Source organism: Neorhizobium sp. IRS_2294 (assembly GCF_050500145.1).
GTDB lineage: Bacteria > Pseudomonadota > Alphaproteobacteria > Rhizobiales > Rhizobiaceae > Neorhizobium > Neorhizobium soli.
This window is the reverse complement of the sequence record NZ_CP191440.1, coordinates 980,906-1,211,591: the sequence shown is the minus strand read 5'-3', so window position 1 is coordinate 1,211,591 and position 230,686 is coordinate 980,906. Positions and strand designations below refer to the sequence as shown.

General features: G+C 58.4%; 186 protein-coding genes and 9 pseudogenes (2 of these 195 cut by a window edge). 92 read left to right on the top strand and 103 right to left on the bottom strand.

Annotated features, from left to right (window positions below; all coding sequences use genetic code 11):
• The 5 genes in view from ACQY1K_RS22690 to ACQY1K_RS22670 are tightly spaced (at most 43 nt apart) and all read left to right on the top strand, a layout consistent with a single transcriptional unit that may run on beyond the window.
• Positions 1 to 613, top strand: partial view of an ornithine cyclodeaminase family protein gene (locus ACQY1K_RS22690; RefSeq protein WP_430259669.1) — the 3' portion only. It extends 392 nt beyond the left edge of the window; the window shows 613 of its 1,005 coding nt (coding positions 393-1,005); its start codon lies off the left edge, out of view; it ends in the stop codon at positions 611 to 613.
• Positions 614 to 615: 2 nt separating this feature from the next.
• Positions 616 to 1,431: a phosphate/phosphite/phosphonate ABC transporter substrate-binding protein gene (locus ACQY1K_RS22685; RefSeq protein ID WP_430259667.1), complete on the top strand. Its 816-nt coding sequence runs from the start codon at positions 616 to 618 to the stop codon at positions 1,429 to 1,431.
• 43 nt (positions 1,432 to 1,474) lie between these two features.
• The gene (locus ACQY1K_RS22680) at positions 1,475 to 2,107 is read left to right on the top strand and encodes an ABC transporter permease (protein ID WP_430245250.1); all 633 of its coding nucleotides are present in this window, start codon (positions 1,475 to 1,477) and stop codon (positions 2,105 to 2,107) included.
• Positions 2,104 to 2,739, top strand: coding sequence for an ABC transporter permease (locus ACQY1K_RS22675; protein WP_430259665.1), 636 nt, complete (start codon positions 2,104 to 2,106; stop codon positions 2,737 to 2,739). The genes ACQY1K_RS22680 and ACQY1K_RS22675 overlap by 4 nt, the downstream gene beginning before the upstream one ends.
• A 19-nt stretch (positions 2,740 to 2,758) precedes the next feature.
• On the top strand, positions 2,759 to 3,706 hold the full coding sequence (locus ACQY1K_RS22670; RefSeq protein WP_430246057.1) for an ABC transporter ATP-binding protein: 948 nt from the start codon (positions 2,759 to 2,761) through the stop codon (positions 3,704 to 3,706).
• 263 nt (positions 3,707 to 3,969) lie between these two features.
• Here ACQY1K_RS22670 and ACQY1K_RS22665 read toward each other — a convergent pair.
• The 6 genes and pseudogenes from ACQY1K_RS22665 to ACQY1K_RS22640 all read right to left on the bottom strand — a co-directional run bounded on the left by ACQY1K_RS22665 (position 3,970) and on the right by ACQY1K_RS22640 (position 10,387).
• Positions 3,970 to 4,847, bottom strand: a pseudogene (locus ACQY1K_RS22665) (ribokinase).
• Positions 4,844 to 5,719 (bottom strand): MurR/RpiR family transcriptional regulator, encoded by an 876-nt coding sequence (locus ACQY1K_RS22660; RefSeq protein WP_113165914.1) that lies wholly within the window; start codon positions 5,717 to 5,719, stop codon positions 4,844 to 4,846. The pseudogene ACQY1K_RS22665 and the gene ACQY1K_RS22660 overlap by 4 nt, the downstream one beginning before the upstream one ends.
• On the bottom strand, positions 5,716 to 6,690 hold the full coding sequence (locus tag ACQY1K_RS22655; RefSeq protein WP_184656005.1) for an ABC transporter permease: 975 nt from the start codon (positions 6,688 to 6,690) through the stop codon (positions 5,716 to 5,718). Before ACQY1K_RS22655 ends, ACQY1K_RS22660 begins: the two co-directional genes overlap by 4 nt.
• Positions 6,683 to 8,221, bottom strand: a complete 1,539-nt coding sequence (locus tag ACQY1K_RS22650; RefSeq protein ID WP_430252324.1) for a sugar ABC transporter ATP-binding protein — start codon at positions 8,219 to 8,221, stop codon at positions 6,683 to 6,685. Before ACQY1K_RS22650 ends, ACQY1K_RS22655 begins: the two co-directional genes overlap by 8 nt.
• A 58-nt stretch (positions 8,222 to 8,279) precedes the next feature.
• A complete protein-coding gene (locus ACQY1K_RS22645; RefSeq protein ID WP_430259662.1) occupies positions 8,280 to 9,341 on the bottom strand; it encodes a sugar ABC transporter substrate-binding protein in 1,062 nt (353 codons plus the stop codon).
• A 56-nt stretch (positions 9,342 to 9,397) separates the two neighbouring features.
• Positions 9,398 to 10,387 (bottom strand): sugar phosphate isomerase/epimerase family protein, encoded by a 990-nt coding sequence (locus tag ACQY1K_RS22640; RefSeq protein ID WP_430259660.1) that lies wholly within the window; start codon positions 10,385 to 10,387, stop codon positions 9,398 to 9,400.
• A gap of 144 nt (positions 10,388 to 10,531) precedes the next feature.
• On the opposite strand from ACQY1K_RS22640, the pseudogene ACQY1K_RS22635 reads away from it, so the two are divergent.
• Positions 10,532 to 11,137 (top strand): annotated as a pseudogene (locus ACQY1K_RS22635) (methyl-accepting chemotaxis protein); the annotation flags it as partial.
• 89 nt (positions 11,138 to 11,226) lie between these two features.
• On the opposite strand, the gene ACQY1K_RS22630 reads toward ACQY1K_RS22635, so the two are convergent.
• The 9 genes from ACQY1K_RS22630 to ACQY1K_RS22590 all read right to left on the bottom strand — a co-directional run bounded on the left by ACQY1K_RS22630 (position 11,227) and on the right by ACQY1K_RS22590 (position 21,300).
• Positions 11,227 to 12,885 (bottom strand): ABC transporter ATP-binding protein, encoded by a 1,659-nt coding sequence (locus ACQY1K_RS22630; protein WP_430259658.1) that lies wholly within the window; start codon positions 12,883 to 12,885, stop codon positions 11,227 to 11,229.
• Positions 12,882 to 13,799, bottom strand: coding sequence for an ABC transporter permease (locus ACQY1K_RS22625; protein WP_430259656.1), 918 nt, complete (start codon positions 13,797 to 13,799; stop codon positions 12,882 to 12,884). Before ACQY1K_RS22625 ends, ACQY1K_RS22630 begins: the two co-directional genes overlap by 4 nt.
• A 12-nt stretch (positions 13,800 to 13,811) precedes the next feature.
• A complete protein-coding gene (locus ACQY1K_RS22620; protein ID WP_430259654.1) occupies positions 13,812 to 14,726 on the bottom strand; it encodes an ABC transporter permease in 915 nt (304 codons plus the stop codon).
• Positions 14,727 to 14,806: 80 nt separating this feature from the next.
• Positions 14,807 to 16,315, bottom strand: coding sequence for an ABC transporter substrate-binding protein (locus ACQY1K_RS22615; protein ID WP_430259652.1), 1,509 nt, complete (start codon positions 16,313 to 16,315; stop codon positions 14,807 to 14,809).
• Between the two features lie 70 nt (positions 16,316 to 16,385).
• Positions 16,386 to 17,291, bottom strand: coding sequence for a 5-dehydro-4-deoxyglucarate dehydratase (kdgD, locus tag ACQY1K_RS22610; protein WP_430259650.1), 906 nt, complete (start codon positions 17,289 to 17,291; stop codon positions 16,386 to 16,388).
• A 70-nt stretch (positions 17,292 to 17,361) separates the two neighbouring features.
• Positions 17,362 to 18,099 (bottom strand): FadR/GntR family transcriptional regulator, encoded by a 738-nt coding sequence (locus tag ACQY1K_RS22605; protein ID WP_430259648.1) that lies wholly within the window; start codon positions 18,097 to 18,099, stop codon positions 17,362 to 17,364.
• A gap of 418 nt (positions 18,100 to 18,517) precedes the next feature.
• Positions 18,518 to 19,657: a mandelate racemase/muconate lactonizing enzyme family protein gene (locus tag ACQY1K_RS22600; protein WP_430259646.1), complete on the bottom strand. Its 1,140-nt coding sequence runs from the start codon at positions 19,655 to 19,657 to the stop codon at positions 18,518 to 18,520.
• Between the two features lie 13 nt (positions 19,658 to 19,670).
• Positions 19,671 to 20,588 (bottom strand): dihydrodipicolinate synthase family protein, encoded by a 918-nt coding sequence (locus ACQY1K_RS22595; RefSeq protein ID WP_062577531.1) that lies wholly within the window; start codon positions 20,586 to 20,588, stop codon positions 19,671 to 19,673.
• Positions 20,581 to 21,300, bottom strand: coding sequence for a GntR family transcriptional regulator (locus ACQY1K_RS22590; protein ID WP_430259644.1), 720 nt, complete (start codon positions 21,298 to 21,300; stop codon positions 20,581 to 20,583). Before ACQY1K_RS22590 ends, ACQY1K_RS22595 begins: the two co-directional genes overlap by 8 nt.
• 114 nt (positions 21,301 to 21,414) lie before the next feature.
• On the opposite strand from ACQY1K_RS22590, the gene ACQY1K_RS22585 reads away from it, so the two are divergent.
• The 6 genes from ACQY1K_RS22585 to ACQY1K_RS22560 are packed head-to-tail and all read left to right on the top strand — an operon-like array spanning position 21,415 to position 28,314.
• Complete coding sequence (locus tag ACQY1K_RS22585; protein ID WP_430259642.1) at positions 21,415 to 23,007, top strand: ABC transporter substrate-binding protein; 1,593 nt, start codon at positions 21,415 to 21,417, stop codon at positions 23,005 to 23,007.
• A 22-nt stretch (positions 23,008 to 23,029) separates the two neighbouring features.
• Positions 23,030 to 24,088 (top strand): ABC transporter permease, encoded by a 1,059-nt coding sequence (locus ACQY1K_RS22580; protein WP_062577322.1) that lies wholly within the window; start codon positions 23,030 to 23,032, stop codon positions 24,086 to 24,088.
• Positions 24,089 to 24,092: 4 nt separating this feature from the next.
• Positions 24,093 to 25,007, top strand: coding sequence for an ABC transporter permease (locus ACQY1K_RS22575; RefSeq protein ID WP_430259640.1), 915 nt, complete (start codon positions 24,093 to 24,095; stop codon positions 25,005 to 25,007).
• Positions 25,000 to 25,848, top strand: a complete 849-nt coding sequence (locus ACQY1K_RS22570) for an ABC transporter ATP-binding protein (protein WP_062577318.1) — start codon at positions 25,000 to 25,002, stop codon at positions 25,846 to 25,848. Before ACQY1K_RS22575 ends, ACQY1K_RS22570 begins: the two co-directional genes overlap by 8 nt.
• 7 nt (positions 25,849 to 25,855) lie before the next feature.
• Positions 25,856 to 26,671: an ABC transporter ATP-binding protein gene (locus ACQY1K_RS22565; RefSeq protein WP_430260637.1), complete on the top strand. Its 816-nt coding sequence runs from the start codon at positions 25,856 to 25,858 to the stop codon at positions 26,669 to 26,671.
• 44 nt (positions 26,672 to 26,715) lie between these two features.
• Complete coding sequence (locus ACQY1K_RS22560; protein ID WP_430259638.1) at positions 26,716 to 28,314, top strand: glycoside hydrolase family 43 protein; 1,599 nt, start codon at positions 26,716 to 26,718, stop codon at positions 28,312 to 28,314.
• A gap of 182 nt (positions 28,315 to 28,496) precedes the next feature.
• Here the strand turns inward: ACQY1K_RS22560 and ACQY1K_RS22555 are convergent, their stop codons facing one another.
• Positions 28,497 to 29,201 (bottom strand): transcriptional regulator NanR, encoded by a 705-nt coding sequence (locus ACQY1K_RS22555; protein ID WP_430260635.1) that lies wholly within the window; start codon positions 29,199 to 29,201, stop codon positions 28,497 to 28,499.
• A 183-nt stretch (positions 29,202 to 29,384) separates the two neighbouring features.
• Here ACQY1K_RS22555 and oiaX point away from each other — a divergent pair, with 183 nt between their 5' ends.
• The 9 genes from oiaX (at position 29,385) to apnL (ending at position 40,215) form a co-directional block, all read left to right on the top strand.
• Complete coding sequence (gene oiaX, locus ACQY1K_RS22550) at positions 29,385 to 30,644, top strand: 3-oxo-isoapionate-4-phosphate decarboxylase OiaX (protein WP_062577310.1); 1,260 nt, start codon at positions 29,385 to 29,387, stop codon at positions 30,642 to 30,644.
• A 5-nt stretch (positions 30,645 to 30,649) separates the two neighbouring features.
• Complete coding sequence (locus tag ACQY1K_RS22545; RefSeq protein WP_062577308.1) at positions 30,650 to 31,987, top strand: four-carbon acid sugar kinase family protein; 1,338 nt, start codon at positions 30,650 to 30,652, stop codon at positions 31,985 to 31,987.
• A 141-nt stretch (positions 31,988 to 32,128) separates the two neighbouring features.
• A complete protein-coding gene (locus ACQY1K_RS22540) occupies positions 32,129 to 32,956 on the top strand; it encodes a phosphogluconate dehydrogenase C-terminal domain-containing protein (protein WP_430259635.1) in 828 nt (275 codons plus the stop codon).
• A gap of 71 nt (positions 32,957 to 33,027) precedes the next feature.
• The gene (locus ACQY1K_RS22535; RefSeq protein WP_062577305.1) at positions 33,028 to 33,969 is read left to right on the top strand and encodes a D-ribose ABC transporter substrate-binding protein; all 942 of its coding nucleotides are present in this window, start codon (positions 33,028 to 33,030) and stop codon (positions 33,967 to 33,969) included.
• Between the two features lie 73 nt (positions 33,970 to 34,042).
• Positions 34,043 to 34,693 carry a DUF2291 family protein gene (locus ACQY1K_RS22530; protein WP_430259633.1) on the top strand — a complete coding sequence of 217 codons (651 nt, stop codon included), beginning with the start codon at positions 34,043 to 34,045 and terminating at the stop codon, positions 34,691 to 34,693.
• Positions 34,690 to 36,243, top strand: a complete 1,554-nt coding sequence (locus ACQY1K_RS22525) for a sugar ABC transporter ATP-binding protein (protein WP_430252365.1) — start codon at positions 34,690 to 34,692, stop codon at positions 36,241 to 36,243. Before ACQY1K_RS22530 ends, ACQY1K_RS22525 begins: the two co-directional genes overlap by 4 nt.
• Positions 36,240 to 37,304 carry an ABC transporter permease gene (locus tag ACQY1K_RS22520; protein ID WP_062577300.1) on the top strand — a complete coding sequence of 355 codons (1,065 nt, stop codon included), beginning with the start codon at positions 36,240 to 36,242 and terminating at the stop codon, positions 37,302 to 37,304. Before ACQY1K_RS22525 ends, ACQY1K_RS22520 begins: the two co-directional genes overlap by 4 nt.
• Before the next feature lie 2 nt (positions 37,305 to 37,306).
• Positions 37,307 to 38,344 carry a Gfo/Idh/MocA family protein gene (locus ACQY1K_RS22515; RefSeq protein WP_430259630.1) on the top strand — a complete coding sequence of 346 codons (1,038 nt, stop codon included), beginning with the start codon at positions 37,307 to 37,309 and terminating at the stop codon, positions 38,342 to 38,344.
• A gap of 2 nt (positions 38,345 to 38,346) precedes the next feature.
• A complete protein-coding gene (apnL, locus tag ACQY1K_RS22510; RefSeq protein WP_430260633.1) occupies positions 38,347 to 40,215 on the top strand; it encodes a D-apionate lactonase in 1,869 nt (622 codons plus the stop codon).
• A gap of 384 nt (positions 40,216 to 40,599) precedes the next feature.
• Here the strand turns inward: apnL and ACQY1K_RS22505 are convergent, their stop codons facing one another.
• Positions 40,600 to 42,885 (bottom strand): molybdopterin guanine dinucleotide-containing S/N-oxide reductase, encoded by a 2,286-nt coding sequence (locus tag ACQY1K_RS22505; RefSeq protein WP_430259628.1) that lies wholly within the window; start codon positions 42,883 to 42,885, stop codon positions 40,600 to 40,602.
• 2 nt (positions 42,886 to 42,887) lie between these two features.
• Complete coding sequence (locus tag ACQY1K_RS22500; RefSeq protein ID WP_430259626.1) at positions 42,888 to 43,538, bottom strand: FCD domain-containing protein; 651 nt, start codon at positions 43,536 to 43,538, stop codon at positions 42,888 to 42,890.
• A gap of 208 nt (positions 43,539 to 43,746) precedes the next feature.
• Between ACQY1K_RS22500 and ACQY1K_RS22495 the strand changes: the two genes are divergently transcribed.
• From ACQY1K_RS22495 to ACQY1K_RS22470, 6 genes are read left to right on the top strand one after another with little or no spacing between them, the layout of a single operon-like run.
• Entirely contained in the window at positions 43,747 to 45,234 is a 1,488-nt protein-coding gene (locus tag ACQY1K_RS22495) for an ABC transporter substrate-binding protein (protein ID WP_430259624.1), read from the top strand.
• A gap of 3 nt (positions 45,235 to 45,237) precedes the next feature.
• On the top strand, positions 45,238 to 46,077 hold the full coding sequence (locus ACQY1K_RS22490; protein ID WP_430259622.1) for an ABC transporter permease: 840 nt from the start codon (positions 45,238 to 45,240) through the stop codon (positions 46,075 to 46,077).
• A gap of 4 nt (positions 46,078 to 46,081) precedes the next feature.
• Positions 46,082 to 47,002, top strand: coding sequence for an ABC transporter permease (locus ACQY1K_RS22485; RefSeq protein ID WP_430259620.1), 921 nt, complete (start codon positions 46,082 to 46,084; stop codon positions 47,000 to 47,002).
• Positions 46,999 to 48,366 carry a M20 family metallopeptidase gene (locus ACQY1K_RS22480; protein ID WP_430259618.1) on the top strand — a complete coding sequence of 456 codons (1,368 nt, stop codon included), beginning with the start codon at positions 46,999 to 47,001 and terminating at the stop codon, positions 48,364 to 48,366. The genes ACQY1K_RS22485 and ACQY1K_RS22480 overlap by 4 nt, the downstream gene beginning before the upstream one ends.
• A gap of 1 nt (position 48,367) precedes the next feature.
• The gene (locus ACQY1K_RS22475) at positions 48,368 to 49,369 is read left to right on the top strand and encodes a hypothetical protein (protein ID WP_430259616.1); all 1,002 of its coding nucleotides are present in this window, start codon (positions 48,368 to 48,370) and stop codon (positions 49,367 to 49,369) included.
• 17 nt (positions 49,370 to 49,386) lie between these two features.
• On the top strand, positions 49,387 to 50,220 hold the full coding sequence (locus ACQY1K_RS22470) for a sulfurtransferase (protein ID WP_430259614.1): 834 nt from the start codon (positions 49,387 to 49,389) through the stop codon (positions 50,218 to 50,220).
• A 7-nt stretch (positions 50,221 to 50,227) separates the two neighbouring features.
• Here the strand turns inward: ACQY1K_RS22470 and ACQY1K_RS22465 are convergent, their stop codons facing one another.
• From ACQY1K_RS22465 to ACQY1K_RS22455, 3 genes are read right to left on the bottom strand one after another with little or no spacing between them, the layout of a single operon-like run.
• Positions 50,228 to 51,577, bottom strand: coding sequence for an NAD(P)/FAD-dependent oxidoreductase (locus ACQY1K_RS22465; protein WP_430259612.1), 1,350 nt, complete (start codon positions 51,575 to 51,577; stop codon positions 50,228 to 50,230).
• Between the two features lie 2 nt (positions 51,578 to 51,579).
• Positions 51,580 to 52,281, bottom strand: a complete 702-nt coding sequence (locus tag ACQY1K_RS22460; protein WP_430259610.1) for an SDR family NAD(P)-dependent oxidoreductase — start codon at positions 52,279 to 52,281, stop codon at positions 51,580 to 51,582.
• A 20-nt stretch (positions 52,282 to 52,301) separates the two neighbouring features.
• A complete protein-coding gene (locus ACQY1K_RS22455) occupies positions 52,302 to 54,143 on the bottom strand; it encodes a dipeptide ABC transporter ATP-binding protein (RefSeq protein ID WP_430259608.1) in 1,842 nt (613 codons plus the stop codon).
• Between the two features lie 222 nt (positions 54,144 to 54,365).
• On the opposite strand from ACQY1K_RS22455, the gene ACQY1K_RS22450 reads away from it, so the two are divergent.
• From ACQY1K_RS22450 to ACQY1K_RS22440, 3 genes are read left to right on the top strand one after another with little or no spacing between them, the layout of a single operon-like run.
• The gene (locus ACQY1K_RS22450) at positions 54,366 to 55,370 is read left to right on the top strand and encodes a 1-aminocyclopropane-1-carboxylate deaminase/D-cysteine desulfhydrase (protein WP_430259606.1); all 1,005 of its coding nucleotides are present in this window, start codon (positions 54,366 to 54,368) and stop codon (positions 55,368 to 55,370) included.
• A gap of 2 nt (positions 55,371 to 55,372) precedes the next feature.
• Complete coding sequence (locus tag ACQY1K_RS22445) at positions 55,373 to 57,403, top strand: hydantoinase/oxoprolinase family protein (protein ID WP_430259604.1); 2,031 nt, start codon at positions 55,373 to 55,375, stop codon at positions 57,401 to 57,403.
• A complete protein-coding gene (locus ACQY1K_RS22440; RefSeq protein WP_430259602.1) occupies positions 57,400 to 59,031 on the top strand; it encodes a hydantoinase B/oxoprolinase family protein in 1,632 nt (543 codons plus the stop codon). The genes ACQY1K_RS22445 and ACQY1K_RS22440 overlap by 4 nt, the downstream gene beginning before the upstream one ends.
• Before the next feature lie 267 nt (positions 59,032 to 59,298).
• Here ACQY1K_RS22440 and ACQY1K_RS22435 read toward each other — a convergent pair whose 3' ends face one another.
• From ACQY1K_RS22435 to ACQY1K_RS22425, 3 genes and pseudogenes are all read right to left on the bottom strand, one after another.
• On the bottom strand, positions 59,299 to 60,561 hold the full coding sequence (locus ACQY1K_RS22435; RefSeq protein ID WP_430259600.1) for a type II toxin-antitoxin system HipA family toxin: 1,263 nt from the start codon (positions 60,559 to 60,561) through the stop codon (positions 59,299 to 59,301).
• A complete protein-coding gene (locus tag ACQY1K_RS22430; protein WP_430259598.1) occupies positions 60,558 to 60,785 on the bottom strand; it encodes a helix-turn-helix domain-containing protein in 228 nt (75 codons plus the stop codon). Before ACQY1K_RS22430 ends, ACQY1K_RS22435 begins: the two co-directional genes overlap by 4 nt.
• A 148-nt stretch (positions 60,786 to 60,933) precedes the next feature.
• Positions 60,934 to 61,859, bottom strand: a pseudogene (locus ACQY1K_RS22425) (HNH endonuclease).
• 141 nt (positions 61,860 to 62,000) lie between these two features.
• Here ACQY1K_RS22425 and ACQY1K_RS22420 point away from each other — a divergent pair.
• Positions 62,001 to 64,336: pseudogene (locus ACQY1K_RS22420) on the top strand (hypothetical protein).
• Positions 64,337 to 64,468: 132 nt separating this feature from the next.
• Here the strand turns inward: ACQY1K_RS22420 and fhuB are convergent.
• The 7 genes from fhuB to ACQY1K_RS22385 form a co-directional block, all read right to left on the bottom strand.
• Complete coding sequence (gene fhuB, locus ACQY1K_RS22415; RefSeq protein WP_430259596.1) at positions 64,469 to 66,439, bottom strand: Fe(3+)-hydroxamate ABC transporter permease FhuB; 1,971 nt, start codon at positions 66,437 to 66,439, stop codon at positions 64,469 to 64,471.
• The gene (locus tag ACQY1K_RS22410) at positions 66,436 to 67,326 is read right to left on the bottom strand and encodes an iron-siderophore ABC transporter substrate-binding protein (RefSeq protein WP_430259594.1); all 891 of its coding nucleotides are present in this window, start codon (positions 67,324 to 67,326) and stop codon (positions 66,436 to 66,438) included. The genes fhuB and ACQY1K_RS22410 overlap by 4 nt, the downstream gene beginning before the upstream one ends.
• Positions 67,327 to 67,339: 13 nt before the next feature.
• Complete coding sequence (locus ACQY1K_RS22405) at positions 67,340 to 68,152, bottom strand: ABC transporter ATP-binding protein (protein ID WP_430259592.1); 813 nt, start codon at positions 68,150 to 68,152, stop codon at positions 67,340 to 67,342.
• A gap of 17 nt (positions 68,153 to 68,169) precedes the next feature.
• Entirely contained in the window at positions 68,170 to 69,036 is an 867-nt protein-coding gene (locus ACQY1K_RS22400) for an alpha/beta hydrolase (RefSeq protein WP_430259590.1), read from the bottom strand.
• Positions 69,037 to 69,190: 154 nt separating this feature from the next.
• Positions 69,191 to 71,104, bottom strand: coding sequence for a TonB-dependent siderophore receptor (locus ACQY1K_RS22395; RefSeq protein ID WP_430259588.1), 1,914 nt, complete (start codon positions 71,102 to 71,104; stop codon positions 69,191 to 69,193).
• A gap of 686 nt (positions 71,105 to 71,790) precedes the next feature.
• Positions 71,791 to 72,297 (bottom strand): DUF427 domain-containing protein, encoded by a 507-nt coding sequence (locus ACQY1K_RS22390; RefSeq protein WP_209903846.1) that lies wholly within the window; start codon positions 72,295 to 72,297, stop codon positions 71,791 to 71,793.
• Between the two features lie 217 nt (positions 72,298 to 72,514).
• On the bottom strand, positions 72,515 to 74,497 hold the full coding sequence (locus ACQY1K_RS22385; protein ID WP_430259586.1) for a putative bifunctional diguanylate cyclase/phosphodiesterase: 1,983 nt from the start codon (positions 74,495 to 74,497) through the stop codon (positions 72,515 to 72,517).
• 304 nt (positions 74,498 to 74,801) lie between these two features.
• Here ACQY1K_RS22385 and ACQY1K_RS22380 point away from each other — a divergent pair, with 304 nt between their 5' ends.
• Complete coding sequence (locus tag ACQY1K_RS22380; RefSeq protein ID WP_430260631.1) at positions 74,802 to 75,803, top strand: class I SAM-dependent methyltransferase; 1,002 nt, start codon at positions 74,802 to 74,804, stop codon at positions 75,801 to 75,803.
• A 207-nt stretch (positions 75,804 to 76,010) separates the two neighbouring features.
• On the opposite strand, the gene ACQY1K_RS22375 is transcribed toward ACQY1K_RS22380, so the two are convergent.
• From ACQY1K_RS22375 to ACQY1K_RS22345, 7 genes are all read right to left on the bottom strand, one after another.
• A complete protein-coding gene (locus ACQY1K_RS22375) occupies positions 76,011 to 78,104 on the bottom strand; it encodes a methyl-accepting chemotaxis protein (protein WP_430259584.1) in 2,094 nt (697 codons plus the stop codon).
• A gap of 957 nt (positions 78,105 to 79,061) precedes the next feature.
• On the bottom strand, positions 79,062 to 79,844 hold the full coding sequence (locus tag ACQY1K_RS22370; RefSeq protein ID WP_430259582.1) for a sulfite exporter TauE/SafE family protein: 783 nt from the start codon (positions 79,842 to 79,844) through the stop codon (positions 79,062 to 79,064).
• A 6-nt stretch (positions 79,845 to 79,850) separates the two neighbouring features.
• Positions 79,851 to 80,714 carry an MBL fold metallo-hydrolase gene (locus ACQY1K_RS22365; RefSeq protein WP_430259580.1) on the bottom strand — a complete coding sequence of 288 codons (864 nt, stop codon included), beginning with the start codon at positions 80,712 to 80,714 and terminating at the stop codon, positions 79,851 to 79,853.
• A 34-nt stretch (positions 80,715 to 80,748) separates the two neighbouring features.
• A complete protein-coding gene (locus ACQY1K_RS22360) occupies positions 80,749 to 81,252 on the bottom strand; it encodes a hypothetical protein (RefSeq protein WP_430259578.1) in 504 nt (167 codons plus the stop codon).
• Positions 81,249 to 82,547, bottom strand: a complete 1,299-nt coding sequence (locus tag ACQY1K_RS22355; RefSeq protein ID WP_430259576.1) for an aconitase/3-isopropylmalate dehydratase large subunit family protein — start codon at positions 82,545 to 82,547, stop codon at positions 81,249 to 81,251. Before ACQY1K_RS22355 ends, ACQY1K_RS22360 begins: the two co-directional genes overlap by 4 nt.
• A 20-nt stretch (positions 82,548 to 82,567) precedes the next feature.
• On the bottom strand, positions 82,568 to 83,335 hold the full coding sequence (locus tag ACQY1K_RS22350) for a VOC family protein (protein ID WP_430259574.1): 768 nt from the start codon (positions 83,333 to 83,335) through the stop codon (positions 82,568 to 82,570).
• A 19-nt stretch (positions 83,336 to 83,354) separates the two neighbouring features.
• A complete protein-coding gene (locus ACQY1K_RS22345; protein WP_430259572.1) occupies positions 83,355 to 85,637 on the bottom strand; it encodes a molybdopterin-dependent oxidoreductase in 2,283 nt (760 codons plus the stop codon).
• Between the two features lie 140 nt (positions 85,638 to 85,777).
• Between ACQY1K_RS22345 and ACQY1K_RS22340 the strand changes: the two genes are divergently transcribed.
• The 4 genes from ACQY1K_RS22340 to nadS all read left to right on the top strand — a co-directional run bounded on the left by ACQY1K_RS22340 (position 85,778) and on the right by nadS (position 88,848).
• Complete coding sequence (locus ACQY1K_RS22340) at positions 85,778 to 86,683, top strand: LysR substrate-binding domain-containing protein (RefSeq protein WP_430259570.1); 906 nt, start codon at positions 85,778 to 85,780, stop codon at positions 86,681 to 86,683.
• 56 nt (positions 86,684 to 86,739) lie between these two features.
• The gene (locus ACQY1K_RS22335) at positions 86,740 to 88,059 is read left to right on the top strand and encodes an NAD(P)/FAD-dependent oxidoreductase (RefSeq protein WP_430259568.1); all 1,320 of its coding nucleotides are present in this window, start codon (positions 86,740 to 86,742) and stop codon (positions 88,057 to 88,059) included.
• Positions 88,060 to 88,216: 157 nt separating this feature from the next.
• Positions 88,217 to 88,567 carry a type II toxin-antitoxin system RelE/ParE family toxin gene (locus ACQY1K_RS22330; protein WP_430259566.1) on the top strand — a complete coding sequence of 117 codons (351 nt, stop codon included), beginning with the start codon at positions 88,217 to 88,219 and terminating at the stop codon, positions 88,565 to 88,567.
• A complete protein-coding gene (gene nadS / locus ACQY1K_RS22325; protein WP_430259564.1) occupies positions 88,564 to 88,848 on the top strand; it encodes a NadS family protein in 285 nt (94 codons plus the stop codon). The genes ACQY1K_RS22330 and nadS overlap by 4 nt, the downstream gene beginning before the upstream one ends.
• A 69-nt stretch (positions 88,849 to 88,917) precedes the next feature.
• On the opposite strand, the gene metC is transcribed toward nadS, so the two are convergent.
• The 19 genes from metC to ACQY1K_RS22230 form a co-directional block, all read right to left on the bottom strand.
• The gene (metC, locus tag ACQY1K_RS22320; RefSeq protein WP_430259562.1) at positions 88,918 to 90,093 is read right to left on the bottom strand and encodes a cystathionine beta-lyase; all 1,176 of its coding nucleotides are present in this window, start codon (positions 90,091 to 90,093) and stop codon (positions 88,918 to 88,920) included.
• A complete protein-coding gene (locus ACQY1K_RS22315; RefSeq protein ID WP_430259560.1) occupies positions 90,093 to 90,947 on the bottom strand; it encodes a sulfurtransferase in 855 nt (284 codons plus the stop codon). The genes metC and ACQY1K_RS22315 overlap by 1 nt, the downstream gene beginning before the upstream one ends.
• A gap of 17 nt (positions 90,948 to 90,964) precedes the next feature.
• Positions 90,965 to 92,575, bottom strand: coding sequence for an amidase (locus ACQY1K_RS22310; protein WP_430259558.1), 1,611 nt, complete (start codon positions 92,573 to 92,575; stop codon positions 90,965 to 90,967).
• Positions 92,576 to 92,588: 13 nt separating this feature from the next.
• Positions 92,589 to 93,527 carry an ABC transporter ATP-binding protein gene (locus ACQY1K_RS22305; RefSeq protein ID WP_430259556.1) on the bottom strand — a complete coding sequence of 313 codons (939 nt, stop codon included), beginning with the start codon at positions 93,525 to 93,527 and terminating at the stop codon, positions 92,589 to 92,591.
• A 2-nt stretch (positions 93,528 to 93,529) separates the two neighbouring features.
• Positions 93,530 to 94,561, bottom strand: a complete 1,032-nt coding sequence (locus ACQY1K_RS22300) for an ABC transporter ATP-binding protein (RefSeq protein ID WP_430259554.1) — start codon at positions 94,559 to 94,561, stop codon at positions 93,530 to 93,532.
• Positions 94,527 to 95,369, bottom strand: a complete 843-nt coding sequence (locus ACQY1K_RS22295; protein ID WP_430259552.1) for an ABC transporter permease — start codon at positions 95,367 to 95,369, stop codon at positions 94,527 to 94,529. The genes ACQY1K_RS22300 and ACQY1K_RS22295 overlap by 35 nt, the downstream gene beginning before the upstream one ends.
• Positions 95,366 to 96,397, bottom strand: a complete 1,032-nt coding sequence (locus ACQY1K_RS22290) for an ABC transporter permease (RefSeq protein WP_430259550.1) — start codon at positions 96,395 to 96,397, stop codon at positions 95,366 to 95,368. The genes ACQY1K_RS22295 and ACQY1K_RS22290 overlap by 4 nt, the downstream gene beginning before the upstream one ends.
• Positions 96,394 to 98,004 carry an ABC transporter substrate-binding protein gene (locus ACQY1K_RS22285; protein WP_430259548.1) on the bottom strand — a complete coding sequence of 537 codons (1,611 nt, stop codon included), beginning with the start codon at positions 98,002 to 98,004 and terminating at the stop codon, positions 96,394 to 96,396. Before ACQY1K_RS22285 ends, ACQY1K_RS22290 begins: the two co-directional genes overlap by 4 nt.
• A gap of 529 nt (positions 98,005 to 98,533) precedes the next feature.
• A complete protein-coding gene (locus ACQY1K_RS22280) occupies positions 98,534 to 99,565 on the bottom strand; it encodes an L-idonate 5-dehydrogenase (RefSeq protein ID WP_430259546.1) in 1,032 nt (343 codons plus the stop codon).
• Between the two features lie 10 nt (positions 99,566 to 99,575).
• On the bottom strand, positions 99,576 to 100,523 hold the full coding sequence (locus ACQY1K_RS22275; RefSeq protein ID WP_430259544.1) for a 2-hydroxyacid dehydrogenase: 948 nt from the start codon (positions 100,521 to 100,523) through the stop codon (positions 99,576 to 99,578).
• A gap of 28 nt (positions 100,524 to 100,551) precedes the next feature.
• On the bottom strand, positions 100,552 to 101,091 hold the full coding sequence (locus ACQY1K_RS22270) for a gluconokinase (protein ID WP_430260629.1): 540 nt from the start codon (positions 101,089 to 101,091) through the stop codon (positions 100,552 to 100,554).
• Entirely contained in the window at positions 101,066 to 101,833 is a 768-nt protein-coding gene (locus ACQY1K_RS22265; protein ID WP_430259542.1) for an SDR family oxidoreductase, read from the bottom strand. The genes ACQY1K_RS22270 and ACQY1K_RS22265 overlap by 26 nt, the downstream gene beginning before the upstream one ends.
• A 5-nt stretch (positions 101,834 to 101,838) precedes the next feature.
• Positions 101,839 to 102,180: a hypothetical protein gene (locus ACQY1K_RS22260; protein WP_430259540.1), complete on the bottom strand. Its 342-nt coding sequence runs from the start codon at positions 102,178 to 102,180 to the stop codon at positions 101,839 to 101,841.
• A 13-nt stretch (positions 102,181 to 102,193) separates the two neighbouring features.
• Entirely contained in the window at positions 102,194 to 103,075 is an 882-nt protein-coding gene (locus ACQY1K_RS22255; protein ID WP_430259538.1) for an NAD(P)-dependent oxidoreductase, read from the bottom strand.
• 60 nt (positions 103,076 to 103,135) lie between these two features.
• Positions 103,136 to 103,867: an amino acid ABC transporter ATP-binding protein gene (locus ACQY1K_RS22250; RefSeq protein WP_430259536.1), complete on the bottom strand. Its 732-nt coding sequence runs from the start codon at positions 103,865 to 103,867 to the stop codon at positions 103,136 to 103,138.
• A gap of 61 nt (positions 103,868 to 103,928) precedes the next feature.
• A complete protein-coding gene (locus ACQY1K_RS22245) occupies positions 103,929 to 104,714 on the bottom strand; it encodes a transporter substrate-binding domain-containing protein (protein WP_430259534.1) in 786 nt (261 codons plus the stop codon).
• Positions 104,715 to 104,785: 71 nt separating this feature from the next.
• On the bottom strand, positions 104,786 to 105,442 hold the full coding sequence (locus ACQY1K_RS22240; protein WP_430259532.1) for an amino acid ABC transporter permease: 657 nt from the start codon (positions 105,440 to 105,442) through the stop codon (positions 104,786 to 104,788).
• Between the two features lies 1 nt (position 105,443).
• On the bottom strand, positions 105,444 to 106,130 hold the full coding sequence (locus tag ACQY1K_RS22235) for an amino acid ABC transporter permease (protein WP_430259530.1): 687 nt from the start codon (positions 106,128 to 106,130) through the stop codon (positions 105,444 to 105,446).
• A gap of 36 nt (positions 106,131 to 106,166) precedes the next feature.
• On the bottom strand, positions 106,167 to 106,799 hold the full coding sequence (locus ACQY1K_RS22230) for an HD domain-containing protein (RefSeq protein WP_430259528.1): 633 nt from the start codon (positions 106,797 to 106,799) through the stop codon (positions 106,167 to 106,169).
• Between the two features lie 108 nt (positions 106,800 to 106,907).
• Here ACQY1K_RS22230 and ACQY1K_RS22225 point away from each other — a divergent pair, with 108 nt between their 5' ends.
• Entirely contained in the window at positions 106,908 to 107,807 is a 900-nt protein-coding gene (locus ACQY1K_RS22225) for a LysR family transcriptional regulator (RefSeq protein ID WP_430259526.1), read from the top strand.
• A gap of 391 nt (positions 107,808 to 108,198) precedes the next feature.
• Here the strand turns inward: ACQY1K_RS22225 and ACQY1K_RS22220 are convergent, their stop codons facing one another.
• The 4 genes from ACQY1K_RS22220 to ACQY1K_RS22205 form a co-directional block, all read right to left on the bottom strand.
• Positions 108,199 to 109,923, bottom strand: coding sequence for a putative bifunctional diguanylate cyclase/phosphodiesterase (locus ACQY1K_RS22220; protein WP_430259524.1), 1,725 nt, complete (start codon positions 109,921 to 109,923; stop codon positions 108,199 to 108,201).
• A gap of 66 nt (positions 109,924 to 109,989) precedes the next feature.
• Positions 109,990 to 110,976 (bottom strand): GlxA family transcriptional regulator, encoded by a 987-nt coding sequence (locus ACQY1K_RS22215; RefSeq protein WP_430259522.1) that lies wholly within the window; start codon positions 110,974 to 110,976, stop codon positions 109,990 to 109,992.
• Positions 110,977 to 111,325: 349 nt separating this feature from the next.
• Positions 111,326 to 112,464, bottom strand: a protein-coding gene (locus tag ACQY1K_RS22210) for an IS3 family transposase (protein WP_430257338.1) whose coding sequence is annotated in 2 segments (ribosomal slippage) — positions 111,326 to 112,197 and positions 112,197 to 112,464 — 1,140 coding nt in all. Because the reading frame shifts where the segments join, the coding sequence is not laid out codon by codon here.
• Positions 112,465 to 112,485: 21 nt separating this feature from the next.
• Positions 112,486 to 112,788, bottom strand: coding sequence for a hypothetical protein (locus ACQY1K_RS22205; protein WP_430259520.1), 303 nt, complete (start codon positions 112,786 to 112,788; stop codon positions 112,486 to 112,488).
• Positions 112,789 to 113,190: 402 nt separating this feature from the next.
• Between ACQY1K_RS22205 and ACQY1K_RS22200 the strand changes: the two genes are divergently transcribed.
• Positions 113,191 to 115,785, top strand: coding sequence for an excinuclease ABC subunit A (locus ACQY1K_RS22200; protein WP_430259518.1), 2,595 nt, complete (start codon positions 113,191 to 113,193; stop codon positions 115,783 to 115,785).
• Between the two features lie 149 nt (positions 115,786 to 115,934).
• On the opposite strand, the gene ACQY1K_RS22195 is transcribed toward ACQY1K_RS22200, so the two are convergent.
• Positions 115,935 to 116,825, bottom strand: a complete 891-nt coding sequence (locus ACQY1K_RS22195; protein WP_430260627.1) for a LysR substrate-binding domain-containing protein — start codon at positions 116,823 to 116,825, stop codon at positions 115,935 to 115,937.
• A 278-nt stretch (positions 116,826 to 117,103) separates the two neighbouring features.
• On the opposite strand from ACQY1K_RS22195, the gene ACQY1K_RS22190 reads away from it, so the two are divergent.
• The 5 genes from ACQY1K_RS22190 to ACQY1K_RS22170 all read left to right on the top strand — a co-directional run bounded on the left by ACQY1K_RS22190 (position 117,104) and on the right by ACQY1K_RS22170 (position 122,955).
• Positions 117,104 to 118,708 carry an ABC transporter substrate-binding protein gene (locus tag ACQY1K_RS22190; protein ID WP_430259516.1) on the top strand — a complete coding sequence of 535 codons (1,605 nt, stop codon included), beginning with the start codon at positions 117,104 to 117,106 and terminating at the stop codon, positions 118,706 to 118,708.
• A 63-nt stretch (positions 118,709 to 118,771) separates the two neighbouring features.
• Positions 118,772 to 119,878 carry an NAD(P)/FAD-dependent oxidoreductase gene (locus ACQY1K_RS22185; protein ID WP_430259514.1) on the top strand — a complete coding sequence of 369 codons (1,107 nt, stop codon included), beginning with the start codon at positions 118,772 to 118,774 and terminating at the stop codon, positions 119,876 to 119,878.
• Positions 119,879 to 119,964: 86 nt separating this feature from the next.
• The gene (locus ACQY1K_RS22180; protein WP_430259512.1) at positions 119,965 to 120,321 is read left to right on the top strand and encodes a RidA family protein; all 357 of its coding nucleotides are present in this window, start codon (positions 119,965 to 119,967) and stop codon (positions 120,319 to 120,321) included.
• Positions 120,322 to 120,380: 59 nt separating this feature from the next.
• Positions 120,381 to 121,508 carry an alpha-hydroxy acid oxidase gene (locus ACQY1K_RS22175; RefSeq protein WP_430259510.1) on the top strand — a complete coding sequence of 376 codons (1,128 nt, stop codon included), beginning with the start codon at positions 120,381 to 120,383 and terminating at the stop codon, positions 121,506 to 121,508.
• A gap of 535 nt (positions 121,509 to 122,043) precedes the next feature.
• Complete coding sequence (locus tag ACQY1K_RS22170; protein ID WP_062463387.1) at positions 122,044 to 122,955, top strand: LysR substrate-binding domain-containing protein; 912 nt, start codon at positions 122,044 to 122,046, stop codon at positions 122,953 to 122,955.
• A 13-nt stretch (positions 122,956 to 122,968) separates the two neighbouring features.
• Here ACQY1K_RS22170 and ACQY1K_RS22165 read toward each other — a convergent pair whose 3' ends face one another.
• The 7 genes from ACQY1K_RS22165 to ACQY1K_RS22135 form a co-directional block, all read right to left on the bottom strand.
• Entirely contained in the window at positions 122,969 to 124,249 is a 1,281-nt protein-coding gene (locus ACQY1K_RS22165) for a TRAP transporter large permease (protein ID WP_062463384.1), read from the bottom strand.
• Positions 124,246 to 124,803 carry a TRAP transporter small permease gene (locus ACQY1K_RS22160; protein ID WP_062463381.1) on the bottom strand — a complete coding sequence of 186 codons (558 nt, stop codon included), beginning with the start codon at positions 124,801 to 124,803 and terminating at the stop codon, positions 124,246 to 124,248. The genes ACQY1K_RS22165 and ACQY1K_RS22160 overlap by 4 nt, the downstream gene beginning before the upstream one ends.
• A 55-nt stretch (positions 124,804 to 124,858) precedes the next feature.
• Complete coding sequence (locus ACQY1K_RS22155; protein WP_430259507.1) at positions 124,859 to 125,854, bottom strand: DctP family TRAP transporter solute-binding subunit; 996 nt, start codon at positions 125,852 to 125,854, stop codon at positions 124,859 to 124,861.
• A 35-nt stretch (positions 125,855 to 125,889) separates the two neighbouring features.
• Positions 125,890 to 126,780, bottom strand: coding sequence for an NAD(P)-dependent oxidoreductase (locus ACQY1K_RS22150; protein WP_430259505.1), 891 nt, complete (start codon positions 126,778 to 126,780; stop codon positions 125,890 to 125,892).
• Between the two features lie 17 nt (positions 126,781 to 126,797).
• Entirely contained in the window at positions 126,798 to 127,103 is a 306-nt protein-coding gene (locus ACQY1K_RS22145) for a putative quinol monooxygenase (RefSeq protein WP_430259503.1), read from the bottom strand.
• Between the two features lie 14 nt (positions 127,104 to 127,117).
• On the bottom strand, positions 127,118 to 128,476 hold the full coding sequence (locus ACQY1K_RS22140) for an NAD(P)H-dependent oxidoreductase (RefSeq protein WP_192077305.1): 1,359 nt from the start codon (positions 128,474 to 128,476) through the stop codon (positions 127,118 to 127,120).
• 517 nt (positions 128,477 to 128,993) lie between these two features.
• Positions 128,994 to 129,953 carry an NmrA/HSCARG family protein gene (locus ACQY1K_RS22135; protein WP_430259501.1) on the bottom strand — a complete coding sequence of 320 codons (960 nt, stop codon included), beginning with the start codon at positions 129,951 to 129,953 and terminating at the stop codon, positions 128,994 to 128,996.
• Positions 129,954 to 129,999: 46 nt separating this feature from the next.
• Between ACQY1K_RS22135 and ACQY1K_RS22130 the strand changes: the two genes are divergently transcribed.
• Positions 130,000 to 130,962 carry a LysR family transcriptional regulator gene (locus ACQY1K_RS22130; RefSeq protein WP_430259499.1) on the top strand — a complete coding sequence of 321 codons (963 nt, stop codon included), beginning with the start codon at positions 130,000 to 130,002 and terminating at the stop codon, positions 130,960 to 130,962.
• Between the two features lie 483 nt (positions 130,963 to 131,445).
• Entirely contained in the window at positions 131,446 to 132,339 is an 894-nt protein-coding gene (locus tag ACQY1K_RS22125; protein WP_430259497.1) for a helix-turn-helix domain-containing protein, read from the top strand.
• A 71-nt stretch (positions 132,340 to 132,410) separates the two neighbouring features.
• Here ACQY1K_RS22125 and ACQY1K_RS22120 read toward each other — a convergent pair whose 3' ends face one another.
• Positions 132,411 to 134,540, bottom strand: coding sequence for a TonB-dependent siderophore receptor (locus ACQY1K_RS22120; protein ID WP_430259495.1), 2,130 nt, complete (start codon positions 134,538 to 134,540; stop codon positions 132,411 to 132,413).
• A gap of 287 nt (positions 134,541 to 134,827) precedes the next feature.
• On the opposite strand from ACQY1K_RS22120, the gene ACQY1K_RS22115 reads away from it, so the two are divergent.
• The 8 genes from ACQY1K_RS22115 to ACQY1K_RS22080 all read left to right on the top strand — a co-directional run bounded on the left by ACQY1K_RS22115 (position 134,828) and on the right by ACQY1K_RS22080 (position 144,305).
• The gene (locus ACQY1K_RS22115) at positions 134,828 to 135,832 is read left to right on the top strand and encodes an iron-siderophore ABC transporter substrate-binding protein (RefSeq protein ID WP_430259493.1); all 1,005 of its coding nucleotides are present in this window, start codon (positions 134,828 to 134,830) and stop codon (positions 135,830 to 135,832) included.
• Positions 135,833 to 135,834: 2 nt separating this feature from the next.
• Positions 135,835 to 136,878: a FecCD family ABC transporter permease gene (locus tag ACQY1K_RS22110; protein WP_430260625.1), complete on the top strand. Its 1,044-nt coding sequence runs from the start codon at positions 135,835 to 135,837 to the stop codon at positions 136,876 to 136,878.
• Between the two features lie 2 nt (positions 136,879 to 136,880).
• Positions 136,881 to 137,915 carry a FecCD family ABC transporter permease gene (locus ACQY1K_RS22105; protein ID WP_062463351.1) on the top strand — a complete coding sequence of 345 codons (1,035 nt, stop codon included), beginning with the start codon at positions 136,881 to 136,883 and terminating at the stop codon, positions 137,913 to 137,915.
• Positions 137,916 to 137,923: 8 nt separating this feature from the next.
• Positions 137,924 to 138,727: an ABC transporter ATP-binding protein gene (locus ACQY1K_RS22100; RefSeq protein WP_062463499.1), complete on the top strand. Its 804-nt coding sequence runs from the start codon at positions 137,924 to 137,926 to the stop codon at positions 138,725 to 138,727.
• Between the two features lie 1,021 nt (positions 138,728 to 139,748).
• Positions 139,749 to 140,933: a diguanylate cyclase gene (locus ACQY1K_RS22095; protein ID WP_430259491.1), complete on the top strand. Its 1,185-nt coding sequence runs from the start codon at positions 139,749 to 139,751 to the stop codon at positions 140,931 to 140,933.
• 294 nt (positions 140,934 to 141,227) lie between these two features.
• On the top strand, positions 141,228 to 141,911 hold the full coding sequence (locus tag ACQY1K_RS22090; protein ID WP_430259489.1) for a hypothetical protein: 684 nt from the start codon (positions 141,228 to 141,230) through the stop codon (positions 141,909 to 141,911).
• Positions 141,912 to 142,320: 409 nt separating this feature from the next.
• A complete protein-coding gene (locus ACQY1K_RS22085) occupies positions 142,321 to 143,349 on the top strand; it encodes a hypothetical protein (RefSeq protein ID WP_430259487.1) in 1,029 nt (342 codons plus the stop codon).
• 380 nt (positions 143,350 to 143,729) lie between these two features.
• Positions 143,730 to 144,305, top strand: a complete 576-nt coding sequence (locus ACQY1K_RS22080; protein WP_062458139.1) for a hypothetical protein — start codon at positions 143,730 to 143,732, stop codon at positions 144,303 to 144,305.
• Here the strand turns inward: ACQY1K_RS22080 and ACQY1K_RS22075 are convergent.
• From ACQY1K_RS22075 to ACQY1K_RS22050, 6 genes and pseudogenes are all read right to left on the bottom strand, one after another.
• Positions 144,287 to 144,889: a hypothetical protein gene (locus ACQY1K_RS22075; protein ID WP_430259485.1), complete on the bottom strand. Its 603-nt coding sequence runs from the start codon at positions 144,887 to 144,889 to the stop codon at positions 144,287 to 144,289. The genes ACQY1K_RS22080 and ACQY1K_RS22075 overlap by 19 nt on opposite strands.
• Positions 144,890 to 144,897: 8 nt before the next feature.
• The gene (locus ACQY1K_RS22070; protein WP_062458144.1) at positions 144,898 to 145,410 is read right to left on the bottom strand and encodes a hypothetical protein; all 513 of its coding nucleotides are present in this window, start codon (positions 145,408 to 145,410) and stop codon (positions 144,898 to 144,900) included.
• A 690-nt stretch (positions 145,411 to 146,100) separates the two neighbouring features.
• The gene (locus ACQY1K_RS22065) at positions 146,101 to 147,264 is read right to left on the bottom strand and encodes an MFS transporter (protein ID WP_430259483.1); all 1,164 of its coding nucleotides are present in this window, start codon (positions 147,262 to 147,264) and stop codon (positions 146,101 to 146,103) included.
• Positions 147,265 to 147,277: 13 nt separating this feature from the next.
• Positions 147,278 to 148,192 carry a dihydrodipicolinate synthase family protein gene (locus tag ACQY1K_RS22060; RefSeq protein ID WP_430259481.1) on the bottom strand — a complete coding sequence of 305 codons (915 nt, stop codon included), beginning with the start codon at positions 148,190 to 148,192 and terminating at the stop codon, positions 147,278 to 147,280.
• 13 nt (positions 148,193 to 148,205) lie between these two features.
• Positions 148,206 to 148,346, bottom strand: a pseudogene (locus tag ACQY1K_RS22055) (LysE family translocator); the annotation flags it as partial.
• Positions 148,347 to 148,360: 14 nt separating this feature from the next.
• Entirely contained in the window at positions 148,361 to 148,969 is a 609-nt protein-coding gene (locus ACQY1K_RS22050) for a LysE/ArgO family amino acid transporter (protein ID WP_430259479.1), read from the bottom strand.
• 95 nt (positions 148,970 to 149,064) lie between these two features.
• Between ACQY1K_RS22050 and ACQY1K_RS22045 the strand changes: the two genes are divergently transcribed.
• Positions 149,065 to 149,970, top strand: a complete 906-nt coding sequence (locus ACQY1K_RS22045; protein WP_430259477.1) for a LysR family transcriptional regulator ArgP — start codon at positions 149,065 to 149,067, stop codon at positions 149,968 to 149,970.
• Between the two features lie 361 nt (positions 149,971 to 150,331).
• Here the strand turns inward: ACQY1K_RS22045 and ACQY1K_RS22040 are convergent, their stop codons facing one another.
• The 8 genes from ACQY1K_RS22040 to ACQY1K_RS22005 all read right to left on the bottom strand — a co-directional run bounded on the left by ACQY1K_RS22040 (position 150,332) and on the right by ACQY1K_RS22005 (position 159,504).
• Complete coding sequence (locus ACQY1K_RS22040; RefSeq protein WP_062458159.1) at positions 150,332 to 151,519, bottom strand: hypothetical protein; 1,188 nt, start codon at positions 151,517 to 151,519, stop codon at positions 150,332 to 150,334.
• 56 nt (positions 151,520 to 151,575) lie between these two features.
• Complete coding sequence (locus ACQY1K_RS22035; RefSeq protein ID WP_062458162.1) at positions 151,576 to 152,589, bottom strand: succinylglutamate desuccinylase/aspartoacylase family protein; 1,014 nt, start codon at positions 152,587 to 152,589, stop codon at positions 151,576 to 151,578.
• Between the two features lie 148 nt (positions 152,590 to 152,737).
• Positions 152,738 to 154,051 carry an alanine racemase gene (locus tag ACQY1K_RS22030; RefSeq protein ID WP_430259475.1) on the bottom strand — a complete coding sequence of 438 codons (1,314 nt, stop codon included), beginning with the start codon at positions 154,049 to 154,051 and terminating at the stop codon, positions 152,738 to 152,740.
• A complete protein-coding gene (locus ACQY1K_RS22025; RefSeq protein ID WP_062458165.1) occupies positions 154,044 to 155,000 on the bottom strand; it encodes an amidohydrolase family protein in 957 nt (318 codons plus the stop codon). The genes ACQY1K_RS22030 and ACQY1K_RS22025 overlap by 8 nt, the downstream gene beginning before the upstream one ends.
• Positions 154,997 to 155,938, bottom strand: a complete 942-nt coding sequence (locus tag ACQY1K_RS22020) for an ABC transporter permease (RefSeq protein WP_062458168.1) — start codon at positions 155,936 to 155,938, stop codon at positions 154,997 to 154,999. Before ACQY1K_RS22020 ends, ACQY1K_RS22025 begins: the two co-directional genes overlap by 4 nt.
• A complete protein-coding gene (locus ACQY1K_RS22015) occupies positions 155,935 to 156,897 on the bottom strand; it encodes an ABC transporter permease (RefSeq protein ID WP_062458171.1) in 963 nt (320 codons plus the stop codon). The genes ACQY1K_RS22020 and ACQY1K_RS22015 overlap by 4 nt, the downstream gene beginning before the upstream one ends.
• The gene (locus tag ACQY1K_RS22010; protein WP_062458172.1) at positions 156,894 to 158,426 is read right to left on the bottom strand and encodes a sugar ABC transporter ATP-binding protein; all 1,533 of its coding nucleotides are present in this window, start codon (positions 158,424 to 158,426) and stop codon (positions 156,894 to 156,896) included. Before ACQY1K_RS22010 ends, ACQY1K_RS22015 begins: the two co-directional genes overlap by 4 nt.
• Positions 158,427 to 158,436: 10 nt before the next feature.
• Positions 158,437 to 159,504: an ABC transporter substrate-binding protein gene (locus ACQY1K_RS22005; protein ID WP_062458175.1), complete on the bottom strand. Its 1,068-nt coding sequence runs from the start codon at positions 159,502 to 159,504 to the stop codon at positions 158,437 to 158,439.
• Between the two features lie 237 nt (positions 159,505 to 159,741).
• Here ACQY1K_RS22005 and ACQY1K_RS22000 point away from each other — a divergent pair, with 237 nt between their 5' ends.
• The 9 genes from ACQY1K_RS22000 to ACQY1K_RS21960 all read left to right on the top strand — a co-directional run bounded on the left by ACQY1K_RS22000 (position 159,742) and on the right by ACQY1K_RS21960 (position 169,916).
• Positions 159,742 to 160,845 (top strand): LacI family DNA-binding transcriptional regulator, encoded by a 1,104-nt coding sequence (locus tag ACQY1K_RS22000; RefSeq protein WP_062458180.1) that lies wholly within the window; start codon positions 159,742 to 159,744, stop codon positions 160,843 to 160,845.
• A 452-nt stretch (positions 160,846 to 161,297) separates the two neighbouring features.
• On the top strand, positions 161,298 to 162,446 hold the full coding sequence (locus ACQY1K_RS21995; RefSeq protein WP_430259471.1) for a hypothetical protein: 1,149 nt from the start codon (positions 161,298 to 161,300) through the stop codon (positions 162,444 to 162,446).
• 328 nt (positions 162,447 to 162,774) lie between these two features.
• On the top strand, positions 162,775 to 164,184 hold the full coding sequence (gene hxsB / locus ACQY1K_RS21990; protein ID WP_430259469.1) for a His-Xaa-Ser system radical SAM maturase HxsB: 1,410 nt from the start codon (positions 162,775 to 162,777) through the stop codon (positions 164,182 to 164,184).
• The gene (gene hxsC, locus ACQY1K_RS21985; protein ID WP_062458193.1) at positions 164,181 to 165,269 is read left to right on the top strand and encodes a His-Xaa-Ser system radical SAM maturase HxsC; all 1,089 of its coding nucleotides are present in this window, start codon (positions 164,181 to 164,183) and stop codon (positions 165,267 to 165,269) included. Before hxsB ends, hxsC begins: the two co-directional genes overlap by 4 nt.
• Positions 165,266 to 165,868 carry a His-Xaa-Ser repeat protein HxsA gene (hxsA, locus tag ACQY1K_RS21980; protein WP_062458196.1) on the top strand — a complete coding sequence of 201 codons (603 nt, stop codon included), beginning with the start codon at positions 165,266 to 165,268 and terminating at the stop codon, positions 165,866 to 165,868. Before hxsC ends, hxsA begins: the two co-directional genes overlap by 4 nt.
• A gap of 26 nt (positions 165,869 to 165,894) precedes the next feature.
• Positions 165,895 to 166,572, top strand: coding sequence for a vWA domain-containing protein (locus ACQY1K_RS21975; protein ID WP_062458199.1), 678 nt, complete (start codon positions 165,895 to 165,897; stop codon positions 166,570 to 166,572).
• Positions 166,557 to 167,342: a PP2C family serine/threonine-protein phosphatase gene (locus ACQY1K_RS21970; protein ID WP_430259467.1), complete on the top strand. Its 786-nt coding sequence runs from the start codon at positions 166,557 to 166,559 to the stop codon at positions 167,340 to 167,342. The genes ACQY1K_RS21975 and ACQY1K_RS21970 overlap by 16 nt, the downstream gene beginning before the upstream one ends.
• On the top strand, positions 167,339 to 169,246 hold the full coding sequence (locus ACQY1K_RS21965; protein ID WP_430259465.1) for a protein kinase domain-containing protein: 1,908 nt from the start codon (positions 167,339 to 167,341) through the stop codon (positions 169,244 to 169,246). The genes ACQY1K_RS21970 and ACQY1K_RS21965 overlap by 4 nt, the downstream gene beginning before the upstream one ends.
• A 295-nt stretch (positions 169,247 to 169,541) precedes the next feature.
• Positions 169,542 to 169,916: an SH3 domain-containing protein gene (locus ACQY1K_RS21960; RefSeq protein WP_430259463.1), complete on the top strand. Its 375-nt coding sequence runs from the start codon at positions 169,542 to 169,544 to the stop codon at positions 169,914 to 169,916.
• Between the two features lie 324 nt (positions 169,917 to 170,240).
• On the opposite strand, the gene ACQY1K_RS21955 is transcribed toward ACQY1K_RS21960, so the two are convergent.
• Positions 170,241 to 171,299 (bottom strand): nucleotidyltransferase family protein, encoded by a 1,059-nt coding sequence (locus ACQY1K_RS21955; RefSeq protein WP_244476215.1) that lies wholly within the window; start codon positions 171,297 to 171,299, stop codon positions 170,241 to 170,243.
• Positions 171,300 to 171,884: 585 nt separating this feature from the next.
• On the opposite strand from ACQY1K_RS21955, the gene ACQY1K_RS21950 reads away from it, so the two are divergent.
• Together ACQY1K_RS21950 and ACQY1K_RS21945 are read left to right on the top strand one after the other, a co-directional pair.
• Complete coding sequence (locus tag ACQY1K_RS21950; RefSeq protein ID WP_430259461.1) at positions 171,885 to 172,385, top strand: hypothetical protein; 501 nt, start codon at positions 171,885 to 171,887, stop codon at positions 172,383 to 172,385.
• A 102-nt stretch (positions 172,386 to 172,487) separates the two neighbouring features.
• Complete coding sequence (locus ACQY1K_RS21945; RefSeq protein WP_430259459.1) at positions 172,488 to 174,668, top strand: M48 family metalloprotease; 2,181 nt, start codon at positions 172,488 to 172,490, stop codon at positions 174,666 to 174,668.
• A gap of 210 nt (positions 174,669 to 174,878) precedes the next feature.
• Here ACQY1K_RS21945 and ACQY1K_RS21940 read toward each other — a convergent pair whose 3' ends face one another.
• Entirely contained in the window at positions 174,879 to 176,132 is a 1,254-nt protein-coding gene (locus tag ACQY1K_RS21940) for a hypothetical protein (protein ID WP_244476170.1), read from the bottom strand.
• A 183-nt stretch (positions 176,133 to 176,315) separates the two neighbouring features.
• Entirely contained in the window at positions 176,316 to 177,854 is a 1,539-nt protein-coding gene (locus tag ACQY1K_RS21935; RefSeq protein ID WP_430259457.1) for a hypothetical protein, read from the bottom strand.
• A gap of 232 nt (positions 177,855 to 178,086) precedes the next feature.
• On the opposite strand from ACQY1K_RS21935, the gene ACQY1K_RS21930 reads away from it, so the two are divergent.
• The 6 genes and pseudogenes from ACQY1K_RS21930 (at position 178,087) to ACQY1K_RS21905 (ending at position 185,552) form a co-directional block, all read left to right on the top strand.
• Entirely contained in the window at positions 178,087 to 179,370 is a 1,284-nt protein-coding gene (locus ACQY1K_RS21930; RefSeq protein ID WP_062458210.1) for a hypothetical protein, read from the top strand.
• 331 nt (positions 179,371 to 179,701) lie between these two features.
• Positions 179,702 to 179,779, top strand: a pseudogene (locus tag ACQY1K_RS21925) (DUF6500 family protein); the annotation flags it as partial.
• 821 nt (positions 179,780 to 180,600) lie between these two features.
• Positions 180,601 to 182,292, top strand: coding sequence for an alpha/beta fold hydrolase (locus ACQY1K_RS21920; RefSeq protein WP_430259455.1), 1,692 nt, complete (start codon positions 180,601 to 180,603; stop codon positions 182,290 to 182,292).
• 540 nt (positions 182,293 to 182,832) lie between these two features.
• Positions 182,833 to 183,114 (top strand): SMI1/KNR4 family protein, encoded by a 282-nt coding sequence (locus ACQY1K_RS21915; protein ID WP_062458226.1) that lies wholly within the window; start codon positions 182,833 to 182,835, stop codon positions 183,112 to 183,114.
• A gap of 672 nt (positions 183,115 to 183,786) precedes the next feature.
• Positions 183,787 to 184,287, top strand: a complete 501-nt coding sequence (locus tag ACQY1K_RS21910; RefSeq protein ID WP_430259453.1) for a hypothetical protein — start codon at positions 183,787 to 183,789, stop codon at positions 184,285 to 184,287.
• A 590-nt stretch (positions 184,288 to 184,877) separates the two neighbouring features.
• Positions 184,878 to 185,552 carry a hypothetical protein gene (locus ACQY1K_RS21905; protein WP_430259451.1) on the top strand — a complete coding sequence of 225 codons (675 nt, stop codon included), beginning with the start codon at positions 184,878 to 184,880 and terminating at the stop codon, positions 185,550 to 185,552.
• Between the two features lie 148 nt (positions 185,553 to 185,700).
• On the opposite strand, the gene ACQY1K_RS21900 is transcribed toward ACQY1K_RS21905, so the two are convergent.
• Complete coding sequence (locus ACQY1K_RS21900; RefSeq protein WP_430259449.1) at positions 185,701 to 186,312, bottom strand: glutathione S-transferase family protein; 612 nt, start codon at positions 186,310 to 186,312, stop codon at positions 185,701 to 185,703.
• A 94-nt stretch (positions 186,313 to 186,406) separates the two neighbouring features.
• Here ACQY1K_RS21900 and ACQY1K_RS21895 point away from each other — a divergent pair, with 94 nt between their 5' ends.
• From ACQY1K_RS21895 to ACQY1K_RS21845, 11 genes are all read left to right on the top strand, one after another.
• Positions 186,407 to 187,126 carry a helix-turn-helix transcriptional regulator gene (locus ACQY1K_RS21895; protein ID WP_430259447.1) on the top strand — a complete coding sequence of 240 codons (720 nt, stop codon included), beginning with the start codon at positions 186,407 to 186,409 and terminating at the stop codon, positions 187,124 to 187,126.
• 485 nt (positions 187,127 to 187,611) lie between these two features.
• On the top strand, positions 187,612 to 189,144 hold the full coding sequence (locus tag ACQY1K_RS21890; RefSeq protein ID WP_430259445.1) for a hypothetical protein: 1,533 nt from the start codon (positions 187,612 to 187,614) through the stop codon (positions 189,142 to 189,144).
• A gap of 170 nt (positions 189,145 to 189,314) precedes the next feature.
• Complete coding sequence (locus tag ACQY1K_RS21885; protein WP_430259443.1) at positions 189,315 to 189,551, top strand: competence protein CoiA family protein; 237 nt, start codon at positions 189,315 to 189,317, stop codon at positions 189,549 to 189,551.
• Entirely contained in the window at positions 189,439 to 190,176 is a 738-nt protein-coding gene (locus ACQY1K_RS21880) for a CoiA-like domain protein (RefSeq protein WP_430260645.1), read from the top strand. Before ACQY1K_RS21885 ends, ACQY1K_RS21880 begins: the two co-directional genes overlap by 113 nt.
• A 186-nt stretch (positions 190,177 to 190,362) precedes the next feature.
• Positions 190,363 to 191,169 carry an RNA polymerase sigma factor gene (locus tag ACQY1K_RS21875; RefSeq protein WP_430259441.1) on the top strand — a complete coding sequence of 269 codons (807 nt, stop codon included), beginning with the start codon at positions 190,363 to 190,365 and terminating at the stop codon, positions 191,167 to 191,169.
• Entirely contained in the window at positions 191,162 to 191,722 is a 561-nt protein-coding gene (locus tag ACQY1K_RS21870) for a hypothetical protein (protein WP_430259439.1), read from the top strand. Before ACQY1K_RS21875 ends, ACQY1K_RS21870 begins: the two co-directional genes overlap by 8 nt.
• A 2-nt stretch (positions 191,723 to 191,724) precedes the next feature.
• Entirely contained in the window at positions 191,725 to 195,123 is a 3,399-nt protein-coding gene (locus ACQY1K_RS21865) for a UvrD-helicase domain-containing protein (protein WP_430259437.1), read from the top strand.
• Positions 195,124 to 195,209: 86 nt separating this feature from the next.
• Positions 195,210 to 196,076, top strand: coding sequence for a multiubiquitin domain-containing protein (locus tag ACQY1K_RS21860; RefSeq protein WP_430259435.1), 867 nt, complete (start codon positions 195,210 to 195,212; stop codon positions 196,074 to 196,076).
• A gap of 1 nt (position 196,077) precedes the next feature.
• Positions 196,078 to 197,475, top strand: a complete 1,398-nt coding sequence (locus tag ACQY1K_RS21855) for a ThiF family adenylyltransferase (RefSeq protein WP_430259433.1) — start codon at positions 196,078 to 196,080, stop codon at positions 197,473 to 197,475.
• A gap of 4 nt (positions 197,476 to 197,479) precedes the next feature.
• Positions 197,480 to 197,833: a DUF6527 family protein gene (locus ACQY1K_RS21850; RefSeq protein ID WP_430259431.1), complete on the top strand. Its 354-nt coding sequence runs from the start codon at positions 197,480 to 197,482 to the stop codon at positions 197,831 to 197,833.
• A gap of 15 nt (positions 197,834 to 197,848) precedes the next feature.
• On the top strand, positions 197,849 to 198,565 hold the full coding sequence (locus tag ACQY1K_RS21845) for a hypothetical protein (protein ID WP_430259430.1): 717 nt from the start codon (positions 197,849 to 197,851) through the stop codon (positions 198,563 to 198,565).
• A gap of 71 nt (positions 198,566 to 198,636) precedes the next feature.
• Here the strand turns inward: ACQY1K_RS21845 and ACQY1K_RS21840 are convergent, their stop codons facing one another.
• The gene (locus ACQY1K_RS21840) at positions 198,637 to 199,242 is read right to left on the bottom strand and encodes a hypothetical protein (protein ID WP_430259428.1); all 606 of its coding nucleotides are present in this window, start codon (positions 199,240 to 199,242) and stop codon (positions 198,637 to 198,639) included.
• Positions 199,243 to 199,327: 85 nt separating this feature from the next.
• Complete coding sequence (locus ACQY1K_RS21835; RefSeq protein WP_430259426.1) at positions 199,328 to 200,449, bottom strand: RHE_PE00001 family protein; 1,122 nt, start codon at positions 200,447 to 200,449, stop codon at positions 199,328 to 199,330.
• 191 nt (positions 200,450 to 200,640) lie between these two features.
• Between ACQY1K_RS21835 and ACQY1K_RS21830 the strand changes: the two genes are divergently transcribed.
• The 4 genes from ACQY1K_RS21830 to ACQY1K_RS21815 all read left to right on the top strand — a co-directional run bounded on the left by ACQY1K_RS21830 (position 200,641) and on the right by ACQY1K_RS21815 (position 204,646).
• Positions 200,641 to 200,880 (top strand): type II toxin-antitoxin system Phd/YefM family antitoxin, encoded by a 240-nt coding sequence (locus tag ACQY1K_RS21830; protein ID WP_430259424.1) that lies wholly within the window; start codon positions 200,641 to 200,643, stop codon positions 200,878 to 200,880.
• The gene (locus ACQY1K_RS21825) at positions 200,880 to 201,296 is read left to right on the top strand and encodes a type II toxin-antitoxin system VapC family toxin (protein ID WP_430259422.1); all 417 of its coding nucleotides are present in this window, start codon (positions 200,880 to 200,882) and stop codon (positions 201,294 to 201,296) included. The genes ACQY1K_RS21830 and ACQY1K_RS21825 overlap by 1 nt, the downstream gene beginning before the upstream one ends.
• Positions 201,286 to 202,434 (top strand): site-specific integrase, encoded by a 1,149-nt coding sequence (locus ACQY1K_RS21820; RefSeq protein WP_430259420.1) that lies wholly within the window; start codon positions 201,286 to 201,288, stop codon positions 202,432 to 202,434. The genes ACQY1K_RS21825 and ACQY1K_RS21820 overlap by 11 nt, the downstream gene beginning before the upstream one ends.
• 1,073 nt (positions 202,435 to 203,507) lie before the next feature.
• Positions 203,508 to 204,646 (top strand): IS3 family transposase gene (locus tag ACQY1K_RS21815; RefSeq protein ID WP_430259418.1). Its coding sequence is split into 2 segments (ribosomal slippage): positions 203,508 to 203,775 and positions 203,775 to 204,646, totalling 1,140 coding nucleotides; the frame shifts between segments, so codons are not numbered across the junction.
• 57 nt (positions 204,647 to 204,703) lie between these two features.
• Here ACQY1K_RS21815 and ACQY1K_RS21810 read toward each other — a convergent pair.
• Together ACQY1K_RS21810 and ACQY1K_RS21805 are read right to left on the bottom strand one after the other, a co-directional pair.
• Positions 204,704 to 204,865, bottom strand: a pseudogene (locus ACQY1K_RS21810) (transposase); the annotation flags it as partial.
• 342 nt (positions 204,866 to 205,207) lie between these two features.
• Positions 205,208 to 206,047, bottom strand: a complete 840-nt coding sequence (locus ACQY1K_RS21805; protein WP_430259416.1) for an FkbM family methyltransferase — start codon at positions 206,045 to 206,047, stop codon at positions 205,208 to 205,210.
• Positions 206,048 to 206,827: 780 nt separating this feature from the next.
• On the opposite strand from ACQY1K_RS21805, the gene ACQY1K_RS21800 reads away from it, so the two are divergent.
• Positions 206,828 to 210,850 carry a glycosyltransferase family protein gene (locus tag ACQY1K_RS21800; protein WP_430259414.1) on the top strand — a complete coding sequence of 1,341 codons (4,023 nt, stop codon included), beginning with the start codon at positions 206,828 to 206,830 and terminating at the stop codon, positions 210,848 to 210,850.
• Positions 210,843 to 211,838: a CgeB family protein gene (locus tag ACQY1K_RS21795; RefSeq protein WP_430259412.1), complete on the top strand. Its 996-nt coding sequence runs from the start codon at positions 210,843 to 210,845 to the stop codon at positions 211,836 to 211,838. The genes ACQY1K_RS21800 and ACQY1K_RS21795 overlap by 8 nt, the downstream gene beginning before the upstream one ends.
• 89 nt (positions 211,839 to 211,927) lie before the next feature.
• On the opposite strand, the pseudogene ACQY1K_RS21790 reads toward ACQY1K_RS21795, so the two are convergent.
• Positions 211,928 to 213,339 (bottom strand): annotated as a pseudogene (locus ACQY1K_RS21790) (IS3 family transposase).
• Positions 213,340 to 213,410: 71 nt separating this feature from the next.
• On the opposite strand from ACQY1K_RS21790, the pseudogene ACQY1K_RS21785 reads away from it, so the two are divergent.
• A pseudogene (locus ACQY1K_RS21785) lies at positions 213,411 to 214,064 on the top strand (IS630 family transposase); the annotation flags it as partial.
• 62 nt (positions 214,065 to 214,126) lie between these two features.
• Here ACQY1K_RS21785 and ACQY1K_RS21780 read toward each other — a convergent pair.
• From ACQY1K_RS21780 to rfbC, 10 genes are all read right to left on the bottom strand, one after another.
• Positions 214,127 to 215,851: a rhamnan synthesis F family protein gene (locus ACQY1K_RS21780; protein WP_430259410.1), complete on the bottom strand. Its 1,725-nt coding sequence runs from the start codon at positions 215,849 to 215,851 to the stop codon at positions 214,127 to 214,129.
• 106 nt (positions 215,852 to 215,957) lie between these two features.
• Entirely contained in the window at positions 215,958 to 217,958 is a 2,001-nt protein-coding gene (locus ACQY1K_RS21775) for a glycosyltransferase (protein ID WP_430259408.1), read from the bottom strand.
• Between the two features lie 56 nt (positions 217,959 to 218,014).
• On the bottom strand, positions 218,015 to 219,187 hold the full coding sequence (locus tag ACQY1K_RS21770; RefSeq protein ID WP_430259406.1) for a DegT/DnrJ/EryC1/StrS family aminotransferase: 1,173 nt from the start codon (positions 219,185 to 219,187) through the stop codon (positions 218,015 to 218,017).
• Between the two features lie 2 nt (positions 219,188 to 219,189).
• Entirely contained in the window at positions 219,190 to 220,104 is a 915-nt protein-coding gene (locus tag ACQY1K_RS21765) for a GDP-L-fucose synthase family protein (protein WP_430259404.1), read from the bottom strand.
• Positions 220,105 to 220,112: 8 nt separating this feature from the next.
• Positions 220,113 to 221,234: a GDP-mannose 4,6-dehydratase gene (gene gmd / locus ACQY1K_RS21760; protein WP_430259402.1), complete on the bottom strand. Its 1,122-nt coding sequence runs from the start codon at positions 221,232 to 221,234 to the stop codon at positions 220,113 to 220,115.
• Positions 221,235 to 221,401: 167 nt separating this feature from the next.
• Positions 221,402 to 222,676, bottom strand: coding sequence for a discoidin domain-containing protein (locus tag ACQY1K_RS21755; protein ID WP_430259400.1), 1,275 nt, complete (start codon positions 222,674 to 222,676; stop codon positions 221,402 to 221,404).
• 763 nt (positions 222,677 to 223,439) lie between these two features.
• The gene (rfbA, locus tag ACQY1K_RS21750) at positions 223,440 to 224,312 is read right to left on the bottom strand and encodes a glucose-1-phosphate thymidylyltransferase RfbA (RefSeq protein WP_430259398.1); all 873 of its coding nucleotides are present in this window, start codon (positions 224,310 to 224,312) and stop codon (positions 223,440 to 223,442) included.
• A 24-nt stretch (positions 224,313 to 224,336) separates the two neighbouring features.
• Positions 224,337 to 225,227: a dTDP-4-dehydrorhamnose reductase gene (gene rfbD / locus ACQY1K_RS21745; protein ID WP_430259396.1), complete on the bottom strand. Its 891-nt coding sequence runs from the start codon at positions 225,225 to 225,227 to the stop codon at positions 224,337 to 224,339.
• Complete coding sequence (gene rfbB / locus ACQY1K_RS21740) at positions 225,227 to 226,288, bottom strand: dTDP-glucose 4,6-dehydratase (RefSeq protein WP_430259394.1); 1,062 nt, start codon at positions 226,286 to 226,288, stop codon at positions 225,227 to 225,229. Before rfbB ends, rfbD begins: the two co-directional genes overlap by 1 nt.
• A gap of 18 nt (positions 226,289 to 226,306) precedes the next feature.
• Positions 226,307 to 226,870, bottom strand: coding sequence for a dTDP-4-dehydrorhamnose 3,5-epimerase (rfbC, locus tag ACQY1K_RS21735; protein WP_430259392.1), 564 nt, complete (start codon positions 226,868 to 226,870; stop codon positions 226,307 to 226,309).
• Between the two features lie 256 nt (positions 226,871 to 227,126).
• Between rfbC and ACQY1K_RS21730 the strand changes: the two genes are divergently transcribed.
• The 3 genes from ACQY1K_RS21730 to ACQY1K_RS21720 form a co-directional block, all read left to right on the top strand.
• A complete protein-coding gene (locus ACQY1K_RS21730; protein ID WP_430260623.1) occupies positions 227,127 to 228,551 on the top strand; it encodes a phosphomannomutase in 1,425 nt (474 codons plus the stop codon).
• A 39-nt stretch (positions 228,552 to 228,590) separates the two neighbouring features.
• A complete protein-coding gene (locus ACQY1K_RS21725; protein WP_430259390.1) occupies positions 228,591 to 230,018 on the top strand; it encodes a mannose-1-phosphate guanylyltransferase/mannose-6-phosphate isomerase in 1,428 nt (475 codons plus the stop codon).
• A 157-nt stretch (positions 230,019 to 230,175) separates the two neighbouring features.
• A protein-coding gene (locus tag ACQY1K_RS21720; protein ID WP_092664368.1) for an ABC transporter ATP-binding protein crosses the window boundary here: on the top strand, positions 230,176 to 230,686 show its start. 1,208 nt of this gene lie beyond the right edge of the window; 511 of the gene's 1,719 nt are visible here — the first part of the coding sequence; it begins with the start codon at positions 230,176 to 230,178; its stop codon lies off the right edge, out of view.

Below are 230,686 nucleotides of genomic sequence, written 5' to 3'. Positions count from 1 at the left end.
CAAGGACAGCAAGGTACTTGGCCATATCGGTGCCCGCGGCACATCCTACTGGAATGTGCGGCTGCTCGACCACCTGTTCGATTTCGACGAGATCCGCATCCATTCGCGCCGTCCCGAAAGCCGCAATGCCTTTGCCGCTCGTCTGGAACAGGATCTCGACAAGAAGATAATCGTCACCGACAACTGGGAAGATTGCCTCAAAGACGCCGATATCATGATCGAGGCAAGCCGGCTGCCCGAGCCGACGCCGTTGTTCAAGACCGCTTGGATCAAGAAGGGCGCTTTCGTCGTACCTTACGGCACGATGAGCGCGCTGGAGTTCGACCATACCGACATTATGGACAAGGTCGTCGTCGATGACTGGGGCCAGTGCGGTCCCGGCAAGCCCTACGGCGCGCTACGCCGCCATGTGGACGAAGGCAAGGTGACGGCCGAGACGCTGCATGCCGAGATCGGCCAGATCGTCTGCGGCATGAAATCGGGCCGCGAAAGCGACTACGAGACAATCCTTTTCTGGCATCGCGGCCTCAGCACCACGGACATCGCGCTCGGAGCCGCCATGGTCGACAAGGCCAAGGCCATGGGGCTCGGCCAGCGGTTGCGGTTCGCCTGATCATGACGGAGTCCATCGTCCCTACCATTGCCAACTCGCGGATGTACAACCTCAGCCCGAAGATCCGCGGCTTGTGGGACGCACTGTTCGCATGGCTTGGCCACGAAAGCAGCGTTGCGATGGATATAGTTGCGCACGCGTCGCCTGCACCATTGTCGGACCTGTGGGCACGGCCGGACATGGGGGCCGTTTTCATGTGCGGTTATCCGTTCTCGCAGCTGAAGCCGGAGCAACGGCCGCTGCCTCTCGCCGCTCCCGTCTCCACCGCGGACTGGGGCCGTGGAAAGCCGCTTTACGCCAGCCGCGTTATCACCGCCCGAAATTCGGCGTTGACGGCGGCCGATCTGCAGTCGGCACGATGGGGCTGGACCGTGCGGGATTCGCAATCGGGCTACCATGCGCCGCGGGAATTCGCAGCAAGTCTGCAACAGGGCAACTCCGCTTTCGAAACCGTCGGCCCGCTTCTCAACCCGACCGGTGTGGCCGAGGCTATAGCCAGCGGGCGGGCGGATGTCGGTGCCATCGACGCCTATGCCTACCAGTTGATGGAGATGCACGAGCCACAGATGATCGCGGATCTGCGTGTCATCGCTACGACGGCGCCTGCTCCTTTCCCGATGCTCGTTGCCGCGCGCCGGCAGCCAGCCGAGATCATTTCGGCTCTGCGGCAAGCGCTATGGAGCGCGCATAAGCACGCCAAATCTCGTGCGATTCTCAGTTCGCTGGGGCTTTCAGCGTTCACCGAACCCGATCTCGCATCCTACGAAAACCTGCCTGCCCGAGCCCGCCGCACCGATGAGGTTCTTTCGCCATGGTGAAACCTGAAATACCTCGTCACCACACGAGGACTGGAGCCTGCCCATGAAATGGGTTCCAAAAAACTATGACCGCCTGTTTGAGGCCTTGCTCGAACACCTCTATCTGGTGTTCTCCTCGGTTGTCATCGCGCTGGTGATCTCGCTGATCGTCGGTATCTGGGCTTCGCGCAGGCCCCGGGCGTTCGGCGTCATCGTCATCGTGACCGGCGTGCTGTTCGCCATCCCGAGCCTTGCACTCTTTGCCCTGTTCATTCCCGTTCTCGGTATCGGGGCAGCGCCGGCAATCACCGGCCTCGCGCTTTATTCGCTGATGATCCTCATCCGCAATATCGGCCTCGGTTTTCAGTCTATCCCGCGTGATGTGCTCGATGCCGCCCACGGCATGGGTTACGGCACCGCGCGCCGCATCTGGGAAGTCGAGTTGCCGCTCGCCATGCCCTTCATTGTCGGCGGCATCCGTATTGCCATGGTCACCGTCATCGGCATCGCCACCGTGGCTGCCTACATCAATGCCGGCGGCCTCGGCGTCATCATTTTCGAAGGCATAGACCAGCGGTTTCCGGAAAAGATCATCGCCGGTGGCCTGATGACCTCAGTGCTGGCGCTGTCCACCGACTACCTGTTTGCCTCGATTGAAACTGCGCTTCGTCGCCGCAGCGGGAGACAGCTGGCATGATGCTGATCGACGCCATCACCTGGATCGCCAGTAACTCAAGCAGTTTCTTCGGCGCCTTCAACCGTCATCTGCTGATGTGCGGAATCTCGCTCGGCATCGCCTTGCTGATCGCGCTACCGTTGGGTTTCGTCGTGGCGCGGTCGCCGCGCGCCTCGTTCATTGCCATTAACATCGCTGGCTCACTACGCTCCATCCCGAGCCTTGCAATCCTTGCCGCCGCCATGCCAATCCTCGGCATCGGCCTTTGGCCATCTGTGCTGGCGCTTGTCGTGCTCGCCGTACCGCCACTGCTGCTCAACACCATCATCGGCATCCGCGAGATCGATCCGGCCCTTCTCGATGCGGCGACTGGTATGGGCATGGGCAAGCGCGACATTCTCTGGCAGATCGAGCTGCCCCTTTCTGTGCCATCCATCCTTGCCGGTGCGCGCACCAGCGCCATCCAGGTAATCGGTGGCGCTGCACTTGCATCGTTTATCGGCGGCGGCGGCCTGGGCGATTTCATCAATGCTGGCATCGCCATCATGAACATGCCTCGCCTGCTGGTCGGTGCACTACCGATTGCCCTTCTCGCGATCCTCGCCGAGCTGCTGTTCAGCTGGCTGGAACGCTCCTTCACCCAGAGACGATGACCCTCGGAAAGCCATGACGATGATACGACTGGATCATGTGACCAAGAATTACGAGGGGAGCGACCGCCATGCTGTCGACAATCTCGGCCTGACAATCGAAAGTGGCATGACGGTTGCGATGATTGGGCCATCCGGCTGTGGAAAAACCACGACCATGCGAATGATCAACCGGCTCGAGACACCAACCGTCGGACGTGTGCTGGTCAACGGCCGAGACATTGCCTCAACGGATCCGAAGGAACTTCGCCGCAGCATCGGCTATGTCATCCAGCAGGTCGGCCTGTTCCCTCACATGACGATCGAGCGCAACATAGCCACAGTGCCTCGCCTTCTCGGCTGGGACAAGGTGCGCATCGACCGGCGCATCGACGAGCTGCTCGAACTGGTCAGCCTCGACCCGGCAATCATGCGGAACCGTCTGCCGCATGAACTATCTGGGGGGCAACGCCAGCGTGTCGGGTTCGCCCGCGCGCTCGCCGCGGATCCGGCGATTATGCTGATGGACGAGCCGTTCGGGGCGATAGATCCGATCACTCGCGTCAAGCTGCAGGATGAATTCCGCCAGATCCTCAAGAAAGTCAGCAAGACAGTGGTGATCGTCACCCACGATCTCGACGAGGCGATCAAGATGGGCGACCGCATCGCGATCATGCGCGACGGACGACTACTGCAGTACGATACGCCGGAAGCGATCCTCGCCAATCCCGCCAACGATTTCGTTAAAAGCTTTCTCGGCCCGGACCGCGCCATCAAGCGGTTGAGCCTGATCCCTGTGGCAGGCTCCATGTCGGCGCCCATCGCACAGGCCTCCGGCGCTTCGGTCGAACAGAGCGGAAGCCTGCATGCAGCACTAGCCCTGATGCTGGCAGACGATCTGCAAGGTCTCGACGTTCATGGGCCGGATGGAGCGACCGTCGGCTACCTGTCGCGCGACGCCGTCCTTGCTGCGCTTCGCAGAGCCGGATGAGGCACTAACACTTTGCGGGGGCTTGAAACGTACGACGGACAGGGCGGTATTGCCTTAGGCACGCTGCTCGATGACCGAGTACACCGCAGCTTGCGAGCTCGAGGGCATTCGCCACTTCCACGCTGGCGGACGCATAGATGCCGGTGACCGCCTTGAAAGGATTCGAACCAGCCTTGGCTCGTTGACACAAAAACAAGCCAAGAAAACACTGCATTAGAAGATCAGGAGTTCTGCGACGCACTGTCTGAGGAATAACTGAAAGATCATCGCTGCGAACTCACAAGGAGCGCCGCGGCTTGGTTGGCCGCAGAAAGAGCGGTCGTTACGCTTTCTCCCTGCAGCATCTGAGCTGCGAGAACACCGATGAACTCGTCCCCTGCCCCATGGGTGCTGACGAGCTTAACCTTGATAGCCGGGATGGTCCCTTTGGCTTCGCCTTGCTCGGCGAATGCGACGCCCTCTCCGCCTGCGGTAACGACCGCCACCGGAAATGATTGCGCAAGAACCTCTGCCGTGGCGATCGCGTCTTTGAGCGTTTCAACCTCACCGCCGCCTGCCAACGCTTCCGCCTCCACCGCGTTGACCACGAGGACATCGATCAGCCGCGCCAGTTCGGGCGACAGATCTCTCGCTGGGGCAGCGTTGAGAACAACACGGCCGCCGGCTTGTTTCATTGCGGAAGCCGCAAGCACATTCGCGGCATCCGGCACTTCGTTCTGCAAGACGAGGATATTGCCAGCGCGGAACAGATGCTCAGCCTGTGCCACGTCCGACTGGCCGAGCTGAAGATTGCTGCCGGAGACGATCACGGCACCATAATCGCCTTCGGCATCGAAAATCGCGACACTCATTCCGGATGCGGCACCGTCGATGACACGAACCTGGTCCAACTCGACGGCGTTTGCGGCCAGGTTGTCGAGAAGCGTATGCCCGAAGTCGTCATCGCCCACGGCACCGATCATTGCCGAGCGCACGCCGGCCTTGGCGGCGGAAACGGCCTGGTTTCCCCCTTACCGCCACATGCCGGGTTCCAGGCGGAGCCGGTGACTGTTTCGCCCTTGCGCGGCCGTGCCGGACCCTTGACGATGATGTCGTAGTGGAGACTGCCGAAAACGACGACAGCGGGGCTGGATGCGGTCATAGGAATTTGTCTTTCCGTTTGGAGGCGACGGCCGCCATGGTCTTTTCGAGATTGTTTTCGGCAGCGGTGTAATCACGCTGTGCCACGGCGACGAACACCGCATCGAGAATATTGAGCTGGGCGATACGGGCGGCGGCGTTCTCGCCCATCAGCGGTGAACCCTGTGCCGTCGAGCACAGAACGACGTCCGAATGCTGAGCGAGCGGCGATTCATTGTAATTGGTGATGGCGATCGTCCTGGCGCCGTTGCGCCGCGCCGTCTGCATCGCCTCGATGACGGCCATCGTATTGCCGGAATGCGAGAACCCGACCGCGATGTCATCGCTTCCCAGCAGCGAAGCCGACATCAGCATCATGTGGGAATCGTCGTAGACGCTGGCGCGGACACCGATGCGAAGGAATTTGTGCGCAGCGTCGCGTGCGATCTGTGCAGAACCGCCGACGCCATAGAAATCCCGATGACGTGCACCGTGGATGAGGTCGGCCGCGCGATCGAACGCTTTGACATCCATGATCGAAAGCGTTTCCTCGAGCGCATGGATCGAGGTGCGAAACACTTTCTGGATAATCTCCTCGGACGTGTCCTCGACCGATAGTTCCTGGTGCATTTCAGCGGTCGGCAAACTGTTGTACTGCGACACCGCGTTGCGAAACTCCCGATAGCCGGCAAATCCCAGTTTCTTGGCGATCTTCACGACCATGGCTTCCGAAACACCGGCATCGGTTGCGATTTCCTTCAACGACGTGTCGTCGTTAAAGCTGCGCAGCGCAAACACGGTTTCAACAACCCGCGCTTCGAGCGGTGTCAGCAGTGGCAAGCGCATGCGAATACGCGGGCCAACTGCCTTCGGATCCATTTTGTCGGATTTCATCCCCGTCCCCTTGTCGCGCGATCGATCATCATTGCGACAAGAATTATAAGCCCGGTTGCGAGAAGTTGATAGAAAGCCTGGACGTTCATCAACGTCAAACCGTTGCGCATAGCGCCGAGAATGATCGCACCGAGGATGGTGCCGACAATCGACCCCTTGCCGCCCATCAAGGAAGCACCACCGATGGCAGCGGCCGCGATTGCGTCCAGCTCCCAGAGGTTTCCAAGAATGGGCTCGGCAGCCCCGAGGCGACCGATCAGGATAAAGGACGCGAGTGCGGCCAGAACGCCGGAGATGACATAGGCTGTGATCTTCGTCAGCGCGATCGGCACGCCTGCGACATAGGAAGCTTCCTCGTTTCCACCGACGGCCAGAAGATATTCGCCGATCGGCGTCTTCTTGAGAAGAACCCAAGCCACGAAGGCAACAACTGCAACAATGATGACCGAGTTTGGAATGCCGGCAACATTGCCGTTGAACAGCGACCGGAAGCCCTGTGGCACGCCAAGAACGGGGTTGCCGCCCGTATAGATAAGCGCGATGGCTCGGTAGGTGCTGAGAGTACCAAGCGTGACGATGAATGGCTGAAGGCCCACATAGGCAACAAGAACGCCGTTCACCAGACCGCAGAACGCGCCGATGCCGAGGCCGGCCAGAAGCGCCACCGGCACGGGAACGCCTGAGACCAGCAGTGTCGCGGTGAGTACTGCGGAGATTGCCGCCGTCGGACCGACCGACAGGTCGATACCACCGGAGATGATGACGAGGGTCATGCCGAGCGCGATGCAGGCATTTATGCTCGACTGCTGCAGAATGTTGATCAGGTTGCGCTCAGACAGAAAGCCCGGCACCAGCGCTGCAAAGACTGCCACGATCAGGATCAGACCAATGAGTGTGCCTGCATCGCGCAGTGAGAACGAACTGAAGAGTTTCGGGGAACGCCTTGGAATTTCGGCGGCGATATCAGACATGGGCGTGCTCCTGCGTCGAGGAATCTGTGTTTGGCTCGCGATCGCCGACGGCGTGCGAAACGATGGCCTGTTCGGTCATTTCGTGTCGTTCCAACTGTGCAGCGATCCGCCCGTCCCGCATGACCATGACGCGGTCCGATAGCCGGATGACTTCGGGAAGTTCTGAGGATACGACGATGATGGACTTGCCTTCGGCGGCAAGGTTTTCGATCAGGTGGTAGATTTCGGATTTAGCGCCCACATCGATCCCGCGCGTCGGTTCGTCGAACAGCAGGATCTCGGAACCGGCGGCCAGCCAGCGGGCGATGATCGCCTTTTGCTGGTTACCACCACTGAACAGCTTGATCGGGCGATCAATCTGGAATGGGCGCAGGTTGACCCGCTTCAGCAATGTTTCGGCGCTCTTGTTGACAGCTGAGTGGCGCACTATTCCGACCCGCGCGAACTTTCGAAGGGACGGCAGCGCCATATTGACCGAAACCGGGCGCATGGGGATGATGCCCTCGCGTTTGCGCTCTTCCGGCAACAAACCGATACCGGCGTCGATCGCGGAGCGCGGACCTGTCAGCTTCAATGCGCGACCATCGACGTTGATGTCACCGGACCCGATCTTGTCGACGCCAGCGATGAGGCGCAGGAGTTCTGTCCGTCCCGAGCCAACCAGCCCGGCAACGCCGACCACTTCACCACGTCTGACTGTGAAGGAGACGTCGCGGACATGCGTGACCGCGGAGGAAAGGTTGCGCACCTCGACGCGAACGTCCTCCTTCACAAACGTCTTGTGCTCTTCCTGCATGAGTTCGCGGCCGACCATCATTGCGATGACGTCTGCTTGCACCGCGGAGCGCAGGTCGACCGTGCCAACCACATTGCCGTCCCGCATGACGGTTCCCTGGTGGCAGATACGAAACACCTCATCCATTTTATGAGAGACGTAAATGATCGCGACGCCTGAGGCCGCCATCTTCTGGATGACGACCGCGAGGCTCTCGAACTCTGCCGGCGTCAAGCTCGACGTCGGCTCGTCCATGGCGACGATCCTGGCGTTCTCGAGCAGCGCACGGGCAATCTCGACGATCTGGCGCTGTGCAACCTTGAGGTCCTTGATCGGAGTCGACGGATCAATCGAAGGATCAATCATGGCAAGCGCTGCCGCCGCGCGCTTTTCCTGCTCGCGACGATTGACCAGCAATCCACCCGCATATTTCAGCGGATGACCGAGAAACATGTTCTGCGCGACCGTCAGGTTCGGGATCTGCTGCAGTTCCTGATGGATCATGGCGATGCCAGCGCGGCGGGCATCTTCAGGACTCTTGAATGTCGCGAGTTTGCCATCGACGAAGAACTCGCCGCCGGTCTGCGGCGAGACGCCGGAGAGAATGCGCAGCAGTGTCGATTTTCCCGCGCCGTTTTCGCCGAGAAGAGCGTGAACTTCGCCAGGCTTGACGGTGAAGGACACATCCGAGAGCGCCTTGGCGCTCTGGAAGGTCTTGGTGATGCCCTCGAACCTGAGGCGAGCCGTTGTCGTCATCTCGGTGCTTTCATCAAAGGAGGAGAGCCGATCCTGAAGGGACCGGCTCTTGTTGCGATTACTGCGCGCTGGCAGCATCCTTCATCAGCACCTGGCGAATATCGATGCCGTCGCCCTTGTACTTGGCAAGGTTGTCCTTGGTGATCAGCGCCTGCGGTGTCGCAACGACACGTGCCAGCTTCTGACCGGCAACGAGCCGCAATGCGGTTTCCATTGCAACTTCGCCTGTCAGGACCGGGAAGCTGTCAACGGTGCCCGTCAGTTCGCCGGCTTCGATCGACTTGTAGGCGTCGGAAATGCCATCCGTGCCGAATACGGCGACCTTGCCGAGAAGACCTGCCGCCTTGACCGCCTCGATCACACCGAGCGCCATTCCGTCATTGTTGCAGTAGAAGCCGACGAGATCCGGGTTCTGCTGGAGAATGTTGGTGGCAGCGTCGTAGGACTGCTGGCGATCCCAGTTGCCGGGAACGCTGGCGACGACCTGGAACTTGGAACTCTCGCCGATGGTACCCTTGAAGCCTGCGGTACGCTGGACGGCCGCAAAGACGCCGGCCTGGCCTTCGATGACGGCAACCTTGCCGCCTTCCGGGCGGTTCTCGATGAACCACTTGGCAACACGAACGCCGTTGTCGCGCTGTACGTTGCCGACGTAGTGCTCGGCCTGCGGTACGACCGCGTCATTTACGTTGACCACCGGAATTTCGGCTTCCTTGGCCTGCTCCATGACAGGCTGCAGGTTCGCGTCGGTTTGCGGCGACACGAGAATGACATTGAAGCCTGTGGTGACCATGCCTTCTGCAATCGTCAGCTGTCCCAGCTGGTCGCCTTCGCTCTGCGCTGCCTGATAGGCAACAGTCGCGCCGGCTTTTTCACCGAAAGACTTGTAGCCTTCGCCGAGCGAACGCCAGTACTCGTTGGTCAGCGTCTTGGAAACGCCGCCCGCGCGCGTGCCTTCCGGGATCTTTGGAAACGCGCCATACTTTGGTTCAAGCTGTGACCAGTCGACGCGATCCTTTTCGGTATCAGAATTGAGCGGCGCAAGATCCTGCGCGAAGGCAGCGCTTGCCATCAGCCCCAGCGCCATGCCGGCAATCGCGGATTTCAGGTGTCTGTTCATAGTGATCCTCCCAGGTGTGATGTGTTGAAACAGAAAAACTCTCTTGAAGCCTCTCCTCAGGCGACGTCGCCGAGCATTGCTTCTTGAATGATGGATTGCGCCGTGACCGCATCCTGACGGTCGATCGCGCCAGCAAGACGGTTGTCACGCTCAAGCCGATCAACGACGTTCAGCATCCGCTTGACGGTCTTGATGTTGACTTCGCATTCGTGAACCGGATCGAGGCCGGTCATGTCAGGGAAGGTGTCGAAATAGATCGCGCCTTCGTAGCCATCGCGGCGGATCTGACGCAGCAGTTCGATCGTCTGGATCGAGTGAACGGAGCCGACCATCAACCCGTCGTCGCGTTTTGCGTAACCGTCATTGAGGTGAACACCGAGCAGGCGACTGTGGCGGGCAATCATGGCAGCGGCAAAGGCAGGCTGCTCGTCGGCGTAGAGCACGTGCGCAAAGTCGAGCGTGACGCCGAGGTTGGCGCAGCCGGCTTCTTTGATGGCAAGCAGCGTGGTGGCGCAGTCTGGCATCAGGCTGTAGGAGCGCGGCTCGTTGGGTTTGTACTCAATCGAGATCAGGCAATCCGCGTCATGCTCACAAACTTCACGAATACCGTCAATTTCGTGTTGCCACATCCGGTCATAGTCGGCCTGGAAGGCATAGTCGAAACCGTCCTGGCCCAGCCAGATCGTCATCAGGTTGGAGCCGGCTTCACGTGCGGCATCGATTCCGGCCTTGGTCAGATCGATCGCCTCGCGCCGAACGCTTTCCTCCGGATGGGTGAACGCACCAAGCTTGAAAGCCGGATTGGTGTAGTAGCGCATGGCAAAGCCGTTGATCGCCAGACCCAAATCTTCCAGCTTATTCTTGAGTTCAGTTGGATTTTCGCCAACATGATCAGGGTAGTTGAGATCAAGGTCCGTCAGACCGTCGACTTTTGCCGCCCGTGCCGCCATCTGCAGGACGCTCGGCTTGCCCTTCAGCTCCGGCCATTCACCGGCGGGATTCGACGCGAAGGAGTTGAGACGGGTGGCAAAACGGAGATTCGACAATGTCTTCGGCCCTATCAATATTAATCAGAGGATTAACTTCACAAAAACATCGTAATTTGTAAAGCAAAATAGTTTTTGCGGTGCAGCACCAGTGTGCCGGGCGGGTGTTTACCGGTCCTCCCTACTAGACCGACCGCTATAAAGATCGCCTTCCAGAGCAACCTTCTTGCTCTTAATGCAGGTGTCGAAGCCGCCCGCGCAGGGGAGGCCGGCAAGGGTTTTGCGGTCGTCGCACAGGAAGTGCGTGAACTTGCTCAGCGTTCTGCCAATGCTGCGAAAGAGATCAATACATTGATCAATGCGTCCAACCAACAGGTCCAGAACGGCGTACTTCTGGTTGGCGAAACCGGCCGCGCACTGGAAACGATCGTTGCGGAAGTCCAGGAATTCAACCGCAATGTCAGCGCAATCGTCGAGAACGCTCAGGAACAATCGTCCGGCCTTCAGCAAATAAACACCGCCGTCAACGCGATGGACCAGGACACCCAGAAGAACGCCGCAATGGTCGAGGAGCAGACTGCCGCAAGCCATGGAATGGCGCGCGATGCAGCTTCGCTGAACGAACTCCTGTCGCAGTTCAAGCTGTCGGGTGGAGGCGGTCGACGTGGATATACACTCGCCCAGGCACTGCGCCCTTCAGAACGCCGCCAAGCGTCCGTAGCGTCGCCGGCCCGTGCCCTGAGTCGAGAAGTGGCAACTGCCTTCTCCGGCAATGCCGCTGTCGCTGCCAATGAATGGGAGGAATTCTGAGACGCATCTTCCAGCGATCAGCAAAGCAAAGCCGCGGATATCAATCGATACCGCCGCTCTTGCCGGGCTGGTGACGCAACATGCGTGAATTAAGCGCCCCTTACCGTTTCTGACAACGGGAGGTCGAGCCATTTCGGCTTCGGGGTCGCGTTCAAAAGCAAGCGTGTGTAATCGTGCTTAGGTGAAGAGAACAGTGAAACGGCATCATTCTCTTCCACTACTTTTCCACGCTGCATCACTAAAATACGGTCTGCTATTGCTCGAACGATTGGCAGATCATGCGTGATGAAGATGTACGAGAGCCCGAGTGTGCGCTGCAGATCGGCCAGAAGTTCTATGACCTGCATCTGTATAGACACATCAAGAGCCGAAACGGCCTCGTCGCAGACGATGAGTTCTGGCTCGCTCGCGAGAGCTCTCGCTATCGCGATACGTTGACGCTGACCACCGGAAAACTGGTGCGGATAACGATCAACGTGCTCGGCCTTTAACCCAACGAGTTCCAGAAGTTCCACCACTCGTTCGCTCCACCGGGCACGCGGGAGGATATCTTTGTGGATAGCCCATGGCTCCGAGATGATCTGTCGCACATTCATGCGGGGATTCATCGAGCCAAACGGGTCCTGAAACACCATCTGTACACGACGTCGAAAGCTGTTTAGCGCCTTGCCCTCAAGTTCGAATATGTCCTCTCCTGCAAAGAGTGCACGACCGGAGGTCGGTGTATTCAGCCGCAGCAGCATGCGCGCTATGCTCGATTTTCCGGACCCGGACTCCCCGACAATACCAACCGTTTCTCCACGGTGGAGCACGAAAGATACCTCGTCAACTGCCCGAAACTCCTGCTTGGACGCGAGCGCGCCTGAACCCAGGAGGTAATGCTTGCTGAGGTTCTCGACTTTCAGCAAAACTTCCTTGCCTACAGCCTCACGCTGGGGGCGATTTGTGTCCTCCAGATGCGGCACGGCTGCCATCAGCCGCCTCGTATAAGCGTGCGCGGGATTGGTGAATACCTCCCTCGCCTCTCCGCTTTCCACGACCTTCCCGCCATTCATGACGATGATCCGATCGGCCATCGCGGCCGCCACATCGAGATCATGCGTGATCATTATCAACGCCATTCCCGTTTCCTGCTGCAGATCACGCAACAGTTCAAGGATCTGGGCTTGCACGCTGACATCGAGGGCAGTCGTCGGTTCGTCGGCGATCAGTATGTCCGGTTTTAGCGCGATCGCCATCGCGATCATAACTCTCTGGCGCTGACCGCCGGAAAACTGGTGCGGATAGTAGTCTATACGGCCTTTAGCGTCCGGTATGCCGACGCGTTCGAGCAATCGGATAACCTCATCGCGGACTGTGGCCGTTTGGGCCTCCCCGTGGGCCTCGAACACTTCAGCAATCTGTCGGCCAACCGTGAACACGGGATTGAGGTATGCCAAGGGATCCTGAAAGATCATAGCAATGCGCTGACCGTTAAGCTTGCGCCTATGCTCGTTGCTAAGACGCGAAATGTCGTTGCCGTCGAACACCAGCGATCCGGCGACGATATCGCCCGGCGGGCAGTCGATGAGCCCCATCACCGTACCGGTGCTGACGCTCTTTCCAGAACCGCTTTCACCAAGGATGACGAGTGTCTCGCCAGGACATACGTTGAACGACACGTTGTCCACGGCTCTCACGGGATCGCCTTCGGACAAGAAATCGACGGTAAGATTGTTGATCGTGAGGATAGGTTTCGAATGGGTCATCGAGGCGCCTTTCGCAGCGACTGCAGGCGCCAGCGTTGGGAGGGATCGGCAACGGTACGAGCCCAGCTCGCCAGTATATTCAACGACAAGGTAGTAAGGAGAATCGCGAGGCCCGGCCAAAAGGCGATCCACCACGCAGTCGAGAGGTAACCGCGGCCATTCGCAACCATCGCTCCCCAAGTGAAGTTCGGCGGCTGGATGCCGAGACCGAGAAAGCTCAATGAAGATTCCGCCAGGATGACGGTGGCGAAGTCGATCGCAGCGATTGTCACCAGTGTCGGCAGCACCAGCGGCGCAATGTGCCGGAACAGAATGCGACGGCTGCTTGCACCCATCGAAAGTGCTGCACTGACAAACATGCGCTCGCGCAGTTCCAGCACTTCAGCTCGTGCCGTTCGGATGAAGACCGGCATGCGAGTGATGGCGAGAACGATCACCAAATTCGTCATGCTGGGACCAAGCGTATAAAGCACGATCAGTGCCAGCAGCAACGATGGAAAGCTCATGATGACATCGGCAAGACGCAGGATAACGTGGCTGTACCAACGTTCCGAATAACCTGCGACCAATCCAAGAGCGCCACCCACAAACATGGAGCAGCACACAGCGGCCGCCGCTATGGCGAGAGTCGTCTGGGCACCCACGATGAGCCTCGCAAGTATCGGCCGACCGAGGGTATCCGCGCCTAGAATATAGATGAATCCCTGATCGAGAGAAAAGGGCGCGAGGTTGCGTTGTCTGAGGCCAAGCTTGCCGGCCATATCACCGACCAGCAGCGGGCCGAACAGCACGCAGACAATAAGGATGAACAGGAAGATCGCGGCACAAAGTGCCAGCTTGTCGCGCGTCAGATAGATTGCGAGCTGATGCAGGTTCCCAGGCGACTTTGTGGAAACAATTGTCGTATCGGCCATGGTCGTCCTCCCTCAGTAGCGGATGCGTGGATCGAGTGCGACATAAAGAAGGTCGATCGCGATGTTGACGACGAAGATGGCGATCGCTGTGACGAGGATCGTCGACTGAACTACCGCAAAGTCGCGCTGGATAATTGAATCGATCATGAGCTTGCCGATGCCAGGCCATCCGAAAATCGTTTCAACCACGACTGCACCGTTGACCAGACCTGTCATAAGGTCACCCGCGACGGTGATGACAGGCAGGAGCGAATTGCGAAGCGCATGACCAAAGATGATCTTACGCCGCTTCATGCCTTTTGCATGCGCAGTCTTGATGTAAGGTGAGGCAAGTGCCGAAATCATTGTGCCGCGTACGACCTGTACGAGAAGGCCGAATGGACGCAGCATCAACACTGCAATTGGCATGATCCAGTGAAGGGCCGTTCCAGTTCCTGACGTTGGGAAGAGACCAAGTCCAACAGAGAAAACAAGGATGCCGACGATTGCGATCCAGAAATCTGGTGTGCTGGCACCCGCCAGCGACACGACTCCGCCAATACGGTCGAAAAGGCTTCCGGGACGTGCGGCCGCCATCGCTCCGATAAAAATCGCCAGGCCTGTCGAAAGCGTCATTGCGATGAGGGCGAGTTGCAGCGTTGCTGGAAAGGCCTCAAGCGCCACTTCAAGCGCGGAGCGGTTCTGGCGCAGAGACTGACCAAAATCCAGCGACAAGAGATTGCTCAGGTATTGGAGGAACTGCAAATATATCGGCTGGTCGAGACCATTTAACTTTGCGAACGCCTGGCGGGCTTCGAGGCTGGAGTCGAGAGGCAGGTAGAGGGCTGAAGGATCGCCCGTAAGCCGCGTGAGGAAAAAGACGAGCGTCAGCAGACCGATCACCGAAATGACGCTGTGATAAGCTCGCCGCCCTATATAAGCGAACATCGCGCATACCCTTGATTTTACTGGATGGAGTGCGAGCGCCAGACACCGTGGTCAGGCGCTCGATCGACTGGCGTGACCCGTCAGTTCTTCAGACCGATATTGGCAAGGGGGATCTCGCTGTTGGTAGAGATATCCGGCTTCCAGTCGAGACGCTTACCGACGCGGGTGTAACCGATCATGTGGAACATCGGGATATCCAGCACGAGTTCGTCATGCGCTTTGTTGAAGATCGCCTTGAACTTTGTCGTACGGTCATCGCCAGTTGCCGCAAGTGCGTCGGCGATCTCGGCGTCGAGCGCGGCATCCTTGACTGTAGAGTAGCTGCCTGCCGAGGTGTAGAAGATCGGGATCGTGAAGGCAGCATCACCCTTGTTGTTGTCGTGCATCATCTGCAGAAGGTTAGGTCCGCGTCCTTCCGGGAACGGCTTTTGCAAGTAGCGCAGCCAGTCATTCACATCGAGCATGGTAAGCTTGACGTTGAGGCCGGCTTCCTGCCACATCGCCGCCATGGCTTCCATAGCCTCCGAGCCGTTCGGATAAATGCCATTGCGGCCAATGAGCTCTATCTCGGTCTCAACCGGCACGCCTGCTGCCTTTGCCTCGGCTACCAGCGCGGAGGCCTGCGCCGCGTCGTAAGTCCATGGAGCAAGCTTGTCGTCATGACCATTAATGCCGGTCACCGACATTTGAGAGGCGCGCTTGATGTCGTCTCCGAAGAGCTGCGCAAGTCCATCCCAGTCGATGGCAAGGTTCAACGCCTTGCGGACACGAACGTCATCGAGTGGCGCAAAGCCGGTGTCGATGCGCAAAGCAGTGGTTTCCGAGTTCAGATAGGCAAAGTCGGTTTCCGGCGTGGTCGCATCCTGAATGGCGATCGACGGTGTCAGGTCCGCTTCTCCAGTCTCTACCATTGCAGCTCGGATCGATGATTCCTGACGCCAGACGTAGCTTGCCTTGGTAAACGCGGGCTTCTTGCCCCAATAGCCGTCGAACGCGTCAAGAACCACAGTTTGGGGTGAGAAACTCGTCAGCTTGAATGGCCCCGTACCGACAGGATCATTGACCGCCTTGTCAGCCGGTGTTTTCGGCGAGACAACCATGACGACACTGAGCAGTGTTGGTAGGATCGGCTCCGGCTTGTCTGACTTGACCTCTATCGTCAGTTCGTCGGTTGCCGTGACGGTAAGCTTGGAATCGCCGAATTTTGCAATGTTGCTGCAAGTCACCTTGCCGCCGGTCATGCGTTCGATAGAGTATTTTACCGCGGCTGCATTGAACGCTTCACCGTCCTGAAACTTCACGCCTTCACGCAGCTTGAAGCGCCAGGTGTTTGGATCGATCTGGCTCCACTCGGTCGCAAGTGCAGGAGTGGCTTGGCCGGTTGCCGCGTCTATAACAGTAAGCGGCTCTACAACGTTGCGGCTCAGAATTTGGCCGACATTGGTTATGATCGTGCCACAAGGCTCGAGATTTGCAGGCTGCTCAGGCAGCACGATCTTGATCTCGTTTGTGGTCTGAGCTCCGGCTTGGCCGGCCAGGACGGCGACGGCTACGGCGCTTGCCAGCATCAAATTGTATCTCATTGTCATTGCACTCCTCCCAAGTGAATAGTGACCATTCGATATGAATGCCCTTTAGGCGTGCGAACCATTATCGTTCTCAGGCCGACACGGCCTCGATAAGTTCTCTGAGAATTTCCTTTTCATCTCCAGTCAGATCGACCAATGGCGGCCGGACCGGGCCCGGCGTGTATCCAACCAGATCCACGCCCGCCTTTATGATGGAAACCGGATATCCAGCTTTCCGATCTCGCAACTCCGCGAATGGGAAAAAGAATGTGTGAAGTATGCTCTCCATCGTCGCGCTGTCGTTGCTGCGCATCGCATTGTAGAAACGAATAGCAAGTTGCGGGACGAAATTGAAAACTGCCGACGAGTACGTCGTCACACCGACGCCGTTGAAGCCCTCGGCGAAGAGTTCATGTGTCGGCATTCCGCCGATGTAGCAAAGTCGATCGCCGAGCTTTGCTGTGACATGGCGAACCAGGTCGACCCTGCCTGTTCCGTCCTTGAAACCGATGAGGTTTGGGCAAGCGTCCGCAAGCCTGGCAACCGTATCGGCGTTCGCCACGGAGTTTGCACGATTGTAAAGGATGACGCCGAGGTCCGTAGAGTCGCAGACGGCTTTCACATGGGCGAAGATGCCGTCCTGTGGAGCTTCGGTCAGATAATGGGGCAGCAGCAAAAGGCCGTCTGCGCCAACCTTTTCCACGATGCGCGCCGTCTCTACTGAGAGAGCAGTACCATAGCCGCAACCCGCGATAATTGGCACATCTCCTGAAACATCCTTGGCGGCTTCCGTAACGAGACCGACTTCTTGCGGAGTAAGAGAGAAGAATTCTCCTGTACCGCCAGCGGAGAAGAGAGCGGCTGCGCCAAAGCCAGACAACCATTCAACGTGACGCCGGTAGCTATCGAGGTTGAGCTTGTAGTCCGGATCGAAATGCGTAACGGGGAACGACAAAAGGCCAGAACCCACGCGGACTTTCAGTTCATCAGGCGACAACAGACTTCCTCCTAGTAATCTACCAAGAGAAAGTCATATGACAACTAAAAATACAAGTCAACGCGTGTTGTCATATGTCCTTAGGGCGGCGAGCAGCTAATGCTCGATAGCGCTTTATGCCGGTCACAAGATGTTTTCGCATTGCGTCGCGAGCGAGCTCAGGATCGCGTGCTGCGATTGCGTCGGCAATACTCCTATGCTCTTCCCATATAGACTCGTCACGGCTGGGCAGAGGATCCAACCCACCCATAACCTTCCGAAACTTCACGCGTGGGATCATTCGACGCCCGACATGCTCCAAAAACGTGCGAAAGCGCGCGTTGTTCGTGGCGCTGGCAACCGCGACATGGAATGCGAAGTCAGCCTCGTCCGTCGGCATGGAACTGGCCACAAGAGCGCCAAATCGCTCGACCTGGCTATGTATTTCTGCCTCCTGGGCAGGCGAACTGCGTGATGCAGCAAGGCCTGCGGCTTCTTCCTCAATTCCGATACGTAATTCGAGTTCCTCGATTATGTCTGAAATCCTGTCGGTTTCTCCAGTAAAGAGACCCGCGATCGTGTCCACCTGTGAAAGGCCAGTGACGTAAACTCCCGACCCTTGTCGCGACTCCACAAGCCCGTCTGCCCGCAGTTCGGCGAGCGCCTCTCGTATAACCGTTCGGCTATGTCCGAACCTGGCGATCAGCGCCGCCTCCGTAGGCAGTTTGTCGCCGATTGCAAAGTATCCGTCGTCTATCTGAACTCTGATTGCATCGACGACGCCCGATGAAAGAGATCGGCGTATTCCTTGTTTTTGGACCCAACCCATATCGATCCTTCGCATTAAACCAGCGGCTAAACAAATAGCACAGGTCCACCCTGAGGACGACTTGTTCTTATTTGTCATATCAGCTGAAGCGTATTTTTCGATAACTGGACTATCACAACATCTCGGCCAAGATGTCATGCCTCGGCGACCAGCTCGATCTAGAATGCTGTGGAGCGTTCCCATCTGCAAGATCGAGTAGGCGGGCGTCGAGAAGATGGCAAGGGCGCAAGGCGCTGCTTCCTCATCGCACCTGATATCGCATTCGCGCCTTCATATTGGATCTTCGATACGTCGCGAAAGAGCCGGTGCTAGTGACGAGCTCCTCTTCTGCCTGACGCGGAGTTCGAAACAGATGATAACGCAAGTATCCTATGATTGGTCGACGACAAGCAGCGACTGGATATCACTGCTCGTAAGCTTAGGGATAGGCCGTCGAGCCATCCGGTTTTTGTGTGATCTTGCGCTGCCAGTGGACGTAGTCGTCGGTTCGCAGAGCCTTTTCGTCGATCTCAATCCCCCATCCGGGACGGTCGGGGCGAAGCTCCATATGGCCATCGACTGGCATGTATGGATCAAGCGCCCACGGCGCGTAGACATGTGGCTTGAATTCGAGGATCTGAAAATTCGGCTGGGCGGCGCAGAAATGGATGTTGACGGCGGTTGCTAGCGGACCCATTGGGTTGTGGGGGGCGACCGTCACATAGTGCGCCTCCGCAAGCGTTGCGATGCGCCGCATTTCCGACATACCACCGACAACGCAGATGTCCGGTTGAATGATGTCAGCGCCCTGAGCCGACAAAAGCGATAGGAATTCAAAGCGGTTGTATAGAGACTCGCCCGTGGCGAGCGGAACGTTCACCTTCGATTTCAATTCCCGCCATGCCGGGATGTGCTCGGGGCGAATAGGTTCTTCGTAGAAAAGCGGGTCGTTCGGGGCAATCGCGGCCGCCAATTGAACCGCCTTGTAGGGTTCAAAGATCTTGGCATGCGCGTCGAAGGCAAATTCGAAATGCGAAGGCGTGATTTCGCGGATTCGCCCGAACCAGTCGCCGGTTTCCTTGACCAGTTCCCCCCAGCGCCCGGTGTGCAGATCGCGCCGGTACGGGCTGAGCTTGAACGCCGTGTAACCGTAATCCTCGTTGAGCTTGAGCGTCTGGTCAAGCGCATGCTCGGCATCCGGCGCCGTGTAGACTCCGCAATAGACGCGGACGCGGTCACGGACGCTGCCGCCCAGCAGCATGTAGACCGGCAGACCAGCAGCCTTGCCGGCGATATCCCACAATGCGTGATCGATGGCGGAAATCGCGGCAAGGCCTAGGGCTCCGGGAGGAAATCGGCATTGCTGGTTGAGTTTGAGGACGAGATATTCGACCCGGCGCGGATCCTCGCCTTCGATCTGGTGAAACAGGTAGTCGAGAAGCGGCGGCAGCGACCAGTCCGGGCCGTGATTGTAGCATTCGCCCCAGCCGCTGATGCCTTCGCTGGTCTCGATCTTGAGCAGCAGGCGGGGACGCTCGTCCACGCGCTGCATGTATGTCTTGATGCCGGTGATATGCACTGCTGATCCTCCCTTAGGCAGCTTTTGCGGAGCGAATGCTGTCCACAACCTCACCAAGGATTTTGCGCTCGGACGCGTTCAACTCGACCACACCCGGTATCCGCACGGGCCCGACATCCGTTCCAAGCATGCCGAGCGCTTCCTTGACGACGGTGACGTTGGCGCCGTTGTTGTATTTTGTGCGAAGCGACTCGAATGGGGCAATTCCATCGATCAGGCTGCGCGCCGTAGCATAATCGCCGGACTCGAGCGCCTTGTGGATGGCGTGCGAGCGCTCGGGGAAGACGTTGACGAGGCCCGAGGTGAAGCCGCGTGCGCCCATGGCGTAAAATGCCGGCGCCCAGCCTTCCGCCAGTCCGCAGACCCAAATTGCCGGGGCATCATGGGTGGTGCGGATAACCTCGGCCAACAGCATCAGATTGGGGGAGGCGAACTTGATGCCAGCAATGTTGGGGTGCAGCGCCAGTCGGCGGAAATCGTCTACAGAGAAACCGTCGCTGCGCACGTAGGCGATAACTGGGACCGTGCAGAAATCTGCCAGATCGAGAAAATAGGCTGCCTGGAAGGCCGGTCCTGCGAAAGGGTCCATGGGATGATGCCCCATGATCGCATCGGCGCCCTCGGCGATAGCGTCGCGCGCCAGCGCCTTCGCATCGGTTAGCGACCGGCCAACGGCCGCACTGACGAGTGCCATGCCGTCTGCAGCCTTGATCGTCGTACCGTGCACGAGACGGATCTCATCCATCGTCAGCGTGAAAAACTCGCCGGTATTGCCGGCCGCCATGAGATTGTGGACCTTTGCCGCGGCAAGTCCCTTAATCAGCCGATCGAGCTTCTCAACATCAATCGATCCGTCGCTTCCGTATGGCGTCACTGGAACGCCTGAGATCCCGGAAAGGGCACGTCTTACGGCCTGTAGTTTGTCAGTCACGCTCACTATCCTTCTGATTTCCGAATACGATCGACAGGTAGGTTTCGCCCGAACGTACGACGTGGTCGCGCATAGAGCGCTCCGCCATGTCCGCATCTCCGGCAACGATCGCGTCGGCGATGGCCACATGCTCCTCAAGCGCTTTCTGGCGCTCCGCCGGATCGAGGTGAATAACGCGACGGATGCTGGCGTCGTAAAATTGCTGACGTTCGATCAACTTAGCCAGATAGCTGCACCGCGAGCTTCTATGGATGAGATCGTGGAAGGCTTCATTGAGCGCAATCAGACTATCGGCGTCACCCGAAGTGGTTGCCTCGCGCATCAGGTTGGCGGTTGCCACCAGTTCCGAACCATCCTTCCTTTCAATCCGCTTCGCAGCCAGACGGGCGATCATCGATTCCAGCGCAGCGCGCGCAAGGATCATCTCCTCCGCCCAGCTGCTCGCAAACCGGATGATCACACCGCGCCGCGGCAGGGCCTCGACCAGCCCTTCCGTTTCCAGCTGACGAAGGGCTTCCTTGATCGGCGTCGTGCTTACGCCGAACTGCTCGGCGAGGCTGCGCTCGTTAACTTTTTCGCCGGTAGCGAAACGCCCTGACAGGATGGCTGCACGCATCGTCCGATGAACATGATCCCGCACGGTCACATTAAAGCTTGCGTCAATTTTCTCAAATCCAGCTCCACTCGCTGGCGTGCCCAAGCTGCTGATCATTTTCCAAATTCCGTTGACGCGCTGTCGTTAATATGAGATCTGGTATATCAGATTTGTTATTCCTGTCGATAGCAAATTTTGGACAACCAGGTTGAGGAGCCTTGGGAGAAGAACATGCCGAAGCTAAATTTCGTTGCCATCGCGAGTGCTGCGGTCCTCGCATACAGCTCCGCCCCCGTATTCGCAAAAACACCGCCGGATCAATTGGTCATCGCCATCATGATGACGACGATGCGCGGCCTCGATCCTCACGAGATCAACCAGCTCGAAGCAGCCGAGGTCGTCGCTAATCTTTACGATCGGCTTATCGAGCTGCCTGCCGATAATGTCACAGTGCCAAAACCCTCACTTGCCGTGAGCTGGACCGTGTCTGAGGATGGGAGGACATTCACTTTCAAAATCCGTCAAGGCGTGAGGTTTCATTCTGGCAATCCCCTCACTGCAAAGGACGTGGAGTGGTCTCTGCACCGGCTTGTAAATCTCGGGCTCGCACCTTCTACCGACCTTCGCCAATGGGGGTTCTCGGCCAAAAATGTCGATACTCTGATCCGAGCGACGGATGATCATACACTTGTACTGCAGACACCCGAAGTCTGGAACCCGAACCTCATTCTCTACTCCCTGGCCAGCTTCTCGACGTCGATCGTTGACAGCGCCTTTCTGGCGAGCCGGGAGAAAAACGGCGACTGGGCGCGCAATTATCTTCAGACCAGAGACGCGGGATCCGGGCCGTATTCCCTGACGACCTGGCGCTCCAATCAGCTTCTGATCGCCGATGCAGTCCCGGAATACTGGAAGGGCGTGCCCGCGATGCGGCGCGTGTTCATGAGCCATATTCCGGAATCGTCGGCCCAGCGGCTGCAGATCGATGCCGGCGACGTTGACGTCGCGACGCGGTTGTCTTCAACGGACCTTTTAGGGCTCGAGGCCGATGGCAAGGTCTCCGTCCAGAAGGTACCCGGTTTCGGCTTCTACTATCTAGCACTGAACCAAAAAGATGAAATCCTCTCAAAGCCCAAAGTTCGCGAGGCTTTCCGCTATCTTATCGACTACGACGGGCTCAGCAGCACCGTGATGAAATATTACGGCACCAAACAGCAGTCGATCATTCCGGCTGGCCTCCCGGGCGCACGGAGCGACAACCCGTACAAGTTAGACATCGACAAAGCGAAACAGCTAATTGCTGAAGCGGGTTATCCTGATGGATTTTCGAAAGTCTATTTCGCACAACCCGGCACCCCGGAATCAGAAGTCGGCATCTCGTTGCAAAACAATGCCGCCAAGGCCGGCATTAAACTCGATTTGCAGATCGGCGACCAGATCGGCAAGTTCCGCTCCCGTCAGTTCGAGCTGTTCTCTTCACGTACTGGTGATCGCCTTCCAGATCCGCATGCAGTTCTTCAGTCATATGCCACGAACGCCGACAATTCCGATGCAGCTAAGCTTGCCGGGCTGGTTGCCTGGCGCACGGCCTGGGATGTCCCCAAGGATATACAGGATTTGGTGATGGCGGCCGCTCACGAGATCAATCCGGAGAAACGCGAGGAACTGTATGGACGGATCAACGAAGCCTATATGCGCGCCTCGCCCGCTCTGGTCACGTCGTTCCAGCGTACCGATCCCAAAGCCGTCCGCACGGAAGTGAAAGGCTATGTTGGGCATCCGACTTGGCTGACACGCTGGGACACCGTTTCAAAAAGCGAATGACGTGCGAACCAAGGATAGTGCCATGAGTATTTCCCAAACCGCAGCCCCTCCCGTTCCAAGCCATTCGTTTCTCAAGGCAGCACGGAAAGTCGCCGCCTCGGCGGTCGTGATCATGACAACAATGCTCGGTCTGCTGGTCATCACATTCGTCGTCGGACGCATGGTCCCTGCCGATCCTGTCATCGCCGCGATCGGCGATCAGGCGGACCAAGCGACATATGACCGCGTCTACAAGGAGATGGGCCTAGACCGGTCAATCTACGTGCAGTTCGCAAATTACCTCGGCAATGCCGTGCAGCTTGATTTCGGTCAGTCGAATATCACTAAGCAGCCCGTGGTCAACGATCTTGCGCGGGTGTTTCCCGCCACGCTGGAACTGGCGACCCTTGCGACACTGATCGGCGCCGGTCTCGGCGTCCCCCTCGGCGTGATCGCCGCGGTCCGCAAGGGTACGTGGGTGGACCATATCGCCCGTGTCGTCGGCCTGCTCGGATACTCGACGCCGATCTTCTGGCTCGGCACGATTGTCATCCTGCTGTTTTACGCGCACCTCGGCGTGATCCCGCCCGGCGGCCGGATCTATGTCTACAACGAGGGGATCGTCGAAGCGCGGACAAATTCCGTGCTCGTCGACAGCCTGCTGGGCGGACACTGGGATGTCTTCTGGAGTGCGTTGCACCACCTTATCGCGCCGGCTCTGATCCTCGGGTATGCGGCAATGGCCTATCTCAGCCGCATGACACGCAGCTTCATGCTGGAACAGCTTCACCAGGAATACATCCTCACCGCCCGCGCCAAAGGCCTTGGCAAACGACCGATCATCTGGCGGCACGCGTTCCGCAACATCCGGGTACAGCTCCTTACCGTCGTTGCCCTCGCCTATTGCGGCCTGCTCGACGGCACCGTGCTGATTGAGACAGTGTTCGCATGGCCAGGGCTTGGACAATACCTCACCTCCGCCCTGTTCTTCGCTGACATGAATGCGGTGCTCGGAAGTGTTTTCCTGATCGGTTTGATCTCGATTGCCATCAACTTCCTGTCCGACATCGCCTATCGCTTTATTGATCCGAGGACCCGGTGATCCCATGACAAAATCAGGCACGTTCTCAGACATTCACACCTGGCTGATCAGTGAGGAATTCACTTCCACGAGCCAGGCACGCTTGCACAGCATCTATATCGCTTGGCTCAGCCTGGTCGCCAATCCGCTTGCTCTGGCAGGTTTCGTTGTCATAGTCTTCCTGGTCGTCATGGCGTCCCTGGCGCCTGTCATCCCGCTTCAGGATCCCATCGCCCAGGACTTCATGAAGGCACTGCAGTCTCCGTCTGCCGCGCACTGGTTTGGCACCGACGAATTCGGGCGCGATGTTTTCGCGCGGCTGGTTTATGGCGGTCGTACGACGCTTTACATCGCCATTCTCGTCACCATCATTGTCGGCCCGATCGGCTTCGTGATCGGTGCGACTGCTGGTTATCTCGGCGGTTGGGTCGATGTCGTTTTGATGCGCATCACCGACATCTTCCTGTCGTTCCCAAGTCTTGTCCTCGCGTTGGCATTCTCCGCAGCACTGGGACCTGGTATTGAGAATGCAGTGATCGCCATTGCATTGACGGTGTGGCCGCCGATTGCCCGTCTTACCCGCGCCGAAACACTGACATTTCGCCAAGCGGACTTCGTCGTTGCGGCAGAACTGCAGGGCGCTGGTATGGGCCGCATCCTGCTGCGTCATATCGTGCCGCTTTGCGCACCGTCGGTGATCGTACGCCTGACGCTCAACATGTCGAGCATCATCCTCACCGCCGCCGGCCTCGGCTTTCTCGGGCTCGGCGCGCAGCCACCGCTGCCAGAATGGGGCTCGATGGCTGCATCCGGCCGGCAGTACCTGCTGGATGCCTGGTGGCTAACGACTGTTCCGGGGATCGCCATCCTCGTCGTCAGCCTTGCCTTCAACCTGCTCGGTGACGGGCTGCGTGACATCATGGATCCCCGCAATGCATGAATCGAAAGACACCATCCTGACGGTCGACAACATGTCGGTCGAATTTCCATCGCTGTCAGGTGCAGTCCGAGCTGTACAGCATGTCTCTTTCACCGTTGGTCGCGAGAAGATCGGCATCATCGGAGAATCCGGATCAGGCAAGAGCACGACCGGGCGCGCCATCATGCGACTGCAGCCACCGAATGCCGCGGTCAAGGCGGATCGGATGCGATTTGAAGACATCGATCTGCTCAGCGCCACGGAAGAGGAGATGCAGTCGATCCGCGGTCGACGCATCGCCATGATCCTTCAGGATCCTAAATATTCACTCAATCCGGTCATGAGCATCGGCGAGCAGATATCCGAAACGGTGATCCTGCATGAGCGAGCCTCTAAGAAGGAAGCCCGCGACCGCACTCTCACCATGCTGGAAAGAGTGCAGATACGCGATCCGCAGCGTGTGTTCGATCTCTACCCGCACGAAGTCTCTGGCGGCATGGGACAGCGCATTATGATCTCCATGATGCTGATCGCCTCCCCCTCGCTGATCATCGCGGATGAGCCGACTTCGGCGCTGGACGTCACTGTCCGCCAGCAGGTGCTTTCGATCCTTGATGAACTCGTGACGGAGAGAAACATAGGTCTGATTTTCATTTCGCATGACCTCAATCTCGTTCGCAGTTTCTGCGACAGGGTCATCATCATGTATGCGGGTCGCGTTGTGGAAACGATCGCCGCCGCGGACCTTCATCAGGCCACGCACCCTTATACGCGCGGTCTTCTCAACGCCCTGCCGAGTCTTGACCATCCCCGCGACAGGCTGGAAGTGCTTCGTCGCGACCCCGCCTGGCTGGAGAACTGATATGCCCATGATCAAGATCGATCACCTCGCCGTTTCCTATGGCAGCGGTGAAACCTTCGTACAGGTCGTCCAGGACGTTTCCTTCGAGGTCGCGAAAGGCGAGGCTTTTGGACTGGTCGGCGAGAGCGGCTGCGGGAAATCCACGGTGCTTGGTGCGCTCGCCGGGCGCAACAAGCAATGGACGGGGACCCTTCAAATCGATGGCGAAACGATCACACAGAAGCGTAGCCGTGGGCAGCTTGCCAAACAACAACTGGTTTTCCAGGATCCATTCGGTTCGATCCACCCACGACACACGATCGGTCGCACCTTGCTCGAGCCGCTGGAAATCCATGGCAAGGACCAGCGCCACGAACGCATCGAGAAAGTCCTGACTGATGTCGGCCTGCCGCTTAACTTCCGCTATCGTTATCCGCACCAGCTATCAGGAGGGCAACGTCAGCGCGTCGCGATTGCCCGCGCCTTGATCCTCGAGCCTCGGATCCTGCTTCTCGACGAGCCGACCTCCGCGCTCGACGTCTCGATCCAGGCGGAAATCCTCAACTTGCTCAAGGATCTGAGGGAGCGTGAAAACCTCACCTATATCCTGGTCAGCCACGACCTCGCAGTCGTCGCACATCTGTGCGACCGGGTTGCGGTGATGCAAAGCGGCGGTTTTGTCGAGATCGCTACAAGGCAGCAGTTGCTAGAAAATACGGTTCAGCACGCTTACACCCGCACGCTTATGGATGGCAGCCGTGGCTATGTCGCCCGACCCAGAAAGCGAGACGTCGCTACCGGTTTCTCCGCTGGCCCCGTTGGCGTGACCGGCGTCACCGCCTGATTGTCACGAGCCCCGAATACAGCATGACCTAGTGGAGTGAGACCGTGATCCAGAACCCCATTCTTCCCGGCTTCCATCCGGATCCGTCCATCTGCCGAGTCGGAGACGACTATTACATCGCTGTCTCGACATTCGAATGGTATCCCGGCGTCCAGATCTTTCATTCCCGGGATTTGCGGGACTGGCGCCTTGTGAAAAGACCGCTCGACCGAGCCGAGCAGCTGGATCTCCGTGGTACACCGGATTCCTGTGGAGTGTGGGCGCCGTGCCTGACCCACGCCGAAGGCCGTTTCTGGTTGATCTACACAGACGTCAAGCGCAAGAGAGGCTCGTTCAAGGACTGCCATAACTATTTGGTGACGTCGGATACCATCGACGGTCCATGGTCTGCCCCCACCTATCTGAATTCCTCCGGCTTCGACCCCTCACTGTTCCATGACGACGATGGCCGCAAATGGCTGTTGAACCTGACCTGGGATTACCGGGCGCGCCCGTCGAGGTTCGGCGGCATCGTCCTGCAGGAATACAACCATGACCAGGGTGGGCTGATCGGTCCGATCACCAATATATTCGCCGGCTCGCCACATGGCCTTGCCGAAGGCCCACACTTGTACCGGCGCGACGGGTGGTACCATCTTCTGGTCGCCGAAGGCGGCACCGGTATGCGGCATGCCGTGACGATGGCGCGCTCGACGGACATTTTCGGTCCTTATGTGCTTCACCCGGCCACCCATGTCGTCACCAGCCGGTTTCATCCGGACGCCAACCTCCAGCGGGCGGGTCACGGCGATCTGGTGGAAACACCGGACGGCGAAATTTATCTCGTTCATCTTTGCAGCCGCCGGCTTCCCGGTATCGGCCGTTCGGTGCTGGGGCGGGAGACCGCGATACAGAAATGCGCATGGGGTGACGATGGCTGGTTGCGGCTACAAGGCGAGCCCTTCGTTCCGCAGGAAACAGTTTCGATGCCCGGCGGCGCGCAGCAAATTTCGTTGTCCGAGACGGAACGTTACACGTTCGATCCACAGACCGGCCTTGCTGACCCGTTCCAGTGGTTGCGAACCCCTAATCCTGACAGGCTGTTTTCTCTTGCGGCGCGACCGGGCCATCTACGGCTGATCGGGCGGGAATCCGTCGGGTCTTGGTATGAGCAGTCGCTTGTTGCGCGGCGACAAACGCATTTCGATTACGATGCCGAAACTGAAGTTGATGCCGATCCGGAAAGCTACCACCAGATGGCAGGGCTGATCACCTACTACAATAGTTTCGCCTACTACTACCTTTGCCTGACCCATGACGAAAAAGTGGGGCGGTCGCTTCAGCTCCTTTATTGCGATGGCGCGTGGCCCGAAGGCAAAACGACGCTCGCTCTGGAGGACGCTGTTGCCGTGCCCCCCGGGCCTGTGAAAATGAGGATCGAAGTCAGGGGAGCCGTTGCACGGTTCCTTTACTGGAAAGATGATGCTTGGCTGCGGATTGGACCAGTGCTCGATCATTCCGCGCTCTCCGACGAAAGCGGCGAAGGGGAACACGCCAATTTCACCGGTGCGTTTGTTGGAATGTCGGCTAATGACACCAGCGGACAAGCTATGTGCGCAGATTTCTCATATTTCACATATTCGTCTGGCTGTTATACGCTTTGAACGAGACGAACCGCTACCTCGCAGGTGACTGGCTAAACCTTCGTTGCAGAAGACGCCGCGTACTCGTACGCCGGACCCCTTCGCACGGACCTACGGATCGAATAGTCTACTGATGGAAATAGTGATTTTGCTTACGATACCCGTCGACCTGCTGTCAGAACACCCGTCCCTCTATGGCCTTGCTACCGTGTGTACAAAGCCCTAGACCGTTCGAGGTGCTTGAGGACCGCCGCATCGGCACCGTCGACATCCTTTGCGGCCAGTCGGTCGAGGATCTCCTCATGCTCGACGAGCGTGAATTTCTCCTTGCCGGTCCAGATGAGCATGTCCGTGTAATAGGTCTTCAGCCATGCCAGCATTGCTTCGCTGACGGCAACGAAGATCGGGTTTCCGGTGATCTGAGCAATGCGCGTGTGAAACTGCATATCCGCCGCAATGAACTCCTCCGCGTTTCCGAGGGATCGGCGTTGATGTTGGATGATGTCGCGCAGATCATTTATGTCCTGCGGCCCGATTCGCGCGGCGGCCTCGCGTGCCATGCCGCGCTCGAAGAATATCCGGGTGCTCTTCAGATACTCGAGACTGTCGGATGATCGCTGCAGCATGATCTTGGCAGTGAGGTCGACCTGTCTGAAGATCGATCTGGCGGTCAGTTGCAACACCTTGGCGCGTTCGCCGTGCGAAATGCTAACGAGGCCCATATTAGCAAGCGACTGCATCGCCTCGCGGATTGCTGGGCGTCCCACGCCGAACCGCTCCATTAGCACCCGCTCTGACGGCATTTCGTCACCCGGGTTCAGTTCTCCAAGAGTGATCATTCGTTCCAGTCTGTCGAAAACTTCGTCCGAAAGCTTCCGACGAACAATCTGTTCGTCTGGTTGGTTCATGGCGTCACGCTGGCTCACAACTTTGTTCCTCGTGCCGTTTTAGACAATTTCAACAAGTCCTGCCCGCTGGAAATCAAAGCTCCACACCGAAATTCCTCTTTCCTGCGAATGGAATACTCATTATACCACTTTTGCAGTTGGCGCCAAGCCCTGAGTGGCTGGCGAGAGGAGCAACCGAGTTCAATGACGATCACACTGACATACCGTATCGAGACCCCCGGCAGTCCCGAAGCCATGGCCTCCAAGATCGCCAGCGATCAGTCGACGGGCACCTTCGTACCCTTACCGGGCGAGACGGAGGAGTTGAAGTCAAGGGTCGCTGCCCGCGTCGTCGCGGTCCGCCCGTTGGAAAACGCCGAGACGCCGACCTGGCCGGAGGTCGGAAAAACCCATCCCCCGCTGTCTCGCGCTGATGTGGACATCGAGTTTCCGCTCGATGCGATCGGAACCGATCTTTCGGCGCTGATGACGATTGCGATTGGCGGGGTCTACTCGATCAAGGGCATGACCGGGATCCGCGTCATCGACATGAAGTTGCCTGCGGCTTTCGGTGAAGCGCATCCCGGCCCGCAATTTGGCATTGCCGGCAGCCGTCGCCTTACGGGCGTCCGGGGTCGCCCGATCATCGGAACCATCGTCAAGCCTGCGCTCGGTCTGAGGCCGCACGAAACCGCTGAATTGGTCGACGAACTGGTACAATCCGGCGTCGATTTCATCAAGGACGACGAGAAGCTGATGAGCCCGGCTTATTCATCGCTCGAGCAGCGCGTTGCCGCCATTATGCCCCTGATCCTCGACCACGAGCAGAAAACCGGCAAGAAAGTCATGTACGCATTCGGCATCTCGCATGCCGACCCCGACCAGATGATGCGCAATCACGATCTGGTTCTGAAGGCAGGCGGCAACTGCGCGGTCGTCAACATCAACTCGATCGGGCTCGGCGGCATAACGTTTCTGCGCAAGCGATCAGAACTTGTCCTCCACGCGCATCGCAACGGATGGGACATTTTGACACGCGACCCGGGCGCCGGGATGGATTTCAAGGTCTGGCAGCAGTTCTGGCGTCTGATCGGCGTCGACCAGTTCCAGATCAACGGGATCCGCGTCAAATACTGGGAACCGGACGAAAGTTTCGTTGCGTCGTTCGAGGCGCTGAGCACGCCGCTCTTCGACGCCTCCGATTGCCCGCTTCCCGTGGCCGGCTCCGGACAATGGGGCGGGCAGGCAGCCGACACCTATAACCGGACCGGCCGCACCACGGATCTGCTTTATCTCTGCGGCGGCGGTATCGTCAGCCATCCGGGGGGACCTGCCGCAGGTGTCCGGGCGGTACAGCAGGCGTGGCAGGCAGCGGTGTCCAATATACCGATCGAGATCTATGCCGCAGACCATCCCGAACTTGCCGCTTCGATTGCCAAGTTCTCCGACGGTAAGGGGGCTTGAAGCTCATGTCCCGGCTTCTCCTCAGCTTTTACGGCGACGATTTTACCGGCTCCACCGACGTCATGGAGGCGCTCGCATCGAACGGGATCGCAACCGTGCTGTTCCTGGGCAGGCCCGACGGTGACATGTTGGAGCGGTTCAAGGATTGCCGGGCGCTCGGCATTGCCGGCTCCAGCCGAAGCGAGACGCCGGAATGGATGGAAGCGCATCTTACGCCGGCACTCGCTTGGCTGCAGAACCAACACGCCGAGATCTGCCACTACAAGGTCTGCTCGACCTTCGATTCAAGCCCGACAATTGGCAATATCGGCAAGGCGATAGAGATCGGCAAACGCCTGTTCAACCAGCCCTGTGTTCCGGTCGTGGTCGGCGCCCCCCAGCTCAAACGTTACACCGCCTTCGGGCACCTGTTTGCCGCCTATCAGGGCAAGGTCTACCGGATCGACCGCCATCCCGTGATGAGCCGGCATCCGGTCACGCCGATGGATGAGGCAGACCTTACCTTGCATCTCGGCAAGCAAACCAGCCTTCCGATCGGTCTCGCCGACCTCGCAACACTGACAGCCGCCGGGTCGGATGCGCTTGTCGATGCACAAAGATATGAAGCACCGAGCATCTGCATTCTGGATGTCGAAGGCGACGCAACACAGCTTGCGGCCGGCCGGCAATTGCTGCGGCAGAAAGCGGCGACTGACGGGCTTTTCGTCGCAGGCTCGTCCGGTGTCGAATACGCGGTGATTAACGCATGGAGAAACGAAGGCGTGATCGGCGAAAAGACCGAGTTCCCCTCGCCCGGCCCGGTCGACAGAATTGCGGTCGTATCGGGAAGCGTGTCGCCGACCACCGAGAGGCAGATCCGGACCGCTGCGTCGGAAGGTTTCGATACCGTGGGAGTCGATCCGCTCGCCCTGCTGGGCGAAGAAGGTGACCGTGTCGTTGAATCAGCAGTCGCGCGCGGGATCAGCAGCTTGAGCGCTGGCAGAAGCGTCGTGCTGAATACCGCGCTTGGTCCCTCTGCTGATCGCGGCGGGGAGATCGATCGCGTTCCTGGCGCCCGCCACTGCCTCGGCAGAAGCCTTGGCGTCATCCTCCGCCGGCTGGTCGAACAAGAGGGCCTAAAGCGCGCTGTGATCGCCGGCGGAGATACGTCGAGCCATGCGCTCCTAGAGTTGCGCATCGAAGCGCTGACAACACTCCTGCCCCTTCCCCAAACCCCGGGCTCCCCCCTTTGCACCGCACACGGCAACTACCGCCCAACAAACGGCCTGCAGATCGCGCTCAAGGGCGGCCAAGTCGGGACGGATAGCTACTTTGCACAGATCCGGGATGGGAGAAGCAGCTAGTAATGGCGCCTGGATCAATGCTGATTGACATATGACGAGCCAGAGATATGACAGCGCCGCCTCACAGAAACATCATAACATACTCATTGACTCATCATACCAGTTAGCGTAAACCACCTAAAACTAAGGTGGTGAGGAAACATGACTGCAATTGCTCTGTTCGGCGCGGGCGGGAAGATGGGATACCGGCTCGCTAAAAACCTCAAAGGTTCACGTTACGACGTTCGCCACGTGGAAGTGAGCGATGCCGGAAAGGCTAAGCTAGAAAACGAGCTCGGCTTGTCCTGCGTGCCGGCTGACCGCGCGCTTGATGGCGCCGATGTCGTGATCCTGGCAGTGCCAGACACCGCAATCGGCAAGGTTGCAGCATCGATTTCCGATAAGTTAAAGCCCGACACTATGGTAGTGGCGCTCGATGCGGCAGCGCCTTTCGCCGGTCACTTGCCCAAGCGCGACGACCTGATCTATTTCGTCACGCATCCCTGCCACCCGCCGATCTTCAACGACGAGACGGACATGCGAGCGAAAAAGGATCATTTCGGCGGCGTCTTTGCCAAGCAGCACATAGTCTCGGCGCTGATGCAGGGGCCTGATAGTGCCTATGGAGTGGGTGAAGAGATAGCCAAGCTGATTTGGGCGCCGGTCATGCGCTCGCACAGGGTAACTGTCGAGCAGATGGCGATGCTGGAGCCAGGTCTTTCCGAAACGGTCTGCGCCTCGCTTCTGGTCGTCATGCGCCAGGCGATGGACGAATGTGTCGCAAGGGGTGTTCCCGAGGAAGCCGCTCGCGACTTCCTGCTCGGCCACATGAACGTCCTGGGCGCCGTGATCTTCAAGGAGGTTGATGGAGTGTTCTCTGACGCCTGCAACAAGGCGATCGAGTTCGGCATCCCGGCGCTGATGCGCGACGATTGGAAACGGGTGTTCGAGCCTAAGGAAATCGCCGACAGCATTCAGCGTATTACTTGATCCGCCGAGGGCTTTGCCCTTCAACTAGCAGCCCCGAGGGAGACGGGGCCTTTTTTAACCGGGAGGAAACCATGAAATTGACACGTAGACTGACTGTGACCGTTTTTGCAGGCTTGCTGACCATGGGCGCAGCGATGCCTGCCTTTTCAGCGGATCTGATCGCCATCATCACACCGGCACATGACAATCCGTTCTTCAAGGCCGAGGCCGTCGGTGCCGAAGCCAAGGCGAAGGAGCTTGGATACGAAGCTTTAGTCATGACCCACGACGACGACGCCAACAAGCAGTCGCAGATGATCGACACGGCGATCGGCCGCGGCGCCAAGGCCATCATTCTCGACAATGCCGGTGCCGATGCAACTGTGGCTGCTCTCAAGAAAGCCAAGGACGCGGGCATTCCGTCGTTCCTGATCGACCGCGAGATCAATGCCACCGGCGTCGCCGTTGCGCAGATCGTCTCCAACAACTACCAGGGCGCCCAGCTCGGTGCCCAGGAATTCGTCAAGCTGATGGGCGAAAAGGGCAATTATGTCGAACTGGTCGGCAAGGAATCCGACACCAATGCCGGCATCCGCTCGCAGGGCTATAACGACGTCATCGGCGACTATCCGGAGCTGAAGAACGTCGCCAAGCAGTCCGCCAACTGGAGCCAGACGGAAGCCTATGCGAAGATGGAGACCATCCTGCAGGCCAACCCTGATATCAAGGGCGTGATCTCCGGCAACGACACCATGGCGATGGGCGCCATCGCCGCGCTGCAGGCCGCCGGCCGCAAGGACGTGATCGTCGTCGGCTTTGACGGTTCGAACGATGTGCGTGACTCGATCAAGGCGGGCGGCATCAAGGCCACCGTTCTGCAGCCTGCCTATGCTCAGGCCCAGATGGCTGTCGAGCAGGCCGATGCCTACATCAAGAACAAGACTGCGCCGAAGGAAGAAAAGCAGCTGATGGACTGCGTGCTCATCAATGCCGACAACGCCTCCAAGCTCGAGACCTTTGCACTGAGCAAATAACCCGGGTTCCAGAACCGGAGAGCGCGCACCCCGCGGGCTCTCCGAATTCTTCCAGCGAAGTGGAGTGCATTCGATGCTGAGGATGAGAGGCGTTGTGATCGTCGCCGTGCTCGCGGCAACGCTGCCTGCGTGCAAGATTATAAAAACGCCGACCGCCGAAGAAAAGGCCGCAGAGGCGGCGAAAACCGCATTCGATCCGGCAGCCAAGGTGGACGCAGTCTGGCAATCACAGGCAGTTACGTTTCTGCAGGGCCGTGCAGCTGATATCCGTGAGGTCACCGACCTTGCAGCATCACGACCGGACGAAGCCGGCCAGAAGTACGGCAACCCGCGCAAGCAGGCGAGCGCCCCCTGGACCTATGCCGTCAAGTTTACGGGCAAGGTGGTTGCCGCCGACACCCAGTCACGCGCCGCTACCCTCGACGTCGACACCGATGGCGATGGCAAGGCGAACGCCAAGGTTCAGATCGGTCCTGCCATCCGGGGAACGGCGCTGCGCGACGCCCTGGAGTTCGTCAATTTCAATGAATTTAAGAACCAGATCGAATGGGCGCAATTCGGCAAGGCATTCAACGAGAAGATCGCCACCGATTTCCTAGCAAAAGTTCCGCGCGACGGTCTGACGGGCCGGAACATCTCCGTCGTGGGCGCTTTTCCCCTGCCCGCATTAGGACAGTTGCCGCTGATTACGCCGTCCGCGCTGAACCTGGGTCAACCCGAATGACGGCGACCGGCATCGAACACAACCCGGAGGTGATCCTGCGCCTCGACGATGTATCAAAGGTCTATTCCGGCATCGTCGCCGTCAAGCGCGCAAATCTCGAACTGCGGCGCGGCGCGGTCAATGTTCTGGTCGGCGAAAACGGAGCCGGCAAATCGACATTGATGAAGATCATCGCCGGCGTCGAGCGCCCGACGCTGGGCCGTATCATCCTTGACGGCGAGCCGGTGTTCTTCAGCAGTCCCGCCGAAGCCCAGGCCCACGGCATCGGCATGATATTCCAGGAACTCAATCTGTTTTCCAATATGAGCGTTGCCGAGAATATCTTTGCGACGCGCGAAATTACCCGCGGTCTGCGTGGCATCGACCACGCGGAGCAGGTCGCGAAAGCCAACGGCTTTCTCAAGCGGCTCGATGCCGGCATCAGTGCAGAGACCATGGTCGAGGATCTGCCGATCGGTCAGCAGCAACTGGTCGAGATCGCCAAGGCGATGTCCCTCAACGCCCGCATCCTGATCATGGACGAACCGACGTCGGCGCTCTCGGCGGCCGAAGTCGAGATCCTGTTCAAGGTCATCAACGAACTGAAGGCACAGGGCGTTGCCATCGTCTACATCTCGCACCGGCTGGAAGAACTGATGCGGATCGGCGACTACATCACCGTCCTGCGCGACGGCCAGATCACCGGCCAGGCGATGGTCAAGGACATCGACACGAAATGGATCGTGCGTTCAATGATCGGCTCGGACGCGAAGGATTTTGCCCGCGCGGTCGATCCCACCATCGGCGATGAGGCATTCCGGGCCGAAGGCATCAGCCTCGCGCGCCGCACCGGCGGGCTTGCGGTCGATGATGTGACGCTGTCGGTCCGTGCGGGCGAGATACTCGGCATCTACGGACTGATGGGCGCCGGCCGCAGCGAATTTTTCGAATGCGTGATGGGCCGGCATCGGCACGCCACCGGCAAGATCTTCATCAACGGCCGGGAGGTCCGCGAACGCGACACGACGCGGCGTATAAGGCGCGGACTTGCGCTTATCCCGGAAGACCGCCAGCGAGAAGGCCTGGTGCCGGTCTTGTCCATTGCCAGCAACCTTACGCTGGCCAGCCTTCGACGGTTCGTCCGGGTATTTCACGTCGTTGAAAGCGCAGAAAAACGGGCGATCAAGGCGATCATTCAGGATCTGTCAATCAAGGCGCCAAATCCTGACTTCGAAGTCACCTCAATGTCGGGCGGCAACCAGCAGAAAGTGGTGATCGGCAAGGCATTGATGACGTATCCAAAAGTGCTGCTGATGGACGAACCGAGCCGGGGTATCGATGTCGGCGCCAAAGCCGACGTATTTCGAACCATGCGCCGGCTGGCCGGCAGCGGCCTTGCGATCCTGTTTTCGACCTCGGATCTCGAGGAGGTCATGGCGCTTTCCGACCGGATCGCGGTGCTGAGCAACGGTAAGCTTGTTGCCGTTTTCGACCGCCATGGGGTCACGGAAGAAGCCATCGTCGCGGCTTCGGCCAAGGGGCATACACAAAAAAGGGACCACGCGTCATGACTGCAGACACCTCCACCGCAATCCCCGCGACGCGATCGAATGGTTCCTGGCTCCTGACCCTGATGAAGCTGAGAACATTCATTGCGCTTTTTGCAGTGATCATCTTCTTCTCGATTTTCGCACCGAACTTCACCTCGACGGCCAACATGATCCTGATGTCGAAGCACGTCGCGCTCAACGCCTTCCTGGCGATGGGTATGACGTTCGTGATCATCACCGGCGGCATCGACCTGTCGGTCGGGTCGATCGTGGGCTTGTGCGGCATGGTCGCCGGCGCCCTGATACTCAACGGCGTCGTCCTGCCGATCGGCTACACGATCTACTTCAACATCTACGAGATCGTTATCATCACGGTGCTGGTCGGCCTTTTCATCGGCCTGATCAACGGGTTGCTGATCACCAAGCTCAATGTCGCCCCTTTCATCGCGACCCTCGGAACGCTTTACATCGCTCGCGGCATGGCGCTGCTTTCCTCCGACGGCCAGACATTTCCGAACCTCGTCGGTCGCCCGGAGTTTGCAACGACCGGTTTTGAGTTTTTGGGCGCCGGCCGAATTCTTGGCTTGCCGGTATCGATCTGGATGCTCGTCGTTCTGGCCCTGATTGCCGCATACATCGCGCGTTCGACACCGATCGGGCGGCACATCTTCGCGGTCGGCGGCAACGAGCGCGCGGCCCGCATGTCGGGCATCCGCGTCGATGTGGTCAAAATCTTCGTCTACATGTTCTCTGGCCTCTGCGCAGCCATCGTCGGTCTGATCATCTCTTCGGAGCTGATGGCAGCACATCCGGCTACCGGCGAAAGTTTCGAGCTGAATGCGATCGCGGCTGCGGTTCTGGGCGGCACATCGATGTCCGGCGGTCGCGGCACGATCGGCGGCACCATCATCGGCGCTTTCGTCATCGGCATCCTTTCCGACGGGTTGGTGATGATGGGCGTTTCGTCGTTCTGGCAGATGGTGATCAAGGGTCTTGTGATCATCATCGCCGTAATTGTCGACCAGGCGCAGCGTCGCCTCCAGCAGCGCGTCACACTGATGCAGATGGCAAAGGCAGGTTGAGCATGACGGATCAGCTACGTGGCGCCCTGATCGGCTGCGGCTTCTTCGCAGTCAACCAGATGCATGCCTGGCGGGACGTGACCGGTGCCGATATCGTGGCGATCTGCGACCGCGATCCGGCCCGCCTGGAAATCGTGGGCGACCAGTTCGGCATCGAGCACCGCTACAGCGATGCGGCCGCGCTGTTTGCTGATGGCGGCTTCGATTTCGTCGACATCGCCACGACGGTGCAGAGCCACCGGCTTCTGGTCGAGATGGCCGCTGCGCACGGGATACCCGCCATCTGCCAGAAACCGTTCGCAAAAACTCTCACCGACGCCAAGGCCATGGTCGAAATTTGCAAGCAGGCCGGTACTCCCCTGATGGTGCACGAAAACTTTCGCTGGCAGACGCCGATCCAGGCTGTGCGCCGGGTGCTTGATTCAGGGACGATCGGCGAGCCCTTCTGGGGCCGGTTTTCATTCCGATCCGGCTACGACGTGTTCTCCGGGCAGCCATATCTGGCTGAAGGGAAACGTTTCATTATCGAGGATCTCGGCATCCACACGCTCGACATCGCCCGCTACATTCTTGGCGATGTCGGCGCTCTTTCGGCGCGCACCCGCCGCGTCAATCCGGCGATCAGGGGCGAGGATGTGGCAACGATCCTGCTGGACCATGAAAACGGCGCCACATCGATCGTCGATGTCAGTTATGCCAGCAAACTCTCGACCGAGCCTTTCCCGGAAACGCTGATCGAACTCGACGGTACCCACGGCAGCCTACGGCTTTCGCAAGGTTATCGCATGGAGGTCACAAGCCCCGGCGGCACCGAAATCTCGGACGTATCTCCGAGCCTTTTACCCTGGGCATCCCGGCCTTGGCACAACATCCAGGAAAGCGTGTTTGCCATCCAGCAGCACTGGACGGATCGGCTCAAGGCCGGCACCGAAACGTCCACGTCGGGCGCCGATAACCTGAAGACCTTCGCCTTGGTGGAAGCCGCCTATGCCAGCGCGGCGAGCGGCCAAACTCTGAACATCGAGGCGCTCCTGCGATGAGTATCGCGCCGGATCATTTCGCGCTTTACGGCACCCATGCCCGTGAGACGCCGCCGGTCCGGCTGACTGCCGGTAAGCTTTCCGTGGATCTCTCAAACGGCAATCTGCGCAGCATCACGTATGACGGCGTGGAGGTGCTTCGCGCCATTTCCTACCTTGTGCGGGATCGCGACTGGGGAACGTACAACCCGGACCTGACGGATCTCGACATCCTGCCGCGGGATGGTGTCTTCACGGTCGCGTACTCCGCTTGCTACGCGGGTCCGGCCGGAACCGAACTGACGGTTCGTGTGTCGATTTCTGGCGACGCTTCAGGCAGTTTGACATTTTCTGCCGATGCATTGTCATCGACCGGTTTCGAGACCAATCGCTGCGGATTTTGCATCCTGCATCCGATCGTGGGTCTGGCAGGATCGCCGGTGACCGTTGCGTATGTCGACGGCCGGTCCGAAGAAACCTGCCTGCCTGATCTGATAGAACCCTGGCAACCCTTCCAGAACATGCGGGCAATCACCCATACGGTCCTGCCCGGCGTCGTGGCCGAATGCAGGATGGATGGTGACACGTTCGAGATGGAGGATCAGCGCAACTGGTCGGATGCGTCCTACAAGACCTATGTTCGCCCCCTGGCGCTGCCCTGGCCTTACACAATCGAGCCATCGCAAACAGTGGCGCAGGCGGTAACGCTCACCGTCAGAGACCATCGCCCTTCCGCATCTGCGCCAGTGAAGAAGTCTTCGGCTGCCAGCGTCGTCATCACCCACGGATCGAAGACAGGCACATTCCCGAAAATCGGCCTGATCATCACCCCCGAAGAGGCAAAATCCACACTGCGGCAGGCGGCCCTTCTGGCACAGGTCGCACCCCAGGAACTGCTCTTTCATTTCGATCCGCTAGCGGGACACAACGCGGACTGCTTTATCGATTTTGCCGCCATTTCCAGGCTGCATACCGGCACGATCACCCTTGAAATTGCACTCGCCTGCCAGCAGCCACTCACGGACGAGACCGTCGAGATCGCCGAATGGATGCAATCGGCCAGGTTTCGACCCAACGCGGTTGTCATCTCGCCCGACGTGGATCGGCAATCGACGCCACCCGGCAGCACCTGGCCGGAATGTCCACCCCTGGAAGAGGTTTATGCGGCGGCGCGCAATGCTTTTCCGGGCATCAGGCTTGGGGGCGGAATGCTGAGCTACTTTACCGAACTGAACCGCAAGCGCGTGCCGGCCGACAATCTCGACTTCATCAGCCACTGCACCAACCCCATCGTCCATGCGGCCGATGATCTGAGCGTAATGCAGACCCTGGAAGCCCTGCCTTTCATCACACGATCCGTGCGCGAGATCTACGGCGACAAGCCCTACCGTATCGGCCCTTCGACGATACCCATGCGCCAAAACCCCTACGGTAGCCGGACGTTGGACAATCCGGGCGACAGACGCATCGCCATGGCCAGTACCGATCCCCGTCACAACGGATTTTTTGCGGCGGCCTTTGCCATGGCCTATGCGAGCGGGACCCTCGATGCCGGGCTGGAATGCTTGACCCTCTCGGCGTTGACGGGACCTTTCGGGCTGGTCGCAGGCAGGAACGAGCCGACACCGGAAGGTGAAGCACGTCCGCTATTGCGCATCGTACACGCGCTTGCCGGATTGGCCGGTCGAACCTGGAAGCAATGCATCTCGTCCGACCCGACGCGCCTTCTATGCTTTGAAGCGCAGGTTAGCGAAACGTCGTCAATCTGGTTGATCAACATTACCGCGGAACCGGTAACCGTAGATCTGACGGAATGGGCTGGCAGCGATCACTGTCGGGCAGGAGTGCTGATCCTTGCACCCTTCTCGACCGAGCAGATCGCAAGGGTCTGATTGCAGACAGAATTCAGCATCGTTTCCGTAGTTTCGCTGTCAGCGGAGCAGCGGCTAAGGAAGCGTCGGAAAAGTTGGTCTGAGATATAGGATAGGTGGCGTGCGCCTTGAAGGGATTCGAACCAGCGACCGGTGCCTTCGGTTCGCTAAACGCATGTAACCTGAGCCAAAGAAATCGCTGCTGAGGCAAGTTAATTTATGGAACTTAGCGGAGTAGCGAATGCATTGCCGATCTTTAACCCGGAACGCGAGGTGGCCATCAGCGCCTCAACAATTACCTTCTGGTTGAAGTTTCAAGGCACGTGATACGAGCGTCCGAACTAGATGGGCGAGCGACGTTACAACCTTTATGACCGTCGAAAGTGCTTTAAAGTCACACAGAATTCAATTCCGATCGACAGGGATAATGAAGGCTGTGACGGGGGGCGCGTTGCCTGTCAGTCTGCGGATTTCGACCATGCAAGTCTGCGCGCTGCATCCCTGTGACAATGACGACGCGCCCTGGTCCAGTGTCACGGCATTCGGGTTGCCGTGCTTTTCAACGCCAGTCGACCAATCCGGGTCGAACCAAGCGCCGGTAGACAGCCGCACGACGCCCCTCATCACCGCGTCGGTCAGACGGGCCGACGACAGGCAGCGGCCGCGAGCGTTGAAAATTTCGACAAGATCGTCCTGGGCGACACCACGGTCTGCGGCATCGAGTGGGTGAATGTCGACCGGCTCACGGCCGTTGACTTTTCCGGCCTTGCTATGCGGACTGGCATCCAGCTGGCTGTGCAGGCGGCGGGTCGGCTGGTCGGAAATCAGGTGCAGGCTGCCCGCGGGGCTATCGACACTGCTAAGCCATTCCGGCGGCGGCATCCAGGTCGGGTGGGCCGGGCAATCATCGAGATCGAATCCGGCCAGCGTTTCGGAAAAGATCTCGATCCTGCCGGACGGGGTGGGCACCGGAAAGGCCGCCACGTCGTTGCGGAACTGTTCCAGCATGATCATCGGCTTTGCCATCGGCTGCAGGTCGAACAGGCCCTCCTCCCAGAAGCGCTCGAAATCGGGCATGTCGATGCCCTTCTCGGCCGCGTTGGTGCGGGTGACGCCGTAGAGACGCCTCAGCCAGCCGTTCTCGTCCAGCCCATCGTCGAAATTGACATTCATGCGCTTGCCGAGTTCGCAGAAAATCGAGAAATCGTCGCGCGCCTCGGCAAAGGGTTCTGACACTTTTTTCATCGCCACGATAAAATCCTCACCGCCGGAGGCGCCGATATCATTGCGTTCCAGCGGCGTCGTCACCGGCAGCACGATGTCCGCCAGCTTGGCCGTCGCCGTCCAGTAGGGCTCGTTGACGATGATCGTCTCCGGTCCTTCCCAGGCTTTGAGCAGCCGGTTGAGGTCCTGGTGGTGATGGAACGGGTTGCCGCCGGCCCAGTAGACCGCCTTGATATCCGGATAGCTGTGGGTCACGCCGTTGTAGGTAAAGGTCTCGCCGGGCCGGGTCAGCAGGTCGGCGATACGGGCCACAGGGATGAAGGCTGGGCACGGATTGTTACCTTGCGGAAAAGCGCCGGCCTTGAATTTCACATTGGCATGGCCAACCGAATTTAGCGCCCCGTAGCCGACGCCAAAGCCACCGCCCGGCAGGCCGATCTGGCCGAGCATGGCGGCCAGCGTCACGAGCATCCAGAACGGCTGTTCACCGTGGACGGCGCGCTGCAGCGACCAGGACATGTTCAACATCGTCCGCGCCCCTGCCATCTGGCGGGCCAGTTCGGGGATTCGATCCGCCACGACGCCGGTAATCCCTGTGGCCCATTCGGGTGTTTTCGCGACACCGTCCGATGCGCCGACCACATAGGCTTCGAACCGGTCGAATCCGACGCAATGGCTGGCGAGGAAGGTTCGGTCGGCCAGGTTTTCGGCGATCAGCGTATGGGCGATGCCCAGCATCAGCGCCACGTCGGTATTCGGACGGATCGCCAGCCACTCGGCCTCGACTGGCATGTTGTCCGATACCGGGCTGATATTGACGAAGTTTGCTCCCCGCGCCTGCATTGCCTGCATGCCCGGCGTCACCCGATGGCGGCCGGCTCCACCCGCTGACATCTGCGCATTTTTCACCGGAACTCCGCCGAAGGTGACGAACAGTTCGGTGTGTTCGGCCATCACTTCCCAGGAGGTATGCTGATCGAGCAGGATTTCCGTCGAAGCGACCACGTGCGGCAGGATCACCCGTCCGGCGCCGAGACTGTAGTTGTCGACATGGCTGACATAGCCTCCGATCAGGTTGAGAAACCGGTGCACCTGACTTTGCGCGTGATGAAACCGGCCGGCGCTGGCCCAGCCATAGGAGCCGCCGAAAATCGCCTGATTGCCATGGTTCTTGACGATCCTGTCGAGATCCTTGGCGACGAGATCCAGCGCGACATCCCATTCGACTTCTACGAAGGGTTCGCGGCCGCGCAGATGCGGGTTCGTACCGGGGCCGCCTTCGAGCCAGCTCTTGCGGATGGCCGGGCGGGCGATGCGCACCTGCCGGAGCGACGGCGTGGCCATGTGCAGCCCGATCTCCGAGGGATCGGGATCGGCGCTGAGCGCCGTGATGACCGGATAGCCCTGATCGCTGTTGACTTCGTAGATGCCCCAATGGGCCGCTGTATAGGTTTTTGACTTGCGCATGGCTACTTGACCGCCAGGATCTGCGCGTCACGCGATTGCAAGGCATGGACCACGCGGGCGGCGCCATCGTCGATCGCATGCTCGATCGCCGCACGCGCCTTATCCGGCGCCCGCGTGCGCAGTGCCTGCAAGAGCTCTTCGTAATTGTGATGCTCGGACATGACACTCTTTTCTTCCGGATAAAGATAATTGAAGCCGGGACCAGCCTTCAGCCATAACGTCTCGATCACCCCGAGCAGCGTCGGCATTTCGGCTGCGGCATACATCCCGAAGCGAAATTCCTTGTTCTTTTGCAGGGCGAGATGCGGATCGGCAGAGTTCTTGGCCGCCAGATAGTCAGCCAGCAACGCCTCCATCCGGGCAATGGCCTCCGGTCGGATCAACGCGGCCGCCTTCGATGCCGCCAGCCCCTCCACGGCCTTGCGGATTTCGGCGATTTCCAAATATTGTGCGACGCTCAAGGTCGGCACGCGAAACGATTGCGCCGGTTCGGCAGTCAACACGCCCGACGAGGCAAACCGCACCAGTGCTTCACGGACCGGGGTAATGCTCATGCCCAGGGAATCCGCCAGATCCCTGGTAACTAGACGGGTGCCTGGCTCCAGGCGACCCTCGATCAGCGCTGCACGTAACTCATCCTCGACGTGGGCCACCAGGCTCTTGCGCGGAGCAGCGCTAAACAAATTTATACTCAAAATAGACTCCTTTTAAGAAAATGCCCGGTTTTTTACCATGTCTCCCGACACGCACATATCTTGTGCAGCAAGAATATATCATATATCGTTCCTGCATTCATAGTCCTTTGGTGCGTCGCAACGTTGCAAGCAAAGGGCTCAAGCGCCAGGAGAAAGTGCGAGCCTCATGAAGAAATTTGCTGCCCTTGCCCTTGCTACCGCGATACTGCTGCCCTTGGCCGCCGTCTCCGCGAGAGCGACTGATATCACGGTCGCCCGTTCGGCCTCCACCACCGCCATGGACCCTGGGTTCCTGCGCGAAAGCGCCACCATCGTAGACAACATTTTCGACACGCTGGTGATGCGCGACAAGGATATGAAGCTTGTTCCAGGGCTGGCCGAATCCTGGACCGCGATCGACGATACCACATGGGAATTCAAACTGCGCAAGGGCGTGAAGTTCCACAATGGTGAAGATTTCAACGCCGACGCCGTCAAGTTCACGATCGATCGTGTTCTCGACCCGGCCGCCAAATCGCCGACACTCTCCTATATCCGCACAATTGCCATCGTCACGGTCGTCGATCCTTACACCGTGCGCATCAAAACCTCGGCTGCCGACCCGCTGCTGCCGACCCGTATGAGCCGTTATCCCGCCTATATCGTGCCGCCAAAATATGTCACCGAAGTCGGCAACAACGTGTTTGCCACCAAGCCTGTCGGCACAGGCCCCTACAAGTTCGTCGAATTCATTCCGGACCAGCACGTCATCCTGCAGGCCAACAAGGATTACTGGCGCGGTGCGCCGTCGATCGACAAGGTCACCTGGCGCGCCATTCCCGATGGCACCGCGCGTCTGACCGCACTGGTCACCGGCGAAGTCGATCTGATCGAGAACGTGCCGGTTGATCTCGCGCCGATGATCGCCTCCAGCCCGGATGCCGACCTCGTTCCGGTCAAGAACGGAGGCCTGACCATCTATCTCGGCCTGGTGATGAACCAGAAGCCGCTCGACAACGTCAAGGTCCGCCAGGCACTCGACATGGCAATCGACCGTCCGTCGATCGTGAAGAACATCCTGCAGGGCATGGCCACCGCCAAGGGCACCCAGGTCGGCCCGGCCGATTTCGGCTACCTCGACATCCCGGTGACCAAGTTCGATCCGGCCAAGGCCAAGGCGCTGCTGGCGGAAGCCGGTTATCCGAACGGCTTTACCATCAAGATGCAGTCGACCACCCGCTACATGAAGGATGGCGAGGTCGCCCAGGCAATCGCCCAGCAGTTCGGCGATATCGGTGTCAAGATCGAGCAGGAAGTGCTCGACTGGTCGGTCTACACCCAGCAGGTACCGCGCAAGGGCCCGATCTTCATGCTCGGCTGGGGCTCGACCCAGACGCTGGATGCGGACGCCGCCGTTTACGCGATCATGAAGACCGGCGAGCCCTACTCGACCGCTTCGATCCCCGAACTCGACAAGCTGCTTGACGAAAGCCGCAGCATCGTCGATCCGGCCGCCCGCAAGGTGGTGCTCGAGAAGATCCAGACACTGTCAGCCGAGCAGGTTCCGCTGATCCCGCTCTATCAGGAAGACAGCATCTATGGGAAAAGCAAGAAGATCGCCTTCGAAGGCCGTCCCGACGCGCGCATCCCGATCTTCGACATCAAGACAAAGTAAGCAATGACCCGGTTCTGGAATGTGAAAGACAATGCCGACGCCGTGCTGGCGATCACCCTGCTGATCGCCATCGTCGCCCTGTGTATCGTGGTGCCGCTGGCCTGGCCGGTGAATGCCACGCGCGGTCTGCTGACCGCCACATTCCGACCGCCATTGACCACCGTCGGGGACCAGTTCTATCCCCTCGGCACAGACCAGCTCGGGCGCGATCTCCTCGCCCGGCTGGGTTTGGGAACGTTGATATCGCTCTGCATCGTGCTGTCGGCCTCGGTGATTTCGGTGGTCCTTGGCACCACGCTCGGGATGATCGCCGGCTATTTCGGCGGCTGGGTCGACGTGATCATCATGCGCGCCGTCGATATCCAGCTTGCCATCCCCTTCATTCTCCTGATCCTGCTGATCGTCGCCGTGATCGGCCCGAGCATGGCCAATCTGGTGATCGTGCTTGGGGTCACCGGCTGGGCGATTTTTGCCCGCGTCGCCCGTGCCCGCACCCTGGAAGTGCGCGAACTGGAATATATCGACGCCTCGCGCGCCATCGGCCTGTCGCAGGCCGGCATTATTTTTCGCCATGTGCTGCCCAACATTCTTGGGCCGCAGACGGTACTGCTGACGCTCGATTTGCCGCGGTTGATCATTCTGGAAGCCTCGGTCGGTTTTCTCGGACTGGGCGTACAGCCGCCGACGCCGACGCTCGGCAACCTGATCGGCGAAGGCCGCTCCTATATCCTTCTCGCCAACTGGCTGGTGCTCTATCCTGGCCTGGTAATCGGCGCTTTCGTCATCGGTTGCAATCTGCTGGGCGACTGGCTGGTCCGGCGCGCTGACAGCAGGAATTCTTAAGCCCATGAAAGTTCTGACCTATATCGGCGGTCGCGCGCTTCAGGGTCTGGTCGTCATGGCCGGCGTCTCGATGATCGTGTTCTTTGCGCTATTCCTGACTGGCGATCCGGCAGCCCTGATGATGTCGCCCGACGCCTCGCGCGCCGAAATCGAGGCTTTCCGGCAGGCGATGGGGTTCAACGACCCGGTCTGGGTCCAGTATGGCCGCTTCGTCGGTGGCGTATTGCAGGGCGAGCTCGGCACCTCGCTGCGGTTTCAGCGCCCGGCCCTTGATCTGGTGATGGAACGCCTGCCGGCCACCGCCCTGCTCGCCTGCGTCGCATTGGTCTGGAGCTCGCTGCTCGGCTTCCTGCTCGGCACGATCGCGGCCGTGCGCAAGAACAGCGCCATCGATTTCGCCATCCGCGTCATTTCGCTGCTCGGCCAGGCAATTCCGGTGTTCTGGCTGGCGCTGCTGCTGATCATCGCCTTCTCGCTGAAACTGCGCTGGCTGCCGAGCAGCGGCATCGGCAGCTGGAAACAGCTGGTGTTGCCCTCGATCGCGCTCGGCGCCTATTACCTCAGCGCTATCACCCGGCTGGTGCGCGCCAGCCTGATCGAGGTGCTGGGCGAAAACTATATCCGCACGGCGCGCGCAAAAGGTCTGTCGCACTGGCGGGTGGTGGTGCACCATGCGCTGCGCAACGCGCTGATCCCGGTGATCACGGTCCAGGGCATGTATTTCGCCTCGCTGCTCGGCGGCGCGCTGGTGACCGAGATCATCTTTGCCTGGCCGGGTATCGGCCGGCTGGCGGTGGAATCGATCCAGAACCGCGATTTCCCGGTGGTGCAGGCGGTGGTGCTGTTTGCCGCCGCCGTATTCGTGGTCGTCAATTTCCTGGTCGATCTCGCCTATGTCTGGCTCAACCCGCGGATCCGGCTGTGACCGGCGCAGTCTCTGCCCTCGCGCAAAAGGCGCTGGATCTGACGCAGGCCTGGTGCCGCATCCCGTCGGTCCGCGGCAATGATGCCGCGATGGCCGAGCAGGAGCAGGCGATCGTCGACTGGCTGATCGCGGAACTGGGTGCCGACATCGTTTCCGCCCAATCGTCCAAGGGACGGCCGCCGGTCATCCACGCGCGCCTGAACATGGGCTCCAGGGAAACTGTCATCCTCTACAACATGTACGATGTGATGCCAGCGACGGCCGATGGTTGGTCGGTCGATCCCTTCGAAGGCGGCATTGTCGATCTCGACGGCATCGGACCAAGCTTTGTCGCCCGCGGTGCGGAAAACAACAAGGGGCCGCTGGCCGGCATGCTCTGCGTGCTCAAGGAACTGGTGGACAGTGGCCGGCTGCTGGTCAATGTCGAGATCCTGATCGAAGGCGAGGAAGAAAGTGGGAGCGGTGCACTGCGCGACTATCTCCTCGATCCCGACTGCCCGGTGCGCCCGAGCAGGGCTGCGATCTTTCCGTCTTTCTGCGAGTATGGCGGCGGCCCGCCGCGTATCTATCTCGGCTTTTCCGGTATCGCCAAGGGCGAGATCCGCGTCGATGCGGGCGCGTGGGGCGGCCCCAAATCGCCGATCCATTCGAGCAACGCCCCCTGGATCGCCAACCCGGCCAGCCGCCTGGTCGAAGCGCTCTCCCACTTCGGCCAAGCTCCGAACGGCCGGCTTGGGCAGATCGATCTGGACGCCGAGGCGCAAGAAATCATTGCCACGCTTGCCGAGCATTTCGATGCCGCGGCCGAACTGCTCTTTCGCAACACCGACCGCTTTTCGCTGGAAGCGGATGCCGGCGGATTGCTGAGCCACGTGCTGTCGGCCGCCTCGCTGAACCTGTCGAGCTTGACGACCGAACCGCAAAAATCCGACGCCATCATTCCGCCTGCCGCATCCGCCGGCTTCGACCTGCGCTGCCCGCCGTCGCTCGTGCCCGCGGACTATATCGACGGGTTTCGCTCGAAGCTCGACGTCAAGGCGATCGACGGCGTGACGATCAGCGTTGCCGACAGCTATCCCGGTCACCGATTCGCACGCGGTGCCGCCGGGGTCGACGCGCTGCTCGATGCCTATTCCGCGACGTCCCGAAAGCCGCAAATCTGGCCCTGGGCGATCGGCGCCGCGCCGGCCTATGCCTTTGCCCGCCACGCCGAAAGCTTTCTGCTTGCCGGTGCCGGCCGCGGTGGCAACGCGCATGGTATTGACGAGTTTCTGACGCTGGAGAGTTTCGAGCGCTTTCTGGTCTCGCTTGCTGTGTGGCTCACGGCCATGGGTTCATCCGATCCGTTTGACGGGGGCGGCTGACATGATCTCGATGCGCTATCTGTCCCGCACGGACGCATTGGCCGCCGGTGCCGGAGACTGGGACCTGGCGGTTGCAGACGTCCGCGACGCGATCGGTCTCTATCGTAGCGGGCAAGCCTCGATGGTGGCCGAAAGCGTCATGCCGATGGGCGCAGATCCGCGCGAAAAGGCCTATGACCTGCCGGCTTCTCTCGGGGGGCGCTTCGATGCCGCCGGGCTGAAATGGACGGTGCATCGCGCCGATCCGGTCGGCGACCTGCCCAGCATCACCAGCACCACCTTCATCAATCGCCTCAGCGACGGCCGGCCGCTGGGTCTGGTCGAGAGCGGTTTGCTCACCACCATACGAACGGCAGCCGTGTCGGCACTGGCGATCGAGTGCCTGCTGCCGCAACCACCGCGCCGGGCAACACTTCTCGGAGCCGGACGACAGGCGGAAAGCCATCTGGCCATGCTGATGGCGCGGTTTCCGACGCTCGAAGTGATCCATCTCTGGAACCGGACGGCGGCGCGTCTTGACGCCCTCGTTCAAGCTCTGCCCGGTGAGATGTCGAGTGGTGATCGACGACCTGAACTGATGCGCCACCAAACGCTGGACGCAGCAATCGACGAGACGGACGTGATCCTCTGCTGCACGTCAGCGCCGGCACCCATTTTGCTGCCCTCCGCGGTGCGCCCGGACCGCCTGATCATCCAGGCCGGCTTCCACGAAGCCAGCTTCGATACCATTGCCGCCTGCGACATCGTCACCGCCGATCTCTGGGGTGATTTTGCCGAAAAGAGTGCCAAAAGCCTGTTCAAGATGTATCGGGCCGGCCGGTTCCGGCCGGAGCAGGTCGCCGCCGATCTGGCCGCGCTGGTGGTCGATGGCTGGCGCCCGCCGATCGGCAGTTCGCTGTATTTCTCCAGTTTCGGCCTCAACCTGTTCGACATCGCACTGGCCCGGCGGGTGCTGCAACAGGCCGAGCGCAACAATATCGGCACGGTTCTGCCGCTGCTCTAACGGATAGAGGTTTTTCGATGCCCATTCTGATTCTCGCCTCCGAACTGCTCGCCCGTCTCGGCGGAGACGGGCTCGTGCTGGTGGATGTCCGCCCCGAAGCCGACTGGCGCACCTCCACCCTGCCCGGCGCCGTCAGCCTGAATGTCTATGATTATTTCATTCCGGAAAGCGACGAGGCCGGTATCGCCGGCATGGCGGCCGGAGCGCTGGCCGCCTTCAAGGCGCTGTCGATCGACAAAGCCAAGATTACGGTGTTTTTCGAGAACCAAACGGGGATGATCTCGCCGCGGGGTCTGTGGTTTCACGAGCTTGTCGGGCTGCAGGGCGGCCTGATCCTCGATGGCGGCTACCAGGCCTGGCTTGCGGCCGGCGGCGCGGTGGCCCCGGGCGAAGGCGTGCCAGCGGCGATTACCCAGTCAAAAACGCCGTTGCATCAGACCGAATTTCACCGCGAGATTGTCGCCTCGACCACTGAAGTTCTCGCCCACAATCCTTCGACCACCGATATTTTCGACACCCGCCGGCGGACCGAATTCGAAGGCACTTTCCTGCACCCCTGCTGCGCCCGTCCGGGCCGCATCCCGGATGCCAAATTGATGTATTTCGAGGACATGCTGGTCGACGGCCACTATCGTCCGGCTGCCGAGATTCGGGCGCGCGCGCTGGAGGCCAGCCTGTCGCCGGAGCATACCATCATCAGCTACTGCCACCGCGGCGCCCGCGCCGCGACCGCACTCTATGGCCTGCGTCTCGCCGGTTTCACCGATACCCGGATCTTTGTAGGCTCCTGGCACGAATGGGCCGGCAACAGCGCCTTGCCGCTGCATATCGGACCCTGCAAATCGGCTTGAACCGGGCCTAGAGCCAGGCCTGCAAGTCGAGCTTGCTACCTTCGGTGAACCGCGAAAAGCGGAAGGCCGACGGATCGACGGCCGATGTGGTGCCCGTCGCCATATCCGCCAGCAATTCGCCGGCGCCGGGACCGATGCCAAAACCGTGGCCGGCAAAGCCGGTGCCGATGATCAGGCCCGGCACGGCATCAAGCCTGGAAATCACCGGGATCGCATCGGGCGTGGTGTCGATCATCCCGGCCCAGCTCTGGACGATCGGCACCCCGGCGAAGGACGGCAGGGCAGCAGCGATGCTGGCCTGCACCTTGGCAACGGTTTGCAGATCCGGTTTCGGATCAAGAATCCGCACCGCTTCATAGATCGAGCGCTTGTCGGGGCTGCCGGGATGCCAGTTGAGCGCTTCATCGATGAAGGCACGTCCGAGCCGCAACCTCATGCCCTTGCGCTCCATCAGGTAGGCGGGCAGAAACTGGCGGAAGAAGCGGATGCTGTCCGGTACGATCTCGGCGGCGCTGATGGCGGAACTGGCGATGGTATAGCCGCCATCCAGCCGTTTGCGCAGCGCAAATTCAGAAAAGCTCATGGCCGAGTCGATGCCGGCATCGAGCGGCCCGGTGCGATAGGCGGTGGACAGCACTTTCAGCTGCGGCAGTGTCGTGCCGACGCCGGACAACAGCAGCCGCGACCACGAGCCACCGGCAACGATGACCGTGCTTGCCTGCACACGCCCTTTCTCAGTGACCACCCCGGATACCCGCCCGGCGGACATATCGATGCTGCGCGCGGCACAATGCTGCAGCAGATGGGCGCCGGCCCGGATCGCCGCATCGGCCATCGCCGGCACCGCCATCTGCGGCTCGGCCCGACCGTCGTCCGGCGTGTAGAGCGCGCCAAAGCAACTGCGTGTCAAGCCGGGCGTGCGCGCCGCCACCTCGTCGGCGGACAACAGCGTTGCCTGGATGCCGAGCGCGCGGGCATGCTCGGCCCAGCGGCTATGCCGCCCGCGCGCCTGTTCTGTTTTTTGCGCATAGACGATGCCGGCGCGGCGATAGCCGGTTTCGGCCTCCACAGTCCGGGTCATCTCCTGCCACAGGGTGGTAGAGCGCTGCATCAGCGGCAGTTCGCGCAGATCGCGGCCGGCGACCCGCACCCAGCCCCAGTTGCGGCTCGACTGTTCGGCGGCGATCCGGCCCTTTTCGAACAGGGCGACGGAAACGCCGCGGCGCGCCAGCCAGAGCGCCGTGCTGACGCCCACGATGCCGCCGCCGATGATGGCGATGTCGACGGCTTCCGGCAGGGTTTCCGTGGTGGCGACCGGCTGGACCGCGGGGCCGGAGGAAGCAAGGGTGGCGCTCATGGTCAGTAGCAATCCTCAACGGTGAAATGCACGGGGATTTCGGCTATGCTGGCGGTTTTTGGCAGTTCCAGCACCATCTGCACGATCCTGGCAATATCGTCCGGCTGGGTCAGCGCCGCGCTATCGGTGTCGGTCAGCGCGCCGGCCATGTCGGTGGCCACGAAACTCGGGCAGATCGCCGTTGCCCGCACACCGGAAGCGCCGCCGCATTGGCGCAGTCCATGCGACAGGGCGACGGCGGCAAATTTCGACATGGCGTAGAGACCGGAACCGGCCGATTTCACCCGCTTGCCCGACAGCGATGCCATGGTGACGATGCGGCCCGCCGGGGCCTGCTCCAGATGTGACCAGGCGAGCTGGCTGAGACGCATCGGCGACTTGACGTTGACCGCAAAGATCAGGTCGAAATCTTCGTCGCGGGCTTCGAGTACCGTCTTTTTCAGCATGATACCGGCATTGTGGACCAGACCGTCCAGCCGGCCGAACCGGCCAATGGTCTGCTCGACCCAGGCGCGCTCGCTTGCCGCATCGAGCGCATCGAACCTACAAACCAGCACATTATCGACCGCCGGCAGCCTTACCGAGGCCGGATCGCGCACCCCAAGGCTGACAGCCCAGCCATTCTCAGTCAGACGTGCGGCAATCGCCGCGCCGATGCCGCGAGAGGCGCCACTGATCATCGCAACGCGACGGTCTTCTACCATGTTTCGATCCTCGTTGAATTTCAGGCGACCCGGCGGATCTCGGCCCATTCCGGACCCCAGACCTGGACGCTGTGGCCAGGCGACACTTCCAGATATTCGCGCAGCGGCGGCGTATACTGCGCCGGCCGGATCGGACTTTTGACCTCGTCATTGTCCAGCGCCCGGCGGATGCCGCGGCGTGCCGGATCGGGAACCGGAACGGCCGCCAGCAGCCGCTTGGTATAGGGATGCTGTGGATTGCCGAAGATTGCCTCGCGCGGGCCGATCTCGACGATCTCGCCGAGATACATCACCGCCACCCTGTGGCTGATGCGCTCGACCACCGCCATGTCGTGGCTGATGAACAGATAGGCGAGCCCGAGGCTCTCTTGCAGATCGAGCATCAGGTTAATCACCTGCGCCTTGATCGAGACGTCGAGTGCCGACACCGCCTCGTCGGCCACGATCACTTTTGGCGCCATCGACAGCGCCCGGGCGATGCAGATGCGCTGCCGCTGGCCGCCGGAAAATTCGTGCGGAAAGCGCTCGGCCATGTCCGGATCGAGACCGACGCGGCGCAGCAGGTCGGAAACCTTTTCGCCCGCCTGCTGGCGGTTCGACAGGCCATGCACCAGCAGCGGCTCGGCAATCGCCGCCCCCACCCGCATGCGCGGATCGAGGCTGGCAAACGGATCCTGAAACACCATCTGGATGCTTTGGCGCAACCCGCGCAGCTCTTCGCCCTTGAGGCCTAAAATGTCTTGGCCCGCCAGTTGCACCGAGCCGGAGACGGACTCGGTCAGCCGCATGATGGTGCGCCCGGTGGTCGACTTGCCGCAACCGGATTCTCCGACAAGCGACAGCGTCTCGCCGGCGCGCAGATCGAAGGAGACGTTTTCGACCGCGTGCACGCGGCCGGACACGGCACCGAAAAAGCCCGACGAGACGTCGAAGCGGGTCGTCAGGTTGCGCACTTCCAGCAGCGGCTTCGGATCAGCCGAGACCGTGTCGGCGACATCGACGGCGCGCACCGGCAGGCCGGTGTCGAGATCGATCAGCGGAAAGCGCGCCGGGCCGAGATGGTCGGCCATCGAACCCAATCTGGGCACCGCCGACAGCAGGGCGCGGGTATAGGGTTTTTCCGGAGCGGCAAAGATCTGCTCGGTACGGCCGCGCTCGATCGCCTCGCCCTTGTACATCACGATGGTACGGTCGGCGATTTCCGCGACCACGCCCATGTCGTGGGTGATGAAGAGAACGGCCATGTCCTCTTCCTCCTGCAGCAACTTGATCAGTTCGAGGATCTGCGCCTGGATGGTGACGTCGAGTGCCGTCGTCGGTTCGTCAGCGATCAGCAGTTTTGGCCTGCAGGCGAGCGCAATGGCGATCATGATGCGCTGGCGCATGCCGCCGGACAGCTGGTGCGGATATTCGTTGAAACGGGCCGTGGCAGCCGGGATGCGGACTTTTTCCAAGAGATGCATGGTTTCCGCCTTGGCATCGCGAAACGAGATCGGCCGGTGGCACATCAGCACTTCGGATATCTGGTCGCCAATGGTCAGCGACGGATTGAGGCTGGTCATCGGCTCCTGGAAGATCATGGCAATATCGTTGCCGCGAATTTTTCGCATTTCCGATTCTGGCAGCTTTAGCAGATCCTGATCACCAAGCATGACGCTGCCTTCGATCCGGGTGTTCTGCGCCGCGTGCAGCCGCATGATCGACAACGCCGTGACGCTCTTGCCCGAACCGGATTCGCCGACCAGCGCCACCGTCTCGCGCGGCATGATGTCGAACGAGACGTCGCGCACCACCGGATGCCAGAGACCCTTGCGGCGGAAGGAGGTTTTCAGCGACGAGACGGTCGTCACGGGATGGGTCATGTGGGTACGCCTCATGGCTGGAACGATGAAAATCGACGATCGCGGCCCCGCACCTTAGAGCCTGGGCGATTTTTGTGCACCTGAAAAACCTGCCGCAAAAACCGCTTGCCGATCAGGATATATGATATATTCTTTAGCTGCAATGCAATTGCGAACGGGCAAAACGTCGCATTTGCTGTCTTTCAAAGCCGCGCCGAATGCGTGCCAGTCAGGAATTCCAGCATGAACCTCGAAGACATTTCCAGGCTTTCCCTTGGCTACCTGCCGACCCCGATCGAGAAGATGGCGCGCCTGAGCGTGGAGATGGGCATCAACCTCTCGGTCAAGCGCGACGATTTCACCGGCTTTGGCGGCGGCGGCAACAAGGTGCGCAAGCTCGAGTTCCTGATGGCCGACGCCGTTGCCCAAGGCGCCAAAGTGCTGATCACCACCGGCGGCCACCAGTCCAACCATGCCCGCATGACCGCCGCGGCCGCGCGAAAATTCGGCATGAAGCCGGTCCTGGTGCTGCGCGGCAATCGCCCCGCCGTCTATCAGGGCAATCTTCTGCTCGACCACCTGCTCGGCGCCGAGATCGACTTCCTCGATCCCGAGGCCTATTTCACCGAGATCAACCCGCGCATGCAGCGATATGCCGACGAGGCAACTGCGCGCGGCGAGAAGGCCTATATCATCCCGCTCGGCGGCGCGAGCGCGCTCGGCGCGATGGGCTATGTCAATGCCGTCAAGGAACTGTCGGAACAGTACAAGACCGCCGGCCAGCCGGCGCCGAAATATGTGATTGCCCCGGTCGGAACCGGCGGCACTCTGGCCGGCCTGCTGGTTGGCTGCTCGATCTACTGGCCGGACACCACCGTGTTCGGCATTGCCGTGACCGGCAGCGCCATCCCCTTCTCCGAGCGGATTGCAGTGATGGCCACGGCCGCCGCCGAACTGCTCGACCTCGACCGGACATGGACCGCTGCGGACGTGCGCATCGAGACCGACTACATCGGTCCCGGCTATTCGATCCCCAGCGAAGACGGCAATGCCGCGATCAAGATCGCGGCGCAGACCGAAGGCATGCTGCTCGACCCGGTCTATACCGGCAAGGCCTTTGCTGGCATCCTCGATTGCGCCAAGCGCGGCACGATCGAGCCGGGCAGTGACGTGCTGTTCGTCCATTGCGGCGGCTCGCCGGCGCTGTTTCCGCACGCCGAACTGCTGACCCAGGACAAGGACGCCTGATCATGGCCTATCGCATTGGATGCGACGTCGGCGGCACCTTTACCGATCTCTGCCTGTTCGACGAGGCGAGTGGAAAGACCTTCTTCGTCAAGACACCGACCACCACCGGCCATCAGGCCACCGCCGTGATCGCGGCCACCCGCACGGCCCTTGAAATGGCCGGACTGCAGGCCCGCGATCTCGACGGTTTTGCCCATGGCACCACGGTTGCGACCAATGCGATCCTCGAGCGCAAGGGCGCCCGCACCGCCCTGCTCGTCACAGAAGGTTTTCGCGACATCCTGATGATCGGCCGCCAGACGCGCGCCCATCTCTACGATCAGCATGCGCGCAAACCCGAACCACTGGTGCCGCGGCATCTGGTGTTTGAAGTTACCGAACGGGTCGGTACCGATGGCACCGTGACAACACCGCTCGACGAGACCGCCCTGCGCGCCACGATCGTGCGCATGGTGGCGCAAGAGGTGGAAACGGTCGCCATCACCTTCCTGCATTCGTATGCCAATGCCGCGCATGAGCGTCGCGTTGCCGAGATCGTTGCAGACATCGCGCCCGGCCTGAAAATCTCGATCTCGTCCGACGTGCTGGCCGAGCCTGGCGAATTCGAGCGCGCCTCGACCACGGTGATGAACGCCTATCTGATGCCGCCGCTCAAGGACTATCTCGGCCGCATCGCCATGACCCTGATTGCCGACGGCGTCACCGTCGAGCCGGCGATCATGCAGTCGGGCGGCGGCGTCATACCGATCGAGACCGCCAGCGGCACCAAGGCCGTGCACACCTGCCTGTCCGGCCCAGCCGCTGGCATGACCGGCGCCCGTCGATTCGGCGAGGCCGCCGGCTACGCCAATATCGTCACCATCGACATGGGCGGCACCAGCTTTGACGTCGGTCTGATCCAGGACGGCCAGATTCTGACGCGCTACGAGAGCGAGATCGAAGGCTTTCCGCTGCGGGTGCCGATGTTCGATATCATCACGCTCGGCGCCGGCGGCGGCAGCATTGCCAGCATCGATGCCGGCGGACTGCTGAAAGTCGGCCCGGAAAGCGCCGGCGCACGCCCGGGTCCGGCCGCTTACGGCAAGGGCGGCGATCGCCCGACCGTCACCGACGCCAATGTCGTACTCGGCCGCCTGCGGCCCGGCCGCGCGCTCGGCGGCGGCATCGTCATCGATCGCGAGAAGGCTGCTACCGCCATCCAGACGCATGTTGCGCAGCATCTCGGCATTTCCGTCGAGGAAGCCGCCGTCGGCATGCTGCAGGTGGTCAATGCCGCAATGGTACGCGGCATGCGCCGTATCACCGTCGAGCGTGGGCTGGAACCGCGCGATTTTGCCGTTATGGCCTTTGGTGGCGCCGGTCCGCTGCATGCAGTTGACCTCTGCGCCGAGCTCGACGTCGAGACCGTGATCGTACCGCCGTCACCCGGTCTGCTCTGCGGCATTGGCTTGCTGCTGGCGCCCTGGAAGCACGATGAGACGGCAATGCTCAGCAAGGCCGCCAGCGCGCTCACCGGCACGATCATCGATGCCGAAATTGCCGCCCTGCAGGAAAAGCTGGCCAACCAGGCCGGCCGCGACCAGATCGACATGGCGTCCGTGACCATCACCCCGGTACTGGAAATGCGCTATCGCGGCCAGGGCCACCAGATGCCCGTGGCCTACAGTGCCAATGATCTGGCGCAAGCCGTCGATGGTTTTCACGCCGCCCACAAGCGCAGTTTCGGCTATGACCGCCGCGGCGAAGAGGTCGAGGTCACGCTGATCCGCCTGAGCGGTACGGCGCCGGCGCCGACCGACAAATTGCCGCTGCCGACGATCGTCGAAGGCGAGGATCCCGTGATCGCCCGTTCGCCGCTCTGGGTGGATGGCGGCATGCAGGAGGTGCCGGTCTATGACCGCGCCCGCCTGGTGCCCGGCACCGCACTCACCGGCCCACTGATCATCGAGCAGCAGGACACGACGCTGATTGTCGGCCACCAGACTTTGACCGTGGATGCCTTTGGCAGCCTCATCATCAGGATGCAGAAATGAGCAAGGACACCATCCTCGCGGAAGTCGTTCGCCACGGGTTGCAGGCGGTCGCGGAAGAAATGGGCGCCGCCCTGATCCGCACCGCCCATTCCGTCAATATCCGCGACCGGCGCGATTTTTCCTGCGGCGTGTTCGATGCGACGGGACGGCTGATTGCCCAGGCGGAGCACATCCCGGTGCATCTCGGGCTGATCGCCGGCGTTGTTGAGCGCTGCATCGCGCAGCTCGGATCCGATATCGCCGCCGATACCATGGTGGTCACCAACGATCCCTGGCTGACCGGCTCGCATCTGCCGGACGTCGTCGTCATTGCCCCGGTCGATCTTGCCGGACAGCGCCTTGGCTATGTCGCCAACATGGCGCATCAGGTCGATCTCGGCGGCATGGCGCCCGGCAGCCTGGCGCTGGGCACCACCGAAATCATGCAGGAAGGCCTGCGCGTTCCGCCGATGCTGCTGGTCCGCGACGGGCAGGTGGAAACGGCAACGCTTTCCCTGTTCAAGCTCGCCAGCCGGACGCCCGACATGGTTGCCGGCGACCTTCTGGCCCAGGCCGCTGCCAACTCCACCGGCGCCCGGCGCCTCGCCAGCCTAGTCGAGCGCACCGGCCATAGCCGCTTCGCTGGCGCCGTCGATACGCTGATTGCAACCACGGCAAAACGGCTTGAACAGCGGTTTCGCGAACTGGAAGGCGCCGTCAGCCAGTTCGTCGACGTGCTGGAATGGAGCGAGAATGGCGAAGACGTCGACCTGCCGGTCAGCGTTCGCCTCACCATCGCTGATGGTCGGCTGCTCGCCGATTTCACCAGCAGCGCCCCGCAGGTCAAAGGCCCGGTCAATGCACCGCGCTTTCTCACCACCAGCTGCGTGCTCTATGTCATCAAGGCGATGCTCGATCCGGAAATCGCCTCCAATGCCGGCCTGTTCGAACAGATCGACGTGATCGTACCCGATCGCAGCATCGTCAATGCCGTGGCGCCCGCCGCCGTCGCGCTCTGCACCTCGATCACCAGCCAGCGGATTACCGACGCGCTGCTGGGCGCCTTCAACCAACTTCTGCCCGGCCGTGAAATCGCTGCCTCGACCGGCAGCATGAACGCGATGATCATGGGTGGCATGAACGACCGGACCGGCCGCGCCTATTCCTATGTCGAGACCTATGGCGGCGGCCAGGGCGCCCTGCCGGGTCGCGACGGCGCCGATGGCGTGCATTCGCACATGACCAACACCGCCAATTCGCCGGTCGAGCTGATCGAGCGCGAATATCCGCTGACCGTGCTGCACTACGGACTGGTGGCCAACAGCGGCGGCGCCGGCGAATTCCGCGGCGGTCATGGATTGACCCGGTCGGTGCGTCTTGATTCCGACGCTGTCGTAACCGTCCACCTCGATCGCACAAGGCATCACCCCTGGGGCGCCAGGGGCGGCGCTTCGGCGAGCTTTTCGCGGCTTACGGTCAGTGATGCAGCTGGCGAGCGCCAGCTTTCCGGCAAGAGCACGACGATGCTGAAGAAGGGGACGATCGTCACGGTCGAGACAGCTGGCGGTGGCGGTTGGGGCAATGCGTCGGACAGACAATCGGACGCGCGCGTCAAGGACCAGCGCGAGGATCTGCTGCCCGCTCCTTGATGCTGGTCAGATCTACAGGCTCATCATGAGCCTGCAAATGGAGGGCCATTCAAGCGGTCTGCGGTTGAAAAGCAACGGCATGGTTCGACTGTTGGGTTGTCAACTGGGCTACAAACGTATGCGGTCGAGGCGCCAAGATGATTTTGCGCGACTGAAGGTGTTGATCTGCTTGGGAGGCTGAACAAAGCTCCGAGGTCTTGAAAGGATTCGAACCACCGACCCGTTGGGCGAAGGACAAAGCGCTGGATATCTGTGACCACTCAAAATTTAAGAGACCTGCTCCGTGACCCGCTGCAATGAACCAGCCCGGCTTGAGATGACCTTGCGAATTGCGCCCAGGATGGGATGACTGATCCCCTCGTCTGCCAACTCTGCAACAAGGACATCAGCCTCGGTCACAATCCTTTCCGCCATTTGGTCAAGATCGCGGACGAGGATGCGCTGGGAAGATTTGGTTTCGGGCACAAGTGTCGTCCAGTGCTTCATCTGGATGGTGTCGGGCACATCGCGGCCACCAATTTTCATGGCGAGCCTCTTTGACAAGCGGGGATAAACGGCCGTGCAAACGACATCGTAGATCGGTGCCAGATCCGGTGCATCTGAGCCATAAAGCAGGGCGTAGTTCTTGCCGTGAGCATCGGCATTGCCGACGAGATAGTGGAAGATCAGCATGCGAATGAACTGTAACCGATCCGCGACAGGTCTAGCGCAGGCCTGGTCGATCAGCCTGAGAGCATTTTCTGTCCCCGGTCCGCCCTCGGCCTCATACTTCAGCTCCGGCGGGACGCTAAGGGCCTGGCAAAAGTCTTCCTGGTGTAGGCGCTCAATGATGCCGTTTGCAGCTTTCGTCCGATCATAACGCTCAACCAGGAGAAAGGCAGTCGCCCCGTCTAGGCGTATCTCGACATGGGGTACCGGCAGCTTGAGGCGGGCAGCCAGCCGCATACAAAAATACTCGTTCTCCACCGTGCCTTCCAACGCCTGGATGACCGGTTTCAAGATATGGGTCGTTGGTCGACCATCTCTCGCCAAGGCAATGAAATCTCCATCGACAATGACCGCCAGTTTATCCTGCGCGCCGGCGAGCGATAAGCGAATGCCCTCGTCTCCACCAAGCAAAGGCCGGGTCCGCAACCTGCTGAGAATTTCATCCAGACGTTCCGAAGTGAGAATTTCGGCTTGGGACTGGCCGGGAGGTTCGGGCGCCGTGCCGGCGGGATAGAGTGACAAGGCACCTGCGCATTCACCCCCGATAATTTCCAGTAGCCCGAAGGCGTTGCCTGCCGAAATGCCGAGCGCGCCGGCTAGGCGTTGCCGCGCGCCTTCGTCCGGCAAGAGCCCCGAGAAGAACGGGCGCACCACCTGATCACCAAAGGGTTCCTCTTGCAGGGGCATAGAGAACGAGACCGCACGCGATCGTTGGTCCAGGAGATACGCGCCATCATAGGCAAAAGTCAGCAGGCCGTCGTCAAGCCGGCCGAGTACACCCGCCTTGGTGTCGCGAAAATAGACGTCCAATACCCGGGTCATGATCGCGGGCCCTGGCGACGCCCGACCGAAACAAGAAGGCCAAGACCGGTCAAGACTTGCATCGCACGGCCAATCTGGCAGCTGTCTTTGCCGGCCTCGAGTTCACGTAGAAAACGTACCCCCACACCAATCACCCCGGCGAGTTGCTCCTGGGTTAACCCTTGCTGTTTGCGCTCCTGACGGATCAGCATGCCGAGGCTTTTCGTATCTTTGATCTTTTCCATAATCACCCCTATCAGGATGATTATATCATCAGATGGTGCAAAAGGAAGACAAACGAACCGATCGGGATGATTTTAGGATTACTGGCGCCAACCGACCGAATTAGAACCGATCGGGATGAACCCACATCGCGCAGGACTACCCTAATGTTTACTGCTTGAAACAGTTCTCACGGTGCCATCTCAGGAACTGGGGATGTGGCCTCTCGAAAACCCTGCTAGGCACGATCGCCTTCCCGGTCTTGTTGAGGAGTCCTTGAATCCTGTCAGGATCATTCGCCTGACGCGATATCAGGATATCAAGATCGTCCGAAAGGCCGATCAGACCGCGGTCAAACATCCGGTGTGCGGTGCCCAAAGAGCAATTCCGTTGGAAAGAATGTCAGGCCCGCTCGCTTCCACCGGGCGGATATGTGCGGCGTCGACCTCCGCCCGGCCACCACCGTTGATGAGCTTCAATCCCGTGATTGCGCATCGTTTGTCATAAGCGTGAAGAACGAGGCGGCGAAACAGCCGATTTCGAACGATCCGCGACGAGAGTTACGTAACCCGGTCGCGCTCCTGCTCGAACATGAACGGCGCTTGAGCTTCATCCGCAAAACCATCGACCGCATGCGTCACCCCCGGCTCATCCAGCCGCGGCAGTTCAGGCTCATGCTCGTCTATGCCGATAAATACGATGCGATTGAAATCTGCTGCGGATATCGGCCGGACTGCTGCCTGTGCTCTGCCCGAAATGCGGCCCTCTTCATTCAGCACGCCTCGCTCTATGACACCGTCTGGTCCTCTGAACGGAACGGGATTGATGAAGTCGAGATAGCTGCCGTGTTCGATCAGCGCCACATACATGCCGGGGGCCTTCGGATCAGGAGTAACCCGTTCAACCTTGGCGACAGCAAAATAGCCGCGGGTCGCTGCGACTTTCCGAGGCTCGTAGTAGACGATCCAGTCACCTACACAGGCCTGGACACGACCCAGATACTGGCCCGGGAACTGGTACTGTTCAGCCGGGCTGTCGTCGTAGATCGAATCTGACCTGTGAATGAAAACCCGAATCCCATCTGCAACCTTTAGCATGAGGCTCATGATGCTTCATTTGAAATCTGGTGACTGAGCCTAACCCCAAATGCTCGCATCGGCAGCAAAACCATTTGTTGAATATCCACTCCTATTCCCGACCGCCCTCGGCACCGGTGCGGAGAGTAATGGAATAAGAGCATGGCAAAACACGATCTTTCAATTCATCACTTCCAACAAAAAATCTCGGATTTCTGCGAGGTGCGCATTGCGCCAATCGCCTCAAAGCGGGTGCTGGAGAGCATTCGGCCCTATCTCATCCGTCTTGTCATCCACCGCCGGCCACCGCCGATCGTGAATGGCCGTATGGACTGGACGGGCATTGGCCAGGCATGCGGGACTGAAGGCGAAATGACAGCGGAGTTGAAGAAGCAGCTGCGTCCAGGTTTGGACGCGATTATCCGCTGGCTTGGAGCGCCACCTGTCGCCGCCGACATACAGTCGATGAAAACGCGCAATGCCGTTCGGCGCAAGGTGGAAACTGCGACGCGTTCCAGACCGCGACAGATCCTCTCCGACAAGACCCAGGCTACCTCTTTGTCAGTGCCGAGGGGACCACAACCGAAACCAATCAGTCCATTCCCTGAGCCATTGCTTGAGGCGACCGATGATCCGGCGAGCTTTAACGATGCGCTCGTGTATCAAATGCGCCGGTTTGGCGAGAGCTACTGGCAGCTTTACCGCGCCGTCGTTCGCGTGGGCGAGACTTTCGATGACAAGACCCTGCTGTCATGGGTTCAGGGCGAGCGCGTGCCGCGATCTCTGACAGGCTTCGAGATCCTGTCCCGTATCGAGCGGCGCTACCGACTGAGACAGGGTTATTTCAAAGCGAAACTGCCGTACCAGTCCCGCTCCATATACGGCCATGATATGGGCGACATCAGCGCTGCGGAGCGGCGACGAGTTGCATGGCATCTTCCGGACAATTTCAGCAGCTTGCCGTTCTCCAAGCGGGAAGAAACCATCGAATGGGTGCGCCGGGTCATCATCTCGGGCTCAACTGACTATCGTCGCTACCAGGCGGCGGCAACCAAACAGCGTTATGCAATACGATTTCCGGGGATCACCTATGGCAGAGGCACCCTGTCTCCACGACCACAATGAACCCGGACAGCACGAGCCACAATCCCGAGGCCTTTGAAGATCCTGATCTCGTGTCCGGCGTCGTCGATGCGCCGCCGCGGTTGGCTATGGAGATGGCCGATCTGATCCGCTTCAAGACATCGACGCTGACCGCAATCGACTTCCAACGAAATGGAGTTTGGGGAGAGGAAACCGCATCCCAGAAGGTCGAGCATCTCGGCCTCATGTTCGGTGCACTCGCTGCCTCACCCGCCGGCGTCGTCAAAGGGCGCGGTGTGCCGCTCAGCCAACTAACCTTTGGCCTGTTGATCTTCCCGGGCGTCTGGGACTGGTACCTCCAATGGCGGGAGCAGCGCCGCGGCTTCTACACCAAATGGGAAGAAGACATGCTGATGGTGGCGCAAGCTCTCACGCGGGCGGAGGTGGGCTGGATCCGCCAGCATCCGGAGCTCCTGAAAAAGGTTCAGCCAATCGAAGGGCTGATCGCGCCAGAGGAGATAGAATTTGCAGCACGCGACTGGCACGGCGCCTGCGACGCATTCCACCGGCATGCTGGCAATCGCTCGAAGGAAATCCAGCGTGTTATGCGCGTGCACCGCGATCCGTTCGAGCCGATCATGGTGGTCCTCGAAGCAGACAGCCCACTGTCGGAATACCGCAAGATCACAGATGAGATCCTGAAGCGTATGCCGGATGAAAATCGCTATCCTCGAGCAGCAGCCGAAGCGGTCCGCTCTTTCCTTTTGCTTCGCCTGGGTCTTCATCTTGGGCTTCGACAAAAGAACCTTCGCCAGCTTCGTTTGTGCCCGCGTGGGCATTTTCCGACATCAGAGCGGCGGCTGGAGGACATGAAATGTGGTGAATTGCGCTGGAGCGATCGGGAAAACGGATGGGAGGTCCTCATCCCATCAATCGCCTTCAAGAACTCAGGCTCATCATTCTTCGGACAAAAGCCGTTTCGCCTGATCCTGCCGGATTTGCTCGACCTCTACGAATACCTCGAGGCCTATATCGATCGCCACCGAGGTATGCTGCTTGGTTCGGCAAAGGATCCCGGCACCCTGTTCGTCAAGACGGTGAAGACAACCAGCCTGGACGCGGCATACGATTCCACCAAATTCTATGAAGCCTGGCGCACCGTGATCCAACGCTATGGCATCTACAACCCCTATACCGGCCGCGGCGCTATTAAGGGCCTGCTGCCGCACGGACCGCATAATCTTCGGGATATTCTGGCAACCCATATCCTAAAGCAGACCGGGTCATACGAGCAGGCGAGTTATGCCATCCAGGACACACCGGATGTCGTTCAGCAACACTACGGTCGCTTCCTGCCGCAGGACAAAGCGGCACTTGCGGCGAAAATCCTCAATCAGGTTTGGGAAGCTGCATAACCACTCGGATGGATGGCTGATCCACATCGCCCATGCAGATGCAAACCAATCCCCACATCTGCATGGGTGATGCCGGTCGTCTTCGCCGTGAGCGGGTTCGAACCTACGACCTGCATCCCGCCACGAGAAAATCTATCTCCCTTTACCCAACAAAATCATCAAGCACGGAGCGCCTATCAGAGCTGAGACGAGCCCAGCCGGGATTTGGTAGGGTGCTACAGCCGTGCGACCAATCAGATCTGCTAAAACCATCAGTCCCCCGCCAATCAAGGCAGCGCCTATCATCTGCGGCAGAGCGCGCTTCAACCCGGCCTCCCGCGCCAGGTGCGGTCCCATCAGGCCGACGAAGGAGAGCGGACCAACTGTGAGGGTCGCAGCCGCAGTCATCAGCCCCGCGAGGCCGAACAGCGCCAATCTCGAACGCGCCAGCTGGACGCCGACTGCCGATGACGGGGCCGGCCCAAGCGGCAGGATATCGAGCCAACGCCGTGCTGACAGAGCAATTGCAATCAGCACAGCTCCGATTGCCAGTTCCATGGTGGCTGTCTGGCCGTCCACCATATAGGTGGAGCCGCTTATCCAACGCATCAGCAGCACCGCTCTCGGATCGCCGGTGGAGCTCAGCACGCCGACGACAGCATCCACCATTGCACTGAGCGCTATGCCTGCCAGCAGGACCCGCTCCGGCGCGAAGTTCGACCGCCTTGAACCCAGCAGAATGACAGCGAGTACCGTGATCGCGCCGACGGCTGCAAAAACGAACTGCCCGACAAAGCCAGGCGCAACGGCGAATAATGCGATGGCGACGCCAAAGGTGGCACCGGCGCTAATCCCCAGAACCTCTGGGCTTGCCATTTCGTTGCCGGTCAACCTCTGCAGGATGGTTCCCGCAACACCCAGCATCGCGCCGGATGCGAGCGCTGCAAACACCTTGGGTGCTCGGATAGCGAGGATGTCGTTGAAAAACTCGCCGGAAAGCACAGACCACATGCCGCCAGGTCCGCGCCCGACAAAAAGGCCAAGCGCAACAATAACCACGAGGCTAGCAAGGGCGACCGTTGCTGGTTTGCCTACGCCCCATCGGCGCTGCCGCTCGCGCACCGTCACCGCGTGCGGGACCCGGTGACGCACCTTCAGCCACGGTAGCAGCGCCAGGAGCAGCGGCGACCCGAAGATTGCGGTGACTGCGCCGGTCGGAAGAAAGTCTCCGAGACTGCCCGCCACGAGTTGCAGCACGGAGTCGGCGAGGAAGAGAAGTGACGCCCCGATGAGCGGAGACCACAGTATCAACTGTACCGGCCGGCGCGCGCCCGAAAGCCGCGCCAGCGTCGGCGCGACCAGCCCGATAAAGCCGATGACGCCCACGGCGCTGGTGACAAAGGCCGCAAGCGACACCGCGCAGGCAACGGCGACGATACGAAGGCGCACGAGTTTGACCCCAAGTGAGGACGAACTGCTTTCCCCCAGATCGAGCAGCGACAGCGGTCGGATGACCAGGACGCAGACGATTGCGACGGGCACAATTTTCCAGATGAGCGAGACCGGAATGACCCAGCTCTGTTGCGCCAGCGATCCTGCGCCCCAGATGAACAGGCTCGCGAGGTAGCGCTGGTTCAAATAAATCAGGATGGCCGACAGTCCGCCGCACCAAAGGCTGAGCACGAGGCCCGAAAGCACCAGGGAATACGGCGAAAAACCTCGTCGAGCGCCCAACCCGATGACGATGGCGGCAGCCGCCGCACTTCCCACCAGGGCAACGAGATCGCGGCCGGCGCCCAGCAGTACCGGCATGAAAAGCGAGGCCACGACCAGCGCAAGATTGGCGCCCGCCGAGACGCCAAGCGTCGTCGGGTCGGCCAGCGGGTTTCGCAGCACCTGCTGGAAAAGTGCGCCCGACAAAGCCAGCGCCGCGCCCGCAAGCAGTGCCGTGGCCAGCCGCGGCAAGGTAGAATAGTAGAGCACCATCCGCTCGATGTCGTAGCCCGGCGCTACCGTTCCCGAGAGCGCCGGCTGAACGAGAAACCAGGATGCAACGCATCCGCCGCAAATCAGCAGGAAAACGACGAGGCCAGGCCCGAGATTATCGCGACGGAGGGCGGTCATGGTTCATGGTCCAGTACGTCGGTCACCAGACCGGCAAACCGCATAGCCTCGTTGACCATGCCGAACATCAGCGCCGGCGGAACGACTGACACGTGTCCGGGCCGGGAAAACGGCAGCGTCTGCCACAGCGGGCTTTCCGCGAGTTTTGGCAACACATCGGGCGGCACAGGCTCAAAGGTGATCAGGCGAGCGTCCCTGTCTGTAATGGTCGAAAGCTCCTCGATGCCGATCGTCTCGAAGCCCCAGTAGTTCGATTGACGGGTCCAGGCGTTGCGTATCCCGATGCGCTCCAGCGCGTTGTGGAACAGGCCGGGAGCGGAGTAGATGCGGGCGTGCCGGGCATCCATGAACGACGCCAGTGCAACCGGTGGAAGGGTTCTCCCCGCCAAACGTGCGCGGCAGGTCTCGAAGAATGCATCCGACCGCGTCAAGAATTGCTCCGCCTCCTTTTCGCGGCCAAGCCCGGAGGCCAGTTTGCGCGTCGCCGAAATCGCCGCCGGCAAGATGGGACCGCCGTCGGGCGTGAAGATCTCCAGCCGAAGGATTTTCGCGATCGGCTGGAGCCTCGGCAGAAGTTGGTCGAGATAGGGCGTCGTCAGGATGATGTCCGGCTTCAGTTGGATGAGGAGCTCGAGATCGACCTCGTGGGAGCTGCCGATATCCACGACCGAGCTCGGCATTTCGGGCTCGACGACCCATTTGTTCCAGTCGGCGAGATCGGAAATGCCGACTGGCTGCACCCCGAGAGACAACAACGTCGACGCCAGCCCATAGTCGAGGCTTACGATCCTCTGGCCGCTGGCATCCGCCAGCAGCGGTGCCGGCATGGAGACCGCTGCGGCCGCCGCCGCTGCGCCATTCAGAAGTGAGCGCCTTGAAATCTGCATTCCGTTGCGAACTTCAGCAGGCATAGGCAAGCGGATGCGGCAGGTGGGGAGCGGAAATCACCTTCATTTCAATCCCGTAAATGGCACGAAGCGTTTCGGGTACCAAGATTTGGGCGGGGGTTCCGCTTGCGACCAGCCGTCCACCTTTCAGCGCATGGATGCGGTCGCAAAAGCGTGCGGCCATGTTGATGTCGTGCAGAACGATGACGACGCTGCGACCGTTCTGCTGCGCGAGACGTCGTACCAGCGACAACACCTCGATCTGATGCGCGATATCGAGTGCCGCGGTCGGCTCGTCGAGTAGCAGGCAGCGTGCATCCTGAGCGATCAGCATGGCGATCCACGCCCGCTGCCGTTCTCCGCCGGAAAGCGTTCCCACCATGCGATCGGCAAATGCGTCGATATGCGTGGCAGCGATCGCTCCCTCCACCTTCTCGCGGTCGACGGCAGAAAAGCGACCGAGCGCGCCGTGCCACGGGTACCGTCCGCATGCGACCAGTTCGCGGATCGTCATATCCGACCCGGTGCCCAGATCCTGCGGCAGGTAAGCGACGGACCGCGGAAAATCATGACCGTGATAGCGCCAAACGTCGCGGCCGGCATAGGCGACAGATCCGGTAGTTGGCGTCAGCTGCCGCGCAAGGATTTTGAGGAGACTGGATTTGCCTGAACCGTTGTGGCCGACAAGAGCCACCACCTCTCCCTCCGGAAAATCGAGGCTTACGTCCGAGAGGATGGCATTCCCGTCGATCACAAGAGTGACGCCGTCGACTGCGAAGGCCTTCTGCGTATCAGGCGCGTCCTGCACGCGTTCTTCCATGACCATGTCGCCTGCTCCTCTTGTCACGGATTCGGACGCCGGAAGGCGATGCCAATGGCGCGGTTGACCGCGGGTCCGACCACGGACATATGGGTCTCGCCGGCGAAAAGCTCGAACTGCGTCCGGATGCTGTCCGCCGTGCCATCCAGCCGATCAGCCATTTCCTGCGCCAGCGCAACCGTCCTTTCGGCTTTCCTCCGATCCAGGCGGACGGCGGCATCCTCGTTCAAATACTGGAACGGCGCGAGTTCCTCCCCCTCATATTCTCCGGCGGAAAGATGCAGCATCACGTCGTTGCCGGCGACCGTTTGGCGACGCGCCTCGTTGTTGAGGATCTCGCTGCCTTCCCAGTAAATGGTCGGGCTCGCAGCAATCCAGTTGGCAAACAGGTCCGGCTTTTCGAACAAGGCGTAGAGCGTGAAGAGGCCGCCGAAAGAATGCCCGAAGAGCGATCGCCGTGCCGGATCGAGCAGAACCAGTTCGGCCAGCCGCGGCAGCAATTGCTTGTCGATGAAATCAAGCAACTCACCGGATCCGCCGATGCGCACCGGAGGTCCGCCCTCGACATAGGGCGGATAGGATTTGACAGGCGGGGGCCCAAGATCCCACGCCCGTCGCATGGCATCATAGGGGTCGTCGGTTGGATAACCGATCGCCGCGATAACGCCCCAGTCGACCCCGGTGCCCGTTGGATAAGGCGCCTGCGTCACCAGGCTTGCGAAAGCGAAGGGAAAGTTTGCGTTGCCGTCCGTCATGACCAGAAGTGGCCATCCCCCGACGGGCGCCTCGACAGCCGGCCTGAACAGGAAGATGCGATAGGGCTCGCCGCCGGTCTCTGGCGCCAGGTCGAAATAGGTGGTGCCGGGCAGGCAATAGGCCTGTTCAGTCATGCTAATCTCGCAAATTGTATGGCGCTTGCAGGCCGGGGAACGCATTGTCCCGGCTCTGCGGGATAGTCCACGGACGGACCCGCGCAGGCTGCCCGTCTCTCCTCAGAGCAACGAGGAGACCCCGAGCGGTTTGGTCGGTGGTATATGACGCCGATCACCACTTGTACTTCAACGAACCGACCACCGTTCGTCCCTGACCGAAGTAGCAATAGCCGCCATTGCACACCTGCTCCTCGCGGTTGGCAAGGTTCGTTGCGCTGACCATAAGCGAGAGCCCCTTCAGCTCCGGCGACTTGGCACCGAAGTCATAGGAAAGGGAAGCATCCAGATAGCCGACGCCCGCGTTCTTCGCCGTGTTGGAGTCGTCGGTGTAGGATGTGCTCACTGCACGAACGCCCCCGCCGATGCTGAGGCCGCCGATGACGGAATCTTCCGGCACGGCATAGTTCACCCAAAGCGAGGCCGTATGCTGCGGAGTTGTTGTCGGCGTGTTGCCGACGAGCGAACCATCGAGATTGTCGGTGATTTCCCCGTGGGTATAGGTGTAGGCGGCAATCACGCTGATACCGTTGTCGAACTCCTTCCGGCCCTCGACCTCGAACCCGGTATAGGTATTCTCGCCCGAATTCTCGTAGATATAGAGCGGACCGGAGACGCCGGCATACTGGGGCTTGCCGGTTTCAACCAAGTGATAGACAGCGCTGCTGAGCGAGAAATTGCCGCCGTCCGGCTGGTATTTGATACCGGCTTCGATCTGGCGGCCTTCCGTCGGATCAAGCACGCCACCCCCGGCGGAGCGCTCGGTCGATGGCACGAAGGAAGTTCCGTAGCTCACGTAAGGGGCAAGACCATTGTCGAAGAGATAAAGCAGCCCGACCTGGCCCGACAGAGCACCGTCATTTTTCTCGGCACCGGTACCTGCCACTTTGTCCGTGGTCTCCTGATGCAGCCAGTCGTAACGCAGACCTCCCACGAAGCGCCAGTTTCCGATTTCGGCCTGCTCCTGCGCGTAGATCCCCGTCTGGCGAAGGTCGTTGCCGGTAAAGCCCGTCAGCGCCGGAGACGGTGCGTTGATTATCTCCCCCGGAAGCGTGGATCCATATCCATCGGCAAAGTCTGAAGTGACGCCTGTGTAATCCAGTCCGGCAAGAACGGTATGGGACACTGCACCGGTATCGAACTTGGCCTGCAGCTGGTTGTCGATCTGGTAGGCGCGCACTTCGTCAGTCACCGCAGCGGTTCCCCACGGCGCGGCTGGCGCGCTGAACATTGTCGTACGGTCGACATAACGAGCATCGAGGTCGAGGTCGCTGACACGTGCGTTCTGCCGGAAGGTCAGACCGTTTTCGAACGCGTGTTCGAACTGGTAACCGAGCTGGTATTGGCGAACCTTTTGATAATCGTAGTTCGGATCGCTGACGAGGAAGATCCTGCCATCGTTTTTGAAAGTCCAGGCACTGGCCGCGCCCTCGCTTTTCTGCGCCAGCCCGTAAACCGTCAGCTTCGTGCTGTCGGTTGGCGCCCAGGTGAAGGACGGTTGTAGCAGGTAGCGGTCGTCCGCGATTTCATTATTGGTTTCTCCCTCGCGGGCCAGTCCGACGACGCGGTAAAACAGATCGCCACTTTCGCCAACCGGACCGCCAAAATCGAACGCGGCTTGCTTGCGACCAACCGTCCCGTATTGCACCTCGACCTCGTGATGGGCTTCCTCAAGCGGCAATTTGGAAATCTTGTTGACGATACCCGCCGCGCTCGCGGCCCCATACATGACAGATACCGGACCTTTAAGCACTTCGACGCGATCGAGCGTATAAATTTCGGTTGTGAACGTGCCGTAGGTCATCACCGGCTGGCGCAGGCCGTCGCGGAAATCGCCGCTCGTGGTCGTCTCGATGCCACGGATAGTGACCTGATCAAACCGCGGGTCGAAACCGAAGCCACCCGTGTTTACGCCGGAACTGTAGCGCGTTGCCTGGATCAGATCGGTTGCGCCGCGCTGTTCGATTTCCTCGCGGGTCACCACCGAAATCGAGCGGGGTGTTTCGACGAGCGGCGTATCTGTCTTCAAGGCAGTGATCGCACGCGTCGGTACGATCGTATCGTTGTCTTCGCCGATGGTTTGCCCAGCGCCTGTAATGACAATTGGGGCGAGGGTCGTATTGACAGGAGCCTCTTGCGCAATTGCCGCACTCGCCGCGCAAACAACCACCAAACCGACAAAGGCAGTAGAGTGTTGGAGCATGCGGCAAAAAGGATGCCGAGTGAACAAGAACGTCATTGCCTGACCCTTTGTCTAAGAACAAAAAATATCGTGGCGACCCAAGAGGTTGTGGATTCGAAGGTGTCGCGAAGACAGCATTACGCTGCCACGGGGGCCACCTATAAAAGCCAGATCTCGCGCAATCAATAAATGTGGAGTAATCCTGTCATATATTGTGAGATCGTTGTCAAAATTGCAACAGGCCTCCGCAGATCGTATTGCGTCTGAGATCCGCTCACTGACAACGGACTTTCAGCCAGTGTCGTAGTAATCGAAAATAGCCGGTCAGCTTGCAGATCTCGAAAAGATTTGAACTACCAAACCAATATCTCTGGCACTAGGAGATGACGGCGAACAATGCCACTTAGCTTTCGAGCAAGCGGTATGAGCCGAAGCGCTTCAAGCTGGTTGAGGGTCTCTAAGTTAACTCTGCCGTATATCGCTCCGCAGTATCGTTCATCTATTCCGAGCCTACTAGACCTGGTATGGCCCATTCACCAACGCTCAGTCCCAGGCGGACCTTTGAACGGGCCAGCAACGCCTGAGGTAATCCATCCGCCGTAGAACGTCCCGGCCTGGGGCACTACGGCCTCGCCGTCTACGAGGCACAAGTCCATGGCCTGCGGATAGAAGGCAATGAAATCCTTAATCAGGGCAAAAGATGTCGTGGGATGCGGATAGGCCCAGGCCGCGTTCCGGCTCGTTTTGTCATCCGATTGGATATCGAAATAGCGCGCCTGTCCTTTCCACTCGCAGATCGACCTGCTGCTGCCCTCACGGAGCATAGAGAGATCTACGTCGGCGGGCGGAAAATAATAGGTCGGCGGGTGGCTTGTTTCGATCGTGCGCACTGCGGCCGTGGTCTCCGCGAGAACGTGGCCGTTGTAGATGATCTTCAAATGATTGCGCACCGGCTGGGCGATGCTCGGCCTTGGGAAGGACCAAACGCTCTCCTGCCCGGGCAGGCATGGGTCTGGAACGGGATGAGTAAGCGTTACCATAATGTCCTCCAGTCCGAGCCAACTTGCAGCAGCAGCGGTGAATTGCAAGGCTGGAGCTGCTTCGCAGAATAGCTATATGGCTCGTTCTCGTACCTGGCCGTCGCAACAAGACGCTTTGAAACGAATCGAACTCAAGGCCTGGCGAGGTTGCCGAACATAGGCTGGGTTTGGTCGTATCAATGCCGACAGGCTCCAAGCTACTCTTACTGCTTGATACCTAGCCTACGCGGCTCTTCATCGTATCGAACGGTAACACGTTGATGGATTGAAGTTGGTCTCCCGCTGCGGGTCGGCCAAGATAGTACCCTTGTAGCTGATGAATGCCGTACTGCTGCATCAGACGCTGATGCTCGATAGTTTCTACCCCTTCGACAAGAATGCGTGTTCCGCGGTTGCGAAGCAGACCGATGATGTCCAACATCATTCGTCGTCCTCGCTCCGTGCTGCAGTCATGGAGGAAGGACCGATCAATTTTGACGGTATCGAATTCTATGAGACGCAGCCACGACAATCCCGCGAAACCCGTACCGAAGTCGTCCAGCCAGACCTGGACGCCCAACTTTCGCAAATCGTTGATGCAGCGCACTACGTCTTGGTCTATTTCCAGCTCCATCCCTTCTGTAATTTCGAGAGCGAGCCTCGCTCCTGCTAAACCGAAATCAGAGAGAGTTGAAGCGACGAAACTTGAGAAGTCGGGCATCTTGAGCTCAATCGGCGAAACATTCACACTTGCGACCTCCACCTTATTCTCTGCCAGAATGTCGTTGCAGACGGTGCGTATCGCCCAACGCCCCAGTTCGATTATTGACCCCGATCGTTCGGCGACGGGGATGAAGTCAGCGGGTGAAATCGAGGTGCCGTCGGGCCGACGCAAGCGCATCAGAGCCTCTGCAGCCGCCACTCTGCCCGTTTGAACATTTCGGATCGGCTGATAGACGAGGGATACAAGCCGCTGGGCGACGGCGACCTTCAGGATCGCTGCTATGTCCTCCTCGTCATCCTGTGTCCTCGCGTCACCAGGATCGAACACCACCACCGTGTTCCGACCGCCTTTCTTCGCGGCGTAGAGGGCAAGATCCGCTTCGTGGACAACTCGGTCGAGGTGCTTGGTCTGGTTCCTAGCGAACGACAATCCGATGCTGACCGTAACGATCGAGGTTCCATCTCGTCGGTTCTCATGAGGTAAAGCCAGCGCACGTATGGCAGACTTGATCGCCTCTGCAAAAGCGATGGCGTCCTCAACGCTTTGCTGCTGCGCGATGATGATGAATTCCTCGCCGCCGTAACGTGCAATCCTAGCTCCGTGGGAATTGACAACCTCTTGAAGAAGATGGGACACAGCGACAAGGCACCGGTCACCCTCTTGATGACCATAGCGGTCGTTGTATCGTTTGAAGTAATCGACATCGAGCAGCAGCACGTAGAACATCGACCTATGGTCGAGCCAACGTCGCCAGTAATCACGCAGTCGCTCATCGACAGCCCGGCGGTTTTCCAGCCCAGTGAGCGAGTCAGTGTTGGACAAAAGGAGGAGAGCTTTACCCCTCTCCTCTGCCGCGTTGTGCTGGACACAGGCCTCGAGAGCGTTGAGGAACACGTTGTAACGCTCTCGGTTGAGTTTCAGGTTCACGTACGAAGTAAATATGAAGCACGAGATGCAGAAGGCTCCGAGGATCAGCTTATAAAGCGGCAACATGGGTGAATATAGATAGAGCGTGCCCAGAAAGATGAGCATATTCGCTGCAGAGGCTGTGAGTGCAACGGGAAAGCGAAAGCTGAAAAACAGGTTCACGCTCATCATGAAGATGGCGCCGAAAACCATGTAGTAGGAGAGCGCCTCCACAGCACTGGACATCTGTGCAGTGAGAATCCAAACAAGATAGGCTACGGATACGGCTGTAGCCGCGACAGTGTCGATCAGGCCGGATCTTGCTCCGACGTAGATCAAGACCTCTAAGATCGCTAAGGCACAAACCCCAACGACGAGACGGCCCGCGACGGTGTAGTAAGCGACGTCGGGAATAAAGAGGTAGTCGGTAAGAGAATACGCCAGATACGCGACGACGGCTATCCATAGGCCTTTGCGCGTGACGCGTCTCCTGCCCCGCTCGCTCTCACGCACGTACAAATCACGCAAGTCTTCCGGCGAGGGCGTCGTACCTGCTGCGACGTAACCTGCCTCGGCAAACATGTGCAGCATGGCCTAAGAACCAATTCGGTTGTAGCTACGCGTCGTAGATCGCCGCTGTACGTTGAGTAGCGCCATGTGACATCCGCGACAAACGATAACGAGCTTATCGCGCGCGCACTCGATACGAACCGCCCAGCTTATTTAATAATTTCTAAAGTTGGTGACGCTTGATTGGCCCAATGCGGGACAGACTAATAATCCTTGACGAATGACAAATCGGTGAAGAATTTAACCTTGTATTAACATTCCATTAATCATGAGGTTATTTTTCTTGGCTCAGCCCCTTTTCTCGCCTGACGGCAAAAGCTTGATCATGCCCCAATCCGTCAGCGACAGTCTTATTTCGCAAAAACCGACCAACCAGGCAGAACTTCTAGCTGAAGCAAAAGCTCAATTTGCCATTGTCATAAACCTGGCGATGCAGCGGTTGGATGCCGGGAAGGATCTGCCCGAGATGACCAGATGGTTGATCGGTCAACTGCATGATATCAGGCAAAAAGCAGGGCCCGAAGTCTGGCAGATGCTCGTCCCAATCATACAAGCACATCCTTCCGCGCAGATATTGCAGCAGTGCCCCTTCACCCGGTGGTCGTTCGAGAAGCCGCGTGGCTATTCAGGAGATGCCGGACTGATAGACTTCATCTATGGACATGAAGCGGTAGCTGAAGAAGTTGCCAAGGCGACTCCTGTCGGGCTTCAGATCTTTGAGTACACAATTAACGCACCAGGGCCGGTTGCGGTCAGGGAAAGGCGAGACATTCTAACCAGCTACGTCGATGAGACCGCGGCGAGGACCGCCTCGGATACTGAAATCCTGGCGATTGCAGCCGGACACCTCCGGGAAGCGGAGGCATCGACGGCCCTTTCAAAAGGCGAAATCAAGCGCTGGGTTGCCCTCGATCAGGATCCCCAAAGCATCGGCTCAATCATGAGACAATTCGAAGGGACGTCTGTCGATCCAATCGATGGATCGGTGCGTGGGCTCCTCACGGGAAAGCATCAACTCGGAACATTTGATTTGATTTATGCCGCGGGTCTCTACGATTACCTTAGCGATAAGGTCGCGATCAAACTTACGCAGATTTGCGTCGCGATGCTGAAGCCGGGCGGAGTATTCTTGTTCGCTAATTTCTCCGATGAGATGTCTGACGACGGCTATATGGAATCTTATATGGACTGGGAGCTCCTGCAGCGTTCGGAGTCAGACATGTGGCGTATCGTGGGTGCGAGTGTTGATGCGGAGACAGTGGATGCCCGCGTCTGGTTCGGGACCAACCGCAATATCATCTACAGCACGATTACGAGTCTGCAGTAGGCTGCGGCGATAGGCCTCTTGGAAAATTTACTGCCCCAAGTCCATGACTTCGTATCCGGGGCGACATGACGTCGCCTTGGACATGACTTAGTCTCGATGATTGCATTCGAACGGTCTTAAAAGTATTTGAAGCTGGTTTAAGGACGGGCCTGCGGATCCCTTCGCCCGTCCTTACCTTGACTAGGTGGCACACCTCTTACGGCTACCTCAAGCAGCTCGGCCATAGCGAGCCTGTTGTTCCCGCGGTTGCTCAGTTAACGTGAACTGCGCCAAGAGCCTCTTAAGCTCGTCGGCTTCCGCCGCAAGGCCGTGGCTAGCCGCTGTCTGTTCCTCGACCATTGCCGCGTTTTGCTGCGTACCCTGATCGATCGTGTTGATCGCGGTGTTGATCTCCTGGAGCCCGGTCGATTGCTCGCGTGAAGCGACAACGATCGCGTCGATATGTCCGTTGATCTCCTTTACCTCAGCAACAATCGTCGCCAGTGCTAGACCTGCTCTGCCGACGAGTGCCACTCCCGTCTCAACCTGCGACGCAGATGTATTGATCAACGCTTTAATTTCCTTTGCAGCGTTGGCCGAGCGCTGCGCGAGTTCCCGCACCTCCTGCGCAACAACAGCAAAGCCCTTGCCCGCTTCGCCTGCTCGAGCCGCTTCAACGCCGGCATTCAACGCCAGGAGGTTCGTCTGGAAGGCGATCTGGTCGATGACGCCGATGATCTTCGAGATTTCTGCCGAAGACTGCTCGATGCCGTGCATGGCGTTGACAGCATCGCCAACCACGATACCGGACTGCTCGGCGTTGCCGCGTGTACGGTTTACCAGTCGACCAACTTCCTCAGCGCGTCGAGCAGAGTCCTTGACCGTGGTTGTTACCTGTTCGAGCGCCGCGGCCGTTTCTTCGACGGACGCTGCCTGCTGCTCCGTCCGCCGCGCGAGATCGTCAGCCGACTGACGGATCTCGCTCGCACCTGCATCGATAGCTCTCGCATTTTGTCCGACTGTCGTCAGTGCCTCGTTGAGTTTGCCGATCGAATTGTTGAAATCCTCGCGCAAACGATCAAGGTGAGACACAAATGGCGTTGCGATGCGATAGTTCAGGTCGCCGTCGGAGAGATGCGCCAATCCCTTTGCAAGCGCATCGACTGCCAACTGAATGTCAGCGGCATCGTTTGCAGACTTTTGTTCCCGGTCGACTCGTTCACGTTCAGAAGACGCACGTGTCTGTTTGGCGTCACCCTCGAGACGTTGGCGCTCTATCGCATTGCTACGGAAAACTGAGAGCGCGGATGCCATTGAGCCAATCTGGTCTGTACGGTTCTGCCCGGGGATGGCCACCTGCAGTTGACCTGCAGCCAGCTCTTCCATCACAGACGTCATCTGTGTCACCGGCTTAATCACGAGCTTACTCAGAAGAATGGCGACAAGACCGATCATTCCTGCGACGGCAAGCACTGTTGCGATGATGGCCGCGATCCTGAACTGGAAAACAGATGCATAGGCGGCATCTGCATCTACGACAAAACCGAGATACCAGTCCACGGACGGCAGACCACTGACGGGGACGAAGCTCGTCAGTTTGCGACTCCCGGAGATTTCGGTCTCCGCGATGTCGGCTGCAATCGCAGGTGCGCCAGATGGAAACAGATCGATCAGGGTCTTGTTGACAAGGGATTTATCCGGATGAATAAGAATCTTACCGCTTGTGTTTACGAGGAATGCGTACCCTCCAGTGCCGACATCGACCGACTGGATCATGGACACAAGCGAGTCGAGCGAAAAATCGCTACCTGTCACACCGCTCAGTTTCCCGTCGACCTTAACGGGGACGGCAGCCGTAATGATAAGCCCGCCTGTCGAAGCATCCGAGTACGGCTCCGTCAGTACCGCCTTATCAGCCTGGACGGCATCGAGATACCAGGGTCGCTTTCTTGGATCGTAACCGGCGGGCAGTTCCTGCTGCGGCCAGGTGATGAACGCCCCGTTGGCAGCGTCGCCGAAGTAGGTGGACATGAACTGACTTGTTAAAACGTCGTTCTGCAGAAACGCGAGTTTGGCCGCAGGATCCTTGGCTTTTTCCATTCCCTTGGCAGATACATCGGTCAGCATGATGCGACCGTTCAGCCAGTTTGCAATGCTTTGGGATGCCTGCTTTCCAGAGGCGCTGATCTTTTCGGCAACAGCCTTGGTTGCCACGCCGCGTTGCAGGCTGTCGATATAGGTCGAGAAACCGACGAAGGCGGTAGCCACGACGAGAGACGCTGCTATGAGAATACGCGTCATCAGGTTTGATTTCCTAGACAAACCAAAATTCCTTCGGATGCTGCCGGTGCGACACCTAGCTTAGATTGGACGGGGAACATGCCTTGCGGCGAGGCAACGCGCATCATGCGTGCAGGAAGACGTGAGCTTCGAACAACTCACTAAATTAAGAAGATTAAATTTGAGCGACTACGAGACTTCGAACCATCTCGATCCTGCAACGAGGCGCTCTGCACTTCATTCGCGCCCAGCCTTCACCACAGTCGCCCTACTTCCCATCCCGTATCGGTCGTCTTCGCCTTGAACGGATACAACCTAGAACCAGATCGAATTGCGCTACTAAATATCTGATAATTATGACCCTCATGCATCTAGGCGATGTTTGAAGTTCCTCCAGAGCAGATCGCGAAAGCAACCGGAACCGCCCGTAATTCTATCGCTTGGTTTAAATATGACGACATTGGGGGGAAACGTGGTGCACGTCGTTCGGAGAAAGCTGGTCTTGCTCGCTTATCTCACGCCAACGATCAAATTATATTGTATTATATCGAAATATCTTGCTTGTCGCCAGCGGTTCACACATGGGATTCGAGCAAGACATCAATCTTTTTTTGGCATTGATCGTTCAGGTAATCTTCGAGAAAGTAGGAGATCGTTGCAAACGGGATGCTTTTGCTGCGATATTAGCAGAAGTACTGGCTTGTTTCTGGTTCGCTCAGAGTGTTGTGATCCGAACATGCTGGACTGCCTGTCCCGATCATTGCGATGACCCGAAAAACGTCTGAATAAGTTTTAAGCGACAATGGGAGCAGCGAAATCTCAACGGCAGTGGTGTACCAACAAGACTGATAATATGAACCATAATTTGCTGGTTTGTCGGAGCGCAACCGCATTCTCTAATCGTCAGAAACCCCGCTTCAGGACCGCCGCGCTCGTATAGGCTTTTCTTGTGCATGAGGCACTATGATTGAGGTTGCAACTGCTCCGCCGAGGATGGTCTTATGGTCGAAAGAACAGAATGAGAAGAGCGGTGCAAAGCACCACCGCGCCAAACACACGTTTGACGATTTCCTGTCTGCCGGACAGGCGCAGGCAAAGCGCCATTCCGATCACACCGCCGATCACACCGCCGAGGATGAACTCCATGGCGACCTGCCAGTCGATCATGCCGGACAGCGCATAATTCAAGGCTGAGGCAAGCCCGAAGGTTCCGACCGCCAGAAGCGAAGACCCGACCGCATTGAGAACCGGCATGCCGACCGAAAATATCAGGCCCGGCACGATCAGGAAACCGCCGCCGATGCCGAACAGGCCGGAACAGAAACCGGCGACAAGAGCGATGGCGCAGAGTTTCAGATGGGCCTTGCCGTCGAGTGAGCCGGCATCGACCACCTGGCGGATGCGCAACGGACGGAACATCAGCAGGCTGACGACGAGCATCACGACGGCAAAACCGATCAGCAACAATCCGCCGTCGATCAGTTTGCCAAGGCTCGAGCCGGCCAAAGCCGCAAGCGCACCGACAATCGCGAAGATCGCCGCACACCGCCACCAGACATGACCCTTGACCGCATGGCTGCCAAGATTGAGATAGGCGTTGACGGAGACGGCAAGCGCGCCGGTGCCGACCGCGGTATGAACGTCCTTCACGCCCACCGCGTAAAGAAGCAGGGGCGTTGCCAGGATCGACCCGCCGCCGCCGATAAAGCCGAGCGAAAAACCGACGAGGCCGCCCGACATCAGGGCGGCGATCATCTGGTTCGCCATCATGCCGTCATACATGGGCGGTCAGCCCCAGACCGCGCCCGGCAGGGCATCGAGCGGGATTTTCAGGTAACGGCGGCCGCTTTCGTCCGCCACCGGTAATTCGCCACCGCGAGTATTCACCTGCAAGGCATGCAGGATCAGCTTCGGCATCGGCAAAGTCCGGTCCCTTGCCTCGCGCAAGGCCACGAATTCCGCCTGCGTCTTGCCGTTGACATGCGGATTGGTCGCCTTCTGCTCCGCAACCGTGCTTTCCCACAGCGCCTCGCGTCCACCCGGGCAATAGTCATGACCGGTGAACAGTCTCGTGTCGTCGGGGAGAGATAGGATCGTCTGGACCGAGGCCCACAGGTTGATCGCGCTGCCGCCGGGAAAGTCTGCCCGTGCCGATCCGCTGTCGGGCATGAACAAGGTATCGTGAATGAAGGCGGCATCACAGATGACATAGGTCACCGACGCCAGCGTATGGCCCGGCGAATGGATCACGCGGGCCTCGATGCTGCCGATCGCAAAACTGTCGCCATCGGCAAAAAGCCGGTCCCATTGCGAGCCGTCGCAGGCAAGATCGGGCCAATTATAAATGCCCTTCCAGATATCCTGGACGGCTTTCACCCGTTCCCCGATCGCGGTTGGGGCGCCGGTCTTCCGCTTGAGATAACGGGCGGCGGAGAAATGATCGGCATGCGGATGGGTATCGAGTATCCATTCCACCTCCAGCCCTTCGGTGGCGATATAGGAGAGGATGGCGTCCGCATTTGTCGTCGCCGTGGCACCCGACTTCTCATCGAAATCCAGAACCGGATCGACGATTGCGCATCGCCTGGTGATCGGATCGGACACCACATATTGGATACTGCCCGTGCGGCGATCGTAAAAAACCGCGGACATCCGGGTTCGTCGTCATATGAAATCCCTTGTCAATTCATGGGGTGGCGGGGGGCGAGATCAGCCCGCGCGCCTCCAGCATCGGAAGTGTACCGCCGGCACGCATCGTCGCCAGCAGATCGGTTGGAACAGCATGCCCGCTTATGGCGGTGCCTGTCGTGATGTTGAGAACGTCGCCAGTCCGCGGGTCGGCACGCAGCACATCACCCTCACGCGCATGTTCCGTGATGCCCGGGCAGGTCATCGCCGCCAGCCCGTAGCTCACGCAACCGCGGAAAAACAGGCTGCTGATGCTTTCGGCGATGAGAAGAGAAATGCCGACATTGACAAGCGAGCGTGCCGCCGGGCGGCTGGACCCGAGGCCAAAATTCCGGCCCGCGATCAGGATGTCGCCCGGCCCGATTTCGTCCAGCCATCGGGGTCGGACGTCCCGAAACAGCGCTTTCGTCTGCGCCGCTTCGCTGGAATAAAGCACGTCGCCCGGCATCATGACGTCGGTATTGATGTCATCGCCGAACAGCCAGCAGCGCCCCTCGATCATGACCGGCCCCCGAAATGCGCGCACTCGGGCAAGCCGGATGGTTCGGCAATCCGGCCGGCAACCGCCGATGCTGCCACGGTGGCGGGGGATGCGAGCCAGATGCGGGCGCTCGCATCCCCCATCCGTCCCTTGAAGTTGCGGGTCGCGGTTGCGATGCAGTTGTCGCCGGGTCCGAGCACTCCCATATGGCCACCGGCGCAGGCGCCACAGGTGGCATTGGTCACGATCGCGCCGGCCTCCGCCAAGGTCTGGATGTGACCTTCGCTCAAGGCGGCGCGGTAGATGGCCTGGCTTGCCGGCGTGACGATCAATCGGACGCCATCCGCCACGCGCCTGCCGCGCAGAACCGCAGCGGCGGCGGCGATATCGGAAAGGCTGCCGTTTGCACAAGAGCCAATGAACGCCTGGTCGATGCGTTCATTCTCCGTCCCGGCATGGCCGGTATTGCCGAGGATCTGATCCGGTCTGGCCACCATGGGCCTGACAGCGGACAGGTCGATCACCTCGCGACGCAGGTAATCCGCATCTGCATCCGGCTGGACCGGTCGAAAAACCTCCGCGGTGCGGGATTCAGTATGCCGGATCAGGATATCGTCCGCTTCGAAAGTGGCGAATTCGCAGTTCAGTTCGGTACACATGGTCGAGATGGTGCGGCGGGCATCGATCGACAGACCGGCCATCCCCTCACCGCCGAATTCGATATTCGAGCCCGCATGACTGCCGAAGCGATCGGCGATATGGAGAATGACGTCCATCGCGGCGACGCCAGGTCCAAGTCGACCGATGAAATCATAGCGCACGGTCGGTGCCAGTTGCAGCCAGGTCTCGCCGGTCGCGACGGCTGCGATCAGGTCGATGATCGTTACCGCCCGCGCGGCGCAATTCATCACGCCGGCGGCGGCGCTGTGGGAATCGCTGCCGACGACGAACATCCCCGGCAGGGCATGACAGTTTTCCGAAAGCAGGACGTGGCTGATGCCCTGGTCAAAGCCGACGTCGTGAAAGCGGCGAATACCCCAGCGCGCAGCAAACTCCCGCCCCATACGCTGCGCAGCAGCGCTGGTGGCGGACGGGGCCGGAACCTCGTGATCGAAGACGATGACAATGCGATCTGGATGCGGCACGGCAAGGATTTCGCGCCGCATCTGTCTCAGGAAAAAGAAGGTCGTGTCGAGCATCACGGCCCGATCAACCGGGATGGTCAGGATGTCACCGGCAAAAACGCGCGGCAGGCCGGCAGCGCGGGCAAGAATCTTTTCAACGATCGTCATGCCCGTGCCGTGGTCGGCGTCCATCCCGGTCCCCTTCGCCGTTCTCAGCCCTTGACGATGGACAGAAGTGCGCCGTGGGCGAGCGTCAGGTCGAGAGCGCCCTTGGCTTCGCTGCCCTTGAGTTCGACGGCATAAAGTCCGCCGCCGATACGGCCGATCGGGGACGCCGCATCGTCCTGGAACACGGTGACCGAATAGGTGCCTGCGGCAATCGAGAAGGCCTGTCGGCCTTGGTAAGCCTCCGCGGCCTGCATCGGTGCTGCCATCTGGGCTGCGAGCACCTTAGCGGTCGCTTCAGCCATCGGGCTTGCGATGATCATACGTGCGATGCCGGTTGCGCCATTGGCATGCGGCACGGCTGCCGGAATGCGATATCCGCGGCCGACGACATCTTCGACCACGAAGGGGAGCGCATCATCGCCACCGGTGCCGCGGCCGGTCATCAGCAGTTTCAGACCCCATTTCGAGCCGTCCGCCAGCGTGTTGCCGACATCGACCGGACCGGCGGTCTTGGAACCCATGGCTTCCAGCTCCTTGCTCAGCGCATCGACGCTTACAACGGTGAAGGAATAGTCACCCCAGCCTTCGCCGGCTGCCAGAAGCGGGCCGAGCCGATGTTTCTTCAGCGCTTCGGCATCGGTAAAGGCGGTGATCAGGATATAGCTGCCGTCATCGAGGCAGATGAAGCGATAGACGGCAGAACCGTGCTGGCTGTCCTGGCGCTCCAGAATGGTAAAGCCCAGAGCTGCATAATCGGCGGCGGCTTTTTCCACGTCGTTGACGAGAGCGATGATGTGATCGGGCGATGCCAAGGTCTTTTTCCTTATAAGTTCAGCTGCGGGGTGTGATGGGAGGTGGTGAAAAGGTCCGGATCGTCGGCAGCGTGTCGCCCTCCACCCGCTCGATCTCGATCAGGCAGGATTGCGCCGAGGAACCCTGCCCCATTTCGGAGGTGCCGATATCGCGGGTCAGCACGTTCGGATTGCTGTTGCGGTCGGTCATGCCATCGGGATCGTATGTGCCGCCGGTCGGCAGGACGGCGACGCCCCGCACGATGGTTTCGGTCACGCGGGCAACGGCAAAACAGCTGCCGCGGCTGTTGAACAGGCGAACGGCATCGCCATCGGCGATCCCGCGCCGCGCAGCATCTGACGGATGCAGGTCGACACGCTCCAGCCCCTTGACCTTGCCGGCCATGGAATGGGCGGAGGCGTCGAGCTGGCCATGCAGCTTGCGGCCGGGCTGCGGCGTCAGGAGATGCAGCGGATAGGTTTCTGCCAGCGGTGCGCCAAGCCATTCCTCGGGATCGAGCCAGGCGGGATGCCCCGGCTGCACACCGTCGCTTTCGTCCCGCAGAGCTTGCGAAAACAGCTCGATCCTGCCGGATGGCGTCTCCAGCCGGTTGGCATCGGGATCTTCACGGAAAGCCTCGAACATCACGTAGTCGCGGTTCGGTTCGGGCATGTGGAAATAGCCCTTTTCCCAGAAATCCGAGAAGACCGGCGCGGTGATGCCGCGCGACTGCAGCTTGCCGCTGATGCTTTCCCAGGCACGGTCGAGCCAGCCCGCCTCGTCCAGACCGTCGGTAAAGGCGTCGCCCATGTCCAGCTTTTTGGCCAGTTCGGCGAAAATGGCGAAATCGTTGCGCGCTTCGCCCACCGGCTCGACCAGCTTGTGCATGGCGAGAATGTAGGGATCACGCGAAGCGCCGCCGATGTCGTTGCGTTCCAGCGCCGTCGTGGCGGGCAGCACGATATCCGCGTGCCGCGCGGTCGCCGTCCAGTAACATTCGTGGACGATGACGGTCTCGGGCTTGCGAAAACCCTCGCGCAGCCGGTTGAGATCCTGCTGGTGGTGGAACGGATTGCCGCCTGCCCAGTAGATCAGCTTGATATCCGGATAGGTCTGCGTCTTGCCGTTGAAACGATAGTCGCCGCCCGGATTGAGCAGCATGTCGGTGACGCGGGCAACCGGGATCGGCGGCGTTACCGGATTGCGGCCGACCGGCGGGCCGAACAGCGGCGTCTCGTAACGCGGGTTGCCCATGCCGTTCGACGAACCGTAACCGAAGGCGAAACCACCGCCTGGAAGGCCGATCTGGCCAAGCACGGCGGAAAGCGCAATCATCGCCCAGTAAGGCTGTTCGCCATGGCGGGCGCGCTGCAGGCTCCAGGTGGCCGTCAGCATCACCCGCTTGCCGGGCAGTTCTTCCGCCAAAGCGCGGATCGTCTCGGCCGGCACGCCGCAAATGTGTTCCGCCCATTCCGGCGTCTTGGCGATCCCGTCCGTTTCGCCCATCAGATAGGCGCGGAACGGCGCAAATCCGTGACAGTAACGATCAAGGAACGCCTTATCCTCGCGGCCGGCAGCGATCACCGCCTGCATCAGCGCCAGAAGCAGAGCCGTATCGGTATTCGGCCGGATCGGCATCCACTCGAATGCGTCGGCCGGGGTCACATCTTCCTGGCGCGGCGAGATGTTGATGAAGCGCAGCTTGCCCATCGTCTCCATGAAATTGCCGTAACCGTGGGTGCCGGACCCGCCGGCCTGGATCAGCCAGTTGCGATCCGGAATGCCGCCCATGGCCAGCACGATATCGGCATGTTCGCGGATCGAGGACAGCGAGGTCAGGTGCGAGCCGATCGCATCGCCCCGGCCGACCACGCGCGGCAGGAACGCCATGGCCGCGCCATAGCTGTAATTGGTCACCTGGTCGGTAAAGCCGCCGAAACCGGTGAGGAAACGGCGCACCAGGCTGCGGGCGTGATGCAGACGGCCGGCACTCGACCAGCCGTAGGAGCCGCCGAAGATTGCCGCATTGCCGAACGTGTCGCGCACGCGCCGCAGTTCCCCCGCAACCCGCTCGATCGCCTCGTCCCATTCGATCTCGACGAATTCGTCCTCGCCCCGCCCCTTGCCGCCATCGTTCTCCAGCCAGCCTTTGCGCACGACGGGTCGGGCGACGCGCAGCGGAGAAGTGAGCATTTCCGGCCAGACCTTGATCAAGGCATTGGGTTCGGGATCATGTTCGAAAGGCAGCACGTCGACGAGACGTCCGTCCTCGACGACGGCGCGGAAAGCACCCCAATGTGAAGCTGATCGCAGGATGGGCATGGGTGTAGCCTTTTCGTATGAAGGCACCGGCCTGTCACCGGTCATGATTGAAAGTTGCGATATAATTTTAACGTAGTCAAGTTGCCTTTTATTCCGATAATGTTATAAGTGGGCAATCGGCCAAGCTGGAGCAAAACCCTTTGCGCAAGTTCAATGTTCGACAGATCGAGGCATTTCGTGCCGTCGTCACCATGGGCAGCATGTCCAAGGCGGCAGAGCTGCTCGGTGTCTCCCAACCGGCCGTCAGCCGGCTGGTCAGCGACTTTCAGGAGGCCGTCGGCTTCAAGCTGTTCAAGCGCCTTAGAAATGGTGCTGAGCCGACCAAGGATGCACGCCATCTGTTCGAACAGGTCGAGAAGATCTTCGTCGGCCTGGAAGAGCTGGAAAACGAAGTTGCCGCGATCAAGAGCCTGCAGATCGGCCGCGTGACCATCGCCGTCACCAGCTCCTATGTCAGCGGTTTCATGCCCCAGCTGATCGCCGCCTTCCGTGCCGACTATCCGGACATCAACATTTCGCTGAAGACGCTCAGCCATGAACAGGTGGTCGATTGGGTCGTATCGGGTGCGGCCGATGTCGGTTTCACCACCCAGGCGAACGGCAATACGGCGCTCAATACCGAGATGCTGCTCAAGCGCCCGATCGTCTGCGTGCTGCCCAAAAGCCACCGTTTGGCCGACAAGGACAAGCTGAAACTGCAGGATCTGGCCAACGAGGATTTCATCAGCTTTCCGCGCGGCGCTCCCTTTCGTTTCGAGATCGACATGCTGTTCGATCGACAGGGTGTCGACCGCAACATCACCATCGATGCCACCTCGCATGATGCGGTCTGCGGTCTTGTGGGTGCCGGGCTCGGCGTGGCGATGGTCAATCCCTTCTCCACCAATGTGGCGGTGGCCGATCGCATCGTCTTCAAGCCCATCACGCCCAGCGTCCAGCTGGAACTGCAGCTGATCTGGAACGACGCTTCCGAATCCGCCGCCAACACCAAATTCCGCGAATTCGTGCTTGCCTATATCGAGGCCAATCCGCCTGCCGCAGCCTGACTCTATTTCCCTCCAAGCCCTCCCAAATCGAACGGACCCCACCGATGAACATGCAGATGACCATACCTAAGGAATTTAATGTCGTGCCGCCCGAAGCCGACGTGGTCATCATCGGGGGTGGTATCGTCGGCGTCAGCACGGCGCTTTTCTTGGCGCAGAGGGGCGTATCGGTCGTGGTCTGCGAAAAGGGCGAGCTCGGGGAGGAGCAGTCCAATCGCAACTGGGGCTGGGTGCGCAAGATGGGCCGTGACCCGCGCGAAATCCCGCTGATGATCCGTTCGATGGAAATCTGGAAGACGCTCAATGAAGTGGTCGGCAGCGACACCGGCTTCCGTGTTCAGGGCATTACCTATTTCGTCAACGAGGAAAAGGACCTGCAGCGTTACGCCGGCTGGATGAAGGCTGCCGAACCCTATGGTCTCGACACCCGTTTCGTTTCGGGCTCCGAGATCGCCAACTTCATTCCCGGCTCGTCGCGCAAGTTCGGCGGCGGCCTGCATACGGCCAGCGACGGTTTTGCCGAACCGCATATGGCGACCCGCGCGATCGGCCGCGGCGCTGAAAAATTCGGCGCCACGATCGTCACCGGCTGCGCCGTGCGCGGCGTCGAAACCTCGGGCGGCAAGGTCAGCGAAGTGGTCACCGAAAAGGGCCGCATCCGCTGCAAGTCCGTGGTTCTCGCCGGCGGTTCGTGGTCGTCGCTGTTTGCCGCCAATCTCGATATCAAGATGCCGCAGCTGAAACTGCTGTCGCAGGTCATGCGCACCCGGCCGCTGTCGGGCGGTCCGGAAGGTTGTGGTTCCGGCCCCGGCTTCGGCTTCCGCAAGCGCCTCGACGGCGGCTACAATTTCTCGATGCGCTCGGCCCATCCGGTCGATATCGTGCCGGACAGCTTCCGTTATCTGAAAGACTATATCCCGGCCTTGAAAAACGAATGGCGGGCGATGAAATTCCGCATCGGCAAGCGCTCCTTCCAGGAAGCGATGACGCCGCGCAAATGGGCGCTCGACCAGCGCACCGTGTTCGAGGATATCCGCATTCTGCGCCCGGTTCCCGCCCACAAGGTCCTCGACCAGGCGCTGATCAACGTCCGTGAAATGTTCCCGGCCTTCAAGGATCTCGTCGTCAACGAACGCATGGGCGCCTGGATCGACGTGACCCCGGACGCGATCCCGGTCATTTCCGGCGTCACCGCACTGCCCGGTTTCCACATTGCCACTGGCTTCTCCGGCCACGGTTTTGGCATCGGCCCGGCGGCCGGCGAACTGATGGCGGATATCGTCACGGGTAACACGCCCTCCACCGACGCCTCTCCCTTCCGCCACAGCCGCTTCATCGACGGCTCGAAGATCAACCACTGGCCGATCGGCTTCTGATTTTTGGCGCGACCGCGCATCGATACAGGGAACAAGTCGGCCTTGGACCGACAACGTCCACATGCTGTCCAAAAGGCAATGCCGCACATCCCATGGATGGGCGGCATTGCCGTATATTGGTCTTGCGGAATGGACGGCATTGCCGTATGGATGTCCTGTGCAAAGCGTCATCCAAACGTCTGTTTTTCTTGCGCAGGCCAAGCGGTGCGGCCTGTCTGATGACGAGCTTCAAGAGATCATCGCTGTTATCGCTGCTGATCCTGAGGGCGGAGCGCTGATGGCCGGAACCGGCGGAGCACGCAAGCTGCGCCATGCCCGTGAAGGTCAAGGAAAGATTGGCGGCTTCCGCACCATTCATTACTTCGGGGGCGGAGATATTCCTGTGTTCGCGCTGGCAATCTACGGAAAGAACGAGAAGGGCAACCTCTCGAAAGCCGAGCGAAACGAATTGGCCCGCATCCTGCCCAAGGTGGCCGATGCCTACAGGCAAAGAAAGGACAAGGCATGACGTTCGGAAAAGAGCTTATCCAGAGTGCAGAGGAAGCACTTGCAATTGCAGATGGGCGTGCGGAACCTGCCGCCGTTTTCATCCCTGAAACCATCGACGTTGCGGCCATCCGCAAACGCCAGAAACTTTCGCAGGCCGCTTTTGCGAAGCGGTATGGTCTGCCCGAAGGCACAATCAAGGACTGGGAGCAGAAACGCCGTCAACCGGATCGTGCCGCGATCCTCCTGCTCAAAGTGATCGAGCAAGCACCTGACATGGTAGCACAGGCTATCCGCGCATGACCACGTTTACCCATTCCGCAAAGGGAACGGGTAAACGAAACGCGATTTTCCAACATTGCGCCGTAAAGATCAGCTCGCCTTCAGCCGATCGAGGCCGGCTTCGAGATCGGCGATCAGGTCGGAGACATCCTCTAGGCCAATATGAAACCGGATGACCGGTCCGCCGGTCCATTTGTTGACGACGCGCGAGGTTTCCGGATGCGCGGGCAGGACGAGGCTTTCGTAACCGCCCCAGCTGAAGCCGATCTTGAAATGCTTCAGGCCATCGATCATCCGCTCCAGCGCGCCCGCGCCGATCGGGTTGAGTTCGACCGAAAACAGGCCGCTGGCGCCAGAAAAATCACGCTTCCAGATCTCGTGGCCGGGGCAGTCCGGCAGGCCCGGATGCAGGACCTTGGCGATTTCCGGCCGGGTTTTCAGCCAGTTGGCGACGGCAAGTCCCGCCTCGTGATGCTGGCGCAGCCGCACGCCGAGCGTTCTCAAACCGCGCAGGCCGAGATTGGCTTCTTCGGAACCGGCACAGGTTCCGGTGTCCTGCAGCGCCACACGCACCGGCAGAAAGGCCTCTTCGGTGGTGGTGACGACGCCAAGCATCGCATCGGAATGGCCGACGATATATTTCGTGCCGGCCTGGATCGAGGCATCGACGCCGAGTTCCATCGGCCGGAAAAAAACCGGCGTTGCCCAGGTATTGTCGATGGCGGTGCGAATGCCCTTGGCCTTGGCGACGGCGACGATCGCCGGCACGTCCTGCACTTCGAATGTGCCGGAACCGGGGGATTCCATGTAAATGAGTTTGGTATTCGGCTTGACCAAGGCCTCGATGCCGCCACCGATCAACGGATCGTAATAGGTCGTTTCGATCCCCATGCGCGACAGCGTGCGGGCGCAGAGCCGGCGCACCGGATCATAAACGCTGTCGGGCACCAGAACATGATCGCCCTGGCTGAGAAAGCCCAGGAAAACGCCGGTGATCGCGGCGAGACCCGAGGATGTGGCAATCGCTGCATGGCCGCCATCAAGTTCGGCCACGGCCTGTTCGAAGGCAAGGCTGACCGGCGTGCCGACGCGACCGTAAAACGGCGTCGTATAGGGTGTTTTTGCCGCCGTCTGGAAATCGCCCATCGTCTTGAAAACGAAGGTCGAGGCACGCACCACCGGCGGATTGACGGAAATGCCGGATTGATCGAGCACACGCCCGGCCTGGGTCAGCCGCGTCGCGAGCCCGCTTTTTGTCGTCGTCATCAGATACTCTCCTTGGGAAGATCGTCGCGCTGGCCCCATTCGTGCCAGGAGGCGTCGTAGATTTTCCAGTCGTGCTTGCCGATCCGTTCGAGCTGGAAAGCGATGATCGAGGCGGTAACGCCCGAGCCGCAGGTGGAAATGATCGGCCGTTCGAGATCGACGCCGGCCTGTTCAAACAATTGCCGTGCGCGCTCCGGCGTGGCGAAGCGGAACGGCGCCGACTGGTCGATCAGCACGTTCCACGAGACGTTGATGGCGCCCGGCATATGGCCGCCGGCAATGCCGGGATAACCGGAGCTCTGCTCGCCGGTAAAGCGGCCGGGCGTGCGGGCGTCCACCAGCAGACTGTCGCCATCCTCGATCGCCTGAAAGACATCCTGCCAGCCGGCCACCTGATCCTTTGCCGGACGGGCGGTGAAGTGGCCTGCGGCGGCGGGTCTGGCGTCGCCGGTCTCGACGGGCCGTCCTTCTGCCAGCCAGCGGCGATAACCGCCATCGAGGATGCGGACCTTCTCGTGACCGAACAATTTGAACATCCACCAAAGGCGGGCCGAGACGTAACTGACGTCGTAGATCACCACCAGCGTATCGTCGCCAATGCCCAGCCGCGACACTTCGGCTGCAAATTGCTCTGCCGCCGGCAGCATGTTGACGAATGGCGACGATGCGTCGGAGACGTCGTTGAGATCGATATAAAGTGCGCCGGGAATATGTCCCTTGCGGAACTCTTCGAGACCCGATTTCTCCGCCTCCGGCACGAACCAGGTGCAATCGAGAACCGCGACGGACGGGGCTTTCAGGGGATCGGCCAGTTGCTCTGCAAGCCATGCCGGTTCGACGAGATAATCGTCCATATCTTGATCCTTGGAGTTTATGATCTTTCCACCGACGGGCGTTTCAGGTGCCAGTCGGTATCGCGCTGGAAGGCATCCGCGACGCGCAACAGAAGCGCCTCGGCAAAAGGCCGGCCGACGATCTGAAGGCCGACGGGCATGCCGACAGCATCGAAGCCGACCGGAATGCTGATCGCCGGCAGGCCGAGATAGTTGAAGGCCCGTGTATTGGCGGAAAGGCTGAGGAATTTCGGGATCGCCCCTTCGACGCCCGCATCGACATCTGTCTCGGCAATCGTCGGCGGCGTCACCTTCATCGTCGGCATCACCAGAACATCGGCGTTTTCGAATGCCGATGCGAGGAAGGCCCGCAACACGGCACCACGACGGCGCAAAGATTGCAGGTAAAGCACGCCGGGAATGGCAAAGCCGGGATACATGCGGCTGTTGACTTGGATGGCATAATCCTGCGCCCGCCTGCGCATCCAGTCCGCATGGACGGTCGCGACCTCCACCTTGCTGAGGATCGCCGAATAGGTGGCCACCTCGTCCAGTGCCGCCAGCTCCACCTTGGTCCGGCTTGCGCCCCGCGCCTCCAGCACCGTCAGGGCATTTTCGAAACGATCGAGAATGGCGGCATCGACGCCGTCGAGGAAATAGGTCTGCGGAATGCCGAGCCGCAGACCACCAATTTCGCCGGTCAGCGCTGCCTCGTAATCGGGAACGGCAAGCTCACTTGCCGTGATGTCGTTGTCGTCCGGTCCGGCAATGACGGACAGCAGCCGGGCGCAATCGCGGGCGCTGCGGGCAAGCGGGCCGATACAATCGAGCGATGGGGCAAGCGGCATGGCACCGTAACGGCTGACCCGCGACCATGTCGGTTTGAGGCCGGTGATACCGCAGGCCGACGCCGGAATGCGGATCGAACCGCCGGTATCGGAGCCCAATGCGGCGGCGACCAGACCGGCGCCGACCGCCGCACCCGAGCCGGAGGAGGAGCCGCCGGTAACACGGCTTGTGTCCCACGGATTGCGCGCCGGGCCGAAATGCCGGTTATGGCCGGTCGGCCCTTGGGCAAATTCCGACATGTTGAGTGCGGCGACATGGATGGCGCCGGCCGCATCCAGCCGCGACAGCACGGTTGCCGTACGGTCGGCAATGTAGTCGGCACGGATCAGCGAACCGCAGGTGCATGGCTCGCCCTTGCGATAGAACATGTCCTTATGAGCAAGCGGCATTCCGGCAAGCGGGCCGGAAGCGATGCCTTTCGCCCTGTCTTCATCCAGGCGTACAGCCTTAGACCGTGCTGCCTCGCGGTTCGAACGGATCATCGCGTTGACGGCGCCGCCCTCATCGAGCCGCTGCAGGCAGGCCGAGGTCTCGGCAACCGCCGTCGTTTCGCCTTGGCCGATTGCATCGACCATGTCGCAGAGGCCCGCGACCGGGGAATTGCCGGGGCCGGTGGCCGTCTCATCCGTCCAGGCGGCTTGCGTCAGCGCGGCGGTAAAATCGGCCGGCTCGTCTTCCATCCGGCCCGGCGGCAATCGATGATAGGCATCGACCAGCCTTTCGATATCGGCGGAGAAATCGGTTACGGCCTCGTTCGGCGGATCGATCTGATGCCAGAACTGGATGTCGCGATCGGACATGGCCGAAGCCTCCTTAGCCGGGAAAATGACAGGCAACCTGATGCGGACGGCCGGTCGCTGCGAGATCCGGCCGGATTTCGGCGCAGATCGCCTGGGCCCGCGGACAGCGGGTGCGGAAGGCACAGCCGGAAGGCGGATTGATCGGGCTTGGAACGTCACCCGACAGGACCGGCCTGTTGACGCCATCGGCCACCTCGTCGGGGATCGAGGCGATCAGCGCCTGGGTATAGGGGTGCTGCGGGTTGTTCCAGACGGATTCCGAATCGCCGATCTCGACGATCCGGCCGAGATACATGACGGCAATCCGGTTGGAGATGTAGCGGATGACCGAGAGATCGTGGCTGATGAACAGGAAGGCGACGCCGAGCCGCTTCTGCAGATCGGTCAGCAGGTTGAGCACCTGTGCCTGTACCGAAACGTCGAGCGCCGAGACGGCCTCGTCGCAGACGATCAGTTCCGGCTCCAGCGTCAATGCACGGGCGATGCTGACGCGCTGGCGCTGCCCGCCGGAAAGCTCGTGCGGATAACGATCCAGAAGATGTTCGCCAAGCCCCACCTGGGCCGCCAGCATTTCGACCCGCGAACGGCGATCGGCCGGCGTGCCGCGCTTGTGAACCTTCAACGGCTGCTCGATGATGGTGCGGATCGTCAGGCGCGGATTGAGCGCGCCCATCGGGTCCTGAAACACCATCTGCACCTTGCGGGCCCGCGTCAGGCGGTCGGAGCGGTCATTGCCCGTTTCGCGGCCGCCGAGCACGACCGAGCCGCGGGTCGGACGGTTCAGCCCGACCACGCAGCGCGCCAGCGTGGACTTGCCGCAACCGGATTCCCCGACGAGGCCCAGCGTTTCGCCGCTATCGACCTTGAGATCGATGCCGTCCACCGCCTTCAAAAGACCGGCCGGCGTCGGATGATGCATGACGAGATCGACGAGTTCGAGTGCTGCCGGCATGATCAGGCCACTTTCGTTATGGGATGGAAGCAGCGATAGGCGCGGCCGTCATCTGTTTCGGTCAGTGCCGGACGCGTTTCGCGGCAGACATCGGTGGCAAAGGTGCAGCGCGGCGAAAACAGACAGCCCTTCGGCCGCGCGGTGGGTGCTGGAACCGCACCGGGAATGTCGTTGAGCGGCTTGCCATCGGTCTTGAAACTGCCGGACGGCCGCGCGGCGATCAGTCCCGCCGTATAGGGGTGGCGCGGCGCATGCATGATGTCGGCAACGGGACCGGATTCCACCACCACGCCCGCATACATGACGACCATGCGCTCGGCGACACGGCGCACGACGCCGAGATCATGGGTGATCATCACCAGGCTCTGGCCCGACTGTTCACGGATTTCGCGCAACAGATCGAGGATCTGCGCCTGCACCGTCACGTCGAGCGCCGTCGTCGGTTCGTCGGCAATGATCAGCGACGGTTCGCAGGCCATCGCCATGGCGATCGTCACGCGCTGGCGCATGCCGCCGGACAGCCGGTGCGGATATTCGTCGAGCCGCGTCTCGGGGTCGGGAATACGGACCTGTTCGAGCAGGCTGATGGTTTTTGCCCGCGCTTCCGATTTGGACATGCCGCGATGCTTGCGCAGCACCTCGATGATCTGCGCGCCGACGGTCATGACCGGGTTGAGCGCCGTCAATGGCTCCTGGAAGATCATCGCCATCCGGTTGCCGCGGATCGACTGCAGGGCACGCGCCGGCATTTCGGTCAGCACCTTGCCTTCGAATTCGATCCGGCCGGTCGTATGCTTGCCGAGCTGGTCCGGCAGAAGCCCCATGATGGCAAGCGAGGTCAGCGACTTGCCGCAGCCGGATTCGCCGACGATCGCAAGCGTTTCCCCGGCGCCGACCTCGAAGGACAGGCCTTCGATCAGCGGCACGTCGGCGGCAGCCGAAATGTAAAGGTCGGAGACCTTGAGCAGCGCCTGTTTCTGTCCCTGGGACGTCTGCATGTCAGCGCGCCCGGAGACGAGGGTTGAGGACGTCATTCAGAGCATCTCCCATCAGATTGAGCCCAAGCACGGTGAGGACGACGGCGGCGGACGGAATGACGGTAATGTACCAGGCGGTGCGAAGCGCCGACCTGCCGCCGCCGATAATGGCGCCCCAGCTCATCATGTTCGGATCGCCGAGCCCGAGAAAGGAAAGTCCTGCCTCGACGATGATCGCGGTGGCGACCAGAACCGAGGCCGCCACGACGATCGGGCTCAGACAGTTTGGCAGGATCTGCGTCAACATAATGCGCGCATCGCCCATGCCCATGATCCGGCAGGCGAGAACAAAGTCCTGGCCGCGCAGCTTGAGAAATTCGGCACGCACCAGCCGGGCGATCATCGGCCAGGAGACGACGCTGATCGACACGACGATCGTCGTCAGCGACGGGCCGATGACACCGACGATGACGATCGCGGCGAGGAAGGACGGGATGGTCTGCACCGCATCGGTGAGACGCATCAGGATATCGTCGATCAGGCCGCCGTAATAACCGGCGAGCGAGCCGACCAGCGAACCGACGACGACGGAGACGACCGCAGCACTCATGCCCACCAGGATCGACATGCGCGCGCCATGCATCAGGCCGGCGGCGATGCTTCTGCCCATGCCGTCCGTGCCGAGCAGGTGGTTCGGGTTCTGACCCGGCCACAACATCGGCCGCGCCACCATCCGCCAAGGGCCGTCTGGAAAGAACACACCGGCAAGGATGGCGCTCAGGAAGACGGCAAGCAGAATGATGCTGCCGACGATCCCGCTCGGATGACAGAGGAACCGTTTCAGTTTTCCGGCGGGAGCTTTCATTTCAATTCAACCCGTGGATCGAGAAGCACATAAAGGAGATCGACGACGAGGCTGACGACCACGACCGACAGCGAGCTGACGAACATCACGCCGAGAAGAAGCGCCGTGTCCCGTTCGAAAACGGCATCGAAGGCGGTTCGCCCCATGCCCGGCAGACCGAACACCGTCTCGACCAGAACCGCGCCGCCGATCAGCGAGCTGACCTGCAGACCCGCCATGGTGACGAGCGGCAGAAGCGCGTTGCGCAATGCGTGGCCGTAGATGACCTTGCGTTCGTCCATGCCCTTGGCGCGGGCGGTGCGGACGAAATCCTGGCCCATCACTTCGAGCATGGTGGCGCGCGCCAGCCGGCCGTAGATGGCGATGTAGAACGTACAGAGTGCGGCGACCGGCATCACCAGATGGGCGGCGAGATCGCGGATATAGGCAAACCCCGTCAGCTTGCTGCCGACCGACGACAACCCCGCGACCGGAAGCCAGCCGAGCTTGACCGAGAAGATCAGGATCAGCGAGATCGCCACGATGAAGGATGGCGTAGCATAGAAGATCAGAGCGGCCGTGGAGATGATCGCATCGGTGGCGCGGCCGGCGTTACGGGCGGCGATGACGCCGAGAATGGTGCCGCAGGTGAGCGAGATGACCACCGACAGCACGACCAGCGTCGCCGTGGTCGGCAGGCGCGAGAGGATGATGTCGAGGACCGGCGCCGAATTGCGGAAGGAATAGCCCAGATCAAAAGTCAGCAGCTGCCCGAGATAATGGCCAAGCTGCACGACAAGCGGCTGATCGAGACCGTAACGGACACGCAGATCGGCCATTTGCTCGGCCGTCATGTCGGAATTGCCGGCCAGCACGTCCACCATATCGCCGGGGGCGGAATGGATGATGATGAAATTGGCGATCACCACCAGGAACATGACGATGAAGGCCTGGCTGAGGCGCCGCGCCAGAAAGCGCAGGGCCACGGGGCTCAGGATGCGTGAGAGGAAGCCGCGCTTCCTCCCCGCCGGTGAAACGGCCGCACTCATGCGTCGAGCCAGACCTGTGAGAATGTGCCGAACGGGCCGACGGCGCCAACCGTGTGATCCTTGACCTTCTTGTTGGCAATGGTCACGCGCGAGGTCGAGCACAAAGGCAGTGTCGGCACGTCTTCCATGATCTTGCGCTGGAAATCGGCATAAAGCTGCTTGCGCTTGACCGGATCCATTTCGATCTGGGCTGCTTCGAGAAGGGCATCGACCTCCGGATTGGAATAACCGGAACCGTTGGAGAAGGCGACGCCCTGCTTGATGTTCTTCGACCAGTAGAAACGATGGACACCGATCGTCGGGTCGGCACCGGCGCTGCCGGTAAAGGTGCTCATGTCGAAATCGCGGTCGGTATAGACGCGCTTGACGAAGCCGCCGGAATCCGTCGAACGAACCGTCAGATCGATGCCGACCTGGCGAAGCTGCTCGCGGATATATTCGGAGGTGCGCAACGGCTCTTCGCCATAGTTGAGCGCATCGATGGTCAGCTTGAAACGAATGCCGCCATCCTTCTTCGGATAACCGGCCTCATCCAGCATCGCGCCGGCCTTTTTCAGGTCGACCGGATAGCTCGGCACGTTTTCCGTCGTGTAGAAGTCGCGCTGGTCGTGATGGATCGGGCCGGTACCGGCATTGCCGAAGCCGAACCAGATGTTTTCCGTGATCCAGGCGAAGTCGATGCAATGGGTGATTGCCTGCCGCACCTTCAGATTCGACAGGATCGGATGGCGGGTGTTGAAATCGAGAAGATGCATGGACGAGGAAATCTCGTAGCCGTGATCGGTGACCTCGAAACCGTCGGTCTGCCCGAGCCGGATGATCTCGAGCGGCGGGATGAGGCTCGAGGCAACGAGATCGGCTTCACCCGATTCCAGCATGGCAGCACGGGTTGCGCCGTCGGCGACGTAACGGATCACCAGACGGTCGAGATAGGGCCGGCCATTGTCCCAATGGCTCGGGTTGCGGTCCATGACGACGCTTTCGCCGCGCGTATATTGCGACAGCTTGAACGGGCCGGTGCCGACCGGGGCGGTATTGGCCGGGTTGGCCATGATATCGGTGCCGCCATAGATATGGGCCGGCATGATCGGCGATTCCGACGCGTTGAGCGCCTTCATCAGGGCCGGCTGCGGCTTGGTCAGCTTGAAGATGGCGGTATGCTCGTCCGGCGTCTGCACTTCGGTGAGATTGGCGAAGGTGGAGCGGCCGCGGCCATGATGCACCTTGAGGATTTCCATCACCGACATGGCGACGTCCTTCGAGGTGAACGGCTTGCCGTCGTGCCAGTTGACACCCTTGCGCAGATTGAAGGTGATGGTCAGGCCATCCGGTGCGATGTCCCAGGATTCGGCCAGCTGCGGAACCGGCTTCATGCCCTCGGCATAATCGACCAGGCCTTCATAAAACTTTCCGCTGATCAGCGTCTCTGGTCCAGCCGTCGTGATCGCCGCATTGAGATGCGTGGGCGCCGGCCAGCTGACGATCGTCAGCGTGCCGCCCGACTTGGGCTTGGCCTGCGCCCAGGCGGGCGTGAAGGGAAGAGCCGAACCGATTGCGAGGCCGGCCAGAAACTGGCGTCTGCTGGGATGGAAGAGGAAGTTCGTCATGTTTCATTGTCCTTCTGGAGCGACCCGGGGCGGGGAAGGTATGCCGACATGACAATCTGCTGACGGACGGGCTGCAGAGTCAACAAAAATGTAAATTATGGAATTCTATTTTGCAAAATAGTTATATCATGAGAGTATTTTGAACAGGGATTGGGCAGCGTGTTCACCGATTGTGCGGGCCCTGCCTAAACGATCACCACTTACGTCAGCGCCTCGGGACGACAGGCGCTAGAGCCCACGAAAGACAGTGGAGTACGGAGCACGAGATCTGGGTGAGTTGCTCACGTTCTTAATCCTCAAACGTCTGTACGACTACAACTCGGTCCACAGTGACAGATTAATGCTGGGCAACGACCCGACTCCGTGTTGATGCGAACTACCGTCCGCCCAGAAGCCGGGCTGCCTAGACGCCTTGAACAGAGACGAACTGGCGACCCTGTCATTGTTTACAGCCTACTCCGGGAAAAACCGCGACCTACCAATGCATTAAACAACAAAAGTGCACGGCGATGACGGGTGCCGTACAGAGTCAGAACGACAGCTGAACCTTCATCGACTTGCTGCGGTCGCCGGCTGTTTGAAATGCGGTGATGGCATCCTCTAGTGGGAAGGTTCCGGTCAGAAGCGGTTTCAGATCAACACGGCGCTTGTTGATGAGTGCAACGGCCAGGCCGAATTCCTCATGGAAGCGGAACGTGCCCTTCATCTCAATTTCCTTTGAAACGACCATGTTCTGAGGAATGGAGACATCGCCGCCGAGGCCGAGTTGCACCAATGTTGAGCGCGGGCGTAATACTTCGAGACCGGATCGCACAGCGCGTTCATTGCCCGAAGCCTCGAACTGAACGTCGAAATGACCTTTGTTAGCGGAATAAGCCGACAGTCCCTCGGGGTTGTTTGCGACATTGATGACCCGGTCGGCACCGATCTCCAGCGCCTTGTTCAACACCGTATCCATCACGTCGGTCACGACGATCTCGCGGGCGCCATGGGCGCGGGCAGCGATAATCGCGAGCGCCCCAATCGGGCCGCAGCCGGTCACCAGGACCCGTTTGTCGGTGAGTGCGCCGGCGCGACTGACCGCATGCAGCGTCACCGCGAAAGGCTCGGCCATTGCCGCCTCGTTGATCGAGACGCCCTCGGCTACCTTGTGGCACTGATAGCTTTCGGCCACGAGACGCTGGCGGAAAGCACCCTGAATATGCGGCATGGGCATGGCCGAGCCATAGAAGCGCATATTCAGGCAATGGTTCTGCTGGCCCTTGAGGCAGTATTCGCAGGCATTGCAGGGCCGAGACGGCGAGACCGCGACCCGGTCGCCGACGGCGAGGCCGGATACGCCCTCGCCCAGCGCCTTTATCGTGCCGGCCACTTCATGGCCAAGGATCATCGGCTCGCGCACACGGATCGTTCCGAACCCACCGTGTTGGTAATAGTGCAGGTCGGAGCCGCAGATGCCGCCGGCTTCGATCGCGACCTCAACCTGTCCCGGCCGCAAGGCCTCGACTTCGCGTTCCTCGATCCTAAGATCTTTGGCAGCGTGGATGACGACAGCTTTCACGGCGATTTCCTCACAATACCGGGGTCAGAAGAGCGACACCTGCAAAATGCGCCGCGAGATTGTCGCGCACCAGTTTGCCCATCGCCTTGCGGGTTTCGATCGTGCCCGAGGCATGATGCGGCTGCACCAAAACATTGTCGAGCGCCAGGAAGCGCGGGTTGAGCTTCGGCTCGCCCTCAAACACGTCGAGTGCCGCCGAGCCGAGCTTACCGCTTTCCAAGGCGTCGAGAAGAGCGTCCTCGTCGATATTAGAAGCACGCGAGATGTTAATCAACATGCCCTCCGGGCCGAGCGCTTCAATCACGGTCTTCGACACAACGTGGCGGGTCACAGCCGACGCCGCGAGTGTCACGAACAGGAAGTCGGAATGCTTGGCCAGTTCCACCGGATCGGCGATGAAGGTCATGTCCTTTGCGAAGTCCCTGGCCGAAACATCGCTATAGGCGATGTCCATGTCGAAGCCCTTGAGGCGCTTGGCGACCTCGAAGCCAATACGGCCGAGGCCGAGAATGCCGGCCCTGCGACCCCAGACGCGACGCTTCAGCGGGTAGAGGCCCTCCGCCGACCAGCTCCCGTCCTTGACCCAGGTTTCCGCGCCGATGATGCCGCGTGACTGGACCAGCATCATGGCAACGCCGAGATCGGCGACGTCATTGGTGAGGACATCCGGCGTATTGGTGACGCGGATGCCGCGAGCGCGGGCCGCATCCAGATTGACTGCATCGTAGCCGACGCCATAGACCGAAATTACTTCCAGCTTTGGCAGCTGTCCGATCAGTTCGGCCGAGGCGCCAAGCTCGCCGCGAGTAGCGATGCCGCTGATATCGGCGCCATACTGCGCCAGAAAAGCGTCGCGATCGGAAGCCTCGTAAAGCTTGTGTATTTCAAACTGCGCTTCCAACTCGACCATATCCCATTCGGGATAGGGTCCGATCATCAGGATGTTTGGCTTGCTCATTGTTTCCTCCATCTGTTTTGAACTTGGCCTAAGGACCGTTTGATGACGCCAGATATTCGAGCGCCGAAACGACGATCGCCTCCAGCGGTTGATTTATCTCGATCGTGACCACCCGGTCCTCGCCGTAGGGAGGATCAAGCGTCGCGAGCTGGCTGTCGAGCAGCGATAACGGCATGTAGTCGTGACAGCGCTCTGCCATTCGTGCGGCCAGCACCTCGCGGCCGCCATGCAGATAGACGAAGACCAGAGGCCTGCCGGCCAGCGCCCGAAGCCGATCGCGATACGTCCGCTTCAGGGCTGAACAGGAGACGACGACATTGCTGTCGCCACCGAGCGTTTGGCCAAGTGCATCGAGCCAGGGCCCGCGATCGGCGTCATCCAAGGCCATGCCTGCCCGCATCTTCTCGGCATTCGCCGCAGGATGAAGGCTGTCACCTTCGATGAAATTGGCGCCGATGCGGCGGGCTAGACCGTCCCCCACCGAGGACTTGCCGCAGCCGGAGACGCCCATGACCACGACGGCTCCGACGCCTGCCCCCGTATCAGAGGCTGATTGTGATGCCGCCATCGACATAGAGCGTGTGTCCATTCACAAAGGATGAAGCCCTGGACGACAGGAAGACTGCCGCACCGACGAGCTCCTCGACATCGCCCCAGCGGCCGGCAGGCGTGCGCTTTTCCAGCCAGGCAGTGAATTCCGGATTATCGACCAGCGCCTGATTGAGTGGCGTCTTGAAATAGCCGGGCGCCAGCGCGTTGATCTGCAGGCCGTATTTCGCCCAGTCGGTCGCCATACCGCGCGTCAGGTTTTTCACCGCGCCCTTGGTCGCCGTATAGGGCGCGATCCCGGGGCGAGCGAGTTCGCTCTGCACCGAGGCTATGTTGACGATCTTGCCGCGACCGCGGGCGATCATGTGCTTGGCGACCGCCTGCCCGACGTAAAACGCGCTGGAAATGTTGGTCTTCAACAACTGCTCCCAGCGATCCACCGGGAACTCTTCCAACGGACTGCGGAACTGCATGCCAGCATTGTTGATCAAGATATCGATCGGACCGACAACGCTTTCGATCGCATCGACGCCGCGCTTGACCGCGTCGGCATCCGTCACATCGAAATCACTGGCTAAAACGCGGGCGCCAGTGTCAGTCAGCTCGCGGACGGCAACATCCAGCTTGGCGCGATCGCGCCCATTCAGCACCACCTCGGCGCCGTGCTCGGCGAGACCGCGCGCCAGCGCGAGCCCGATCCCCTGCGACGAACCCGTAACGAGCGCCCGCAGACCGGTAAGGTCAAAAAGCGGAAACGTCATCGCGCTCAAACCTGCGCCACAAGGTCGTGGCTCGCGGCACTCGTGACGCGGTGATAGACCTTGCCGTCGAACATGGTCAGCAGGTGCTGTGTCTGTTCGCGCGACTGGAAGCGTGCATCGCAGGCCATGGCGCGCTCGAGCGCCACTTTGTCCGGATAGGTGATGGCCAGAAGCAGAGGCATGGAGGGCGCACCCTCGTCGCGTTCGAGCTCGCGGCAGACGGAAACGCTCACCGCGCCGTCAAATTTTGTCCATAGCGGCGTCAGTGTGGTCTCTACGAAATGGTAGAATTCCTCCTGCTTGCCGGTTTTGATCGTCCCAACGAACTCTGCGTAGCGTATCAGCATTGTATTTCTCCTCTCAGCCCTTCGGGCCATCGTAAAACTTCATCAGTGCGGCGTTGTCCGCCGCGCCGAGGCCTGCCGACACCATCAGCCGATGGATCTCCATGCAGAGCGACGTCATGGGCATTGCAGTCCCTGTGTGGACCGCCAGCGACCGCGCCGCGGAAAGATCCTTGACCATGTTGTCAATACGGCCGGTCGGCGAGTAGTCGTTGCGCGCCATCTTGCCCATGAACTCTTGCAGGATCGCACTGTCGGCGCGACCGCCGCTCAGCGCCGCAGGAATCCTCTGTGCATCGACACCCGAATCGATTGCCAGTTTGGTCGCTTCGGCCACCGCGACGAAATTGAGCGCGCACAGGACCTGATTGATCAGCTTGGTCGTCTGGCCAGCGCCGCTTGGGCCCATCAGGGTCAGGTTCTGGCAAAGGTCGTCAAGGATCGGCTTTGCCTCAGTAAAATCGGCAGGGTTACCACCGGCCATGACCGTCAATTTGCCTTCGTAAGCTTTTGGCGCCCCGCCGGACAGCGGGCAATCCAGCCACTTCAGGCCGGCCGTCGCGGCGTCCGCACTGAATTGCCTGGTCAGGATCGGGTCGATCGACGACATGTCGATGACGACCGTTCCGGCCGCAGCGCCTTTAACGACGCCGGTGGGACCAAATGCAGCTTCGCGGACGATCGCTGCGGAGTTGAGGCTGAGAACAACGGCGTCGGATCGTGACGCGGCGTCAGAAGCGGTAGAGGCTGCCTCCGCGCCTTGGGCGGTCATCTGCGCCACCTTTGTGGTATCCACGTCAAAGGCGATGACGGCATGGCCGGTTTTCAGGAGGCGTGAGCCGATTGCGTGACCCATGACGCCGCAACCGATCAGTGCGATTTTCCGTTTTTTTGACACAGCTGTTCCTCTCCTCCCGACCGGGGGCTCAATGTGATAGCCAAAACGAGTTATGGGCGGTCAGCCGATCTCTGATCTGAGAAAGGCTTGCAGCTCGGGCGTTCTGGGATTGGTAAAAAATTCTGCGGAAGGCCCCTCTTCGTGGATGATGCCGTCCTTCATGAAAATTGTCCGGTTGGCGACCCGGCGCGCGAAACCCATTTCGTGGGTGACGAGCAGCATGGTCATGCCTTGGCGGGCAAGATCCTCAATGACAGCAAGTACCTCGCCGGTCAGTTCCGGATCGAGAGCCGACGTCACTTCGTCGAACAGCAGAACCTTTGGGCGCATGGCAAGCGACCGGGCGATTGCGACGCGCTGCTGCTGGCCGCCAGATAACATGTCCGGATAGGCGTCGAAACGATCTCCAAGTCCAACCATGGAAAGGCATCGCTGCGCTTCGTCCCGGGCGGCCGCCTTGCTCTGACCCTTCACCTGCATGGGAGCAAGCATGATGTTCTCGCCTGCCGTCAGATGCGGGAAGAGATTGTAGCTTTGGAAAACGATGCCGACGTCGCGCCGGAGTTCTCGTAAGGCGGCTGGTTTTCGCGACATGGCGTGGCCGGCGATCTGGATACGGCCGCTATCGACCATCTCCAATCCGTTGAGACAACGCAGGAACGTGCTCTTTCCCGAGCCGCTCCGCCCGATCAGCGCAATAACCTCACCGGCCTCGACATTCAGAGAGACGCCCTTGAGCACTTCGAGCGGGCCAAAGCTCTTGCGGATATCATTTGCGATTACGACAGACATGTTCACCTCACGATGGGAATGCGAGGGCAGCCACATATGCTGCCCTCTGCGACCATTGGGCTCAGAAGGAGGGCAGTTCGGGCATCGGCGTCTTCATCCACTTCTCGTAGATCTGGCCGAGTTCGCCGCTCTGCTTGTGGACGAAAAGAACCGTGTTAATCCAGTGCAGGAGGTCCGGATCGTTGCGGCGCAGGCCTACACCATAGAAGCTCTGCAGATAGGTCGTCTTTTCCTCAAACTTGTCGGGATAGCGCTGCTGCAGCTGCGCGCCAATATAGTTGACGGTCCCGATCGCATCCACCTGACCGGCGACAAGCGCGTTCAGCGTCGTGCTGTCATCGTCGAAGCGGATCAGCTCCATTCCTGGAATATTGGCCGCCGACAGCACCTTCTCATGCGCGGTTCCGCGCGGCACGCCGACCTTCTTGCCCTTCAGGTCTGCCAGGCTTTTGATCTCGGTGCCCTTCGGGGCGATGATGACCGACTTGTGACCGCCATAGGGGTTGGAGAAAGCAACCGACAGTGCTCGCTCGGTATAGATGCCGAAGCTTGCGACGACAAAATCGACTTTTCCGGTCTGCAGCGACGGAATGCGGGTCTGACCGGTGACCGGCACCAGTTCCAGCTGGACGCCGAGATCCTTGGCGAGCAGCTTGGCGACATCGACGTCGAGACCATCAGGCTGCATCTCCGCATTGGTGGTGCCGAAGGGCGGGACAGAAAGATCGACACCGATCAAGACCTTCTTGCGGGCGATGATGTCTTCGAGAGAGGCGGCGGAGGCCGCGGTTGCGCCCAGAGCGATCGCGAGACCGATCAGGGGCATGATTAGGGATTTCAGGCGCATGTTGTATCCTCTCAGTTTTGACTTCCGGTTATGATCAGCGACCTTCTTTGTGTCGTTGATGATGGGTTGGCTTAGGCACTGGCCCCGCGCTTCGCGGCGCGGCTCTCAAGCCAAAGGCTGATCTGGGTAAGGGGGAAACACACCGCGAAATAGAACAAAGCCACAGCCAGGAAGGATTTCAGCGGCTCGAACGTCGCGTTGCTGACGAGCTGGCCGGCTCGGGTAATTTCGACAAAGCCGATGATCGAGGCGATCGATGTTTGTTTGATGATCTGCACCAGAAAGCCGACGGTCGAAGGCATTGCCAAGCGGATCGCCTGCGGTGCAATCACAAAGCGAAGAACCTTGAAGGGATGCAGTGCCAGGGCATCGGCGCTTTCCCATTGCGCCTTCGGAATAGCCCTCAACGCGCTTTCCCATATGGCGCCGAGAAAGGCGCTTGAGTTGATGGTCAGTGCCACGGCGGCAGCTGTGATGGCGCTGACTTCGACACCGAAAAGCGACGGGGCGTAGTAACAGATGAACATCAGGATCAGCAGCGGTAGTCCCTGGATGAACTGCATATAGGCGGACGTCGCTATGCGGAGCGCCTTTAAAGACGAAATGCGCATCACGGCGAGCGCGATACCGACTATGCCCCCACCAACGAATGCGATCGCGGTCAGCGTTAGTGTCCAGCGGAGTGCATAAAAGATGAAGAAGAATTCCGGCGAGCCAAATGTACGCATGTCAGATCCCCCGGAAAAGATTGCGGCGCGAGCGGCGAAAAATCAGCAACCCGGCAAGGTTCAGGATGGCGCGGAAGACGAAATTCATCAGGACATAGACGCCGGCAATCACGAGATAGACCTCCATCGTGCGGAACGTTTCCGAGCTGGCGATCATCGCGGCACCCGTCAGATCTTCGACACCAATCGCCGAAACGAGGCTGGTGGACAGCATGAGCAGCACGCATTGCGACACGACGGGCGTAAACACTTTCTCGAGCGCCGGCGGCAGGATGACGAAGCGAAGCGTCTGGAAATAGGTCATCCCGAGGCTTTCAGCTGCCTCCACCTGACTACGATGCGTCGACTGAATACCGCCGCGGACGATCTCGGCGATATAGCCGCCGTTGTTCAGAACCAGCGCGATGAAGACCGAGGTCAGCGGCGACATTCGCACGCCAATATTCGGAAGTCCGAAAAAGATCACGAAGATCTGCACCAAAAGCGGCGTGTTGCGCATCGCCTCCACGTAGCATCGCACGAGGAAGCGCGGCAGAAAGCTCGGCAAAGTAGAGGCGACGGCGCAAGCGACGCCCAGCGCGATGCCCCCGAAAATACCCACGAACGCCAGCAGCATCGTCAGCCAAAAGCCACTGATGAACTGCGGTAGGTAGTTTGCCAGTGGGCCGAATTGGAAGGTGTAATCCATATTAACCTCGGCGTTCGCGCTTTACAGTTCCAGTCTTTACTCAGTCCCGAGCGCCCGGACGCGGATATTTTTCCCCGCTTGCGCGATCGTGTCGGGGTGGCAGAGATCGAGCGCGGCTGCAACGAGCCACCAAGTGTGGTCGGCCTGCCGGATGATGAAGCATTCGGTGCTATGGCCGATCTGGCCGAATTCCATGGCGTGGCCCATGCAAATGTGACCGATTTCGTCGGGCAGGCCGACGGACAGGCAGACATGCGCACCATAGGCGGAATGGCGGTAAGTCGGATCACCGTAGCGGTCGCCACGTTCGGCGGAACGCTTCAGCTTGACCGGGTCGAACTCCCAGGTCTTGCCGATGTCGTGGCAAAGTCCGCCGGCGAGAATGATGTCGCGGTCGACCTTGGCCTCAGGGTAGGTTGCCTTGAACTCCTCGTAGATCGAAAGTGCAAGGCGGGTGACGCCACGCAGATGCGCATCCTGAGTGCCTCGCTTCAGGGAAAAGATGTTCGGGCTGCCCTCGCCTTGAATGTCGGTGACGCGATCGAACGACGAACGCTCGAGAGCGAACACCCAAGCGTCGATAACCTTTTCGCGCAGTTCGGCAGACTGGATATCCGCAATCTCTGGCAGATCTTCGAGGATATCCGCGCGGGAAATGGTTTTGTACATTTTTTGACCACCTAACTGAAGTGCTTATTGAGTGAGCTTATGAGCGATTGAATTCAAAATCCAATTAGGATATTGCCAGGTATCGATCGAATTTTTCTATAGGTTGACATGGCTCTCAGCTTTTCGGCGGTCGAGGCGTTCTATTGGGCCTCGCAATTGCGCAGCTTTAATGCTGCGGCGGACAAGTTGAGCATCACTCAGCCGACCGTGTCATATCGGATCAAGGAGTTGGAGGAACAACTCGGCGTGCCTCTGTTCATCAGGCAGAAGCGCCAGTTGCAGCTGACCAGCGAAGGCGAGGCTCTCAAGCATTACGCCGAGGCGATGATCGGCATTGCCCGGGATATCGAATCCAATATCAAGACGCGAAACACCCGGCTTCCGACGCTCAGAGTTGGCGTGATGGACAGTTTCGCCGTTGTCTGTCTGCCAGCATTGCTGGAGGAACTCGATGGCCGCTTCGCGGAGACGCGCGTAGCGGCAACCGTCGACACCAGCCATAATCTCGCCCGACAGCTCTCCGAAGGGCTCCTCGATATCGCAGTCCTGTCGACACCGCCCGAACATGATAATGTTGCGCTGGAGCTGCTCGGCCGTCAGACGGTGGAGTGGTTCGCCAGCCCCAAACTCGATATCCCGCGCGAATTCGTCTCCGATGCGATGCTTCTCCGACAGCGGATATTCTCGACACCCGCCCCGTCCAATCTCCACACCTTGACGACCAATGCCTTGAGCGGCAATCGCGAGCTTGGCCTTCGACTGAACGTCTGCAACAGCCTAGGAGCCATCCTCAACCTGGTTGAGGCCGGCACCGGCATCAGCATCCTGCCAGGCAGACTTCTCCATATGCAGCTGAAAGCAGGAACAGTGAATGTGCTGCGAACTCAGTCCCGCCTCCCGATGCAGGACGTGTTCATCGGCACCAACAAGGGCGCGGTCGTGCGGGCTTTACCGCAAGTCTCGCAGATGATCCGCAAGGTGAGTGTAGACGTCGCGTTCTGTGGGTGACGATGCACCGTCGCCGGCTCGAGTGATCGCTGCGTTCGTGATTGCACCACGGATTCTCGGGACGACTGCTTTTCGTCCCGCGAGAGTTACCGATTACCACTTGTCCCTTGATGTGCTTTTCGCCTTGATGGGATTCAAACCAGCGCCCCACTTTGAGTAAGTCAAATAAGTGTCTGTTTTCCTTGATTGGCTTGGAAGAGCCACCGGATCTGCTCTTAAAACAAAGGCTCCCTGAACCCGTTCTCGACTGCCGCAGGGCATCTTTACAGCAAGCTGCCACCTAATGAGGCAAAAGCGATCAGGACCTGATCGCGTGCAGCGTCAATGACTAACGGTCAACTTCGGGCTAAAGATAAACTCGCGGCCCGCTGCAACCTTTCTCAATCGTACTTCATGTCAGGCCGCCTGCAAAAGTTTCAGCATCGCTAGGGCGCCCGAACAGATAGCCTTGTCCAACCTGACAACCCATGTCAGCGAGCGTTGTGCGCTGGTCCTCAGTCTCCACACCCTCCGCAATTACCGTCAAGCCCAGAGCCCGTCCGAGGTCGATGACGGCCTGGACGATTACCCTTCTCGAAGGCCTCGTCGTAAGTTCGCTGATAAAGGTTCGATCTATCTTGATCTCTGTCACCGGGAAAGTCTCGAGAGAGCGTAGGTTCGAGTAACCAGTACCGAAGTCGTCGACCGAAAGCCCTACCCCGATCAGTCGCAGTCGCTGGAACGCGTCCATCACGCCGGGCGTATCGCCGAGGAACATGCTTTCCGTGATCTCAAGGGTAAGCCATGCCGGGTCGACGCTGGTTGCACGCAGAACACGCTCCAGCATATCGGCCATGTCATGCCGCAGGAACTCTCCAGCTGACACATTCACCGAGAAACGCAGTGGCTTGTCGCGCTGGGCGTTTATCTGCCGGGCGAATGCCGCACCGGTCGTCAGGTTTTTCTCGGTAAGATCGAGCAGCAGACCCGACCGCTCCGCGGTCTCGATGAAATTGCCAGGAAGCTGAGTGCCGAACAGCGGATGGTTCCAACGGATCAATGCTTCGGCGCCCACCCACTGACCTGTGAGGAGGTCCACTTGAGGCTGAAAGTGATAGACGAATTCGTCATTCGCAACCGCGACCTTCAATTCGCGCGTCATTCGTAAACGACGGCGCGCCTGCTCGTCGTCCTCGTCCCGAAACCGGCGCGGACCAGCGAGAGGGTCGGACTTGGCTGCCCAAAGTGCGGTGCCGGCGTTCCTTATCAGCGAAATGGTGCTGCTTACGGGCTTGCCAATCGCATAGCCGATTGCAAACCGTAGGAAGACCCTGGCGCCTGCCACCGCAAACTCTGCAGCAAGCGAGGCGGATACCGACGCAACTGTTGCGTCTACGTCCATTTCATCCGGAAGCTCGAACGCTAAAGCAAACTCGTTCGCGCCCATCCGGGACACAAGCGAAGCGCCCACCTCCCGTAGCCGTCGTCCGGCCTCACAAAGAACGGCATCCCCGACTTCGAAACCGTATCCGGTGTTGAGGTCGTGAAAGTCGACTATATCCAGTTTAACAACGAGAACTGTCAAATCTGAATGCGGCGAAAAACGTTCCTCAGCTGCAACGAGAAAGGACTGACGGTTCAGGCATCCTGTGGTGCCGTCCAGGTTGGCGAGACGATCTAGAGCGCTGTGGGCTTGGCGGATTTCCGAGACGTCGCGCACTATACCGACGTAGAAAAGCTCCTTTCCCACTTGGACAGGCCTTAGACTGAGACTGTTCCAGAACGGTGTTCCGTCCTTGCGATAGTTGCGCAGCGTCGCATCGACGGGCTCCGCAGCCTCGATCCCTTTGCGAATACGAGCAATCTCCTGCTGGTCGCGCTCGTTGCCTTGAAGGTAGCGGCAATCCTTTCCGATGACCTCGTTGCGAGGGTAGCCTGTTAAACGCTCGAAGGCTTTGTTCACGTAGAATAGCGGAGTATTTGCGCCTGAACGCCGGCCGATCGCGATCCCTTCCGTTAATTCCTCGACTAGTGTCGGAAGGATTTTAAGGATCGCATCAGAGCTAGGATGTGTGTCGTCGCTCATCACGGACACGCGCGTTAAAAGGTCCGATAGCGTATTTTCGAATTCTTCCATGACGGGAGCATGGATGCCGAACACCAGACGGATCAACCCACAGATTAGGCAGTCTTGAGACAATCATCAGCCGTTTTCGGACAAACTGCCTCTTGCTCCGTCGCCGGACGTACGGAAGCGATCGCGGTAGTCGGATGGCGCCACGCCAACATGAGAAATAAAGGCACGCCGCATTGCACGTGCCGATCCAAAGCCACTTCTCTCGGTGATCGATGCGATCGAGAGCCGGCTCCCCTCCAAGAGAAAGCGGGACACATCGATCCGCGTTAGATCGACGTAGTCCGATGGCGATATGCCAACTTCTTGAGAAAAAACACGGTTGAAGTTCCGCGCGCTCATCGCCGCTATTTTTGCCAGTGCTGTGACCGAAAGGTCTTCCGCTGGGTGATTCAGGACATATTGCTGGACGACATGTAGACGGCTACGGTCCACCGCCTGCGCCGCCAAATGCACGCTGAACTGAGATTGATCACCGGGTCGCTTCAGGAACACGACGAGCCGGCGGGCAACGTCGAGTGCCATCTCGCGGCCAGAATCCTCCTCGACGAGGGAGAGGCCAAGATCGATGGCCGCGCTCGATCCGGCCGAGGTGATCATTCTGCCGTCGCGTAGAAAGACCCGGTCGCCTTCGACACGCGCCTCGGGGAAGCGCTGGGCAAGGAGAGCGGCAAACTGCCAGTGCGTCGTGACACGGCGGCCTTTGAGCAGGCCAGCCTCGCCGAGTATAAATGCTCCTGTGCATACGGAGCCGTATCGCCGCGCTTGCGAGGTCATGGCGATCAGCCAGTCGACGACCTGCCTGCTCAAGCCATGCGGAGCTCCGACGCTCCCGGCCACGAGTATGGTGTCCGGATGACCGGGGTATTTATCGAAAGCGCAATCGGGCAGCACCCTGAGCCCTGATGCGCAGCGGATCGTGCGATCGCCTTCAGCCACGATCGTGACCTCGTAGAGTGGTGTGTCCACGCGGGTGTTCGCCTCCGCGAACACGTCCATGAGCCCGGCTAGCTCCAGGGAATGCACGTCCGCTGGCACGAAGATAACGATCCGCATGGGAATTCCATCGCCTCCAGGTTCGAAATCAGTCCGCATATGTCTGCACGAAGGGATGCGCAGAGGACTGCCTAAAATGCGTTTGCAAAGGTGGGCTGGGCCTTCCACAAAACTTACGGTGGCCACCCGCATGGGTCGGATTTCGGATTACGTCGTTGAGGTCGTCGAACGCTACATGCGCGTTCTGGACGTGTACATAATCACGCTTGATCTCGGCGCGCTTCGCCAACCTCAACCCAGCTCCGGTCTGTGTGGCCCGGCTGTGGCGAGTATGGAACGATATCACAGAGAGCTGGCTCGGTTTGTCTGAACAGTTTCGGGCGTTTCGCTAAGTGGATTTCCACCTCGATTATGCCGCCACCATCATTGGTGCCAGCGCGTTGAAGTAGGCCTGATCCGGCGTCCTCCGGTCAAGGGATGAATGTGGGCGTCGGCTATTGTAAAAGGTCAGATAGCGGCGGATGCCAGCGCGGGCCTCGGACACTGTTTTATAGGCGTGGAGGTAGACTTCCTCGTATTTGATCGAACGCCAGAGCCGCTCGACGAAGACGTTGTCCCGCCACGCACCCTTGCCATCCATCGAGATGGCAATCTCAGCCTTTTTCAGCACCGCCGTGAAGTCGACGGAGGTAAACTGCGAGCCCTGATCGGTGTTGAAGATGTCCGGCTTTCCGTAGCGGGCAAGCGCTTCCTCGACCGCTTCGATACAGAAGGCTGCTTCCATCGTGATCGACAGCCGCCACGACAAAACCCTCCGACTGAACCAGTCGACGACCGCGCAAAGATAGACGAAGCCCCGCGCCATGGGGATGTAGGTCAGGTCCATCGCCCAGACCTGGTTGGGGCGGGTGACCGCCAGCTTGCGGAGGAGATACGGATAGATTTTGTGACCGGGAGCCGGTTTCGAAGTGTTCGGGCGACGGTAGATCGCCTCGATGCCCATCTTCTTCATCAGCGTGGCGACGTGCAGCCGCCCAGTCTCCAGCCCTTCTCCCCTCAAGAGCCCTTGCAACATCCGACTTCCGGCAAATGGGTAGTCGAGATGCAACTCGTCGATCCGGCGCATCAGAGCCAGATCGCCGTCAGACACCGGACGCGGCGAATAATAGACGCTGCCACGGCTGAAGCCGAGAAGCTTCGCCTGGCGCACGACGGATAGCTTATGCTCGCGGTCGATCATTTCTTTCCGCTCAGCAATCCCGCCTTGCCGAGCGCTCCGGCTAAAAAATCATTCTCCAGCGTCAGCTCCCCGATCTTGGCGTGCAGCGTTTTGACATCGACGGTTGGACCCGCCGGTTCCGCCTTCGCTTCATCGCCGAAAACGCCTGTCGCTCCCTCAAGGAGCTGGTCTTTCCACTGCTTGATCTGGTTGGCGTGCACGTCGAACTGCTGGGACAGTTCCACCAGCGTCTGCTCGCCTCGAATGGCGGCGAGCGCCACTTTTGCCTTGAAAGCCGGGCTATGGTTCCGGCGCGGTCGTCTCGTCATGGTATCTCCTGTTCCTGGCATCTAAGCCGAAGTCAGGCAGAAATTCCACTTATCCCCGCTGTGCAGATTTCCCGAGCCACCTCTCATGGCCACCAATGCGGCCGCCGTTATCCCGACCAACGCGTACATCTTTTGCCCGAAAGTTAAGACAATATGTTTGACGTTGACTTGCTTTCCTTGCCAATAAAACCCGCCGTGCTTGTCAATCCCCAGACAATCCAGTTCATCCATCCCGATTTTTCGGACGCCCTTAGGCCAATCGTTGACGTCCGGCCGTTGCCGGGGCACTTCTTCCATTCCGTGTCGTTTGTCCTCGTCCGCCATGAAGCTTCCTCCAGCTCAGAAATCGCGACAGAAGACTAGACGAACCACATTGCGGTCGGCGGCCTCATACATCACTGCGGGGCAAGATGTGCAGAGTCGGCCCCAAAGTTGATGCCCGCGTTTGATGAGTTCCTCGGGATGCGAGGGATGGCATCACCGACTTCGGAACGGATCGAACCTTCAGCCCAGGGTGCATTTTTTGTGGCCGTCTTTTCACGGCTCTTGCCAACAAGTTGTTCCTGTACGCGATTCTGAGCAATAATAGGGTGTTTGGCGGTCTTCGTAGTTGACGACCGTCAATTTGTGTCCGAAGTGCCGGGATTATCCTTGCGGTGCAACGCTCTCCGCTAATTGCAGGATCTCGTGACAATCTCTGCCCGACGTGCAACTGCAGGAAATCCGATGCCGAAACGACCTATGGCCGATGCAGTGAAGGCGACCGAGAAGCTTGAAGGCGTCGTTCATGTCCGAGGCGCACGGGAACATAACCTCAAGAACGTCGACGTCGACATCCCACGGGACGCGCTTGTCGTCTTCACTGGTGTCTCCGGATCCGGAAAATCCTCGCTCGCCTTCAGTACCCTCTACGCCGAGGCCCAGCGCCGCTACCTGGAATCCGTGTCTCCCTATGCTCGCCGTCTCTTCACGCAGATGAGCGTGCCTGACGTCGACCTAGTCGAAGGCCTCCCACCCGCGGTTGCCCTGCAGCAGCAGCGCGGATCGCCGACAGCTCGCTCCTCGGTCGGAAGCGTGACGACAATCTCGAACCTCCTTCGGATGCTCTATTCACGGACAGGCACCTACCCACCGGGTCAACCGCACCTGGAAGCAGAATCGTTTTCTCCAAACACGCCTGAGGGTGCCTGCCCGCAATGTCATGGCCTCGGTCGTGTCCACGAGGTGACCGAGGCCTCCATGGTGCCGGATCCCTCGCTGACCATTCGCGAGCGCGCGGTGGCGGCATGGCCGTTGGCATGGGGCGGGCAGAATCTGAGGGACATTCTTATCACGCTCGGCATCGACGTTGACAGGCCGTGGCGGGAGCTTCCGGAGAAGACCCGCCAATGGATCCTGTTCACGGACGAGCAGCCCGTCGTCCCGGTCTATCCGGGTCTCACGCACGATCAGGTGAAGCGTGCCATGGCACGCAAAGACGAGCCCTCATACATGGGAACGTTTTCGAGCGCACGCCGGCATGTCACTCATAGCTTCGCGACGACGCAGAGCGCGATGATGAAGAAGCGCGCTGCTCGCTACATGATCAGCAGCGCTTGCCCGCTGTGCGAGGGGAAGCGGCTGCGCAAGGAGTCGCTCTCGGTGACATTCGAAGGCCTCGACTATGCCGAAATGAGCAGACTGCCGATGGCGCGGTTCTCCGACATCTTCGCGCCTTACGCGGATGCCGATGCCAGGAAGCTCAAGACCATGCGGAAAGAGCATCCGGAAAAGGCAATGGTAGTCCAGCGGATCGCTGCAGACCTCTGCCGACGGATGGATGTCCTTCTTGATCTCGGCCTCGGCTACCTCACGCTTGAGCGTAGCACGCCGACCCTGTCTCCGGGGGAACTCCAGCGGCTTCGCCTGGCGACCCAGGTCGTCTCAAACCTCTTCGGTGTCGTCTATGTCATGGATGAGCCATCCGCAGGCTTACACCCGGCCGATACCGAAGCGCTGTTGCGGGCGCTCGACGGCCTCAAAGCGGTCGGGAATTCGCTGTTCGTCGTGGAGCACGAGCTCGACGTCGTCCGCCACTCGGACTGGATCGTCGACGTTGGCCCGGGCGCTGGCGAGCTGGGCGGTGAAATCCTCTATAGCGGCCCGCCGGAAGGGCTGCGGAAAGTGGAACGATCCGAAACCGCCAGGCATTTGTTTGCTGAAGCTGGGAAGTCCTCTCGAACTTGCAGAAAACCAAATGGATGGCTCCGCCTGTCCGGCGTCACTCGAAACAACCTCCGTGACGTTGATTGCGCCTTCCCACTCGGCGTCATGACGACGGTGACTGGTATCTCCGGGTCAGGCAAGTCGAGCCTGGTCAGCCAGGCGCTCGTCGAGCTTGTCGGTGAAGCGCTTGGCGCTCCGGTTCGCGCGGAAAACGACGCGGAAGGCGACGCCGGCCTGGAGGTAGAGCCGGGCTCGCCGACGCAGGGCAAGATCGAAGGTGGGTTGGACAGCATCCGACGCCTCATCGAGGTCGACCAGAAGCCGATCGGCCGGACGCCCCGCTCCAACCTCGCGACGTACACCGGCCTCTTCGATCATGTTCGCTCGCTCTTTGCCGCCACTCCAGAGGCAAAGAAGCGCCGCTACGACGCAGGGCGGTTTTCCTTCAATGTCGCCAAGGGCCGCTGCCCCCGGTGCGAAGGCGAAGGCTTTGTCATGGTCGAGCTGCTCTTCCTTCCGAGCGTGTATGCCCCCTGCCCGACTTGCCATGGCACCCGCTACAACCCGCAGACCTTGGAGATCAGATACCGAGGAAGGGACATCTCGCAGGTACTCGGGCTGACCGTCGCGGACGCATGGGACTTCTTCGATGACGCCCCAAGTGTTCGCTCGTCATTGAAGGTCCTCAGGGAGGTCGGCTTGAGTTACCTCCGGCTCGGTCAGCCTGCGACCGAGTTTTCAGGAGGTGAAGCCCAGCGCATCAAGCTGGCGACGGAGCTACAGCGGGCCCAGAAAGGTGGCGCACTCTATGTGCTGGACGAACCGACGACGGGGCTGCATCCGTCGGATGTCGAGCGGCTGATTGCACAGCTCAATGCGCTTGTCGAGTCCGGTAACACGGTGATTGTCGTCGATCACGACATGGCACTCGCTGCGGCGAGTGACTGGATCATAGACATTGGCCCGGGTGCGGGAGATGAAGGTGGGAGGATAGTCGCAAGGGGAACGCCGGAGCAAGTTGGCCTTTCCCGAGACAGCCGAACAGCACCGTATCTCAAGCGACAGTTGCCTCCTTTCTCAACCGAAGCCGAAAGAAGTTCCCACGAAACGAACTGAGAGTTCCAGGTAATCTTGACCGGATATGAACCCCGCGGCCGCCCGTGCTAAGCGGAAAAAGCTCCGCTTAAGAGCTTCGAAAATCAAAGTTTAACGCCTTTAGAGGATTCGAACCTGCGGCCCTGTACTGGTTAGTCGCGTGTTTTAGGTCACTGATTGAAGGGCGAAACGGCCGTGCGGATGAATTCGACCAGTTTCTGAGAGGCGAGCGAGGGCGGCCGGCTGGAAGGTGTCAGCAGCCAGACATTCATGGAGGTCTCCGGCAGCAAGGTACGGCGCACAAGGCGACTTTCCGGATAGTCGAGCCCGACGAACGGCGGCACGATCGAGATGCCGACCCCGCTGGCGACGAGACTGCACGCGGTTTCCGACAGGGGGACCTCGATCCGGGTGCGCTTTTGCACACCGCGCATCTGAAACGCGCGGTCAACCGTCATCAGCGAACAATCGTCCCGGGGCAGCGAGACGAACGATTCGTTGCGCAGGTCGTCGATTTCCACCACCTGCTTTGCGGCAAGCGGATGGCCTGCGGGGAGCACGCAGACCATGGCGAAGCGCATGATGATCTCCGAGCGGACATTGGGCTGGTCGAAAGGCAGGACGCTGATACCGATATCCACCTGCCCCGCCGCGACGAGTTCTCCGATCCGTGGCGAGTTCCGGCTCTGCAAGGTCAGGTGCATGTCGGGCTGCTCGGCCAGAAATGGCGACAGCGCCTGCGTAAGATAACGCGTGGAAAACGCCGCGGGCGCCGCGATTGTCACTTCACCCCACTCCCGATTACGCACCGCCTCGGCTAGCTTTGCTATCCGCTTTGTCCCGGCAAACATCCGGTCGACCTCGGCGGCCAGTAGGCGGGCCTCGAGCGTCGGCACCAGCCGTCCGCCGCTGCGGGTGAAGAGCTTGAATCCGCAGGCTTCCGAAAAGCTTTTCAGAAGTTTGCTGACGGCCGGCTGGGAAATGCCGAGCCGCTCCCCGGCAAACGTCACCGATCCGGTTTCGATCGTCATGTGAAATGCTTCGAGCTGCCTGATATTCATCCCTGACCGCATCCTTGATGCCGCATCCGGCGTCATGAGTTTTGGTTATAATGGTAGGCCAACAAGCTATTTGACAATCATATTGTCAAGGCGCTTCTATCCAGCAAGCAAGATCGTCTCTCTTCCAGAAGATGCAAAAGCACCGGTCGGGAGCCAAGCATAAAAACCAATCAGATGCGTCGGGCACACTGCTCCGCGGACGGCCCTGCCAGGGCCGGCTGGTGATCAATCATGCCAAGGCCGCAAAAGTAGCCTGCAAAAGAAGGGAACGGAAGTATATGAACAAGACACTCGGCCTGTACCTGTTTGCCCTCATGGCGGCTGCCCCCGCCAATGCCGCAATGCTGTCGGTCTGCATCGAGGGGTCCCCGGAAGTCTTTAATCCGCAAATGACCAGCAACGGCACGACCTCATTTGTGCTCGGACAAATCTATGACGGCCTAGTTTCGGTCAAGGCAGGCTCGTCCGAGATCGAACGGGCACTCGCGGAGAGTTGGACCGTCTCCGACGACGCCAAAACCTACACGTTCACGCTGCGGCATGGCGTGAAGTGGCAGTCGAGCGACAGGTTTAAGCCAAGCCGTGAATTCAATGCGGACGACGTGATCTTTACATTTGAACGGATGATGAAGGCGGACCACCCCTATGCCAAGATCAATGGTGGCACCTACATCACGTTCAACACAAAGCTTGCGGATGCTTTGGAAGGGGTCCGTAAGGTCGACGACTACACCGTCGCTTTCACATTGAAACAACCGCTTGCCCCGTTCATCGGCATCATGGCGCACCAGTCCCTGGCCATTACCTCGGGCGAATATGCCGAGCAACTCGCCAAGGCGGGCACGCCGGAACTGATCGACCGGGAACCGATCGGTACCGGCCCATTCCAGCTGCAGGCCTATCAGCAGGACGCACTCGTAAGGCTGATGCCGTTCGCGGATACCTGGGGAGCCGCGATCAAGGATCCGGCGCGCACGCCGATGCTCGATACAGTCGTCATGGCAATCGGCGCCGATGCGTCGGTGCGGCTGCAGCGTGCCATCGCGGGTGAATGCCAGATCGCACTTTATCCGAACCTTGCCGATCGCGCGATGATCGAAGGCAGCGGAACGCTGAAGGCGGTGCAGACCCCGGTAGCCTCGACCGGCTTCATCACCTTCAATTTCAGGGACGAGAAGTTCAAGGATAAACGCGTCCGGGAAGCCCTCGCACACGCGATCAACATCGAGCCGCTCGTCGGCCAAGTCTATGACGGCATGGGAACCGTCACCGGGGCGGTCATTCCACCCTCGCTCTGGGGTTACGACAAGGATGTCGGCGCCTACAGCTACGATCCGGAACTTGCCAAAAAGCTTCTTGCCGAGGCTGGCTACAAGGACGGGTTCTCGACCGAACTGTGGGCCATCCCCGTTGCACGCCCCTACATGCCGAACGGCCGCCGTGCCGCCGAGATGATCCAGGCGGATTGGGCAAAGGTCGGCGTCAAGGCAACCGTCATCTCCTACGAATGGGGCGAATACATCACCCGTGCCCGGAATGGCGAGGCACAGGTCGGCATGTTCGGAGGCATCTATGACTTTCCGGATCCGAGCCAGATCCCGAACAACTATTTCACCTGCGACCCGGCAGGCAGGCCCAGCCCGTCCAATATCGGCGCATGGTGCGACACGAAATTTAACGGCCTGATGAGCCAGGCCGGCTCCGTGACGGACAAGGAAATGCGCATTGAGCTCTACAAACAGGCCCAGAAGGAGTTCCATGCCGAAGTTCCGGCGGTCATCCTCGGCGGTGCAGACACCATCACCGCGGTCGCGAGAAGCGTTAAGGGTTATGTCCCGGCCATCTTCGGCACCAGTCGGCTTTCCGGCGTGACCGTGGAATAATAGACGACCATCGCCCGGGGACGGTGTCGCCGGGCTTCCGACACTTTACACCAGGAATTCGAAATGCGTGTGTTGATTATCGGGGCCGGCATCCTTGGCTCCAGTGCAGCCTACCATCTGGCAGCTCAAGGTATCGAGGTCGAAATCGTCGATCAGGCTCATCAGGGCAAGGCCACCATGGCGGGTGCGGGCATCGTCTGCCCTTGGGCAACGAGGGTCGAAGAGACGGAATGGTACAAGCTCTACGAGGCGGGAACCCGTTTCTATGACGGGCTGATTAGCGGTCTGACGTCCAGGGGCGAGACCGATCTCGGGTACGGCAAGGTCGGCGCGCTCGTCGTCGCGGAAGATCGGGCGGAATTCGACGCTGCGGCGGACCGTATTGCCCGTCGCACCGCGAACGCGCCGGAAGCCGGTGAGGTTCGCCATCTCAATCCAGCCGAGGCGCGAGCCCTTTTCCCGCCCCTGCGCGAGGATCTCGATGCGATTCACATTCCGGGTGCCGCCCGCGTCGATGCGCGGCTGCTGTCTGCCGCCATGGTGCGCGCTGCCGTTTCGATGGGTGCGAAATTTCGCAACGACTATGTGACGCTGAGAACGGATGGCGATCGCGCCGGCTGCCTCGACAGCACTGGAGCGGAGATTGCAGCCGACCAGATCATCGTAACGGCCGGTGCCTGGGCCTCGCAGATTCTGCGGCCACTCGGCCTGCACCACCCCGTCGTGCCGCAGAAGGGGCAGATCGTCCACCTGCGCTTGCCAGGTGTTGCCACTGCCAAATGGCCGGTCGTGCTGCCGATGAGCAGTCACTACATGCTTGCTTTTGACGACAGCCGGGTGGTAATCGGCGCAACCCGCGAAAACAATTCCGGGTTCGACTACCGCGTCACGGCGGCGGGCGAGATGGAGGTCCTGAGCGCGGGCCTCAAGATCGCGCCGGGTCTTGCCCATGCTACGCTGATCGAAACGCGCATCGGCTTTCGTCCGGCCGGCGAAACGATGAATCCGATTCTCGGCCGCGTGCCCGGCTTCGCCAACCTGACGCTCGGCAACGGCCTGGGCGCCGGCGGCCTGACGATCGGCCCGTTTGCCGGAAGCCAGATCGCCAGGATCGCCGCCGGTCAGGCAACCGACATCCCGCTCGATCTCTACGCACCGAAGGCGAGCTGAATTAAGGCTTTTCCGATCGCTGCTCTTCTCGATCTCCGCTGCACGGCGCGGCGGAGCCCCCTCATCTCGACCACAAGGAAAATGACATGATCACCCGTCACCGCAAACACCGCATCATGCACGGCGTCGTCGAACACAACGGCGTCCTTTATGTCGGCGGCCATGCCGCCAGCGACATTTCCGTCGGCATGAAGCAGCAGACTGAACAGACCTGCGCCAAGCTCGAGGAAGTGCTGAAAGAATGTGGTTCCGACAAGCACAACATTCTCTCTGCCCGCATCTACCTTTCTGACATGTCGGGCAAGGAAGCGATGAATGAGGCATGGCTTGCCTGGCTCGACGGCGATGACCTCCCCTCCCGGGCGACGATCGGCGTCGCCGATCTGGGCGATCCCAAGCGGCTCATCGAAATCGTCCTCATCGCCGCCAAGAAGGACGCCTGAATTTTCCACGAAGGGCGGGTGTGAACCCGCCCTTGCAACCTTTCAACCCGGAGAAGGAAATGAGCGATAAGCGGAACCGGATCGATGACCGTTATGCGACATCGGAGAAATACACGACGCTGCGAGGCATCTATCACGATGCTAAGCGCCGTCTTTCCGATATCGACTGGAACTACCTGTCCTGCGGCACCGGCGACGAGGTGACGTTGAGGGAAAATATCGCGGTCTTTGACAAGGTGCGATTTGAGGTGCCGCTGTTTGCCGGCATCAGCAATCCCGATACTCGCACAAACGTGCTCGGTTTTGACCTCAGCTTCCCGGCCTTCATCGCTCCCTTCGGTGGCGGCGAGGCCGTGTTTCATCCGCAGGGCCATCTGGCGATCGGCCGAGCCGCCGCAGCCGTCGGCATTCAACAGATGGTGCCGGTTGCCGCCTCCCACTCGCTGGAGGAGATCGCGAAGGCGTCTTCGGTCGCTTCGGTCTTCCAAATGACTTTCGTCGGTGACGAGGACGGCGTGCTCGAGATGATCGAGCGCGCCAAGGCGGCGGGCTATACCTACATATGCGCCACCTATTCGCCGATCCGGCAATGGCGGGAACGAATGATGGAAGACCGGTTCTCGCTGCGCAACGAGGCCTCGCCCTCGAACTTCGGCACCGGCAAGTCGGATCCCGCAGCGCTGCAGGAACTGCTCGAGTTCACCAAGCCTCGATGGAGCTGGGCGCAGGCCGCAAACGTCATCCGGCGCTCTTCGCTTCCCTGCATCGTCAAAGGCGTTTGCAGTGTAAGGGACGCAAAAGCGTCGTTGAATGCCGGCGCGGTCGGCCTCTACGTGTCGAATTACGGCGGACGCACCATCGACCGTACGCCAACCGCGCTGGAAACCCTGCCGGCGATCCGGAAAGCCGTGGGCAAGGATGTTCCAATCATTCTCGATAGCGGCATTCGCCGCGGCAGCGACATTGCGGCCTCGATCGCAGTCGGCGCCAATGCAGTCGCCCTCGGACGGCTTGTTGCCTACGGCATGGCCGCTGATGGCGAGCACGGTGTTCGCCGGACGCTGGAATTGCTGCAGCGCGAATTCTGGACAACGCTCGGTCATCTCGGGTGTTCGTCAGTCGACGAACTTTCGACCACCGCACTTGCTCAGCAGCCGCGTAATTGGATGTTCCGAGCCTCCGATTAGTTGTTGTATTCGCCTTGATGGGATACGAACCGCCGACCATTAGTTCAGCCGCTTTTTGGATGAAATTCGTCCCCTCCGAGGAAATGCTTGCTCTGCTCCCGTCTCGATCGCAGCGATTGGCCGTAAGAACGTTTCATCGCCTCCGCTCCGTCTGATGGTGACGGTTATCGGGCAGCGGGGAAAAGAAGGCGAATAGCGCAAATCATCGCGTGAGGGGATCGGGATCAGACTGTCAGCCGCAGACACCTGCCACGCAGCAATCGGCCATCAGTGAATCCCTGAGTCTTGAGGACTAGGGCCGAGGCTGAAGCAGCGACCTTACAGCCACGAAAACGTCAATGGTCTGTCTGGTTCTTCGAGGAAAGGGTTTGAGATAGGTTGGCAGGCCACTCAGTGGCAACTGCAACCCGTAGAGCGCATAGTCCGTCTTATTTAGTGACACCACGAAATGTTGGTTCTGGTTCGGATATTGACGTGATCGTTTCGTTTCGTCCAGGTAGAGATCTGGGTTGGGCCCAAACCGCAGTGGACGAGTATGCAGCTTCCAATCAAGGCAATTCTGGTCTTCCACACGGCGGCACGCACCGGCAGTATTTCGCGCGCCGCTGCAGAGCTGAGTGTTACGCCATCCGCCGTCAGCCAGCAGATCCAGGTCCTTGAAGTTCAGCTCGGGGTCAGTCTTCTGGCGAAGGCAGGCCGCGGCATTGCGCTGACGGAGGCCGGCGAACGCTATTTCTCTATGATCGCGGACCAGATCGAGCATATTGAGGAGGCCACTGGCACGATCCGCGGCTTTCGCTCGGTTGAGACCCTGACCATCCGTGCCACGCCGACGCTTTCCAACAAATGGCTGCTGCCGCGGCTGGGTGATTTTCTCGACCGTCATCCCGATATGGAAATTCGTCTGGACGGCACGAATGAACCGACCGACTTCAACCAGGAACTGGTCGATCTAGAGTTACGCCATGGGGACGGCCGCTGGCCGGGTCTCTTTGTTGAGGGGATCGCCGAAGAACAGTTTTACCCCGTCTGCTCTCCTGACTATGCGGAAGCCGGCAGCCAAGCGCCAGAAGATCTGCTGAAGCGGCGCCTTATCCATTCAGCCAAATCGCAGGCGCAGTGGACGACCTGGTTTCCGCTGGCCGGGATCACGCCGCAAGAACGCTGGCGCAGGGTGCTTTTCGATCGCAGCCATATGGCGATCGATGCTGCCGTGCGCGGCATGGGGATCGCGCTCGAAAGCACGCTGATGATGGGAGAGGAATTGAAAAGCGGACGGCTTGTCTGCCCGGTCGCCTCACCCCCGGTGGTCCGGATCGTGACGCAATGGATCGTCTGCCCCCGCGATCATCTGCGCCAGAAGAAGGTGCGACTGTTTCTCGACTGGCTGCGGGCCGAGCGGGAAACGTGGCAATTGGCGCACCCGCTCGGTGCCATGACAGGCTGAGCTTTCCGTTTGCTCAGTAGAGACCCAGAAGCCGGATCGGCGTCAAGGTCAGCTGCGGGAAGAGCACGAGCGCAAGAATAGCGGCCACGAGGATCGACATCGGCGCGAGCGAGCCCTTAATGACGTCTTCGATCGACATCTTCGCAACCTGTGCCACGGCGAAGAGACATACACCCACCGGCGGCGTGACCAGACCCAACGTCAGCGTAACGACCATGACGATCAAGAAATGGATGGGATCGACACCAATCGAAACCGCCGGGGGTAGAAGCACAGGTATCAGGATGAACATCGCGGCGATGGCATCCATGAACATGCCAACCACGATCAGGAACAGGAAGATCAACACCAGCGCCATGGTTGGTCCCGTGCTGATCGCATTTAGGAACATCGCGACCTGCGCCGGCAGGCCGTCATAAGTGAACACCCAGGCCGCAAGCTTGGCGGTCGCTGCGATGAATAGGATCGTGCCGGATGTGCGCGCGGTTTCGACGAAGAGCCCCGGCAGGTCACGTACCGAAATCGTCCGGTACAGCACAACCGACAGGAACAGCGTGTACAGGACGGCGATGCCGGCTGCTTCCGTGGGCGTGAAATAGCCGCCGACGATGCCGGCCATCAGGATGACCGGGGTCAGCATGGGGAGGATCGCCGCAATGCCGGTCGTCAAGACTAGGCGCAGGTTGAAGGGCGTCGGCGGATTGTAACCGTGGCGCACGGCGTAGATGTGGTTGAACACCATCAGCATAAACGCGATGAACAGGCCCGGGATCAAGCCGGCAACCAGCAAGGTTCCGATCGAGGCATTGGCAATCGAGCCTGCGATCACGATCAGGATCGAGGGTGGGATGATTGATGAAAGCGTCGAACTGCACAGCGTCATGCCGACCGCATAACCCTTGGGGAAACCGTGGCGCTCCATGGCCTTGATCTCGATCGCGCCGATCGAGGCGATGTCTGCGACAGACGAACCGGAGACGCCGCCGAAGATAACGGAGGATGCGACATTGACATGACCGAGCCCGCCCGGAAGCCAGCCGACAATGGCTTCGGCGAAGTCGAACAGCTTTTCGGCGACGCGACCGCGCTCCATCAGCACGCCGACAAGGATGAACAGTGGCACGGCGACCAGCAGGAACGAGTTCATGGCGGAGAACATGCTCTGCGCCAAAAGATCGATCGGCGTCGAGGTGAACAGCAGGATAGCAGCAACGCTGGCAAGCCCAAGCGCGACGGCCAGAGGAACGCCGAAAGCACTCATGACTAGGAAGAGGGCTAGAAGAACGAGGCTCATGGCTGCTTCTCCGAATTCGGTGTCGCGCTTTGCGCGAGGAGGAGTTCAGGCATGCCTTGCGAGAACTCCGGAAGCTCGATCAGGTCGCGACGGGTTCTAAGCGATTCCACGATGGCAAGAACGCCGAGGATAGAACTGAGCGGCATGATCGTGCCGATCAGCCACATCGGAACGGCAAGCGTCGCCGCCGTCTCATTCATCATCAGCTGCTGTTGCACAAGGCGATACCCGGTCCATCCGGTCAGGATGAAGAAGATCACCGAGCTCACCACGTAGATCGGCAAAGACAGTCGACGGATGAAACGCGGCATCAACGCGATGAGGACGGTGACGCGTGCAGTTTCGACCGTTCTGAAACCGGCCGCGAGACCGAGGAAGATCATCCACACGAACAGGTAGCGGGTGGCTTCTTCGGTCCACGAAACAGGGTAACCGAGAATGCGGCTGGACACCTGAAGCAGGACGACCAGCAAAACGCCGAAGACGGCAATACCGGCTGCAAAATCGGTCGTGACCTTGAGGGCCCTGCCGAACACAGAGGGGCTTTTGGACATGGCATGTTCTCCTGTCCGGATCGACCTTGCGGCCGATCCGGTGGGGGCGTGCGGATCAGTTCTTGCCGACGGCAGCAACGGTCTTGTCGAAGAATGCCTGGTCCTTCACCAGACCGGCAAACACCGGGAACAGCCCCTTGGAGACTGCGACAAATGCCTTTTGCTGTTCCGGCGTCAGTCGGTTGACCTGCATGCCGCGCGTCTGCAGCTCGGCAATCGTGCTTTCAGCGGTTGCCGCGTCGTTTGCAACCTTCCAGGCTTCCGCCTCCTTACCGGCTTCCTCGATCGCCTTCTTGTGCGCAGCGCTCAGGCCTTCGAACTTGGCCGGGTTGATGCCAAGCACCCAGCCGTCAGCCATATGGTTGGTGATCGACGCATATTTCTGCACTTCGAAGAACTTGGCGCTGAGCGGGACATTAATCGGGTTTTCCTGGCCGTCAACGACCTTCAGCTGCAGGGCGTTATAGACCTCGGCAAATGCCATCGGGGTTGGGGCGGCGCCCATTTTCTTGAAGAATTCGACCCAGAGCGGGTTGTTGGGAACGCGGAACTTCAGGCCGACCAGATCTTCCGGCTTTTCGATCGGACGCTTAGAGTTGGTCATCTGGCGGAAAGGCCGCGGCCAGAGATTGATGCCCTTGATGCCGATCTTGCCAAGGTCGGTTATGAGTTCCTGCCCCTGTTCGCCCGAGAGATAGGTGCGCAGCTGCGCCTCGTCATCAAACAGGTAGGGAATGGAGATGGCGGAGAACTTCGGATTGAAGTTTGCATAGAGCGATGTTGCCAGCACCAGCATGTCGAGCGACCCGCCGGAAAGCTGCTTGATGGCAGCAGAAGGATCGCCGCCATAAAGGGTCCCATTCGGGAACACCTTGATGGTCAGTTCGCCATTTGTCTTGGCCGAAACCAGTTCGGCGAATTTGTTGGCGGCAACGGTAATTTCGGATGTATCCGGATCGGGCGTTGACAAGGTCAGCGTCGCGGCCTGCGCGAACGATGCGGTGAGCATGGTGGCTGCAGCCAGCAGGCTGCGAAGTGTGAAGTGTTTCATTTTCATTCCTCCCATTTGATAGTCACGACGATAGATCAGGCGGAGCTGCCTCCACCCGCATTCATGCGTTGCAGTTCGAGAATGACGCCGCTGTGGTCGAGTTCTCCGCCACCATGATCCACCATGGCCTTGAAAAGCCGGTCAACCTCCTCGCTGACCGGAAGCGTCAATCCACGGCTTCGAGCAAATCCCAATGCCGTCGATGTATCCTTCACCTGATATTTCGCCGGACCGCCAGGCGTGAAATTGCCCTCTACCATGCGTAACCCATGCTGGCGAAAGACGGTTGAATCGGCGAACCCGCCGAGCAATGCCTCGCGAACACGGGCCGGGTCCGCGCCGCCGCTCCGTGCCAATGTCAGGGCCTCGGCAACCGCACAGATCGTCGAGGCGACGATCAGCTGGTTGGCGAGTTTCGTCAGAGCGCCGCTTCCTGACGGGCCCACATGCGTGACGCGGCCAAGGCAGGAAAACAGCGGGCGAAGGCGATCAACGATGGCTTCATCTCCACCCGCCATGATCGCAAGCGTTCCATCCCTGGCGCCCTTCTCCCCGCCCGAAACCGGAGCGTCGAGACAGGCGATACCACGATCACCACAAGCCTTTGCCAAGACAATCGCCGTTTCGACCGGGATCGAGCTCATCACAGCTAAGATCGATCCGGGCCGCATCGCCGCGATGACACCGTCATCGATCAGCACCGTTTCGCAGACCGGGCCGGAGCTCAGCATGCAGATCACCACATCGGCGCCCGCCACCGCATCGACCGCGCCGTTGGCAGGCACAACGCCCCGAGCGTGCAGCGCCGATGCCTTGTCCGATGTCCGGTTCCAGGCCGTGACCGTGTAACCGGCCTCCGCCAGGCGGCCAGCCATGGGTGCGCCCATGATGCCGGTGCCGATGACCGCGATCGTGGTGGTGTTCATCTGTCCATCCTCCCCACTCACAGATATTGCCGTGTCGAGAAGCGCACCGGGCGCTCTTCGACGATCAGCGGCGGGAAAGCATCCCGGAAACGCGCCAGATGGGGCGTCTCCAGATGGGCATCGAAATCCAAGCGGCTGTCATAGACTTCGTAGAAGACAACCGTGTCGTCCGAGCCTTCCGGGCAGATGACGTCGAACTGCCGGCAGCCCGGTTCGTCGGCCACGGAATGTTTGGCGTCGTCCTGCGCCGCCTCCAGGAAAGCCGGCAGATTGCCCGGCTTGACCTGGAAGTCCGCAATCACGACGAAAGCTTGGCGGCTCATCGGACTGTCCACGCTCACTCCGCAGCGATCTTGACCGGGCGGAAGCGATCTTCCATTTCCCGGCGCAGCTTCACCACATCGAGATCATTGACGATTTCGACATCGTCAAAGGAGACGATCTGGTCTTTCTTGATCGGCCGCTTGAGCTTGACGTTGTGTGCAAGACCAATTGGCAGCGCCTTGAGATCAAGGCTTCGGTTTGCCGGGATGGCATTGGCCCAGACGGCGTAGCCGCCCTCGCCATCCAGCATTTCGCCAGGCTGCATGTCCTTCTTGGCAGTCGCCACGGCATCGCCGCGGAACTCCTTGGAGCAGCCGGTCGGCTCGTTGCGCAGCACTGCTGACAGTACGCTGATCGAAGTCTCGAGGCCGATAATATGGAACGGACGCCACATCGAGGCATACCAGCCAGACGGATCTGTCAGCAGTCCGTATTGCTTGAAGCAGGCGCGGGCATATTCATTATGCGCCTTGAACGTGACGAAGACGCCGTAGCGGATGTTGTTGAAGACTTCGCGGCCATCCGGCTCCTGGCTGGCCGCGATATCGACCAGGCCCGAGCGCGCCATGCGGCCGCCATCGGAGACCGGGCGGAACACGCGCGCCAGGTCGTGCAAACCCGCCGGAGGGAAAGCCAGGCCGTCATCCGGGCAATCGAGCCCAGTTCCGTTGGCAACGGCTGCCATTTCGATCGCCGCCTTGGTGCCGTCAGTAAACGAATTGTAGAGTTTCGGATTGAGGTTGTCGGCGGCCACCTGTTCTTCGGTCCAGCCGAACAGTCCCCAGACCGTATCCGGTGTCGAATAGCGATAGCGCGGCTCGAAATTCATGCCCTTTCCGGCAGAAGTGATCTCAAAGCCGGTCGCACGCGCCCAGTCGACAAGTTCGCAGATCAGCGCTGGCTGGTCGCCATAGGCCATCGAATAGATCAGGCCCTTGGCACGAGCCTTTTCCGCCAGGATCGGTCCGACCATGACGTCGGCTTCGACGTTTACCATGACCACGTGTTTGTTGCTCTCGATAGCACCCAGCGCATGACGGGTTCCGGCAATCGGATGGCCCGTCGCCTCGATAACGCATTCGATCTCGCCGCAGTCGAACATCGCCTGGACATCATCGGTGACAAATGTCGTGCCGTTCTTGATGGCATCCCCGCAGCTGGTAGCGGCATAGCGCTCTTTCTGCCAGCCGACACGGCTCATCGATTCCTTTGCCTTGCCGACATCGAGATCAACGACGGCAACGAGGTGAAGGCCCAGGATCTTCTGGGCCTGTGCCATGACCATAGAGCCAAACTTGCCGGCCCCGATCAGGCCGACCCTGACAGGACGTCCATCGGCGGCACGAAGCGAAAGCAGTGAGTAGAGATTCATTTCAAAATCCTCGGCTGGGGAATACTGTTCTGGAGAGCCCGGCCGGAGCGATCATCAGTCACACGCACTTCTCGGATGTCAGGGACAGATGTGCCTCCGCGAATACGGTTGCGCCGATGATAGTGTCTCCTCCCGAGGAACGCGGCACTGTAGCCTGCGCCTCCTAGCCGCCTCCCACAACGGCTATCAGGAGAGTGTAGGGTGGATAAGCAATTAGCTCAATTTAGAATTATCTGCCGAATCATTAGAAATCCTAAATGATGTGGCCGGTTCGAGCGAATAATGCTCGGGCTACTAAGCGGTTGGAACGAGAACTTTTGCGACCTAAGTTTGATATGTTCCCTGAAGCTTCAGCTGTTTGCAGAAGCTTCGTATAATGTTCAGCGGCTACGATTTCTTTCGACGCATGCCTTTAAAGGGATCCAACCAGCGACCCGCTGAAATTCGAAGGCGTCGGGAGGATAATTCAGGCGGGATGACAGCCACCCACGTTACGGTCGCCGTCAGTCCTTAGCGGCTAGATGATACCAAACGCTTTTCGATCGCCATTCCAGTTCGTCGTCTTGAGGAACTGCTCCCAACTCAGGCTCGCTGGGTTGATCCGTCGGCTCCATCCCAAATCCCGGTCTTTGCGGAAATAACCTTGCTCTACCGCATATTCCGCCATACCGATGATCTCGCGGACGAGCTCCTCGTTCTTCGCAAACTCGGGAAAGTGGTTGATCAGTTCCTTGGAGCTATAGGCGGAGGCGTAGACGGCGTTCCGTCCGGTGACGCGGGTGAACGTCTCGATCATCTCGGCCGGAGAGAGGACGTCGCCGATGACCGGGAGAGTATGACCAGCATAGGCGTCCGGGTGATCGAAGATCTCCAAGACCGCGGGTCCAGTCGCTGTCAGCGGATCGACAAACGGAGCTTGAAAATGTTGGGGCAGGTAGACCGGAAAAACCAGCGCGTCGCCGTCCTTGCGCGGAACATAGTATTCGAGCAGGTTAGTGTAGAAGAATGCGAGCTGAATGAACGAGCTTCGGATCGGAAGCTCGCGCATGTATGCCTCTACCCTCGCTTTGTCCGTGAAGTGCGGCGCGAAACCCGTTCCAGCTGTAATGCTGTCGACGTTTTCCAGCGAACTGAAGACGATGTGGCCGACGCCGGCTTGAACACAGGCGTCCGCAAGCTCCTTCCCGATGTCGAACTCGTAGTCCGCCGGCGGGACGACACCTGGGGTCATCAGGAAGGCCATCTGCGCGCCCTGGAATGCCTTGACGAGATCCTCCTTCCCGTGGTTGAGCGCGAGAGGCACTTCGACAAGCTCTGCCCCCTGTCCCGCCAACCGAGTTGCCTCGGCGGAACCGGTACGACTCGTAAGGGCACGCACTCGGTACCGCCCGCTTCCCAATAAGGAATGGGCGACGCTGCGGCCCTGCTTGCTAAGGCTGCCAGCCACGACGACCAGGGGTTTGCGTTCGAACGACATGTGGATCTCCATCACCTGTTGGAGCTTCTCTGATGCTCCTTGAGGGATGGTCATCGCAGACTGTAACGTATCTGAGAAATCGATTCCTTTCTGTGCTACCATCCAACGGATGGATACATCTCGAATAGATCTCAATCTTCTCGTCAGCCTGGAAGTTCTTCTCGCGGAGCGGAACGTCACGAAGGCGGCCTCTCGGCTTGGCCTGAGCCAGCCAGCCCTCAGCGCCCAGTTGAACCGTCTCCGCGACCTGTTCGAGGACCCGCTGCTCGTTCCTGCCCACCGAGGCATGATACCGACGGCGAAGGCGCTCGATCTTCTGGAACCGCTGCGGGCATCGCTGGACCAGTTTCGCAACATGCTCCAAAGTCATGACAGGTTCGCCCCGGAGACCGCAGAGCTGAAGGTGGCCGTCGCCTGCACGGATTATGTCGAAGCCACGGTGGCAGTCCCGCTGATGCTGGCTTTGCGCAAGCAAGCTCCCAAGATACGGGTCGCGGTTCATCGCCTGAACCCGCCGACATTACCTCGGCAACTAGCAGAGGGAGATGTCGATTTCGCCATCGCCACTCCTGATCCAGATCATCAGGACCTTCGCACCCGCCACCTGTTCAAGGAGAACTATGTTCTTATTGGGCGGAAAGGGCATCCGCGGATCAAGGACGCGGCAACGGTGGAAGGTTTCGCCGGCCTCGAACAGGTGATCGTCTCCCCTTCCGGCGGAAGCTTCTATACGCCGGTCGATGCCTTACTGGCGGCAAAGGGCTGCCAGAGAAGGGTGGCTGCCTCGGCCGCCTCCTTCCTGGTCGTTCCTGTAATGGTTGCCTCCAGTGACCTCGTCGCCCTGGTACCGCGGCGGCTACTGGGGACCACCGGGCCTTTACTCGATGTTATGGAAGTTCCGTGGCTGTCGGAAAGTTTCGGGGTGGCGCTGATATGGCATGAGCGCAGCCACGGACATCAAGGCCAACGCTGGGTACGTGAACTTATTCAGCATCTGACAGCAAGCTAGGAAGAGTACGCAGGCTGGGCAGCTTCGGTTCATCATCTTGGGATTTTCTAGCGCAAACCGGACCGCTGCAGAGGCTTGATACATCGGGAGCGGCGGCTGAGTCTCCTAAACTTCCAGGTCTTGAAGGGATCTGAGCCAGCGACCCCTTCCACGACTTTCTAGAAATTTCAATAAGTTAGGCTTTGCAAGCGACGTTGTCCGGCACTGTTGTATCTGCAATCGCCGCTTAGATTTTTAAAGCTGAACATTGCCGGCAAACGACAGAATTCTGCAAAAGATTCAATTATTTAAGCCAATATTATTTTCGTTCTGGAAGCCTTGAGAAATCCATCCAGCGGACGCCTCTTTACCCTGATATCAAACCGAGCCCGGCCGACTGATCCATCACCGTTGATGAATCTCTCTCTAGCATGATACATCTCTCAAGATTGTTAGACATGCATTGGCGTCGCGCAACGCGAGCCGCTAGGAGCTGTGTGCCCTTTGACTTTCTGGCATTCAATGGTTTGGCGCACAGATGGCATTCGCGTGATCTCCCCGGTCAAATGGAGACGCTTCGATGGCATAGTCGGCGCTCTCTGGGAGGCGGAAAGCCAAGCAGGCGCCAGCGGCTATTACCTTGCAGCCGACCCGCGCATCATGGTCTTCTTCGATGACGTATCATCGCGGGTCCGCATCTCGAACCAGAGTGGCGACTTCGAGCGAAATCACCGGCCCTTGACCCGGGCAATCTACATTCCGGCGGGCGTGCCGATGTGGACGACGAGCACGTCACTTCATCGCTTCTCGCATCTCAACCTGCATATTCATAAAGACCGTCTGCTGCGCTTCCTGTCGCCATCGGTCGGGCAGGCTGCCGCATTGTCAGCGCTGAAACAGCCTGCGGAATTACAGGATGCGCCGGGTCTGCAGGTGCTTGCCGGTCTGCTCGCCGAAGAACTGGACAATCTCTCTCGTCATGAGGTCTATGCGGAAAGCTTGGTCGGCAGCATCGTCACCGGACTGCTCGAGATCTCCGAACAATTTGCTGGCAAAGCCGACGGCCGTCTGACCCAAGCGCAGATGAACAAGCTTGCCGCCCGCCTCGACGGGCTTGGTGACTGCCGGATGACCGTCGCTGAAATGGCGGCCACCGTCGGCCTGTCGGAAAGCTGGTTTGCCAACGTCTTCAAGCAGACGACAGGCAAGACCCCTCTCCAGTGGCAGCTCGCCCGGCGGATCGATCTTGCCAAGAAACTGCTGCTGGACAATGACTTGAGAGTTGCAGGTATTGCAGCGCAGCTCGGTTTCTCCGACCAGGCGCATTTCACTAAGGCATTCCGACAGGTCGCCGGCGAGACCCCCGCCGCCTGGCGGCGGATGCTGCAGGTACGCTAGCCACGATGTGATCCCAAAGAAAAAGCCCACCCGCTTTAAGGCGCGTGGGCTTTATCGTTTCGAGTTCCGCGTTACCAGGTCTGACGCAGCGTCGCCATGACGGTACGGCCTGGATTGTAATAGACGCCGCCGCTGTCCTGGCTTGCAATGTGCTTTTCATCGAACACGTTGCTCATGTTGAGCTGGAACGTCGTATTCTTCTGGATCTTGTAGGTGAAGGAGGCATCGAACACGAAGGCGCTTTCCGAAGATCCGCTATTGGCAAGATCGAGGAAGTAGGAGTCCATGTATCGGCCGCCGACGCCGAACGTCATGTCGCCGCGGGCGCCCTCGCCGTCCAGCGTGTAGGTCGTCCACACAGATGCCAGGTGCTTGGGTACACGCATCAGACGATTGCCGTCATTGACGCCACCGGGCTCGTCGATCTTAGATTCGATATAGCTATAGGCTGCGATCACGTCGATGCTCTCGGTCACTTCTGCCTTGGCTTCAAGTTCGAAACCACGGTGGCGGACCTTTTCGACTGTCGACGGCAGATAGGTGACGCTGTCGTAGACGGTGATATTGCTCTTCGTCAGGTCATAGACGGACGCCGTGAACAGTGCGGGGAAGGCTTCCGGACGGTACTTGATGCCAACCTCATACTGGCGTCCAGTCGTGGGCTCGGTCCCGATGCCGGGAGGTGCAGCAGACTCGGCGTAGCTTGCGAATGCTGCGACTTCCTCGGTGATCTTGTAGCTTACGCCGAACCGCTTTGTGAACTTGCTCTGCGTATCGGAATCCGACGCGCTTGAGAAAAGGTCGTCCTGGCTCAGATCGAACCAATCGTTGCGCACGCCGATGCTGGTGGTGAGCTTGTCCCAGAAGGTCAGATCCTGCTGCAGGTACAGGCCCGTCGTCTTCTGGTCGTTTGCGGTACCGTAGGTTGGGACAGTCGAAACCGGTCCCCCGATATAGACCGGATCTGTGGTGCTGATCGGCGGTGCACTCGTATCGTAAAGGCCGTAATTGTCCGACTTGAAGTTGTTGTAATCGATGCCGACAAGCGTCCGGCTCTCGACATCGTCGAAATCCTTTTCGAACATCAGGTGCGCATCGACAACGAATTGCTCGGTAGAGGTATCACTTCCAAAGAAGTAGCGATCCGCAAGGTTAGAGCCGTCGGTACGCGTATTGGACAGATAGGCGCTTCCGAACGCGATATCCGAATTGCTGTAGCGCGCTTTCGAACCGAAGCTCAGTCCGTTGTCGAAGTCGTGGTCGAACATCAGGCTGTAGGAATTGCGGTTGGTGGTCAGGAAGTAATAGTCCGGCTCACCGAAGAACTTGTCGCGATCAAAGTCCGACCCGATCGGCTGACCGCCGCTGCCCGGAATGCCGTCCTTGTCGAGATGATCGAAAACGAAGGACAGGCTGGTAAGATCGGTCGGGCGCCATGTGAGGCCGCCCATGAGGAACTTCTCGTTGTCCTTGGAATAATCGTATTCCGCATCAGCATTCTGGAACTTGCCGGTGAGACGGTAGGACAGCGTATCGTCTTCGGTCAGATTGTCGCCGAAGTCGAAGCCACCTTCCTTGTGGCTGAATGAGCCGCCGGTGGCATAGACCTCTCCGAAGCGTTCGGTCTTCGGCAGCTTCGTCACGTAATTGATTGCGCCGCCCGGTTCGGCCGCGCCGAATCCCGAAGAACTCGTGCCCTTCAGAACCTCGATGCGCTCATAGGCATAGGGTTCTTCCTTGACGCCGCCGAATGTGCGGCCGATCGCCAGCCCGTCGCGATAGGTGTAAGGCGTGAAACCACGAATATCGATATAGTCGTAACGATCGTCACCACCGTAATAGTCGGTCACCACACCAGCCGTATACTGCACCACCTTCTCGACGCTGTCGGCGCCACGCTGCTCGATCTCCTTCGACGTGATGACGGAGATGGATGCCGGCGCAACGAGAATATCGGTCGGCATTCTGCCGACTGCGGTGGTCTCCGTCGCGACGATCGATAGGGAATCGTTGCTCGTATCGAGCGTCGTGCCGCTTCCGCTGATCACGATCGGCGCCAAGGTCGTATTGGACATCGAGCTGCCGGCTTCCTGCGCCGCCAACATGGTCGGCGACAGCGAGACAAGCGCCGTACAAGCGAGAAGGACAGCTTTCGAGGTGGTAATCCGGTACGCGCGGCGGCCTGCTAAATCCATATCCATAGTGCGAATTCCAAGGTTGGCGTGATCTTTTAGGGGGAAAGGCCGCAAAGTCATTACCCGCCCAAGCACTTGAAATGCCTTAGCCGCAGCAAATTGTCTTACCAGAAATGTCCCCTGCAACGCTGATAACTTGAGAATCGTTGTCCGGTATTGTATAGTTTCCATAAATTGTAAAAAACCACGGAAATTGCAGGCCAAGATCTGCGCATCTGTCGGCTTCTCGTTGACGCCGTCTCGTGAACCTGAAAATAAACGTCAACTTTTAAAGCGAGGCAGAGGTTAACCCGATGATGCGGTCTTTTCTCCTTGCCGTGCGATTTGCGGCAGTATGTCTTTTCTCTGCGCTTCCGGGCGTGGCGGCCGCAGCCGACGGTCAGGCCTATCCGATCGTCCTTAAGAACGCGCTCGGAACCGCTGATATCACGAAGAAACCCGTGCGCGTCGCAACCGTCGCCTGGGCCAATCACGAAGTGCCGCTTGCGCTTGGTATCGTTCCTGTCGGCTTTGCCCGCGCAAATTTCGGCGATGATGACGGTGATGGCGTACTGCCCTGGGTGGCGGAGCGACTGAAGGAACTTGGTGCCGAGACGCCTGTGCTGTTCGACGAGGGAGACGGCATCGATTTCGAGGCGGTCTCCGCAACCCGGCCCGATGTGATACTTGCCGCCTATTCCGGCCTCAGCCAGGCAGACTACGACACGCTGAGCCAGATCGCCCCAGTCGTTGCCTTTCCAGACGGGCCCTGGTCGACAGACTGGCGGGAGATGATCCGTCTCAACAGCGCCGGCATGGGCATGTCGGACGAAGGCGAGGCCCTGATCACCAGGATCGAGGGACAGATTGCGGAGACGGTCGCCGGTCATCCGGAAATCAAGGGGAAGTCGGCGATGTTCATCACCCATCTCGACCCGACCGACCTCAGCACGGTCAACTTTTACACATCCCACGATACCCGCGTGAAGTTCTTTGCCGATCTCGGCCTGACCTCGCCGAAAAACGTGGTGGAGGCCTCGCACTCGGGCAAGTTCTCCGGATCCGTCAGTGCCGAGCGGATCGATGCCTTCGACGACGTGGATATCGTCGTCACCTATGGAGGCGAGAAGCTTTCCGATGCGTTGAAAACCAATCCGCTGACCTCGCGCATGCCGGCAGTGGCGAAGGGCGGCCTCGTCATGCTCAGCCGCAATCCGCTGGGCACGTCCGCAAACCCGACGCCACTTTCGATCTCATGGCTGCTCAAGGACTACGTGGCGCTGTTGTCCAAGGCCGCGGGCACGACCGCTCCGAAGTGATGATGACGGCTCGCCGCACCGACGCGAAACACCGCATATCGGCCATCGCGAAATCGAACCGCAACCGCGCCTTGTGGCTTGCCGGTGTCGTGGCGCTGCTCGCCGCACTCTGTGCGTTGTCGGTTACGGTTGGCACACGCGATGTGAGCTGGAGCGATATCACTGCTGCTCTCGCTGGCCGAACGGACAACCTTGGCCAGGCCGCCGTCGCCTTGCGTATCCCGCGCACGCTTCTTGGTCTCTTTGCCGGTTCGGCACTTGGTCTTGCCGGCGCCGTGATGCAGGGCGTCACCCGCAATCCGCTTGCCGATCCCGGTATCCTCGGAGTCAACATGGGTGCGTCGCTCGCCGTGGTGATCGGCATTGTCGGGTTTCAGATCGAGACAGCGGGAGCGTATATCTGGTGGGCGATCGCAGGAGCGGCGCTCGCTGCCGTGTTCGTCTATACGATCGGCTCGCTCGGGCGTGGCGGCGCGACGCCGTTGAAGCTGGCGCTGGCGGGGGCCGCGACTTCAGTCGCCTTTACTTCCCTCGTCATTGCCATGGTTCTGCCACGCGCCGATATAGCCGGCGGCATACGCTCCTGGCAGATCGGCGGCATTGGCGGTGCGACATTTGAGAGGATCTGGCCGGTCCTGCCGTTTCTCGCCGTCGGTTTTGCGATCAGCCTTGTTTCGGCCCGCAAGCTGAACCTGCTGGCACTGGGTGACGAGCTTGCCGCGGGTCTGGGCGAACGCGTTGCCTTTGCCCGCGCCTGCGCCTCGATCGGCGCGATCCTTCTTTGTGGCGCGACGACCGCGGTTTGCGGTCCGATCGGGTTCCTCGGACTTGTGGTACCGCATGTCTGCCGGCTGCTGGTCGAGATAGACCACCGCTGGCTTCTGCCGTTTTCGGCGCTCGGCGGCGCCTGTCTACTGATCGCCGCCGATATTGCGGGCCGCATAGCCGCCCGGCCGGCGGAGATCGATGTGGGTATCCTGACTGCGCTGATCGGAGCGCCGGTCTTCATCTGGATCGTACGCCGCCAGCGCGTGCGAGAACTCTGACGATGGTTTCCACCTCGCTGCAGACACTGATTGCCAATCGCCGACGCCGACAGCGCCGCTACCGAAGCGTGGTTTCCATTCTGGCGCTGCTGGTCGTGGCGCTGTTTGCGCTCAGCCTCGCCATCGGTCAGACCGTGACGCCACCACTCGAGGTGATCCGTGTCCTGCTCGGCGAACAGATCGGAGGCGCATCCTTTACCGTCGGACAGCTGAGGCTGCCGCGTGCTGTGATGTCGGTTCTTGCCGGATTGAGCTTCGGTCTTGGCGGCGTCACCTTCCAGCTGATGTTGCGCAATCCGTTGGCAAGCCCGGACATCATCGGGATAACCTCAGGCGCAAGTGCTGCGGCGGTGTTTGCCATCATCGTCCTGTCGCTGAACGGTCCGTTCGTTTCAATCATCGCAGTCGTCGCGGGGCTCGGCGTTTCCATGCTCGTCTACGGCCTCTCCTTCCGCAACGGAGTGGCCGGAACACGGCTTATCCTGGTCGGCATCGGCATCTCGGCCATGCTGGAAAGCATCATCGCCTATATCCTCTCCAGCGCACCGGCCTGGAACCTGCAGGAGGCGATGCGCTGGCTGACCGGCAGCGTTAACGGTGCCCAACTCGGCCAGGCAATCCCGCTTCTCGCTTCGCTTGCCGTGTTCGGCGGCCTTCTGCTCAGCCGCAGCCGCGATCTGGAAGCGCTGCGCCTCGGAGACGATATGGCATCCGCCCTCGGCGTAGGAGTGGCGCGGACCCGCATGCTGATCATGGTTGCTGCCGTCGGCATGATCGCCTCGGCGACCGCCGTATCGGGGCCGATCGCGTTCGTCGCCTTCCTGTCTGGGCCAATCGCCGCGCGTATCGTCGGCAGTAGCAGTTCGCCGCTAGTTCCGGCAGCTCTGATCGGGGCGGTGCTGGTGCTGGCTGGCGATTTCGCCGGTCAGTTCCTGCTGCCAAGCCGTTATCCGGTCGGTGTCGTGACCGGAGCGCTGGGCGCACCCTACCTCATCTACCTGATCGTACGCGTCAACCGTACCGGAAGCGCCCTATGAACAGTGCAATGCCAGAACACACGCTCGAAGCCCACGGGCTGTCGACCGGTTACGGCACCAGCAACATCCTGCATGACCTCGACCTGACGGTCCCGCCGGGCAGGATCACGGCCATCGTCGGCGCCAATGCCTGCGGCAAGTCCACGCTGCTGAGAGCCATGTCGCGGCTTCTGGCCCCGCGGGAAGGTCAGGCTCTGCTCGACGGCAAGTCGATCCACCGCATGTCGGCCAGGCTGCTTGCCCGGACCATGGGCCTCCTCCCCCAGTCGCCGATCGCACCTGAGGGCATCGCGGTTGCCGATCTAGTTAGCCGCGGCCGACATCCGCACCAGAACCTGTTTTCCCGTTGGACGCGTAAGGATGACGAAGCCGTCGATGCGGCATTGACCGCCACACGCACGACCGAACTTGCCGAAAGACCCGTGGACGAGCTTTCCGGCGGTCAACGCCAACGCGTCTGGATCGCCATGGCGCTGGCACAGGAGACCGACATCCTGTTGCTGGACGAGCCCACGACCTTTCTCGACATCAGCCACCAGATCGACGTTCTCGACCTTCTGACCGATCTCAACCGCGAGCGTGGCACGACTGTTGTCATGGTCCTGCACGACTTAAACCTTGCCGCTCGCTACGCCGACCATCTGGTCGCCATCGCCAAGGGTCGGGTCCATGTCTCCGGCTCCCCCGAAGAGGTCCTGACGCAACAGAACATCCGCGCCGTATTCGGGCTCGAAAGCCAGATCATCACCGACCCGGTCTCCGGCCGTCCCATGATGCTGCCGATCGGCCGGTATCGCGTTTTGGGGTGTTGAACGGCAAGGTCATATAGCTCCTTGATGGGACCAGAACCTACGACCCGGTCATTAGAGATTAAATCACTAAGATTCCTTAGGCAGTTCATCAGCTCATTAGTAGAGGAACGCTGTGTCAGCCTGCCGAGGGATTACAAGTTGGCGGGTCGATGAGCCCACGCCCTCCGCAATGACGACCAGATCGTACTGTTCGATCTTTCCGCTTGCGAAGGTAACCGAGACGGCATCTGCTACCTCCTCGCTGTCGATCGGGTCAAAGGGCGCAAGGTCGGCTTACAGGAACCACGCTTCGGCCGCTGTCAGCAGTTTCTTCTCGTCTCTCATTCCTTCCTGGAACAAGCGGAAAAGCAGCATCGCGAGCTCGTCGGGATGCGTGTCGTGTATCGGCACTGCCTGCGCAAATACTCTTTCGAGCAGAGCCAAGTCTTCAGGCCGGAGAAGAACATCAGATGGAATTCTACCGCGCATAACGTAAGCTATTGTGAGGTTTGTCGATTGGCAAGTGTTCGTGGAAGTATGATAGCGCTACAACTTCGTCGTCGGCTCGTTCTCGCCAGACTGACCAGGCTGCCACTGTTCACAGAAACACGACCCAGACTTTGTTGCGGCGCAACAGGGTGGATCTTGCCACACTGGCGCTGAGCGGCAGCGAACGCACCGCCCAGCGAGATCATGCTTCGCTCGGCTCCCTTGGTGCAGGCGGTTGGGAATGACGAGGCGACATTCTGGTTATATGCCGGGCAGCTTCAATGGCGCTCTCGGTTGGATGCAAATCGATGATGTTTTCTGTACTGAAAACGATATCATCTGGCACTAGGTGCGGGTCTCGCGGCGGCTGAAGATGCGACGTCACATTCGATCCGCTGGCAAGTTGTATGACAGCGAGAATCAACCCTATGCATTAGTGCAGGCATGTAACGCCACGCTTACCGTTACGCCAACCATGTCGGCGGCATAGGAGGCTACGTAAAGAATCCTTCAAACACCTCCCTGTAGGCTTTGACTCGAGGCAGGCAGAGCAATGCAGATCGATTTACAAACTCTCTGGTACTTAACAATCGGAACGCTGCTGGTGTCAGCTTCGCTTCTCCTTTGGGAAAGGCAGGCTTATCCAGGTCGCGCACGCGTGCTCGGTGTTATGGCCGCGGCTCTCTTCGCGTTCGTTCTTGGCTGCGTCCTTGCAATGAACCGCAGCCACATTCCGGTCGCAGTTGGCATGGGGGCGACGAACATCCTGATGATGTTGGGCTACCTTTTGGTCCTCAACGCCATCGCGGGCCTCGACGGTCACCGATATGTCTGGTCGTCTGCTGGAGCTCTAAGTCTCCTGGCCCTCGCCTGGGCGATCGCTGGCACGCACTTTCCGGCCGCCTTCTGGAACCATGTCTCGTCTCTCCCCATCGCGCTGACCTGCGGCCTGACAGCGTGGATACTTCTGCGCAGCCGCACGGTTCAGGGACTGCGCTCACGTCCGATCGCAGTAGCGATCTCGGCCGTCCATGCCGTGTTTTACCTCGGCCGCGCGTTCATTGCCCCTATCCTCCTCCAGCAGTACGGGCCAGATATTCTCTCCACCATCGGGAAGGCGACGATGTACGAGGCCGTCTTGTACTCTGTAGCGATGCCGATGTCGTTTCTGATGATCGTTCGAGAGGACGAGAAGCAGCACCTGCTCCGCCTGTCGCAAACTGATCAGTTGACCGGGCTTGCGAACCGCCACGCCTTTTTTGAGCAGGCAGCTCGGATCATAAGCGAGCGGCAAGGCCACCCCGTCTCCCTGCTTGCCTTCGACCTCGACCACTTCAAGGCGATCAACGACCGTCACGGCCATCCAGTCGGAGATCAGATTCTCAAGCTGTTCGCAGAGACCGCCCGCGAAGAAGCGGGACCCGACGCGCTTCTTGTCCGGCTGGGTGGTGAGGAATTCGCCGCACTCCTGCCACGATGCGACCATCATCAAGCTCTCAGTCGTGGCTCGGTGATCGCACGCCGGTTCGCCATCACAGCCGCGCGAGCAGAGGGCCTGAAGACGCAGGCGACCGTCAGTATTGGTCTTGCGGCACCGGACTGCCATGACCTCGCCGAAATGCTCGCAAGCGCTGATGGCGCCCTGTACCGCGCAAAAGCCCTTGGTCGGAATCGCGTCGAGACCGCAGTCCCAAACGAAATCCCCGCTGCAACCTTGAGCCGTTCCCTTGCATCTTAAGTCAGTGATAGCGGTGGCTGGCGCGTTCTAATTCGATGTCGCGTTTTCGAACGAGAGCGCCATCGCTTCAGAGCTGTCAGTCGATCTGCGCGCGTGGCTGGACTATTGCGGCTCTTCGCTGCCGAGGCATCATCCATAAGAAGCAGGATCTTACGAACCAGGCAGCTTGGCTCGGCAGCATGTGATACGATAGGATCGAGCGATACCTGATCTATGCGCGCTGGAATATAGATGAACGAAATATGGATTGCCGCCATGATATTCGTGTGCCTGTCGGCCGCGTCTAACGGAGCGATGGTTCTGTCCCCGAAGATGCCCGCCCGGCACCGCGACGATGAGACAAACGCGGTCGTCCGGCTTGTTGCCAACATCTTCGTTGTAATGTCGTCATTGGTTTTCGGCCTTATGATCAACTCGGCCAAGAACACCTACGAAAGCATCGATACCAGCGTCCATGCTTTCTCGACCAATATCATCCTACTCGACCGCTCGTTACGGACGTACGGCCTTACAGGCAGGGAGGCCCGAGACAGGCTTCAGGACTACCTGGTGCATGCTGTTGAAAATCCCGCCAGAGCTGACATGACCAAGCCTGATGATGCCGGGCGTGCGCTCGATGCGGTCGGAAACGCGCTCCTCTCAATCCAGCCGTCTGGAGACTTCCAGCAGAATTTGCTGATCGACATCCGGCAGCAGTATCACCGGCTGGTCGAACAGAGGTGGGGTATCGTGGAAAACGCTGAAGGTGCAATACCAATGCCGTTAATCGCCCTGCTGGCCGCCTGGCTCACGCTAATCTTCGGCAGCTTCGGTTATCGTGCCCCCCGCAATGCGATCGTGGTTCTGTCTTTTGCGGTTGCAGCCAGTCTGATTGCAACGGCTTTCTACCTGGTCCTGGATATGGACATTCCGTTTCATGGCACGATCCAGATTTCAGATGCCCCTCTGCGACGCGCTCTTGCGGAAGTGAAGTCCTGAGCGCACTCCAGATTTCGGCACAACCGCAGTTGGTTTAAAGGGATGATGGTGGCGCCGGCTGAGAGGATGACTGCTCTCAGTTAGGCGAAACGGTGGCCTCTGTGACCGACATGAGGGCGTAAAGGTGCCGTAGCGATACACGCATTCGCATTGATGGGTTCGAACCGCCGACCCTGTCGCTATATTCAAATTAAATTATCTAACCCAGTGATTACCTGCACTCGAACGGCCGGCATGGGCCGTGAGCGGTCTAATCTGTTCCGGAAACTCACTCCCTCGTAACGGCCAACTTTTTTCGGTCCACTTGCGGGCAAGACGTGCGGGACGTGGACATGGGCAGCGCATATCTTGTATTCTAACTGGGCCCGTAGGTGAGCGGCGGACATAAACGGAGGCCGCGATACACTTCTTGAACGGCCTCTTGCGCCGCACGCAGATCGCACTGGTGCCGCTCACGTCCTGGCCCGACGGCCCCGGGCCGGCGGAGGTTCCATTGCTTGCCGATGGCATGAACCCGATCCTACGCGTTGCAGACGATTGGCGCTTACCCCGTCACGAAACGCGCACGGAGGTCTTGGCGCGCTGCGGCGTTCTGCCCGATCCGATCTACAAATGGCCAGCGCTCGTCCTGAACGACGCCGAACTCCTGCCAGGTGCACTTGCGCCCTGGACGGCAAGCGCCTTTGAGCGCATCCCACCCCAGTTCCCGATTAGCCGTTTCACCGCCCTTGCGTGGTTCGAAGACGACGCGCACGCCAACCTTCGGCGCGTCGCCGACAATCTGACGGCATCGCTCGGGCCCACGCCGGTCGGTCAGCGATGGAATACCATCGTCGCCGCGTGGCGGTCGGGGCTGGCTGAGGTCTCGCTGACAGCCTGGCCGCCGGAGTGGCAATCGCAAGATCTGCAAAACCCGTCCGAGGATCGCGACCCTCGCCTCAGGACCGCCTGCCACGTGACGCTGACGACGGGCTTCCGCCTGCCTCTAAGCGCAAGAGAACGAGAATGGGTGACAAGCTCCGTGCCTCTCGCATTCGAGGGGGATGTCGGGATAGAGCGCATGGCACAGGCTGGCCGCCTTGCGCCGGGCGAGACAGAACTCGAATATGTGCGCGACCCAGAAGACCTGGTCGAGGACCGGCGGCGAATGCTTGGGCTGTCAGCAGACGGCGAAGCGCTGATTGTGGTTTCGGATCAGCTCTTCGTCATGCACCGCACCGAAATTCTGCATTTGGAGGTCATTCGTATGACTCCGGCCAAGGGCGGGGGCGGCTCGTCGCTTCATGCCCATTGTTACACGCATGCACCCGGCGCGGACAACCAGTCTGTGTTCCTGGCGCAGCACAGCGATCCGGACGGCATGACGGCGCTTGGGCAAGAACTCGGCGAGCGGCTCGGTTGTTTGGTCGAGGTCAGCCCCTACTACCCGGATTGCTGACCAAGTACGGATGACGGCTGAGACCAGCGTAGATAGCATTGCCGGAGTGAAACGAACAGAAGCGGGCTCGCTACTGGAAGGCAGCAGGACGGGCGCATACCGGTCCAAGACTGGAACCAAGTGGCGCGAAGGAGTGCTTGACCGTTTACGACGGCTGGGCACCTTGGAGCTTCTCGTCCTCCTCCCCATCTTGCCGGTCGCAGCGGAGGCGCACGAGCGCGGTTACGCCGAAGCAAAGATCGCCTCGCCCGCACGCACTAGCCGCGCGGGCGTCCGTCTCGCCTTTTCCTGTTGGTGAACTGCCCCGTCGCGGCATGCTGGTCACGACCGGCAACGTCCTGTCGCCGCTGGCTCGCTGAATCGTCATTGATCTCGACCTCATGACGATCCGGCAGGCAACGACCCGTCTAGCCGATGCGGGAGGGCCGGTGGAGATCGAACGCGAACGCACCGACGCCATTTCGGAGGACGAGCGGCGCAACGTGATTGCGTCCGGGAACGAGGTCTGGATCATGCCGGATCCCGATCCGCCAATGATCGGGGAGCCGACTGACCAACTGTGCAGCGTCGCCCTGTTCGATGGCGACGACGTCCTGCAGGAGGTCGGCTCCGATTGTCCAAGACCACGTTTCGTCGCAGTGCTGGAAGCGTTGGCGGCGTCCGCCAACCGGCGAGCCAATTCGCAGGGGCATGCGCCGGCTCCTCCTTCCGCGGAGGCGTCGATCGGCTCAGCGCACAGCGATCCCGATGGCACGCTGGTCCTGCGGCTGCGAGCCGAAAGCGAAGACGGGTCCGTTGTCGGACATGGTGAGTTGCGCTACCAACCGAGTAACCAGAACTATGACCGTGTCCTGCGCCATTTGGGACCGATCCCGCCGGGTGGTGAGGTTCTTGTTTTACCGTTTCCACCACGCTGGCCAGACGAAGTTGCGTCGCCTCAGCGACCAAGGTCGTAGGTCGCCGTCGCAATCACCTGGGCGCGGTCACGTCGTGCACCCGGCGCGTCGGCACGGCTGAGGACCAGCGCCAGCTTTGGCTCCTCGCGCAGTCGGAAGAAGGTCGAGACCATGCCCTCTTGGCGCTCCTCGCCGATGCGCTCCCAGCGATCAGAGAAGTCCGGCGAGACGGCGATGGCTTCGGCCGCCGGCTGGAAGTCGACCCCGCCGCCGCCCGTGATGTGGCACATCGGAATGTCGCGCGAGACCACCAGCGCGTAACCCTCGTTGGGTCCGGCATTGATCCGCCAGTAGCGGTTGCCGCGTCGGAGGGGCTCAGGGGGGAGGAGCGGCTCGGGCAGTTTCTCGGTCTCGTACACCGCGCTGCCAAGATCGATGGCCGCCAGGAAGCGCGTCGGATCGTTCAGCCAGCTTGACGGGTCGAGGACCCAAGTCTCGCAGCCGCGCAGTGCGCCCTCCAGACCGCTGCGCAACGGATCCGCGACAGGACCATCTTGCGCCGATGCGGATCCGGAGATGGCAAGTAGCATCGCGGAGGCGAGCAGCAGGCGGGACAAGCGTTCCATGTCGATGCAACACCTCATGCGCAGCATTATCGGTTCTCCAGACCCTTTGAGGCGCGCTCGGTTCTGATCATGTCCGCTTCCCGACCGATCTGGTCTCGAAGGCCCCTCAGTCCTGCCCGCATCCGCTCGTGTACAACCGGATCCAGCGAAGGATCGGGATAACGTGCGTCCCAAAGCAGCACGGCGTCGATCGTCCGCTGGAGCTTGGGGATATCGCCGAATGCCCAATCATTGACGGGCGGCCCGAGTGTCTCGAACAGCGACGAGAACAGAGCGGGTTCGCCGCTCGGGTCCAGAGCTGGGCTGGCGTTCAGGCGTGAGCGCCAGCGAAGTTGTCCGGCATAGAACCAGAACGTCGCCTCATCACCGCTGCCCGCCTGCATCAGGGGTGCCGCACGCAGCATGATTTCGCTGGGCAGCGCGTTACCCGCGGTCTCGGCACCTAGCGGCAAGGCCGGCTCCTCTGCGAAGGCAGGTGAAGGACCAAGAAGAAACAGGGCTGCCGCAGCAAGGTGCGGGAAGATGGTGCGATAAGACATGCGGCGCGGTGGCTCTCTACGGCTTCTGTCGATACAGGAGAAACGTGAACGGCAGTCTAGCGGGTGGACGAGCAATTGTGCACGCCATCAGCTAGGCGGGACGCAAATCCGCATGTCGCAGCTCCATCGTCGACGATGAACGCGTCCAGCCACCTCGCGACCCTCAGTCGCACAGCATTTTCACTGAGCTTTGTCAGCGCCAAACTCACCGTTAGTTCCACTAACCGGCAATAGACAAAGCCGTCCGCCTCATGAGCCAGCGCACCCCTACCCTCCTTCGCAGCTTGAGTTTCAGCGGCAAGCCATCCGTACTCTCTTGAGAACTTGCTTAGGCCGCGAGACGCGGCGGTGTCCCAGAGGCTGCTTTCTTCAAAACCTCGAACAACACAGCGAACCGTCGGTCAGCTTTGGCTAACACGCTTGCGTCCGCAATCGGTAGTTCGATTACGCCGTGGAGCGAACGAGCGAGATTTCGAGCCGCCTTCCGTAATGCCGGAGAAGCCAAAGTGCCGGCCTCCCCAATCTCCATAGCGATTGCATACATCTGCCTATGGCTTTTTGCTTCGATAGCCGCAGCAAGCCATAATCTCGGGTGATCGTTGGTCATAAGCCACTGTACGCCCCAATCCGAGAATGGTTGCAGTCGTCGCAATACGTAGTCAACCTCACGTTAACCAATACATCGAACGCTCATCCACGAGACGCGACTCCTACCATGGCAGTCACGGCAATCATAAGCACGGTTACCCAGACCATCGACGTTGATAGCCCCTCCAACGCGAGCAATGCACTTGCAAATACGACGCCGATTGCCTGGGAAGTCCGCAGAAGCGCGAAGATTTCCGGTCGTCGTTCAGGAGGGGCAAGAGCGTCCAGAGCGAGTGAGTAGTAGGTGCCAAGAGGGGTGAGCACTGCACCTATGAGCAGCGTTCCAGCAATGGTTACCGCCATCGAATGATTGGCTGCTGCGAGCGCTAACCCACAGGCCATCACGGCAAGCTGAACAAGCACGACCTTTCGCGAAGCGATGCGGTTTCGGACGCTTATCCAGATGCCTCCGGCGACGGACGCGATGCAGAGCGGTACGGTGAACAGGATGGCGAGAGCGGGTTCGTAACCAAAGTTCAGTGCCAGCGCCACGGCTCCGATTTCAATGACGGCGACCGTTGCGCCACCTCCTGCTGCACACGCGAACCACATGAGCACTTCCGGGGTAAAAACTGTCCCGCTGAATGTCGGAGGTTCATCAACACGGTGCACAGCAGTCCATGGAACAAAAATCGCAGGCAACGACCCAAGGATCATCAGCGCAACGAGAGAAAATATCGGTGAAAAAGTCGAGAGCCCGGACGCCGCTACCGGGGCCATGACGAAGGTTACCTCATTCAGCGTCGACGCAATCCCAAGCGCTCTTGGTAGTCGCGTGGTTGGGACGAACTGGTTTAGCAACGATCGCAGATAGCCATATGCTGCGCCGTTGACCAAGCCTGCCACCCCCGCGAACAGCACCAGCCATGCAAACGGAAGCTGATATTCTGCGCCGATAACAATCGCGGCTAGAGCTACAGCGCGAAAGCAGACCAGTAGCCTGAACACCGTCGCGGCCGATAGGTTCTTCCCGGCTCGCGCCAACGGGACAGCGCCGACCATCTGCGCCACCGTCATGGCTAAAATCATGGCTGCGCCGCCCCTTGTATCTCCAGTACGGCTGAGCGCGACGAATGAAAAGGCGACAGGTCCCGCAGCCTGCGGCACTGTCAGCGTGGCCGATGAAGCGTACCAGCGGACAAGCGCCCACTTTTTCGGTCGTTGGCTGTCGTCGAGGACGGTGCTTCCCTGTTCCGATGTCTCCACTGGACTGACCACGCTAATGCGTAGCCGATAAGTCGACCGCAGTACGCAGTCCATCGACTGCCTCTGAGACCCGGACGCGTGCTTCAGGTTGAAGCCCCAGAACTGGACGGGGCGGCTCGAAGCTTCCTACCCCAACTATATCCGCGATTGCGTACATGACACGAAAGCTTCCGAACTCCTTGAACAGAGACCACAACGGTTCGAACGCCTTGTTGACGCGCTCCGCTCCCTCGATGTCGCCGGATTGAGCCGCTCTGGTGAGTGCCAAAGCCTCTGATGGCAGAAGCCGTGCGACAACGCTGTACCAGGCGTCGGCTCCTGCCAGCAGCGCGTCGGCAGCACCCCAGTCTCCACTATAGCCAGTCGCAAAAGTAGATGCCGTGTGACGTCGGATAGTGGCCATCTCGGAGGAGTAATCCCCATCGGCGGGCAGCGGCATCTTGATGGCCACGATGTTTGGAACCTTGGCGAGCCTCTCGATCAGTCTAACGCTGAACGTGAATTTCGTGGTGCTTGGGTTGTTGTAGACGCAAAGGGGAAGCTGTCCGACGTCAGCGACTGCCTCGTAGTGCTCGTAGACCTCCTGCTCTGTAAGAGGCGTGTAGGACACAGGAGCAAGGAGAAGGCCATCCGCCCCTGCCTCTCTGGCATCCCTCGCCAACGCCTGAGCCTCGTCTGTCCGAAGCGCACCGACACCGACGATGACGGGTATCGTCCCCCCGACCGTCGCCAGCGCGGTTTCCACGGCGCGGCGTCGCTGATCACGAGACAAGAACGCGTATCCCCCGGTGCTGCCGAGAAGTCCGATGGAATCCGCGCCCGCTTCCTGAATACGGTTCAGAATGATCGCCAATGCTGACGTATCGACAACGCCAGCCTTGTCAGTTGGAGTGATGGGAAATGCCGACAGGCCTTGAAACAGGGTCATCAGGTTTCCTTCGTTATGAGCGCGAAAGCAGGAGCTTCTTGCTTGCCGCTCCATACAGGACTGCGAGGGTGCCCTCGATCCAGCGACGGGCGCGACGGTAGATACGGATCATCGGCGCGGTCGAGAACAGCAAAGCGTAACCGCCGATGATGGTTCCTTTGCTTGAAATCAGACGCGACTTAGCAGCTTGAACGCGATCAGCCACATGACGCATCCGATGACGGCTTCGAGAATGCGCCAGGACAACGGTCGGGAAAAGAGAGGCCTCAACCATATCGCGCCGTATCCAAGGGAAAAGAAGAACAGGAAAGACCCTGTCACCGCCCCAGCGGCGAACTCAAATCGGTGTTCGGGAAACCGTGTCGAGACTGTCCCGAGCAGCACGACCGTATCGAGGTAGACATGTGGATTCAGCCATGTGAGAGCCAGGCACATTGCCATCGTTTTTGCAAAGCTGGTTGAGAGGCTATCACTAACTTCCAACGCGCTAGAGCCTCTCAACGCCGACATGAAGCTTTTGGCGCCGTACCAGATCAGAAAAGCAGCGCCGCCATACCGCATGACAGGATCGAGCCACGGCAGAACTTCCACGATCTGCTGCAAACTGGTGACGCCCACGACGATGAGGATAGCATCGGAAAGGGCACAGGCCAGGCATACCGCGAAGACGAATTCGTTTCGAAGTCCCTGCCGCAATACAAATGCATTCTGCGCACCGATGGCGACGATCAGGCTTAGCCCTACCGTCATTCCGGTGAAATAGGTCGAAAAATCCATCTGGACTTGCTCAAATGTAGATGAGGTCGGAGCGAGATAGACCCACGAGCCGGATTAGGCTAATTAAACCCGCTAACCTCGGTTAAGTGAAACTAATGATCGATTACTCTGCGCTTCGTGTTCTGCTGGCTGTCGTTCAATCCGGCAGTTTCGAAAAGGCAGCCGCGATGATGAACGTCACGCCCTCGGCAGTATCGCAACGCATCAAGCAGCTAGAAGAACGGGTTGGAGCAGCGCTTGTAGTACGCGGCTCTCCCTGCGTGGCGACAGCAAAAGCCGAACAGCTCTGTCGTCACATGGAAAACGTCGGCATGCTGGAGCACGACCTGCTTGAAGGACTGCCTTCGCTGGCTGACAAAGACGACTTTCGACAACGCGTCACCATAAGGATCGCCACCAACGCCGACAGTCTCGGGACATGGTTTTTGGAAGCCATGTCAGAGTTTTCGAAATCGTCGAGCTACCTTTTGAACATCTCAGTCGATGATGAAGATTACACTGGAGATTGGCTTCAGCAGGGGAAAGTCGTCGCCGCTGTATCAAGTTCGGAAAGGCCTATATCGGGCTGTCGGCGTTTTCCGCTTGGCGCACTTCGATATTACGCGACCGCTAGTCCGCAGTTCATTGCCAGCTATTTTGCCGACGGCGTCACACCGGAGGCGTTGGCCAATGCGCCGACGCTGACGTTCAGCCAAAAAGATCGACTTCAATCGCAATGGGTTCGCCGCACACTCGGTACTGACGTTCATTTGCCGACTCATTGGATGCCGTCGACACAAAGCTTTCTCGACGCCACGCTAATGGGTATGGCGTGGGGGATGAACCCTGTCTACCTCGCCAGAGACCACTTGTCAGCTGGTCGCCTCGTTGAGCTAATCCCAGATACCCCTGTGGATATTGCCTTATATTGGCACATCAACCGGTTGGCAGCGGATCGCCTTGCTAAGTTGACATCGACAATCGTGGATGTTGCCAGGCGCTCTCTTGCTCAGGCGGAGTGAGTGCTCAGGCCGATTACAGACATCGTTGAGCCCAACGCCTTGAACCAATCCGAACCGACGACCAGTCAGTTGATCGGCATCAAGGTACTGAAGCTAGGTGATAATCTTTTTCATATCGGGCGACGACGAATGAACAGTTCGGATCTTATCCAAGGTCACAAGATCGCGGTGCGAACGCAAAAATGGTGGCCGGCTGCGATGAAATCGACATTCCGGAAACTGCTACCTTGTCGGTACTGGCACTCGCAAGCCAGCCATTCATTGGGGAAACAAGTACTCCCCCAATCGAAGCCGATATGGTTACTGCGGGCTCACAACGAGCATCATGCTCAAGTAACACTGTCCGATAGAAACCTCGCAGTTACGTTCGCAATCCATGAATGGCTTGTCGAACCCAATCGAGTCTCCGTTGCGGAATAAGCCCGTAGTTGTAAAAGTTAATGCCATCGGCGCCGCCATCGATTGCCGCTCGTGCGCGCGCCGCAAGTGCCTCAGCCGAGGTGACTTCGGGATAAAACACCCGAAATCCGGCTCCGAGATACTTTTCTGGTCCGAGAGCAGTACGACCGGCCTGCATCAGGTCTGACACGGCGTCCGGCTCCATGGAGTAGCAGCACAGAATCGCACCGTCGCAGATCATGCCGACTGCGGCGAGATCGACGCCGCCGAGCCAGCCGTCTTTAAGGTCGATGAGAACAATGCGCGTTGCCGGATCGGCCGCGGCGCGGATCTCCGCCACGAGGCTCGTGACCGGCTCCGTACGCCAGCTGAGGTAACTATACAGGTCGGGCCAGGCACGGAAGGCATCGATGCCCTCCGCCGGGAAACCGGGAACCTGCGCCTCCGGCACCTCCCGCTCGCAAAGCTCGACGATAAACCGCTTCACCGTGTCGCGTGCTCCTTCAACCGCAACACCCGCCTTTTGCGCCCGCGCCATGCAATGATCACAGAAGCAGAGAGACATGAAAAAGTCATCCTCCGGCAAAAGCCCGACGCCGTCTTTTTCGTGATGATACTCGTGCGCGAAACCCATGAAACTCGGGCTTTCGAGCTCCACCATGTCGGGTTTGTAGCTCTGCGTAATCTCGGCGACCATAGTCACGACATAGTCGCGGGCGGCCGGGCTCGACGGGCAGAGATTGTAATAGTTGGCGTTGCCGAAGGCGTTGCGCGTCACATGTTCCGGATGGAGCATGCCGAGGCGCGTGTTGTGCAGGCAGACTGTCCAGCAGGAAACTTTTATGCCGCCGGTCGCCCGTGCCTGCTTCAGTGCCGCCAGCATGTCGCCGCGCTCGGTCACATTCTGGGCCATCAGCGGCCGGATTTCCTTTCCGACCCAGGTCGCGTCCTGCGGACGATAGTAGACCGTACCGTCTTCGGGAAAATATGCCTTCTGAAGCGGACTGCGCGGCTGGAGGAACCGCCCCGCATGATAGGAGGTCGCGAGACTGATGCTGTTGAGACCGGCGCGGTCTCGCAGTTCGGCGGTGGCTTCGACAAGTCCCTGGTCCTGAAGGTCCCAGGGATAGGTCCACATGGAAAGATGCATGGCGCTGCCTTTCGTCCGTTGAAATGAAGTCCACAAGGTAGGATCGAATGGCCCAGTCAGCCATCGATCGGCTCGGCCACCTGAATGAGGCAATCGCCTGCCTGGCTGTCGCAATGCAACCGGCTCGAAATGACGACGCCGCCTTCGGCAAAAAGCAGCGCCTCCTCAGGTTGATCCAAACGCTCGAGGTCGTGATACCAGCCTGCAATGTCCCCTTGAAGGACGGCAGCGCCGAGCCGGACGGCCGGCTCGAACCAGCCGCGTCGCTCCGCATAAATACCCTGACTATGGCGTGACAGGGACAGCAGTTGCAGGGGACCCGGTGCTGGCAAAGGTTTTCTCGACAGGATCGGCCCGTCAACGATCCCGAGTGTCAGCAAAAGGCGGTCGATGGCGCAAGCTGTAAACGCCATGCTATCCGGAGTGACCGTTCCACCGCCGCCAAATTCGCCCGAGAGCCCGATCGCGCCGGCACGGCTGGCGGCACCCATCGATGTCGGCGCGGACTGACCATTGTCGGCGATAAAGGCATGGGAACCGCCCATGGCGGCTAGAAGTTCGGCCGAGCGCCTGAAGCGAGCGTCATCCGCCTGTCGCTCGATCAGGGTGCAGGGGAGATGCGCCATGGATGTGCCGCCCGAATGAAGATCGAGGACAATGTCGTGGAAGGGAAAGAGCTGTGTCTCGAGAAAGTGCGCTAGGCGCGCTGTCGGCGTGCCGAAGGGATCGCCGGGAAACGCGCGGTTGAGATTGCCGCCGTCAAACGGCGAGCAGCGTTTTGCCGCCATGACCGCCGGCACGTTGGCAATTGGCAGGATGGTCATGGCACCCCTGATCTTTGACGGCTCGAGGTGCCGGATCAGGCGCGCCAACTGAAGTTCACCTTCATACTCGTCGCCGTGATTGCCTGCCATAAGCAGGATGCTCGGCCCCTCGCCGTTCTTCAGGCGCAGGACGGGAATACGGATCTGGTAGTAGGGCGAACGGTCGATCGAAAAAGGGATCGCGAGAAAGCCGGCCTGTCGGCCCTCTTTCGCAAGATCGATCGGATTGACGAGGCCACTGTGCATTTTGTCTCCAGTCTAACAGCGCAAAAAGTGGGCGCGCCGCGGCGTATGTTGAAGGTCGACCCATGCGTTCAAGACGCTCGGTCATTCCGCCAGGCGTCGAGTCTCCGACGAAAGAAATGTCGGTACCGAAACCGGCACCCTACGATCCTCAACCAAAGCTCGTGAGATAGGCATGCCTCACGCGATGATCGGGGCCGAGCCCATAGACGACGGCATGTCGGTCGAGGCAGGTGCAGGGATGCGAAATGCCGAACGCGATGACGTCGCCGACAGCAACCGTGCTTTGCGCGCCTACCCGTATGAACGCGTGCTGGTCATTGAGCCGCAGCACCTCGCATCCCTCCAGATCGGCCCGGCACTGCCCGTCGCGATAAAGCGCAAGCGGTCGCGGCAGACCTTGATCGTTGGCGACATCGCGCAAACCCATGGCGCAGATGGCAAGTCCGGTTTCCGGGCAAGACAAAACTTCCGCCCAGATCCTGAGCGCGGGAACGAAGGCCGCAGCTGCGGACTGCACCAGGCCGTGCCGGACATAGCCGCCGCGGGCATCAAGAGCGGCAAGCCCGCGCTCATAGATCCCGTGATCGTGGAAGAAGATGGCGCCGCTGCGCAAAATTAGGCGGCAGCCCGGATCGGCCGCCACCGCATCGGAGAGCCCGGCAACCACCATGTCAAAAAAAACGGAGCCCCCCGCAGTGAGGATCAGGGGGCGCGCGTCGGCGAGGCGCCTCCGTAGCAGGACCAGAAATTCGGACGTCATTTGCAGAAGCCCGCGGATGCGCTCCGCCGTTTCCCGGGCGTCGCTGGTTGCCGCTGCACCTTCATAGGCAGCAATGCCTGTCAGACGGAGCTTTGGCGTTTCCGAAGCAAGAACGAGATCCAGGATATCCAATCCGGCCTGCACCGTTCGCGCGCCTGCCCGGCCGGCACCGAATTCGATAAGAAAGCCGAGCGCTGGCAGGTCGTCGCGTTCGCTCCAGGCCTGGCGAAGAGCTTCCACTAACTCACGCGAGTCGACGAAGATGTGAACTTCCGCGTCCGGGAACCCGGCCAGCAGCGCAGACAGCCGACGCGCGGCCGCAACCCCGCCGATTTCATTGGCAAGAATGAGCCGTCTCCGGCCCGCATTCAGGAACACGCTCAATTGGCGGATGTCGGCAACCGTTGTTCCCCATGCGCCGGCCGAAAGCAGCGCCTCTGCCAGTGCCGGTGCCATTGGAGTCTTGGCATGCGGAGCAATCTCGACACCATGGTCCTTCACAAAGCCCATCATCGCCTCGATGTTGCCGGCGAAGGCCGCTTCATCCAGCGACATCAGCGGCAGTCCCATAAGACCGTCGTAAGGCTTCCAGTTCTGTGAGCCGATCGCCTCAAGCGGCAACGGTGGGTGTCCCGGTGGAAAGCCACGGACACGGTCGTCGAGGAGAGGAGTGGACGTGGTGCTGAGGGTGGCGTCAGACATGGTTTTCTCTCATGGCAGGCGTTTCGACCTCGGCAAGGCCGAGCCGGTAGGTGTTGTTGGCAGTGGTGAAGAACAGCGATGTTTGCTCATCCAGCGACAGCGGTTCGGCGGCGCGGCGGAACACCTCGTAGACCTCGTCGAATGTGGCGTGAAGGCCGGCAACCGGAAAATCGCTGGCGAACATGCAGTGGGCAGCGCCGAAGCTTTCAAGGCAGTGCTCGATGACCGGCCTCAGGCTTTCGAAGCTCCAGCCGTGGTCATAGGCGACCAGATCGGAAATCTTCAGGCGGATATTGGGCTCTTCCCCGAGAGACGAGAGGCCGTCTCTCCAAAGAGCCATCCCCTCCTCTGTCCGATCCGCCGGACTGCCCCCGTGGTTCAGGACGAAAAGCGTCTCCGGAAAGCTGCGAACCAGATCGCAGGCCTCATGCATCTGCCAGGGATAGAGCATCAGGTCGAAGACCAGGCCGAGACCGGACAGATGCGAAAGCCCCAGACGCCACTGCGGATCACTCATCCGCCCGGCATGCGGCGCAAAGCTTTTGGTGGCATCCGGATGCCAGCTGACGATGTCGCGTATCCCGACAACGCGCGGATTGGTCGCTTCGGCCTCGATCTTGATCCTCGCTTCGGGATCGTCCAGCCGGACACGGGCCACATAGCGCTCCGCAATGCCGCCTGTGTGGTCGAGTGTGTCGAGCCACGCGCTCTCCTCCAGCGGATGACTGTCCGACCAGCCTGCCTCCACATGAACGGTGGCCACGATATTCTGCCGCGCGGCATCCCTGGCATAGTCCGTGACGCCGTAGTCCCGCAGCAGGGGCGACATCTGGCCGAACACCATCTCGCTTGATGCACCAAACTTCTTTTCCAGCCAGGGATGGCGCTTGAGGCCGAGATCCCAGAGATGATGATGCGGGTCGATCACCGGTCCGTCATAGCGCGTCATCGGCGTGCCTCCCTGCCCGAGATCAGCAGCAGGCCAAGAATGAGGGACCCGAACATGATCGAACGCCAGCCGGGCGAGGCGTTGACGACCGTGATCAGTGCCGTCGTGGTGACCAGAAGGAGGGCGCCGGGAATGGTCCCCGCATAGGTACCGCGCCCGCCGAGGATTGAGGTGCCGCCGAGCACGACCGCCGCAATCGAAGTGAGCAGATAAGGATCGCCGATCCCCACATAGCCCTGCCGGTTCATGCCGAGCAGAAGAATGCCGGCAAGCCCAGCAAAGAAGCCGGAGAGCGAGTAGAGGATGAGCGTATTGCGCGTTAGGCTGACGCCCGACAGGCGGGCGGCGAGCGGGTTGGCACCGAGAGCGAGGAAGCGTGCACCGATCGGCATGCGATGGATGAGCATCAGCACGACAGCCGAGACGACGACCCACAGAACCACACCTGCAGGGACCCCGAGAGGTCTTGTCTGGCCGAGTAGGATGACGGCCGGGTTCTGGACGGTTACCGCGCTGCCGCCCGCAACAAGGACGAGAACGCCTTGCAGAAATGTCGCCATGGCCAGTGTCATAATGATCGGCGGTACCCTGAGAACCGCAGCGCCGAGCCCGTTGAGAAAACCGATGCCGATCGCGATGGCGAGTGCCAGGACGACGCCGACCAGTCCCGTCGGATCCCAGGCCGGCGACAGAAGCGGCAGCAGGATGGCAGTGACGGTGATCACCGCGCCCACGGACAGGTCGATGCCGCCCATGAGGATCACCAGCGTCTGGCCGGCAGCAGCGATGCCGATGACAGATGCAAGCTCCAAAAGGTAGCGCAGATGCCCAAAGGCACCGAAACCGCGCAGCGTGAGACCGGCAACTAGCCAAACGAGCGCAACGAGTAGGAACGTCAGAAGTGGCGGATTGCGAAGTATGGTCTTCAAGAGGCTCATCGGTTGGTCCTCCAGCGTCCTAGTAACTCAGGTACGGCCACGGCTCCGACGATGATGAGCCCTTGCGCGACATATTGCGCGACCGGAGGGAAACCGAGAAAGAACATGACGTTGATCATGACTGACAGCAGCAGGCTGCCGCAGACCGCCCCCCGCATCGTTCCCTTGCCGCCGAGAAAGCCGACACCGCCGAGAACCGCCGCCGCGATAGAGTTCAGGGTAAAGGGTGTGCCAATTATGGGATCGCCCGAACCCGTCTGAGCCGCCACGAATAGCCCGGCAAGCGCGGCAAGAAGACCCGACAGCGCGAAGGAGACGATCTTTACGCGATCGATCGGCACGCCGGACCGATACGCGCCAACCGGATTATCCCCCGCGGCATAGATGCCGAGCCCGAGGGGGGTAGCGAGGAAGATTTTCCAGAGGCCGAGGATAAGCACCAGCAGCAGGAATGCCATCGGCGTATGGCCCGCCAGCAATGTGGAGAGCCATTCCGGCACGAAGCCGCCCGGACGCGGCAACATGATAAGAGCGACGCCGGAAATAATGAAGGAGCCAGCCAGCGTGACGATGATCGCCGGAAGGCGCAGAAGTGCAACGATTGCGCCTGTTGCCGCCCCGATGCAAAGACCGGCAGCGGCGACCGCGAGAAATCCACCAAACGTGCCGAGGGGTCCGCCCATGGTCGTTGCGGCAATGACAGCGCCCAGACTGACCATCGGACCAATGGCAAGGGTAATGCCGCCGTTCAGCATCAGCAGCGCTTGCGCCATGGCAACCAGTGCTAGCGGAAACCAGTTCTGCGTGAATTTTGAAAACCCGCCGACCGACAGGATACCGGGAAAAAGCACGGCATAGAGGATCAGAAAAGCGGTAACGACGATGTACAGGCCGAGAAGGCCACGATTTCGCCGGCGTTGCACGGCGCGGTAAAGGCTCGATGAGGTTGCAAGGGTCATTGGGCAACCTCTTCTCTAACGATGCGTGTCTCGCCATCGGCCTCGATCCCCATCGCGGCGCCGACGATCGCTTCCTCCGTGATCGCGTCCCCGCGCAACTCCAAAACGACCCGGCCTTCCCGCAGCACGAGCACCCGGTCGCAGAGATGAACGAGTTCCGGCGTATCCGAGCTTGCAAGGATGACAAGACGGCCCTCGCCTGTAAAACGCCGCAACATCTTGTAGATTTCCCGCTTGGTCTCGATGTCGACGCCGCGCGTGGGATCATTGAGAAGCAGGACGCCAGGATCCAGCGGAAGCCATTTCGCCAGAGCGACCTTTTGCTGGTTTCCACCAGAAAGCGCCTGGACAGGTCGCGCCACGTCACCCTTGATCATGAGCTGGCGGGCAAGATCGCCGATCATGTCGGCCTCAGCGCCCCGGCTGCGCAGACCCCGGCGCGCCAGCTTGGCGAGCGACGGCAGGATGATGTTCGAGGCGATCGAATGCGTCAGCACAAGACCTTCATGCTTCCGGTCGGCCGGCACATAGACAATGCCCGCGGCATTGGCGGCGGCAACATTGTTCGGAAGCCCGGATTGACCATCGATCTTCGTCTCGATGGATCTCGCTGGAATGGCACCATAAAGGCCGAGAAGAAGATCCTCCTGCCCCTGCCCGACCAGCCCTCCTATACCGAGGACTTCTCCGGCGTGCCCGAGAACATCGGCGTCGCGCACAATGCCGGCGGAAAAGCCCTTCGTGCGGAGGCGAAGAGGGCCCGGCACGATGTCTGGACGAGGCGGAAAGAGTGCGCCGGTTTCGCGACCAACCATCAGCCTGACAAGGCCTTCCCCGTCGATGCCATCGAGCGACCGGTCGGCCGTGATGCCGCCGTCCTTCAGAACTGTGACATGCGAGCAAAGCGCGCGGACTTCGTTCAGCCGATGGGAGATGTAGAGGACGGCCACACCACGGTCCCGCAGCGTAAAGATGACGTCAGCAAGAACGCTGGCCTCATGGGCAGAAAGGGATGATGTCGGCTCGTCCAGGATGAGGACGCGTGGCTTGGCAAAGAGTGCCTTGGCTATCTCGACCATCTGGCGACGCCCGAGTGACAGGCTCGACACTGGCGTATCGAGCGGCTCTGTGACCCCGACCAGTTCGCAAACATCCCGCGCTCCACGCGCAAGCGCGCGGTAGTCGATCAGGCCGAACCGCTTCGGATAGGCACCCAGCCCGATGTTCTCGGCAATCGACAACTGGCTGGCAAGGCTTAGCTCCTGCTGCACGACACCGATCCCGGCCGCCCGCGCCATGGACGGCGACAGCCGGGCCACGGCTTTCCCGTCGATGGCGATCGTGCCCTCGTCCGGCGTCAGGGCGCCGGACAGAAGATTGATCAGGGTGGATTTGCCGGCTCCGTTTTCGCCGAGCAGGGCATGCACCCTGCCCGGCTGAAGGGCGATATCGATGCCCTTCAGCACCGGGTTGCCGAAAAACCCCTTGAAAACCCCGCGCGCCTCCAGGATCGGCCGAACCTCTGTCACGTCGAATACCTCACTGGGCGAGGAGTTTATCGAACAATGCCTTGTCATAGTCCGAGTAGATATATCCATCGGCCGGGAAGTTTTCGGCGCGCGCAAGGTAACTCTCAACGGAACTGTCGTCGATGACCGGCAGCGGAACCTTGATGAAGGCTGGAACGGTTTTTCCTTCCAGAGCCTGCACCGCCGTATAGACCGAAAATGCACCCAGCCAGTTCGGCTGCATTGTCGCCCATCCCTTCAGGCCCTTCTCCTTCCAAAGTTCAAGGAACTGGCGGGCATTCTCACCCGTGATCGGTACTTGGTCACGCCCCTGACGATCAAACGCCAAAACGGAACCGGCCGAAAGCGCGCCACCGAGGGACAGCACCCCGTCGATCTCCTGATTGGCGAAGAGCAGGCTGGTCATGGCTTCCTGGGCAGGCGCGACGTTGTACTCCGAGTTCGTTTCAGTGATGACTTCGATGTCCTTGTTGGCATCCAGAACCGGCTGCGCACCCTTGCGGCGATCGTCTGAAACCGAAATGCCGGCCGGACCATTCATGACGATGATCTTGCCCTTGCCGCCCAGTTGGCCGACCAGCCACTTTGCTGCGGCCCCGCCCCATTCGGCGGAGTCGGTGTTGATCTTCGCAGTCACCTTGTCCGTGTTGACGAGACTGTCGAAGTTGACGATGGCGATACCCTTGTCGCAGGCATCCGAGATGACGCGGTCCAGTGCGTTGGAAGAACCGGCGATGACGACGATGGCATCAACATTGGCATCGATCATCGACTGGATATGCTGGATCTGGGTTTGCGCATTACCCTGGGCGTCGGTGATCATCAGGTCCTTGACGAGGCCGGCCTTCTTGAGTTCGTCGACTTCGGCTGTGATGGTACCCTCGGTCTGCTTCATCCAGGTCGGCACCGAATAGATATTGGCCCAGCCGATCGTGTAAGGCGCCTTGCGGTCACCCTTGATGCATCCCGATGCAGCGGATGCACCACTTGCAGTAGTCGCAACCATGATTGCGGCAGTCGCTGCTGCGGCAAGAAGACGGCGCATGGAGGCGCAGATTGGCGTCGTGACGGTGATCATGTCGTTCCCCTTTTTTTGAAGGCGGCAAGGTTGTGAACAAGGCTCTGCGTCGCCGCTTGATGACAACGTTACCATCAGCGATAGTGGAGTCAATGACAACGTTATCATTCGCGCAAGAATCCTATTGCATGTGCTGGGCACCGGAGAGCATCCAAGGCTGGCCTCCCCCAAGATCTGGCGGTTGCCTGTCACCAGAGCGCGGATTAAACATCATCCGGAACAAAAGATTGGAGACCAATGGCTATCGAGCGCAAGGAAGACGAGACGACCTTCGTATACGACGAGGTCGTACGCATCACCGGCGCCGGTGGATCAAAGCCAGTCCTGTTTGACGGCCGAGAAAAGGGAAAGCTGGCGCGGGTCGCTATTGGTGACGTCGCGCGCCTAGCGGAGGTTGCGCCGATCACGGTCTCCAGGGCGTTGCGAAATCCGGAAAAGGTCAGCGCGGACAAGCGCCAGCGTATTCAGCGTGCCGTCGAGCAAACCGGCTACAGCGTCAATCCGCACGCGAGCGCGTTGAAAAGCGGCCGGTCAAATGTCGTGCTGGCGTTCGCATCCAACCTAATGAGTGAACAGTTTTCCTCTGCATTAAAAGCCTGCGCTGCCGTGCTGGAAGACGCCGGCTATCTTTTTCTTGTGGGTCAGACCTCCTATTCCTATGAGCGCGAAACCGCCGCCATCCGCTCCCTGCACGCGATGAAGCCTGCCGCCGTCATGTTCACGGGTGTCATAGAGCTGGAAACCAATCGGGAGCTCCTGCGCGGACTTGGCATACCCATCATGGAAACCTGGGCTTTGCCGCGCGACCCCATCGACATGCTGGTCGGGTTTTCCAACACGGAGGCTGGACGACGTGCTGCAGAAATGTTGCACCGGAAGGGTTACCGCTCGGTCTCCTACATCGGCCGGCGCAGTGGGCGCGGTGCCTTGCGCCTGCAGGGCTTTCGCAGGGAATGTGAGGCGCTCGGATTAACGTTTGTCGGCGAACATCTCATCGACGATGTCAATGGAGTTTCGGACGGACGACGCCTGATTGCCGCTGCATTGTCCCAGCCGGTCAAGCCGGAGGCGCTCTTCTGCAGCAATGACGTGCTGGCGCTCGGATGCCTGATGGAAGCCCGCCGCCTGAACATACGCATACCCGACGATCTCGGCATTCTCGGTTTTGGCGAAAGCGACATCGCCGCCGAGATCCCACCCGGCCTGACGACGATAGGAATCGACAGCGCACTGCTTGGTCGCGAAGCGGGTGAAATGCTGATCGCAAGCCTGTCTGGAACGCCGCCCGCTCTTAAATTGAAGTGTCTTGAACTGATCGAAAGCGAACGGGGCAGCATCTAGTGGATGATAACGGTCTCGGTCAGCAGGATAGGCTTAACCTTCATGCTGACATCGCTCACGACCGTTCCATTGTTGACGTACAACTATCTGTGGCAATTAACTCCACCCACTTAAGTGCATCAGAGGTCTTAAGGGAGATTGAACTTTCGGCCCGGCAGTTGGGGAAGCTATCCCTATGAATTCACTGACTACGATCGAGACCTCGAACGACGCCCTGCGCAGAGAGTCGCAGTTCCGAAAAGGGTGTTGAGTCACCGGGTGCGACACGTGATGTATGATCGGCCCTGGTGAAGCCTCTGCCTTTTCAAGTCCCTTAAGCCAAGCTTACAGCCATCGAGATATGAGCCTTGTAAGCATACACGTTGCGTGGTTTCATCTACTTGAGCAATGATAGCCTCTAGCGGGACGCCGGGTCGCCGATGACTGGCGAAGTCAGTATGTTAAGGTACGCCATGGGCTATTTCGCAAAGCTCGCCGCGAGTTGGAAACAACTACCAGCTGCCGCAAGCATTGCGGTCACGATGGCAGCGCTTCCGGTTTCGCTCCCTGCCCAGACAATTGAAGGCGTCACGCTGGGAAGCGACAGTGCTGTACCAAACCGTTTTGGCAATCCGCAGAAAACCGAAACTGTCGCAGGCTACACAACCAACCAATACGGGCTGCCGAATGGCGTCGAATTCTCTGTAACGCTTGAGCTCTCCTCAAACCAAATAGTATCGCTTCAGCAGTCGTGGTCAGGGAGCCAGGTTGGTCCATCTGCTGGTTTCGGTGATTTACGCTTTGGACGGACCAAATTATCGGACATCCGGTCTAGAACTTCCAGCAATGGTCTTCTGTATGAGAAAATCCTACCCGTGGCTGCAAACTCGTCAGGCTCAGTTGAGTTCTCTGCATTCTACGACGTCACAGCGACTGCGAACGTCGTCCGCTTCATCACATCCATTGACCAGGAAGCATTGGGCAACTTACGTCAACGATACGGTGACAAGGCGTACGATAAGGTAGGATCGTCCGCGGTTCTCCGGTCGCTGACTATCTCGACGAGAGATTATCTGGAGAGGGCCACCGGCGCGGCACGCGTACTGGACACTGGCTACACCCCCCTGACTTGGGCGCTGTCGTTTGCGACCACGAATGTCGTTGAACGCGGCATTTCTCTAGCCCGAATCAGGCCTTCACAGTTGCCTGTATCGCGGGTTTACGAAGGTCCCCAGAATTTTCCGGACTTCAACGGTCGGGACAGCAATTTTAGCAGGTACCGCACTGGAATCACCAATGCGATGACAGGAGGCCCGACATTCGCGGGTGAGTATTCGGTTATACAGATCGGGTGCGGAAGTAGCTGTTCGGTTGCCTATGTAGCGAATAGCCGTACAGGCGAAGTGTTCGACGCCCCTGTTGGGGGGCAAAATAATCTTTCCCTCAAGCTGAAGTACGAACTGAAAAGCAAACTGCTGATTTCCCAGTGGGGCGACTACGACACAAACAAATGCTTTGTTCAGTTCTTCAGCTTCGACGACGGGTCTTGGACTGAGCTGATCAGACGAGAGGTCGGTACACTGGACGCCTGCGCCAAAGAGGTCGCATCCAACATTAAGTAGAAGCGAATATTTGGCGATTGCCTGCTCGATCACAACCTCCTAGTGTGGCTGCAAATCACTGGGTAACCCGTATGCAGCCGGACTCAAACAGAATAGAATTTCCGAGCCAATTCGCCCCTTACCTCTCCGACGCGGTCGTACGCTTTCGATACCTCAATCCAGGCATTCAAGTAAAAACCGGAGACGGTTTCGTGCTTATATCGAGGACTGGGGCTGATTTGATGTCCAACGACCTCGAGCGCCATTTCCTATTTTGTCTCTATCGGCAGAAGGTATATGCAGAGACGCTCCCGCTCCGCACTACTCTGATCGCTGGGGTGACAGGAATTTGACCGTCTTCCCTCTCAAATTTCGGCAAACAGCCGACGGCGACGTCCTGTTCTGCGACGACGCGGGCGGCTTTTTCAAATCGGATGACGCATTTCTATCACGCTATGCCCACGACCAGTTCACAGCTGACGACGATGCATTTTTGCTTCGCAACGGTCACGCTTTCGAAGAGGTAGGAGACCTCGCCTATTCCGGCTTCGAGTACCGCTTTGCGAGCCGCTTATATGCCCCAGGACCTTTGGACTACATCATCCTCGTTCCGACCCTGAGGTGCAATCTTGCCTGTGGCTACTGTCAGGTATCCAGGGTGAATGAGAATACTCCGGGCTTCGACTGGAGCAACCAAACGCTCGAAGCTGTGCTCTCTTTCCTCGGTACGATCACGGCACCCAAGATAAAGATTGAGTTTCAGGGCGGAGAGCCAACGCTCCGCCTGGATATCCTCAGTACAGTTCGCGATTTCTGCAGGTCCCGGTTCGAACGCTGCGAATTTGTCGTATGCACGAACTTGCAGGACGTGTCGGATGAGGTCTGGAGCTTCTTGAGCCTGACCGACGTCTACGTGAGCACGTCCCTCGATGGGGATGTGTCCACACACGAGCTTCAACGGACGTTTAAGTCAGCGCGGACGGCTCAGTTCGTCGAAAACCTCGATGCCGCGATCGCACGCCTGGGCAATGGTAAGGTCTCTGCACTCCCCACAATCGATCCCCGGCGGCCACCGGAGCCTAAATCAGTAATCGAGGCGTACACAAGCCGAGGCATGAACTCCATTTATCTCAGGCCGGTCAATTACCAGGGGTTTGCCCGTAAACGATACGATGCGCGGGCATCATCATCGGCCTGGAATGCCTATCATTCCAGCTTTATCGACGAACTTGTGGAGTTCAATTTCACGGCCGAAGTCCCCGCCGAGGAATACTACTTCGTTCATTGCCTGCGCCGAATATTGAGAGCCGGACATAACGGCCACGTCGATCTTCGTAACCCTAACATTGTCGGACATGGATACGTCGTGATCGATCACGACGGTAAGATCTATCCGACGGACGAAGCACGGATGGTGAGTCGTGTCGGGCAGTTCGATCTGTCGATGGGGGACGTCTTCACTGGCATGACGATGGCGACGGTAGATGCATTGAACGAGGAAGCTTCGAACAACTTTCATCCTGACTGTGTCCACTGCACTTACCAGGCTTATTGCGGCATTGATCTTGTTGATGACCTCTCCCGCTACGGACGCATCGATCTTCCGAAGGACCAGACCGATTTCTGCCAGCGGCACCTTGCGCTCTTCGACAAGATCTTCGCTATGATCTACTCCGATGATCCGAAAATTCGGAAGTCACTTGCGATCTGGGCCGGAGTTCCGAGCTTCGATGCTTCGATCGCCCGGTGTCATCAATGATCGATCTCCGCCTCAAAATCGACCCACTTCCGATCGTTGAACCTCTCGTCATCAGGCTTCGCAACGAGCCACAGAACTGCCAGACCGAGCACGATGCTGTGCTGGTGGATACAGAGGGCACAAGGCTCGAATACGACTACAACGGGTTTTCATTTGGGCTGCACAGACAGGATGACGAGAATTTCGACGGCGACGTTATCTTGGCCTTGCCGGGACAACGTATAGCCCATCGGCTGATCCGTTCGAAGTCGCCTCACAACACGTTCTTGGTGACTGAGCAGTGCGACCAGTTGTGCGTCATGTGCTCACAGCCGCCTAAGAAGCATCATGCGGATTTGTTTTCTCAGTTCGCTCTCGCTGCAAGTCTCGCCCCCCTCAACGCAACGATAGGCATCTCCGGCGGAGAGCCTTTGCTGCACAAGGAGCGATTGTTCTCAATGGTTGAAACTGTTGCCTCAACCAGGCCAGACATCAGGTTCCACATTCTCAGCAACGGTCAGCACTTCGTCACTGAAGACATACGGCGCCTGGTGGCCATGGGTACGGAGAGGATACTTTGGGGCATTCCGCTATATGCTGCAGACGGGCTCACCCATGATCGTATCGTGGGAAAAGATGGTGCGTTCCAAAATCTGCAGCGCGGACTTGGCATTCTCATAAAAGCGGGGGCTTCCATCGAACTGCGTACTGTTGTCATGCAGCAGAACAAGGACCGATTGAGCGATCTAGCCAATTTTCTATTCACACGCCTAAGCTGTATCGATGTTTGGGCAATCATGCAGATGGAACGCATCGGTTACGGGCGAATGAACTGGGCGACGTCGTTCCACGACTCTTCCGCCGATTTCACACAGCTGGCGAGGGCGATCGATATGAGCGCAGCGCGCGGCATCTCTGTCGCTCTCTACAATTTTCCGCTCTGTTCGGTGCCTTTGCAATACCGCGAGTTTGCCTTGTCAACAATCTCAGACTGGAAGCAGAAGTATCTCGATATTTGCGAGGCATGCGGCTCCCGTGCAGCTTGTGGTGGTTTCTTCGAATGGTATAGTCACAAAGAGGGGTTTGCGGGATTGGGGGCGTTATGAAGAAAAGGCTATTCCTAATTCCGTCGCTGATTGCTGCGGGATTTTTGCCATCTAAGGCCGGGGCAATCGTGCCAGGTGACTTCGTCACCGCCAAAAATGGACAGCCATCCGTGCTCGAAAGGCTGAAGCTCAAGCATATCTTCTCATTGGCGGGACACAGATCTCATAGCTCGCACCGTTCGCACTCGAGCCACCGCTCCAGCAGCAGCGGCGGCTACAGTTATCGAAACTACAGCCCCCCTACCTACACGGCTCCATCGGCCCCGTCATACACGCCGCCCGCTCCGACCTATACCGCCCCCGCGCCTGTTTATACTCCGCCAGCGGCCCCAGTTGCGCCGGTAGTAACTCCGCCCGTGGCTGCCGCACTTGCGGCACCACTCAAGACGCTGCCTGGCAACACAGACAAGTTCAGACGCATCGCGATGCAGGTCCAGTCCGCGCTAACTGCTTACGGGTACTATACCGGATTGATTGATGGAAAAGTTGGTCCGAGTTGTAAGACGGCGTTGACCGCTATGCAAACGGACTACCGGCTGAAAGTCACCGGGACAATTACCCCTGAAGTCCTTGATACATTCGGAATCGTGGCGAACTGAAGTTCCCTCAAGAAAGAGCACCCGACATGAGCAATCCATTCGAGCAACAGCCATTCGAAGGGGCGGAGTTTGTCGATAACCCGGAACCGCGTTGTCCCTGCCTGCTGATCTTAGACGTTTCCGGTTCGATGAATGGCAGACCGATCCGCGAGCTCAACGACGGCCTTGTCCAGTTTCGCGATGAATTGTTTGCGGATTCCTTGGCGGCAAAGCGCGTCGAGGTTGGCATTGTCACGTTCGGTCCGGTCTCGATCGTGAACGATTTTCAAGGCGTACAGACATGGTATGCCCCGCAATTGCAGTCCCAAGGTGACACTCCCATGGGAGCGGCGATTGAACAGGGCCTGCAACTGTTAAGGGATCGTAAGAACCAGTATCGCCAAAACGGTATCTCCTACTATCGGCCATGGGTATTTCTCATCACCGACGGCGGGCCGACAGACTCTTGGCACGCTGCGGCCAACGAAGTGAAAGCGGGCGAGGCTGAAAAGGCGTTCTCGTTTTTTGCGGTAGGAGTTGAGGGTGCAAACATGGAAGTCCTCGGGCAGCTCAGCGCCCGCGCTCCCCTTTCACTTAAGGAGTTGCGCTTTCGCGATCTGTTCTCCTGGCTTTCAAGCTCCCTTAGTTCCGTCTCCCAATCGAACCCTGGCGACGCCGTGCCTTTGTCCAACCCGGCCACGCCGGAAGGATGGGCTTCCGTTTGATGCGCACATCCTGGCGGTGGGCTGGAGCCCGGTCAATCGGGACTTCGCATAGTAAGACCGGAACGCCGTGCCAAGACTACGCATGCGCTAAGGAGTTTCTCACTCTTGAAGGCCCTGTCATGGTTGCAGTCGTGTCAGACGGCGCTGGCAGTGCCTCGCATGCTGAAATCGGCTCGCGAACCGTGTCTCTGGGCTTTTTGAAGGCCTGCAGGTCGTTTCTCGCCCGATCATCTTTGTCATCCCTGAGTGAGGACGATGTCTGGGATTGGATCGACGCTATTCGTGAGGCGATCAACCTCAAGGCAAAAGAATGCGATGCGCGGCCGCGTGATTTCGCTGCGACGCTGGTTGCTGTGCTCGCAGGCCCAGAACACTCTGTCGTTGTCCACGTCGGTGACGGAGCTGCTGTTCTAAAGCAGGCTGGCACGGAAGAATGGATCGTCCCCTCATGGCCATTCCAAGGTGAGTACGCATCTACAACTTCCTTCGTGACCGATGACCCACAACCTCGGTTAGTCGTCACGGCAGTTGAAGGAATTGTAGAGGAGTTCGCGGTATTTTCTGACGGTATCGAACGTCTGGTGCTCGACCATGTCTCCAAGACGGCGCACCAACCGTTCTTCAATAGAATGCTCGCGCCGCTGAAAACATCGCAAGCCCAATCCCTCGACCGAGACCTTTCGGCCGCTCTGCAGAGTTATCTAGCAACCCCGGCCGTGTGCGAGCGCACTGATGATGACAAGTCACTGATACTCGGACTCAGGGCATGAAGACGGTAACCTCATCCGATGGTCGCCGCCTCACTCTTGGATCGGTTATCGGTAAGGGGGGTGAAGGAGCAGTCTACCACATTGCCGAGGCTCCAGATCTCGCGGCAAAAATCTACAATCCAGGGAAAGCGCACGAGCGTCGAGAGAAGGTCGCGGCGATGGTGGCCGACACTCTTCATCGTAGATCGGACTATGTCGCTTTTCCCGTCGACACTCTCACATCGCCGTCAGGCGAATTCCTGGGCTTCACGATGAAGAGGGTGACTGGGTACAAGAGCGTCCATGACCTCTACGGCCCTGGAAGTCGCAAAGTCGAGTTTCCAACCGCCGATTTGAAATTTCTGTTGCGGTCCGCGATCAACCTATCAAACGCCGTTGCCAGCATCCACACGACCGGCTGCGTCATCGGCGATATCAACCATTCTGGAATTCTCGTCTCTGATAAGGCGATGGTATCGCTCATCGACAGCGATTCTTTTCAGTATCGATCCGGCAGCACCACGTACCGTTGTCTCGTCGGTGTGGCTGAATACACGCCCCAAGAGTTGCAGGGGACACAGTTCGACAGGGTTGACCGGACCCCGAACCACGACAATTTCGGTCTTGCCGTTCTCCTGTTCCAACTCCTCTTTCTTGGCAGACACCCCTTCGCCGGAAAATTTCTTGGCAAAGGCGACATGGATATTAAGACGGCCATCAAAGACGGTAGGTTCGCTTACAGCTCTCAAAAAGCCCAGACGAAGATGGAGCCTCCGCCGTTCGTGCCGGCACTTGGGGACTATGGCGACAATGTCCGAAAGGCTTTCGAAGACGCATTCAGGCCAAGCACTCAGGCTGGTGTGCGGCCAACGGCGGCATCTTGGGGGATCCTACTGAAAGCAGTTGAGAACGACCTCGCCTCGTGTCCTGCCGACAAGTCGCACGCCTACCCCCGCCAATTGACCGGCTGCCCTTGGTGCAAACTTGAGAGGACAATGGGGCGATCTCTGTTTCCTGCTCAATTCAGTACGGGCGCCCCAATAATGGATATTGGGCAGCTCCTGACTGCAATCAAAACCATGCCAGCACCGGTTCGAGCCCCCGACCCTGAGCAGCTTATTGGACCTTTACTAGGACTGAGCCGATCTGCTGCCGCAAAAAAGGCGCGGCGAGAACGGAACGCTGCCGGTGCTGCCGGCGTCGTCGCAACGGTTGTGGCTCTCTACCTCATGTCCACCGTAAGCGGGTTCTGGGGCGTGGCACTTCTGATCGGCGTCATAGTCGTAGCTTTCCGTTCTATGGACATAAAAGGAAGGTTCGCAACGGAACTGAGTGGCGCCAAAAGCGGGTGGGAGGAGCAGCGGAAAATCTGGGAAAGCAACGCCGGTCCGGGGACGTTCGAAAAGCGGCGCAACCACTACGTTGATCTCGCGTCTGCTCACGCAATCCTTCCCCAGAAGGAACGCGAACGGCTCGCTATTTTGGAGCAGAAAAAGCGTCAGCTTCAGCTCGAAAAGCATATGGAGTCACATAGGATCGATAGGGCCAAGATTCCACGCGTCGGCAGAGGCCGGAAAGCGACGTTGGAATCCTATGGTTTTGAAAACGCCTGGGATGTCCAGCAACGGCCTGTGACAAACGTTCCCGGCTTCGGTCCCTCCCTAGCCAGCGAAGTTGAGACTTGGGCAAAAACTGTAGAGAGGAAGTTTGTATTCAACGCCTCGATCCCCACCGATCCGGCTGCCGTGCAAGCCGTGAAGAACGATATTGCGAAGCAGCGGACTGAACTCGAGAGAGAGCTCACCAAAGCGCCTGCGGATCTTAAGCATTTGGCCGATCACGCGAGTGCCCTTAGATCAACCCCGCCACAAGCGTTGGTTGATGCCTACAAGCGCCTGAAACAAGTTGAACTCGATGTGAGTTGAGGTGACCATGGCAACGTCATACCGAGGATTCTGGCTAATCGTGGGAATGACGGCGGCTGCAGTCATGATCGCTAACGTAACGTCGACCGAACAACCTCGGTCGAACTCTAGCATCAGCAGCACCAAGTCGAATGAAGTCTCGTCCCCTGTAGTCACATCACAACCCCCAGCGTCCATTGATCCACCAGGTGCCACACCGGGGCGAATAGTTCCGCCGACATTAATGCCGGGAGCATCCACCTCCGCCGACACAACGCAAGTTGCTGTCATTCGATCTATCGACGCGGACATTCGAGTGGCTTTCGACGCGGCCACGAAGGTTGCGCTCGCAGTGCCCCACTCAAAGCCAGTGGAGATGATCACAGAAGGCTCTAGGCCTACGGACGAACTTTCGCCGCTCGAGACCAAGGAGGTCTCTTCAACCCCAAAAGTCTTTGATCAGCCCGCCGTCAGTTTTGGAAAAGAGGACCTGCCGCGAGAAGAGGTCAGGACGTCCACGAACCTCAACCTACGAGAGGGGCCAGATGCCGCATATGTAAAGATCGAAACACTTACGAACGGTACGAACCTACTCGTACTTGAAAAAAACGGCAAATGGTGGCGGGTAAAGTCTACTACCTCCGGCGCAGAAGGTTGGATCAACGGCACATTCGTCAGGCCAGTGGATTAGCTCCATATCGGTCCAGCGCAAACAATCGACATTCATTAGGTAGATGCAGCGATGCCACCTCTCATGCTCTTGAACGGATAGGAACCATTGCTTCCTATTAGGTCACAGAGTCCTGTTGATTTCATTTGCTTTTCGGGTTGGCCTGATGTCGTGCAACAGCACTGTGGTCGCTTTCTCCCGGAGTACAAGGCAGCATTGGCCGCCAAGATTTTGAACCAGGCTGAAAAGCAGCATGAAGAGCTGTTTCAGACAGAGGTTGGGCCGAGCGCAACCTGATGCGAATGAGTATTGTCATAGGGCCGTCCTTTCGAGCAGGCCTAACCTTTATCTCTTGATAACGCCAACCATTCGATTGATAGCGCCCCAATATTCCTTGTGCATGGTTTCGGCTGCGTCCGAGATCGCCAGCTTCCAAGCAGGTCCGCGATCCCACGCTTCTTCTAGAGCGTCAACCAGCGAGGGCCCGTGGCCCGTGACCGGCAGGGCGTCGAATAGTATTCCCGCCTGTCTAAGGTCTTTATCTCGTTTGGCTTGGCCGCCGGCGTCATTCTGGCGGCGACCGGCAATGATAAGTTTGTGCACCGCGTACCTGCAAGGATCAGGGATCACAACTGAGATACCGGCACCATGTAGCAAGATCGAACGAACGGGATCGCGGATCAAGAAATCCATGAATCTCAGCGGTTCGGCTGACGCGCCGCCGAGAGCGGGCATGTTCACGGGTTTGTCCGAATATTCTTCGGCTCCCCTGTTTGTCGTCATGAATTCGACCCTGTAACCGCTCTGATTCCGGAATGCATGAGAGCGGGAGCTGCCGCTGATATGCGGCACTGCGCGGAACGTTGGATCACGCCCTTTTAGGAGATCGAGGATCGGCGGCAGCGAATCTGCCACCTCGGCGGAGATCGCGAAATCCTGGGCTAGGTCTGCATCACCTGTTAGGATCGCCGCCGAAGGCAGACGGATGCCAAGATATGCCGAGTAGCATTGAAAAGCGACAGTGCCGACGAGAACACCGCGCAGCCGGAAGAGACCGGCCGTGGCAAGCGCCTGTACGATATCGCCGGTAAAGCGATCAGCGGCAATCAAACCGGCTTCGCGCGTTAGCGTGGAAACGTACTTGCGGCGAGCCTTATAGTCTGACTTCTCACCCTTGAAGGTTTCGACCCGTTCCGAAATCGAGGGGTCGTCGGCAGGCCCGACATACCGACGCTTCTGCCCACCCTCCCCGTCGGGTTGGTCGAAATACCAATAACGTCGACCATTAACTGCCACGGGCACGAATCTACCCGATGGGGGGAAATCTTCTGCCCAATCATCGTCGAATGCCCGTTGCTGTAGTTCCGCGACCATGGTGCGAAACATGAGGTCAATTTGTTTAATCACGCCGGCCTCTATATCTTTTTAACAAATCTAGTATAGTCGCAACCCGGAAGCAAGCTTCGACTCCACCCAGTGGACGCTGCCCGCCTGTGCTACCCCAATGCGATACACTACGCACCGCGATCCTCGCTATACGATTTTCACAAATATAGTATAGAGTCGCTGTCGAGATGCCCGCCTTGAACCAACTCGAACTATTGGCCCGTTGAAAGTCCGATGATTACGTTGAAACCGAAGGACTTAGTGAGATCGCTCCTTGTCCGCGGTGCCAATCCAGGAAGGATTGAGGGACGGGATGTCCATTATGCCAGTTGGTTTTCGACACCATAATTGACTTGCGGTAGCGGCGCCCGGTGCACCGCAGGATCGACGTTCGTGCCGTGGGCGTATAGGTCCCATAACTTGCTCATCGCGAAATCTTTGCGCCTTTCTACCCTTTTTGACAACCAGTGCTACCTACCCCTTCGCCGCCCTTGGCGGCATGCGAGGTAGCACCCGAACAACTGTCATAGCAGGTAGACAGATAACCACCGTCCTATAGACCTTCTTTATCAAAACAACCGGATCACGAGGGAAGACAGCAGTATGAGAAGAACTCTGACCGCCTACACTTTGACCGCCTTGGTAGCCTTTACTTCAATGGCAGTGGCGCAAACCTCGCCGGGCCTTGCGGAAAGGCGTGCGATCGCGGCTTTCGAAAAGGACAATTTTCCACCGCTGCAGAAGAGCGTTCAAACTGCTGCAGGCTTCGAGGTGCCGATCAAGGTGGATTGGAACAGCCTCGCCTTGCCAGGTGACGATAAATATTACGGGCAGGACGATTACCTCGTCAAAACGGTCTTCACCCCGCTCGAAAATGCCATGAAAGACATTGCCCGGGACGAGATGGGCAAGCAGGCGCTTCGCGAAAAACTCAAGACGATCACCGTCCATTACACGGAGGCTGGCAGCCCTGCATCCGCCTACAAGGAACGCGTCAAGTTCGAAGCCGGCACCCTGGACGTCAATTTCCGGCCGTTCACCAATTCCGCAGATGTCGACGATCGAACGAAGGCGATTGTCGACGCGCTGGAAGCGGCTCTCTAAGAGAGCTGTCGGGTGATGTGATTACCGCGGATAGAAGCCTCCCCCAAGCCGGGCGCCCGGCTTGGGGGAGGCTTTGCAAGATACTGCGACAGGGAGGACGTCATGACCAACGCGCAAGCACCCACCGAGGCAGCCAAGCGCCAGATACCGCCGGGCGTGGTTTTGGCCTTCTGGCTGATCCTGCTGCCGCTGGCGCTCGCCGGGCTCGGGATCTGGCAGCTTGATCGGTCCGTCGAAGCCGGCCGGCTGGTCCAAACCAACGGACAGGACATGGTTCGGGCACTCGATGAAATCCGACCCATTGCGGCTCAGACGCCCGGCACGATGATCCGCTTCGAAGGCGGGCAATCGTATCCGGCCTCGATGGCGCTTGCGGAACTGGAAAAAGCCGTCGGCGAGAACGATCTTCTCCAGACAGTCGCGATAGTCCGACATCCGTTCGCCTATCTCACGATTGCCGGTGGAGCGCTTGCCTTCTTCGGCGGCGCGGTCGGTCTGCTTGGCTCCAGCCTTGCCGGCCGGTCAGCCCGCCGGTCGCGCGATCAGTTGGTGCGCAGTTTCACATGGCTGCAAATGACGTTGCCGTTTTTCCTCGCCGCCGTGATGCTGGGACTTGGCTTTGCGGGTGTTGGCGCCACCGTGTTCGAGACGATGACGCTGCCGTTCTGGGGCGATATCTCGGGCAATGCCGTGAAACTGGCGCTCGCCGGCATCCTTCTCGCTGGTGTCGCGCTCTATTGCGCCGTCACCGCGGTCCGCGGACTGCGCCGCGTCTTCGCTCTGGTCGAGCCGGAGCCAATAGTGGAACGGGCCCGCGTCGTCACGGAGGAGGACGCGCCTGGCCTTTGGACATTCGTCCGCAATCTGGCTGGGCGGATGCAGGCCGGCGCGCCCGACACGATCGTCGTCGGCCTGACCAGCGGTTTCTACGTGACCGAGAGCCGGCTTCTGCTGCTTCCCGAAGAGCGCTTGATCGAAGGCCGGACCCTCTATATGCCGGCCCCCTTCCTCGAACTTCTAGACACCGCCGAGATCGCCGCCATCGTTGGACACGAGCTTGCGCATTTCGCCGGCGACGATACGCGATATTCGCAGAGGTTCGTGCCGATCTATTCCAGCCTGCGGCGTTCGCTGGACGCACTCTATCGTGCCGATATCAACGGTGACTTCGGCATCGCCGCCGGCCTTCGCCTCGGTTATCACGCGCTGTCGCGCTTCGATACCGCCGTTGCCCACTGGAGCCGGCTGCGCGAGTTCGAAGCGGATCGGCATGGCAGCACGGTCAGCGGCGCGGCCGGCGCCGCGTCCGCGCTTGTTCGCGTTCATATTGCCGACCCAAGCGTACATTTCGTTCTGAGCGATGCTTTCCGGGGAAATGAAGGACATGAGCCCGATCTTGTTGCGGCCATTGCAACGGTGGCTGCCGAGCGGGGCTTCGACGATCCGGCTGCCCATCTGGAAGACCGCCAGGCCCACCCGACCGACAGCCATCCGCCGACGATCCAGCGCATACAGGCGCTCGGCCTCGGTATCGATGACAAGCTTCTCGCGCATGCGACGCGTTTGCCGGACGCGAGCGTTGCATCCTTCGGTAGGCGTGCATTTTCCGACTGGGATCAGCTTTGCCGCGACCTATCAGCGGACTTCCTGCTCAATGCCAGCTCCGTTCGCACAGAATATCGTGAAGAACTGAAGACGGCCGCCGCCGGGGTCGCCGAGCCGGAACTGGTGGTGCATGAAAATACCGGACCGATGGCAGGCGCGATGATGTTCATCGGTGTGCTGTTCGGCTTGTTCATCGCCTGCACCTATCTCTTCCCCTACCAGATGGGCTTCGGGGGCAATGAGAGCTTCAAGGCAATCTTGGCGGCGGTGCTCGGTGCCGGCATGCTCCTATGCCTTGCGGCCGTCGTCTTCTACCGCCGCCGCGGCGCCCGTCCGTTGATGGTGTTCACGCCGGAGACACTTCGGTCCCCATGGCTGAGCGAGCCGGTGCGGTGGGACGCTGTCGTCGGTTATCAGGTCTATGCCACAACCCGTTTTGCTCTCCAGCTGTATCTCGGGGAAAACGAGCCGCTGCCCAACCGCACGCGGTTTTCGTTCTACAACAAAGTGAAGCCCAAGCGCCGAATGATTGAGCTGGACGCCATCGGCATTCGCGGCATGAAGGCCGATGCGTTTTCGGAACTTGTGGGCCGCTATCTTTCTGCTGCGCATGCACGGCGCGCGCTGGCAGACGAAGACTTGGAAGCCGGTCCGGTCGCTTCATCCCTCGGCGCATAAGGTCTGACTGCGGAAGGCAGCTGAGGCGAGGAGTCGTCAATCGCACGGACTTTTCTATCTTGAAGAATAGATGATACTGGGGCGTTTGAATGACGGACAGCCACTTCGTCTTGCGAAATTGTGTTCCCGCATACAGAAATGCCCCGTCAACGTGGGCAATTATAGTGGGTTATCATGCGTATCGGCATCGCGACGCCTCGCCGGTTCACATTAGTTGAAATAGAAAGCGTAGGCCGCGAAATTCCCCTCAAAGATATTGGTAATCTGGTTCCACTCGCCGCTACTCATGGCTTTGCCATCCTGCAGGTACGGTAACGCAGCCGGTCCCGTTACCCAGAGCACGAGGTCGAAAGGCTTAGGATCTGTGAAAACTCGTGCAAGGTTGATGCGCTTGTCGAAGCGCCAGTGCGGGACAAGGATCTTGCCATCGAGGGCGGCTTCAAACTGCGAGAGGACTGCGAGCCATGCTTGAATGCGTTCAGGCGTGACGTTAAAGGACGGCAGAACCCCGCTGTTTTGTTTTGGCCCCGGCAGCCATTCATGATCGTCATCGTTTTCCTTGTCGATGAGTGCCCAAGTTTCCCGGTTGAGTACAATGACCTTCTTCAGGTGATCGCGCACTTCGCCCCACATTGCCGTGTCGGTAACCGGCCAGCGGATCGTGTGAATAAGCGTGACGAAGTCGGCGATGTCATCAGCTTGCGCCTTATTGACGCCGAACATCGTCATGTCATCCGCGCCTTTGCCATTGGCCACCGACAATGTCGAGACGGCCCGTGGGAAGATGACACCGAAACTCCCGTTCCAGCTTTCGGAAAAATCATGGGACAGCCACGCCTTGGCAGCAGCCATCAGCAAATTGTCGTAGCCTTGCAGCCATTTGGCGTCGGCAGTGTCAAAACCGACGACGAAAGGCAGCGCCCCACCTTTCTCGTCCAGATTGGAAAAGGCCCGCCCAATGTGATCTTCCGGCCCGACCCTGCCGTCGCCATTCCAGTCAAAGCGCGCGACGGAGAGGTCGACTTTCAATTTTGCCGGCTTTTCACCGACGGCTGCAAGAGCCTTGTCGGCGGCATCCAGATCTTCAATGAAGGCCGCAAGAATGCCGCGAAACTGGTCGTATGTGATTGCCTCGGGATTTACGTTTCGGGCAATTTCGCCGGAGGCCCGGCCTAGAAACATTTCATAGCCGTCGGACTTGGAGCCAAAGCCATAGCGGTACAGCGACCGAGATAGTTTTTCGAATGCACGGGCCGATCGCACCAGACCGAGCCCCAACTGTGCGTCAGCATTGTTAGGGGCTGCGGCAGCTGTGGACAACATCTGCTCGTCTGCCTCATCAAGGCGTCCATTGGCCAGATATTTTTGAAACAGCTCAGTTACGGCACCGTCTGCCCACGCTGGAGAGGATTGGTGTAAACACGCGAAGCTCGCTACGATCACGATAGAAATAAGTTTTTTCACGACGACTTTCCGCTGTTATGACCTCTCAGGGCCTCGTTGTGTCAGATCGGACATTTGTTCAATTCTGCCGCCGGACGCGAACCTTCCCTAATGCCTGCGAGGCCGGTATCGCGGACTTTCCGATCGTCTGCGGCAGGGCGTGCCGCCAGTAACCGGCTCTCCGCGATTGTCACCGAACGAAATTCAGGGCTTGGTCTGGTCGGAAGGCGCTGTCTCGTCCAAGGGAGCCACCTCGTCCGAAAGCGCTGCCTCGTCAGTGGCCGGTGCGTCCGGCCCCTTGATCTGTTGGCCGTTGACGCTGACCGAGCCGTCGCTGGCGACCGCTACGTCCCAACGCTGCGCGCCATCAGGGTCGGCCTTGGCAAAACCCTTGATCATCATCAATCCGAAGGAGGCATTGTTCAGATCCGGATTGCTCTTTGCCAGTTCCCGCACGGCCGCGATCGTCTTGTCGTAGTCGCGCGCCACGATCGATGCGTTCACCCTGTAGTCTTTTTGCGTATCGACGCGGCCTTCCATCTCCCCGGATACCTCGATGTTATAGACGCTAGACTCGGCGCTGACCTTCGGAAAATCAACCTTCAGGATGCCGCCCGGAAAAAGCTTCGCGGCCTCCTGTTGTCCCGCCATCCTGCTGTCGCCCGTTGACGTGGTGAAATCCGTCTTCATGAACTCGTCGCCAAGGGCTGCGAAATCCATGCCCGGGACGCCGAACTGAATATCGAGTGCTTGAGGCAGGAAGGCGGTGTAACCCTCAGGAACCAGCACGCTGTCTAGCGTCAAGTCGCCAGCATCGATCGCCACGCCAACGCGCGTCGCGTTGCTCGGCCCATCGACCGTGAAGTGATAGCCAAAGGACTTGGCGCCGCCGCTTCCGACGGCGCTGGTGACGGCGAGGTTGTTGAGTCTGATGGTTTCCTCAAGCGAGCTCAGCAACGGAAAGGCTTTGCCGAGCATGTCCTTGAACTTGGTCTCGCTCTCCTTGGTGAGATGCTTCTGCTCGACGTGATCGAGCACGAACAGGACCATTTCCTTCAAGTCCTTGGCTGCAACGCCTTTGACCTTGGTATCGAAATCCAGACTGTCTGCCGAGATCTGGATCGGCGGCATTTCCTTGCCGCTGACCTGCTCCACAAAGGTGCTCATTTTGCCGTTGGCAGCAAAATCCAGGCGACCGGCAGTGACGCTTTCGGCAGAGGTCAACTTGTAGATCATGTTGCCGAAGCTGGCCTTGATCACCTCGGTATCGGTTGATGAGATAAATTTCAGTTCCTTGGCGCTGAAATCACCGGAGCGGAAGTAGCTGATTGCCGGGTCGAAGACCGAGTTAAACACCATGTCGGCAACCGAATAGGTGAAGTCCGAGCGCTTCTTGTCAGGCCCGATGAAATGCCCCGTGACATTGAGGTTGTTGTTGCCTTCCAGATCCCAGAGCCCGTTGTCCTGCGGTGTGGCGAAGATTTTGAAGGGTTTCAGGCCCTTGATGTCGAAATCCGTTTTCTTGATCTGCGCCAGGAGTTTGGAGAAGTCATAGCCGATCTCGTAGCGCGATCCGGCCGGCGTGACCGTAACAGGCGCACGCTTGGCGATGTCCTTGGGCAGCAGGTGATTGAGAGTGTCACGGATGTTGTTGGCGCTGTCCTGGCTAATATCTGTCGCGGACGCCCCCGTGGTAAAAGCCATAATAATGGCGGTCGTCGCCGTGATAAGCCTATGACGCATCTCGATAATCTCCCTTAGCCGCATAAAGGCGGGCATGTGTGATTGCCGTAGCTCCGATGTCAAGCCTGCAAACCGCCTCAAACCAATCCGAACCGACGGCACCATGCAGGCCCAGAAGTCAAGATCTTGGGTTCGTACACCAATCAGCGTCTTATTAGGAACAATCATATCCCTGGCGAACCGCGGCTGTGGGCGTTAAAGATGAACGATCACAACCGGATGTGGATCAGACATGCGCCTTCCTCTTGCTGCTTTGATTGTCTTTTCCTTCGGAACCGGTGTTGCGCATTCGGCTGAGGCGGTTACCTACGTCGGCTCCATCGGGTCTCTGCCAATCATCCTTGAATTGGCGTCGCCGGGTGCCGATGGTTTGCGGGCCGGACGCTATGCCTATCTTGCCAAAGGCGGTGACATCCCTTTGCATGGCATGAAGGTTAAGGATCCTGACGCCATGCTACTTTTCGAAGAAAAGTCTTGTACCGAAAAGCTTTGCAAAACCGCCGATGGTGACGTCATCGATGTTGCGCCTATCGCCGCTGAATGGAACTTGAAAACCGAAGGCAGCGGCGAGCGACTTTTGGGGACATGGCGGGACAAAGAGAGTGGCAAGACGCTGCAGGTCAAGCTCGTCAAGAAGGGCAAGCGGACGATTTCCGATAGCGAACCAGACCTGCTCGCTGCTCTCGACCCAAGCTACGCGCTCACCGGGACCGACCAGCCGATGGTGCTGAGCAAAGACAGCTTGCCCTACGATTTCCTGAAGATGGATCGCCCTTTCAAACAAGGCGTCACGACCAATCTTGGCGACAGAAGCTACCGCATGGATGAAGACAGCCGAACCGGACTTTCTTATCCGGTTGTCCTTTCGATTGGAAAAGTCGATCCAGCACCGATCAACCGCTACCTGGCGCAACAGCGCCTGCAGCTTGCCTTGTCCGCCTTTTCCTGCATGGCAAGAGCCTATCTTGGCTTCGGCTGGTCGGGACAGGATGCGGAAGGTACCAGCGGATATGACGGCGGTGGATCTGTGACGGTTGAACATCTGACTTCGCGCCTGGTCGGTATTGCAGAGGGTGGCAGCTATTGGTGCGGTGGCGCTCATCCCAGTAATTTCGGGGATCATCGTCTCGCCGATGCGCGAACGGGCAAAGCACTCGTGCCGGAAACCCTGCTGCGCGGCTGGACCGCAACCAACGGAGACGGAACTGTGGTCGATCCTTCTACGGTCGCGGATCCCTCGTTGCTAAGCTTTGGCCCGAGCGAGAGCCTGATCCAGTTCATTCTTAAAAACCGCGAGAAATTCGATGACGAGACGGAGAAAGGGTGTGGGTATGAAGACCTCATCCGGAGCAATCTCGCAGTCTACTTCAACGCCGATAATCTCGTTTTCACCCTGCAGGGCCTGCCACACGTCATATTCGCCTGCACCGACGATCTCCTGACGGTTCCCCTCAAAGATGCTCGTCCGCTCCTTACAGAGGAGGGTGCCGGATATTTCGAGGTTCTGGATCTCTGAAGTTATGTAATCTGGGGCGGCCGGATCATGTTGAGAGACAACAATATTCGGACACTGTGTGCAGAAGCGAGACCTGGAAATTGCTGGGCTTTGATCTGAACCTGACGGTCTTGACAGGATTCGAACCGAAACAACGCAGTTGGACCGCCTGACGACAGCTCTACTCATTGACAACATGCGGAAATAATTTCCGCGTCCGCACTGGGGGTGACCGGTTTTCAGACGACCGCCTTGAGGGACCTGAACCAGTTACTCCATGACCACGGACGATAGGAGATACCTTTGACGCAAGGCTTCCGTAAAAGCGTATTATTCCCGATCAGCTGCCGAGTGGTGGATCAAAACCAATGCGCTAGACCATTTCGAGAAAGCGGTCAAAATTCGTGAGATGATCAAGTCCGGGCAATAGGCAATGACCGCTTGGGGCCGATAGCAGACCAAGTTCGCGGCGAATGCGCCCTAAGTAGCCACGGCGCCCTACGCATCACAGGCGCCATCCGCATTTACAGGGCGGCAGGTTATGTGATGGAAGCTTCAACTAAGTTGATATGAGAGGAAGCTTTATGCGACGAGCGCTAGCGCTAGGATCACTTGTCGTTATCGGTGCATGCTCTGAAGCTGACGCTCAAGAATGTGCAACTAAACCGATTGCAGAGTTAGTCACTGCCAGCGAGGCAGCTTTCAAGCGCTTCAACAACAACAAGGAGTTTACTTCCCCGCTTGCTGAACTCACCCCGCGCGCATCAGGTTTTTCATATCAGGCGAACATCCCCATCTGGGTTGGCACTTTGGAGGTCATCGACAAGACGGGCACGGTGGTGGCGTCGTTGATCCCGCAGGTTCATTGTAATGGAGGCGTTGAATTTTCCATAGAATGGAGGAGACGGGCGGATGGGAGTATCGAATCTGGGCTTGGTGGGTCGTAGCTGACAGAGCTCATGGTGGCTTAGGGCCAAGATATTAGCGATTATAGTCCCGCTTTTCTTTCCGCTTATCTTTCCTTTCTACCTGATGGGTGAATTGTCGCTGCCATGGACATTCCTTTCGTTAGTCCCAGTTCTCGCCGTACTCTCTACTATGCTCGGTAACCTGATAGCTCTCACGACATCAAAAATGAGGCAAGGAAGGTGAGATCATTGCCGCAGGCGGTGGTCTCTCCGTCACGGCAACCGTTGATAAACTTGCCATGCTCTGTTTATTTATAGCAGGCGCAAACGCATAGGTTTGGTATTGTCCGGTCGATTCAGCTTAGACGATCTACTTTCCCTGCATGATTTTCCAACGCTCGGCGGCCATCCATTCGATATCGATCCCTCAGGGCGGTATCTCGTGTTCGCATTACCGAAACCAACGGGCAAAGCGACACGCCATTTCGCTCCCACGTTAGGCGGTAGCGAAGCGGACCTCTATGTCATTGAGCTGGCGACCCGGAAACTTCAAGAAATCCCTCTTCCAGTCGGCTGCGGAGCGATGTCGCCATGCTGGTCGCCTGACAGCACCATGGTTGCGGTAGCCCTAACTGACGGCAGCTTCGTCCGGCCAGCAGTGATTGAGGTGTCCACAGGGTTGGCTACAATCCTCTCGGATCGTAATCTCTGCATTGAATCGCCTCGCGGGGTCTTCGCATGGAATGGACCGACGAAGATCTTATGCGAGCTCCTCCCAGAGGGTGTACCTCCGACCTGGATGGATATCGATCTAAGGGCAGCTAGGTTCATGGTGGCTGTTTGGCAACGTGCTTGGGATGGGCAGCAGGCCACGGCGAGCAGGCTGAGAGACGACAGCCCTGCCATCGGCCCGCCGATCATTACTTACGTCGAGATAGACACAGTTACGGGTGAAGCCGAAAGCTTCACAAAACAGGACGGCCTATCGGCTGCCATGGAGTCGTTCGCAAATCGACCAACGATCGAATATCCGCCACGATGCATCGGCCCAGGATCGAAAGCCCCACCCGAAGGCATTTTGGTTGCGAGTTCAGAAACCTCGTCAAGCAACATCTACCTCGCCCGCAGCTCGGACGGTACGCGCTTATGGCATATCGACAGTGCTAGAGGGCAGGTTGTCTTTGAAACAGATACCCATCTCGCTGCGCTGCCTCCTCCCAACGTCCGGCGTCTTCCATTCCAAACAATGGACGGACAGACAGCGCATGTGCGGTGCCTCCTTCCACATGATCATCAGCCGGGAGAGGCGAGACCAACCATAGTTTGGGTCTATCCCGGCTACGAAACTTCGTTCGACTACCTCCACCATCTAGACGCGAGAAATGATCCAAGTCCTTTGAACCTGCATCCTCTGGTCTCAGAAGGCTTCATCGTTCTGATACCAGACATGCCAACCGACTCTGAGGTTGGGGGACGTCGCGAACTCTCGGAAGAGCTTCTGGGCACTGTAGTCCCCGCGATTGAGGCGGCCGTGACAGCTGGTTTTGCCGATCGACAGCAGCTCCACGTTGCCGGACACAGTCTTGGGGGATGGGCAGCGCTTCATCTCGTCGCACAAACAGATTTATTCAAAAGCGCAGTTGCTGCCGCAGCCCCCACCAATCTGATCTCAGAATTCGGCATATCAGACGTTAGATTCAGACATGGCGAATACGTTGATGCTGACGGCCTCGCATCTATGAGCCGTATTTTCGGGCTATCTCGGCCACCTTGGGAGATACTCGAACGATATGTCCGAAACAGTCCGTTGTTTTCTGCCGTTGATATAGAGGCACCCGTCGTGCTGATCCACGGAGATCAGGATTATGTCTCAATCACCCAAGCAGAGGAAATGTTCACGGCGTTGCGGACTCTCGGAAAGCCCGTCGAATTTGTCCGTTACTGGGGCGAAGGACACGTTTTTGAAAGCCCAGCAAATGTGAAAGATATGTGGTCCCGCCTATATGCGTGGATTAGGCAGCATTCTTCCCAGTGACCGCTTCGGGCCGAGTGCGGTTGACCTCTGGTATTGTCACCTCTCTGGTAGCTGTTTACTCTTCGAGAGATGTGGGCACAATTCCTGGCGACGAGCGTAGTAGCTGTCGGACTTTTGATACCCGAGCTGCGACGCCTTGGCAAAAAGTACGGCGTTGTCTTCTCCGCAGCAGTTGGCGGCTGTGCAGTGCTGCTCGTGTCTGGGTGGCTTCTCGCATTGGTCCTGACGGCTTCCGGCCTCACCGGGATTTTCTCCACCCTCAGATCATGGCAGCTCGCAGCGAATTTCATCATGCCGTTGTCTGCCTTCTTGTATTCACGGCGTTACTACTCGGTCACTCCCAGTCTCTTCCCAGCCGGGATTGTTTTCGCGGCGGTGAGCATGGTCTTCGCTGGCATCGAGTTTAGCTACGCCTACTAACGGGGAGTTCCTCGACCTAAGACTGCCCATCGCCTGGTCGTCTTCGCGCCAGGAGCGGTCATTGCAGAAGAGATGAGGCCGCCTATTTTGCATAGGCGACGTTTTTTTAGAGGACCGGTGATGGAACGCAGCTTCGAAATCGTGGCGCAATGGATCGAACAACAAGACCCGAACCGAAAGCGGCCGTTCAGCGAGCCGGCATCCGCGGATGAGATCGAAGCGACCGAACGCCGGCTTGGTTTGAAACTGCCCGCCGCTGTGCGAAACCTGTACTGCCTGGCAAACGGCCAACCGACCGGCGCTGTCGGCCTGGAGGGGAGTTTCGTTTTGCTGTCGTTGGACGGAATTATCGACGCTGCTGCTTTCCTGAACGACGAATTTCCCGATGGCGGGACCATTTAAACGCTGGTACTTCGGCGGCTCTCTTTTCTTTGAGGAAATAAATGAAAGATGAGCATAGCTCTGCTGCAAAGTCGTTTGTGACCCGTGTACTTGATGCAGCAGGTAGCCTAGCTATCGCTCACCTCGTAGGAACGTATGTGAGTTGCCTGATAGTGTGTGCACCGGGTGGTTGGGCCGCTCCCATGGCCGCGTGGGTGCTTACAAGCCTGATGCTAATACCTTTGCTTCTTGTGATCTCGCCATACGCTGCCGTCTTACTGCTGTTATTGAACCGGTTTCGCGCAAAAAGGAAGAGGACGTTCGCAATAGCCGGGTTGCTCGCTGGACTTTTCGCCCTAGCGACGCTCATGTGGCTTGCGCCGACACTTTCGACTGAACTCCACCCCGGGCTGATGATAGTTGCCGCATCGTCGGGTGGAGCAGCGGGAGGTTTCCTCTACCGCCTTACGGCAACCGTACCGAGGCCAGCGACGTCGGCTTAGGGGTAAGGAGATTGCCTGCTTTTGCGCCAAGAGCGGTCATTGCGTCTCATCACTGCACTGCGTAATCTGCGAAACGCGTACGGAAGTCATCGATATTGATCGACCCAAGAGGGGCTGGCAAAAGTCGTTTTGCCGCGGTTTGCGGCCGCACAAGAAGAGTGCGTTCGACGCAGTAATGCAGGAGGTTTTCGTGCGCGCGATCGCCATTATTATCGCCACAGTGGTGTCGATCTATGCTGGATCATCTGCTGCCGCTCCCGTGGAAATGACGGTCGACCGTCTCATCAGCATCTGTATGGCTTCCGACATCGAGGACGTGTCCGCCACGGGCGACGAGCTCGGATGGCAGCGCATGTCCGAGGCGGATACGTCGGAATGGCGTTCGGCGTTCCAGGGATACAATGGAGGATCGGTCGAGGTTGTCGGCTGGAAACGCGAACAGTCCGACAGCACGGATTCGCTGTCGTTCTGGATCGCCGTTGGGCCCAGTGGTCATCAGGCGTGCACATACTCCACGGATCACCCTGCGGGCCTTCTTGACGCGCTGAAAGCCCGGCTCGGTTCTCCGGACGATTTCGAGAAGATGGAGGAGATCGAAAGCACAACCGCCTTCTGGAATAAAGAAGGGATAGAGTACGCTTTCTCGCAGACAGGATCGTCCGCGATGATCCAGATCAGCAAGGGTCGATGATGGCTACGGTCACACGATTAACCTGCTAACTGTCGGGCAGGCTTCGGAAGTCGTGTCCTATAGGCATGGTGCCGCGATCCTCGACAACTCGGGACTTTGCTGCCGTTGCGCTACCTGCAGGTTCCGTCTAGCCTTTCGAAAGCAAGACAATCCTCTGAGGTCAAATCCATTGAACCCGATCGACGTTATAATCGACGTGATATGGCGGTCTATAGAGCGCCGGAATCGCAAGGATTGTATGGTGTTGTTGGGAGGAATCCTTATTCTTAGCCTGGTCGGACTGAGCCTATTCCTGCAGTTCCGCTAACAGTAACAGCCGCACGCGACGACAACGTTCGCAATGGCCAGAAGGCGTCTTCCGCTTCGCGCCAACAGCGGTCATTGCTCCCTTGCCGGATTCCCTTACCGTCGGAGCCGCGCCGTGAAGTTAAACGCGACGATCAGCCGAACGACCCAGGGTCACCCCGACCTTGGCTTTTGCGCGTCCTCGGTCGACATAGGCAAGGGCTTCGTTGGTGTCGGCGAAGGGTGGATTGCAGCCTTGCTGAAATTGGCAAGATGGCGGAGAACGCTGTCATGGGGTGGAACGTATGATTGGCCTTCTCGAAAACCGCTTGGTCCCCGTGACAGACACAATTGGTTTCCTCCAGTGTCCCGCAGAAGTCTTAAAATCAGCATTCTTGGATTGGCAGAGACCTCTACAGGAACCGCGCGGCACGCTCCTTCATGAGCAGCGCGTTGCCGGATCGTTGGAAGCCATACTACGGAGACTGCTTCCGTTGACGAGTGTTGAGGCTCGGCGCTTCTTGTTTATCCCAACACAAACTGACTGGACGGCCTTTTTTGACAATGGGCATCAAGGAACTGACGCGTTCGCTCCAATCAGCTATCTCGCCAAGGAAATCGGGTGCGTTGGCGTCCGGGCAACGGACGCGCTACCCGGCCGAACACAGGGAGGAACGGTCTTTGAGCTATACAGCCCCGAAGACACAGATTGGTTGAACGTGGTGCGGTCTATTTCTGCCGCGCCGACTGACGGGCGTTGGGCTTTCAGCGCAAGCGGCACGGCACTGTCTTTCGAAACGATCGAGTTTTATGCCAAAAAGCGGATCAAAGATCGCTTCAATTCCGAAATCCTGAAGCAATATCTCGAGGAACTTGCTATCGATGCCTTTAACCCGGACTTCTACGCCAAGGAAGGTTTTCTAATAGAGAAAGTCGGAACCTGTGCACCAGCCATGCAGCTATTCGGCTTGGCTGACTAGCGGGCGGCTTCGGGCAGCGCCCGCGATCCAGTAAATGACTGCTTCGGGCCGAAAGGAGACCTAGACCGCTTCCCGTCAAATGCGGTGATGGCAGCATGGTCGATGGATCCGGGTCGAGTGGCCGCCCTGGAGCGGCCGGTGCAGGTGATCAAACCGCAACAACGGTGCGGCCGTCATAGTCGGCGGTCCATTGCAGCGATGGTCGCTCGCCGCAACGCTCAATCCATGCCTTGACCATGTCGCTGTCCGGCGTCGCAGCTGGGTACCAGGCAAAGGGCGAATGCAGCAGCAGATCGACAGCCGTATATCGCTCTCCCATCAGATAGGGCCTATCCTTGAGCGCGGTTTCCAGGCGTGCCGCAAGTTCCGCAGGGCTGCGGAAGGTAGCATCCACAAACGGATGGGAGACCCCGGCTGCCTGCAAGATCAACACAGGTTCGACCACGCCGGCATACCACGCCAGCCAGCTGAGATACCGACCACGCTGCGGATCGCCGGGAGCAGGCGCCATCTTCTTTTGCGGGAAAAGATCCGTCAGGTACTGAATGATCGCGATGCTCTCCCAGATGAAGACGCCGTCATGCTCGAGCAGCGGCACCTTGCCTTCCGGATGCGGGTTCTTCAGATCTTTGCGGCCGCTGCCATCACTGCGGGTGATATCGACGATCTCGATCGCGACCTTGTCGATGGCGTCTAGTTCGCGAAGGAGGGTGATGATACGCGTCGAGCGCGAGCGGGGGGCGTGAAAGAGCGTCAGCATAGTCTGGATCCTTGGTTGCGTTTGGCAATGCAGATCTTATACACTCCGCCAACTGCCAATTTCCGGCAGTAGGCTTCATTTATCGTCCAAAGTCATGGCTCGTAGTGATCGTCTGTTTCGCCTGCTCCAGGCGCTTCGCAATCTCCCCTCCCCGGTCACGGCCGCACGCCTTGCACAGGAGACCGGCGTGTCGTTGCGTTCGCTCTATAGGGACATCGAGAGCCTGCGCGCCGCGGGTGCCGTCATCGATGGCGAGCGCGGCTTCGGCTACAGGCTGACGGAAGACATCGCCTTGCCGCCGCAGACGTTCACACGGCTTGAAATCGAAGCCCTGGTGCTCGGCCTCGCTGAGGTGCGCCATATGGGTGAACCTGCGCTCGCGGCCGCCGCACGTGCCGTGCTTTCGAAGGTCACAGCAACGCTGCCCGACCGACTACAACGTCAGGCACTGCATGCCGCCTCCCAGGTCTATCACTTCGAGCGCCGCGATCCGCCGGTCGTCGATATCGGCGTTCTGCGCGAGGCTTGCTGGCAAGAACGCGCCGTGGTGATAAGTTATGTGGACGCGGAGCAGCAACGGACCGACCGGCAAGTGCTGCCGCTGGCGATCGTCTATCTGGAGAGGACGCTGGTGTTGCTTGCCTGGTGTTGCCTGCGCCAGGGCTTCCGCAAATTCCGCGTCGACCGCATCGCTGACATTCAGATGACGGAGGAGACCTTCCGTCCGCGCCGGGTTCAGATGCTCATAGACTTCGTTGCCATTTTGAACGCCGGTGTGCCCGGAACATCAAAGATGATCTTGAGCAGCCAGTAACCAATACGACGATGCGGCCACGGACGCGTTCGGACTGCTTTCCTAGCTAGATGCAGCAGATGTCCGAACGTCTGCGCTGAGGGCAATGCTGTCACTGCAAGTGGGCGGCATGGTTTCGAGCAATGCCTTGCCCGCGTCTTCGCCTTGATGGGAGTTGAACCCGCCGCCACCCTATTAATTCGCGAGCATTCCCTAATTATTTTAGGAGGATAGCGCATCCCCTATTTTATAGAGGATTGTAATGATTAGAGAAGTCATGGGTTCCTCTTCCATTGAGCAAGAACCCATAGACAGTGTGTCCCGTCATCGCTCCGAAGCTTGGATCCTATTGCTCATCGTTTTAAGGGCAATTTTCTTTTGGCCTTGCTTCCTCAATTCTGCTCGGAAATGATGGCTCATGCACGTTCTATGAAAAGGCAGTATTCGTGGGTAATCGGTCATCTCGTAAGTTAGTCCGAATTAATGCTTTGCCGCGGCTCAAGAATATGCTGGCTGATACGGATGACGGCAGGCTTCTCCAAATGTTTTGGGCAGTGCATGCGCTACAGGACGGAAGAGAACATCTGGCAAGCCGCTTGATTTCGTTCCCATCCGACGCCGCAACTACAGCAATCGAGTCACGCTGGAAGATTCATCCTTGGAACCTTGAGACGCTGATAACCCTCCAGCTGAACACTCCGAACGGCCTTACCTCCTACCGACGTGTCGATACCTCTAAGTTTGACACGATTGCCGTTTTAACAAACTTGCTCGGCCGTGTTGAAGATATTGATAACAGAGATCGCATCAACGATCGCAATATTCTCCTTGAGATGCATCGGATTGGCCATCGAACCTTTCAGTGGCAGAGAGGTTGGCGGCGGCAGCAAGATCTTTATCGATACATCTATATCTATGGTCAGGGCAAATGCGCCCAATTCTTTGAAAACCGGTATGGACTGTCGGTGGTCGATTTTGTGAGTGTCTGTTTTGCTTTGTTCGGTATTCTCTTGCAGGGTTGCTGGACATCCAAGATTCACGGACTCCACGTTATTGGCCTAGACGACAAATTGGTAGATATCGTCCTTCCTCTCGTGTCTGCCGAAATTCACGATGTCAGGCAGGCCTCGCGAGACCTTCTCGAAAAAGTCGAAACAGGCTTAGGGACGAAGCTGCCGGCCATTTATCAACCGAGCTATCTTCGGGTAAAGCCCATTATTCGCTCGTTTGCCAATCGAAATTGCTTCATTGCTCCATTGCCTGAGCTAATCTTAATGCGGGCGACCGTTGGCCTCTTTTACGATCTGATCCCTGGTGGACAGGATATCTTGAACGACGCCAATGAACGCTTCGAGGCCTACGCGCGCCACTCCATCAAGGCGCATTGCCCCGACTTTGATCCTCTGCCGGCGATTAAGTACCGACACAATAAGAACGATGTCGACACGCCGGACATCATCCTCAAAAGACACAACAAGGTCGTGGCGGTTTTTGAATGTAAGGCAACCAAACTAACCTTCGAGGCCCAGTACGGGGAGGACCCGATCGCTAATGCAGAAAAGGGATATGCACAGATTTCCAAGGCGATATTCCAGCTGTGGAAGTTTTTTTCGCACGTCCGGCGCGGCTTGTTAGCACTTGATGTAGCGGAGGATGCGGTTGGCATTGTTTTGACCATGGAGGCCTGGACCCAGATGGGTGGCCCGTTGCGGGAGAAGCTCATAAACGACGCCAAGATCCTCGCCGCTCAGAAAGATAAAGATATCAACGTGCAGGATATGCGGCCGCCGGTATTCTGCCCAATTCAGGATTTGGATGATCTTCTCGCTACGTCAGACGAAGACCAGCTACTTACAGCTTTCCGTGCTGCGACTGAAGAGCGCTACCATCCATGGGGGATACGCGAAGTCAGGCAGCGTGAAGCCCCCCGCCTTCCTGCATCAAAGCCCTACCCATTCGATATCGGGGAATTCCTTCCTTGGTGGAAAGACTTACCAAGCCAGAAAGACCGATCGAGTACGCAACGTTCAGTGACGTGATTGAAGGCCGCTTGGGGCATTTTGATTTCAATCAAAATACCGAAGTCGCGGCGATATACCTGTCTATTGTTAGACGACAATAGGTTTTGGTCCTCAGGGTTTGCGACGAGATAGAGGCCCCTCGAGATTTTGAACACCCAAACTGTCATAGTCGTTCATAAGGATAGTGGATGCAGTTCGCATTGGTTGATGAGGTTCGTCGCGAGGCCTTCTCCAAGGGCAGGGGGACTTGCCCGACGTGCGGTTCGGCGATGATCGCCAAATGCGGCCCGAGAATTCTTCACCACTGGGCTCATGCCGGGAGGCGAAATTGCGATCCCTGGTGGGAAAACGAAACAGTATGGCACCGGGAATGGAAAGAGCTTTTTCCTGAAAACTGTTCGAGAAATCTCCCATATGGCGCCTGATGGTGAGATCCATCGTGCCGACATCAAGACACCTACAGGCATCGTCATCGAGGTACAACATTCGAGCATGACGGATGCCGAGCGGCTACCGCGCGAGGCCTTTTACGGGAACCTAGTTTGGGTGATCGACGGTCGCAGTTTCCGTGATAACTTCGACATCTATCACCTGCTGCCCGATCCAACGTCAGTTCTTGCGGAAGATCTGGTTTGGTCGAAGGCTCGACGCCATATGAATGGCGCGAATAGGGGTTTGTTTTTCAGACCATCAGAAAACCAGGACGACCAACCTGGCGCTACGAAGGCCACACTCAAGGGCGGATGGCTGCACGGCATTCACGAGATCGAGGACCAAGTTAACGCCAGCTACCGCGGTCACCATCAATATGATTGGGTTCGCCCGCGTAAAACGTGGCTTGATGCCATCTGTCCAGTCTTTATAGATTTTGGCGGAGATTCACTTGTGAGGCTTGAGATCTATGACGAGAGCGGCCTCCGCTGTATTCGTATGATTTCCAAGAGAAAATTCGTGCATGACGTCATGGTCGAAACGTCGGCACAGGCCATAGCTACGCGATTTTATCCCCTTCCCCGCGCTGAAGTTCTCCACGACCAACTCATGACATGAAATGTACCAATGGTGCACAAATGCCAAGAAACTCTTGCTAGGGCGCTCGCGACGACCTCGGCCGCCGGCTAGCCCGTAAAATTCTTTGCTCCGCGGACGGAGTGCTGCTGTGCTTACACTTTGCTCTTGCTTTTGTAATCACTCAGCAAAATGATGCCTCAACCTGTACGAGCGAAGGAATCGTTCTTGATTGAGGCATTGCGAAAACATCGTGGGGATGGCCGCGGTTACGAGCGGCGCCCCGACATTACAGCCACACTTCTTGAACTGGAGGGTCTTTCGCAGGAGCAGCGAGTGAACCGCGCTCAAATTCGGTCAAAAACCGATCCTCAATACCTTCCGTCAGAATGTCTTCTTTACCTCATTCGCGCGTCGAAGCGAGACAACTCCAATCAACTCTTTGAAACTCTTTTCCGCATACTTCTGGCGAGAGTTGAAAGTGCGGCGACACTGAGAAGTGAGATCTATCTCCTGCCAACGGGAAAGATGGCGATCACCACCTTTGGGACGACGGTCCGAGATCATGTTGTGGATCGCTTTCTTGCCCGCCTCATTGCCGATCGAAATGGCTATGATGAACGGCTTGACTACTTCGAGATCAATTTTGCCCACGCAATTGCCAGCTTACGATCAACGGCGAAGGCCAAGGCAGCTTCGGAAGAAAAGCGCTCTCAACCGCTCGCTGCTAACGACGACGACGAGGTCTCAGCAGAAGTTGAAAAGGCTGCCGGAGCGTTTGATCCATTCGACACAGCAAAAATCGACAATGGGAATTACCGGTTTCGGCTTTTTGCAGCGATCAAGAATTTACCAGAGAAAGAACGCCATGTCGTTGCGTTGCTTTTCAAAGAATATCCAATTGAGTCAAACGACCCCGACAAACCATCGATATGCAAAATCTTGGGGTGCGTTGAAAAAACGGTAAGGAACCGGCGTGACCGTGCTTTCGAAAAACTTAAAGCAGCTCTATCGGAGGAAAAGATAGATGCCTGACGCCCGCAAGGAAAACGCTGAAGAGATCCTATCCGCCTTCGCCATCGAACCGGCTCACAACAAGGCTACCCTTGATCTCTATCTGAAACAATATCCGGAACTCGCTTCTGAGCTGATCGATTTATCGCTCGAACTAGAGATGATCGATCCGACCGGAGAGGACGTTATCGACACCGACAGTCCGATCGTCAACGCCGCTTGGGCTGCATTCGTTGACGGTGGCGTTACCGACGCGCCAATCACGGCCGCTTCGTTCACCCGTGAAGTTGCCAATGGCATGGGATTGAAACTGGCTGCGCTGATGGGTCTTCGCGATAGAAAAGTCGAAGTCGACTCGCTTCCTAACGCCTTTTCCGCCCGCCTATCGAAAGCGCTTGCGGCGCCTGTATCGCGATTGATGGAATACCTCGCGGGGCCCCAAGGCATGCCCGTTGGGGCCAGCTTTAAGGCTGATGCAAAACCAGAGCAGAAGCCAAAGATTTCAATCAAGCAGTTGCTCGCTGAATGCGGCTATACCCCTGAGCAGATTACCAACCTCCTAAAGGAGGATTGATCATGGATGCCGTCGAACTGGCGCGGCAACGAGCCCAAGAGCTGAATGACGCGGCGGTCCAGGCAGGGGCTTCTGCCTGGAGCCCCTACGCGTTGGCTCAGCACGAAGCAGCGCGGCGGGGGATTGAGATCGATCGCGTGGCAAAAGGGAGCAGCCTCCTAAATGGAGCACGGGCGCTCTACGATCCAAGCCTACCCTTGATCATTCATGAAGCGACGGGGAGCGATTTTGAAGACGCTTTTCTCGTTGCTCATGAACTTGGCCATGTGGAACTGGGCGACGCTCAGGCTCGAGACGAGGTGAATTCAATCGACCCCGCACGTGCTGCGGAGATGCCGCCGGTCGGCGCGGAACGAGTTGAAGACTACAGCCGACGCCAACGCCGCGAGGTCCAAATGGATCTCTTTGCACGAGAATTTCTCCTTCCTCGGGCTTTCGTCCGCAAGGCTCATATCGAAGAAAAGTCAACTGCCAACGATATTGCCGGGCGACTAGGCGCGCCTAAAGCTGTCGTGGCACAACAGATGCTCGATGCCCTGTTGCTCCCTGACGCTACCATCGAGCCTGAAAAGGCTATTGTTTCGCGCCCGCTTAACCTGCGACAGAAGGAAGCGGCAGAGCACTGGGGGGCAGCATATCTACTCGAGGCTGGCCCGGGAACAGGTAAAACGCAAACACTGGTCGGTAGAATTCTTTGGCTGCTTGATAAGGGCATTGATCCTCGGGGGATCCTGGTTCTAACCTTTTCAAATAAGGCTGCTGGCGAATTGTTTGAGCGCGTAGCGCAAGTAAATCCTGTTGCAGCGGCCGCGATTTGGATCGGCACCTTTCACGCATTCGGACTCGATATCATCCGGCGCCATCATGACCGCCTCGGGTTGCCTGACGACCCCAAAATGATCGACAAAGCAGACGCGATTGAACTGCTGGAGACCGAGGCACCTCGGCTAAACCTGGTTGAATTCCGCAACATTAGCGACCCGACAGAGAACTTAGACAGAATATTAGCTTCAATCTCTCGGGCAAAGGACGAATTGACGAGTCCAAGTCATTTTCAAGAGCTGGCGCAGGCGATGGAGTTGGCTGCTTCAACCCCCGAGGAACAAAAGGAAGCGGATCGTCAGATTGAAGTTGCCAACGTTTATCGACGCTATGAGGAGCTAAAGTCCGGACTAAAGCGGCTTGATTTTGGTGACCTTGTCACCCTTCCAATCCGGCTCTTTGAGGAAAATGACGATGTTCGAGCTGCTATAGCTTCGACTTATGAACACGTCTTGGTCGATGAATATCAGGACGTAAATCGCAGCAGCGTCGCCCTTTTGAAGAAACTCAAGCCGATGGGCACCAATCTCTGGGTGGTTGGCGACATCAAGCAGTCGATTTACCGCTTCCGCGGGGCATCCTCGATTAACATGGCGAAATTCGCAACGGGAGATTTCCCCGGTGCGCAGACCGGCCGCCTAGAGGTCAACTATCGCTCAGTAAAAGAGATCGTTGACGCCTTTTCGAAATTCGCCGTCAATATGAACGTTGCTAAGGGTCGAGATAGCTCACTTCAAGCGTATCGAGGGCCCTCGGGATGCCCCCCAGAACACAGGCTTACCGCTTCGGCCCAGAACGAGATCGAAGCGGTCGCTGATGCGATCTCTGAAATGAGAAAATTCGGAATCGAGTACCGCGAACAAGCAATTCTCTGCACCGGCAATGATCGTCTGGCAAAGATCGGCGCTGCGCTGGAAACTCTTAACATCCCCGTGCTGTATCTCGGCAGCATTTTCGAACGAGAGGAAGTAAAGGACCTACTATCCTTCCTATCGCTTCTAGTAGACCGAAAGCCGATGGGTCTCGTTCGCCTTGCGACGATGGAAGGATTCGCGATGTCGCTGGAAGACGTTGGTGTCATTCTGGAAGCCCTAAGCGATGGAGAGGCACCCACTCCTGTATGGACTATTGGTGAAAAGGAACTGCCTAATCTATCGCTTGATGGCAGAAATGCTCTTGCGAGCGCTTGGCAAGTATTCTCTGATCACGATGAGGCATCCCAGCCTTGGGATGTTCTCGTGTCGTTGTTGCTTGATCGCACCCGAATAGCGGCGAGAATTGCGGAAACGCCGACAATCTCTTCGAGAGCTCGCGGAATCGCAATTTGGCAGCTTCTCAATTTTTGTCGCACTCAACCAAGTGGCAAAGGTCTCCCCATCAAAAGACTTCTCGATCGTGTGAGGCGACTGGTTCGCCTGGCCGATGATAGGGATCTGCGACAATTGCCAGCGGTGGCGCAGGGTCTCGACGCCGTCCGCCTTATGACGGTGCATGGATCGAAGGGCCTGGAATTTCGCGCGGTCCACTTCCCCGGCGTCAACGCTGACAGTATTCCCCGATCTCCAAATCACTTTCAGGGCATCGAATCGCCTGACGGTCTGATCGATAACGTGACAGGGAAAGCCGCTGCGATCCGGTCCGCAGCACATGTCGATGAGCAGGAATGTCTTTTCTATGTCGCCCTCTCCCGAGCGAGAGATCGCCTCTTTCTTTACTCTCCGACAAAGAAAGCAAATGGCCATAGCTGGTCAGTTTCACCATTTGCGGCACGACTGATACCTCCAATGGTTCAGCGGCAAATAACTCCAACAGCGCAGCTTCCGCCGTCGATCGAGGAAATCATTGACCTTCGCTTTGTCAGCCGGCCAACGTTCAAAGACACCCAATTGGCCATATATGAGAAGTGTCCTCGTCGGTTCTTTTATACCTACGTGCTTCAGACGGGTGGTCGTCGGGTTGAGTCTGCTTTCATGAAAATGCACGATGCTGTTCAGGATGTAGTTGACTGGATCACAGCAGCTGACCCCGCTTCCGCCGCAACTTCCGGAGCCTTTGGTCGCCTGCGGGCTGCGATGACGGCTCGCGGCCTCGACGAGAGCGGCCATGTCGATGATTACATGGCCATCGCGGAGGAGTTGATCTCCAACCTGCTCAAAAGCAGGCAAGGTCTTACGCTCAAGGGTAATGATGACCTGGCGATTTCTGCTGGCGCGATCAAAGTCGCAGTCCGTGTGGACGAACTGCTTCAGACTGACGATGGCGGGGTCGTTGCCCGTCGGATACGTACCGGTCATGGGACGAAGGCATCGCTGTCCGATTTGGCGGCCAGTTCCTTCTTTATGGCGGTCCGCGAAGCGTTTCCCAATGCCTTGGTGGAATTGTTGAACCTTGCCGACGGAGAGCCGATCAGGCTCGAGTTTGAGAAGCTCGCCAGCCGTCGCCAGAAGATCGACGACATTGTCGGCGGCGTTACGAGCGGCCGCTTCCCGGCGAAGCCAAACAATCGGACATGCCATCGATGCCCAGCGTTTTTCATCTGTGGCCCGATACCCTCCGGACCACTCTCAAAAAAAATCTGACCTAAAATTACCGGTCTGCCATTTCCGTTCCGATTAGCACTCCAGAGACGTATCGCAATCAAGCGAGCGCTCCGGAGAAGAAACAAATGTCTGACTTTAACAACGCGGCGGGCTCTGCCAACAAGCCGTTCCATATCCGCTTCACCACCGACGGTGTTGCATATCGCGATGCTTCGATTGACGATCCGATTCCCGTTGGGAGCCAGCTCCTTGCGGTAGCCGGCGTCCGTGACGTGGAAAACTACAGTCTCTTCGCCATCCTGCCCAATGGTGAGTTCGAGGATATTCGTCTCGACGAAACCTTCGACCTTCGCGCAAAGGGCGCCGAGACGTTTGCTTACTTTGAAAGCGATCGTTCGTTTAATTTCACGATCGAAAACCGCCAGATGTCCTGGGGCAAGAACCTGATCAGCGGCAAGGCGCTTCGCAACTTGGCCGGCCTTGACGCTCGCTACAGCATCTATCTTGAGGTCCGCGGTGGCCATGATCGCCTGATTGAAGCTTACGATCTTGTCGATCTGGCCGGGAAGGGCATCGAGCGCTTCATCACCGTAATCAGCGAAACCACGGAGGGCTTGGAGGCCCTCCCTTCTGCGGACCGTCGTTTTCTCGAAGCTCACGGCCTGACGTATGAGATCGTGAACGAAGCCGGTGTCGGGGCGGTCGTGATCAAGGATTTCGCTCTCCCTCCGGGGAAGTTTGATCAAGACAAGGTCGACGTGATGATTCAGCTTCCAGCGGGGTATCCCGATGCCAGTGTCGACATGTTCTACACGCTGCCCTGGATCAGGCTAAAGGCGACCAACAGTTACGCGGCCTGTGCAGACGTCCCTCAGATTTTTGCCGGCTCCACCTGGCAGCGTTGGTCTCGGCATGCGGACTGGCGTCCTGGCATCGACGGCATCCGTACCATGGTAACCCGCGCCCAGACCGCTTTCGAGAAGGCCAAGTGAAATGACGATGTTGGATATCACCGTTCTTGAGCAACACATGCGTGTTCTCATGGGCTTGCTTCCGGACCAGACATCTCCGGAAGCAGCTGCCTACATGCTGTTTGGGTCGTCCGACATCGCCGCCGATCCTTGGTCGGGCGAGCCGCGTCACCGTCTCGTTTCACATCAGGTGATTGAGATTCCCGCAGCAGACATGCTCAGCTCTTCTGGCTTGCATGTAACATGGAGCACGCGAAGCTTCATGCGGATGCTCGGTGATGCTGCAATCAGGGGCAAGATTCCGGCTATCTTTCACACCCATCCCGGCAGTCATGCATTCTTCTCCGATCAAGACGATGCCAACGAGCGAGAGCTCGCGCGGACGGCCCACCAGAAGGGTGCTCGGGGTCTTGTCAGTATTGTTCTCGGCGGAGACGGCTCAGTGTGTGGGCGGATCTGGCATGGACCCGACACCTACACTATTGCTCACGCAGTGCAGATTGTGAGCGGGCGGTATCACCGGCATCAAAGTCACCTCGCTGAAAACATTGTCCATCATCATTTGGACCGCCAGCGCCGTCTGTTTGGGCAAGTCTTCAATGACAATCTTTCGTCGTTGCGCGTGTGCATCGTCGGGTGCGGCGGTACTGGTAGCCCCGTTGCGGTTCTCCTGGCGCGGCTCGGCGTTGGGCACATTTTCCTTGTGGACAAGGATGTGATCGACGAGACAAACCTCAATCGCGTGCATGGCGCGCGACGCGACGATATTGGGCGGCCAAAGGTCGAGGTCCTCAAGCGCGAAATCGAACTGATGGGCGTTGGCTCTCAGGTGGAAGTCGCACAGGACTGGATCAACGCTCCGCGCATTCGCGATGCGCTCAAAGCTTCGGACTTTGTCTTCGGTTGCACTGACGACAACACTGGCCGAATTTTGATTAATCGCCTTGCCCATTTCTACGGTATTCCGGTGATCGACGTCGGCTTGCGCATGATCGCAGCTGCACATCAGCACGGTCATGATCTCAATGGGCGAGTCACGACGCTCATTCCAGGTCGGCCATGCCTGATTTGCGGTGGTGTCGTAAACGCCACGCGTGCCCAGGAAGAAGAGTTAGAACGCAATCAACCGGACGAATTCCAACGCCGAAAAGCTGAAGCATACGTCGTGGGCGCCGGTGACCCCGCTCCTGCTGTCGTGACTTTTACGACTGAGATGGCTTCCGTTGCCGTCAATGAAATGATCGCCGCGGTTACTGGGTTTCACGGCGCTGATGGAATGATCCCGACCCGTGTCAGACGCTGGCATGTTCGCGATGATCGATTTCTCAACGTCAAGGCCCGAGAAGGTTGCCCGGTTTGCCAATCCGAAGACTCGCGTGGCGCCGGCGATGTATCGCCCTTCCTCGATATGGCAGGGTGAAATCATGCGAAGAACGATAGCACTCACCCTCCGCTTCTTCGGGTTGCTCAAGTTTGACCGGCTTGCAGAGCTCTCGTCCAAATATCCGTCGACCGGCGAGTTGCCAGAAAAGGATGTCGTCGTCGTTCGCGATGGCGACGTCGCAAAGTGGGCGTGCCTGACGTGCCCCGGCGGTTGCGGTAAGATGATTGCACTTTCGCTTAACCCCAATCGACGACCGAAATGGCAAGTGACATTGGATTTCTGGAACCGTCCGACGCTCAAGCCTTCGGTTCACCAGTTAAATGAATGTGGCTGCCACTTCTGGATCACAGACGGCAAGATCGAATGGTGCCCCGGCGGGCGGCCCACCGCATAAAGAAGAGCGTTTCAAATGGATGAGCAGGTATCCCAAGTTTCACATTATCCTTTCCGCGAACAAGCGCAGAAGCACCTTAAATCAGCTGAACAGCTGCTCTGCAGTGAAGGGCAGCAACTCGTTTACGCCTGCCTCGAGCTTCGTCTAGCAATCGAGGCTATCGTGTATGAAACTCTCCGAGCCTACGAGAAAAATCTGAGCCCCGACGTCACGGAGGCACATCAACATTGGCAACCCAACAAAGTGCTGCAACTACTTTCCGCACACGACCCACTCGTCGATACTTCGCTTCGGGTTCAGGTCCGCGAAATTGGCGAGAATGGTGCCCCCGTCGGTGGCCCCCCACTCTTCGATGGAATTGACCGACGCTTAACCGTCAATTGGGTGGAAAAGGCCCATCGATCCCTCGGAAGTTTCCTTCATCAGCGAACCATTTCCCAGTTCAAGAAAGGGAAGTCGATTGACGAAACCAAACTGAGGACTGAGGCGAACCGCATTTACATCAGGCTCAAGGAGGTTTTGGGATCTGAAGTCTACGGTATCCACTTTACCGGCGGACTCCCGATTTGTTGCGAGACCTGCGGTTCTGACTTGGCTGCTAGGATGGCTTCCCGGATTCTTGATGGGGTCGCCGATGTGAAGTGTGCAACCTGCAACGTAAGTCGCTTGGTGGAAACGGACAAGACAACCGGTGAGCTTAGATACGTCCATAAGAGAGCGGCCACCGGGTGAATCGCCGGCTACCCTGGCGCTGTCGATGAGGTGTAGTACGCTTACAGCTACGGTCAGCAAGTCCGTCGAAACTAAGCAGTGAGATTTGTGGCGGCTGGAATGTGGTGGGGGTCAATTTGCAATAGGGCCAGAATGGCCGATTTCGCTGGTAGAAAAGCGTCATCATAGCTGAAAGCGTGCCAATCGATCTGCTGCCGCGCACCTAACCGATCCTGATGCATCTTGTCGCGGACGGATTTAATTCCCCGAACCTTGGCTTCGAGATCAAGGTTTCCGTTCGGATCGGCAACCGCGACAAGAGAAGCAATCCAATGGTTCGGAGCGATACGCGGGGCATTGGCTCCGTTATTGCCGACATCCCTTAGCCGAAACGCCGATCCCAACCCTTCACAGACGGAAAATGCACCAACACAGAACTCGAAGATCATCATGGTATAGTAAGGCTCAAATAGCACCGACGCGTTACCCGCTCCCCGCGTCGCATGGGGCGTAATCAAGCCAGCCTTCATCTCCATACCAACCAAAATGTGCTTTAGGTTGGAGCGAAGCCGGCTGCGGACATCAGCATCGAGAACGTCCGGTATGACCCTTACAAGCCATGCATCCCATTCAGTCGCAGTAGCGAGGGTATGAACGTAGCCGAACTGGCCAGCTTGGTACGCTGAAAGATAGTACATTTTAGCTCCGGCTCGATACGACGTCTGTGGTCTACAGAGTGCCTTGTCCTACTAAGGAAAGGAAGCAGACTCATCGTCGTTTAACCTACATGACGCCCCAAGCCCGAAACCTCCCCCTCCCCGTCATCTCCCTGAGGCCGAGTTCGAAAACAATTCGCCGCGCCGCCTGCGGCGTGACCTCGAGCGTCTTCGCCACCATCCCGGCCGACACCAGCGGCTTCGCCATCACCAGGTCGACCAGCTCCGGCAGTTTTGAAGACGTCCGGCGCCCGTCCAGCTTCCGCTCCATCAGTGTTCGGGCGAGTGCCAGACGGTCGTGCTCTTTCAGCCCGATCTCGGCGGCCGCGATCAGGCCTTGGGCGATGGCGAGCAGCCGGGTCTCTCGGTCACGATGGCGGCGCCGATCCACGGGGATTGTTTTCAGGCCGAGATTGATTGCGGCGAGATGGGCACCGGTGCTGATCCCGGCCTGGCGGAGGATGGAGGCGGCCAGTAGTCGGCCGAGCCACGGCGCGTGCTGAAGGACGGAAATTTCGTTCCAGGCATCGAGGGCGACGATCGCCCGAAACACTGCCGGCAGATCTTCGGTCTGGCGCAGCACGTTGCGCCATTCCTCAAGCCGTGCGTCCTCGTCCCAATCGAGATCATAGACCAGCGGATCGGCCGGAGCCCAGCCGGGCTTCTTGGCTCGTTCGATCGCGGCGTCAGAACGCGCGAGCAGCGCATCGATGGCGGCGTAGTCGACGCCGGGTAAATGCTCCGCGTCATCACCATCGTCCCCCTCCCCTTCCGGATCGATCGCGACCGCCGGCCGACCGACGTTGGCCGGCTCCACCGCCTCAGCGCCGACCGGATTAATGTCCAACGTCTGTCGCAAAGTTCGGATACCCTCTGCCGATAACGCCCAGCCGGGAAGATGGGCGGCAATGCGCCGGCGGGTGCGCAGCACGTCGCGGGCGATTGTCAGCTCATGAGTGGGTGTGCGAATATCGCGGGTAGCGTCGTGGAGGACGAGGTCTTCGAGGTGAACCAGTTCGCCGTCGATCCACAGCGAGGCGCAGGCGTCCGTGAATTGGGTGCGTTCGAGGAAGCCCGCGCAGATGGGCGAACGGGCAATACGTTCGTCGAGGCGCCCCAATGCGATACCGGCGCGGAAAGCTGGCTCCAAAAGCGCTGTCATGCTGAATTTCGTGAGATCGTAAGCCATTGAAGTTATGGTAAATTATTTTCTAAAGGAACTCTATATTAAAGTTTGTGTTCTTCACATGGTACGATTGTCAGTTGACGCTCTAACCCTCGATAAGTACCTCTTATCGTGGGTTATAAGACCAGGCGGTTGACCAGATTTTGCGGTGGGCCTATTATGCTTGCATAAGCCAATATATCGAGGCCAGCGCCATGACGACGACTGTGAAAATTTCCGAAGCGAAGACGCATCTCTCTGACTTGCTCGCCCGCGTCGAGGCGGGCGAGGATTTTGTCATCGCTCGCGGCAACGATCCCATCGCGCACGTAACCCGTATGCGCAAGGAAAGCGATCTGCAATTGCTGCTCGCCGAAGTCCGTGCCGCGCGGCTGAAGACGGCAGCGTCGACGCATGACGAGATCCTTTCCTGGCGCGATGAAGGCCGCCGCTGATGGCATTCGTCCTCGATGCGTCGATGGCAGCCGCATGGCTGCTTCCGGAAGAGTATTCTGAAGCGGCAGAAGCCGTCATCTCCAAAATCGATGCGCCTCGCCCTGTCCCCTCGCTGTTCTTTTTCGAGATCCGCAACATTCTTGCCATGTGCGAACGTCGCGGTCGCATCAGTGCTGGCGGTGCCTTGATCAATATGGAGCGCGTGCGCCGGTTGCCGCTTGACGATGCGGGTATTGGAGGAGACGGTTATGTGCTGCTTCTGTCTGCAAACCATACTCTAAGCGCATATGACGCCGCCTATCTCGCGCTCGCCATCAATCGCAACATTTCTCTTGCCACGCTCGATCGCAAGTTGGCCTCTGCCGCTCGCAAGGAGGGTGTGACTGTTCTCGGTCCATTTGCCCATGGCGACTAATCGCCCTCACGGCGACGCTGTCGATCGTCGCGCCCAAGAGTTGGACACGATTGCAGCAGTGCTGCCTCTGGAGCGGCGTGATGAACTTGCCGAGTTGCTCACCGATCAGGATGTCGCAACGCTGCGCCATCTGGTCAACCAGGGCATGGGCGAAAATACCCTTCGCGCCCTGACGTCTGATCTTGCCTATCTGCAGGCCTGGTCGCTGGCGGCGATTGGCAAATCTCTTCCCTGGCCGGCGCCCGAGGCTTTGCTCCTGAAATTCGTCGCACATCATCTGTGGGACCCGCAGAAGCGCGAAACCGATCCGGATCACGGGATGCCGACAGAGGTTGAGCAGAACCTCCGAAGCCAAGGCTTTCTGAAGTCGGCAGGCCCGCATGCACCCGATACCGTGCGCCGGCGCCTCGCCACGTGGTCGACGCTCACGAAGTGGCGCGGACTAACCGGCGTCTTCGCCTCCCCTGCCCTCAAGTCCGCGATACGGCTCGCTGTGCGGGCGACGCCCCGACAACGTCGTCGAAAGAGCAACAAAGCTGTTACCGGCGATATCCTTGGCAAGATGCTGGCAACCTGTAGCACCGAGAGCTTGCGCGACATCCGTGATCGAGCAGTCTTGATGGTCGCTTTCGCCTCGGGCGGTCGGCGCCGCAGCGAGATTGCCGCCATGCGCGTCGAACAGTTGACCATCGAGCCATCGATCGACGTTACCGATGGCTCTCCCCTCCCCTCGCTTTCGATCCATCTCGGCCGCACGAAGACATCTGGCGCCGATCATGATGAGGTCGTTTATCTCACTGGCCGACCCGTCACTGCTCTGAATGCCTGGCTTGCGGCTGCCAGGATCGACAAGGGAAGCATATTCCGGAAGGTGGATCGTTGGGGCAATCTCTCCAATCGGCCGCTCGAGCCCAGCGCGGTCAATGCGATCGTCAAGCAGCGGGCTGAAATGGCCGGGCTCGAGCCTGGGGAGTTTTCCGCACATGGGCTGCGATCAGGATATCTGACGGAAGCCGCCAATCGCGGCATTCCGCTGCCTGAAGCGATGGAGCAGTCGCGCCACCGTTCGGTGCAGCAAGCGTCGAGCTATTACAACAATGCCACACGGCGTAGCGGGCGAGCGGCACGGATGCTTTGACAGTACTCATTATGGACACGCGACATGCGAAAAGGGTGCGCTGTCTGGCAATGAGAACTGCTTGCTGCCAATGCGCAACGCGACAAAAACTCTGTAGAGCGGTGTCGTATACGGGGTCTAGTGCCGGAGTGTACGACAAATGCCTGCAGGTGTCGTCTCAGCAGCGCCTCAAACGCCCTTAGTCCCGGATAGATGCCCACATTCACCTAAGGCAGTGTTCGACGAAGTGCTCAACGCGCCGCGACTGTTCTCGCTGAGCAAGCAGGGATAGGTAAACCTCCCGGAGGTCCGCTGCATCATCCCTTCCGACAATCCAATCTTCGACAGCTGCTAGGAAAACCGGGTCGTCTTCGAACTTGAGGCCAAGACCAATAGTCCTGTCTCGGACTGCCTCGAACACCGCGCGTCGTTTACTGCTATCCATGCTAACCCTCTCTGATTCGACATTGATAGCGATGTTCCGGAGACCACGACACATAATTAGCTGAGTAGGTCCCCATAAGTCCCAATCAGGCGCCTCTTGTCTTGAAGGCGCCGAGGTGAGATCGCGGCCGTTCGCATCAATAGCCGATAGTCGAACCATTGATCCAGGTTCCCGACGGCCCTACTCTCCCGTAGCTGTCGGTTCTCGACCGCACCAAACAGACGAGGTCGTTTATCTCACCGGCCGCCCCATTGATGCGCTAAATGCCTGGCTTGGCATCCAGGATCGACAAGGGCAGCATATCCCCAAAGTCCGATCGCTACGTGGGTCGGTTCCGGTTGGAGAAGCGAAATGACACGCTACGCGAGGGGCGCCGCTTTTACGATTAGCGCAAAACCCGAATCCCGGCTTGGAGCACAGTATCAGCAGGGAGAACTCACTCTGTTTTGAGGCCGAAATTCAGCATCTCCTCCACCCGGTTGTTTTCGGTTCTCTCACCTTTTCTTTTCGAAAAGCAGCAGTTCTGCCGGTTTTTCCCGCGCAAACCCTCAGCTGCAAACGACTGAGAGGTGGCTCGGGAAATCTGCACAGCGGGGATAAGTGGAATTTCTGCCTGACTTCGGCTTAGATGCCAGGAACAGGAGATACCATGACGAGACGACCGCGCCGGAACCATAGCCCGGCTTTCAAGGCAAAAGTGGCGCTCGCCGCCATTCGAGGCGAGCAGACGCTGGTGGAACTGTCCCAGCAGTTCGACGTGCACGCCAACCAGATCAAGCAGTGGAAAGACCAGCTCCTTGAGGGAGCGACAGGCGTTTTCGGCGATGAAGCGAAGGCGGAACCGGCGGGTCCAACCGTCGATGTCAAAACGCTGCACGCCAAGATCGGGGAGCTGACGCTGGAGAATGATTTTTTAGCCGGAGCGCTCGGCAAGGCGGGATTGCTGAGCGGAAAGAAATGATCGACCGCGAGCATAAGCTATCCGTCGTGCGCCAGGCGAAGCTTCTCGGCTTCAGCCGTGGCAGCGTCTATTATTCGCCGCGTCCGGTGTCTGACGGCGATCTGGCTCTGATGCGCCGGATCGACGAGTTGCATCTCGACTACCCATTTGCCGGAAGTCGGATGTTGCAAGGGCTCTTGAGGGGAGAAGGGCTGGAGACTGGGCGGCTGCACGTCGCCACGCTGATGAAGAAGATGGGCATCGAGGCGATCTACCGTCGCCCGAACACTTCGAAACCGGCTCCCGGTCACAAAATCTATCCGTATCTCCTCCGCAAGCTGGCGGTCACCCGCCCCAACCAGGTCTGGGCGATGGACCTGACCTACATCCCCATGGCGCGGGGCTTCGTCTATCTTTGCGCGGTCGTCGACTGGTTCAGTCGGAGGGTTTTGTCGTGGCGGCTGTCGATCACGATGGAAGCAGCCTTCTGTATCGAAGCGGTCGAGGAAGCGCTTGCCCGCTACGGAAAGCCGGACATCTTCAACACCGATCAGGGCTCGCAGTTTACCTCCGTCGACTTCACGGCGGTGCTGAAAAAGGCTGAGATTGCCATCTCGATGGATGACAAGGGTGCGTGGCGGGACAACGTCTTCGTCGAGCGGCTCTGGCGTTCGATCAAATACGAGGAAGTCTACCTCCACGCCTATAAAACAGTGTCCGAGGCCCGCGCTGGCATCCGCCGCTATCTGACCTTTTACAATAGCCGACGCCCACATTCATCCCTTGACCGGAGGACGCCGGATCAGGCCTACTTCAACGCGCTGGCACCAATGATGGTGGCGGCATAATCGAGGCGGAAATCCACTTAGCGAAACGCCCGAAACTGTTCAGACAAACCGAGCCAGCTCTTTCACCCATTCATGCAGCGTGGCTGGCGAGCAGCCTATCTTGGCCGCAATAGATGAAACGGCAGCCCAGCGGGATGGATGCTCGGCTTCGTGATCCAGCACCATACGAATGGCACGTTGACGGACTTCAGGTGAAAACTTGTTCGTTGTCTTGCTCATGATGACTCCACTTTCTCAGAAGTTGGAGCCTCCAGCAAACCCGGCGCGGTTCAGGAAAGAACAACCGGATTACGTCCCGTCAGGACAACGACCACCGCTTCGCCGCGATTGAGACCAAGTTCCAAAACTAACTGCCGAGGGGGGGAGCACTAACGCGTGTGGGCTTCGTACGACCAGCGGTTCGCGGACGTACAGAGGCAGGTTGACGAGGAGAAGGCGGCGCAGGGAAGCGTCTACGGCGCGAGGGAACTCTTGCTCGACATCAGGGAACGTCTCGATCGGGTCGAGCGCCGGCGGGAAGGGCAGTCCTAGAAGCGGGTTCACAAAAGCAAAATTCGTTAGTTACAATAATACCAAGGATGCAATCGAATCTCTGTAAGCAGCGACATTTTCACGGTGAATACAAATAATGTTGTGATCTACTCCGCCCTGGAACCGATCGCCAATGTAGCCGAAGTAGTTGTTAGGGTTATAGCCTGCTGGTTTGTGTTCGAAAATTGTATAGCCTTTTGCCTTTAGGTATTTCAGCAAATTTCCGGCGCCTAAACCTGCTGCATCGTGGTGGTACTCGCAATACACCGTCGGTCGTGCCTCATCGAGTATGCATTCAGCTCCTTGCAGTACGTCAAGTTCCATTCCCTCGACATCAACCTTAACAAAGCTAACCCGATTCACAGCCTCTGGAGGAAGGACATTGTTGAGAACGACAAGCTCCACTTGCTCGCCGGTATTTTCATCTGATATTCGCATTCCGCTGAAGTGTGCTCTCCTGCTGTAATCAAATTTTGCTATTCGCACATTTCCTGTGGTACTTCCCACCGCCACGTTCTTAGCTGTGACGTTCTCCAGGCTATTCAGCGCTGAGCTCGCGCAAACATTCTGATACATAAGACGTTGTGGTTCGAAGGCGTATACATGGCCAGCAATGCCAGTCGCGGACGCAAATCTTAGAGTATGAGTACCTTGGTGCGCACCAACATCGAGCACGACAGATCCTGGTTTGATAAATTGTACGCAAAACTCTAATTCATTGTGTGCATGCTCGCCATAAAACATCATTGATCGACCAATCGGACTGTAGCGGTTTACGCAGGCAACTCCGTTTCGGGATCTCATGACTACATTCAAGCGCCCTACATCGACAACACGGTCGTCACTAATTTCGATGTCGTCTATAATCATAATACGTCCTTGCTCCCAATTGACATGCTAGTTACGTCTGTTTACCGATCAGGACAACTACCGTTTTATACATTGCCACAGGCTTAAAATACCACTGCTGGGCAGCCTGATTAGCCTAGGAACAAGCTTACCTGCCCCAAATAGGCAAAAGCATATAAGTGCTTGTAAACGGCCCAGAGTCGCTGTTGATCGCAGCATGGTCATGGTTATCGGTGGAGGTCAAGGACCTGACCTATCTCTTCAATCTGGATGTCAGTCAGCCTTCGAACTCGTTCGATCGCCATACCGGGTCGGTCACCCCCAAGCCGCACTTTCCAATCGAAGAACCTTATCAAACGTCGATGAAGGCAATCAGAATGGTTCATCGGCGACAAGAGTGGAAAAGCAATTGGCTGCCGGCTTCGATGTAATTTAAAGAGCGGTCAGATAATGAAATTTCACCTTGATGATTGTACTCCAGTACGGCGCTCGAACAGGCCGTGATGCCATTGTAGATGCAATTCCGGCAGGTCCACGTCAGCAATGAAAGCTGACTTAGGGGAAGATCATCGGACCAGTACAGGTTGATTACCCACCGCCCCAGAACTGCGCATTCAACACTAGCCTTCTCGAACATTGTCGATTATCAAATAGATGACGATATGTGCGACGTTGAGTACTCTCGCTCCGGAAGTTCTCTTCCAACGCTAGCAATCGCCGGAAGTAAATCGAATCGAAGGGTATGCCCCTCCGAGGCACAAGGCACCGTAAGTTGCGCAATTCGTACACTGGGCAGGACGTATGACAGCTATTCGTGGTAGCATTGACAGTTTTGAGAACAGCGGTTTGACGGGATGGATCGATAATCCTAATGACATACGTCCGCTAGTAATAGACGTTTTTATAAACGGGAGCGCTGCATTTAGAGGAGTAGTAGCAGACACTTATCGGGAAGATCTAGCGCTGGCGCACATAGGGGGCGGTCGGCGTGGCTTCCACGTGCCGCTGAAACTTCCAAAAGTGGGAGGCAGGTTCTCGGTTTCCGTGCACCTCTCAGGCGAGCAAATTGCCCTGCTTAGCCGCGACTGTGATCTTTCTGACGCTTCAAGTATTATATCTTCAGTAAGTAACGGTATAATAGAAGGATTCATTCACCACGAGAACATTATTGAGCTCTCATCAATAATAAAAATTGGCGTTAGACTCAATAATATTGACTTGATGACTAGTGAAATGCTGCTTTATGCAGGCAATTCTAACCGCGTCAATTTCGCGTTTGACCTCTCTTCGGTAAAGCCAGCAGCGCGCCGGAGCGCCCTGAACGCTATAGCAAAAGCTAAATTAGGAGCTACATCAGGTTTGCTCGTGCTTACCCTCAGTCACAACGCCGGGGGGCAGCATCTGCAGCAAGAAATTAGCCACAGTCTTTCCGACGACGAGATTTTGGATGTCGAAGCGTACCTTCAAACCGCCGACTTGCATGTACTCGAAAACGCACTGCTCATACGGAAAGCGCTTGAAGCCTCTGGACTATGGCGTGGCACCCCATTGCGAGACGCTGATATCGACAAAGTTAAGCACGACCCTGCGCTGTTGTGTCTTGACCCCGTTCATTTTCGTTCGATAGCATCCGCTGATCCTCAAGGGGATACGCTTTCTGAAATGATGGAGTTGTTTCGAAATCTTAGCGCTAGCCAAAATTTGACACCCAACCTCCTCTTCTCAGAAACTTGGTATCGTCGTCAAAGCAAGAACATTGCTCAGTCGTTGACAAGTGGGGATGCACGTAGTGGCCTCGACCATTACCTTGACTGCGGGCTTAGCGAAGGGGTTTTGCCACACGAAGAACTCGCAACCGCCTCGCACGGGTCATTTGACCGCGACTTCTTAACCCGACTGGCGGCCGGGGAACGTTCAAACAGTTTCGACGGAGATGATTCGGCTTCGTGGAGCGCGTTTGTGAACAAGCTCAAGTTAGCGCGGCCTAGGGAAGGAGCGACTTTGTTAGGTTCCGACTTGAACGGCAAAGATGTAGTCGTATTAAACACTAACACACACACGCGTAACATTCACATTACTCGCGCCATAATCGATGACGCGCGTAGTATTTTTGGCGAAGTCGAAGTCCATCTAGCAACCTATGATAATGTCGTCGAAATGTGCGCAGAACTCGCCACTCCAATACTATTATGTCTAGACGGTCAACGGCTCAGTTCAGCTATTCTCGAACGCGCAATCAGCCATTGCAGCGCCTCTTGTCTATGGACCTTTGATGATCCCTACAATCTAAGCGATCATATAAATTATGTAGACTTGTTCGACCAGATATTTACGAACGACCGCTCTTCCCTAGCTCACTACGGGGATAAAGGTTTCTTTCTTCCACTAGCAGCACCCTCTGCGCTGCTTGGGGAAACTTTAGAACAAGATCCAGCCTTCGATATCTTTTTTTGTGGTATGGCATGGCCAAATCGCGTCACACTGCTAAATAGGTTGCTGCGCGATCGCCCCCAGCTGCGTTTCAAGATAGCGTTGACATATAATAGTGCTACGCCCCGATTGCCTTTAAATGCCTCGCTGAGCTCGTACGTTGAAACACTTTCGTTTGCGGATTATATTAAATATGCGAAACGAAGCCGTGTGACTTTGGCTCTGCACCGTAATTTCTCTGGTACAGATAAATTTGCTACGTCCAGCAATCCCGGCCCGCGGGTGTTCGAGATCGGTGCCGCTGGAGCGTATCAAGTTGCTGAATTCGGGGGAGAAGACTTTGAAGCTCTGATTCCGTCCGAGTATCTTCACTCATACAGTAGTTATGAGGAGTTACTTGACCTGATCGATACCGCGCTGAACCAACCGGCCGCGCGAAAAGCCTCAGCAGAAAATTTGAGAAAACTGATCGCGGCACAACATAGTTACCGCCATCGAATCGCTGCAATAGCGACTGAACTAAATCGGGTTCTTGTATCACGTGAGATTCCGAGTTGTAACGAACCACGTGAGCTACCTCGGCTCCTATATGTGGTACATAACACCATCAATGCGCCGCCATTTGGCGGGCTAGAAGTGCATCAAGACATCCTCGCTCAGAACCTAAAGGAAAAGTACGAGATCTATTTTTTCTACACAGTGCGAGACCCGGTGAACGGCCAACGAGCCGTTCTGGCCGACGTTAATTACCAGGAGCTAAGTCGATCAAAATCATCATTTTCAATTGATCATGGAAACTTGGAAAACCCACAGATCGAAAGTTTTTTCGCTACATGTTTGTCGACATACGATTTCAACTTCGTACATTTCTTTCAATTCATAAACCATACGGCGTCTCTCGCTCACATCTCTCGAGCGCACGGCGTTCCATATGGAATATCTTTACATGATTTTTACACCGCCTGCCGCGAGTTCAATTTACTCGACCATACCGGTAGATTCTGCCAAAATGACTACACTAAGTTAGTAGACTGCGACATCTGCCTGCACAAACGTTTCAAGTTCCCGCCTAAAAGTCAGCTAATCCGTCGCGATTACTTCGGCGATGTGCTCGGGCGTGCTAGTACTCTGATGTATGTTTCCGAATCAGCGAAGGATATTCACGAACAAATTTACCCCCAACTCGCGCGTCATAATGGTGTAAGAGTACATGGGGCCCCGATTCCGAATTCACAGTGGCCTCTTGTCAAGTCAGCTCGCATGTCAGGGTGGGTCAATGAGACACTGCCTCGCTTTGTAGTTCTTGGCAACTTCACTACTCATAAAGGCGCTAACTACCTCTTAGACGCGCTTATGGTTCAACCCAATCTTGAAATTGAAATTCACTTCCACGGCAGCATTTCCGAAGATCTCCGAGCTCGGTATGAAGGCTTGCTTGGTAGCCGGGCAGTTTTTCATGGCAGCTATGCGCCAGGTGAAGTCGATTTGCGACGCTACGACTTCTCATTGCATCTATCGATTTGGCCGGAGACTTATTGCCAGACTCTTTCAGAGGCCTGGGCGGCAGGAATCGTACCCATCGTCACCGACATCGGCGCTCTCGGCCAACGGGTGTCCCATGGCATCAACGGATACAAAAGCGATCCTTTGCGCCCAGCGACGTTAGCAACGCTGCTCATGGATATCGCAAGCGATCCCCGAACACACCTACTCCCACGCAAGAACATTTCAAGTGCTTTATTCCTGGAACAGCCTCGGCATGCCCAGCTGTACGATGAAGCCTATCGTGCAGCGCTTGCGACTGACGTGAACCGCCGTGTAAAAAAGCCTGCTGGTGCAGTGAAGTCTGCGGACGGTGCCACTATGGATGTCCTACAGCGAAAAAGGAGAACGCCCTTTTGGAACCGTGGTAAAGGCGGCCATCCCGTTACCTCCGAGTATCTTCCAAACCAAAACGACCTTGTCTACTCCGGGCGATTGAAACCATTCTCCGGCGTGATAAGCTACGCAGCAAACGCTAACCTAGATACTGCAACAGATCAAATGCTGGAGCAGCTCGGTAGCCCACTAATCCTGAAAAACTCGGATGAATTATATGTCGCCGGTTGGGTAGATAAAAGCGGCCTTACACGAGCTTTGCCGGTCGCGGTGCTTACAACTTCTAAAGGAATTTATCGATACACGCTAGATTTGCAAAGACGACCAGACGTTGCTAACGTTTTCCCAGGTATTTCAGCAGAAGAATGGGGTATGCAAGGTCACGTCCGTCTCCTGACACCTGAAGTGATGATCGTAGGCCAAGTTAACCTTTCAATTGGCTGGTATGATAAGTCAGCTGAGAGCCTCCGAATTGGCCATAAGTCCATTCAAATATTAGGAAAATTCGGTGGTTGATCTCGTGAGTCCAAGCCTAGCAACGGCTTACCCCAAAATCCTGTTTACGACATCACTTCGCGAGAGTAGCTTGAACCGCCACATCGTAGAGGCCATCTGCTTCGCGCTGCGTGATCGTTTTACTGTGGTCATTTCGTCACCTGAGAGCGTGATTCAACAACGAAGCCTTTCAGAATACTCATTAATACTTTATGTCGGCTCTTCTCTGTCCGAGCATGTACCGTTGGCTACCATGTCTGCTATGGCACGTGTTTCGAAAGTGCCGTCAGTTTTTTGGGCAACTGACGATCCATACGAGTTTGATGCACGCTATCGTGCTAATGATTTCGACCTCTATTTTTCTAACGACCGTAACTCTGCAACACACTTCATCGAACGTGATCATGTCTACCATTTACCCCTAGCGGCAGACCCATCTGACTACCGGGAAGTCAACCCTTTAGACGAGCGCAAAATCGGTAGCTTCTTCTGCGGCTATCATTACGAGAATCGAAGGCGGATAATCTCTGACGTACTGGCTGTTCCAAGTTTCAGCCGTAACGACCTCGTTGTAATGGGCGGCGACTGGAACATTCCAGGTCTTCACACCTTAAAGGGCACTGACCAGCATTCAGTTGTCATCGATGCCTACACGAAGGTCCGATTTGTGCTCAACATGGGCCGCAACTATGATATTGCCAATCAATACCGGAAGCTCGTCGCCACGACGCCAGGACCGCGGACGTTCGAATGCGCGATTGCCGGCACACCGCAAATATATTTCTGCAACTCTCTGGAAATTGAGGAATATTACCGCCCTGGTTCCGAAATTATTTTGGTTGAAAGCGCTGATGAAGCAGTTGAGCGTATGAGGTGGTTACAAGATAACGCTACCGATTATGTTGCGCTTGCCCGGGCGGCGCAACAGCGAACTGCTTCGGAACATTTATATCATCATCGCATTGAGAAGATGCTTTCAGTAATGGCTCATGCAGGTATAAGCTTGTGAAGACGATGAGAAGCTCTGAGGTGTTGATTTCCACTGAGAGCTGACCCGGGGCAGCCTTATAGGGGGTGCGGATAAAAAGTTGGACTGCTTCATAAGTTCAGGCCGAGGCTCCGACAATACTCGACCGGGCTGAGCGATCCCAGCGATAACTTGATACGCTTCTCATTGTACCAGCGGATGTAAGCGTCCACTTCGTCGACGAACTGTTCGATCGTGATGTCCTTCCAGTCACGTGAATAGAAGAGCTCTGTTTTCAGTCTGCCGAAGAAGCTTTCGCACGCTGCGTTGTCTTGCGAGCAGCCTTTGCGGGACATCGAACGGGCCAGCTGCGCAATGCTGATCCTGTTGAGCCAGCCAGGCCAGCGATAGTGGGCTCCGCGATCGGAATGGATGATTGGCCGTTGTTCGCCGTCGTCACGATCCCGATGGCTGCATCCAGCATGGTATTGACGAGACCAGCATCTGGTTGGGTTCCGATGGACCAGCTGATGACCATGCCGTCGAAGCAGTCGATGATCGGCGAAAGGTACACTTTGTCAGCTGGGATCTGGAACTCGGGCGCGGGACTGAATTCTCCCAGATAAGATCCAAACCGCCGTCGACGCAGTTTGGCAACAACCAGTTGCTGCTGCTTTATCAAGCGCTGGACGACCTTTTCCGAGATCATCACGCTCTGTCTGGCCAGCGACGCCTGCATTCTCCGATAGCCGTAGCAACGGCGGTTCGCTTCAAAGATATCCACTAAGCTGAGGCGCACGGCGGCGTACTTGTCTACCAAACATATGCGGGCACGATGGTAGAAGTAGGAGCTTCGGGCAATTCGAAGCTCGGCCAGCAGTTCTGGCGAGCGATAATTTCCTTTCAGGGCGTCAATCAGCTGTGTCTTCTCCCGATTACTCGGGATCTGCAGATCGACGCCCAGGTCTTTTTTTGTGAGTTCGTTGGCCTTCTTCAGGAGATCATGCTCGAGCTGCAACCTTGGGGCTGGCTTCGAGGCGTTTCATGGATAAGTGAGCCTCGTGACCGAGTAGCTGATCTTTCCAGCTGTACAATGTCGTCCTTGAGACGCCCAGTCGGTCAGCTAGCTGTTGTGCGGTTTCATCTCCACCGCATAGCCCGATGACACCAGCCTGCCGCACATCCTCGCTATAGCCGGATGCCATGACCGACCGACCATCGATGTTCGCGTCTCCGGAAACGCGTCACGAACCCATGCGGTCAGTGTTCCTCGTCTAGGATAGCCGAGCGCCCTCATCGTCGCAGAGATGCAACGATCATGGGTGCGGAAGTGCTCAAGTGCGGCCTGCTTTTGGGCCTCGGAGAATTTCGGTGCTCGAGCTACCGCCCCAACACGCAAGTCCCGGCTCTCGACGTACTCCCGGTACCAACCCTTTAGGGCATTCTTTGCTGGATAACCCACCTGCTTAATGGTCGCGTTAAGTCGCTTGCCCAGCCGGAGATACAGCTCAACCGCTCGAAGTCTGTCTGCAAAGGAATACATGAACTACCTCCTTCGTGGTCCAAGTTTTCGTCCGCACCTCCGCCGGGTCAGCTCTCAGTGGAAATTAACACCGTAGCGTGCTTGACGTCTGGATGCGAAGGCGCGGCTGGACATTCAAAAAAAGACCGCGCATGCACTGGAGCAGGAACGGCCCGACCACCTGAAGCGTCCCCAGGACTGGTTCGACGGCCAGCTCGGTCTCGATCCGGCTCCACTCGTCTTCAGCGTTGAAACCGGCCTGAGCACGAAATGTCTTGGCTTCGCGGACACGCCATTTGTGGAGAGCGATGCCGTTCACCGATCCCGCACGGCCAATGGAAGACGACGACATTCACCGGAGCGCTCAGGCTATCCGGCATGACCGTGCCCATCGTCTTGGACGGCGCGATGAAAGGGGTCGCATTCTAGGCCTATGTGCAACAGGTTCTCATTCCAACCTTGGCAACAGGCGACATCGTCATCATGGACAATCTGCCTAGCACACCGGGCGGAGGGATTGCGTCACGCAATCGAAGCTGCGGGATGCCGGTTACTCTACCTTACTCCCTGCAGCCCGGACTTCAACCCCATCGAGAAGGCGTTCGCCAAGCTGAAAGCTCTACTGCACGCCAAAGCCGAGCGAACGGTCGAGGGCTTGTGGAATACCGTTGGCCAGATCGTCACGCTGTTCGAGCCGCAGGGATGTGCCAACTACTTCAAAATCGCGAGGATATGACACCGAGTAAAGTGGATGTGCTCTAGCTCTCTGTTGCATCGTCTCTGGTCCACGTATCCTCTTAAGCAGCGATTACTCTTCAACCATTTCATGACTGCGCGGGGCGAATTCATACGAAGCTATCGGCGTTTGACCGACTGCCAAACCCTCAATCCTCGTATCAATTTGTTTCGTGGCGACCTTAAGCAGGCGGGCGCAGGCCGAAAACGTCCAAGCCCGCTCGATGGCATGTGCAAGCGTCCCATCTGTTTGAGACGCCTCAAGTTCAAACTTGTCCGGATCTAAGTCTAGATCAACTAGCGCCTGCAGTGCGGCCGGTCTTGCCATGAAAATCGATCCGGCAACAAACCCAAGTTTTGAGTTTCGTATATCACCTACACCCATGCGGCCTTTTAGTTCACTTAAGCTACCTTCGTTGCTTCCCATGAAGCCTTCTAGGGACACGTAGTGTCCGGCAGGCCCCAGGATACCGACATCCGGCCGGGCATCGAAAATTCGAACAGCCGCAGCAAGCTCCTCAGGCCTGATGAAGCATGCGAGTAGTTCCTTCCGCCATTCTTCGCCGTTATCTAAATGCTTTGAGCGCTTTGTGTGAAGCTTCAAAATAAGCGAGAACTCTTCGTGATTCATTTTCCTCAGCACTGATAAGAACGGAAGAACGTCGCGCCCGCGGTTCGCTGACACAATCACTTCCGCGTCAAATTTGTATTGAGCAAGGACCGCGTGCACATCGCCGGCTTTGTCCGGCGGCACGGTCAAAAACAGCTTGAGCCTACCTTTGTACTTCGCGAGCTCCGAGAGTATTTCCCCAAGAAGCTCCGGGTAGAAAGCATGAATTATGCACGCAATTTTATGATCCGACGGCACGTCTACGGGTTGGCCGAACCTTTGCTGGCCCGTTAGACGGTAGTTCGACGCAAAAGAGCCTTCCTCGACTGAGAAAGGGTTTTGGAAATTCATACGGCTTAAGTTCTCTCGAAAGAATACCCGAACGCTCTTCGGGATGATCGTCTCGTCATCCAGCTGTCCATAATGCCAGTACCGGCTTGGTATGCCCGAGACCTCTAGCGCGCGTAGCCTCCGCTTGTACCAATTCCATATTTCAAACACAGCATAGTTCCCCGCGGCGAATCGCTTCGTCATACCCTCGCCGTCAGAGTTAATTTTGGTAAAGTGATAGAACCGTAGTAGGTCGTCATTAACGCCGATGTCGCCGTCTTCACGAATTTTCACAACGCGGCGGCTTATGTTCCAACTCGCAACATTGAAACCCGGGCGGCGTTCGATGTATACATTATCGAAGAGAGATGGGATTAAATCACAGTACTTTTGGTCAGTGAATATCCCATCTTCGATCTGATCGTAGCAAGCCCTGTAGAGACACTGATCCCACCACGCCGCAACCGCGTTGCCAGTTTCATCGTTTTTAACAGCAATAAAACCTAGATTATAAATCCCGTACTTCAACGAAATCTGTTCGTTGTCTGCGAAGTCGTGAGCCGAGGTATTCGGTTCCACTTGATGTGGTGTGAGTATAACTGACGCGGTATCCAGTTTGGCGGCTATGTTATCAAGGGTATGGAAAACCGCTATATCTGGGTCCAGATAGACGACCTTTTCTGCTCCCGAGTTAAGGATATGCTGTAAGGCCCTTCCTTTGACAGCTGTACACGCCTCGACAATATCGTGTTTGAAAATGAAAGCTTCCCAGTCCGGAAACAAAGTCTCCGGATCAAGTATGACGTCAAAGTCGCGCTCCCAGTCGGACTCGGTGAAGCCCCGGGGTGGTCGATCCACAAGTACCGCCCATATTTGCCAATCCGGGTTCGCGCGTCGCAGTGACTGAGCTAAGATCCGAGCGCGAGATAAGTAGGCATAGGAAAAACTAGTATAAACATGAACTTTAGGCAATGGATGCCTCCGCGAAATGCTTTGAAGATGACGTCGTGCCGACGAAGGAAAGTTCGAAGTTTCGCTTCATTGCTGCACCAGATTTTACGTAATCTAATGCCAGTCCGTCCGAAAAGAAGTCAACTAGGTCTCTCGGGTTATCGAACACAACCCCCCGCTCCATCTTTCGTATAATGGACGCCACGTTGCCGCTATTTTTCAAAGTTAAGATCGTACACCCAGCAGCGATCGCCTCATAAGTTACGAAGGAGAAGGTCTCCGGCCAGCCAGACGGCATGATGACGAGATCAATGTTGTTCTGTCTTATGAGCTCGACCATTGACGTCTCGGACCCAGCCTTGACCTCGGCGTGGACCCTGGTCACGTATCTATCGTGATGATGATTAAATGATTGGCTTACGAAATGTAGGAATTCATAATTCATATTGAACCGGTTCGCGGCAACAACTTCTTTAAAGATGCGCCAGCCCTTATGCTCCACCGGATAACCCACGAAAGCTATCCGGATAGGCAAATGTGGAGCTCTTTCATCTTTAGGCTCATTTGTTGGTGACAACTCGCTATGTGGAACGACTTCTTCACCGTGGCGCCTGCCATTGAAGGACTTAACCCAGATATTCAAGGCTGCCTCTGATGGAGACAGGACAACGAAAGGTATCTGCGCAAAGAGAGCATTAATTTGCGCCACTCGGCGGGCCCGCTCGTCGCCAAAGATGCAAACTGAGCAAGCGATTGAGTCCAACGGCGGAGCTCCACAAAATTCTACTTGGTTGCGAAGTAGATTATAACCTTTGCACAAGCTGGAGTAGTCATGCAACCAGTAGTAGTTTTCCGTAGCGCTGAACGCCTCATTGAGCCCGGTCATAGCGGGCAGACTGTGACCTAACGGAGAATGGACAACAAATACGCGTCTGGCAGCAGCTTTATACCGCTTCATACATTCAGCTATTTGATCGCCCGAAAATATTCCGACAAGAGCGCCATCCACGACCACCTTGAAGCGTGTCTCCTCGAGCGCCGTATCAAATATAAAGTCCGATGATTCACAGGGTGATATGTGAACGTAACCGTAGTCCCTAGTATTGAAGAGCAATTGTTCTTTGCCGACCACCAACTCCGTTCCAGCGACGACCTCGATGTAGCAAGTGTGGCTCAGCGATAGGACAATGCCGCTTCCGTATGATTTAGTCGAGAGAGCGACGGCATCATCGAGCAGCTTATGGTTTGATGGCGCATCGCGGTACTGTGGCGCAGCTGGCCTTACCTCGTCCTGAAGTGAAGCCAGCAGCCCAAGCCGCTCGTCTACATGTTCTCTAGGAAAACGGCCTTCGTCCTTACCAAACTTGATATAGTGGAGAAACGGGTTGATTCCAGAGTTCCTGACGTCAGCAAATGTGCTGAGGTAATAACCTGTGCTGAACCAGTCCGTCGGATCCCTGTGTTCTCGCCAGCCCGAGCTACAGTAATGCTGGAGCGCATCTACCCCTGCGCTCTTCACATCGGGGTTGCGACCGTAATAGTAGTCCGCATCGAAGTGTGCGGTTAAGCCAACAATGACATCATCGAAGCTGTTCCGCTGAGCAAGAACAATGTGGATTTCCGGCTTTTGAAGCTCGATCTTGGCTGGTTCAAATTCGGGATCAACATTCAACGCGTGTTCATACATCTCAACGGCGGCCAAGACACTTCCCTGCAACTTCAGGACGTGTCCCAATTGTAGGTAGGTGTCAGCAGATTTTGAGTTATGTTCTAAGGCTGTTCGATATGCGCTCTCCGCGCCAGCGAAATCGCCCCCTTCCTTCAGACAATGTCCGTATTGCACCCAGAGCCCGTCGTGGTACGGAAGATGCTTTAATGCCTCAACGTAGTAATTTTGGGCAACAGCCCAGTTTCTGTTTCGATTGGCGTCGTCTGCCTTTTTGACAAGACTAGTCGCCTCGCTGGTGGCCTGACGCAGCAGTCCGAGTTTTATTAAGGTCTTCCGTATCAGCATTGTCTTCTCTTAATCGGCGACTTCACCATGTGCCCAAGTACCTCATCGTTGATCGATTAAGTTGGCTCATTCAGCAATGCACGCACAGCCTTGAGCTTGTCGCGGATATCGACCTGCTGGTTTCCAATGAAAAACCCTCTAGAATCAATTCGTTCTGCCGCTTCTAAACTTCCTGCAACGTCATACTCGAAATATTTTATCACTTCATTTTTAAGAAAGTTACCGGTGACTATCGGCCGTACGTCGACTTTACTCGCGGTTAGCTTCTCAATAAGTCGTTTTCGTTCAACCTCGGCACCGTCACGGATAGTCAACGCAAATCCAAACCAGCTGCTTTCGCCGACTTCATCCTGTATCTGCAGGAAAGGATGGTTCCCAAAAAGCTCTTGGAAATACTTTCCGTTCTCGCGCCTATTTTCTATGAATGCCGGGAGTTTTTTTAGTTGCTCTTGACCGATTGCGCCACTCATTTCGATAGGCCGTACGTTGTAGCCAGGAAGGACGAACTTGAAGGACTCTTCAAAAGGATCGTCACTTTTTTCACCAGTGACATGGTTGATTTTCGGTAGGTTTCTTGTCCAACCATGGGCTCTGAGGGACAATAGGACATGATAGAGCTCTTCATCATCCGTCACAACGCATCCACCCTCCATGGTTGCAATATGGTGCGAGTAGAAGGAGCTGAAAGTGCCCATCATTCCGAAGGTTCCAGCTTGCTTCCCACGGAATCGAGCGCCCATGGATTCGCAATTGTCCTCCAGAACCGCGATGTCACGATCACCGATGATCGCAGAGACGGCGTCGAAATCGTTGGGATTACCCAACAAATTTACCAAACAAATTGCCTTAGTTTTGTCGGTAATAGCCGCTCTCAACTTATTCAAATCTATATTTAAGGTATTGGGATCGATGTCAACAAATACAAGCTTCAAACCGTACTGATGAAACGGGTAATACGTCGTGGACCACGACACGGCTGGAACGATTACTTCGTCGCCTCTCTTGAGCTTCGGATTTTTCGTGAAAAACAGTGCAGCGACCATCAGCAGGTTGGCAGTTGAGCCAGAGCTAACCATCAAGGCATATTTTGAACCGAAGTAATCTGCGAACTGGCGTTCGTATGTAGCGACGTTTTCGCCCATTGTGAACATGCCGGATTCGATTACTCGCTGAATTGCAGCGATTTCTCGATCATCCCAAGTATCGGAGGCGAGGTTCAGATTGATCATTTTTAGGCTCCCTTGATGTAGAATTCATGCGTCTTTGCGATCCCGTCTGCAAGGGATGTGGTCGAACGCCATCCCAGCGCTCGCAACTTCTCAATATTTACTAGCTTTTGGCTCATCCCAGAGGGCTTGGACAGATCGTGCACGAAGCTGCCTTTAAACCCGAGGACATCTGCAATCACTTCATAATAGTCATTTATGCTGTAATCCCGCCCGATCCCTACGTTTAGGTTCTGTGGTAGTGTTTCTATTTTTCCGAGCGCTATGAGAAGGAAGTCTGCGAGATCTCCCGCATACATAAACTCGCGTCTCGAAAGGCCATCGCCCCAAACCTCTACGGCGTCACGCCCTTCGATAACAGCCTCGGAGATCTTGCGAATTACCGCCGGGACCATGTGAGATCTAGCCGGATCAAATTTGTCGTGTCTACCATATAAATTGCAGGGGATTACTGTCTTATATTGCAACCCATACATAGAAGAAATGTATGTGCATAAGCGCGAACAGGTTATTTTCGCTAATGCGTAGCCTTCATTAGTCGGTTCGAGAGATCCCGCTAGAATTTCATCTTCATTCAACGGATTTGTCGCTGATTTGGGGTACATGCATGAGCTGCCAATGTTGAGCAGCTTTTCTACGCCCGCGCCTTGGGCGCCGAGAATGACGTTCATACCCATTTGCAAGTTCTCGACAAGAAACTGGACTGGAGCAGCGATGTTCGCTTGGATGCCGCCGACGAGTCCAGCCGCGTGAATTACAGCATCCGGTTTCTCTCGTTGAAAATATTCCGCAACGGAGTCTTTGTTCGAAAGATCGAGCTCTCGTCGGTCCGGCGTGTACAATTCGATGTCTTTGGCTCTAGTATGCTCTCGGAGATTTTTTCCGACCATTCCGGAGCCGCCTGTAACGATAACTTTCATCTCTCGTCTCAGCCTTCGACGGAAAAAGCGACATGGTGCCCGTGCTGCTTTAAGAACGCGTGCCTTTTCGCAACCTCAAGGTCATGGGCCGCCATTTCTGCACACATTTCCTGTACAGTGATTTCCGGCGTCCAACCTAGTTTACTTGCAGCCTTGGATGGGTCTCCAAGCAAGGTCTCGACTTCCGCTGGTCGGAAGTATCTTGGATCTACCTTTACTATAATGTCGCCGACCGAAAGCCCGGGTGCGTCTGTGCCGGTGATTTCGACTACTGTACCGATCTCGTCTACACCCTGCCCGGAGAACGCCAGAGTTATACCGAGCTCTTGTGCCGCCCATAGTACAAATTGGCGAACGGAATACTGCTTGCCAGTGGCAATTACAAAGTCTTCCGCCTGTTCTTGCTGCAGCATCATCCACTGCATACGGACATAATCCTTAGCGTGGCCCCAGTCCCGCAGCGAATCCAAGTTACCCAAATATAGGCAATCTTCTAAGGACTGTGCGATATTAGCCAAACCTCTGGTAATTTTACGTGTCACGAAGGTTTCACCACGTCGCGGAGACTCGTGGTTGAAAAGAACTCCGTTGCAAGCGTACATACCGTACGCCTCTCGATAATTTACCGTTATCCAGTACGAATACAGCTTCGCAACCGCGTAAGGCGATCTCGGATAGAACGGAGTAGTTTCCCGCTGAGGAGTTTCTTGCACTAAGCCGTACAGTTCCGATGTCGAGGCTTGATAAAATCGTGTCGTCTTTTCTAGTCCGAGGAACCTGATCGCTTCAAGTAACCTTAAGGTCCCTATTCCGTCGACATCCGCGGTATACTCAGGCGCCTCGAAGCTGACCGCGACATGCGATTGAGCGCCGAGATTATAAACTTCGTCAGGCTGGACCTGGTTGATGATCCTTGTGAGATTGGACGTGTCACTGAGGTCACCGTAGTGCAGGTGAAGTCTGGGATTAGCGCTATGTGGATCTTGGAAAAGATGGTCAATTCGCTGTGTATTGAACAAGGACGAGCGACGCTTTATACCGTGCACCTCGTATCCCTTTTCAAGCAGTAGCTCAACGAGATAAGATCCATCTTGTCCGGTTACGCCGGTGATAAGCGCAGTTTTAGCCATTCTTCGTATACCTCTATTACGGTCGGTCTACAGTCTATCAGACTGCTTTGAATCAGGATTTCGTTTCCGTGCACTCCAAGAATCGATCCTGGTTGCTGAGTTTTTTTCTGATATTGCTTAGATCCAAGCCGCGCAACCTACGTGATCATCGTTCATGCCGCATAACACTAGGCTAAACAAAGTTTGTCTGTGGGATAATTTAGCATAGTATGCCTTTGTAGGTCTGAATTAGTCCAGTCACCCACCTTGATGTATTCGTGAGAGCCGTCGATCACGTTTACTATCGTTCTGACGTTTGGAAGTGCGGGGAAAAACTGGCCACCCTCCGGCACGAAGTTGAAGACTGTGTCAATCGCGTCCGAGAAATGGCAGACGGCGGGACCGAATGTTCCATACCCGTATGCCATGTACCGCGAGTTGACGATGCTGTTGATATCAGCAACAACTGCACCACTCTGGCAGCAATGGAGAATCTGGTTCTCAATCAAATATCTTTCGAGTGCATCGATGACCGGATTCTGCCTATCTTCGAAAACGAGCTTAACTCTCGAAATTGAACCCTCATTCAAAAGTCGTTCGATTACCAGCTTGTAAAACGCTAGAGGGGGCTGGACATAATCGGCGTGAACCCAGCTTGAGAATATGTCGCCGGACCGTATATGTATGCATAGCTCGTCGAGAGGTTTCGACGAGGATTTGATGGACGGAAAAAGTCGTTTTACAATATCCCTGATGATCCGGTGGTAGTTTTCATCAGTTCGTGACTGGTCGGGCTGTGTATGAAAAAAATAACCGCGTAGGAAAGCGCCGCTCTCTGGAAGCGGCGCGTCAGCCGGAAGGAACGTTATCCCATCCATCGCGATTGGTTCATTAAGACTGACGAGACCTCCCTCAGCCACCTGGATATATTGCAGCCCCGCCTTTTGTGCGATTTCGATTGCATTAGCGTATTGGATGACACAGTTTCCAAACGCGCCGTGCTGATTGATTTTCAATCCAATGATATCAGGCGAAACGTCTGAATGCCGAGCGACAATATTATAACTTTCGGGGTACAGCGAGTTAGGCTCATCCGACATTGGAAGTCTGACTCGCCACTCTGCTGAAAGCTCGACAATGCGAGAGTATCTAGTTTCTACGAATACTTCGACCTGAGACAAATGAAAGTAATTACGCTCGCTAAGCTCGAGTCTAATGTAACGAGCCCACGCGCTGCCTCGAAGCGGAAGCTGTAGCGGCGGTGCGCCGTTACCAGGTCCGAAGTAGGCTAACCCACTGTGGACTGTGGTCCACGTAATCATGTCGAGTGAAATTTTAATGGAGAGTGTCTTAGCTTTGTCGTGAAATCCGTCACGCCGATTGTGTACAACTATTGCCTCGACCGGGTACGGTCTTTGCAAATCAACGCTCCACCACGGGGCCTCCTCTTCATCGGTGTGCAAGCTAAAATTCTCAGGACAGCTTTGTCGCAGGACGCCGTTCGCGCCCAGGTCCCCGGACCATACAGAGTATGAACTCTGCTCAGCGAGTCCGACAGGAGCTACATTTGTTAGGGATAATTCAGGGCATAACGACTGATAAGAGTTCAAAACGTCCTTACTCCTAGGCCTGCGAGTTTGTTAGCATCGGCGATCAACGGCATGGACCGTGCCCATCGGTCGGTCGGACGACGCCGCGTTCCCGTTTCCACCGGTCTCTCAAACGGTATTAATGGTTTAGGACAGATACCGTAACCGCTGCCGTAAGTGAAGCCCACAGTTCGTGCCGTTGCCAGACGTAGGGCGACATTTCACTCGAAGTACAAAGACGAGCGCCCGTCCGCCGCTAGTTCGTCCAAGTTCTCTTTCGGTTCTGCAGACGCCTCGGTACCGCAATCGGAAAGCGTAGCACGAGAGATTGGCTTTCGCGCGACTCCGGGATCTCTCGGTCTTAGCCACGGGAGCTGACAGCGTTCACTAAGAGCGCTTTTTCGATGGATCGTAGTGAGACCCCGGCTTGGCACAGGGTAATGAAGATCTGCGTGGGTCCTGATTAGCCTCTGGCAACGCGGGTCCTTCGCGATCAGTCTGAAACAAATGCTCGATTAATGGTTATGCGGGAGCTCGAATAGGCGTACGCAAATACAGGCCTCACGTACACCTAGTTTTCAACTCACATAATGCTGCGCTAATTAGCTATCAAACAAGCAACTTGTGTTAGTATAATCTATATGAGACCAGCGGACACAGCTAGGAGATACTTACCATATTCGCTTTTCCCTAGTTTTTTGCCTAGCAGTTCGAGCTCTTGCGAGGTTATAAAGTTTTTATTGAAGGCAATTTCTTCGGGGCAGTTAATTTTGATTCCTTGGCGTCTCTGCAGCGTTCCGACAAATTCCCCGGCTTCGAGCAAACTATCTGGGGTACCCGTGTCAAGCCAAGCATAACCGCGACCCATCCGCTCTACATTTAATCTTCCTTGGCTCAGATAAACACGATTTACGTCAGTTATTTCGAGTTCACCCCGAGGCGATGGTTTCAAATTGGCAGCGATGTCTACTACCGACTTGTCGTAGAAATAGAGACCGGTCACGGCCCAAGTGGAGCGAGGATTCTTTGGCTTTTCCTCAATGGAAATAGCCTTCATATCTGTGTTGAATTCAACGACGCCGTAGCGCTCAGGATCGTGGACATGATACGCGAACACCGTTGCGCCGTCCTCGCGGGCGGCTGCACTTGAGAAGAGTTCAGTAATGCCGTGGCCGTAGAAAATGTTGTCGCCAAGAATGAGGCAGGACGGATTGGAACCGACGAAATCGGCTCCAATGATATAGGCCTGAGCCAAACCATCCGGTGATGGCTGCTCCGCATAGGACAACGAGATCCCCCATGCGGAACCATCCCCGAGCAGGCGCTGGAAATGCGGCAGGTCGTGCGGCGTCGATATGATCAGAATGTCGCGAATTCCAGCCAGCATCAGCGTCGACAGGGGGTAGTAGATCATTGGCTTGTCGTAGACAGGCATAAGCTGCTTGGATGTCACAAGTGTCATCGGATGCAGACGCGTTCCGCTTCCGCCGGCCAGAATAATGCCCTTCATGCGATTGTCCCCAATATGTTTTCGCTAAGCCGAGAGAAGTTGACGAACGACTTCCAATGTTGAACTTTGCCAGTCCGGCATGGATACGCCGTGTTCCGCGGCAAGCTTGCTGCAGTCGAGGCAAGAATTCTGTGGCCGTTTTGCAGGCGTTGGATATTCGGCAGTCGTGATTGGATGGACGTTTGCCGTCGATCCACCACTCTTGCCCGATGCCTCAAATATTGCTGACGCGAACTCTGCCCAGCTGGCATCGCCCGTTCCGGTCATATGAAAAACGCCGCGCAGGCGCGCATCGTCTAAAGCCAGAAGATTATCGCCAACCTTGAAGACTGCGTCAGCGATATCAAGAGCAGATGTCGGGTTGCCGATCTGATCTGCGACGACGTTCAAGTCATCTCGCGTCTCTGCGACGCGAAGCATGGTCCGAAGGAAGTTCTTGCCGTAGGGGCTGAAGACCCAGGCCGTTCTCAGGATCGCGTAGTCTGCTCCAGAGGCCGCCAGCAGACGCTCCCCCTCGAGCTTAGAGCGACCATAGACGCCGAGCGGGTTGACAGGATCGGTCTCTAAATAGGCAGAAGACTTTTTGCCGTCGAACACGTAATCCGTCGACAGATGCACAACTGGGATACCAAGTGCCTTCGCAACCCTTCCGATCTCGCCAACCGCTGCAGCGTTGATCGCAAATGCGTTCGCCTCATCCGTCTCGGCTTGGTCGACCGCGGTGTAGGCGGCTGCGGAAACAATCACGGCAGGCTTGGCACTCAGAATTGCTGCCTCGATCGTATCGATCCGGGCAAGGTCGAGCGCCGGTCGACCCAAAGGCAGGACTTCAATGTCCCGATGGCGTGACGCACGTTCGACGAGCGAGCGAACCACTTGGCCTTCCTGACCCGTGACGAGATAGCGACGAACCATCACTTCGCTCCGGTGGCTGCGAGCAGGCCAAGGCGGCTGCCGTCGTAATCCTGGCGAAGCGGCGCCCACCACCATTCGTTCTCAAGATACCACTTGATGGTCTTTTCGATGCCGCTGTCGAAGTCTTCCTCGGCCTTCCAACCCAGTTCGGTTTCCAGCTTGGTCGCATCGATGGCGTAGCGGGCGTCGTGACCAGGGCGATCCGTCACGTAAGAGATAAGGCTCTCGTGCTTTGTCGGCTTCGGAGCCAATCCGTCCATGATCGAGCAGACGCGCTTTACGACATCGACGTTGCGGCGCTCGTTGCGTCCGCCGACATTGTAGGTTTCTCCGATACGGCCACGCTCGGCAATCAGGTCCAGCGCGCGGGCGTGGTCTTCTACATAGAGCCAGTCGCGAATGTTGGCGCCATTGCCATAGACCGGCAACGACTTTCCTTCGAGAGCATTCAGAATGATCAGAGGAATGAGCTTTTCCGGAAAATGGTAGGGGCCGTAATTGTTCGAGCAGTTGGAGACGACAATCGGCATGCCATAGGTGCGCGCCCACGCCTTAGCCAGATGGTCGGACGCCGCCTTGGAGGCAGAATAGGGAGACGAAGGATCGTACGGCGTCTCTTCCGTGAAGAGACCGTCTTCCCCGAGCGAACCATAGACTTCATCGGTCGACACGTGGAGGAAACGGAAGGCATCCTTGCGGTCGGTCGGCAGACCATTCCAGTAATGCCGGGCAGCCTCGAGCAGGGTGAACGAACCAATGACATTGGTTTCGACGAAGTCGCGAGCACCCGTGATGGAGCGATCCACATGGCTTTCGGCGGCAAGATGCATCACTCGATCGGGCTGGAAGCTCTCGAAAGCCTGCTGTATGGCGGCGCGATCGCAGATGTCGGCCTGTAGAAAACGATGTAGTGGATTGTTGTCGACAGTCGAGAGCGAAGCAAGATTACCTGCATAGGTCAACTTGTCGATGGTCAGGACCTCATAGCCCTTTACGCTGACGAGGTGGCGAACAACCGCGGACCCAATAAATCCGGCGCCGCCGGTGACGATTACACGCATTCGAAATCTCCAGAGAAATCAGGCTTGGTATACAAACGCGCCCCCAAGATCGGCAAGCCTTGGCTGGACTTTGTCCTTAGCCGAAAGAACCGCCGCCTCCGCATCGACTGGCCATTCGATCCCGAGCTCTGGATCATTCCACAGAAGACCGCGGTCATGCTCAGGGCTGTAGTAGTCGGTGACTTTGTAAGAAATGATACTATTCGGCTCTAGGGTGCAGAAGCCGTGGGCGAAGCCCGGCGGCACCCACAGCTGGTGGCCGTTATCGGCCGTAAGCTCAGCCTTCACATGCTGACCATAGGTTGGCGAGCCGGTGCGGATATCGACTGCGACATCAAGGATGGAGCCTGCAAGACAGCGAACTAGCTTGCCTTGTGCTCTTGGGTGAAGTTGGAAATGGAGGCCACGTATGGTCCCAAGTTCAGCAGAGAGAGACTGATTATCTTGAGTGAACTCCCAGGGACCAACATTTTTCTTGAAGTAGTCAGCGCGGAAGGTTTCTGAAAAGTAGCCTCTGCTATCACCAAATCTGGTAGGCTGAATTATCACTAATCCAGAAATCGCTGTGTCTTTGAATAGCATAACTCACCTCGGGCGCCAAATTCTCATCCGGCTTTATCAATAGCGCTGTATGAAAGCAACGAGGTAATGATTCGAGAAAGTAGCGAGGACATTATTTATGCTCAACCATAAGGTGAAGCGAGCTTGCACTTTCGCAGATGCGATACAGCTGACCGAGGCGACGGTAAAAATCAACTCCAGCGAAGCTAGCTTGTGGAAATTTCCGATGTTTTAAACCTGTTCGCGAAACGATGCCATTGTTTGGGGCTTTCACTAACTGAAATTTGGAACAAGCGGCCTTCGCGGTCTTGTCGTTGACCTTCAGGGGAGAGCCTCGGCGCTCTATGCGACGGCGTTTGCGCGCCATCTTCTTGAGGCCGGGCTTGCGAAACCGGGTGATCCGGTCTTGGTTGGTCGTGACTTTCGCGCTTCGAGCCCCGGTATATCGGCAACATGTATCGGCGCCCTGCAGCGAGCAGGACTCTGCGCGATCGACTGCGGTGCCGTTCCCACACCCGCGCTTGCACTATACGGTATGAAGCTCTCGGCTGCCTGCCTGATGATCACAGGATCGCATATCCCGGATGATCGCAACGGCATCAAATTCTACCGTGCCGATGGCGAGATCGACAAACAGGACGAGATCCGAATCACGGCGATCGCCGGCTCTATGGTTGGCGAAGAGATCGACGACGCGGCGGGCGAAGCTGCAGATCAGCGGGCGGAGGCCGAAGCGCTTTTCGTGGAACGCAATGCCATGCTGCTTGCTCCGAACGCATTGGCCGGATTGACTATCGGCGTTTATCAGCATTCGACGGTCGCACGCGATCTCTTCGTTCAGATCCTTGAAAAGCTGGGGGCGCGTGTCGTACCGCTTGGACGCTCTGAGCGTTTCATTCCGGTCGATACGGAAGCCGTTTCCGCCGAAACGATTGATTTCCTTCGCAGCTGGGCCCCGCAGCACCGTCTTGACGCGATCGTGTCAGCGGACGGGGACGGCGACCGTCCGCTTGTCTCAGACGAAAAAGGGCAACCGCTCAGAGGCGACCTGTTGGGCCTGATCACGGCGAACTTTCTTCATGCCAAGGTCGTCGCCACGCCGGTCACGTCCAACTCTCAGATAGAAGCCGCCGGCGACTACAGAGTTTTGAGAACGAAAGTCGGCTCTCCCTTCGTGATCGCGGCAATGCAGTCGGCCGCCGACGCCGGTGATACGGAGATCGTTGGGTTTGAGGCAAATGGCGGAACACTGACCGGCTCCGATTTCACAGTCGCTGGCGGCACATTGAAGGCGTTGCCGACCCGAGACAGCTTTCTTCCGGCAATCGCGACGCTTTCGCTTCTCGCGAAAGCCAAGCAACCGCTATCGCGTGTCGTTGCCGATCATCCGCTTGTGTTTGCAGCGGCAGACCGCTTGGAAAACTTCCCGGTGGAAACGAGTGCGGCATTGATGGCCCATCTGCGGGCATCCGACGAAAACCTCGCGGCTTTCCTTGCACCGATCGGCTCGGTCGTTTCGAAAAGCGACATCGACGGGCTTCGCGCGACACTCGAAGACGGGCGTATCATCCATCTTCGCCCTTCCGGAAATGCTCCGGAAATGCGCTGCTACGTCGAAGCGCCGGATGAACGGGCCGCCTCGGAATTGTTGGATCAAGGGCTTGATCTCATTCGGCATTGGGCGGCAGAACGTAACCGATGACAAATCTCAAAAGCAAAAGCGTCAGTGGAGACTGAGACTATGGTTGGCAAGATCATTCCCGTAATCATGGCAGGCGGCAAGGGCACGCGGCTGTGGCCGTTGTCACGGTCTTCTGCACCAAAGCAGTTTATACAGTTCGTCGGCGACCAGACGCTGTTTCAGTCCACGCTTGCGCGTGTTGCGGACGAGACGCTCTATGAGCCTGCAATCGTCATCACCAACGAAGATTTCCGCTTCCTTGCCGCCGAACAGGCACGTGAGCTTGGCCTGCCACTCACGGCGATCATGCTGGAGCCTTCCGCACGCAACACGGCACCGGCCGTTGCCGCAGCCGCTGCCTTCGTCGCCGAGAAGTTCGGCGATGATGCGATTTTGCAGGTGCTGGCCTCCGACCACGAAATCGAAGCGGGCAAGGCCTATTTCGATGCCATTCAGACCGCACGCAAGACGGCAGCAAGCGGCAAGCTTGTCACCTTCGGCATTACACCGACCGAGCCTTCGACCGGCTATGGCTATATCGAGATCGGTGACCAGCTCTCAAGCGGTGCGAACACAGTAAAGCGCTTCGTCGAAAAGCCTGCCCTGCCCGAAGCCGAAAAGATGTTGGCGTCTGGCGGCTTTGTCTGGAACTCCGGCATCTTCATGTTCAAGGCCGGCACGGTTCTGTCAGAACTCAACCGCTTTGCGCCAGCCGTTGCGGAAGCGGCAAGCGCTGCCGTTGCAAAGGCATCCGGTGACCTGGATTTCCTGCGCCTCGACGAGGCCGCGTTTTCGGCCAGCCCGAACATCTCGGTCGACTATGCGATCATGGAAAAGACAGCAAACGCTGCTGTCGTGCCGGCGTCCTTCACTTGGTCAGACATGGGCAGCTGGGATGCGGTCTGGAAGCTGGGCGAGCAGGATGCCGATGGCAATGTCGCGCTCGGCAACGCGACGCTGATCAACACGAAGAACTCGCTCGTCCTGTCGCGCCACGGTCATATGGCCGTGCAGGGTCTGGATGGCATTGCCGTCATCGCCAGCGAGGACGCTGTCTATGTCGGCCGCCTCAACGACAGTCAGAACGTCGGCAACATCGTCAAGCAACTCGCCGCCGCCAAGGCGACTTCGGCTCTCACCGAAACACATCCAACCTCCTACCGCCCCTGGGGTGGCTATACCTCGATCCTCAACGGCGATCGGTTCCAGGTGAAACGGCTGTTTGTGACGCCAGGCAAGAAGCTCTCTCTCCAAAAGCATCACCACCGCTCGGAGCACTGGATCTGCGTCAAGGGCACGGCCGAGGTGACGATCGGTGACACCGTGCAGACGGTTCGCGAGAACGAGAGCGTCTACATTCCACAAGGTGAAGTCCATCGCCTGGCCAACCCCGGCAAGATTATGCTTGAAATGATCGAAATTCAGACGGGATCTTATCTCGGCGAAGACGACATCATCCGTATCGTCGACGAGTTCGGGCGCGGCTGATCACAACTATGCAGACCGCCTGAACGAAGTGAATGGCGTGCCGTGGCATAACGGCACTATCCTTTCCGGCGGCTTTTCGAATATGAGAAGGCTACTCATGTTCTCACATCTGGCCTGCATCGCTGCAGGCCAGATGTGACATCGTCTGCAGGTCAGCATGCTTCGCCGCTTCTTCTCCTATTATCAGCCCTATAAAGGCCTATTCCTCCTCGACTTCGGCTGCGCCATCGTGTCCGGCCTCCTCGAGCTTGGATTTCCCATGGCGGTGAAGCTGTTTGTGGACAGGCTTCTGCTGAGCCAGGAATGGCTGCTGATCATCCTCGCGTCCGCTGGCCTTCTCGTCATCTATGTCCTCAACACAGGGTTGATGGCCGTGGTCACTTATTGGGGCCATATGCTCGGCATCAATATCGAGACAGACATGCGGCGGGCGGCGTTCAACCACCTGCAGAAGCTGTCGTTCGGCTATTTTGACAATCAAAAAACTGGTCATATCGTCGGGCGCCTGACCAAGGACCTGGAGGAAATCGGCGAAGTCGCGCATCACGGGCCTGAAGACCTGTTCATTGCGCTGATGACCTTTGTCGGCGCTCTGCTGCTGATGTTTTCAGTCAATTGGCAGATGGCGGTCATCACTGCGACCATCGTTCCTGTGACCGCCTGGGCAA

What these genes read in the sequence shown, in the direction of transcription:
- ACQY1K_RS22685 (WP_430259667.1), top strand. Translation starts at nt 616, where the DNA reads ATGACGGAGTCCATCGTCCCTACCATTGCCAACTCGCGGATGTACAAC.
- ACQY1K_RS22680 (WP_430245250.1), top strand. Translation starts at nt 1,475, where the DNA reads ATGAAATGGGTTCCAAAAAACTATGACCGCCTGTTTGAGGCCTTGCTC.
- ACQY1K_RS22675 (WP_430259665.1), top strand. Translation starts at nt 2,104, where the DNA reads ATGATGCTGATCGACGCCATCACCTGGATCGCCAGTAACTCAAGCAGT.
- ACQY1K_RS22670 (WP_430246057.1), top strand. Translation starts at nt 2,759, where the DNA reads ATGATACGACTGGATCATGTGACCAAGAATTACGAGGGGAGCGACCGC.
- ACQY1K_RS22660 (WP_113165914.1), bottom strand. Translation starts at nt 5,719, where the DNA reads ATGAAATCCGACAAAATGGATCCGAAGGCAGTTGGCCCGCGTATTCGC.
- ACQY1K_RS22655 (WP_184656005.1), bottom strand. Translation starts at nt 6,690, where the DNA reads ATGTCTGATATCGCCGCCGAAATTCCAAGGCGTTCCCCGAAACTCTTC.
- ACQY1K_RS22650 (WP_430252324.1), bottom strand. Translation starts at nt 8,221, where the DNA reads ATGACGACAACGGCTCGCCTCAGGTTCGAGGGCATCACCAAGACCTTC.
- ACQY1K_RS22645 (WP_430259662.1), bottom strand. Translation starts at nt 9,341, where the DNA reads ATGAACAGACACCTGAAATCCGCGATTGCCGGCATGGCGCTGGGGCTG.
- ACQY1K_RS22630 (WP_430259658.1), bottom strand. Translation starts at nt 12,885, where the DNA reads ATGACCCATTCGAAACCTATCCTCACGATCAACAATCTTACCGTCGAT.
- ACQY1K_RS22625 (WP_430259656.1), bottom strand. Translation starts at nt 13,799, where the DNA reads ATGGCCGATACGACAATTGTTTCCACAAAGTCGCCTGGGAACCTGCAT.
- ACQY1K_RS22620 (WP_430259654.1), bottom strand. Translation starts at nt 14,726, where the DNA reads ATGTTCGCTTATATAGGGCGGCGAGCTTATCACAGCGTCATTTCGGTG.
- ACQY1K_RS22615 (WP_430259652.1), bottom strand. Translation starts at nt 16,315, where the DNA reads ATGACAATGAGATACAATTTGATGCTGGCAAGCGCCGTAGCCGTCGCC.
- ACQY1K_RS22605 (WP_430259648.1), bottom strand. Translation starts at nt 18,099, where the DNA reads ATGGGTTGGGTCCAAAAACAAGGAATACGCCGATCTCTTTCATCGGGC.
- ACQY1K_RS22590 (WP_430259644.1), bottom strand. Translation starts at nt 21,300, where the DNA reads ATGATCAGCAGCTTGGGCACGCCAGCGAGTGGAGCTGGATTTGAGAAA.
- ACQY1K_RS22585 (WP_430259642.1), top strand. Translation starts at nt 21,415, where the DNA reads ATGCCGAAGCTAAATTTCGTTGCCATCGCGAGTGCTGCGGTCCTCGCA.
- ACQY1K_RS22580 (WP_062577322.1), top strand. Translation starts at nt 23,030, where the DNA reads ATGAGTATTTCCCAAACCGCAGCCCCTCCCGTTCCAAGCCATTCGTTT.
- ACQY1K_RS22575 (WP_430259640.1), top strand. Translation starts at nt 24,093, where the DNA reads ATGACAAAATCAGGCACGTTCTCAGACATTCACACCTGGCTGATCAGT.
- ACQY1K_RS22570 (WP_062577318.1), top strand. Translation starts at nt 25,000, where the DNA reads ATGCATGAATCGAAAGACACCATCCTGACGGTCGACAACATGTCGGTC.
- ACQY1K_RS22565 (WP_430260637.1), top strand. Translation starts at nt 25,856, where the DNA reads ATGATCAAGATCGATCACCTCGCCGTTTCCTATGGCAGCGGTGAAACC.
- ACQY1K_RS22555 (WP_430260635.1), bottom strand. Translation starts at nt 29,201, where the DNA reads ATGAACCAACCAGACGAACAGATTGTTCGTCGGAAGCTTTCGGACGAA.
- oiaX (WP_062577310.1), top strand. Translation starts at nt 29,385, where the DNA reads ATGACGATCACACTGACATACCGTATCGAGACCCCCGGCAGTCCCGAA.
- ACQY1K_RS22545 (WP_062577308.1), top strand. Translation starts at nt 30,650, where the DNA reads ATGTCCCGGCTTCTCCTCAGCTTTTACGGCGACGATTTTACCGGCTCC.
- ACQY1K_RS22540 (WP_430259635.1), top strand. Translation starts at nt 32,129, where the DNA reads ATGACTGCAATTGCTCTGTTCGGCGCGGGCGGGAAGATGGGATACCGG.
- ACQY1K_RS22535 (WP_062577305.1), top strand. Translation starts at nt 33,028, where the DNA reads ATGAAATTGACACGTAGACTGACTGTGACCGTTTTTGCAGGCTTGCTG.
- ACQY1K_RS22530 (WP_430259633.1), top strand. Translation starts at nt 34,043, where the DNA reads ATGCTGAGGATGAGAGGCGTTGTGATCGTCGCCGTGCTCGCGGCAACG.
- ACQY1K_RS22525 (WP_430252365.1), top strand. Translation starts at nt 34,690, where the DNA reads ATGACGGCGACCGGCATCGAACACAACCCGGAGGTGATCCTGCGCCTC.
- ACQY1K_RS22520 (WP_062577300.1), top strand. Translation starts at nt 36,240, where the DNA reads ATGACTGCAGACACCTCCACCGCAATCCCCGCGACGCGATCGAATGGT.
- ACQY1K_RS22515 (WP_430259630.1), top strand. Translation starts at nt 37,307, where the DNA reads ATGACGGATCAGCTACGTGGCGCCCTGATCGGCTGCGGCTTCTTCGCA.
- ACQY1K_RS22505 (WP_430259628.1), bottom strand. Translation starts at nt 42,885, where the DNA reads ATGCGCAAGTCAAAAACCTATACAGCGGCCCATTGGGGCATCTACGAA.
- ACQY1K_RS22495 (WP_430259624.1), top strand. Translation starts at nt 43,747, where the DNA reads ATGAAGAAATTTGCTGCCCTTGCCCTTGCTACCGCGATACTGCTGCCC.
- ACQY1K_RS22490 (WP_430259622.1), top strand. Translation starts at nt 45,238, where the DNA reads ATGACCCGGTTCTGGAATGTGAAAGACAATGCCGACGCCGTGCTGGCG.
- ACQY1K_RS22485 (WP_430259620.1), top strand. Translation starts at nt 46,082, where the DNA reads ATGAAAGTTCTGACCTATATCGGCGGTCGCGCGCTTCAGGGTCTGGTC.
- ACQY1K_RS22475 (WP_430259616.1), top strand. Translation starts at nt 48,368, where the DNA reads ATGATCTCGATGCGCTATCTGTCCCGCACGGACGCATTGGCCGCCGGT.
- ACQY1K_RS22470 (WP_430259614.1), top strand. Translation starts at nt 49,387, where the DNA reads ATGCCCATTCTGATTCTCGCCTCCGAACTGCTCGCCCGTCTCGGCGGA.
- ACQY1K_RS22465 (WP_430259612.1), bottom strand. Translation starts at nt 51,577, where the DNA reads ATGAGCGCCACCCTTGCTTCCTCCGGCCCCGCGGTCCAGCCGGTCGCC.
- ACQY1K_RS22460 (WP_430259610.1), bottom strand. Translation starts at nt 52,281, where the DNA reads ATGGTAGAAGACCGTCGCGTTGCGATGATCAGTGGCGCCTCTCGCGGC.
- ACQY1K_RS22455 (WP_430259608.1), bottom strand. Translation starts at nt 54,143, where the DNA reads ATGACCCATCCCGTGACGACCGTCTCGTCGCTGAAAACCTCCTTCCGC.
- ACQY1K_RS22450 (WP_430259606.1), top strand. Translation starts at nt 54,366, where the DNA reads ATGAACCTCGAAGACATTTCCAGGCTTTCCCTTGGCTACCTGCCGACC.
- ACQY1K_RS22445 (WP_430259604.1), top strand. Translation starts at nt 55,373, where the DNA reads ATGGCCTATCGCATTGGATGCGACGTCGGCGGCACCTTTACCGATCTC.
- ACQY1K_RS22440 (WP_430259602.1), top strand. Translation starts at nt 57,400, where the DNA reads ATGAGCAAGGACACCATCCTCGCGGAAGTCGTTCGCCACGGGTTGCAG.
- ACQY1K_RS22435 (WP_430259600.1), bottom strand. Translation starts at nt 60,561, where the DNA reads ATGACCCGGGTATTGGACGTCTATTTTCGCGACACCAAGGCGGGTGTA.
- ACQY1K_RS22430 (WP_430259598.1), bottom strand. Translation starts at nt 60,785, where the DNA reads ATGGAAAAGATCAAAGATACGAAAAGCCTCGGCATGCTGATCCGTCAG.
- fhuB (WP_430259596.1), bottom strand. Translation starts at nt 66,439, where the DNA reads ATGACCGCCCTCCGTCGCGATAATCTCGGGCCTGGCCTCGTCGTTTTC.
- ACQY1K_RS22410 (WP_430259594.1), bottom strand. Translation starts at nt 67,326, where the DNA reads ATGCAGATTTCAAGGCGCTCACTTCTGAATGGCGCAGCGGCGGCGGCC.
- ACQY1K_RS22405 (WP_430259592.1), bottom strand. Translation starts at nt 68,152, where the DNA reads ATGGTCATGGAAGAACGCGTGCAGGACGCGCCTGATACGCAGAAGGCC.
- ACQY1K_RS22400 (WP_430259590.1), bottom strand. Translation starts at nt 69,036, where the DNA reads ATGACTGAACAGGCCTATTGCCTGCCCGGCACCACCTATTTCGACCTG.
- ACQY1K_RS22390 (WP_209903846.1), bottom strand. Translation starts at nt 72,297, where the DNA reads ATGGTAACGCTTACTCATCCCGTTCCAGACCCATGCCTGCCCGGGCAG.
- ACQY1K_RS22385 (WP_430259586.1), bottom strand. Translation starts at nt 74,497, where the DNA reads ATGCTGCACATGTTTGCCGAGGCAGGTTACGTCGCAGCAGGTACGACG.
- ACQY1K_RS22380 (WP_430260631.1), top strand. Translation starts at nt 74,802, where the DNA reads ATGCCCCAATCCGTCAGCGACAGTCTTATTTCGCAAAAACCGACCAAC.
- ACQY1K_RS22370 (WP_430259582.1), bottom strand. Translation starts at nt 79,844, where the DNA reads ATGTATGACGGCATGATGGCGAACCAGATGATCGCCGCCCTGATGTCG.
- ACQY1K_RS22365 (WP_430259580.1), bottom strand. Translation starts at nt 80,714, where the DNA reads ATGTCCGCGGTTTTTTACGATCGCCGCACGGGCAGTATCCAATATGTG.
- ACQY1K_RS22360 (WP_430259578.1), bottom strand. Translation starts at nt 81,252, where the DNA reads ATGATCGAGGGGCGCTGCTGGCTGTTCGGCGATGACATCAATACCGAC.
- ACQY1K_RS22355 (WP_430259576.1), bottom strand. Translation starts at nt 82,547, where the DNA reads ATGGACGCCGACCACGGCACGGGCATGACGATCGTTGAAAAGATTCTT.
- ACQY1K_RS22345 (WP_430259572.1), bottom strand. Translation starts at nt 85,637, where the DNA reads ATGCCCATCCTGCGATCAGCTTCACATTGGGGTGCTTTCCGCGCCGTC.
- ACQY1K_RS22335 (WP_430259568.1), top strand. Translation starts at nt 86,740, where the DNA reads ATGACCATACCTAAGGAATTTAATGTCGTGCCGCCCGAAGCCGACGTG.
- nadS (WP_430259564.1), top strand. Translation starts at nt 88,564, where the DNA reads ATGACGTTCGGAAAAGAGCTTATCCAGAGTGCAGAGGAAGCACTTGCA.
- metC (WP_430259562.1), bottom strand. Translation starts at nt 90,093, where the DNA reads ATGACGACGACAAAAAGCGGGCTCGCGACGCGGCTGACCCAGGCCGGG.
- ACQY1K_RS22315 (WP_430259560.1), bottom strand. Translation starts at nt 90,947, where the DNA reads ATGGACGATTATCTCGTCGAACCGGCATGGCTTGCAGAGCAACTGGCC.
- ACQY1K_RS22310 (WP_430259558.1), bottom strand. Translation starts at nt 92,575, where the DNA reads ATGTCCGATCGCGACATCCAGTTCTGGCATCAGATCGATCCGCCGAAC.
- ACQY1K_RS22305 (WP_430259556.1), bottom strand. Translation starts at nt 93,527, where the DNA reads ATGCCGGCAGCACTCGAACTCGTCGATCTCGTCATGCATCATCCGACG.
- ACQY1K_RS22300 (WP_430259554.1), bottom strand. Translation starts at nt 94,561, where the DNA reads ATGACGTCCTCAACCCTCGTCTCCGGGCGCGCTGACATGCAGACGTCC.
- ACQY1K_RS22295 (WP_430259552.1), bottom strand. Translation starts at nt 95,369, where the DNA reads ATGAAAGCTCCCGCCGGAAAACTGAAACGGTTCCTCTGTCATCCGAGC.
- ACQY1K_RS22290 (WP_430259550.1), bottom strand. Translation starts at nt 96,397, where the DNA reads ATGAGTGCGGCCGTTTCACCGGCGGGGAGGAAGCGCGGCTTCCTCTCA.
- ACQY1K_RS22285 (WP_430259548.1), bottom strand. Translation starts at nt 98,004, where the DNA reads ATGACGAACTTCCTCTTCCATCCCAGCAGACGCCAGTTTCTGGCCGGC.
- ACQY1K_RS22275 (WP_430259544.1), bottom strand. Translation starts at nt 100,523, where the DNA reads ATGAGCAAGCCAAACATCCTGATGATCGGACCCTATCCCGAATGGGAT.
- ACQY1K_RS22270 (WP_430260629.1), bottom strand. Translation starts at nt 101,091, where the DNA reads ATGGCGGCATCACAATCAGCCTCTGATACGGGGGCAGGCGTCGGAGCC.
- ACQY1K_RS22265 (WP_430259542.1), bottom strand. Translation starts at nt 101,833, where the DNA reads ATGACGTTTCCGCTTTTTGACCTTACCGGTCTGCGGGCGCTCGTTACG.
- ACQY1K_RS22260 (WP_430259540.1), bottom strand. Translation starts at nt 102,180, where the DNA reads ATGCTGATACGCTACGCAGAGTTCGTTGGGACGATCAAAACCGGCAAG.
- ACQY1K_RS22250 (WP_430259536.1), bottom strand. Translation starts at nt 103,867, where the DNA reads ATGTCTGTCGTAATCGCAAATGATATCCGCAAGAGCTTTGGCCCGCTC.
- ACQY1K_RS22245 (WP_430259534.1), bottom strand. Translation starts at nt 104,714, where the DNA reads ATGCGCCTGAAATCCCTAATCATGCCCCTGATCGGTCTCGCGATCGCT.
- ACQY1K_RS22240 (WP_430259532.1), bottom strand. Translation starts at nt 105,442, where the DNA reads ATGCGTACATTTGGCTCGCCGGAATTCTTCTTCATCTTTTATGCACTC.
- ACQY1K_RS22235 (WP_430259530.1), bottom strand. Translation starts at nt 106,130, where the DNA reads ATGGATTACACCTTCCAATTCGGCCCACTGGCAAACTACCTACCGCAG.
- ACQY1K_RS22230 (WP_430259528.1), bottom strand. Translation starts at nt 106,799, where the DNA reads ATGTACAAAACCATTTCCCGCGCGGATATCCTCGAAGATCTGCCAGAG.
- ACQY1K_RS22225 (WP_430259526.1), top strand. Translation starts at nt 106,908, where the DNA reads ATGGCTCTCAGCTTTTCGGCGGTCGAGGCGTTCTATTGGGCCTCGCAA.
- ACQY1K_RS22220 (WP_430259524.1), bottom strand. Translation starts at nt 109,923, where the DNA reads ATGGAAGAATTCGAAAATACGCTATCGGACCTTTTAACGCGCGTGTCC.
- ACQY1K_RS22215 (WP_430259522.1), bottom strand. Translation starts at nt 110,976, where the DNA reads ATGCGGATCGTTATCTTCGTGCCAGCGGACGTGCATTCCCTGGAGCTA.
- ACQY1K_RS22205 (WP_430259520.1), bottom strand. Translation starts at nt 112,788, where the DNA reads ATGGCGGACGAGGACAAACGACACGGAATGGAAGAAGTGCCCCGGCAA.
- ACQY1K_RS22200 (WP_430259518.1), top strand. Translation starts at nt 113,191, where the DNA reads ATGCCGAAACGACCTATGGCCGATGCAGTGAAGGCGACCGAGAAGCTT.
- ACQY1K_RS22195 (WP_430260627.1), bottom strand. Translation starts at nt 116,825, where the DNA reads ATGAATATCAGGCAGCTCGAAGCATTTCACATGACGATCGAAACCGGA.
- ACQY1K_RS22190 (WP_430259516.1), top strand. Translation starts at nt 117,104, where the DNA reads ATGAACAAGACACTCGGCCTGTACCTGTTTGCCCTCATGGCGGCTGCC.
- ACQY1K_RS22185 (WP_430259514.1), top strand. Translation starts at nt 118,772, where the DNA reads ATGCGTGTGTTGATTATCGGGGCCGGCATCCTTGGCTCCAGTGCAGCC.
- ACQY1K_RS22180 (WP_430259512.1), top strand. Translation starts at nt 119,965, where the DNA reads ATGATCACCCGTCACCGCAAACACCGCATCATGCACGGCGTCGTCGAA.
- ACQY1K_RS22175 (WP_430259510.1), top strand. Translation starts at nt 120,381, where the DNA reads ATGAGCGATAAGCGGAACCGGATCGATGACCGTTATGCGACATCGGAG.
- ACQY1K_RS22170 (WP_062463387.1), top strand. Translation starts at nt 122,044, where the DNA reads ATGCAGCTTCCAATCAAGGCAATTCTGGTCTTCCACACGGCGGCACGC.
- ACQY1K_RS22165 (WP_062463384.1), bottom strand. Translation starts at nt 124,249, where the DNA reads ATGAGCCTCGTTCTTCTAGCCCTCTTCCTAGTCATGAGTGCTTTCGGC.
- ACQY1K_RS22160 (WP_062463381.1), bottom strand. Translation starts at nt 124,803, where the DNA reads ATGTCCAAAAGCCCCTCTGTGTTCGGCAGGGCCCTCAAGGTCACGACC.
- ACQY1K_RS22155 (WP_430259507.1), bottom strand. Translation starts at nt 125,854, where the DNA reads ATGAAACACTTCACACTTCGCAGCCTGCTGGCTGCAGCCACCATGCTC.
- ACQY1K_RS22150 (WP_430259505.1), bottom strand. Translation starts at nt 126,780, where the DNA reads ATGAACACCACCACGATCGCGGTCATCGGCACCGGCATCATGGGCGCA.
- ACQY1K_RS22145 (WP_430259503.1), bottom strand. Translation starts at nt 127,103, where the DNA reads ATGAGCCGCCAAGCTTTCGTCGTGATTGCGGACTTCCAGGTCAAGCCG.
- ACQY1K_RS22140 (WP_192077305.1), bottom strand. Translation starts at nt 128,476, where the DNA reads ATGAATCTCTACTCACTGCTTTCGCTTCGTGCCGCCGATGGACGTCCT.
- ACQY1K_RS22135 (WP_430259501.1), bottom strand. Translation starts at nt 129,953, where the DNA reads ATGTCGTTCGAACGCAAACCCCTGGTCGTCGTGGCTGGCAGCCTTAGC.
- ACQY1K_RS22130 (WP_430259499.1), top strand. Translation starts at nt 130,000, where the DNA reads ATGGTCATCGCAGACTGTAACGTATCTGAGAAATCGATTCCTTTCTGT.
- ACQY1K_RS22120 (WP_430259495.1), bottom strand. Translation starts at nt 134,540, where the DNA reads ATGGATATGGATTTAGCAGGCCGCCGCGCGTACCGGATTACCACCTCG.
- ACQY1K_RS22115 (WP_430259493.1), top strand. Translation starts at nt 134,828, where the DNA reads ATGATGCGGTCTTTTCTCCTTGCCGTGCGATTTGCGGCAGTATGTCTT.
- ACQY1K_RS22110 (WP_430260625.1), top strand. Translation starts at nt 135,835, where the DNA reads ATGACGGCTCGCCGCACCGACGCGAAACACCGCATATCGGCCATCGCG.
- ACQY1K_RS22105 (WP_062463351.1), top strand. Translation starts at nt 136,881, where the DNA reads ATGGTTTCCACCTCGCTGCAGACACTGATTGCCAATCGCCGACGCCGA.
- ACQY1K_RS22100 (WP_062463499.1), top strand. Translation starts at nt 137,924, where the DNA reads ATGCCAGAACACACGCTCGAAGCCCACGGGCTGTCGACCGGTTACGGC.
- ACQY1K_RS22095 (WP_430259491.1), top strand. Translation starts at nt 139,749, where the DNA reads ATGCAGATCGATTTACAAACTCTCTGGTACTTAACAATCGGAACGCTG.
- ACQY1K_RS22090 (WP_430259489.1), top strand. Translation starts at nt 141,228, where the DNA reads ATGGTTCTGTCCCCGAAGATGCCCGCCCGGCACCGCGACGATGAGACA.
- ACQY1K_RS22080 (WP_062458139.1), top strand. Translation starts at nt 143,730, where the DNA reads ATGACGATCCGGCAGGCAACGACCCGTCTAGCCGATGCGGGAGGGCCG.
- ACQY1K_RS22075 (WP_430259485.1), bottom strand. Translation starts at nt 144,889, where the DNA reads ATGAGGTGTTGCATCGACATGGAACGCTTGTCCCGCCTGCTGCTCGCC.
- ACQY1K_RS22070 (WP_062458144.1), bottom strand. Translation starts at nt 145,410, where the DNA reads ATGTCTTATCGCACCATCTTCCCGCACCTTGCTGCGGCAGCCCTGTTT.
- ACQY1K_RS22060 (WP_430259481.1), bottom strand. Translation starts at nt 148,192, where the DNA reads ATGACCCTGTTTCAAGGCCTGTCGGCATTTCCCATCACTCCAACTGAC.
- ACQY1K_RS22050 (WP_430259479.1), bottom strand. Translation starts at nt 148,969, where the DNA reads ATGGATTTTTCGACCTATTTCACCGGAATGACGGTAGGGCTAAGCCTG.
- ACQY1K_RS22045 (WP_430259477.1), top strand. Translation starts at nt 149,065, where the DNA reads ATGATCGATTACTCTGCGCTTCGTGTTCTGCTGGCTGTCGTTCAATCC.
- ACQY1K_RS22040 (WP_062458159.1), bottom strand. Translation starts at nt 151,519, where the DNA reads ATGCATCTTTCCATGTGGACCTATCCCTGGGACCTTCAGGACCAGGGA.
- ACQY1K_RS22035 (WP_062458162.1), bottom strand. Translation starts at nt 152,589, where the DNA reads ATGCACAGTGGCCTCGTCAATCCGATCGATCTTGCGAAAGAGGGCCGA.
- ACQY1K_RS22030 (WP_430259475.1), bottom strand. Translation starts at nt 154,051, where the DNA reads ATGTCTGACGCCACCCTCAGCACCACGTCCACTCCTCTCCTCGACGAC.
- ACQY1K_RS22025 (WP_062458165.1), bottom strand. Translation starts at nt 155,000, where the DNA reads ATGACGCGCTATGACGGACCGGTGATCGACCCGCATCATCATCTCTGG.
- ACQY1K_RS22020 (WP_062458168.1), bottom strand. Translation starts at nt 155,938, where the DNA reads ATGAGCCTCTTGAAGACCATACTTCGCAATCCGCCACTTCTGACGTTC.
- ACQY1K_RS22015 (WP_062458171.1), bottom strand. Translation starts at nt 156,897, where the DNA reads ATGACCCTTGCAACCTCATCGAGCCTTTACCGCGCCGTGCAACGCCGG.
- ACQY1K_RS22005 (WP_062458175.1), bottom strand. Translation starts at nt 159,504, where the DNA reads ATGATCACCGTCACGACGCCAATCTGCGCCTCCATGCGCCGTCTTCTT.
- ACQY1K_RS22000 (WP_062458180.1), top strand. Translation starts at nt 159,742, where the DNA reads ATGGCTATCGAGCGCAAGGAAGACGAGACGACCTTCGTATACGACGAG.
- ACQY1K_RS21995 (WP_430259471.1), top strand. Translation starts at nt 161,298, where the DNA reads ATGGGCTATTTCGCAAAGCTCGCCGCGAGTTGGAAACAACTACCAGCT.
- hxsC (WP_062458193.1), top strand. Translation starts at nt 164,181, where the DNA reads ATGATCGATCTCCGCCTCAAAATCGACCCACTTCCGATCGTTGAACCT.
- hxsA (WP_062458196.1), top strand. Translation starts at nt 165,266, where the DNA reads ATGAAGAAAAGGCTATTCCTAATTCCGTCGCTGATTGCTGCGGGATTT.
- ACQY1K_RS21975 (WP_062458199.1), top strand. Translation starts at nt 165,895, where the DNA reads ATGAGCAATCCATTCGAGCAACAGCCATTCGAAGGGGCGGAGTTTGTC.
- ACQY1K_RS21970 (WP_430259467.1), top strand. Translation starts at nt 166,557, where the DNA reads ATGGGCTTCCGTTTGATGCGCACATCCTGGCGGTGGGCTGGAGCCCGG.
- ACQY1K_RS21965 (WP_430259465.1), top strand. Translation starts at nt 167,339, where the DNA reads ATGAAGACGGTAACCTCATCCGATGGTCGCCGCCTCACTCTTGGATCG.
- ACQY1K_RS21950 (WP_430259461.1), top strand. Translation starts at nt 171,885, where the DNA reads ATGAGAAGAACTCTGACCGCCTACACTTTGACCGCCTTGGTAGCCTTT.
- ACQY1K_RS21945 (WP_430259459.1), top strand. Translation starts at nt 172,488, where the DNA reads ATGACCAACGCGCAAGCACCCACCGAGGCAGCCAAGCGCCAGATACCG.
- ACQY1K_RS21935 (WP_430259457.1), bottom strand. Translation starts at nt 177,854, where the DNA reads ATGCGTCATAGGCTTATCACGGCGACGACCGCCATTATTATGGCTTTT.
- ACQY1K_RS21930 (WP_062458210.1), top strand. Translation starts at nt 178,087, where the DNA reads ATGCGCCTTCCTCTTGCTGCTTTGATTGTCTTTTCCTTCGGAACCGGT.
- ACQY1K_RS21915 (WP_062458226.1), top strand. Translation starts at nt 182,833, where the DNA reads ATGGAACGCAGCTTCGAAATCGTGGCGCAATGGATCGAACAACAAGAC.
- ACQY1K_RS21905 (WP_430259451.1), top strand. Translation starts at nt 184,878, where the DNA reads ATGATTGGCCTTCTCGAAAACCGCTTGGTCCCCGTGACAGACACAATT.
- ACQY1K_RS21900 (WP_430259449.1), bottom strand. Translation starts at nt 186,312, where the DNA reads ATGCTGACGCTCTTTCACGCCCCCCGCTCGCGCTCGACGCGTATCATC.
- ACQY1K_RS21895 (WP_430259447.1), top strand. Translation starts at nt 186,407, where the DNA reads ATGGCTCGTAGTGATCGTCTGTTTCGCCTGCTCCAGGCGCTTCGCAAT.
- ACQY1K_RS21890 (WP_430259445.1), top strand. Translation starts at nt 187,612, where the DNA reads ATGCTGGCTGATACGGATGACGGCAGGCTTCTCCAAATGTTTTGGGCA.
- ACQY1K_RS21885 (WP_430259443.1), top strand. Translation starts at nt 189,315, where the DNA reads ATGCAGTTCGCATTGGTTGATGAGGTTCGTCGCGAGGCCTTCTCCAAG.
- ACQY1K_RS21880 (WP_430260645.1), top strand. Translation starts at nt 189,439, where the DNA reads ATGCCGGGAGGCGAAATTGCGATCCCTGGTGGGAAAACGAAACAGTAT.
- ACQY1K_RS21870 (WP_430259439.1), top strand. Translation starts at nt 191,162, where the DNA reads ATGCCTGACGCCCGCAAGGAAAACGCTGAAGAGATCCTATCCGCCTTC.
- ACQY1K_RS21865 (WP_430259437.1), top strand. Translation starts at nt 191,725, where the DNA reads ATGGATGCCGTCGAACTGGCGCGGCAACGAGCCCAAGAGCTGAATGAC.
- ACQY1K_RS21860 (WP_430259435.1), top strand. Translation starts at nt 195,210, where the DNA reads ATGTCTGACTTTAACAACGCGGCGGGCTCTGCCAACAAGCCGTTCCAT.
- ACQY1K_RS21855 (WP_430259433.1), top strand. Translation starts at nt 196,078, where the DNA reads ATGACGATGTTGGATATCACCGTTCTTGAGCAACACATGCGTGTTCTC.
- ACQY1K_RS21850 (WP_430259431.1), top strand. Translation starts at nt 197,480, where the DNA reads ATGCGAAGAACGATAGCACTCACCCTCCGCTTCTTCGGGTTGCTCAAG.
- ACQY1K_RS21845 (WP_430259430.1), top strand. Translation starts at nt 197,849, where the DNA reads ATGGATGAGCAGGTATCCCAAGTTTCACATTATCCTTTCCGCGAACAA.
- ACQY1K_RS21840 (WP_430259428.1), bottom strand. Translation starts at nt 199,242, where the DNA reads ATGTACTATCTTTCAGCGTACCAAGCTGGCCAGTTCGGCTACGTTCAT.
- ACQY1K_RS21835 (WP_430259426.1), bottom strand. Translation starts at nt 200,449, where the DNA reads ATGGCTTACGATCTCACGAAATTCAGCATGACAGCGCTTTTGGAGCCA.
- ACQY1K_RS21830 (WP_430259424.1), top strand. Translation starts at nt 200,641, where the DNA reads ATGACGACGACTGTGAAAATTTCCGAAGCGAAGACGCATCTCTCTGAC.
- ACQY1K_RS21825 (WP_430259422.1), top strand. Translation starts at nt 200,880, where the DNA reads ATGGCATTCGTCCTCGATGCGTCGATGGCAGCCGCATGGCTGCTTCCG.
- ACQY1K_RS21820 (WP_430259420.1), top strand. Translation starts at nt 201,286, where the DNA reads ATGGCGACTAATCGCCCTCACGGCGACGCTGTCGATCGTCGCGCCCAA.
- ACQY1K_RS21805 (WP_430259416.1), bottom strand. Translation starts at nt 206,047, where the DNA reads ATGATTATAGACGACATCGAAATTAGTGACGACCGTGTTGTCGATGTA.
- ACQY1K_RS21800 (WP_430259414.1), top strand. Translation starts at nt 206,828, where the DNA reads ATGACAGCTATTCGTGGTAGCATTGACAGTTTTGAGAACAGCGGTTTG.
- ACQY1K_RS21775 (WP_430259408.1), bottom strand. Translation starts at nt 217,958, where the DNA reads ATGCTGATACGGAAGACCTTAATAAAACTCGGACTGCTGCGTCAGGCC.
- ACQY1K_RS21770 (WP_430259406.1), bottom strand. Translation starts at nt 219,187, where the DNA reads ATGATCAATCTGAACCTCGCCTCCGATACTTGGGATGATCGAGAAATC.
- ACQY1K_RS21765 (WP_430259404.1), bottom strand. Translation starts at nt 220,104, where the DNA reads ATGAAAGTTATCGTTACAGGCGGCTCCGGAATGGTCGGAAAAAATCTC.
- gmd (WP_430259402.1), bottom strand. Translation starts at nt 221,234, where the DNA reads ATGGCTAAAACTGCGCTTATCACCGGCGTAACCGGACAAGATGGATCT.
- rfbA (WP_430259398.1), bottom strand. Translation starts at nt 224,312, where the DNA reads ATGAAGGGCATTATTCTGGCCGGCGGAAGCGGAACGCGTCTGCATCCG.
- rfbD (WP_430259396.1), bottom strand. Translation starts at nt 225,227, where the DNA reads ATGGTTCGTCGCTATCTCGTCACGGGTCAGGAAGGCCAAGTGGTTCGC.
- rfbB (WP_430259394.1), bottom strand. Translation starts at nt 226,288, where the DNA reads ATGCGTGTAATCGTCACCGGCGGCGCCGGATTTATTGGGTCCGCGGTT.
- rfbC (WP_430259392.1), bottom strand. Translation starts at nt 226,870, where the DNA reads ATGCTATTCAAAGACACAGCGATTTCTGGATTAGTGATAATTCAGCCT.
- ACQY1K_RS21725 (WP_430259390.1), top strand. Translation starts at nt 228,591, where the DNA reads ATGGTTGGCAAGATCATTCCCGTAATCATGGCAGGCGGCAAGGGCACG.